The sequence below is a fragment of the Micromonospora sediminimaris genome (genome assembly GCF_016863575.1).
In the GTDB taxonomy this organism is placed as follows: domain Bacteria; phylum Actinomycetota; class Actinomycetes; order Mycobacteriales; family Micromonosporaceae; genus Micromonospora; species Micromonospora sediminimaris.
Map to the genome: position 1 here is coordinate 1 of NZ_BOPD01000014.1, position 188976 is coordinate 188976.

General features: G+C 71.3%; 176 protein-coding genes, 1 tRNA gene, 2 pseudogenes and 1 riboswitch. Of the genes and pseudogenes, 119 read left to right on the top strand and 60 right to left on the bottom strand.

Annotated elements, in window-relative coordinates; translation table 11 throughout:
• Both Vse01_RS12155 and Vse01_RS12160 read left to right on the top strand, forming a co-directional pair.
• A partial coding sequence (locus Vse01_RS12155) for a hybrid sensor histidine kinase/response regulator (RefSeq protein WP_204019245.1) occupies positions 1-2151 on the top strand: 2151 nt, incomplete at its 5' end.
• The gene (locus Vse01_RS12160) at positions 2148-2708 is read left to right on the top strand and encodes a response regulator (RefSeq protein WP_093403943.1); all 561 of its coding nucleotides are present in this window, start codon (positions 2148-2150) and stop codon (positions 2706-2708) included. The genes Vse01_RS12155 and Vse01_RS12160, both read left to right, overlap by 4 nt.
• Before the next feature lie 150 nt (positions 2709-2858).
• On the opposite strand, the gene Vse01_RS12165 is transcribed toward Vse01_RS12160, so the two are convergent.
• The gene (locus tag Vse01_RS12165; RefSeq protein ID WP_093403944.1) at positions 2859-3194 is read right to left on the bottom strand and encodes an STAS domain-containing protein; all 336 of its coding nucleotides are present in this window, start codon (positions 3192-3194) and stop codon (positions 2859-2861) included.
• A 139-nt stretch (positions 3195-3333) separates the two neighbouring features.
• Here Vse01_RS12165 and hemL point away from each other — a divergent pair, with 139 nt between their 5' ends.
• From hemL to ccsB, 6 genes are read left to right on the top strand one after another with little or no spacing between them, the layout of a single operon-like run.
• Positions 3334-4671, top strand: a complete 1338-nt coding sequence (gene hemL / locus Vse01_RS12170) for a glutamate-1-semialdehyde 2,1-aminomutase (RefSeq protein ID WP_093403946.1) — start codon at positions 3334-3336, stop codon at positions 4669-4671.
• Between the two features lie 2 nt (positions 4672-4673).
• Positions 4674-5321 carry a histidine phosphatase family protein gene (locus Vse01_RS12175; protein WP_093403947.1) on the top strand — a complete coding sequence of 216 codons (648 nt, stop codon included), beginning with the start codon at positions 4674-4676 and terminating at the stop codon, positions 5319-5321.
• Positions 5322-5373: 52 nt separating this feature from the next.
• Positions 5374-5898 (top strand): TlpA family protein disulfide reductase, encoded by a 525-nt coding sequence (locus Vse01_RS12180; RefSeq protein ID WP_373870669.1) that lies wholly within the window; start codon positions 5374-5376, stop codon positions 5896-5898.
• Positions 5898-6737, top strand: coding sequence for a cytochrome c biogenesis CcdA family protein (locus tag Vse01_RS12185; RefSeq protein WP_093403951.1), 840 nt, complete (start codon positions 5898-5900; stop codon positions 6735-6737). Before Vse01_RS12180 ends, Vse01_RS12185 begins: the two co-directional genes overlap by 1 nt.
• Entirely contained in the window at positions 6737-8383 is a 1647-nt protein-coding gene (gene resB, locus Vse01_RS12190; protein WP_093403953.1) for a cytochrome c biogenesis protein ResB, read from the top strand. Before Vse01_RS12185 ends, resB begins: the two co-directional genes overlap by 1 nt.
• Positions 8383-9453: a c-type cytochrome biogenesis protein CcsB gene (gene ccsB, locus Vse01_RS12195; protein ID WP_093403954.1), complete on the top strand. Its 1071-nt coding sequence runs from the start codon at positions 8383-8385 to the stop codon at positions 9451-9453. Before resB ends, ccsB begins: the two co-directional genes overlap by 1 nt.
• 37 nt (positions 9454-9490) lie before the next feature.
• Here ccsB and Vse01_RS12200 read toward each other — a convergent pair whose 3' ends face one another.
• The 3 genes from Vse01_RS12200 to Vse01_RS12210 all read right to left on the bottom strand — a co-directional run bounded on the left by Vse01_RS12200 (position 9491) and on the right by Vse01_RS12210 (position 10914).
• Positions 9491-9721: a hypothetical protein gene (locus Vse01_RS12200; protein ID WP_093403956.1), complete on the bottom strand. Its 231-nt coding sequence runs from the start codon at positions 9719-9721 to the stop codon at positions 9491-9493.
• A 138-nt stretch (positions 9722-9859) separates the two neighbouring features.
• Positions 9860-10465, bottom strand: a complete 606-nt coding sequence (locus Vse01_RS12205) for an endonuclease V (protein ID WP_373870670.1) — start codon at positions 10463-10465, stop codon at positions 9860-9862.
• Positions 10466-10641: 176 nt separating this feature from the next.
• Entirely contained in the window at positions 10642-10914 is a 273-nt protein-coding gene (locus Vse01_RS12210; RefSeq protein WP_093403960.1) for a hypothetical protein, read from the bottom strand.
• A gap of 233 nt (positions 10915-11147) precedes the next feature.
• Between Vse01_RS12210 and Vse01_RS12215 the strand changes: the two genes are divergently transcribed.
• Positions 11148-11939 carry a helix-turn-helix domain-containing protein gene (locus Vse01_RS12215; RefSeq protein WP_307818610.1) on the top strand — a complete coding sequence of 264 codons (792 nt, stop codon included), beginning with the start codon at positions 11148-11150 and terminating at the stop codon, positions 11937-11939.
• Complete coding sequence (locus Vse01_RS12220) at positions 11927-12121, top strand: DUF397 domain-containing protein (protein ID WP_093403961.1); 195 nt, start codon at positions 11927-11929, stop codon at positions 12119-12121. Before Vse01_RS12215 ends, Vse01_RS12220 begins: the two co-directional genes overlap by 13 nt.
• Here Vse01_RS12220 and Vse01_RS12225 read toward each other — a convergent pair.
• The gene (locus Vse01_RS12225) at positions 12111-12587 is read right to left on the bottom strand and encodes a MarR family winged helix-turn-helix transcriptional regulator (protein WP_093403963.1); all 477 of its coding nucleotides are present in this window, start codon (positions 12585-12587) and stop codon (positions 12111-12113) included. The two genes, Vse01_RS12220 and Vse01_RS12225, sit on opposite strands and share 11 nt — an antisense overlap.
• A gap of 64 nt (positions 12588-12651) precedes the next feature.
• On the opposite strand from Vse01_RS12225, the gene Vse01_RS12230 reads away from it, so the two are divergent.
• From Vse01_RS12230 to mqnP, 3 genes are all read left to right on the top strand, one after another.
• Positions 12652-13197 (top strand): carboxymuconolactone decarboxylase family protein, encoded by a 546-nt coding sequence (locus tag Vse01_RS12230; protein WP_093403965.1) that lies wholly within the window; start codon positions 12652-12654, stop codon positions 13195-13197.
• A gap of 165 nt (positions 13198-13362) precedes the next feature.
• Positions 13363-14823: a menaquinone biosynthesis decarboxylase gene (locus Vse01_RS12235; protein WP_093403966.1), complete on the top strand. Its 1461-nt coding sequence runs from the start codon at positions 13363-13365 to the stop codon at positions 14821-14823.
• The gene (gene mqnP / locus Vse01_RS12240; protein WP_093403968.1) at positions 14823-15800 is read left to right on the top strand and encodes a menaquinone biosynthesis prenyltransferase MqnP; all 978 of its coding nucleotides are present in this window, start codon (positions 14823-14825) and stop codon (positions 15798-15800) included. The genes Vse01_RS12235 and mqnP overlap by 1 nt, the downstream gene beginning before the upstream one ends.
• A 30-nt stretch (positions 15801-15830) precedes the next feature.
• On the opposite strand, the gene Vse01_RS12245 is transcribed toward mqnP, so the two are convergent.
• Complete coding sequence (locus Vse01_RS12245) at positions 15831-16823, bottom strand: terpene synthase family protein (RefSeq protein WP_232511216.1); 993 nt, start codon at positions 16821-16823, stop codon at positions 15831-15833.
• A gap of 158 nt (positions 16824-16981) precedes the next feature.
• On the opposite strand from Vse01_RS12245, the gene Vse01_RS12250 reads away from it, so the two are divergent.
• Complete coding sequence (locus Vse01_RS12250; protein WP_093403970.1) at positions 16982-17611, top strand: UbiX family flavin prenyltransferase; 630 nt, start codon at positions 16982-16984, stop codon at positions 17609-17611.
• A gap of 27 nt (positions 17612-17638) precedes the next feature.
• On the opposite strand, the gene Vse01_RS12255 is transcribed toward Vse01_RS12250, so the two are convergent.
• On the bottom strand, positions 17639-17908 hold the full coding sequence (locus tag Vse01_RS12255; RefSeq protein WP_093403972.1) for a BldC family transcriptional regulator: 270 nt from the start codon (positions 17906-17908) through the stop codon (positions 17639-17641).
• Positions 17909-18176: 268 nt separating this feature from the next.
• Here Vse01_RS12255 and Vse01_RS12260 point away from each other — a divergent pair, with 268 nt between their 5' ends.
• The gene (locus Vse01_RS12260; protein ID WP_093403973.1) at positions 18177-18635 is read left to right on the top strand and encodes an Lrp/AsnC family transcriptional regulator; all 459 of its coding nucleotides are present in this window, start codon (positions 18177-18179) and stop codon (positions 18633-18635) included.
• A gap of 38 nt (positions 18636-18673) precedes the next feature.
• A complete protein-coding gene (gene cds1 / locus Vse01_RS12265) occupies positions 18674-19765 on the top strand; it encodes an L-cysteine desulfhydrase Cds1 (protein ID WP_093403974.1) in 1092 nt (363 codons plus the stop codon).
• Positions 19766-19826: 61 nt separating this feature from the next.
• On the opposite strand, the gene Vse01_RS12270 is transcribed toward cds1, so the two are convergent.
• From Vse01_RS12270 to Vse01_RS12280, 3 genes are all read right to left on the bottom strand, one after another.
• The gene (locus tag Vse01_RS12270; RefSeq protein WP_093403976.1) at positions 19827-20456 is read right to left on the bottom strand and encodes a putative glycolipid-binding domain-containing protein; all 630 of its coding nucleotides are present in this window, start codon (positions 20454-20456) and stop codon (positions 19827-19829) included.
• A gap of 77 nt (positions 20457-20533) precedes the next feature.
• Positions 20534-22066 (bottom strand): DEAD/DEAH box helicase, encoded by a 1533-nt coding sequence (locus tag Vse01_RS12275; protein ID WP_093403977.1) that lies wholly within the window; start codon positions 22064-22066, stop codon positions 20534-20536.
• A 197-nt stretch (positions 22067-22263) separates the two neighbouring features.
• Positions 22264-22965 carry a hypothetical protein gene (locus tag Vse01_RS12280; RefSeq protein WP_139233136.1) on the bottom strand — a complete coding sequence of 234 codons (702 nt, stop codon included), beginning with the start codon at positions 22963-22965 and terminating at the stop codon, positions 22264-22266.
• A 41-nt stretch (positions 22966-23006) separates the two neighbouring features.
• On the opposite strand from Vse01_RS12280, the gene Vse01_RS12285 reads away from it, so the two are divergent.
• On the top strand, positions 23007-23252 hold the full coding sequence (locus tag Vse01_RS12285) for a hypothetical protein (protein WP_139233137.1): 246 nt from the start codon (positions 23007-23009) through the stop codon (positions 23250-23252).
• 1172 nt (positions 23253-24424) lie between these two features.
• Here Vse01_RS12285 and Vse01_RS12290 read toward each other — a convergent pair.
• Positions 24425-26029: a C40 family peptidase gene (locus Vse01_RS12290; protein WP_093403980.1), complete on the bottom strand. Its 1605-nt coding sequence runs from the start codon at positions 26027-26029 to the stop codon at positions 24425-24427.
• A gap of 248 nt (positions 26030-26277) precedes the next feature.
• On the opposite strand from Vse01_RS12290, the gene mqnE reads away from it, so the two are divergent.
• The 7 genes from mqnE (at position 26278) to Vse01_RS12325 (ending at position 33484) form a co-directional block, all read left to right on the top strand.
• On the top strand, positions 26278-27447 hold the full coding sequence (gene mqnE, locus Vse01_RS12295; RefSeq protein WP_093403982.1) for an aminofutalosine synthase MqnE: 1170 nt from the start codon (positions 26278-26280) through the stop codon (positions 27445-27447).
• 24 nt (positions 27448-27471) lie between these two features.
• Positions 27472-27894, top strand: a complete 423-nt coding sequence (locus Vse01_RS12300; protein ID WP_093403983.1) for a hypothetical protein — start codon at positions 27472-27474, stop codon at positions 27892-27894.
• Between the two features lie 37 nt (positions 27895-27931).
• On the top strand, positions 27932-28222 hold the full coding sequence (locus Vse01_RS12305; protein WP_093403985.1) for a DUF4229 domain-containing protein: 291 nt from the start codon (positions 27932-27934) through the stop codon (positions 28220-28222).
• 175 nt (positions 28223-28397) lie between these two features.
• A complete protein-coding gene (locus tag Vse01_RS12310) occupies positions 28398-30278 on the top strand; it encodes a M14 family metallopeptidase (RefSeq protein ID WP_093403986.1) in 1881 nt (626 codons plus the stop codon).
• Positions 30279-30447: 169 nt separating this feature from the next.
• Positions 30448-30508: riboswitch (cobalamin riboswitch) on the top strand.
• Positions 30509-30617: 109 nt separating this feature from the next.
• Positions 30618-31553, top strand: a complete 936-nt coding sequence (locus Vse01_RS12315) for an ABC transporter substrate-binding protein (RefSeq protein WP_093403988.1) — start codon at positions 30618-30620, stop codon at positions 31551-31553.
• Between the two features lie 27 nt (positions 31554-31580).
• Positions 31581-32684, top strand: a complete 1104-nt coding sequence (locus Vse01_RS12320; protein WP_093403990.1) for a FecCD family ABC transporter permease — start codon at positions 31581-31583, stop codon at positions 32682-32684.
• Positions 32681-33484, top strand: a complete 804-nt coding sequence (locus Vse01_RS12325) for an ABC transporter ATP-binding protein (protein ID WP_093403991.1) — start codon at positions 32681-32683, stop codon at positions 33482-33484. Before Vse01_RS12320 ends, Vse01_RS12325 begins: the two co-directional genes overlap by 4 nt.
• A 51-nt stretch (positions 33485-33535) precedes the next feature.
• Here the strand turns inward: Vse01_RS12325 and Vse01_RS12330 are convergent, their stop codons facing one another.
• Both Vse01_RS12330 and Vse01_RS12335 read right to left on the bottom strand, forming a co-directional pair.
• A complete protein-coding gene (locus Vse01_RS12330; RefSeq protein WP_093404193.1) occupies positions 33536-34324 on the bottom strand; it encodes a VOC family protein in 789 nt (262 codons plus the stop codon).
• 135 nt (positions 34325-34459) lie between these two features.
• A complete protein-coding gene (locus tag Vse01_RS12335; protein WP_093403993.1) occupies positions 34460-36535 on the bottom strand; it encodes a HelD family protein in 2076 nt (691 codons plus the stop codon).
• A gap of 239 nt (positions 36536-36774) precedes the next feature.
• Here Vse01_RS12335 and Vse01_RS12340 point away from each other — a divergent pair, with 239 nt between their 5' ends.
• On the top strand, positions 36775-37626 hold the full coding sequence (locus Vse01_RS12340) for a menaquinone biosynthetic enzyme MqnA/MqnD family protein (RefSeq protein ID WP_093403995.1): 852 nt from the start codon (positions 36775-36777) through the stop codon (positions 37624-37626).
• A gap of 169 nt (positions 37627-37795) precedes the next feature.
• Here the strand turns inward: Vse01_RS12340 and Vse01_RS12345 are convergent, their stop codons facing one another.
• Complete coding sequence (locus Vse01_RS12345) at positions 37796-38731, bottom strand: serine hydrolase (RefSeq protein WP_093403997.1); 936 nt, start codon at positions 38729-38731, stop codon at positions 37796-37798.
• A complete protein-coding gene (locus Vse01_RS12350; RefSeq protein WP_093403999.1) occupies positions 38731-39708 on the bottom strand; it encodes a hypothetical protein in 978 nt (325 codons plus the stop codon). The genes Vse01_RS12345 and Vse01_RS12350 overlap by 1 nt, the downstream gene beginning before the upstream one ends.
• A 356-nt stretch (positions 39709-40064) precedes the next feature.
• On the opposite strand from Vse01_RS12350, the gene paaA reads away from it, so the two are divergent.
• From paaA to Vse01_RS12475, 25 genes are all read left to right on the top strand, one after another.
• The gene (gene paaA / locus Vse01_RS12355) at positions 40065-41126 is read left to right on the top strand and encodes a 1,2-phenylacetyl-CoA epoxidase subunit PaaA (RefSeq protein ID WP_093404001.1); all 1062 of its coding nucleotides are present in this window, start codon (positions 40065-40067) and stop codon (positions 41124-41126) included.
• Positions 41123-41410: a 1,2-phenylacetyl-CoA epoxidase subunit PaaB gene (paaB, locus tag Vse01_RS12360; protein ID WP_093404003.1), complete on the top strand. Its 288-nt coding sequence runs from the start codon at positions 41123-41125 to the stop codon at positions 41408-41410. Before paaA ends, paaB begins: the two co-directional genes overlap by 4 nt.
• Positions 41407-42132, top strand: a complete 726-nt coding sequence (gene paaC, locus Vse01_RS12365; protein ID WP_093404005.1) for a 1,2-phenylacetyl-CoA epoxidase subunit PaaC — start codon at positions 41407-41409, stop codon at positions 42130-42132. The genes paaB and paaC overlap by 4 nt, the downstream gene beginning before the upstream one ends.
• Positions 42133-42136: 4 nt before the next feature.
• Positions 42137-42613, top strand: coding sequence for a 1,2-phenylacetyl-CoA epoxidase subunit PaaD (gene paaD, locus Vse01_RS12370; RefSeq protein ID WP_093404007.1), 477 nt, complete (start codon positions 42137-42139; stop codon positions 42611-42613).
• Entirely contained in the window at positions 42610-43737 is a 1128-nt protein-coding gene (paaE, locus tag Vse01_RS12375; protein ID WP_093404009.1) for a 1,2-phenylacetyl-CoA epoxidase subunit PaaE, read from the top strand. Before paaD ends, paaE begins: the two co-directional genes overlap by 4 nt.
• A 370-nt stretch (positions 43738-44107) precedes the next feature.
• Complete coding sequence (mqnC, locus tag Vse01_RS12380) at positions 44108-45298, top strand: cyclic dehypoxanthinyl futalosine synthase (RefSeq protein ID WP_093404011.1); 1191 nt, start codon at positions 44108-44110, stop codon at positions 45296-45298.
• A gap of 696 nt (positions 45299-45994) precedes the next feature.
• Positions 45995-47176, top strand: coding sequence for a hypothetical protein (locus Vse01_RS12385; RefSeq protein WP_093404013.1), 1182 nt, complete (start codon positions 45995-45997; stop codon positions 47174-47176).
• Positions 47177-47313: 137 nt separating this feature from the next.
• Entirely contained in the window at positions 47314-48024 is a 711-nt protein-coding gene (locus tag Vse01_RS12390) for a demethylmenaquinone methyltransferase (RefSeq protein ID WP_093404015.1), read from the top strand.
• 93 nt (positions 48025-48117) lie between these two features.
• Positions 48118-48327 carry a hypothetical protein gene (locus Vse01_RS12395; protein ID WP_093404016.1) on the top strand — a complete coding sequence of 70 codons (210 nt, stop codon included), beginning with the start codon at positions 48118-48120 and terminating at the stop codon, positions 48325-48327.
• 169 nt (positions 48328-48496) lie between these two features.
• Positions 48497-49771, top strand: a complete 1275-nt coding sequence (locus Vse01_RS12400; RefSeq protein WP_093404018.1) for a geranylgeranyl reductase family protein — start codon at positions 48497-48499, stop codon at positions 49769-49771.
• Between the two features lie 108 nt (positions 49772-49879).
• Positions 49880-50245 carry an NADH-quinone oxidoreductase subunit A gene (locus Vse01_RS12405; protein WP_093404019.1) on the top strand — a complete coding sequence of 122 codons (366 nt, stop codon included), beginning with the start codon at positions 49880-49882 and terminating at the stop codon, positions 50243-50245.
• 13 nt (positions 50246-50258) lie between these two features.
• Positions 50259-50936, top strand: a complete 678-nt coding sequence (locus Vse01_RS12410; RefSeq protein WP_093404021.1) for a NuoB/complex I 20 kDa subunit family protein — start codon at positions 50259-50261, stop codon at positions 50934-50936.
• Complete coding sequence (locus Vse01_RS12415) at positions 50933-51664, top strand: NADH-quinone oxidoreductase subunit C (RefSeq protein WP_093404022.1); 732 nt, start codon at positions 50933-50935, stop codon at positions 51662-51664. The genes Vse01_RS12410 and Vse01_RS12415 overlap by 4 nt, the downstream gene beginning before the upstream one ends.
• The gene (locus Vse01_RS12420; protein WP_093404024.1) at positions 51661-52986 is read left to right on the top strand and encodes an NADH-quinone oxidoreductase subunit D; all 1326 of its coding nucleotides are present in this window, start codon (positions 51661-51663) and stop codon (positions 52984-52986) included. Before Vse01_RS12415 ends, Vse01_RS12420 begins: the two co-directional genes overlap by 4 nt.
• Positions 52983-54023 (top strand): NADH-quinone oxidoreductase subunit NuoE, encoded by a 1041-nt coding sequence (gene nuoE / locus Vse01_RS12425; protein ID WP_093404025.1) that lies wholly within the window; start codon positions 52983-52985, stop codon positions 54021-54023. Before Vse01_RS12420 ends, nuoE begins: the two co-directional genes overlap by 4 nt.
• Positions 54020-55336 (top strand): NADH-quinone oxidoreductase subunit NuoF, encoded by a 1317-nt coding sequence (nuoF, locus tag Vse01_RS12430; RefSeq protein ID WP_093404027.1) that lies wholly within the window; start codon positions 54020-54022, stop codon positions 55334-55336. The genes nuoE and nuoF overlap by 4 nt, the downstream gene beginning before the upstream one ends.
• Positions 55336-57831 (top strand): NADH-quinone oxidoreductase subunit G, encoded by a 2496-nt coding sequence (locus tag Vse01_RS12435; RefSeq protein ID WP_093404029.1) that lies wholly within the window; start codon positions 55336-55338, stop codon positions 57829-57831. Before nuoF ends, Vse01_RS12435 begins: the two co-directional genes overlap by 1 nt.
• Positions 57828-59174 carry an NADH-quinone oxidoreductase subunit NuoH gene (nuoH, locus tag Vse01_RS12440; RefSeq protein WP_093404030.1) on the top strand — a complete coding sequence of 449 codons (1347 nt, stop codon included), beginning with the start codon at positions 57828-57830 and terminating at the stop codon, positions 59172-59174. The genes Vse01_RS12435 and nuoH overlap by 4 nt, the downstream gene beginning before the upstream one ends.
• Before the next feature lies 1 nt (position 59175).
• Positions 59176-59817, top strand: coding sequence for an NADH-quinone oxidoreductase subunit NuoI (gene nuoI, locus Vse01_RS12445; RefSeq protein ID WP_093404032.1), 642 nt, complete (start codon positions 59176-59178; stop codon positions 59815-59817).
• Positions 59814-60584, top strand: coding sequence for an NADH-quinone oxidoreductase subunit J (locus Vse01_RS12450; RefSeq protein ID WP_093404033.1), 771 nt, complete (start codon positions 59814-59816; stop codon positions 60582-60584). Before nuoI ends, Vse01_RS12450 begins: the two co-directional genes overlap by 4 nt.
• Positions 60581-60898, top strand: coding sequence for an NADH-quinone oxidoreductase subunit NuoK (nuoK, locus tag Vse01_RS12455; RefSeq protein WP_013731028.1), 318 nt, complete (start codon positions 60581-60583; stop codon positions 60896-60898). The genes Vse01_RS12450 and nuoK overlap by 4 nt, the downstream gene beginning before the upstream one ends.
• A 24-nt stretch (positions 60899-60922) precedes the next feature.
• Complete coding sequence (gene nuoL / locus Vse01_RS12460; protein ID WP_093404194.1) at positions 60923-62869, top strand: NADH-quinone oxidoreductase subunit L; 1947 nt, start codon at positions 60923-60925, stop codon at positions 62867-62869.
• A 79-nt stretch (positions 62870-62948) separates the two neighbouring features.
• Complete coding sequence (locus Vse01_RS12465) at positions 62949-64481, top strand: NADH-quinone oxidoreductase subunit M (RefSeq protein WP_093404034.1); 1533 nt, start codon at positions 62949-62951, stop codon at positions 64479-64481.
• 109 nt (positions 64482-64590) lie between these two features.
• Positions 64591-66141 (top strand): NADH-quinone oxidoreductase subunit NuoN, encoded by a 1551-nt coding sequence (nuoN, locus tag Vse01_RS12470; protein WP_093404037.1) that lies wholly within the window; start codon positions 64591-64593, stop codon positions 66139-66141.
• A 92-nt stretch (positions 66142-66233) separates the two neighbouring features.
• A complete protein-coding gene (locus tag Vse01_RS12475; protein ID WP_093404039.1) occupies positions 66234-67319 on the top strand; it encodes a polyprenyl synthetase family protein in 1086 nt (361 codons plus the stop codon).
• A 95-nt stretch (positions 67320-67414) separates the two neighbouring features.
• On the opposite strand, the gene Vse01_RS12480 is transcribed toward Vse01_RS12475, so the two are convergent.
• Positions 67415-68605: an MFS transporter gene (locus Vse01_RS12480; RefSeq protein ID WP_093404041.1), complete on the bottom strand. Its 1191-nt coding sequence runs from the start codon at positions 68603-68605 to the stop codon at positions 67415-67417.
• A 154-nt stretch (positions 68606-68759) separates the two neighbouring features.
• On the opposite strand from Vse01_RS12480, the gene Vse01_RS12485 reads away from it, so the two are divergent.
• On the top strand, positions 68760-69542 hold the full coding sequence (locus tag Vse01_RS12485; protein ID WP_093404196.1) for an IclR family transcriptional regulator: 783 nt from the start codon (positions 68760-68762) through the stop codon (positions 69540-69542).
• An 82-nt stretch (positions 69543-69624) separates the two neighbouring features.
• On the opposite strand, the gene Vse01_RS12490 is transcribed toward Vse01_RS12485, so the two are convergent.
• Positions 69625-71748: a PhoX family protein gene (locus Vse01_RS12490; protein ID WP_093404042.1), complete on the bottom strand. Its 2124-nt coding sequence runs from the start codon at positions 71746-71748 to the stop codon at positions 69625-69627.
• A gap of 247 nt (positions 71749-71995) precedes the next feature.
• Between Vse01_RS12490 and Vse01_RS12495 the strand changes: the two genes are divergently transcribed.
• Together Vse01_RS12495 and Vse01_RS12500 are read left to right on the top strand one after the other, a co-directional pair.
• Positions 71996-72490 carry a sigma-70 family RNA polymerase sigma factor gene (locus Vse01_RS12495; RefSeq protein ID WP_232511229.1) on the top strand — a complete coding sequence of 165 codons (495 nt, stop codon included), beginning with the start codon at positions 71996-71998 and terminating at the stop codon, positions 72488-72490.
• The gene (locus tag Vse01_RS12500; RefSeq protein ID WP_093404044.1) at positions 72487-73179 is read left to right on the top strand and encodes an anti-sigma factor family protein; all 693 of its coding nucleotides are present in this window, start codon (positions 72487-72489) and stop codon (positions 73177-73179) included. The genes Vse01_RS12495 and Vse01_RS12500 overlap by 4 nt, the downstream gene beginning before the upstream one ends.
• 14 nt (positions 73180-73193) lie before the next feature.
• On the opposite strand, the gene rarD is transcribed toward Vse01_RS12500, so the two are convergent.
• The 4 genes from rarD to eccE form a co-directional block, all read right to left on the bottom strand.
• Complete coding sequence (rarD, locus tag Vse01_RS12505; RefSeq protein WP_093404045.1) at positions 73194-74129, bottom strand: EamA family transporter RarD; 936 nt, start codon at positions 74127-74129, stop codon at positions 73194-73196.
• Complete coding sequence (locus Vse01_RS12510) at positions 74126-74623, bottom strand: GNAT family N-acetyltransferase (protein WP_093404047.1); 498 nt, start codon at positions 74621-74623, stop codon at positions 74126-74128. The genes rarD and Vse01_RS12510 overlap by 4 nt, the downstream gene beginning before the upstream one ends.
• A gap of 115 nt (positions 74624-74738) precedes the next feature.
• The gene (locus Vse01_RS12515; protein WP_093404048.1) at positions 74739-75125 is read right to left on the bottom strand and encodes a phage holin family protein; all 387 of its coding nucleotides are present in this window, start codon (positions 75123-75125) and stop codon (positions 74739-74741) included.
• The gene (gene eccE / locus Vse01_RS12520; RefSeq protein ID WP_232511218.1) at positions 75113-77068 is read right to left on the bottom strand and encodes a type VII secretion protein EccE; all 1956 of its coding nucleotides are present in this window, start codon (positions 77066-77068) and stop codon (positions 75113-75115) included. Before eccE ends, Vse01_RS12515 begins: the two co-directional genes overlap by 13 nt.
• Positions 77069-77284: 216 nt before the next feature.
• Between eccE and Vse01_RS12525 the strand changes: the two genes are divergently transcribed.
• Together Vse01_RS12525 and Vse01_RS12530 are read left to right on the top strand one after the other, a co-directional pair.
• The gene (locus Vse01_RS12525; protein WP_093404200.1) at positions 77285-77605 is read left to right on the top strand and encodes a WXG100 family type VII secretion target; all 321 of its coding nucleotides are present in this window, start codon (positions 77285-77287) and stop codon (positions 77603-77605) included.
• A gap of 25 nt (positions 77606-77630) precedes the next feature.
• Complete coding sequence (locus Vse01_RS12530; protein ID WP_093404050.1) at positions 77631-77924, top strand: WXG100 family type VII secretion target; 294 nt, start codon at positions 77631-77633, stop codon at positions 77922-77924.
• Positions 77925-77962: 38 nt separating this feature from the next.
• On the opposite strand, the gene mycP is transcribed toward Vse01_RS12530, so the two are convergent.
• Positions 77963-79213 carry a type VII secretion-associated serine protease mycosin gene (mycP, locus tag Vse01_RS12535; RefSeq protein WP_093404051.1) on the bottom strand — a complete coding sequence of 417 codons (1251 nt, stop codon included), beginning with the start codon at positions 79211-79213 and terminating at the stop codon, positions 77963-77965.
• Positions 79214-79365: 152 nt separating this feature from the next.
• On the opposite strand from mycP, the gene Vse01_RS12540 reads away from it, so the two are divergent.
• Positions 79366-82290 (top strand): SseB family protein, encoded by a 2925-nt coding sequence (locus Vse01_RS12540; protein WP_232511219.1) that lies wholly within the window; start codon positions 79366-79368, stop codon positions 82288-82290.
• Entirely contained in the window at positions 82287-82652 is a 366-nt protein-coding gene (locus tag Vse01_RS12545; RefSeq protein WP_093404053.1) for a UCP033725 family protein, read from the top strand. Before Vse01_RS12540 ends, Vse01_RS12545 begins: the two co-directional genes overlap by 4 nt.
• A 15-nt stretch (positions 82653-82667) precedes the next feature.
• On the opposite strand, the gene Vse01_RS12550 is transcribed toward Vse01_RS12545, so the two are convergent.
• The 4 genes from Vse01_RS12550 to acs form a co-directional block, all read right to left on the bottom strand.
• Entirely contained in the window at positions 82668-83600 is a 933-nt protein-coding gene (locus Vse01_RS12550; RefSeq protein ID WP_093404054.1) for an alpha/beta fold hydrolase, read from the bottom strand.
• A gap of 143 nt (positions 83601-83743) precedes the next feature.
• Positions 83744-84232, bottom strand: a complete 489-nt coding sequence (locus Vse01_RS12555; RefSeq protein WP_139233138.1) for a DUF5818 domain-containing protein — start codon at positions 84230-84232, stop codon at positions 83744-83746.
• A gap of 116 nt (positions 84233-84348) precedes the next feature.
• Positions 84349-86757, bottom strand: a complete 2409-nt coding sequence (locus Vse01_RS12560; protein WP_093404057.1) for an immune inhibitor A domain-containing protein — start codon at positions 86755-86757, stop codon at positions 84349-84351.
• 268 nt (positions 86758-87025) lie between these two features.
• The gene (acs, locus tag Vse01_RS12565) at positions 87026-89020 is read right to left on the bottom strand and encodes an acetate--CoA ligase (RefSeq protein ID WP_093404058.1); all 1995 of its coding nucleotides are present in this window, start codon (positions 89018-89020) and stop codon (positions 87026-87028) included.
• Positions 89021-89490: 470 nt separating this feature from the next.
• Between acs and Vse01_RS12570 the strand changes: the two genes are divergently transcribed.
• Entirely contained in the window at positions 89491-90234 is a 744-nt protein-coding gene (locus tag Vse01_RS12570; RefSeq protein ID WP_093404059.1) for a Fic family protein, read from the top strand.
• 94 nt (positions 90235-90328) lie between these two features.
• Here the strand turns inward: Vse01_RS12570 and Vse01_RS12575 are convergent, their stop codons facing one another.
• From Vse01_RS12575 to Vse01_RS12585, 3 genes are all read right to left on the bottom strand, one after another.
• On the bottom strand, positions 90329-91135 hold the full coding sequence (locus Vse01_RS12575; RefSeq protein WP_093404060.1) for an HAD family hydrolase: 807 nt from the start codon (positions 91133-91135) through the stop codon (positions 90329-90331).
• A gap of 459 nt (positions 91136-91594) precedes the next feature.
• Positions 91595-92116, bottom strand: coding sequence for a hypothetical protein (locus Vse01_RS12580; RefSeq protein ID WP_093404061.1), 522 nt, complete (start codon positions 92114-92116; stop codon positions 91595-91597).
• Positions 92113-92988 carry a VHL beta domain-containing protein gene (locus Vse01_RS12585; RefSeq protein ID WP_307818618.1) on the bottom strand — a complete coding sequence of 292 codons (876 nt, stop codon included), beginning with the start codon at positions 92986-92988 and terminating at the stop codon, positions 92113-92115. The genes Vse01_RS12580 and Vse01_RS12585 overlap by 4 nt, the downstream gene beginning before the upstream one ends.
• A gap of 265 nt (positions 92989-93253) precedes the next feature.
• Here Vse01_RS12585 and ssd point away from each other — a divergent pair, with 265 nt between their 5' ends.
• The 7 genes and pseudogenes from ssd (at position 93254) to Vse01_RS12620 (ending at position 98740) form a co-directional block, all read left to right on the top strand.
• Positions 93254-94357 (top strand): septum site-determining protein Ssd, encoded by a 1104-nt coding sequence (gene ssd, locus Vse01_RS12590; protein ID WP_093404062.1) that lies wholly within the window; start codon positions 93254-93256, stop codon positions 94355-94357.
• On the top strand, positions 94354-95553 hold the full coding sequence (locus Vse01_RS12595; RefSeq protein WP_093404064.1) for a TadA family conjugal transfer-associated ATPase: 1200 nt from the start codon (positions 94354-94356) through the stop codon (positions 95551-95553). Before ssd ends, Vse01_RS12595 begins: the two co-directional genes overlap by 4 nt.
• Before the next feature lie 920 nt (positions 95554-96473).
• Positions 96474-96851 (top strand): annotated as a pseudogene (locus tag Vse01_RS12600) (type II secretion system F family protein); the annotation flags it as partial.
• Between the two features lie 149 nt (positions 96852-97000).
• Positions 97001-97708 carry a type II secretion system F family protein gene (locus Vse01_RS12605; RefSeq protein ID WP_093404205.1) on the top strand — a complete coding sequence of 236 codons (708 nt, stop codon included), beginning with the start codon at positions 97001-97003 and terminating at the stop codon, positions 97706-97708.
• Between the two features lie 62 nt (positions 97709-97770).
• Positions 97771-97899: a DUF4244 domain-containing protein gene (locus Vse01_RS12610; protein ID WP_205808979.1), complete on the top strand. Its 129-nt coding sequence runs from the start codon at positions 97771-97773 to the stop codon at positions 97897-97899.
• Between the two features lie 47 nt (positions 97900-97946).
• On the top strand, positions 97947-98264 hold the full coding sequence (locus tag Vse01_RS12615) for a TadE family type IV pilus minor pilin (protein WP_507762950.1): 318 nt from the start codon (positions 97947-97949) through the stop codon (positions 98262-98264).
• Entirely contained in the window at positions 98261-98740 is a 480-nt protein-coding gene (locus Vse01_RS12620) for an Rv3654c family TadE-like protein (protein ID WP_373870666.1), read from the top strand. Before Vse01_RS12615 ends, Vse01_RS12620 begins: the two co-directional genes overlap by 4 nt.
• A gap of 187 nt (positions 98741-98927) precedes the next feature.
• Here Vse01_RS12620 and Vse01_RS12625 read toward each other — a convergent pair whose 3' ends face one another.
• From Vse01_RS12625 to sftH, 3 genes are all read right to left on the bottom strand, one after another.
• A complete protein-coding gene (locus tag Vse01_RS12625) occupies positions 98928-99506 on the bottom strand; it encodes an LURP-one-related family protein (protein WP_093404066.1) in 579 nt (192 codons plus the stop codon).
• Positions 99507-99575: 69 nt separating this feature from the next.
• A complete protein-coding gene (locus Vse01_RS12630) occupies positions 99576-99782 on the bottom strand; it encodes a hypothetical protein (RefSeq protein ID WP_093404067.1) in 207 nt (68 codons plus the stop codon).
• A gap of 106 nt (positions 99783-99888) precedes the next feature.
• Positions 99889-102321, bottom strand: coding sequence for a DEAD/DEAH box helicase (gene sftH / locus Vse01_RS12635; protein ID WP_232511220.1), 2433 nt, complete (start codon positions 102319-102321; stop codon positions 99889-99891).
• 140 nt (positions 102322-102461) lie between these two features.
• Here sftH and Vse01_RS12640 point away from each other — a divergent pair, with 140 nt between their 5' ends.
• The 6 genes from Vse01_RS12640 to topA all read left to right on the top strand — a co-directional run bounded on the left by Vse01_RS12640 (position 102462) and on the right by topA (position 110458).
• On the top strand, positions 102462-102803 hold the full coding sequence (locus Vse01_RS12640; protein WP_093404068.1) for an STAS domain-containing protein: 342 nt from the start codon (positions 102462-102464) through the stop codon (positions 102801-102803).
• Entirely contained in the window at positions 102803-103237 is a 435-nt protein-coding gene (locus Vse01_RS12645) for an ATP-binding protein (RefSeq protein ID WP_093404069.1), read from the top strand. The genes Vse01_RS12640 and Vse01_RS12645 overlap by 1 nt, the downstream gene beginning before the upstream one ends.
• A 305-nt stretch (positions 103238-103542) precedes the next feature.
• Positions 103543-105921 carry a sodium-translocating pyrophosphatase gene (locus Vse01_RS12650; RefSeq protein ID WP_093404070.1) on the top strand — a complete coding sequence of 793 codons (2379 nt, stop codon included), beginning with the start codon at positions 103543-103545 and terminating at the stop codon, positions 105919-105921.
• A gap of 118 nt (positions 105922-106039) precedes the next feature.
• On the top strand, positions 106040-106582 hold the full coding sequence (locus Vse01_RS12655; protein ID WP_093404071.1) for a hypothetical protein: 543 nt from the start codon (positions 106040-106042) through the stop codon (positions 106580-106582).
• Positions 106573-107340: a hypothetical protein gene (locus Vse01_RS12660; RefSeq protein WP_093404072.1), complete on the top strand. Its 768-nt coding sequence runs from the start codon at positions 106573-106575 to the stop codon at positions 107338-107340. Before Vse01_RS12655 ends, Vse01_RS12660 begins: the two co-directional genes overlap by 10 nt.
• A 301-nt stretch (positions 107341-107641) precedes the next feature.
• A complete protein-coding gene (topA, locus tag Vse01_RS12665; protein ID WP_093404073.1) occupies positions 107642-110458 on the top strand; it encodes a type I DNA topoisomerase in 2817 nt (938 codons plus the stop codon).
• 63 nt (positions 110459-110521) lie between these two features.
• Here topA and Vse01_RS12670 read toward each other — a convergent pair whose 3' ends face one another.
• On the bottom strand, positions 110522-111409 hold the full coding sequence (locus tag Vse01_RS12670; RefSeq protein WP_232511221.1) for a DUF559 domain-containing protein: 888 nt from the start codon (positions 111407-111409) through the stop codon (positions 110522-110524).
• Between the two features lie 351 nt (positions 111410-111760).
• Complete coding sequence (locus Vse01_RS12675) at positions 111761-113077, bottom strand: D-arabinono-1,4-lactone oxidase (protein ID WP_093404074.1); 1317 nt, start codon at positions 113075-113077, stop codon at positions 111761-111763.
• Between the two features lie 225 nt (positions 113078-113302).
• Here Vse01_RS12675 and Vse01_RS12680 point away from each other — a divergent pair, with 225 nt between their 5' ends.
• The gene (locus Vse01_RS12680; RefSeq protein WP_093404075.1) at positions 113303-113956 is read left to right on the top strand and encodes a TetR/AcrR family transcriptional regulator; all 654 of its coding nucleotides are present in this window, start codon (positions 113303-113305) and stop codon (positions 113954-113956) included.
• Between the two features lie 71 nt (positions 113957-114027).
• On the opposite strand, the gene Vse01_RS12685 is transcribed toward Vse01_RS12680, so the two are convergent.
• Positions 114028-115236 carry an amino acid deaminase/aldolase gene (locus tag Vse01_RS12685; RefSeq protein ID WP_093404076.1) on the bottom strand — a complete coding sequence of 403 codons (1209 nt, stop codon included), beginning with the start codon at positions 115234-115236 and terminating at the stop codon, positions 114028-114030.
• 148 nt (positions 115237-115384) lie between these two features.
• On the opposite strand from Vse01_RS12685, the gene tmk reads away from it, so the two are divergent.
• The 6 genes from tmk (at position 115385) to Vse01_RS12715 (ending at position 121677) form a co-directional block, all read left to right on the top strand.
• Positions 115385-117715: a dTMP kinase gene (gene tmk, locus Vse01_RS12690; RefSeq protein ID WP_373870667.1), complete on the top strand. Its 2331-nt coding sequence runs from the start codon at positions 115385-115387 to the stop codon at positions 117713-117715.
• Complete coding sequence (locus tag Vse01_RS12695; protein WP_093404077.1) at positions 117715-118929, top strand: DNA polymerase III subunit delta'; 1215 nt, start codon at positions 117715-117717, stop codon at positions 118927-118929. The genes tmk and Vse01_RS12695 overlap by 1 nt, the downstream gene beginning before the upstream one ends.
• Before the next feature lie 177 nt (positions 118930-119106).
• On the top strand, positions 119107-119436 hold the full coding sequence (locus Vse01_RS12700) for a YbaB/EbfC family nucleoid-associated protein (RefSeq protein ID WP_093404078.1): 330 nt from the start codon (positions 119107-119109) through the stop codon (positions 119434-119436).
• Position 119437: 1 nt separating this feature from the next.
• Positions 119438-119743: a hypothetical protein gene (locus Vse01_RS12705; RefSeq protein WP_093404079.1), complete on the top strand. Its 306-nt coding sequence runs from the start codon at positions 119438-119440 to the stop codon at positions 119741-119743.
• Entirely contained in the window at positions 119743-120447 is a 705-nt protein-coding gene (locus tag Vse01_RS12710) for a hypothetical protein (RefSeq protein WP_093404213.1), read from the top strand. The genes Vse01_RS12705 and Vse01_RS12710 overlap by 1 nt, the downstream gene beginning before the upstream one ends.
• 369 nt (positions 120448-120816) lie before the next feature.
• Positions 120817-121677, top strand: coding sequence for a PSP1 domain-containing protein (locus Vse01_RS12715; protein ID WP_093404080.1), 861 nt, complete (start codon positions 120817-120819; stop codon positions 121675-121677).
• A 95-nt stretch (positions 121678-121772) separates the two neighbouring features.
• Here the strand turns inward: Vse01_RS12715 and Vse01_RS12720 are convergent, their stop codons facing one another.
• Entirely contained in the window at positions 121773-123560 is a 1788-nt protein-coding gene (locus Vse01_RS12720; protein ID WP_093404081.1) for a metallophosphoesterase family protein, read from the bottom strand.
• A gap of 128 nt (positions 123561-123688) precedes the next feature.
• Here Vse01_RS12720 and Vse01_RS12725 point away from each other — a divergent pair.
• From Vse01_RS12725 to Vse01_RS12735, 3 genes are all read left to right on the top strand, one after another.
• Positions 123689-123761, top strand: a tRNA-Thr gene (locus tag Vse01_RS12725).
• Positions 123762-123929: 168 nt separating this feature from the next.
• A complete protein-coding gene (locus Vse01_RS12730; protein WP_093404082.1) occupies positions 123930-124445 on the top strand; it encodes a SigE family RNA polymerase sigma factor in 516 nt (171 codons plus the stop codon).
• Positions 124445-125083, top strand: a complete 639-nt coding sequence (locus Vse01_RS12735; protein WP_093404083.1) for a hypothetical protein — start codon at positions 124445-124447, stop codon at positions 125081-125083. Before Vse01_RS12730 ends, Vse01_RS12735 begins: the two co-directional genes overlap by 1 nt.
• Before the next feature lie 72 nt (positions 125084-125155).
• On the opposite strand, the gene Vse01_RS12740 is transcribed toward Vse01_RS12735, so the two are convergent.
• The 3 genes from Vse01_RS12740 to Vse01_RS12750 are packed head-to-tail and all read right to left on the bottom strand — an operon-like array spanning position 125156 to position 127330.
• On the bottom strand, positions 125156-125548 hold the full coding sequence (locus Vse01_RS12740) for a DUF4260 domain-containing protein (RefSeq protein WP_093404084.1): 393 nt from the start codon (positions 125546-125548) through the stop codon (positions 125156-125158).
• 28 nt (positions 125549-125576) lie between these two features.
• Complete coding sequence (locus Vse01_RS12745) at positions 125577-126182, bottom strand: response regulator (protein ID WP_093404085.1); 606 nt, start codon at positions 126180-126182, stop codon at positions 125577-125579.
• Positions 126179-127330, bottom strand: a complete 1152-nt coding sequence (locus Vse01_RS12750; RefSeq protein ID WP_093404086.1) for a sensor histidine kinase — start codon at positions 127328-127330, stop codon at positions 126179-126181. The genes Vse01_RS12745 and Vse01_RS12750 overlap by 4 nt, the downstream gene beginning before the upstream one ends.
• Before the next feature lie 107 nt (positions 127331-127437).
• Here Vse01_RS12750 and Vse01_RS12755 point away from each other — a divergent pair, with 107 nt between their 5' ends.
• From Vse01_RS12755 to Vse01_RS12765, 3 genes are all read left to right on the top strand, one after another.
• Positions 127438-128319: an ABC transporter ATP-binding protein gene (locus Vse01_RS12755; RefSeq protein WP_093404087.1), complete on the top strand. Its 882-nt coding sequence runs from the start codon at positions 127438-127440 to the stop codon at positions 128317-128319.
• Between the two features lie 26 nt (positions 128320-128345).
• On the top strand, positions 128346-129065 hold the full coding sequence (locus tag Vse01_RS12760; protein WP_093404089.1) for an ABC transporter permease: 720 nt from the start codon (positions 128346-128348) through the stop codon (positions 129063-129065).
• 131 nt (positions 129066-129196) lie between these two features.
• Complete coding sequence (locus Vse01_RS12765; protein WP_093404090.1) at positions 129197-129898, top strand: GOLPH3/VPS74 family protein; 702 nt, start codon at positions 129197-129199, stop codon at positions 129896-129898.
• A gap of 105 nt (positions 129899-130003) precedes the next feature.
• Here the strand turns inward: Vse01_RS12765 and Vse01_RS12770 are convergent, their stop codons facing one another.
• Positions 130004-130621, bottom strand: a complete 618-nt coding sequence (locus Vse01_RS12770) for a pyridoxamine 5'-phosphate oxidase family protein (RefSeq protein ID WP_170863423.1) — start codon at positions 130619-130621, stop codon at positions 130004-130006.
• Positions 130622-130772: 151 nt separating this feature from the next.
• Between Vse01_RS12770 and Vse01_RS12775 the strand changes: the two genes are divergently transcribed.
• Genes Vse01_RS12775 through Vse01_RS12785 form a run of 3 tightly spaced genes read left to right on the top strand, consistent with a single transcriptional unit; the run spans position 130773 to position 132921 of the window.
• Positions 130773-131279, top strand: coding sequence for a DUF2231 domain-containing protein (locus tag Vse01_RS12775; RefSeq protein WP_093404092.1), 507 nt, complete (start codon positions 130773-130775; stop codon positions 131277-131279).
• Positions 131276-131809 (top strand): Hsp20/alpha crystallin family protein, encoded by a 534-nt coding sequence (locus tag Vse01_RS12780; protein WP_093404093.1) that lies wholly within the window; start codon positions 131276-131278, stop codon positions 131807-131809. The genes Vse01_RS12775 and Vse01_RS12780 overlap by 4 nt, the downstream gene beginning before the upstream one ends.
• A gap of 20 nt (positions 131810-131829) precedes the next feature.
• Complete coding sequence (locus tag Vse01_RS12785; RefSeq protein ID WP_232511222.1) at positions 131830-132921, top strand: glycosyltransferase family 9 protein; 1092 nt, start codon at positions 131830-131832, stop codon at positions 132919-132921.
• 14 nt (positions 132922-132935) lie between these two features.
• Here Vse01_RS12785 and Vse01_RS12790 read toward each other — a convergent pair whose 3' ends face one another.
• Entirely contained in the window at positions 132936-133802 is an 867-nt protein-coding gene (locus tag Vse01_RS12790) for a glycosyltransferase family 2 protein (RefSeq protein ID WP_093404096.1), read from the bottom strand.
• Positions 133799-135682, bottom strand: a complete 1884-nt coding sequence (gene rfaE2 / locus Vse01_RS12795) for a D-glycero-beta-D-manno-heptose 1-phosphate adenylyltransferase (RefSeq protein ID WP_093404097.1) — start codon at positions 135680-135682, stop codon at positions 133799-133801. The genes Vse01_RS12790 and rfaE2 overlap by 4 nt, the downstream gene beginning before the upstream one ends.
• Before the next feature lie 146 nt (positions 135683-135828).
• On the opposite strand from rfaE2, the gene Vse01_RS12800 reads away from it, so the two are divergent.
• Positions 135829-136377 carry a type 1 glutamine amidotransferase domain-containing protein gene (locus Vse01_RS12800; protein WP_093404098.1) on the top strand — a complete coding sequence of 183 codons (549 nt, stop codon included), beginning with the start codon at positions 135829-135831 and terminating at the stop codon, positions 136375-136377.
• Between the two features lie 60 nt (positions 136378-136437).
• Here the strand turns inward: Vse01_RS12800 and Vse01_RS12805 are convergent, their stop codons facing one another.
• A complete protein-coding gene (locus tag Vse01_RS12805; RefSeq protein WP_093404100.1) occupies positions 136438-136929 on the bottom strand; it encodes an NUDIX domain-containing protein in 492 nt (163 codons plus the stop codon).
• A gap of 55 nt (positions 136930-136984) precedes the next feature.
• On the opposite strand from Vse01_RS12805, the gene Vse01_RS12810 reads away from it, so the two are divergent.
• Complete coding sequence (locus tag Vse01_RS12810) at positions 136985-138634, top strand: fatty acid--CoA ligase (RefSeq protein WP_093404101.1); 1650 nt, start codon at positions 136985-136987, stop codon at positions 138632-138634.
• Between the two features lie 183 nt (positions 138635-138817).
• Here Vse01_RS12810 and Vse01_RS12815 read toward each other — a convergent pair whose 3' ends face one another.
• From Vse01_RS12815 to ku, 5 genes are all read right to left on the bottom strand, one after another.
• Positions 138818-139828 (bottom strand): NADPH:quinone reductase, encoded by a 1011-nt coding sequence (locus tag Vse01_RS12815; RefSeq protein ID WP_093404103.1) that lies wholly within the window; start codon positions 139826-139828, stop codon positions 138818-138820.
• Between the two features lie 41 nt (positions 139829-139869).
• Complete coding sequence (locus tag Vse01_RS12820) at positions 139870-140523, bottom strand: HAD family hydrolase (protein ID WP_093404104.1); 654 nt, start codon at positions 140521-140523, stop codon at positions 139870-139872.
• Between the two features lie 87 nt (positions 140524-140610).
• Positions 140611-141435 carry an SCO6745 family protein gene (locus Vse01_RS12825; RefSeq protein ID WP_093404215.1) on the bottom strand — a complete coding sequence of 275 codons (825 nt, stop codon included), beginning with the start codon at positions 141433-141435 and terminating at the stop codon, positions 140611-140613.
• A 177-nt stretch (positions 141436-141612) separates the two neighbouring features.
• Entirely contained in the window at positions 141613-142248 is a 636-nt protein-coding gene (locus Vse01_RS12830) for an FKBP-type peptidyl-prolyl cis-trans isomerase (RefSeq protein WP_232511223.1), read from the bottom strand.
• Positions 142249-142438: 190 nt separating this feature from the next.
• Complete coding sequence (ku, locus tag Vse01_RS12835) at positions 142439-143446, bottom strand: non-homologous end joining protein Ku (protein WP_093404107.1); 1008 nt, start codon at positions 143444-143446, stop codon at positions 142439-142441.
• An 85-nt stretch (positions 143447-143531) separates the two neighbouring features.
• Between ku and ligD (Vse01_RS12840) the strand changes: the two genes are divergently transcribed.
• Together ligD (Vse01_RS12840) and ligD (Vse01_RS12845) are read left to right on the top strand one after the other, a co-directional pair.
• Entirely contained in the window at positions 143532-144473 is a 942-nt protein-coding gene (gene ligD, locus Vse01_RS12840) for a non-homologous end-joining DNA ligase (protein WP_093404109.1), read from the top strand.
• Positions 144463-145374: a non-homologous end-joining DNA ligase gene (ligD, locus tag Vse01_RS12845; RefSeq protein WP_093404111.1), complete on the top strand. Its 912-nt coding sequence runs from the start codon at positions 144463-144465 to the stop codon at positions 145372-145374. Before ligD (Vse01_RS12840) ends, ligD (Vse01_RS12845) begins: the two co-directional genes overlap by 11 nt.
• A gap of 16 nt (positions 145375-145390) precedes the next feature.
• Here the strand turns inward: ligD (Vse01_RS12845) and Vse01_RS12850 are convergent, their stop codons facing one another.
• Positions 145391-146437, bottom strand: coding sequence for a hypothetical protein (locus Vse01_RS12850; RefSeq protein WP_093404112.1), 1047 nt, complete (start codon positions 146435-146437; stop codon positions 145391-145393).
• A 117-nt stretch (positions 146438-146554) separates the two neighbouring features.
• Here Vse01_RS12850 and Vse01_RS12855 point away from each other — a divergent pair, with 117 nt between their 5' ends.
• Positions 146555-147307, top strand: coding sequence for a TIGR03089 family protein (locus tag Vse01_RS12855; RefSeq protein ID WP_093404114.1), 753 nt, complete (start codon positions 146555-146557; stop codon positions 147305-147307).
• Between the two features lie 99 nt (positions 147308-147406).
• On the opposite strand, the gene Vse01_RS12860 is transcribed toward Vse01_RS12855, so the two are convergent.
• Entirely contained in the window at positions 147407-149086 is a 1680-nt protein-coding gene (locus tag Vse01_RS12860; protein ID WP_093404115.1) for a DNA repair helicase XPB, read from the bottom strand.
• 481 nt (positions 149087-149567) lie between these two features.
• Here Vse01_RS12860 and Vse01_RS12865 point away from each other — a divergent pair, with 481 nt between their 5' ends.
• A complete protein-coding gene (locus Vse01_RS12865; RefSeq protein ID WP_093404117.1) occupies positions 149568-149807 on the top strand; it encodes a hypothetical protein in 240 nt (79 codons plus the stop codon).
• Between the two features lie 3 nt (positions 149808-149810).
• Here the strand turns inward: Vse01_RS12865 and Vse01_RS12870 are convergent, their stop codons facing one another.
• A complete protein-coding gene (locus tag Vse01_RS12870) occupies positions 149811-152279 on the bottom strand; it encodes a helicase-associated domain-containing protein (protein WP_093404119.1) in 2469 nt (822 codons plus the stop codon).
• Between the two features lie 83 nt (positions 152280-152362).
• Here Vse01_RS12870 and Vse01_RS12875 point away from each other — a divergent pair, with 83 nt between their 5' ends.
• Positions 152363-152986, top strand: a complete 624-nt coding sequence (locus tag Vse01_RS12875; RefSeq protein WP_093404120.1) for an HAD family hydrolase — start codon at positions 152363-152365, stop codon at positions 152984-152986.
• Positions 152987-153013: 27 nt separating this feature from the next.
• Positions 153014-153400 carry a cold-shock protein gene (locus Vse01_RS12880; protein WP_093404122.1) on the top strand — a complete coding sequence of 129 codons (387 nt, stop codon included), beginning with the start codon at positions 153014-153016 and terminating at the stop codon, positions 153398-153400.
• Here the strand turns inward: Vse01_RS12880 and Vse01_RS12885 are convergent.
• The 3 genes from Vse01_RS12885 to Vse01_RS12895 all read right to left on the bottom strand — a co-directional run bounded on the left by Vse01_RS12885 (position 153361) and on the right by Vse01_RS12895 (position 156622).
• The gene (locus tag Vse01_RS12885; protein WP_093404123.1) at positions 153361-154209 is read right to left on the bottom strand and encodes a 1,4-dihydroxy-6-naphtoate synthase; all 849 of its coding nucleotides are present in this window, start codon (positions 154207-154209) and stop codon (positions 153361-153363) included. The two genes, Vse01_RS12880 and Vse01_RS12885, sit on opposite strands and share 40 nt — an antisense overlap.
• Before the next feature lie 152 nt (positions 154210-154361).
• Complete coding sequence (locus Vse01_RS12890) at positions 154362-155012, bottom strand: futalosine hydrolase (RefSeq protein ID WP_093404125.1); 651 nt, start codon at positions 155010-155012, stop codon at positions 154362-154364.
• On the bottom strand, positions 155009-156622 hold the full coding sequence (locus Vse01_RS12895) for an MFS transporter (RefSeq protein WP_093404216.1): 1614 nt from the start codon (positions 156620-156622) through the stop codon (positions 155009-155011). The genes Vse01_RS12890 and Vse01_RS12895 overlap by 4 nt, the downstream gene beginning before the upstream one ends.
• Before the next feature lie 87 nt (positions 156623-156709).
• Between Vse01_RS12895 and Vse01_RS12900 the strand changes: the two genes are divergently transcribed.
• Positions 156710-157546, top strand: a complete 837-nt coding sequence (locus tag Vse01_RS12900) for a DUF3027 domain-containing protein (protein ID WP_093404126.1) — start codon at positions 156710-156712, stop codon at positions 157544-157546.
• Between the two features lie 21 nt (positions 157547-157567).
• On the opposite strand, the gene Vse01_RS12905 is transcribed toward Vse01_RS12900, so the two are convergent.
• On the bottom strand, positions 157568-157810 hold the full coding sequence (locus Vse01_RS12905; RefSeq protein ID WP_269740182.1) for a DUF2530 domain-containing protein: 243 nt from the start codon (positions 157808-157810) through the stop codon (positions 157568-157570).
• A gap of 89 nt (positions 157811-157899) precedes the next feature.
• On the opposite strand from Vse01_RS12905, the gene Vse01_RS12910 reads away from it, so the two are divergent.
• The 5 genes from Vse01_RS12910 to thpR all read left to right on the top strand — a co-directional run bounded on the left by Vse01_RS12910 (position 157900) and on the right by thpR (position 162555).
• Positions 157900-159378: an NCS2 family permease gene (locus tag Vse01_RS12910; RefSeq protein WP_093404218.1), complete on the top strand. Its 1479-nt coding sequence runs from the start codon at positions 157900-157902 to the stop codon at positions 159376-159378.
• A gap of 131 nt (positions 159379-159509) precedes the next feature.
• Positions 159510-159959 carry a MarR family winged helix-turn-helix transcriptional regulator gene (locus Vse01_RS12915; RefSeq protein ID WP_170863417.1) on the top strand — a complete coding sequence of 150 codons (450 nt, stop codon included), beginning with the start codon at positions 159510-159512 and terminating at the stop codon, positions 159957-159959.
• Between the two features lie 81 nt (positions 159960-160040).
• On the top strand, positions 160041-161318 hold the full coding sequence (locus Vse01_RS12920) for an MFS transporter (protein WP_093404129.1): 1278 nt from the start codon (positions 160041-160043) through the stop codon (positions 161316-161318).
• Positions 161319-161434: 116 nt separating this feature from the next.
• Complete coding sequence (locus Vse01_RS12925; protein ID WP_093404131.1) at positions 161435-161941, top strand: hypothetical protein; 507 nt, start codon at positions 161435-161437, stop codon at positions 161939-161941.
• A 17-nt stretch (positions 161942-161958) separates the two neighbouring features.
• Positions 161959-162555 carry an RNA 2',3'-cyclic phosphodiesterase gene (gene thpR, locus Vse01_RS12930; protein ID WP_093404132.1) on the top strand — a complete coding sequence of 199 codons (597 nt, stop codon included), beginning with the start codon at positions 161959-161961 and terminating at the stop codon, positions 162553-162555.
• 43 nt (positions 162556-162598) lie between these two features.
• Here thpR and sepH read toward each other — a convergent pair whose 3' ends face one another.
• The 3 genes from sepH to Vse01_RS12945 all read right to left on the bottom strand — a co-directional run bounded on the left by sepH (position 162599) and on the right by Vse01_RS12945 (position 166575).
• Positions 162599-163681: a septation protein SepH gene (sepH, locus tag Vse01_RS12935; protein WP_093404134.1), complete on the bottom strand. Its 1083-nt coding sequence runs from the start codon at positions 163679-163681 to the stop codon at positions 162599-162601.
• A 297-nt stretch (positions 163682-163978) separates the two neighbouring features.
• Complete coding sequence (gene serC / locus Vse01_RS12940) at positions 163979-165106, bottom strand: phosphoserine transaminase (RefSeq protein ID WP_093404136.1); 1128 nt, start codon at positions 165104-165106, stop codon at positions 163979-163981.
• Positions 165107-165468: 362 nt separating this feature from the next.
• Entirely contained in the window at positions 165469-166575 is a 1107-nt protein-coding gene (locus Vse01_RS12945) for a citrate synthase 2 (protein ID WP_093404137.1), read from the bottom strand.
• A gap of 254 nt (positions 166576-166829) precedes the next feature.
• Here Vse01_RS12945 and pdxH point away from each other — a divergent pair, with 254 nt between their 5' ends.
• The 7 genes from pdxH (at position 166830) to Vse01_RS12980 (ending at position 172907) form a co-directional block, all read left to right on the top strand.
• A complete protein-coding gene (pdxH, locus tag Vse01_RS12950) occupies positions 166830-167483 on the top strand; it encodes a pyridoxamine 5'-phosphate oxidase (protein WP_093404138.1) in 654 nt (217 codons plus the stop codon).
• Positions 167480-168820: an MFS transporter gene (locus Vse01_RS12955; protein ID WP_232511224.1), complete on the top strand. Its 1341-nt coding sequence runs from the start codon at positions 167480-167482 to the stop codon at positions 168818-168820. Before pdxH ends, Vse01_RS12955 begins: the two co-directional genes overlap by 4 nt.
• A 10-nt stretch (positions 168821-168830) precedes the next feature.
• A complete protein-coding gene (locus Vse01_RS12960) occupies positions 168831-169760 on the top strand; it encodes an aldose 1-epimerase family protein (RefSeq protein WP_093404139.1) in 930 nt (309 codons plus the stop codon).
• 41 nt (positions 169761-169801) lie between these two features.
• Positions 169802-170404 carry a nitroreductase family protein gene (locus tag Vse01_RS12965; RefSeq protein WP_093404140.1) on the top strand — a complete coding sequence of 201 codons (603 nt, stop codon included), beginning with the start codon at positions 169802-169804 and terminating at the stop codon, positions 170402-170404.
• Positions 170405-170593: 189 nt separating this feature from the next.
• Positions 170594-170899: a type II toxin-antitoxin system VapB family antitoxin gene (locus Vse01_RS12970; protein ID WP_093404142.1), complete on the top strand. Its 306-nt coding sequence runs from the start codon at positions 170594-170596 to the stop codon at positions 170897-170899.
• Positions 170896-172056, top strand: a complete 1161-nt coding sequence (locus Vse01_RS12975; RefSeq protein WP_093404143.1) for an acyl-CoA dehydrogenase family protein — start codon at positions 170896-170898, stop codon at positions 172054-172056. Before Vse01_RS12970 ends, Vse01_RS12975 begins: the two co-directional genes overlap by 4 nt.
• 98 nt (positions 172057-172154) lie before the next feature.
• Positions 172155-172907 (top strand): DUF4230 domain-containing protein, encoded by a 753-nt coding sequence (locus Vse01_RS12980; RefSeq protein ID WP_093404144.1) that lies wholly within the window; start codon positions 172155-172157, stop codon positions 172905-172907.
• Between the two features lie 254 nt (positions 172908-173161).
• On the opposite strand, the gene Vse01_RS12985 is transcribed toward Vse01_RS12980, so the two are convergent.
• Positions 173162-173368, bottom strand: a complete 207-nt coding sequence (locus Vse01_RS12985; protein WP_093404145.1) for a PspC domain-containing protein — start codon at positions 173366-173368, stop codon at positions 173162-173164.
• A 412-nt stretch (positions 173369-173780) separates the two neighbouring features.
• Between Vse01_RS12985 and Vse01_RS12990 the strand changes: the two genes are divergently transcribed.
• The 10 genes and pseudogenes from Vse01_RS12990 to Vse01_RS13035 all read left to right on the top strand — a co-directional run bounded on the left by Vse01_RS12990 (position 173781) and on the right by Vse01_RS13035 (position 187821).
• Positions 173781-175190 (top strand): L-serine ammonia-lyase, encoded by a 1410-nt coding sequence (locus tag Vse01_RS12990; RefSeq protein WP_093404146.1) that lies wholly within the window; start codon positions 173781-173783, stop codon positions 175188-175190.
• Between the two features lie 118 nt (positions 175191-175308).
• Positions 175309-176136: an ABC transporter permease gene (locus Vse01_RS12995; RefSeq protein WP_093404221.1), complete on the top strand. Its 828-nt coding sequence runs from the start codon at positions 175309-175311 to the stop codon at positions 176134-176136.
• Positions 176137-176276: 140 nt separating this feature from the next.
• A pseudogene (locus Vse01_RS13000) lies at positions 176277-176882 on the top strand (ABC transporter ATP-binding protein); the annotation flags it as partial.
• Positions 176879-178948, top strand: coding sequence for a DUF5941 domain-containing protein (locus Vse01_RS13005; RefSeq protein ID WP_093404148.1), 2070 nt, complete (start codon positions 176879-176881; stop codon positions 178946-178948). The pseudogene Vse01_RS13000 and the gene Vse01_RS13005, both read left to right, overlap by 4 nt.
• 15 nt (positions 178949-178963) lie before the next feature.
• On the top strand, positions 178964-181153 hold the full coding sequence (locus Vse01_RS13010) for a bifunctional glycosyltransferase/CDP-glycerol:glycerophosphate glycerophosphotransferase (RefSeq protein ID WP_093404149.1): 2190 nt from the start codon (positions 178964-178966) through the stop codon (positions 181151-181153).
• 145 nt (positions 181154-181298) lie between these two features.
• On the top strand, positions 181299-182600 hold the full coding sequence (locus Vse01_RS13015; protein WP_093404150.1) for an ABC transporter ATP-binding protein: 1302 nt from the start codon (positions 181299-181301) through the stop codon (positions 182598-182600).
• 104 nt (positions 182601-182704) lie between these two features.
• Positions 182705-183169, top strand: a complete 465-nt coding sequence (locus Vse01_RS13020; protein ID WP_093404152.1) for a DUF4442 domain-containing protein — start codon at positions 182705-182707, stop codon at positions 183167-183169.
• 834 nt (positions 183170-184003) lie between these two features.
• A complete protein-coding gene (locus Vse01_RS13025; protein WP_093404153.1) occupies positions 184004-184588 on the top strand; it encodes a hypothetical protein in 585 nt (194 codons plus the stop codon).
• Between the two features lie 108 nt (positions 184589-184696).
• Positions 184697-185449: an HAD family hydrolase gene (locus tag Vse01_RS13030; RefSeq protein WP_093404155.1), complete on the top strand. Its 753-nt coding sequence runs from the start codon at positions 184697-184699 to the stop codon at positions 185447-185449.
• A complete protein-coding gene (locus Vse01_RS13035; protein ID WP_093404157.1) occupies positions 185446-187821 on the top strand; it encodes a glycoside hydrolase family 65 protein in 2376 nt (791 codons plus the stop codon). Before Vse01_RS13030 ends, Vse01_RS13035 begins: the two co-directional genes overlap by 4 nt.
• 16 nt (positions 187822-187837) lie before the next feature.
• Here Vse01_RS13035 and Vse01_RS13040 read toward each other — a convergent pair whose 3' ends face one another.
• On the bottom strand, positions 187838-187993 hold the full coding sequence (locus Vse01_RS13040; protein WP_373870668.1) for a hypothetical protein: 156 nt from the start codon (positions 187991-187993) through the stop codon (positions 187838-187840).
• A gap of 190 nt (positions 187994-188183) precedes the next feature.
• On the opposite strand from Vse01_RS13040, the gene Vse01_RS13045 reads away from it, so the two are divergent.
• Positions 188184-188852, top strand: a complete 669-nt coding sequence (locus Vse01_RS13045) for a dienelactone hydrolase family protein (protein WP_093404160.1) — start codon at positions 188184-188186, stop codon at positions 188850-188852.
• Positions 188853-188976 lie beyond the last annotated feature (124 nt).

Here is a 188976-nt window from a genome sequence, read left to right on the forward strand (position 1 = left end):
GGCACCTGGCGGGACCTCACCGAGAACGTCAACCAGCTCGCCTCGACGCTCACCACCCAGCTACGCGCGATCGCCCGCGTCTCGACCTCGGTGACCCGGGGCGACCTCACCCAGCGGATCGCGGTGAAGGCGCAGGGCGAGGTCGCCGAGCTGAAGGACAACATCAACCAGATGATCGTCACCCTGCGGGAGACGACCCACAAGAACGCCGAGCAGGGGTGGCTCGACTCCAACCTCGCCCGCATCGGCGGCCTGCTCCAGGGCCAGCGTGATCTCGGCGAGGTCTGCCGGATGATCATGCAGGAGGTCACTCCGCTTGTCGACGCGCAGCTGGGTGCCTTCTTCCTCGTGGACAACTCCGAGGGCGTGATGCGGCTGCGGTTGACCGCCTCGTACGGCTACGTCTCCCGGGGGCACGACGTGACCTTCGGGCCGGGCGAGGGGCTGGTCGGCCAGGCCGCCCTGTCCCGGCGCACCATCCGGGTCGGAGCCGTACCGGACGGCCGGATCACCCTGCGGTCCGGGTTGGCCGACACGCCACCGGCCGACCTGGTCGTCCTGCCGGTCCTCTTCGAGGGCGAACTGCTCGGCGTGATCGAGTTCGCCACCGTCACACCCTTCTCCGAGCTGCACCTGTCGTTCCTGGAACGGCTGGTCTCCACCATCGGCATCGCGGTCAACACCATTCAGGCGAACCGGCGTACGGAGGAACTGCTCGCGCAGTCGCAGCGGCTGGCACACGAGTTGCAGGAGCAGTCGGCGGAGTTGCAGCGGACCAACGCCGAACTTGAGGACAAGGCCAAACTGCTGTCGGAGCAGAAGGCGAACATCGAGACCCAGAACCGGGAGATCGAACTGGCCCGGCTGGGCCTGGAGGACAAGGCGCAGCAGCTCACCCGGGCCTCGGCGTACAAGTCGGAGTTCCTGGCGAACATGAGCCACGAGCTGCGTACGCCGCTGAACTCGCTGCTGCTGCTGGCCCGGTTGCTGATGGAGAACTCCGAGCAGAACCTCACGCCGAAGCAGATCGAGTTCGCCCGCACGATCCACGGCTCCGGGTCGGACCTGCTGCGCCTGATCGACGACATCCTGGATCTTTCCAAGATCGAGGCTGGGCGGATGGACGTCGAGCCGACCGAGGTCCGGTTCACCGAGATCTGCAACTACGTGGAACAGGCGTTCTCCCCGCAGGCCGAGGAGAAGGGCCTGGACTTCCAGGTACGCATCGGCAAGGACCTGCCGCCGGCCGTGGTGACCGACGCGCAGCGGCTTCAGCAGGTGCTGCGCAACCTGTTGTCGAACGCGGTCAAGTTCACCGACAACGGTGCGGTGACCCTGCGGATCTCCCGGGCGCCGGAGCACGCGGTGTTCGACGTACCGGCGCTGACCAACGCCCGGCAGGTGATCGCCTTCACGGTGATCGACACCGGTATCGGGATCTCCGACGACAAGCTGTCGCTGATCTTCGAGGCGTTCCAGCAGGCGGACGGGACGACCAGCCGCCGGTACGGCGGTACCGGGCTGGGCCTGTCGATCAGCCGTGACCTGGCCCGGCTGATCGGGGGCACGATCACGGTCGCCTCGGCACCCGGCCAGGGCTCGACGTTCACGCTCTACCTGCCCGACGTACTGGCGCCGGACGCGGTGGTGGCACCCGCGCCACCGTCACCGCAGCGGGCGGGTCTGCCGTCGTCGTTGTTGATGCCGCCGATGGAGTTGCTGTCGGAGGCGCCCGAGGCGCCGAAGACCCGCCAGCTCGACGGTGCCACCGTGCTGATCGTCGACGACGACGTGCGTAACGTCTTCGCGCTGACCAGCGCGCTCGAACTGCACGGAATGACCGTGCTGTACGCCGACAACGGCGCCGACGGGGTCCGCCTGTTGGCCGAACACCCGGAGGTCGATATCGTCCTGATGGATGCAATGATGCCCGATCAGGACGGATACGAGACAACCCGACAGATCAGGCGTAATCACCGGTTCGCGGACCTGCCGATCGTGTTCCTGACGGCGAAGGCCATGCCGGGGGATCGTGAGTCGGCGATAGCGGCCGGAGCCAGCGACTACATCACCAAGCCGGTCGACCTGGACCAGTTGATCGAGCTGATGGGCACCTGGATCAGTGGCAGCCGTACCGAGGAGGGCTCGTGACGCAGGTGGCGAAGGCGCTGCTGGTCGATGATCGCCGGGAGAACCTGATGGCCCTGGAGGCGATCCTCCAGGGGCTGCCGGTGCAGTCGGTCGCCGTGGAGAGCGGTGAGGCGGCGCTGAAGCAGTTGCTGGTCGACGACTTCGCGGTGATCCTGCTGGACGCCCAGATGCCGGACATGGACGGGTTCGAGACGGCGAGCCACATCAAGCGGCGGGAGCGTACCCGGCACGTGCCGATCATCTTCCTGACCGCTGCCGACCGGGACGCTCAACTGGCCCTGCGCGGCTACGCGGCGGGCGCGGTCGACTATCTCACCAAGCCGTTCGATCCGTGGGTGCTGCGGGCCAAGGTCTCCGTCTTCGTCGAGTTGTGGACCAAGACCCGTCAGCTGGCGGCGCAGTCCGAGATGGTGCGCGAACGTGACGCCCAGTGGCGGCTGCTCACCGACGCCGTCGACGAAGCCACCACCCTGCTCCGCAACGCCGACGACCCGGAGGCCCACGCCCGCGCCGTAGCCCTCCTCGAACAAGCCCGCTGGGGCACCACCCCCGACTAACCCCCTACCCACCCCCACCCCGCCCACCCCGCCTCCCGCCGCCCGCCCGCGATCTTGCAGTTTTTGTCCCGACGAAAGGTGCAATTCGGGGCATTTGGGCGACCGAAAGTGCAAGATCGCGGCGGGCGCGGGCGCGGGCGCGGGGGTGGGTTAGGGGGTGGGGGTGTCGTTGCGGATCATCAGGGCGCTGCGTAGGCCGGTGATGTCCAGGACGCGTAGCAGGAACTCGCCGACGTTGGTCAGGACGAGCAGGCTCTGCGCGTGACTGGCCTTGCGGCTGAGGACGACCAGGGTGCCCAGCCCCTGCGAGTCGCAGAACGTCACGCCGCCGAGATCGAGGACGATCCGGGGCGGGGGCTCGGTGAGAACCTCGTTGACGACGGTCGATAGCTGGGCGGCCGTTTGCATGTCGATCTCACCGGCAAGGCGGAGGACTGCTTCGTCGCCCGTTCGGTGTACGGTGATGGACAGTTCGGCACGATCCACCGGGTCAGCCTATCGCGATCTCCGTCGACCGGCCTGTCGAGGCGTGCCGTCCCCGCGCAGCGTGCCGGGGGTGAGCCCGGTAACCCCTGGCCGGGGTGGCTGCCGATCCGCAGCCGGGCGCTGACACAATGGCGGCATCGTGACCGAGGTGTTTACCGCCGGATCCGACCGCTACCCGGTCGACGCGCCGGCCTCAGCGGCCCTGTTCGACCGCGCCTGCGCCATCGTGCCGGGCGGGGTGAACTCCCCTGTGCGCGCCTTCCGGGCGGTCGGCGGCACCCCACGCTTCATGGTTCGAGGTGAGGGGCCCTGGCTCCACGACGCGGACGGTCGCCGTTACGTCGACCTGGTCTGCTCCTGGGGGCCGCTGATCCTGGGGCACGCTCACCCCGAGGTGGTCGCGGCCGTGCAGGCCGCCGCCGCGCACGGCACCAGTTTCGGTACGCCCACCCCCGGCGAGGTCGAACTGGCCGACGAGATCGTCGCGCGTACCCCGGTCGAGCAGGTCCGGCTGGTCAACTCGGGCACCGAGGCGACGATGTCGGCGATCCGCCTGGCGCGCGGCTACACCGGTCGCTCAAAGGTCATCAAGTTCGCCGGTTGCTACCACGGGCACGTCGACGCGCTGCTGGCCGCCGCCGGCTCCGGCGTGGCCACCCTCGGCCTGCCCGATTCGCCGGGGGTCACCGGCGCGGCGGCCAGCGAGACCATCGTGCTGCCCTACAACGACGTGACCGCCGTCGAGGCCGCCTTCGCTGCCGAGGGCCAGCACATCGCCGCGGTGATCACCGAGGCCGCACCGGGCAACATGGGCGTGGTCGCCCCCCGTGACGGGTTCAACGCGCAGCTGGCCAGGATCGCGCACGCGCACGGCGCACTGCTGATCGTCGACGAGGTCATGACCGGGTTCCGGGTCTCCCGCGCCGGCTGGCACGGCCTCGATCCGGTCGAGGCGGACCTGTGGACGTACGGCAAGGTCATGGGTGGCGGCCTGCCCGCCGCGGCGTTCGGTGGGCGCGCGGAGATCATGTCGCGACTGGCTCCCGCCGGTCCGGTCTACCAGGCCGGCACCCTCTCCGGGAACCCGCTCGCCTGCGCGGCCGGGTTGACCACGTTGCGGCTCGCCGACGACGCGCTCTACCGCCGGCTGGACGACACCGCCGCCGTCGTGGGCAAGCTGGCCGCCGACGCGCTGGCTGCCGCCGGGGTCCCGCACCGGCTCTCGTACGCGGGCAACATGTTCTCGATCTTCTTCACCGATGCCGACGTGGTGGACTACGACAGCGCCCGCACCCAGCAGGTGCCGGCGTTCAAGGCGTTCTTCCACGCGATGCTCGCTGCCGGGGTCTATCTGCCGCCGAGCGCGTTCGAGTCCTGGTTCGTCTCGGCGGCGATCGACGATGCCGCCCTGGAACAGATCGCCGGCGCGCTGCCGACGGCGGCCAACGCGGCGGCAGCGGCAGGTCACGGGGGGTAGCGGTGAGTAAGACGGTGGTCCACGTGCTCCGGCACGGCGAGGTGTACAACCCGGACGGCATCCTGTACGGCCGGCTGCCCGGTTTCCGCCTCAGCGAACTGGGCGTCCAGATGGCCAAGGCCGCCGCGCAGGGGCTCGCCGAACGCGAGGTCGTGCACGTGGCGGCCAGCCCGCTGGAACGCGCCCAGCAGACCGCAGAGCCGATCGCCGCCCAGTTCCGGCTGCCCGTCGGAGTGGACGAGCGGCTGATCGAGAGCGCCAACTGGTTCGAAGGCAAGAAGGTCTCGCCCGGCGACGGTTCCTTCCGCGACCCGCGCAACTGGTGGGTGCTGCGTGACCCGGTCACCCCGTCCTGGGGCGAGGCGTACCGGGCCATCGCCGAGCGGATGTTCGCCGCGTTGCACGCCGCCCGGATCGCCGCCGAGGGCCGGGAGGCCGTCCTGGTCTCGCACCAGCTGCCGATCTGGACGCTGCGCCGCTACGTGGAGCGCAAGCGGTTGTGGCACGATCCGCGTCGCCGGCAGTGTGCACTGGCTTCCCTCACCACCTTCCACTTCGACGGCGCCAAGATCGTCGGCATCGGCTATTCCGAACCGGCCGCACACCTGGTGGCGATGTCGCCGACCGCGCGGACGGCCAAGGGGGCCTGAGATGGGCGTCCGGAGGCTGGCTGTCGGCCTGCTCGCCGCCGCGGCCACCGCGATGCTCCTGAGCGGTTGTACGGGCGACGGGCGGGAGTCCGACTGCGACAGCGCCGGCGGCATCGTCGAGTGTGCCCCGGAGCAGCGGTCCGCCGCCCCGAAGATCGCCGGTGAGCTGCTGGCCGGTGGGTCCTACGACGTGGTCGACCAGCGGGGCAAGGTCGTGGTGGTCAACTTCTGGGGCTCCTGGTGCGCGCCGTGCCGGGCCGAGGCCGACGACCTGGAGAACACCTACCAGGCGACGAAGGACGCCGGGGTGACCTTCCTCGGCATCAACGTGCAGGACAGCCGGGACAAGGCCATCGCCTTCGAGGAGGGCCGGGTCAGCTACCCGAGCATCTTCGACCCGGGCAGCCGGCTCGCCCTCGACATGGACATCCCGCCGAACACCATCCCGGCCACCGTCGTGCTGGACCGGGAGGGACGCATCGCCACGGTGATCCGGGCGGCGGTCCGGCAGGAGGGGCTGCAACCCATTGTCGAGCGGATCGCCGCCGAGGCGCCCGCGCCGGCCGGTCAGCGCTGATGGGCGGGACCTTCGGTCAGCTCGCCGAGTCCGGCCCGTTGCTGTTGGCGTTGGGCGCGGCTGCCCTGGCCGGTCTGGTCAGCTTCCTGTCTCCGTGCGTGCTGCCGCTGATGCCCGGCTACCTCTCGTACGTCACCGGGCTGGCCGGCGCGGACCTCGAAGGCCGGCACGCGCCTCCCGCGGTGGGCGAGATACCGGGCGGTGGTGGCGGCGTCGGCACCGCGGTACGGGAGAGCACTCGGGTCGCCCCCGCGGTGAAGGGTCGGGTGCTGGCCGGGACGCTGCTGTTCATCGCCGGCTTCACCGTCGTGTTCACCGCCACGGCAGTCCTGTTCAGCGGCGTCGGCCGGGTCTTCTTCGACCACGAACGGACGCTGGAGATCATCGTCGGCGGGCTCATCGTCGTGCTCGGTCTGGGCTACCTCGGTGCGCTGCCCGGGTTCCAGCGTGAGTTCCGGATCAACCGGCTGCCCGCCGCTGGGCTGCTCGGCGCACCGGTGCTCGGTGCCGTGTTCGCACTGAGCTGGGTGCCCTGCACCGGGCCCACGCTGGCCGCGGTGCTCGGGATGGCCACCACCAGCGGGCAGACCGACCGGGCGGTGGTGCTGGCGGTGGCGTACTGCCTCGGGCTGGGTCTTCCGTTCGTCGTCTTCGGGTTGGGCTTCAACCGGCTGCTCGGGGTGTTCCGCACGGTGCGCCGGCACAGCCGTTGGGTCACCCGGATCGGCGGGGCGCTACTGATCCTGATCGGGCTGGCGCTGGTCACCGGTGGCTGGACCAACGTGGTGATCTGGTTGCAGACCACGGTCGGGGTGGGCAACTTCGAGGTGGGCATCTGATGACCGCCGTGGACGACCGTCCCGCCACACCGGCCGAGGCGCCCCGACGCCGGCCCAACCCGCTGCTCGCGCTGCTGCGCAACTCGTGGCGGCAGCTGACCAGCATGCGTACCGCGCTGGTGCTGCTCTTCCTGCTCGCGATCGCGGCGATCCCCGGGTCGGTGCTGCCGCAGCGTGGGGTCAACCCCGAGGACGTACGCGACTTCTACACCGCCAACCCCGACCTGGCGCCGCTGCTCGACCGGGTGGGCGCGTTCGAGGCGTTCAGCTCGGTCTGGTTCTCGGCGATCTACCTGCTGCTGTTCACCTCGCTGATCGGCTGCATCACGCCCCGGCTCCGCGACCACGTCCGGGCGCTGCGGGCCCGTCCGCCGGCCGTACCGAAACGGTTGGAGCGGCTGCCGCAGCACGCGGTGGTGCCCGCGCCCGAGGGCGGCGCGGCGGCGGTCGCCGAGACGCTGCGGCGACGGCGGTGGCGGGTGGCGGTACGCGGCGACGAGGTCTCCGCCGAGAAGGGCTACCTGAAGGAGACCGGCAACCTGATCTTCCACACCTCGATGGTGCTGGTGCTTGTCGGTGTCGCGCTCGGCTCCTGGTACGGCTGGCACGGCAACCGGCTGCTGGTGGCGGGAGCGGACCAGGTCTTCTGCAACACCCGCCAGCAGTACGCCGAGGCGAAGCTCGGTCCGCGCGTCGGTGACGACCTGCCCCGCTTCTGTATGCAGCTGGACGAGTTCGACGCGCAGTTCCTGCCGAACGGCCAAGCGTCCTCGTTCAACGCGAAGGTGACAGTCGACGAGGACGGCGGTGCGCCCCGCCAGGCCGAGTTCTCGGTCAACGCACCGTTGCGCCTCGACGGCGCGAACGTCTACCTGCTCGGGCACGGCTACGCCCCGGTGATCCGGTACACCGACCGGTTCGGTGGCACCCAGACCAGCACCGTGCCGTTCCTCACCACCGGCGACATCGGGCTGACCGGCGAGGGCCTGGCCGCCTTCCCGGACGCCAACGTCGACCCGGAGACCGGCGAGCGGAACCCGGATCTCCAGGTGGCCTTCTCCGGGCTCTACCTGCCGACCGCACCGCAGCAGCCGCCGTTCGTCCGCTCGGAGCACCCGACCGAGCAGAATCCGCTGCTCGACCTGGTCGCGTACCGGGGGAACCTGGGGCTCGACGCCGGCATCCCCGGCTCGGTCTACCAGCTCGACCAGCGTCAGCTACGCAACGGCCGGCTCACCGAGATCGGTGCGAAGCAACTGCGGATCGGCGAGAGCTGGACGCTTGACGACGGCACCACCGTCGAGTTCGTGGGCACGGAGCGGTACATCGTGCTGTCGGTACGGCACGACCCGGGCACGATGCTGCTGCTGGTCAGCTCGATCGGGCTGGTGCTGGGGCTGATGGGTTCGCTCTTCGTCAGGCGTCGGCGGGTGTTCGTGCGGCTGCTGCCGGCCGGCCCGGGTGACCCCGACGGTGGATCTCCGACGGGCGGTAGTAGTTTGGTCGAGGTGGCTGGTCTGCCGCGTACCGAGCATCCCGGGTTCGCCGCCGAGTTCGCCCAACTGGTCGCCGCGATCGGTGGACGATCCGGTGACGCCGGCACCGACCCGGGCGCGTCGGCCCGGGCGCGGGAAGGAGCCGAGTGATGTCCGCACTCTCCGATCAGCTGGTGTCGATCGCCACGCTTGTGTATCTGCTGGCGATGATCAGTCACGCCGTCGAGTACGCCCTCGGCAACTCGCGCGCCAGGGTCGTCGTGGCACCGGCCCGCGAGCTGGTCGGCGCGGGGGTGGGCGCGTCGACCGTCGAGGTGACTGTCGGTCCGGACGGGGACGGCCTGGCGACGAATGGCATCGCCACGGATGGCCGGAGCGCGAGCGATCTCGCCGACGGGTCGTCGGCGCTCGGTGGCGCTGTGGTGGACCCGGCGACATCGGGTCGGGCCGATCGGACCGCGCGGCGGGCGGAGCTGGGCGGCCGGATCGCGGTCGGGCTGACCGCCGTCGCCGCCGCGCTGCACCTGGCGGCACTCGTCACGCGGGGCCTGGCCGCTGACCGGATGCCGTGGGGCAACATGTACGAGTTCGTGCTCACGGTCTCGTTCATCGGGGTCGCCGCCTGGCTGACCGTGCTGGTGAAGTGGCCGTTCCTGCGCCGCCTCGGGCTGTTCCTGACGCTGGTGATGGTGCTGCTGGTGGCCACCGCCGAGCTGGTGCTCTACACCCCGATCGTGCCGCTGGTGCCGGCGCTCAACTCGTACTGGTTCATCGTGCACGTGTCGACGATCGTCTTCGCCTCGGGCCTGTTCCTGCTGGGCGTGGTGCCGGCGGCGGCGTACCTGATGCGGGCCGGGTACGAGAACGGCAAGCGCAGCTTCCCGTACACCCTGGCGAAGCGGCTGCCGGCAGCGGCCGGGCTGGAACGGCTCACCTTCGTGCTGCACGCCTTCTCATTCCCGATCTTCACCTTCGCGGTGATCGCCGGGGCGATCTGGGCCGAGGCGGCCTGGGGTCGCCCGTGGGGCTGGGACCCGAAGGAGACCTGGGCGTTCATCTCCTGGGTGGTGTACGCCGGCTACCTGCACGCCCGCGCCACGCCGAGCGTGCGGCGGAACACGGCCACCTGGCTGGCCATCCTCGGCTTCCTGACCGTGCTGATGAACCTCTTCGGCGTGAACATCTTCTTCGAGGGCCTGCACTCCTACGGCGGCCTCTGACCTGCAAGACGTATAACCACACTTATAGTAACTGTGGTTATACGTCTTGCGGACAGCTCCGAGGCGGGGCCGACAGCGGCCGGTGCCGCCGTAGCGTCTCGCCCACCCGCAGGGTGACCTGGTAGGCGACCTCCGGCACATCGGCCAGCTCGATCCGCTCGGACCGCAGCCCGAGCTGCGCGTGCAACTCACGGGCGATGGCGTCGCGCAGCTCGACCTGCAGCGGCGACAGCCCGTCCGGCTCGCCGACGACGTACGCATCCGACATGCCTCAATGGTGTCGTCGCCCGGCATCCCGGTCCACGGTCGGTGAGATGTTCCCCAAATCCGTCGAGATCTTGGACAGTTCCCGTTCTTCGCTAACGGGAACTGTCCAAGAATTACTCGGTGTAATAGGCGTCGACGGTCAGCGGAGGGCTTCGCGGGAGAGGAAATCGGCGCGGCGGATCACCTCGGGCAGGCGGTAGCGCCGGCTCAGGTCGAGCGTGATCGTGGTCGCCTGGTTGAGGCTGGTGCGGTGGCCGACCGAGACGAAGACCGGCTTGACGTCGGTCTGCGTACGCAGCACCCGACCCAGCACCTCGTCGCCGTCGCGCAGTGCCGACCACTCGCCCCGACGGGTGCCCGGCTCGTCGTACGCACCGACGAAGGGCGTCTTGGCCACCCCGAAGGTGGGCAGCCCGGTCAGCACGCCCAGGTGGCAGGCGAGCCCGAACCGCCGGGGGTGGGCGATGCCGTACCCGTCGCAGACCACCACCTCGGGGCGATGGCCGAGCCGGCCCAGCGCCGCCATCAGGATCGGCACCTCCCGGAAGGCCAGCAGCCCCGGCACGTACGGGAAGCTCACCGTGCCCGGTACCACGGCCGACTCCACCTCGGCGCCGGTGGTCAGGTCGATGACCACGGCGGCGGCGACGATCCGCGACGAATCCTTGTGGTACGACACGTCCACGCCGGCGACCAGCCTCGGCGCGCCGTCCAGGCATTCCTCCAGGTCGAGGTGCCGCCGCAGCTCCTGCTGGATCCGCTCCGCCTCGGCCACGGAGGCCGGCGAGATGGCCGCCGCGCCCGGCTCCTCGGCGGTGGCCGCCGCGCCCGGCTCCTCGACTACCGCCGGCTCGTCGTCGGAGTGCGGCCGGTCGGCAGTGACGATCGTCATGAGGTGCGAGCGTACGACCAAAGCGGCGGTCAGTCGGTGGGGTGTGGGCGAGGAGCTCGTGGGGCGGCCCAGCCGAGGAACCGCTCGTGCAGCGCGGCGGGCTTCGGCGCGTTGTGGGGGTCGAGGCGGTACAGATCCTCGACCGCGTCGTACAGCAGCCCGGCGAGGTAGATCGACAGGGCCACGTGACTGTCCCGGTACTCGGCGAGGAGGGTGAGCCGGGCGTTGGCGCAGGGCCACGGTGCGGCGCAGGCCCGGCACAGCCAGAGCGGCCGGAGCGCGACGTGGATCTGCGACGTCATCTGCGTACTCCTGTCTGCCAGCCGGTTGGCGGCGGGGCCGTCCGTCGCCGACGTGCCGGACGGCCCCGCCTCGGTTGCGCCCGTCCTTTCTGCCGGATCCGGGCGGTTCCGATGGGGACAGTCTGGTGCGCCGCCGACTACGCTCGGAAGGCATCCCATCGCCCTGTGTGCCTGGTCTGTCCCCCGGTGAGGGCGGTGAGAAACGCCTGTCGTGCTGGTGAGGAGTGGTGTGGGTGGACGAGCGGTCGCGAGTGCTCATCGAGGAACTGCGACACATGCGGGCGGCACGCAAGGTGACGCAGGAGGATCTGGCCCGGGCGATCAACTATTCGCCGTCGACGGTGGCCATGGTGGAGACCGAGGCGCGTAAGCCGCCGCCCGACTTCTGGGAGCTGGCGGACGCGGCACTCGACACCGGCGGCGCGTTCGTCCGGATGCTGGCCCGGCTCGGTGCGCCGCAGTGGATGCGGGAGTGGGAGGCCAACGAGCGGCAGGCCACCGTGCTGCGGTCGTTCCAGCACACGGTGGTGCCGGGGCTGCTGCAAACCTCGGCGTACGCCCGCGCGCTGTTCCGCAGCGTCGGCCTCTACGACGACGCGGAGGTGGAGCGGCGGGTGGAGGCGCGACTGGCCCGGCAGGCGGTGCTCACCTGCGAGCGACCGCCGCAGCTGGTCACGGTGCTGGACGAGCACGTGCTGCGCCGGCCGGTCGGTGGGCCGGTGGTGATGCGCGAGCAACTGTGGCGGCTGGTCAAGCTGGCCACCGAGCACGCCCGGGTACGGCTGCACGTGGTGCCCGCCTCGGTCGGCGCGTATCCGGGTGTCGCCGGGGCCTTCGTGCTGGCTACCCTTCCCGGTGGGGAGGATGTGGCCTATCTGGACGATCAGCTCAAGGGCCAGGTGATCGACCACACCGAGGACGTGCTGGCGATCCGGGCCTCCTGGGAGGCGATCCAGGGCGAGGCGTTGCCGCCCCGGCAGTCGATCGAGTTGTTGACGGAGGTGGCGGAGTCATGGCGGAGCTGACCGACGCCCGGTGGCGCACAAGCACCCGGAGCAGCACCAACGGCGGAGACTGCGTCGAGGTGGCCGACAACCTGCCCGGCCTGGTCGCGGTCCGGGACAGCAAGGACCGCGACGGCGCGGTGCTGGTCTTCGGCCCGGCGGCCTGGCGGACGTTCGTGGCGGTGCTTCCGATCAGCCGGTGAACCAGCCGGGGATGTCGAGGCGGAACCAGTTGGCGGGGGTGACGGCCCGCAGGTCGTCCTCGATGGCGGCCACCCGGTCCGCGCCGAGCGTTTCCGTCCAGCGCTGTCGCAGCGCGTCGAAGATGACAGCCGACCGGCGTAGCCCGTCGAGCCCGTGCGGGGTCAGCCGGACCAGCTTGCGGCGGGCGTCGCGGCTGTCGTCGGCGCGTTCCAGGTAGCCGAGGGCGACCAGCCGGTCCACGGTCTTGCCGGCGGCCTGCTTGGAGACGCCCAGCCGGTGACCCAGCTCGGAGGCGGTGGTGCCGTCGGCGCCGACGGCCTGGAGCACGAAGCCGTGCAGCGGGCGCAGCTCCGCGTGACCCTGCCGGGCCAGCTCGGCGTGCAGGTCGTCGATGAGCGTCCGGAAGCCGGCAAGCAACAGCAGCGGCAGCACGAAGCCGGGTCGCTGCGGTTCAGGTGTTGGCAATTTCGACAACCTGGTTTACGGTTTGGTCAACCACGTTGACTAATCTACGGCAAGGGGCGCCGCCATGTCCACGCACGTATTCACCACCCACACCATCGACACCGCGCCGGAGGCTGCCCGCGCCACCATGACCGGCGTACGCCGCAAGATCGGTCACCTGCCCGGGGCGGTCGGCCTGATGGCCGAGTCCCCCGAACTGCTCAAGGGCTTCCTGACCGCAAACGCCAGCTTCGAGAGCTGCGGGCTGGACCCGATCCAGCGGGAGGTCGTGGTGCTCACGGTCGCCGGTCGGAACGAATGCCACCTCTGCGTCGCCATGCACACCGCCACCCTCGTCCGGCACGGCGCTGCCGCCGAGCTGACCGACGCGCTGCGCGCCGGCACCGACCTGCCCGACGAGCGGCTGGAGGCGTTGCGACGCTTCACCCTGGCCGTGCTCGACAACCGGGGTGCGGTGCGCGACGAGGAACTGGCCGCCTTCCTGGCCGCTGGCTACCAGCCCCGGCACGCCCTGGACGTGGTGCTCGGCGTCGGCACGTACACCATCTCCACCTTCGCCAACCGGCTCACCCGGGCGCCGATCGACCCGCCCCTGGCCGCGTACGCGTGAGCCGAGCCAGCTCGCCGAAGAGGCACGGTCGCGCAGGCGCAGGCGCAGGCATCGCAGGATTCGCCCGACCGCGGTGTCCCGTGACAGGCGGGGGTGGGGCGCGCCACAGGGCGTACGGCCACCCGGCGTGGGCAGCACCAGCGGACGTAGGACAGACTTGCGGGCATGGCGGCTCGTGGCTTCCCGTACACCGATCTGAAGGATTTTCTCGCGGCGCTGGAGCGCGCGGGCGAACTGCGGCGCGTCAGCGTCCCGGTCGACCCGACGCTGGAGATCAGCGAGATCGTCACCCGGACGGTGCGGGCCGACGGGCCGGCGCTGCTGTTCGAGCAGCCCACCCGGGGTGAGATGCCGCTGGCGATCAACCTGTTCGGCACCGAGAAGCGCACCGCGATGGCGCTCGGCGTCGAGTCGCTTGACGAGATAGGCAACCGGATCGGCGAGATGCTCAAGCCGGAGCTGCCGGTGGGCTTCTCCGGCATGATGGGCGGCCTGAGCAAGGTCATGCAGCTCAAGTCGATGCCGCCGAAGAAGGTCAAGACCGCCCCCTGCCAGCAGGTGGTCTACCGGGGTGACGACGTCGACCTGAACCGGCTGCCCGGGCTCCAGGTCTGGCCGGGTGACGGCGGGATCTTCCACAACTTCGGACTGACCCACACCAAGCACCCGGAGACCGGCAAGCGGAACCTCGGCCTCTACCGGCTCCAGCAGCACAGCCACAACACCCTCGGGATGCACTGGCAGATCCACAAGAACTCCACCGCGCACCACGCCGTCGCCGAGCGACTCGGCCAGCGGCTGCCGGTCGCCATCGCCATCGGCTGCGACCCGGTGGTCAGCTACGCGTCGAGCGCGCCGCTGCCCGCCGACATCGACGAGTACCTGTTCGCCGGCTTCCTGCGCGGCGAACGGGTGGAGATGGTCGACTGCCTGACCGTGCCGTTGCAGGTGCCGGCGCACGCGCAGGTGGTGCTGGAGGGCTACCTGGAGCCGGGTGAGCGGCTGCCGGAGGGCCCGTTCGGCGACCACACCGGCTTCTACACCCCGGTCGAGCCGTTCCCGGTGCTGCACGTCGAGGCGATGACCATGCAGCGCGACCCGGTCTACCACTCGATCGTCACCTCGAAGCCGCCGCAGGAGGACCATGGCCTCGGCAAGGCCACCGAGCGGATCTTCGCACCGCTGCTGCGCTTCCTGATTCCGGACATCGTCGACTACGACCTGCCGGCCGCGGGCGTTTTCCACAACTGCGCGATCGTGTCGATCCGCAAGCGGTACCCGAAGCACGCCCAGAAGGTGATGAACGCGATCTGGGGCGCGCACATGATGTCGCTGACCAAGCTGATCGTGATCGTGGACGAGGACTGCGACGTGCACGACTACCGCGAGGTCGCCTTCCGCGCGTTCGGCAACGTCGACTACGCCCGGGACCTGCTGCTCACCGAGGGGCCGGTGGACCACCTGGACCATTCCTCGTACCAGCAGTTCTGGGGTGGCAAGGCCGGCATCGACGCCACCCGCAAGCTCCCCGAGGAGGGCTACCACCGGGGCTGGCCCGAGGAGATGACCATGGCTCCCGAGGTCGTCTCGCTTGTCGACAAGCGCTGGAAGGAGTACGGCATCTGATGGCCACCCAGCCCGCCGACCCCCGCGATCTTGCACTTTCGGTCGCTGATTCGCCCGCTTCGCCCAGCTCTGTCCCGACGAAAAGTGCAAGATCGCGGGGGCGGGTGGGGGCGTTCCTGAAGCTCGTGGCGATTGAGCACTCGGTGTTCGCGTTGCCGTTCGCGTACCTGTCGGCCTTGGTCGCGATGCAGGTGAACGGGGGGCGGGTTCGGTGGGTGGACCTGCTGCTGATCACCGTGGCGATGGTGGGGGCGCGGACGTTCGCGATGGCGGCGAACCGGATCCTGGATCGCCGGATCGACGCTCGTAACCCGCGTACCGCCAATCGGGAACTGGTCACCGGGGCGGTGAGCCTGCGGACGGCCTGGACCGGCGCGGGCGTCGCCCTGGTGGTCTTCCTCGCCGCCGCCGCCCTGCTCAACCCGCTCTGCCTGGCGCTCGCGCCGCTGGCCGTGGTGCCGCTTGTGGTCTACCCGTACGGCAAGCGGTTCACCAACTGGCCACACGCCATCCTGGCCGCCGCTCAGATGGTCGGCCCGGTCGGTGCCTGGCTCGCGGTGACCGGTACGTTCGCCGGCTCCGGGCCGGCCTGGCTGCTCGGCGCCGCCGTCGGCCTCTGGATCGGTGGGTTCGACCTCATCTACGCCTGCCAGGACGCCGAGGTGGACCGGGAGATCGGCGTGCACAGCGTGCCGGCCCGCTACGGGCTGCGCTTCGCCCTGCACGCCTCCACGGTCGCGCACGTGGTCACCTTCGCGTTGTTCGGCTGGTTCGGCGTGCTGATCGGCTTCGGCTGGCTCTGGTGGATCGGGCTGGCCCTCACCGCGGTCGCCTTCGGCTACCAGCATCTGGTGGTCACGCCTACCGACCTGAGCCGGGTCAACCGGGCCTTCTTCACCGCCAACGGTTTCGTCGGCATCGCACTGTTCGCCTTCGCCCTGCTCGACCTGGTCGTCCGGCTCGGCCTGCGCGCCTGATCAGCCCGCCGGCTCGGCCTGCGCGCCTGATCACCTGTTGGACGGCACGGCGTAGCGGGCGCTCTCCATGGTCCAGTCGATGGTGCCGCGGACGGCTCGGGCCACCCCGTCTAGGTGGGCGGTGACGGCCGGGTCCAGCGCCGGACCGAACGAGGGCATCGTGGCGCGCAGGGCGACGAAGCGGCGCATCGACTCGTGCCAACGCTGCGCCGCCAGCTCGACGGCGGCGGGCACCGGCACGCGGTGTGCGGTGGCCAACGCCAGCACCAGGTTGTGGCCGCCGGAGATGGCCGCGTCCCGGTCCAGCGAGGCGATGTCGTTGTACCAGGAGAGCAGGTCGTTACCGATGTCGCGGAACTGGCCCAGCCGTGGGTGGTGGTAGACCGGGTCGGGCAGCGACCGGCCGTGGACGAACTCCACAAGCGGATACGACACGTACGCCGCCGAGGTCGCCCGGCGCAGCTCGACGTACTCCTCGACGCCGGGCGCGTACCCGGTCGCCTTGTTGACCGCCTCCTGCCACGTGCCGTCGAGGTGATGGGCGACCGCGTCGGCGAAGCGCTGCCGCCAGCGGGCGGGCATCCGGCGGCGCGGCTCCCGCCAGGCGCTGACCAGCAGCCGACGTAGCGGACCGGCCAGACCCGGGTGCCGCAGCCGGAAGCGCAGCAGCGCGACCGCGCCGTCCCGTAGGGCACGGATGTCGTCGAGGCCGGTCCGTTCGGGCCCGTCGCAGGCGTCGTCGACCAGGAAGAACCAGGTGAACAGCGCGGTCAGGGTACGCAGGTCGGTCTCGCTGGCATCGGGGTAGAGCCGCCCCGCGTAGCGGGCGAAACCGGCCCGCCCCAGCCGCTCCCGCGTCGGCGCGTCCAACGGCAGCTCGGACACCAGCCACGCCTGCACATCGTCGGCGTACCGGGAGAGCTGTGGCGCGATGGGGCAGGCGGCACGCAGCGACGGCAGGATGTGGTGGGCGGAGTCGGCCGACGACGAGATGGTCCCCACATCCTTCCGGTCGGCCCCCACGGTGCTTTCGTCCCCGGCAGCATGCCAGCTTGCGGTGACCCCCGCAGACCCGCCGGGCGTCGGTGGCGTAACGGCTCAACCTGCGGCGATCATAGGCACCTCGGACGCCTTCCCGGGGTGCCCGACCGGAGCCGGCGGTGACCAGGCAGGCTGAGGGCATGCGCGAACCATGGGTGGTCGGGGTGTCCGGGGCGTCCGGCACGCCGTACGCGGCCGCAGTCGTACGTGGGCTGCTCGACGCCGGGGAGCCGGTGGACCTGATCGTTTCCCGGGCTGCCCGGCTGACCGTCCTCGACGAGACTGGACGGCCGTTCCGGGACGCTCACTGGGCTCAGGATCTGGCTGCCTGGCTCGGGCGGGATGTCGCCGCCGCGGATCTGCGCCACTGGCCCGCCGGTGACCTCGCCGCCGGACCGAGCAGCGGCTCCTACCCGGTACGCGGGATGGTGGTGGTGCCCGCCAGCACGGCGGCCTGCGCCGGCATCGCCATCGGCCTGTCCAAGGACCTGTTGCAGCGTGCCGCCGAGGTGAACCTCAAGGAACGTCGGCGGGTGGTCGTGGTGCCCCGGGAGACGCCGGTGACCCGAAGCCACCTGGAACACCTGATCGCGCTGCACGACGCCGGCGCGGTGGTGCTGCCGGCCAGTCCCGGCTTCTACGGTGCGGGCGCCGCCGCCTCCGGGGCCCAGTTGGTGGACTTCGTGGCGGGCAAGGTGCTCGACGCCCTCGATGTGCCGCACACGCTGTTCAAGCGGTGGGCCGGAAAGTTGAACGCGGACCGGACCTGACGGCCGGCCCGCGTCCCGACCCGTACTTCAGTACATTCCGGCATTCGCCGGGCCCGCAGTGCCGGTCGAAGCGGCCGGGCCCGCGTTTTGCGGTCTACCCATCTCGTCCGCCTCGTCCAGCATGCCCTCCCCTTCAAGCAGGGCTCGCACCTCGGATTCCCGAAACCGGCGATGCCCTCCTGGAGTCCGGATGCTCCCGATCCGGCCCGCCGCCGCCCATCGCGTCACGGTTTTCGGGTCCACCCGAAACAGTGCGGCGACTTCACCCGGTGTCAGCAGGCGATCTCCAGTGTCCACAGCCCCCTCCTCGCGTCGACGAAGCCCCCGGCTGAACACACTGCCCCCGGCCGGTGCGAGCCCAGAGCCGTCATGAGGGACGTATGGCAATTACAGCACCAGCGACCTGGCGTGTCCGCCAAACGCGAAAAACGCACTGAGTGGGAAGTTAGTAAATGGTACCGGCGTCGCGCCCTCCGAACCCCGGGTATGCGAACTGTCACCCGCTGCCAGGTCAAACGGATACCGGAGTCCGGGTGTAACGCCACGCCGACTAGGGTCACAGTCCGTGGACGCCATCGACCTCAACCTCGTGGACCTGCTCCGCGGCAACGCCCGCCTGTCGTACGCCGAGCTGGCCCGCCAGGTCGGCCTTTCCGCTCCGGCGGTGCACGAAAGGGTCGGGAAGCTGGAGTCCGGGGGCGTCATCCGGGCGTACCGCGCGGAGGTCGAGCCGGAGACCATCGGGCTGGGTGTGACCGCCCTGATCGGCATCGTGGAGGACTCCGGGGCGGACACCGACGACGTGCTTGAGGCGTTCCGGGTCATGCCCGAGATCGAATCCTGCTACTTCATGGCCGGCGTCGAGTCCTTCCTGCTCAAGGCCCGGGTAGGCACCATCGCGGAGTTGGAGCAGCTGATCGTTCGGCTGAACCGGACACCCGGGGTCGCCTCCACCCGTACCGGCATCGCGCTGTCGACCAAGTGGGAGAACCGACCGCAGTCGGTCGCTCCGCCGACGGCCTGAGCCCGAGCACCGCCTGTCGGCTTGCTAGGTTTCCGGGCGTGACTCATCTCGACCGGTGCGACGAGGCCAGCCGGCGGTGGGTGACCGAGGCGATCGCGGCGGTCGAGGCTGACGCGAACCGGTCCGCCGACACCCACCTGCTGCCGTTCCCGCTGCCCCGGCACTGGGGGATCGACCTCTACCTCAAGGACGAGTCGGTCCACCCGACCGGGTCGCTGAAGCACCGGCTGGCCCGCTCCCTGTTCCTGTACGGGCTCTGCAACGGCTGGATCGGGCCGGGTACCACGATCGTCGAGGCGTCGTCCGGCTCCACGGCGGTCTCCGAGGCGTACTTCGCCCGGATGCTCGGGTTGCCCTTCATCGCGGTGATGCCCGCCTCCACCTCGCCCGAGAAGATCGCCCAGATCGAGTTCCAGGGCGGCCGGTGCCATCTCGTCCAGGACCCGGCGAAGGTGGTCATCGAGGCACGCTGGCTCGCCGAGGACTCCGGCGGGCACTACATGGACCAGTTCACCTACGCGGAGCGCGCCACCGACTGGCGGGGCAACAACAACATCGCCGAGTCGATCTACGCGCAGCTCGCCCTGGAGCGGCATCCGATCCCGGCGTGGATCGTGGTCGGCGCGGGTACCGGTGGCACCAGCGCCACAATCGGCCGGTACGCCCGCTACCGGCGGCTGCCCACCAAGCTCTGCGTGGTCGACCCGGAGAACTCCGCGTTCTACCCTGCCTGGCAGGCGGCCGACTGGTCGGTACGCACCGGCCGGGGCTCCCGGATCGAGGGCATCGGCCGCCCGACCGTGGAGGCGTCCTTCCTGCCCTCGGTGGTGGACCGGATGGTGCAGGTGCCCGATGCCGCCTCCCTGGCGGCCATGCGGGCCGCCTCGGCGGTGTTGGGCCGGCGGGTGGGCGGCTCGACCGGCACCAACCTGTGGGGTGCCTTCGGCCTGATCGCCGAATTGCTGGCCGCCGGCCGGACGGGCTCGGTGGTCACCCTGATCTGCGACGCGGGCGACAGGTACGCCGACACCTACTACGCCGACGAATGGGTGGCCGGGCAGGGCCTCGACCTGGCACCGCACCTGGCCACCGTCGACCGCTTCCTGACCGACGGCTCCTGGCCGGCCTGACCGCCCGGCCGGCGTCCCTGAACCGGCGTGCCATGGCCGGCCTGACCGCCCGGCCGGACCGTCAGCGGGTGGCGGCGCGCTCGGCCAGCCCTGGGTAACGCAGCACGTAGCCGTCGGCGTCCACCTCGACCTCGGCGCTGAAGCCGCCGCTGGCGTACCGGAACCGGTTCGGGCCCAGCCCGGTGTAGACCTGCTCGGCGGGAAGCACGGTGAGGCTGGGCAGCAGAACCCAGGCCACGCTTATCGAGTGCGCGGTGTCCGGGGGTGCGGTGTTCAGGCCGAGCCGACGCAGCGGCAGCGTGTTGAACAGCGGTGAGCCACCGAGATCCACGTCGAGGGCGTCGGCCAGCCGATCCGGGTCCTCCACGCCGGGCAGCCCGGCCGGGGCGTGCCCGGCGGCGGTCAGGACCGCGTCGAGGTCACCCTGCTCGGCGGCGGTCACCCGCCACCGCTGCGTCGCCCGTTCCAGCCGTACGCTGCGCCGCCACCCGGCTCCCTCGACCTCGACCTCAAGGCGGACACTGGCCCAGTCGGTGTCGGTGGTCACCTGGTAGCGACACGTGTAGGGAACCGGGTCGACGGCCAACTGGGTGCCCTGCGCCGCCAAGCCGTGGCCGTCGTCGACCAGGGCGTGCTCGGCACCGGCGGTATCCGTACGGGTCCACAGCAGTGACTTCGGCGTGGTCGGCATGAGCCGGACGTTACGCCACCCGGCGGAGCCGGGCAGCGTATGCGCCGAAGATCAGCACCGCGAGCGGCGCGCGGTGGTCAGTAGCTGCGGGCCCGCGGTCGGCCGCCCGTCCCACGCCGGTCGTCGCGTGGCCGATCGTGCGTGTTCCAGCCCTCCGACCGATTCCACCCCTCCGACCGACCGCCCCGGTCACTGCCGAAGCGGCGGTCGCCGCGCGGGTTGTCGTGGTACCGGCGGTCGCCCGGTGCCTGCTCCGCGAAGCGACGTTCGCCCCGGTGACCGTGGTCGGCGTAGCGGCGCTCGCCGACAGGCCGGTCGCCGAAGCGACGGGGGCCGCCCGGCCGGCTGCCGCGTCGGGGCTGTTGCTCCGGCTCCTCGCGTACCGGCACCCCGCTCGGCTCCCGCGCCCCGGTCAGCTCAGCCAGCACCGGGTCGCCGACGCGTACCCGGGACTGAGCCGGCTCCACGCCGGCCTTCTCCAGCATGGCCAGGGTGGTGCGGCGCTGCTTCGGCAGCACCAGAGTGGCCACCGCACCGGCCTCACCGGCCCGGGCGGTACGCCCCGCACGGTGCAGGTAGTCCTTCGGGTCCTTCGGCGGGTCGACGTGCAGCACGAGGGAGACCCCGTCGACGTGGATGCCCCGCGCCGCGACGTCGGTGGCGACCAGGACGTTTGTCCGTCCCTCGCGGAACTCCGCAAGCGTGCGGGTGCGCATCCGCTGCGTCTTGCCGCCGTGCAGCCCGCCGGCCCGTACCCCGACGGCGGCGAGCTGCGTGACCAGCCGGTCCACGCCCAACTGGGTACGGGCGAACACGATGGTCCGGCCCTGCCGCGCGGCGATCGACGCGGTCACCGGGAACTTCTCCTGCGGCGGAATGAGCAGCAGGTGGTGGTCCATCGTGGACACGGCCGCGGTGGGTGGGGCGGTCGAGTGGGTGACCGGGTCGGTCATGAACCGCCGCACGAGCGCGTCGACGTCACCGTCCAGAGTGGCCGAGAAGAGCAGTCGCTGCGCATCCGCAGGGGTCTTCGCCAGCAACTCGGTGACCTCGGGCAGGAAACCCATGTCGGCCATCTGGTCGGCCTCGTCGAGCACGGTGACCTCGACGTCGTCGAGCTGGCACACGCCCCGGTCGATCAGGTCGGCGAGCCGACCCGGGGTGGCCACCACCACCTCGACGCCGCGCCGCAGGGCATCGATCTGCCGGTCGTACGGCACCCCGCCGACGGCGGTCTTGAGGAACACGCCGACGGCCTTGCCCAGCGGCAGCAGCGCGTCGTTCACCTGCATGGCCAGTTCGCGGGTGGGCACCAGGACGAGAGCCCGTGGATGCCGGGGCCGGGCCCGCTCACCGGCGGCGATCCGGGCCAGCAGCGGCAGCCCGAACGCGAGGGTCTTGCCGGAGCCGGTCTGCCCACGGCCCAGCACGTCGCGCCCGGCCAGTGCGTCCGGCACGGTGGCTTGTTGGATCTCGAACGGAGTGGTGATGCCCTGTCGGTCCAGGGCGCGGACCAACTGCCGGGGAAGCCCGAGCGAGTCGAAGGTGACCGGGGTGGTCGTGCCGGCCGGCTGCGGCGCGGCGGGAAGGTCGGGGGAGAACGGGGGCATGCCGAGTTCAGCGGAGGTGGTCAAGAAATGCCTTTCGAGCGGGGCGCATCTTCGCGATGTCCCGCTGCGGCCGTGGCCGCCGGATCTTCCGCAAGATCGCCCATGGGCGCTTGTGCACGCGCCAGGTCAATGATCAGCGACCAGTGTACGGCGGTCGGCGCGTGCCCACCCGCGCCGGAGTCGGGTAGTGGGCGGACTCACCAACGATCCGGAAGCTGGCGGTCGCCCGGCAGGCCACTGCTCGCGCTGGGCAGCGCGTCGTTTGCGAAGAGCACCACCATCACGCTGATCGCCACCAGCACCCCCAGTGCGACCGCCATCAGGATCACGACCCGGAGCGTGCTGCGCGACCTCTCGGCCGCCGTGTCCGCCCAGCCCTGAGCCAGGATGTGCCCGGTCAACGAGCCGGAGGTCTCCTGCTCACCGGCCGGGAAGGCCACCGTCGCCGAACTTTCCAACCCGGCGTAGTACGCGCTCAGGTCAGAGCCGCCGGGACGCTGAGCAGGCGTTACCTCAGCCGGGCGCTCCGTCTTGGCCGGGCGGTCCGTCTGCTCCTTCTCTCCGGCTGACCGGACGCCCGGCGTGGATCCGGTCGCGGACGTCCCGACCCAGGCAGGCGGTTCGGCCGTGCTGCTCTGGGTTCGCGTCGCGCCTGGATCACCGCCCGGCCCGTCCACCGCCGCGAGCGACCCGGCGGAGCCCGCGAGTGACCCGGCGGAGCCCGGACGCAGTCCCGGACGGGACGAGGGCCGGGGCGCGAGCGCCGGGGAGATGGGCGCGGGCTCGTCCCGGCGGCCGCCGGGGTTGGTCGGTGGCGGCCAGACCGGCAGCGCCGGCGCCGGCACGACCGGAGCCACGTCAGCCTCGCCAGGGCTGGCGGGCGAGCCGGTGTGGGACACGGCGGTGGACGGTGTGGGCCGGATGGTGTCGGCGTTGGCCGGTGGCGGCGGGAACGGCGGCGCCGGCATCGGGCCCGGTGGTGGCGGTGGCGGCGGTACGGGTGGCCCGGGAGGCGGCGTCGGCGGCGGTACGGGTGGCCCGGGAGGCGGCGTCGGCGGGCCCGGAACCGGCGGCGCGGGCCGGGGGGCGGGCGGCGGAACGGGGGCTGGTCCCGGCGGGTACGGACCGGGCGTCGGCGGCACCGGTGCTGGGGAGGGCGGTGCCGGCGACGGCGACGGTGGGGTAGGCCCAGGTGGGACCGGTCCAGGCACCGGGGGATGGGGTGCCGGTTCCGGCCCGGGTGCGGGTGGCGTCGGCGGTTCGGCCGGCTCCGGCGGCCGAGCGGGCTCCGGTGGCTCGACCGGTTCCGGTCCGGCCGGCCTGGCCGCTCCCGGTTGGGCCGGAGCGGACCGGTAGACACCGGGCGTCTTGCCGCCGCCTCCGGCGGACTCCGCCTCGTCCACGCTCACCCGGCTGAGCCCAGGCACCCGGACACTGGCCCGCGCCGGTTTCAATGCCGTCGGATTCCGGTACGGCTGGACGGCCTCCCGCTGACCGGGTACACCGGCCGTGCCGGCCGCCGAGGTCGATCCGCCGAGGGCGACACCTCCGCTCGTGCCCACCGGTCCGGCGGTGGCCCGGTACGTGGTGCCCCCTCCGCCCCCGGTCAGCCCGGCACCGGCCGGTGGCTGACCGTGACTCACGCCGCCGGGTGCCGTCACCTTGGCGACGCCTGCCCGGCCCCGGGCCGGTCCCGCCGGCCGGGTGGCGGCGTCTGCGCTGGACCGTGCGGCGATGTCTGCGCTCGGCCCGGTGGGGATGTCCGCGTTCGACGGGGCGGCGTCCGCGCTCGGCGGGGTGGCGGCGTCTGCGCTTGGCTGGGCGGCGTCTGCGCTGGGCCGCTCGGTGGGTGGTTGGGCGGGCTCATCGGCCGTCGGGTCTGCGGAACCGCCGGCACCCGGCTCGCTGGTGGGGGCGGGTTCCGGCTGGGCGGTGGCGGTGGATTCTCGCTCGGCGGTGGGCGTGGGGGGCGGACCCGCCAGCCCCGCCGGAACCTCTTGCTCCGTCATCGTCGCCTCCGCGCCACGCTCGCAACCGGACCGTGTCGCCGGACCGGGAGTGCCTGAGTGACACCGTGCCATATTCCACCCGTGCGGCACACCCGGAGTGCGTACCGCGTCGCGGGTGTCATCGGCCGCCCGGCAGCACATACATCGACCAGCCGCGATCAGATGCTATGCCGTGGCTTTGGCGTGGCTGCCCTGCGCGGACGGACACCTGTCCCACGAGCGTCATGTCAGGGAGATATGAAAATGCCGCAGAGACATGACGGTCCAAGTGCAATCTGCACCCTGCCCTGTCACTACCGGTGGCCGGCAGGCGTGCGCGGCGCGGGCGGGCGGCGGGTGCGGGGTCAGCTCACCGTCCGCTGGCCGTGGACGGGCTGGCCGAAGCGCTCTCGTCCGGTGCCGCGCTGCTCGCCGCCGTGGTCGGGTCGGCCTTGCTGGCGGCCGTGGTCGGAGCGACGCTGCTGGCCCCGAGGGTCGGCGAGGTGGCCTCGGAGGCCGAGGTCGTCGCCGACGGGGTGGTGGTCGCAGACCGGGTTGCCGACGGGGTGGTGGTCGCCGTCGGAGTTGCCGAGGGCGTGGTGGAGCCCGTCGGGGTCGGCGACGGCGTGGTCGAGCCCGAGGGAGTGGGCGAGGGAGTCGTCGTCTTGGTGGGCTTCGGCGTCGGCTTCGTCGTCTTGGTCGGCTTCGGCGTTGGCTTGGGCTTGGGCTTGGGGGTCGGTGGCTGCGACGGGGTCGGCGAGGACGTCGGTGCCGGAACCGCACCCACCACCCGGGTCGCGGCGTAGAGCCGGGACCAGCGAACCGTGGAGATCTTGACCACGTCACCTGTGGTCGGCGCGTGGATCATCTTGCCGCCGCCGACGTACATCCCCACGTGGTGGATGCTCTGCCAATTGCTACCCGAGGCGAAGAAGAGCAGGTCGCCAGGAAGCAGAGCGGTGCGCGGCACCGTCCGCGAGCTGGTTGCGCGGTACTGGTCCCGGGAGACTCGCGGCAGCTGGCGGTAACCCGCCGAGCGGTATGCCGCCCACATCAGGCCCGAGCAGTCGAACGTGTCCGGGCCCTCGGCCGCCCATTCGTAGTCGTCGCCGAGCTGCTTGCGGGCGTACGCGACGGCGGCCTTTGCGATGGGGTGCGCGGCCAGCCCACCGGCGGACTGGTCGACGTAGTCGGCGCCGAGTTGCTGCTCGGCGGCCTCCTGCTGGCGGGCCAATTCGACCAACTGCGCCGAGTTCTCGTCGCGCAGCTTGATCAGTTCCGCCTCGGCGTCGCGCAGTGCCTGCTTGGTGGCGGTGTACTGCTGCTGAACGCCCTGAAGTCGCGACTGGGCGGCGGCGTGCGCCTGCGTCGCCACCTGCTCGTCGGCGCGGGCACGCGCCATCTCGCCGGCGGCCGGGCCGGTGTCGTGCCCGACCTTCTCGCCGCGGTTCGCCCGGCTGAGCAGATCCAGGTCACGCAGGTCGGTGGCGAAACCGCCGGGTGGTAGCGCGGCGGCAGCCTTGATGGCCTCGGCGGCGACCTGGTCGGCACGCTGCTGCGCCTGCTGGACCGCGCCCCGGGCGAACTCAAGATCACGCTCGGCGGTGAGGAACTGGGTCTGCACCTCGTTGCGCTGCTGTTCGAGTTCGAGCAGTCGGGTGCCCAACTCGGCGACCCGCGCCTCTGCGGCGGTGATCCGGGTTTCCAACGCGCTGGCACCGGGCGTGCCGAGCGCCGGTGGCGTCAGGCCCGGGGTCGTTCCGGCGGGCATGCCGGGTAGTTGGAGAGGCCCGGTGGCCGTGGGCCGGGAACCGGTGTCGGGCACCGTGACGGGTATGCCGGGCTCGGCGTATGCCGGTGCGGCGAGGACCGTACTGGCGACCGCGGCGAGCAGGGCGGACCAGAGCGCCGGCCGGAGCACAGGTGAGACCACCGGACCTCGTCGCCGCTGCCGTCCGTTCGCGCTGTCGACCATTCCGCTCCCCGTCCGGCGTTGCTTTGCCACGCTCGGTCGGCGCGGCGGTTCGGGACGCTACCAGTGTGTGTCGTGCCCCACCCTGTCTTACCTCACGCGGTGCACTGGTGTCGATGTCTGGCCGGATAACGGGAGGCTGAGAGTTCGCTGCTGACCACCACGGTGTGAGTTGCCGACGCGGCCGACGTAGGCTCGGGTGGCGACCGTGTTCCGGTCGCGACCGCAGGTGGAAGGGGACGGGGCTTTCGATGGACGCCGGACTCAAGCGCGAGCTCGAAGCGAAGGTGTACGCGGGGGAGCGGCTGACTCGTGAGGACGGGATCGCCCTCTACTCCAGCGACGACCTGACCTGGTTGGGGCGACTGGCCCACCACAGGCGCACCGAGATGAACGGTGACCGGGTGATGTTCAACGTCAACCGGCACCTGAACCTCACCAACGTGTGCAGCGCGAGCTGCGCGTACTGCTCCTTCCAGCGCAAGCCGGGCGAGAAGGACGCGTACACCATGCGCATCGACGAGGCGGTCCGCAAGGCCAAGGAGATGGAGGACGAGCAGCTCACCGAGCTGCACATCGTCAACGGCCTGCACCCGACCCTGCCCTGGCGCTACTACCCCAAGGTCCTGCGCGAGCTGAAGGCCGCGCTGCCGAACGTCAAGCTGAAGGCGTTCACCGCGACCGAGGTGCAGTGGTTCGAGAAGATCAGCGGGCTGGGCGCCGACGAGATCCTCGACGAGTTGATGGACGCGGGCCTGGAGTCGCTGACCGGTGGCGGCGCGGAGATCTTCGACTGGGAGATCCGCCAGCACATCGTCGACCACGCCTGCCACTGGGAGGACTGGTCCCGGATCCACCGGCTGGCGCACAGCAAGGGGATGAAGACCCCGTCGACCATGCTCTACGGCCACATCGAGGAGCCCCGGCACCGGGTCGACCACGTGCTGCGGCTGCGTGAGTTGCAGGACGAGACCGGCGGCTTCCTGGTCTTCATCCCGCTGCGCTACCAGCACGATTTCGTCGACTCGGCGGACGGGAAGATCCGTAACCGGATCCAGGCCCGCACCACCATGGCCTCACCGGCCGAGTCGCTGAAGACCTTCGCGGTCTCCCGGCTGCTGTTCGATAACGTCCCGCACGTCAAGTGCTTCTGGGTCATGCACGGCCTGTCGGTGGCCCAGCTCTCGCTCAACTTCGGTGTCGACGACCTGGACGGCTCGGTCGTGGAATACAAGATCACCCACGACGCCGACTCGTACGGGACGCCGAACACCATGCACCGCGACGACCTGCTGCACCTCATCTGGGACGCCGGGTTCCGCCCGGTCGAGCGCAACACCCGCTACGAGGTGGTCCGCGAGTACGACGCCGCACCCACGCTGGCCGAGCGTCGGGCCGAGCCGCAGCAGGTCTGGGCCTGATCCGACGCGTACCCTGGCACGACGATGACCGAGCAGCAGAGCGCGTTTCCCCGCCGGGACGCCGAGGGGCGGATCCGGACCCTGGGTGACCTGGTGGGTGTCGGCCTGGCCGGGGTGGTCATCGGGCTGCTGGTGCTGGTGATCTTCGACGTGGCCTTCGCCTGGTTCGGTGCCGGTGAGTTCGGCCAGGCCAACGGCTGGCTCGCCGTGATCCTGCCCGCCTGGCTGTTCTGGGAGGACTTCCGGGCGTGGGATTTCGGGGCGCCCCGGGTGGTGGCCGCGCTGGTGGCCGTGGCGATGGCGGTGGTCTCCGGGCTGCTGGTGGCCGGTGTGGCCACGACGCTGCCGCCGCTGCTGTCCGGCGTGCTCGCCGCGACCACGTTCACCGTGGTGTACGCGATGATCTGGTTTCCCGGCGTGCGCTGGCTGGCCAACCGGACCGGCTGAGGCAGAGTGACGACGTGAGCGAGCGGAGCGAACGAACGTGAGTGCGGCGGTCAAGTACACGCTCGGCCGGATCGGTCTGTTCGTGGTCGTGGTGGCGGCCCTCTGGCCGGTCGACATGGACATCTTCCTCAAGTTGATCCTGGCGCTGCTGTTCTCCGCAGCGCTCTCGTTCTTCCTGCTCAAAGGCTGGCGTGACGAGATGGCCGAGGAGATGGCCGCCGCCGCCGAGCGTCGTCGCGTGGAGAAGGAGCGGCTGCGGTCCGCCCTGGCCGGCGACGACCAGGCCGACGGCGCGACGGGCGACCGGCCCACCGACGAGAAGGGCTGAGCGCCCCGGCGACCTGGTCTCCGGTTACGTGGCGTGCGGTCGACGGGAACATGTCGCGGACATGAGTATCCGGTTGGGATGGGCCAAACAGCGATCGATATTGATATGACCATGTGACAGGTGGTGGGCTGTCCGCTACCGAGCGGGGGATCCCCGCGCCTCCAGGAGGTTGTCCATGGCCTTCCGTTCCATCCCCGTCCGCCGTGCCCTGGCGCTCATCGTCGCCGCCGGGCTCGGCCTGCTCACCATCGCCGCGCCACCGGTCTCCGCCGAACCGGCGCCCAACCGGGACCAACAATCGGCCGCCGTGCCCTACCGGGTACTCGGCCCGAAGACGCTCGCCGATCGCAGCGCGGTCGCCCGTACGGGTGCCGCCATCGACTACTCCGAGCACGGGGTGCTGCACGTCTCGGCCACCCGAGCCGAAGCCGCCGCCATCACCCGGCTCGGGTTCCGGCTGGAGGCGATCGCCGCGCTGCCGACCGAACGGGGACAGGCGGAAGGCGACGTCGGGCTCCTCGGCTTCCCGTCGGCCGACTCCAACTACCACGACTACCCGGAGATGATCGCGGCGGTGAACAAGGTGGTGGCCGATCATCCGACGCTCGCGCGGAAGGTCAGCATCGGCAGCTCGTACGAGGGCCGCGACCTGGTCGCGGTGAAGATCTCCGACAACGTCGCCACCGACGAGAACGAGCCGGAGATCCTGTTCAACGCCCAGCAGCACGCCCGGGAGCACCTGACCGTCGAGATGGCGCTCTACCTGCTCAACCTCTTCACCGACAACTACGGCTCCGACTCCCGCATCACCAGCCTGGTCAACAACCGGGAGATCTGGGTCGTGCCCTCGGTCAACCCGGACGGCAGCGAGTACGACATCGCCACCGGCTCCTACCGGTCGTGGCGCAAGAACCGCCAACCCAACAGCGGATCGTCGTACGTCGGCACCGACCTGAACCGGAACTGGAGCTACAACTGGGGCTGCTGCGGCGGCTCGTCCGGCTCCACCTCCTCGGACACCTACCGGGGTCCGTCGGCGTTCTCCGCCCCCGAGACGCAGGCGCTGCGCAACTTCGTAAACAGCCGGGTCGTCGGCGGAGTGCAGCAGATCAAGGCGAACATCGACTTCCACACCTACTCCGAGCTGGTGCTCTGGCCGTACGGCTACACGTACAACAACACCGCCCCGGGGATGAGCGCCGACCAGTACAACACCTTCGCCACCATCGGCCAGCAGATGGCGGCGACAAACGGCTTCACCCCGCAGCAGTCAAGCGACCTGTACGTCACCGACGGCAGCAGCATCGACTGGATGTGGGCGACACACGGCATCTGGGCGTACACCTTCGAGCTGTATCCGGGCTCGGCCTCCGGTGGCGGCTTCTACCCGCCCGACGAGGTCATCCCGCAGCAGACCTCGCGCAACCGCGAGGCGGTGCTGATCCTCTCCGAGTACGCCGACTGCCCGTACCGGGCCATCGGCAAGCAGGCCCAGTACTGCGGCAGCGGTGGCGGAGGGACCACGGTCTGGTCGGACACCTTCGAGACCTCGACCGGCTGGACGACAAACCCCAACGGCACCGACACCGCGACCACCGGGCAGTGGGAACGGGGCGCCGGGCAGGCCACCAGCTCCAGCGGGGCCAAGCAGCTCACCCCGTACGCGGGCAGCAACGACCTGGTGACCGGCCGCCTGGCCGGCAGCGGCGCGGGTGACTACGACATCGACGGCGGGGTGACAAGCGCCCGCTCGCCGGCTGTCGCCCTGCCAGCCAGCGGCACGTTGACCTTGTCGCTGGCGTGGTACCTGGCGCACGGTTCCAACTCGTCGTCGGCGGACTACTTCCGGGTCAGCGTGGTGCACAGCGGCGGCACCACGGCGCTGCTCACCCAGGCCGGCGCGGCCAGCAACCGCAACGGTGCCTGGACGGTGTCGAACCTCAACCTCACTCCGTACGCCGGCCAGTCCATCCGGATCCTGGTGGAGGCCGCGGACACCTCGACCGCCAGCCTCGTCGAAGCGGCTGTGGACAACGTCACCATCACCTCCTCCTGAAATCGGACGGGGCCCCGCCATCCCCTCGCGCGGGGCCCCGTTCCAGGGACCAAACGGGCAGACCGGCTTTCTCCCGGCGCTCACCGCCGGGCCTCCGGCAGCGCGACGGCCTGCTCGGCGGGGCACCGACGCGACGTGCGCTACGGTCTTACCGACCCGTTCCAGCGAAGCCGGTGCGACACCGGCGCTGTCCCGCAACTGTGATGCCCCGTTACCGGGGACGAGCCAGGTCGCCTGGGGCGCGGTCGCGATTCGCGCTCTCGAGGAAGGGCGCCTCGCGGACGGGTGCCTCGGCTCCCTGTCGGCGAAGCAGCACATCCTCGACCGACAGGAGGACCGATGTTCAGACGTACCCCCGTGGTCTTCGCCGCCAGCCTGGCGGCGGCTGCGCTCGCGCTCGGCGCCTGCGCCGAGCAGACCCCCGACACCCCCGCCGCCAGCGGCAGCCCCAGCGCCGCCACCTTCCCCGTCACCGTCGGTTCGCTGACCTTGGAACAGCGACCGGAGAAGATCGTCTCGCTGTCGGCGACGGCCACCGAGATGCTCTTCGCGATCGGCGCCGGTCCGCAGGTCGCTGCGGTGGACGACCAGTCCAACTTCCCCGCCGACGCGCCGAAGACGGACCTCTCCGGCTACCAGCCGAACGCCGAGGCGGTCGCCGCCAAGGACCCCGACCTGGTGGTGCTCAGCGACGACCGCAACAAGATCGTCGAGCAGCTCACCACGCTCAAGATCCCGGTCTACCTGACTCCGGCGGCGCAGACCCTCGACGACTCGTACCGGCAGCTCACCGAGCTGGGCACGCTCACCGGCAACGCCGACGCGGCGGCCGACGTGGTCCAGCGGATGAAGGACGACATCACGAAGATCGTGGCCGAGGTGCCGCAGCGCGCCGAGGCGCCCACCTACTTCCACGAGCTGGGTCCGGAGCTGTACACCGCGACCAGCAAGACCTTCATCGGCTCGATCTACAGCCTCGCCGGGCTGGAGAACATCGCCGACGCGTCCGACGCCGACGGAAAGAACGGCGGCTACCCGCAGCTGTCCCAGGAAGTGATCGTCAAGGCCAACCCCGACTTCGTCTTCCTCTCCGACGTCAAGTGCTGCCAGCAGAGCGCCGCGACGGTCAAGGCGCGCAGCGGCTGGAGTTCGCTCACCGCGGTGCAGCAGGACCAGGTCGTGGAGCTCGACGACGACATCGCCTCCCGGTGGGGGCCGCGTGTGGTGGACCTGTTGCGGACCATCGTGGACGCCACCGCCAAGGTGTCCCAGTGACGCTGGCCGCTGGGCGCTGACCGGGTCATGCACGACGTGCTGAAGCGCGGCCGCCCCGTCGCGCCGGCCGGGGCGGCCACCCCGCCCCGGCCGGCGGGCCTGCGGAAACGCTGGCTCGCCGCCGGAGTGCTCGCCGTGCTCGTCGCGCTGGTGGCCGGGGTCTCGCTCGGCCCGGTCAGCCTGCCGCCCGGCAGCGTCGCGATCGAACTGCTCAATCTGCTACCCGGGGTAAGCCTGGACAGCGGATTGACCGAGCGGGAGATCGCCATCGTCACCGAGCTACGGCTGCCCCGGGCGGTGCTGGGTCTGCTGGTCGGTGGGCTGCTCGCCCTGGCCGGCGGCGCGTACCAGGGGGTGTTCCGCAACCCGTTGGCCGACCCGTACCTGCTCGGCGTAGCGGCCGGGGCCGGGCTGGCGGTCACCGTGGTGCTGACCCTGGGAGTGGGCGCGGGCGGCGCGTTGAGCGGGCTGCCGGTCACCATCCCGCTGGCCGCCTTCGTCGGCTCCCTCGGCGCGGTGGCGATGACCTACCTGCTCGGCTCTGCCGGCGGACGCAGCCGCTCCCCGGCCACCCTGATCCTGGCCGGGGTGGCCGTCTCCGCGTTCCTCAGCGCCGGGCAGACGTACCTGCTGCAACGAAACGCGGAGAGCATCCAGCAGGTGTACTCCTGGCTGCTCGGGCGGCTGGCCACCGCCGGCTGGCAGGACGTCCGGCTGGTGCTGCCGTACTTCCTGCTGACCAGCCTGATCATCCTGCTGCACCGGCGGGAGCTGGACGTGCTGTCGGTCGGCGACGACGAGGCGGCCAGCCTCGGCCTGCATCCGCAGCGGTCCCGGTACCTGCTGATCGCCGCCGCCTCGCTGGGCACCGCCGCCGCCGTCTCCGCCTCCGGCCTGATCGGCTTCGTCGGCATCATCGTGCCGCACACCGTCCGGATGCTCGCCGGGGCGAGCTACCGGGTGATCCTGCCGCTGTCGCTGCTGTTCGGGGGTGCCTTCCTGGCGCTGACCGACGTGGTGGCGCGGACCGCCGCCGCACCGCAGGAGATCCCGATCGGGGTGGTGACCGCGCTGCTGGGCGGCCCGTTCTTCGTGGTGGTGCTGCGCTCCGCCCGGCGGGTGCTGACATGAGCGACTCGTCGGCCGCGCCCGCCGTCGACCTGCGCGACCTGCGGATCAGCCTGGACGGTACGCCGATCCTCGCGGGCGTCGACCTGACCGTCGCCACCGGCGAGTGGGTCACGGTGATCGGCCCCAACGGCGCGGGCAAGTCGACGTTGCTGCGCGCCGTCGGCGGCCTGCTCCCCGCACCGGACGCCGTCCGCCTCTTCGGTACGCCACTGGGCGAGCTGCGCCGCCGGGAACGGGCCCGGGTGGTGGCCACGGTCGCCCAGTCACCCGTCGTACCGCCCGGCATGGCGGTGCTGGACTACGTGCTGCTCGGTCGTAACCCGTACATCCCGCCGTTGGGCCGGGAGTCCGCCGCCGACCTGGCCGTGGTGCACGAGGTGCTCGACCGGCTGGACCTCACCGGCTTCCACGCCCGGGAGTTGGCCACCCTCTCCGGCGGTGAGCGGCAGCGGGTCTTCCTGGCCCGGGCGCTGGCCCAGGGCGCCACCCTGCTGCTGCTCGACGAGCCCACCAGCGCCCTCGACATCGGCCATCAGCAGGAGGTCCTCGAACTGGTTGACCAGCTACGTCGGACGCACGGCCTCACGGTGCTGGCCACCATGCACGACCTGTCCATCGCCGGCGAGTACGCCGACCGCATGGTGCTGCTGGCCGACGGCCGCGTCGTCGCCTCCGGCCCCCCCGACGAGGTCCTCACCGAGGACCTGCTCGCCCGTCACTACCGCGCCCACGTCCGCGTCATCCCCGGCCCCCACGGCCCCCTCGTCCTCCCCACCCGCCCCACCCTCAAGTCGCGTTGATCAAGAAGTTTTGGTCGCGGGAGGACGCGGATCCAGACGCAAACTTCTTGATCAACGCGTAGGGCGTGGGGGTGTGGGGGTGGTTAGGGAGATTAGGGAGAAGAGGGCGCCGTGGGGGTCGCGGAGGGCGGTAACGCGGCCGGCGGGGATGTCGCGCGGTGGCACCAGGATGGTGCCGCCCAGTTCGGCGGCGCGGGCGGCGGTGGCGTCGGCGTCGGCGACGGAGAAGTACAGCGTCCAGTAGGCCGGCGAGTTGGTCGGGAACTCCTCGCCCAGCGGCGGCATCATCCCCGCCACCAGCCGATCGCCCAGCCGCCACCCGGTGTACGCGACCTGACCCATCGGCTCCTCCTCCGGCTGCCAACCGAAGACCAGCTCGTAGAAGATCCGTGCCCCGTCGGGATCGGGGGTCACCAGTTCGGTCCAGCTCATCGCACCGGGCACGTCGAACACCTCGGCCCCGGCGAAGGCCATCGGCTGCCAGACACTGAAGGCGGCTCCGGCGGGATCGGTGAAGACCGCCATCCGACCCCGGTCGAAAACCTCGAACGGCGGCACCACGACCTGCCCGCCGGCCCGCTCCACCCGGCCGGCGACCAGATCGGCGTCGTCGGTGGCCACGTACGTCGACCAGATCGGCACCTGATCCGGCACCGCCGGCGGGCCTGCCCCGGCCACCGCCCGGCCATCCAGCAGAAAGACCGTGTACCCGCCGGCCTCCGGCTCGGGGTCGATCCGGCCGGTCCAGCCGAACAGCTCCGGGTAGAACCGTCGGGCCGCGTCGAGCCCCGGCGTCGCCAGGTCGGCCCAACAGGGCGTACCCGGTGCGACGCTGACCACGGCCACCCCTTTCCGACCTGCGGCGACCACCGGCCGGCCGCCCTTCTCGGCATGGTGGCACCGGCCCGCTGCTGTCCGGGGTGGAAACCGGGGGAACGTCAACTGAACCGGCGACTCCGATCCCGCCGGTCGAGGTCAGCCGAGCGGTGCGGGCAGCGGAGCGACGTGCAGCACGGACAGTCGGGACACCGCCCGGGTGAGCACCACGTACAGCCGGTTCAGGCCGCGTGACTCGGCGGTCGCGATGGCGGCCGGTTCGACCGCGATGACGTGGTCGTACTCCAGACCCTTGACCAGGGTCGCGGGCATCACCGTGACGCGCGCCCCGGCTGCCGGCCCGTCGGCGGTCGCGGTCTCCACCCCCGCCTCGGCCAGCGCCGCCCGCAGCCCGTCCACGGTGTCGTCGGCGGCGATGACGGCGATCGACCCTTCGTGCGTGAGCGCCGTCCGCACCTCGGCCACCGTCGCGGCCGCCAGATCGCTGACGGTACGCACCGCGAGCGCGCCGTCGCTGCGCAGCGACTCGGCCGGCGGCACGTCGACAGCCAGCGCCGGAAGCAGCCGGTTGGCGAAGGCCAGCACGGCGGCGGGCACCCGGAACCCGATTGTCAACGGCACCACCGTCGCGTCCGGCTTGCCCAGATGGCGCAGGCTGTCCCGCCAGTCGCTGGCGGCCCACGGCGCGGTGGCCTGCGCCAGGTCGCCGAGGAGCGTGAGCGAGCCGTGCTCACTGCGTCGGGCGATGACCCGGCACTGCATCGCTGAGAGGTCCTGGGCCTCGTCCACCACGACATGTCCGTAGCCGGCCGGTCGTTCGAGCAGGCCGGCCGCCTCGTCGACCAGCACGGCGTCGGCGGCCGTCCACCGGGTCGCCTTCGCCGTCCGCCCCAATCCGGTTCCGGTGGTGGTACGGCCGGACCCGGCACTGGTCAGCAGCCGCTGCTCGTCGGCACTGAGCAGGCCGTCAGCGGCCTGGGCGAGCCGGTCCGGCTCGGTGTACAGCGCGTGCAGCAGGCCGTCCGGCGTGAGCGCGGGCCACACGGCGTCCAGGAACCCGGCGACCGGCTTCGACCGGCTCATCCGGCGCAGCCACGCATCGCTCGGCGACTCCGCGCGCCGCGCCTCGGCCTGCCGTTGCAGCAGTCCGACCACCCGGGCCCGGACCCGGTCCCGCCCGACGGCGTACGGCAGACGCTCCGCGCGGGTGTCCTGGACCAGCCGGTGCAGCGGCTCCAGTCCGATCCGCCAGCGGAACGAGCCGTCGGAGACGAGCACCGGTTCCGTCGGCTCGCCGACGTACGCGTCGACGGCCCGGCGCAGCACTTCGGCCATTCGGGCGTCGTGCTTGAGCGTGGCCACGACCGGCGGGTCCACCGCGCGTACCGGCACCCGGCCGACCAGGTCCTCCACGGTGGCCTGCTCCACCTCGACCTCACCGAGCGCGGGCAGCACCGCCGCGATGTAGCCGAGGAACGCCCGGTTCGGGCCCACGACCAGCACCTTCGACCGTCGTAGCCGTTCCCGGTGCAGGTAGAGCAGGTACGCCGCCCGGTGCAACCCGACGGCGGTCTTGCCGGTGCCCGGGGCACCCTGCACGCAGATCGAGTCGGCCAGGTCGGCCCGGACGAGTTCGTCCTGCTCGGGTTGGATGGTGGCGACGATGTCCCGCATCGGCCCGACCCGGGGACGCTCGATCTCGGCGGTGAGGATCCGGCTGGCCGTGCCGAGTTCCTCGCCCCGGTCCAGGTGCTCGTCCTCGAAGCTGGTCAGCTTGCCGTCGTTGAAACCGAACCGGCGGCGTACCGCCAGGCCCTGCGGATTGCGGGCACTTGCCCGGTAGAACGCGCGCGAGACCGGTGCCCGCCAGTCCAGCACCAACGGTTCGCCCTGCTCGTCGGTGACGTGCCGGCGGCCGACGTGGTAGCGGCGGCCGGCGTGTTCGGCATCCGCGTCGCCGAAGTCGAGCCGGCCGAAGAAGAGCGGCGTGCGCGGGTCGTCGGCCAGTTCGGCGACCCGCCGGGCAAGGTGCCGGCCGAGCTGCTCGGCGGTGTACGCGTCCCCGGCCACCTTGTCGCCGGTGGCGAAGAGCGCCTCGGCGCGTTCCCGCATCCGGTGCAGCGCCGCCCGCGAGCGGGTCAGGTGCGCCCGTTCGGCGGCCAGTTCGTCGTCCAGCGCGGGTGGCTGGGGGATTTTTTCGGCGTGCAGGCTCATCCACGGACTCCTCGACACGGGAAGAAGGCTGCCGCTCGCGTTTCCGACTCGTGGGTCGGCGCGGGGACGTCCGCTGCGGTGCTACTCACCGCGGCCGTCGGGCGGAACGAACAGCCTACTGGAGGGCGTGCCGTGGACAACCGGTTTTCTTCCCGGCCCAGGCAGCGGCGGGTGCGGGGTTGGCCACTTCCGCGACGTCCGGCTGAGCAGGTCACGGGCGGTGGGGATACGGTCGGGGCATGGTCGAGCGCCTCGCCCGCCCCCGCGTGGGGCACATCCAGTTCCTCAACTGCCTGCCCATCTACTGGGGGCTGATGCGCTCCGGCGCCCTGCTCGATGTCGATTTGCGCAAGGACTCGCCGGACCGGCTCAGCGCCCAACTCGTCGCCGGAGACCTGGACATCGGGCCGATCACCTTCGTCGAGTACCTGAAGCACGCCGACGAACTGCTGCTCCTGCCCGACCTGGCCGTGGGCAGCGACGGGCCGGTGCTGTCGGTCAATCTGGTGAGCACCCGGCCGTTGGCCGACCTCGACGGTGCACGGGTGGCGCTGGGCTCCACCTCGCGCACCGGAGTGCTGCTCGCCCAGTTGCTGCTGCGCGAGCGGTACGGGGTCCGCCCGGAGTACTTCAGGTGTCCGCCGGACCTGACCCAGATGCTGCTGGAGGCCGACGCCGCGGTGTTGATCGGCGACGTGGCGCTGCGGGCGATGTACGAGGCACCCCGGCAGGGGCTGACCGTGACCGACCTGGGTCAGGCGTGGCGGGAGTGGACCGGGCTGCCGATGGTCTTCGCCGTCTGGGCGGTCCGCCGTGACTTCGCCGCAGCGCATCCCGGGTTGGTCAAGGAGGTGCACGAGGCGTTCCTGCGCTCGCGCGACCTGTGCCTGGCCGAGCTGGACCAGGTCGCCGAGTCGGCCGCCCGGTGGGAACCCTTCGACGCGAGCACTCTCGCGGAGTACTTCCGCGCCTTGGACTTCTCCCTCGGCGAACGTCAGGTCGCCGGCATCCGCGAGTTCGCCCGCCGCGCCGCCGCCCACGGCGAAACCCCGCCCCTGCCCCCCACCGGCCCCACCTTCTTCACCCGCTAACCCACCCCCACCCTCCCCACCCTCCCCACCCTCCCCGTCTCCGCGATCTTGCACTTTCGTCGCCGCTTTTCGGGCATAAGCCGCGTTTCAGCGACCAAAAGTGCAAGATCGGCGCGCGGCGAGGGGCGGCGCGCGGCGAGGGGTGGGGCGCGGCGAGGGGCGGGGCGGGTTAGGGGGTTTGGGTTAGGAGGGCTTCGGTGATCTTCTCGCAGTTCTTCATGCCGTACTCGTAGCCCTTGTTGATCGGGTACTGGAGCATCACGCCCATCGTCCAGGTGTCGCCGATCGCCAGGCAGTTGACGTGCATCTCCTGCTCGCGGGTGCGGTCGACCCAGCCGTTCTTGATGGCGATCTTCTTCGCCTCGGCGGCCGGGAACGCCTTACGGATGCCGAAGTCGCCGGCACCGCGTACCTGACGCATCTCGCTGAGCAGCCACTTGGTCCACTTCGGGCCGGCGGCGGTGCCGTCGGCGATGCAGTTGCCGAGGCGGGCGGTGTCCCGGGGGGAGAGTTCGGTACGGCTCCAGCCGAGATCACTGGACACCTTGCTGTCGGTCAGGTCGCAGGTGGACAACAGCCGCTTGATCGAGGCAGACCGGCCGATCTGGGTGTAGAGCTGCTCGGTGCGGGTGTTGTCGCTGTCCCGGATGATCCGGGTCAGGTCGGCCAGCTTCGCGTCGCTCGGGGTCTGCCCGGCGTCGGCGGTACGGCGCAGGTAGTCCGCGACGATCCAGGCCTTGATGAGAGAGGCGGTGGTGCTTGTCTCGTCCATGTCGTCCGAGCCGATGATCTCCCCCGAACGGCGGTCCAGCACGCTCCACGCGTACCAGCCGTCGATGTCCAGGTCGATCTCCTTCGCCTCGAACGGCAGCGGCTCGGGCTCCGGCGAGGGACTGGGCGACGGCGACGGCCGTGCGCTCCGGTCGGTCAGCGCGCCGTCTCGGGCCGCCGGTGACTCGCCGCGTCCCCACTGGGCGGCGGCTGTGGACTCGAAGGGCGACCCGGGCAGCAGGCGCAGCGACACCAGCACCAGCCCGATCAGTACGGCGGCGATGGCGATCAGACGCAGCGGCGATGTCTCGCCGTTGCGGCTGCGGCCGGCCATCAGAGCTTCCCGATCGGCTGCTGCGGCACCTTGAGGGCACCGCCGGGCTGCGGCGTCACCAACTGGCTCGCGACGCTCGCGCAGACGTCCGCCCCGTAGTCGAGCCCGCTCTGCCGGGGGTAGCGCAGCATCACCGCGAGGCTCCATTTGTCAGTCACGGCCAGGCAGTTGACGTGCCAGTTGCCGTCGTAGTTGAGGACGGTCCAGCCGTTCTTGATGCTGACCGGACCCTGACTGGTGATCGACTCCGGCAGGCCGTCGATGATGCCCCACCGGCCGCCGCCCTCCCGGGGCTTCTGGTCCTTGGCGGCGGTGCTGCCGCGAACCTTGCTCATCTCGGTGAGCAGCCACTTCGTCCACTTGGGTCCGGCGGCGGTGCCGTCGGCGATGCAGTCGCCGAGCCGTACCGCGTCGCGCGGGGACATCCGGGTGAAGCTCCACCAACCCTCGTAGCCCTTGACGTTGCCGGGCTTGGTGTCGGTCAGGCCGCACAGCTTGATCGCCGCCTTGAGCACCGGACCGGGCTGCCCGTTCCCGGGCGCGCGGTAGGAACCGCCCGCGGCGGCGTAGACCTTGTTGGCCGCGTCGTCGTTGCTGTCCCGGATGGCCAGGCTGGCAGCCTTCTTCAGGGACGCGGGCGGCTCCTTGTCGCCGAGCTGGCGCAGGTAGTCGGCGACGATCCAGGCCTTGAGCATCGACTCGGTCGAGCTTGTCGCGGCCATGTTCTTGGAGCCGGAGAGTTGGTCGGTCTCCCGGTCCAGCAGTGCCCAGGAGAAGAACTCGCCCTTGAAGTTCACCGAGACCTTGCCGGCGGCAAGGGTCGGCGGCGGCGGTGGCGCGGGTGTGGGCGCGGCGACGCTCTCCGGGCTGGCCTCCGCCTCGCCGGCCGAGAGTCGGGCGTAGGCGGCCGGCACCAGCATGACGCCGCCGAGCAGTACCGCCGTCGCGGCGAGCACCATGGTCACGCGAGGTCGCATGAGCGGGTGAGCTCCAGATGTCGGGGCCGGGGGGACCGGCTTGTTGCCAGGACTGACCGGTGCGGATCACCTGGGCCGGGGGAAGCGGCCTGAGCTGGCGATCGTCGTCAGCCGATCGGTGTGACGGGGGAAGTCTACGTGCGGATCGGCGTTATGCCAGGACTCGACACCGGGCAACTCGCCGTGAAGGCGGGATAACGAACCGCTATGCGGTCGTTGCGAGGATTTGTCGCTGATTCGTGACCGAATTCATAGTTACCTGCGCCACGGACGGCGAACAGGGAGTAACAGTGGGGTGCCTCGAATTTGTATGACACCCCCTGGCGTCTTCTACCCTCAGCTGTAACACTGGGGACATGTATGGCAATGACTTCCCGGGCGAGGACGCGCCCGGCGGCCTGCTCGGTGAGGTCGAGGCCGCAGAGGCGGCGTTGCGTGCGGCCGCGGAACGCGGCCGTGCCGCCGCCGAGCCGGGCAGTGACCTGGCCGCCTACTTCGCCGAGGTCGTCGACGCCGACCAGAAGATCGAGCCCCGTGACTGGATGCCGGAGGCGTACCGGCGGACGTTGATCCGGCAGATCGCCCAGCACGCCCACTCGGAGATCATCGGCATGCAGCCGGAGGGCAACTGGATCAGTCGCGCTCCGTCCCTCAAGCGCAAGGCGATCCTGCTGGCCAAGGTGCAGGACGAGGCCGGACACGGTCTTTACCTCTACGCCGCCGCCGAGACTCTCGGCGTGAGCCGGGACGAGCTGGTCGACCTGCTGCTCGACGGCCGGCAGAAGTACAGCTCGATCTTCAACTACCCCACGCTGAGCTGGGCCGACGTCGGCGCGATCGGTTGGTTGGTGGACGGTGCCGCGATCGTCAACCAGGTGCCGCTGTGCCGCTGCTCGTACGGCCCGTACGCCCGGGCCATGATCCGGGTCTGCAAGGAAGAGTCCTTCCATCAGCGTCAGGGCTACGAGATCCTGCACACCCTGGCGCACGGCACCGCGGCGCAGAAGGCGATGGCCCAGGACTCGGTGGACCGCTGGTGGTACCCGTCCCTGGCCATGTTCGGCCCACCCGACGGCGATTCCACCCACTCAGCCCAGTCGATGGCCTGGAAGATCAAGCGTTTCTCCAACGACGAGCTGCGCCAGCGCTTCGTGGACATGTGCGTCGGCCAGGCCGAAGCGCTCGGGTTGCGCCTTCCCGATCCGGAACTGCGCTGGAACGACGAGCGCCAGGCGTACGACTTCACCCAGCCCGACTACGACGAGCTGATGCGGGTGATCAAGGGCAACGGGCCGTGCAACCGGCAGCGGATGGAGCACCGGCGCCGCGCGCACAGCGAGGGCGCCTGGGTGCGTGAGGCGGCCGCCGCGTACGCCGCCAAGCGTGCGGTGAAGGAAAAGGAGAAGGTGGCAGCGTGAGCCGGCAACACACCCCGCTCTGGGAGGTCTTCGTCCGGGCCCGGCGCGGGCTGGCGCACACCCACGTCGGCAGCCTGCACGCGCCCGACGCGGAACTGGCCCTGCGTAACGCCCGTGACCTCTACACCCGACGGCAGGAGGGCGTGTCGATCTGGGTGGTGCCGGCGAGCGCCATCACCGCCTCCAGCCCGGACGAGAAGGACGCCTTCTTCGACCCGGCCGCCGACAAGGTCTACCGCCACCCCACCTTCTACGAGGTACCCGACGGGGTGGCACACCTGTGAGCGAGCTCTTCCCCTTCACCCTCGCCCTCGGCGACGACGCGCTCATCGCGGCGCAGCGGCTGGCCGAGTGGAGCACCCGGGCGCCGGAGATGGAGGAGGACATCGCGCTGTCCAACATCGCCCTGGACCAGCTCGGTGCCGCCCGGCTCCTGCTGTCGTACGCGGGCGAGCTGGAGGGCGCCGGCCGGGACGAGGACGCGTTGGCGTACCTGCGCGACGACCGGGAGTTCCGCAACTGCCTGCTGGTCGAGCTGCCGAACGGTGACTTCGCGGTGACAATGGCGAAGCTGCTCGTCCTGTCGGCGTACCAGGTGCCGCTCTACACCGCCCTGGCCGGCTGCCCGGACGAGCGGTTGGCCGCCATCGGCGGCAAGGCCCGCAAGGAGTCCGCGTACCACCTGGACCACGCCGCGCTGTGGGTGAGGCGGCTGGGCGACGGGACCGAGGAGTCGCACCGCCGGATGCAGGCCGGCATCGACCAGGTCTGGGCGTACGCCGACGAGTTGTTCGCTGCCCGGCCGGACGCGCCGGTCGACCCGGCGACCCTGCGGTCCGAGTTCGACGACACCGTCACCGCCGTGCTAGCCGAGGCGACGCTCACCCTCCCGGAGGTCGGCTGGACGCCGGCCGGCGGGCGCGACGGCGTGCACACCGAACACCTGTCGTACCTGCTCGCGGAGATGCAGGTGGTGCATCGCGCCCACCCCGGGGCACGCTGGTGACGCGATGAGCAGAGCACGGCAGGCCGTGGCGGCGGTGGTGGATCCGGAGATCCGGGTGGTCACCATCGACGATCTCGGCATCCTCCGGTCGGTCCAGGAGGACCCGGCCACCGGCCGGGTGGTGGTGACGATCACCCCCACCTACACCGGCTGCCCGGCGATGGACGTCATCCGCGCCGACATCCGGCGCGCACTGGTCGCCGCCGGTCATCCGGACGCCGAGGTGCGTACGGTGCACAGCCCGGCCTGGAGCACCGACTGGATCAGCGACGCCGGACGGGCCAAGCTGGCCGCTGCCGGCATCGCCCCGCCCGCCCCGGTCCGGCGCGACGGCGTCGTTCCGCTCACCCTGGCGGTGCGCTGCCCACGCTGCGGGTCGCCGGAGACCGAGCAGCTCAGCCGCTTCGGCTCGACCGCGTGCAAGGCGCTGTGGCGTTGCCGCTCCTGCGCCGAACCCTTCGACCATGTGAAGGCCCTGTGACTGTCACCATCACCCGCCCGGTCCGCCGCCGGCCGGTGTTCCACCCGCTGCCCGTCGTCGCCGTGGACCGGCTCACCGCCGACGCCGTCGCGATCACCTTCGCGGTGCCGGAGGAACTGCGCGAGACCTTCGCCTTCCGCGCCGGCCAGCACCTGACCGTACGCCTGCCGGCGGCAGCCGGTACGGCGGAGAGTGACGGCGGCGGGGACGTCCGTCGCTCGTACTCGATCTGCTCCACCCCGGCGGACCTGGCGCGGCACGGGCGATTGCGGATCGGCGTGCGGGAGATCCCGGGCGGCGCCTTCTCCGGCTACGCCTGCGGGGCGCTGCGGCACGGCGACACCATCGAGGTGCTGCCGCCGCTGGGGCACTTCACCACCGCCTTCGCGCCGGACCGGGCTCGCCGCTACGGTGCGGTGGTCGCCGGCTCGGGCATCACCCCGGTGCTGTCGCTGGTCGCCACCGCGCTGGCTGTCGAGCCGGCCAGCACCTTCACGCTGGTGTACGGCAACCGCACGGCCGGCAGCGTGATGTTCGCCGAGGAACTGGCAGACCTGAAGGACCGCTACCCGACCCGGCTGCACCTGGTGCATGTGCTCTCCCGCGAACAGGGCGATTCGCCGCTGCTGTCGGGGCGGATCGACGCGGAGCGGCTGGGTCGGCTGCTGGAGACCATCGTGCCCGGCGAGGTGATCGAGGAGTGGTTCCTCTGCGGCCCGTACGGACTGGTGGTGGACGCTCGTGCGGTGCTCACCGCGCGGGGTGTCGCGGAGTCGGCGGTGCACACCGAGCTGTTCCACGTCGACGCGCCGCCCGAGCCGGTGCGCCGGACGGACGACGCGTCCGGCGGTACCGACGTGACGATCATGCTCGACGGACGATCGTCGAGCTTCACCATGCGCCGCGACGAACGCGTGTTGGACGCGGCGCTGAAGGTCCGCGGCGAGCTGCCGTACGCCTGCAAGGGCGGGGTCTGCTCGACCTGCCGGGCCAAGGTCGTCTCCGGTGAGGTGGAGATGGCCCGCAACTACGCCCTGGAGCCCGACGAGGTGGCCGCCGGTTATGTGCTGACCTGCCAGTCCAGCCCGCTGACCGACACCCTCACCATCGACTACGACGCGTGACGCTTCGACTCGGCGGCCGTCATCAAGCTGCTCCGCCGGGAACCCCGGACTGATTGTGATCCGACCCGGGGCGGTATCTTGGTGGCTGCCAGGAGCAGTAGCTCTTTGGAAGTGGACCCGGCAGCCTTCCGGACGGTGGGTGGGCCGGGTTTCGCGTACTCACACCTCGTGTGCCTCATCGACCATGCGTTGCACGGCCGTCCGCCATCGTCCCCGCTTGGCCCAGCACCACGCCTGTGCAAATTGTCAACGGACCACGACATATCTTATGAGGATCTTGCGAACATGATTCCTGGTTGGGCAGGGGGATGGATCACAGGTCAAGTGCGCCGCTGAGAGCTGAGCGGGTGGTCGGCGTACGCTCGGGTACGTGACGGTGAATCGGGAGATCGACGACATCCTGCAGCGCGGCGCCGACGGCGGGCGGATCACGCCCGAGGAGGCTCTGCTGCTCTACACCGACGCCCCCTTCCACGCCCTCGGCGAGGCGGCGGACGTGGTCCGTCGGCGGCGGTACCCGGACAACATCGTCACGTACCTGATCGACCGCAACATCAACTACACGAACGTCTGCGTGACGGCGTGCAAGTTCTGTGCCTTCTACCGGGCACCGAAGCACAAGGAAGGGTGGACCCACCCGACCGAGGAGATCCTGCGTCGCTGCGGCGAGGCGGTCGAGCTGGGCGCCACCCAGGTCATGCTCCAGGGCGGCCACCACCCGGACTACGGCGTGGAGTACTACGAGGAGCTGTTCTCCTCGGTGAAGAAGGCGTACCCGCAGCTGGCCATCCACTCGATCGGGCCGAGCGAGATCCTGCACATGGCGAAGGTCTCCGGGGTGAGCCTCGACGAGGCCATCGCCCGGATCAAGGCCGCCGGGCTCGACTCGATCGCCGGTGCGGGCGCCGAGATGCTGCCGCAGCGACCCCGCAAGGCGATCGCGCCGCTCAAGGAGTCGGGCGAGCGCTGGCTGGAGGTCATGGAACTCGCGCACCGGCAGGGCGTCGAGTCGACCGCCACGATGATGATGGGGACCGGAGAGACGGCCGCCGAGCGGATCGAGCACCTGCGGATGATCCGCGAGGTGCAGGATCGTACGCAGGGCTTCCGGGCCTTCATCCCGTGGACGTACCAGCCGGAGAACAACCACCTCAAGGGCCGCACCCAGGCGACGACCCTGGAGTACCTGCGGCTGGTGGCGGTGGCCCGGCTGTTCTTCGAAACCGTGCCGCACCTGCAAGCGTCCTGGCTGACCACCGGCAAGGACGTCGGTCAGCTGGCGCTGCACATGGGTGTGGACGACCTCGGCTCGATCATGCTGGAAGAGAACGTCATCTCCTCGGCGGGGGCCCGACACCGGTCCAACCTGCACGAGCTGATCGGGATGATCCGTTCCGCCGGCCGGATCCCCGCTCAGCGCGACACGCTCTACAACAGACTGGCCGTGCACCACACGCCCGACGACGACCCGAGCGACGACCGGGTGGTCTCGCACTTCTCGTCGATCGCCCTGCCCGGTGGCGGTGCCGGCCGTTCGCTGCCCCTGGTCCAGGCAACCTGACCGACACCCAACCCAACCAGTCGACCCGACGCCGATCGGCACCCTGCACCGCCCGCCCCTTCCGCTCGACGGGACGCGCGACTTGCGGCACGTCGGCTTGCCATCCCTGGCCGGCAAGACCCGGTGTCCTGGCCGTGCCGGCGGTGTGATGCGCGAGTTGCGGCATGTTGGCCCTTCCGGTCGAGGGGATGGCGCGAGTTGCGGCATCTCGTGCCTCCGGGCGGTGGGGACGCGCGAGCTTGCGGCGTCCCGGATCGGCCCGGAGCGGCGGGCGGCGGGGCGCAGCAAGTTGCGGTGTCTCGGGTCTTCGCGGCAGCGGGAGGCCGCGAGTTGCGGCATCCCGGGCCCTCGTCGGGCGGGCGGCGTCGTCGGGTGGGCGGCGTCGTCGGGTGGGGTGCCCGGCGGGCGAGGGATCACTATGGGTCACTGTGGTTCGGGCGTTGCGTCACAGTGGTGGCTCGATTGGTTGTCAGCCGAACGGCTCAGGTGGATCATCCATCCAGTTTGAAGCGTCGGGCCGCTCCGGCCATGCGCCCAGGCGTGACCAGGTAGCAAGGCCCATCAATCCGGACAATCCTTAAGTTGCCATTAGCTGAGCAGCTTGTGGCGGGTGTGATGCAGGGTGGCGCGGGTGATCGCTGACCGCTAACGTCCCCGCCCGTACGTTTCCTTTACCCCACGGGGGAGACACCTCAGATGATTTTCCGTAACCGGGCTGCCGCGTACCTGGGTGCCGGTGCCGCCGGTGTCCTCGCGGCCGGCAGCTTCGCCGCGCCGGCTCTGGCGGACGACACCGCGGATCTCGCCATCAAGGCGACCGGCACCACCATCGCGGTCGGCGCACCGGGCAAGGACGCCAGCGTCTCGCTGCTCAACAAGAGCAAGGTCGACGCCAAGAACGTGCTCGTCGCCCTCGACATCAGCAAGCTGAAGACCGACCTCGTCGACATCGACGAGAGCGGCTGCAACCCGCGCGAGGACGGCTGGATCCTCTGTGGCATCGAGGGTGACACCATCCGTGCCGGCGAGGACGTCGACTGGTTCTTCCCGTTGACCCGCAAGGGCGCCGAGGTCGGCTCGGCCGGCTCCATCACCGCGGTGATCCTGCACGGCGGCCCGGACCCGGACGAGTCCGACAACGCCGTGACCGTGGACGTCAAGGTCGAGGGCACCGGGCCGGACCTGACCGTCGTCGCCGACGACGTCCGCAAGGCCGTCAAGGTCGAGGGTGGCACGATCACCGAGGTCGGCGACCTGTACGCGGGCAACACCGGTCAGCTGATCTACGGTGCCTTCAACCAGGGTGACCAGGCTGCCAGGGGTCTCCGCATCGAGGTGCAGCTGCCCAAGGGCGCGACCTTCGCGGAGAAGGAGCCGGACTGCACCTACAACGCCGCGATGACCTCGCTGACCTGCGAGTACACCAAGGCTGTCCTCATCCCGACCGCGCAGGACAAGGACGGTGACGACCTCTACTCCGGTGCTCGCTTCTACAACCTGGTGACGGTCGCCGACGGTGTGAAGCCGAGCAGCCTGACCGGCGGCAAGGTCACCATCGAATCGCTGGGCGCGCAGGAGGCCCCCAGCGCCCTCCGGACCGCCGCCACCTCGGCTCTGCCGGAGAACGCCACCGGCGTCGCGGGCAACGATGTCGACCCGAGCGACAACACCGACGACTTCGCGGTGGTCGTGGCCGCCAAGGGCGGCACCGGTGGTGGCGACGGTGACGGCCCCGGTCTGCCGGTCACCGGTGTGCAGGTCGGCCTGATCGGTGGCGTCGGCGCGGCCGTGCTGGCCGCCGGTGTGGCCATGTTCCTGGTTTCCCGCCGTCGCCGGGTGGTCCTGGTGACCCCGGGTGACGAGAAGACGAACGCCTGAGGTTCGTCCTCTATCGGCCCGCGCGGGCCGTTCACATAACGCACGGCAGTGAGGGCGGGATGGGTGACCATCCCGCCCTCACTGTGTCGCCTCGACCCTGTCCGGGGCACCGGCGGCCGGGCTGGCAGAGTGGAGGGGTGAGCCGTACCCCGCAGGGCCAGCGCGCCAGTCTGGACAAGCAGCCGCACGAGGTCGCCGCGATGTTCGACGGTGTCGCGGCCCGTTACGACCTGACCAACACCGTCCTGTCGTTCGGTCAGGACCGGTTCTGGCGACGGGCCACCCGCGCCGCGCTCGACCTGCGACCGGGCGACCGGGTGCTGGACGTGGGCGCGGGCACCGGTGTCTCCACCGAGGAACTCGCCCAGTCCGGGGCGTACGCGGTCGGGGCGGACCTGTCCCTCGGCATGCTGTACGCCGGCAAGCGCACCCGCCCGCAGGTGCCGTTGCTGGCCGGAGATGCGCTGCGGCTGCCCTTCGCCGACGCCAGCTTCGACGCGGTGACCATCTCCTTCGCCCTGCGCAACGTCAACGACACCGACGCCGCGCTGGCTGAGCTGGCCCGGGTGACCCGTCCGGGCGGCCGGCTGGTGATCTGCGAGTTCAGCACCCCGGTCAATCCCGCGTTCCGCACCGTGTACCTGTCGTACCTGATGCGTTCCCTGCCGGCCGTGGCCCGGACGGTCTCCAGCAACCCTGACGCGTACGTCTATCTTGCCGAGTCGATCCGGGCCTGGCCGGACCAGCCGGCGCTGGCGGCGCGGGTGGCCGCCGCGGGCTGGGGCCGGGTGGCGTGGCGCAACCTGACCGGCGGCGTGGTGGCCCTGCACCGCGCGGTCCGGACGTGAGCGCGACTTACCCTGTGCCTATCGCGCGAGGGTAATACCGCCATTTAGGGAAATAAGGCGATTATGTCGCCTTTGCGGCTTAGGCTGGCCGACATGACGGATCCGAAGAATGTGGCCATAGGAGATGCCGCGGAGCTGGTCGAGCAGCTCAGGGGCCTGGCCGGAGCGGATCCCGCCGACGTCCGCCAGGTGGTGACCGAGGTGCTCGCGGCCCTGGACCGGGCCGCCGGTGGCACCTTGCGTGAGCAACTGCCGGAGACCATCCGCGCCAGCCTGGACGGCGCCGCATCGGCGCGTCCCTGAGTGCTGCGCAGCGAGAGCTGACCGGCAGGAGCCCGCTCTGGTGACCGGGGCCCTTTCCTGCGTCCCACAGGTTAGGTCGACCTAACAAGGCGAGCTTACGGTGTCGGTCATAGACTCGTCCCGGCTGGCTTGTGAAGCATTTCACGAGCAGGGCGGGGAGGAGGCGCTAATGACCGCGGTGGAGAACGACGCCGACGTGATCGTCGTGGGCGCCGGTCCCGGTGGTTCGGCGACCGCGTACCACCTGGCTCGGCACGGCGTACGCGTGCTGCTGCTGGAGAAGACCGAGTTCCCCCGGGAGAAGGTCTGCGGCGACGGGCTGACCCCGCGTGCCGTGCGGCAGTTGATCCGGATGGGGGTGGACACCTCCCCCGAGGCCGGCTGGCTGCACAACCGCGGCCTGCGAGTGATCGGCGGCGGCGTCCGGCTGGAACTGGACTGGCCGGATCTGGCCAGCTTCCCGAACTACGGCCTGGTGCGCACCCGACTCGACTTCGACGACCTGCTCGCCCAGCGCGCGGTGTCGGCCGGTGCCAAGCTGCGTACCAGCGTGAACGTCATCGGCCCGGTGTTGGACGGCGACGGCCGGGTGATCGGGGTGCAGGGCGAGGACGGGCCGGACAAGGCACCCGTCACCTTCCACGCCCCGCTGGTGGTGGCCGCGGACGGTGTCTCGGGCCGGTTCCCGCTCGCCCTCGGGCTGGCCAAGCGGGAGGACCGCCCGATCGGTGTCGCCGTCCGGCGCTACTACCGGTCCGAGGCCCGCCACGACGACGACTACCTGGAGTCCTGGCTGGAGTTGCGGGCCAAGGGCACCAACGAACTGCTGCCCGGGTACGGCTGGATCTTCGGCCTCGGTGACGGCCGGGTCAACGTGGGGCTCGGCATCCTCAACTCGTCCTCGGCGTTCGGCAAGACGAACTACCGGCGGCTGCTCACCGACTGGCTGGCCAACACGCCGCCGGAGTGGGGGATGACCGACGAGGTCAACGCCGAGGGTTCGATCCTCGGTGCCGCGCTGCCGATGGGGTTCAACCGGGTGCCGCACTACACCCGGGGGGTCATGCTCGTCGGCGACTCGGGCGGCATGGTCAACCCGTTCAACGGCGAGGGCATCGCGTACGCGATGGAGTCCGGTGAACTGGCCGCGGAGGTCGCGGTCCAGGCGCTCGCCCGGCCGGCCGGTGCTGAGCGGGAGCGGGCCCTGATGGCGTACCCGCAGGAGCTGAAGACCCGGTTCGGCGGCTACTACCGGCTGGGCGGGGTCTTCGTGAAGCTGATCGGCCGTCCGGAGATCATGCGGGTGGCGACCAAGCACGGCATGCCCCATCCCACGCTGATGCGTTTCGTGCTCAAGCTGCTGGCCAACCTCACCGACCCGCGCGGCGGTGACGCAATGGACCGGGTGATCAATGCGATGACCCGGGTCGCGCCCGCCGTGTAGGGGCGCGGAGCAGGCAAGGTCCACCCCCGCCGAAGGGCGCGGGGTGGGATGTGAATAGTGTGAATTTCGCCAACCACCGAGGGCAGGGAAGGACGAGCAGGAGAAAACATGTCGCTCTCGCCTTACGTACCCATCATCGGGCTGTTCGCCCTCGCCGCGGGTTTCGCGCTGTTCTCGATAGCCGCCGCCCGGTTCGCCGGCCCCCACCGCTACAACAAGGCCAAGCTCGAAGCCTACGAGTGTGGCATCGAGCCTAGCCCGCAGCCGATCGGCGGTAGCCGGTTTCCGGTCAAGTTCTACCTGACGGCGATGCTCTTCATCGTCTTCGACGTGGAGATGATCTTCCTGTACCCGTGGGCTGTCTCCTTCGACATCCTGCCGGTCTTCGGGTTCGTCGCCATGTTGGTGTTCATCGGTGCCGTCTTCGTCGCGTACGCCTACGAGTGGCGACGCGGCGGCCTGGACTGGGACTGAGGGAGGAACGGCTATGGGTATCGAGGAGAAACTTCCCGCTGGCGTCCTGCTCACCTCGGTGGAGAAGCTGGTCAACTGGTCGCGCAAGTCGTCGGTCTGGGGCGCCACGTTCGGCCTGGCCTGCTGCGCGATCGAGATGATGGCCGCCGGTGGTCCGCACTACGACATGGGCCGGTGGGGCATGGAGGTCTTCCGGGCCTCGCCCCGGCAGGCCGACCTGATGATCGTCGCCGGCCGGGTCAGTCAGAAGATGGCCCCGGTGCTGCGCCAGATCTACGACCAGATGGCCGAGCCCCGCTGGGTGCTCTCCATGGGCGTCTGCGCCAGCAGCGGCGGCATGTTCAACAACTACGCCATCGTGCAGGGCGTCGACCACGTCGTACCTGTCGACATGTACCTCCCGGGCTGTCCGCCCCGGCCGGAGATGCTCATCGACGCGATCCTCAAGCTGCGCGAGAAGATCGGCCACGAGCCGCTCGGTCCGAACGGTCGCAAGATGCTGGCGGCCCGCGAGGCGCGCGGTGACGTGCCGGTGGTGCCGTACGGCTCGATGCCGTCGTCGTACCGCAGCGACAAGGCCCGGCGGGCCGAGTGGACGAAGGCCGTCCGCGAGGGCCGCGAGGAGCAGCTGCGGATCGAGAACTGGATGAAGGCCCAGAACCACCTCCACCCGTACGGGGGGATCAAGTGACTGACGACAAGCCCACCACCGGCGGTGTTCCGGTTCCGGTGCCGCCGGCCGGCGCGACGAGTGGCGCCCCCGCCGAGTTCCCGCCGGCCGCACCCGCCGGCCGGGGCATGTTCGGCAACCAGGGCAGCGGCGACGTCTCCGGGTTCGGCGGACTGGTCCGGCAGCACCACACGGTCGAGGACTCACCGCGGCCGTACGGCGGCTACTTCGACGAGGTCCGGGACGCGCTGGAGGAGGCGTACCCGGCGTTCGGCGAGGCGATCGAGAAGGTCGTGGTCGACCGGGGCGAGCTGACCCTGCACATCCGCCCGGAGCGGATCGCCGAGGTCTGCCAGGTGATGCGGGACGATCCGGCGCTGCGTTTCGAGCTGTGCTCGTCGGTGTCCGGCGTGGACTACCTGGGTGCCGATGCCCGCCGGCTGCACGTCGTCTACCAGCTCACCTCGATGACCTACCGGCGGCGGGTCCGGCTGGAGGCCGCCGTCAGCGTCGAGGAGCCCCACCTGCCCAGCGTCACAGCCGTCTACCCGACCGCCGACTGGCAGGAGCGGGAGACGTACGACATGTTCGGCGTCGTCTTCGACGGCCACCCGGCGCTGACCCGCATTCTCATGCCGGACGACTGGGAGGGTCACCCGCAGCGCAAGGACTACCCCCTCGGCGGCGTGCCCGTGGAGTACAAGGGTGCCGAGATCCCGCCGCCCGACAAGCGGAGGTCTTACCAATGACCACGTCGAACTACGCCACCGAGCGCGAGACGACCGAGGGCCGCGTCTTCACGGTCACCGGCGGGGACTGGGACGACGTCGTCTCCGGCGTCGACCCGATCAACGAGGGTCGGATCGTCGTCAACATGGGCCCCCAGCACCCGTCCACGCACGGTGTGCTCCGGTTGATCCTGGAGCTGGAGGGCGAGACGGTCCGGGAGGCCCGCTCGGTCGTCGGCTACCTGCACACCGGCATCGAGAAGAACCTGGAGTACCGCAACTGGGTGCAGGGTTCGACCTTCGTGACCCGGATGGACTACCTCTCCCCGCTGTTCAACGAGACGGCGTACTCGCTGGCCGTGGAGAAGCTGCTCGGCATCGAGGAGCAGATCACCGAGCGGGCCACCACCATCCGGGTGCTCATGATGGAGCTGAACCGGATCTCCTCGCACCTGGTCTGGCTGGCCACCACGGCGATGGAGCTGGGCGCGATCAACATGATGCTCTACGGCTTCCGGGAGCGCGAGTACATCCTGGAGATCTTCGAGCTGATCACTGGTCTGCGGATGAACCACGCGTACGTCCGGCCGGGCGGCGTCGCCCAGGACGTGCCGGACGAGGCGATCGTCAAGATCCGCGACTTCCTCAAGCTCATGCCGAAGCGGCTCAAGGAGTACGAGGACCTGCTCTCCGGGCAGCCGATCTGGCTGGAGCGGACGCAGAACGTCGCGGTGCTGGACGTGACCGGCTGTGTGGCGCTCGGCGTCACCGGGCCGGTGCTGCGCTCGGCTGGGCTGGCCTGGGACCTGCGCAAGACGATGCCGTACTGCGGCTACGAGACGTACGAGTTCGACGTGCCGACCCACTCCGACGGCGACGTGTGGGGCCGCTACCTGGTTCGGAACGCGGAGATCCGCGAGTCGCTCAAGCTGGTGGAGCAGGCGCTCGACCGGCTCAAGCCGGGGCCGGTGATGGTGGCCGACAAGAAGATCGCCTGGCCGGCGCAGCTGGCCATCGGCGTCGACGGCATGGGCAACTCGCTGGAGCACGTCGCGAAGATCATGGGCCAGTCGATGGAGTCCCTCATCCACCACTTCAAGCTGGTGACGGAGGGCTTCCGGGTGCCTCCGGGTCAGGTGTACGTCGGCGTCGAGTCGCCGCGCGGCGAGTTGGGCGTGCACGCGGTCTCCGACGGCGGGACCCGGCCGTACCGGGTGCACTACCGGGAGCCGAGCTTCGTCAACCTCCAGGCGCTGCCGGCGATGGCCGAAGGCGGCCTGATCGCCGACGTGATCGCCGGCGGCGCCTCGCTGGACCCCGTCATGGGAGGTTGTGACCGGTGACTGTCTTCACTGACGAGACGCGGACCAGGGCTCGGGAGATCATCGCCCGCTACCCGGCGGACCGGTCCCGCTCGGCCCTGCTGCCGCTGCTGCACCTCGTGCAGGCCGAGGAGGGTTACGTCTCCCCGGCCGGCGTGGCGTTCTGCGCCGAGGTGCTCGGCCTGAACAAGGCCCAGGTCGGCGCGGTGGCCAGCTTCTACACGATGTACAAGCGCCGCCCCACCGGTGACTGGCTGGTCAGCGTCTGTACCAACACCATGTGCAACGTGCTCGGTGGCCAGGAGGTCTACGACACGCTCACCGAGCACCTGGGCGTCGGGCACGACGAGACCACCGCCGACGGCAAGATCACCCTGGAGCACGCCGAGTGCCTCGCCGCCTGCGACTACGGCCCGGTGATGACCGTCAACTACGACTTCTTCGACGGCGTCGACCCGCAGACCGCGGTCGGGGTGGTCGACGAGCTGCGCGCCGGTGGGCGGCCCACGCCGAGCCGGGGTGCCCGGCTGTGCACGTTGAAGGAGATGGCGGTCCAACTCGCCGGCTTCGCCGACGAGCGGGAGGGCGCCGTCGCCGACGGGGTGCCCGGCGAGCCGACCCTGCGCGGTCTGCGCCTGGCCCAGCAGCACGGCATCTCGGCACCGGGCTTCGACCCGAACACCCCGATCCGCAGCGGCAAGGCTGGCGACAAGCCCGCCCCGGCCACCCCGGCGAAGGCCGCGCCGACCGGCAGCACCGCGCCCGACGTGCCGGCGCCGGACCGCAAGTCGCCGCAGGTGCGTACCGCCGAGACCCGGCAGCCGGACGCGAAGACCGCGGTGCCGGACGCGCCCGGTACCAAGGTCCCCGTCGACGGGCAGCCGCCCGCGGCGGGCGACGCCCGGGCCGCGGAGGCGGCCGGTGCGGCGGCCAACAAGCCGGCGGGCGACGGCAAGCCGGCCGGTGACGACACCGGGGCGCAGGAGCGCAACCTCAGGGAAGCGGAGTCCACCGGCGACGGTCAGGACACCGCGCACGACAAGGGGGCTCAGAAGTGACCACGCCTGCGCCGGAGACCCTGGCCAAGTTGACGCCCGTGCTCACCAAGCGCTGGCTGTCCCCGGACGCCTGGCGGCTCGACACCTACGAGAAGCTGGACGGCTACGCGGCGCTGCGTAAGGCGATCAAGGCGCACCCGGACGACCTGATCCAGTTGGTGAAGGACTCCGGGCTGCGCGGTCGCGGCGGCGCCGGCTTCCCCACCGGTCTCAAGTGGGGCTTCATCCCGCAGGGTGACGGCAAGCCGCACTACCTCGTGGTCAACGCCGACGAGGGTGAGCCCGGCACCTGCAAGGATCTGCCGCTGATGACCCACGACCCGCACTCGCTGGTCGAGGGGGTCATCATCGCCTCGTACGCGATCCGGGCCAACCGGGCCTACATCTACATCCGGGGCGAGGCGGTGCACGCCGCCCGCCGGCTGCGCAACGCGGTGAACGAGGCGTACGCCAAGGGATACCTGGGCCGCGACATCCTCGGCTCCGGCTTCGACCTGGACCTGGTGGTCCACTCGGGTGCCGGCGCGTACATCTGCGGGGAGGAGACGGCGCTGCTGGACTCCCTGGAGGGCTTCCGTGGTCAGCCCCGGTTGCGTCCGCCGTTCCCGGCCACCCACGGGTTGTACGCCAGCCCCACCGTGGTCAACAACGTGGGCACCATCGCCAGCGTGCCGTACATCGTGCTGGGCGGCGCGGACTGGTGGAAGTCGATGGGCACCGAGAAGTCGGCCGGCCCGATGATCTACTCCCTCTCCGGCCGGATCGCCAACCCCGGCCAGTACGAGTGCGGCCTCGGCATCACCCTGCGCGAGCTGATCGAGCTGGCCGGCGGGATGCAGCCGGGCCACAACCTGAAGTTCTGGACGCCGGGCGGATCGTCGACGCCGCTGCTCACCGCCGAGCATCTGGACGTGCCGCTGGACTTCGAGGGGGTGGCCGCCGCCGGCTCGATCCTCGGCACCACGGCCACGCAGATCTTCTCCGACCAGGACTGCCCGGTCTACGCGACCTACCGGTGGCTGGAGTTCTACCACCACGAGTCGTGCGGCAAGTGCACCCCGTGCCGGGAGGGCAACTACTGGATGGTCCGGGTCTACCGGCGCATCCTGGCCGGCCAGGGCACTCAGGACGACCTGGACACCCTGCTCGACACCTGTGACAACATCCTCGGCCGCTCGTTCTGCGGCCTGGGTGACGGTGCCACCAGCCCGGTGACCTCGTCGCTGAAGTACTTCAAGCAGGACTACCTCGACTACATCGAGGGACGGACCGCGCCGAAGTTGTCCGACAAGCAGTTGGTGGGAGCCCACTAATGACGGACGTTGCCAAGCCGACCGAGACGGTCACCCTCACCATCGACGGCGTCGAGGTCACCGCCCCCAAGGGGGCGCTGCTGATCCGGGTCGCCGAGCAGATGGGCACCGAGATCCCCCGGTTCTGCGACCACCCGCTGCTGGCTCCGGCCGGTGCCTGCCGGCAGTGCCTGGTGGAGGTGGAGGGACAGCGCAAGCCCGTCGCCTCCTGCACCCAGACGGTCGCCGACGGCATGGTGGTCCGCACCCAGCTCACCTCCCCGGTCGCCAAGAAGGCGCAGGAGGGGATCATGGAGCTGCTGCTGGTGAACCACCCGCTCGACTGCCCGATGTGCGACAAGGGCGGCGAGTGCCCGCTGCAGAACCAGGCGATGTCGACAGGTCGCACCGACTCCCGGTTCCACGAGCACAAGCGGGAGTACCCGAAGCCGCTGCCGATCAGCACCCAGGTCCTGCTCGACCGCGAACGGTGCGTGCTCTGCCAGCGGTGCACCCGCTTCTCCGAGGAGATCGCGGGCGACAAGTTCATCGACCTGATGAACCGCTCCTCCGCCGAGGAAATCAACATTTACCGGGACGAGGACTACGGGACCGAGGGCGAGGACGGCGACGTCCCGTTCAACTCGTACTTCTCCGGCAACACCGTGCAGATCTGCCCGGTCGGCGCGCTCACCGGCACCCAGTACCGCTTCCGCGCCCGCCCGTTCGACCTGGTCTCCAGCCCGAGTGTGTGCGAGCACTGCTCGGCCGGTTGTGCCCAGCGCACCGACTGGCGTCGGGGCAAGGTGCTGCGCCGGCTGGCCGGCGACGATCCCCAGGTCAACGAGGAGTGGAACTGCGACAAGGGGCGGTGGGGCTTCCAGTACGCCCGCGCCGCCGACCGGCTCACCACCCCGCTGGTACGCGACGAGCACACCGGCGAGCTGCGGGAGGCGTCCTGGAGTGAGGCGCTCAGCGTGGCCGCCGACGGGCTGCGCGCCGCCCGGGACACCGGCCAGGGCGCCGCGGTGCTGACCGGTGGTCGGCTGACCGTCGAGGACGCGTACGCGTACGCCAAGTTCGCCCGGGTCGCGCTGCACACCAACGACATCGATTTCCGGGCCCGCCCGGTCTCCCGCGAGGAGGCCGACTTCCTGGCCAGCACGGTCGCCGGCAGCACCGAGGTCACCTACACCGACGTCGAGAAAGCGTCGGCGGTGGTGCTCGTCGGCCTGGAGCCGGAGGAGGAGTGCCCGATCCTCTTCCTGCGGCTGCGCAAGGCGTACCTGAAGAACAAGCTGAAGGTGTACGCGATCGCCCCGTTCGCGACCCGTGGCCTGGAGAAGCTCGGCGCCAAGCTGGCCCGGGTGGTGCCGGGCGAGGAGGCCGGGGTGCTCGCCGAGCACGCCACCGTCGCCGAGGCGCTCAGCGCCGAAGGGGCGATCCTGATCGTCGGCGAGCGGCTGGCCACCGTCCCGGGTGGACTCTCCGCCGCCGCCGAGGTTGCCGCGCGTACCGGGGCGAAGCTGGCCTGGGTGCCGCGACGCGCGGGTGACCGCGGTGCCGTCGACACCGGCTGCCTGCCCAACCTGCTGCCCGGCGGTCGCCTGGTCACCGAGCCGGGCGCGCGTGCCGAGCTGGGCGAGGCGTGGGACATCCCCGCCGGGGTGATCCCGAGTCAGGCCGGCCGGGACACCGACGGCATCCTCGCTGCCGCCGCCGGAGGCCAGGTCAGCGCGCTGGTGGTGGCCGGGGTGGATCCGGCCGACCTGGCCGATCCGCGCCTGGCCGAGCAGGCCCTGGACGCGGTGCCGTTCCTGGTCAGCCTGGAGCTGCGGGCCAGCGCGGTCACCCGTCGGGCGAACGTGGTCCTGCCGGTCGCACCGGTGGTCGAGAAGGCCGGCAGCTTCCTGGACTGGGAGGGCCGGCTGCGTCCGTTCGACGCGGTGCTGGACACCGCCGCGATGACCGACGGTCGGGTGCTCGACGCGCTCGCCGCCCAGCTGGACGTACGGCTGGGCACCGGGGACGTGCTGACCGTCCGGCGTGAGCTGGGCAGCCTGCCGGTGACCCGGGCTGAGCGCCCGGCCGCGCCCACGGTGCAGCCGGGCTCGGTGCCGCAGCCGGGCGCCGGTGAGGCGGTGCTGGCGACCTGGCATCAGCTGATCGACCTGGGCAGCCTCACCGATGGCGACGAGCACCTGGGTGGCACCGCCCGCCCGCCGGTGATCCGGCTGGGCAAGGGCAGCGCGGAGGCGCTCGGTGTGGCCGACGGTGACCCGGTGACGGTGGGTACCGACCGGGGTGCGGTGACCCTGCCGGCGGCGACCACCGAGATGCCGGACGGTGTGGTCTGGCTACCCACCAACTCGCCCGGCTCGACGGTGCGGCGCAGCCTCGGCGCGACCTCCGGCGCGATGGTGCGGATCTCCGCGCCCGGCGTGACGGAGCCGGTCGCCGCCGACGCGGCCGACCGTCCGGGCCCGCTCCTCAACTCCTCCGGGGGTGTCGCATGAACGTCATCGCCCAGGCACCGTCGCTGAGCGACTTCGGCCACGACCCGTGGTGGCTGGTCCTCGGCAAGATCGTCTTCGCCTTCGTGGTGGCTCTGCTCGGCACCCTGCTCGGCGTCTGGTTCGAGCGGCGGGTGGTGGGGCGGATGGCCGTCCGCCCCGGCCCCAACCAACTCGGTCCGTTCGGTCTGCTGCAGACCCTCGCCGACGGCCTGAAGATGGCCTTCAAGGAGGACATCCTCCCGAAGTCGGCGGACAAGGTCATCTACTTCTTCGCCCCGGCCATCTCGGTGATCTGCGCGGTCACCGCGCTGTCGGTGATCCCGTTCGGCCCGATGGTGAGCATCTTCGGCCACCAGACGCCGTTGCAGGTCACCGACGTGCCGGTGGCGGTGCTCGTGGTGCTCGCTCTCTCCTCGATGGCGGTCTACGGCATCGTGCTCGCCGGCTGGGCGTCCGGCTCGACCTACCCGCTGCTCGGCGGCCTGCGGTCCGCCGCCCAGCTGATCTCGTACGAGGTGGCGCTGGGGCTGTCCATCGTGGCGGTGTTCATGCTCGCCGGCACGATGTCCACGAGCGAGATCGTGGCCGCCCAGGGCAGCACGACCGAGCTGACCCTGTTCGGCGCCGACATCCAGACGCCGGGCTGGTACGCGTTGCTGCTCTTCCCGAGCTTCATCGTCTTCTTCATCTCCATCGTCGGTGAAACCAACCGGCCGCCGTTCGACCTGCCGGAGGCGGAGTCGGAGCTGGTGGCCGGCTTCATGACCGAGTACAGCTCGCTCAAGTTCGCGCTGATCATGCTCAGCGAGTACGTCGCGATGGTGACCATGTCGGCCTTCACCGTGACGCTCTTCCTGGGCGGCTGGCACGCACCGTGGCCGATCACCATATGGTCCGGGGCCAACTCCGGTTGGTGGCCGATGCTCTGGTTCTTCGGCAAGGTCATCCTGCTGGTCTTCGTCTTCGTCTGGCTGCGCGGCACGCTGCCCCGGCTGCGGTACGACCAGCTGATGCGCTTCGGCTGGAAGGTGCTCATCCCGATCAGCCTGGTCTGGATCGTGATCCTCGCCGGCCTGCGCACCATCGACGACTGGGACACCCAGAGCCGGCTGTACGCCATCGGCATCCCGGCCGGCATCGTGCTGCTCGCCGCGCTGTTCTGGCCGAGCCGCAAGGCGGCACCGAAGCCGACCCTCGCCGAGCAGGTCGACAACCGGCCCCCGGGCAGCTTCCCGCTGCCCCCGCTGGATCTGCAGGTACCACCGAGCCCGCGTACCCGGCGCATGGTCGCCGAGCGGGAGCCGGCCAACGCCCCCGCCGGCCAGGACTCTGAGGAGGTGTGACGTGGGCGCGATCACCGGAACGTTCAAGGGCTTCGGGGTCACCTTCTCGCACATGTTCAAGAAGGTCGTCACCACCGACTACCCGTTCACCCCACCGACGCCGGCCCCCCGCTACCACGGGCGGCACATCCTCAACCGGCACCCGGACGGGCTGGAGAAGTGCATCGGCTGTGAATTGTGCGCCTGGGCCTGCCCGGCGGACGCGATCTACGTCGAGGGTGGCGACAACACCGACGAGCAGCGGTTCTCACCGGGTGAGCGGTACGCCAGCGTCTACCAGATCAACTACGCCCGGTGCATCTTCTGCGGACTCTGCATCGAGGCCTGCCCCACCCGCTCGTTGACCATGAGCAACGAGTACGAGCTGGCCCGGGACAACCGCCAGGACCTGATCTTCACCAAGGAGCAGTTGCTGGCGCCGCTGCTGCCGGGGATGGAGCAGCCGCCCCACCCGATGCGGCTGGGCGACAGCGAGAAGGACTACTACGTCGGGAGCCTGACGAACCCGGGCACCTCCGCCGGGGCGGAGCGCTCCCCGATGGGACCGGGCCGCTACCAGGTCGACGAGCACCCGGGCGTGACCTTCCCCGGCGCCGAGCAGGCCGCCGCGCGGGCCGAGGCGGAGAAGGGGGAGTCGGCATGAACACCTCGACGCTGCTCGCCGCCTCCGGTGCGGTCTCCGGCGGCGAGGCGGTGACCTTCTGGATCCTGGCTCCGCTCGCGCTGGCCGGTGCGATCGGCATGGTCGTCGCCCGCAACGCGGTGCACTCGGCGCTGTGGCTGGTGCTGACCATGCTCAGCCTCGGGGTGTTCTACGTGCTCCAGGCGGGACCGTTCATCGGCATGGTGCAGATCATCGTCTACACCGGCGCGATCATGATGCTCTTCCTGTTCGTGCTGATGCTCGTCGGCCGGGAAGCCTCCGACTCGCTGATCGAGGTGCTGCGCGGCCAGCGGATCGCGGCGATCGGGCTGGGGCTCGGCTTCGCCGGCCTGCTCGGCAGCGGGGTCTACCGGGCCACGCAGGGCAGCACCCCGCTCGGCCTGGAGCAGGCCAACGCGGGCGGCAACGTGGAGGGCATCGCCCGGTTGCTCTTCACCGACTACATCTTCGCCTTCGAACTCACCGCGGCGCTGCTGATCACCGCCACCATCGGCGGCATGATCCTCGCGCACGTCGAGCGGCGCAAGGAGGACAAGCGCGACCAGGTGGCCACCATGAAGGCCCGCTTCGCGCCCGGCAACTACCCCGGCCCGAAGCCCGGCCCGGGTGTCTTCGCCACCTCCTCGTCGGTCGCCACCCCGGCCCGCCTGCCGGACGGGCGGCTGAGCGACCGCAGCACGCCGGACATCCTGCCGGTACGGGAGCTGACCGCCGAGGAGACCACGCTGAAGGGCACTGAGAAATGAGTGACTTCTTCTCGGTCGAGCCGAACTACTACCTGGTCCTCGCCGCGGTGCTGTTCACCATCGGCGCCGCTGGGGTGCTGGTCCGGCGCAACGCGATCGTGCTGTTCATGTGTGTCGAGCTGATGCTCAACGCGGCCAACCTGGCGTTGGTCACCTTCAGCCGGATGAACGGTGACCTCAACGGCCAGATCATGGCGTTCTTCGTGATGGTGGTGGCGGCGGCCGAGGTCGTGGTCGGGTTGGCCATCATCATGGCGATCTTCCGCACCCGACGCTCCGCCAGCGTCGACGACGCCAACCTGCTGAAGTACTAGAGGGGCCCACCGGTGGACGAAATCATGACGTACGCCCAGGCTGCTCCGGCCGAGACCGTCTCGTACGCGACGGCGGACGGGCTGCTGAGCAGCGTCTGGCTGCTGGTGGCCATCCCGCTGGTCAGCGCGACGATCCTGCTGCTGCTCGGCCGGCGGGCCGACAGGTGGGGACACTGGCTCGGGGTGGCCGCCGTCGGTGCCGCCTTCCTGCTCGGCCTGAGCTACTTCCTCGGCCTGCGCGGCCTGGAGAACAGGTCGGTCCAACTGAGCCTCTGGGACTTCATCGCGGTCGGCGGCCTGCACGTGGACTTCGGCCTGCTGTTCGACCCGTTGGCCGGGGTCTTCGTCCTGCTGATCACCGGTGTGGGCTTCCTGATCCACCTGTACGCCGTCGAGTACATGGCGCACGATGAGCGCCGTCGACTGTTCTTCGCGTACTTCAACCTGTTCATCGCAGCGATGTTGCTGCTGGTGCTCGGCAACAACTACGTGATGCTGTACTTCGGCTGGGAGGGCGTCGGTCTGGCGTCTTACCTGCTGATCTCCTTCTGGTACACCAAGCCGGCCGCCGCCACCGCCGGTAAGAAGGCGTTCCTGATGAACCGGGTCGGCGACGCCGGCCTGGCCATCGCGATCTTCATCATGTTCGCCACCCTCGGCACCACGCAGTACGACGAGGTGTTCAACGGGATCGGCGCGCTGGCTGGCGGCACCGTGCTGGTGCTCGGCCTGCTGCTGCTGCTCGGCGCGGCCGGCAAGTCCGGTCAGTTCCCGCTCCAGGCGTGGTTGCCGGACGCGATGGAGGGACCGACCCCGGTGTCGGCGCTGATCCACGCCGCGACGATGGTCACCGCCGGTGTGTACCTGATCGCCCGCTCCAACATCATCTTCTCGGCCAACGCCACGTTGCAGCTGGTGGTGGTCAGCGTCGGCGCGCTCACCCTGCTGATCGGCGCCGTCATCGGGTGCGCCAAGGACGACATCAAGCGGGTGCTGGCCTGGTCCACGGTCAGCCAGATCGGCTACATGTTCCTCGGTGTCGGGCTGGGCGGCGCGGCGTACGCGCTGGCCATCGTGCACCTGCTGGCGCACGGCTTCTTCAAGGCCAACATGTTCCTCGGCGCCGGCTCGGTCATGCACGGCATGAAGGACCAGGTCGACATCCGCCGCTTCGGCGGCCTGTCGAAGTACATGAGGATCACCTGGCTGACCTTCGGCGCGGGATGGCTGGCCATCATCGGCATGTTCCCCTTCTCCGGCTACTTCTCGAAGGAGCCGATCATCGCCGCCGCCTTCGAGCGGGAGGGATGGACGGCCTGGCTGTTCGGTGGTGCGGCGGTGCTCGGCGCCGCGTTGACCGCCTTCTACATGACCCGGCTCTTCGTGCTGACCTTCCACGGGCCGAAGCGGTGGACCGAGGACATCGAGCACCCGCACGAGTCGCCGGCGCTGATGACGATCCCGCTGGTCCTGCTCGGCATCGGCTCGCTGGGTGCGGGGTGGCTGCTGGCCACGTCCGTGCCGGACTGGCTGACCACCACCGCCGGGCTCGGCACGGCCGAGGCGCACCACGACGCGGTGCTGCCGCACTGGGCGATCGTGGTGCTGTCGCTGGGAGTCACCGTGCTCGGTGCGGTGCTGGGCTGGTTCCTGTTCCGCAACGGGACGGCGACCTCGCCGCAGCCGGCCGGGGTGCTGGTCACCGCGGCCCGCAAGAACCTCTACACCGACGCGGTCAACGAGGCGGTCTTCGAAAAGCCGGGCATCTTCCTCACCCGGGCGCTTGTCTACCTCGACAACCGCGGCATCGACGGGCTGATCAACGGCCTGGCCGCAGGCGTCGGCGGTGGATCGGGCCGGCTCCGGCGGTTGCAGACCGGCTTCGTCCGGTCGTACGCCACCTCGATCCTGACCGGTGCGCTCCTGGTGGTGGCCGCCTTCCTGGCCGTACAGGCGGGGTGGTTCGCGTGATCGACCTCTTGAGGCTGTCGGCCTCACAGGCGGCCGTCGCCGGCGGACCGCACAGTGACGACGGAGGTAAGGCCGCATAATGTCCGACTTCCCGTTCCTCTCGGTGCTCACCGTGGCGCCGCTGGTCGGCGCCGTGGTCGTCGCCCTCCTGCCGCGCAGCCGGCCGACGCTGGCGAAGCAGGTCGCGCTCGGCTGGTCGCTGCTGGTGCTGGCGCTGTCGGTGGTCATGTGGGTGACCTGGCAGGTGGATGGCCAGCGCTTCCAGTTCCGCGAGTCGTACCCGTGGATCCCGACCTGGGGCGTCAACTTCACCTTTGCCGCCGACGGCATCGCGCTGGTGATGCTGATGCTGATCGCGGTGCTGGTGCCGCTGGTGATCCTCGCCTCCTGGCACGACGCGGAGTCGTCCAAGCGGTCGGTGCCTGTCTACTTCGCGCTGCTGCTCGTTCTCGAATGCACGATGCTCGGCGTCTTCGCCGCCGCCGACGTCTTCCTGTTCTACGTGTTCTTCGAGGTCATGCTCGTGCCGATGTACTTCCTGATCGGCAGCTACGGCGGCCACCAGCGGCAGTACGCGGCGGTGAAGTTCTTCCTCTACTCGCTTGTCGGCGGCCTGTTCATGCTGGCCGCCGTGATCGGCCTGTGGGTGGTCGGCGGCAAGACCTTCGACTGGGTGGCGCTGTCGGAGGTGGACATCTCCACCGGTGCCGAGCGCTGGCTCTTCCTCGGCTTCTTCATCGCCTTCGCGATCAAGGCACCGTTCTTCCCCTTCCACACCTGGCTGCCGGACGCCGGTGGCGCGGCACCCGCCGGTGCCGCCGCACTCCTGGTCGGCGTCCTGGACAAGGTCGGCACCTTCGGCATCCTGCGCTACTGCCTGCCGCTGTTCCCGGACGCGGCCCAGTGGTTCGCGCCGTGGGCGTTGGCCCTGGCGGTCATCGGGATCATCTACGCGGCGCTGTTGGCCGTCGGGCAGAACGACCTCAAGCGGTTGGTGTCGTACACCTCGATCGCCCACTTCGGCTTCATCGGCGTGGGCATCTTCGCCTTCACCACGCAGGCGGGCACCGGAGCCGTGCTGTACATGGTCAACCACGGCCTCGCCACCGGCCTGCTCTTCCTGGTGGTGGGCATGCTGATCGCGCGTCGGGGCTCGGCGCTGGTAAGTGACTTCGGTGGTGCGGGCAAGCTGGTGCCGGTGCTGGCCGGGGTGCTCTTCTTCGCTGGTCTCGCCTCGCTGGCGCTGCCCGGCACCGCGCCGTTCGTCTCCGAGTTCCTGGTGCTGATCGGTACGTTCACGGTCAACAAGCCGGTCGCGGTGATCGCCACGCTGGGCATCATCCTGGCGGCGGCGTACGTGCTGTGGATGGTGCAGCGCACCACGCAGGGCACGCTGAACCCGGCGCTGACCGAGATCGACGGCATGAAGCGCGACCTCAACCTCCGCGAGAAGGTCGTCGTGGCGCCGCTGATCGCGCTGATCGTGCTGCTCGGCTTCTATCCGAAGCCGGTGACGGACGTGATCAACCCCGCCATCCAGGCGACCATGGAGGACGTCGGCCGGACCGACCCGGCACCGTCGGCAGACACCGTCCAGGAGGCGAGTCGGTGAGCGCGAGGAGTGAGCTTGCGAGCCCCGCAGTCGCGAGTCGAGAGGCTGGTGGGGTGAGCGCGAGGAGTGAGCTTGCGAGCCCCGCAGTCGCGAACGAAAGGCTGGTCCAGTGACCGAGCTTGAACTGCCGCCGATCGACTACGCGGCGATCGCGCCGATCCTGATCATGTTGGGCGCGGCGGTGGTCGGGGTGCTGGTCGAGGCGTTCGTGCCCCGGCGACTGCGGCACCCCGTGCAGTTGCCCCTGGCGCTGCTGGCGGTGCTGGCAGCGTTGACCATGGTGGTGGTCAACGCCGACAAGCGGGTGATCACCATCGGGGTGATCGCCGTCGACGGGCCGACGCTGTTCCTTCAGGGCGCGATCCTCGCCCTGTCGGCGGTGGCGCTGTTGCTGCTCGGCGAGCGGGTTGTCGAGCGCGGCGGCGCGTTCGTCGCGCAGGCCGCGGTGACCGCCGACTCGCCGGAGGACCGCCAGCAGGCGGAGAACGCCGGTGGCGCGGGCGAGGTGTACCCACTCACCACGTTCGCCATCGGCGGCATGCTGATCTTCGTGTCGGCGAACGACCTGCTGACCATGTTCATCGCGCTGGAAGTCTTCTCGCTGCCGCTCTACCTGCTCTGCGCCCTGGCCCGTCGCCGGCGGCTGCTGAGCCAGGAGGCGGCGATGAAGTACTTCCTGCTTGGCGCGTACGCCTCGGCCTTCTTCCTGTTCGGCCTGGCGCTGATCTACGGCTTCACCGCCGGCCTGGGCGACCGGGCGGCCGGGGTGGACTTCGCCACCGTCAACGCGGCCGTGGCGAACTCGACGGCCAGCCCGGTGCTGCTGTTCGCCGGTATGGCGCTTGTCGCCATCGGTCTGCTGTTCAAGGCGGCCGCTGCGCCGTTCCACGTCTGGACGCCGGACGTCTACCAGGGCGCGCCGACGCCGCTGACCGGTTTCATGGCGGCCTGCACCAAGGTCGCCGCGTTCGGTGCCCTGCTGCGGGTGTTCCACGTGGCATTCGAGGGGGCCCGCTGGGACTTCACTCCGGTGCTGGGCGCTGTGGCGGTGCTCACCATGCTGGTCGGCGCGCTGTTCGCGGTGACGCAGACCGACATTAAGCGGCTGCTGGCGTACTCGTCGATCGCCAACGCCGGCTATCTGCTGGTCGGTGTGCTCGCACCGGGCAGCGAGGGCCTTTCCGGCACCATGTTCTACCTGGTCGCGTACGGCTTCACGGTGCTTGCCGCGTTCGCGGTGGTGACGTTGGTACGCGACGCCGACGGCGAAGCGACCCACCTGTCCCGCTGGGCCGGGCTGGGCCGGCGGTCGCCGGTCTACGCCTCGGTCTTCACCTTCGTCCTGCTTGCCTTCGCGGGTATCCCGATGACCAGTGGCTTCACCAGCAAGTTCGCCGTCTTCGGCCCGGCGTTGGACGGCGGGCAGGTGTGGCTGGTCATCGCGGGCGTGTTGACCAGCATGGTGCTGGCCTTCCCGTACCTGCGGGTCGTGGTGCTGATGTGGCTCTCCGAACCGGGTGACTCCACGCCGACGGTGGCCGTTCCCGGCGGGCTCACCTCGGCCGCCCTGGTGATCGGGGTGCTCGCCACGCTGGTCCTCGGCGTCGCGCCGTCGCCGCTGCTCGACCTCGCGTCCTCAGCCGCCGACTTCGTCAGGTAACGGCTGACCTGCCGATCGAGGGCCGGTCCACGCGCTGTGTGGGCCGGCCCTCGCGCGTATCCCCGGTCCGTTGCAGGTAGAACGTGTGTGGCATGGTTGGAGGCGTGGTGATTAGGGGTGGCGAGGGTTCAGGCGTCACCGGCTCCGGTGGTCGCCGGAGCCGGTCCGGCGCGGCTCAGTTCGGCGCGCTCGGCCTTCACCTCGCCGATCCGCGCACTGAGGAGTCCGTGCTCGGCGTGTTGGCGGCGGTCGAGGCGGAGCTGTTGGCGAGCATCGCCAGCGCCGACCCGTTCGTCACCGAGGCGGCCCGGCACCTGGTGGAGGCCGGCGGCAAGCGGTTCCGGCCGCTGCTGGTGGCCCTGGGCGCTCAGTTCGGTGACCCGACGCGAGCCGAGGTCGTCTCGGCGGCCGTGGTGGTGGAGCTGACCCACCTGGCCACGCTCTACCACGACGACGTAATGGACGAGGCGTCGGTGCGCCGGGGCGCACCCAGCGCCAACTCCCGGTGGACCAATTCGGTGGCCATTCTGGTCGGTGACTACCTCTTCGCTCGGGCTGCGGACGTCGCGGCCGAGTTGGGCCCCGAAGCGGTACGCCTGCAGGCGCGAACCTTCGCCCGGCTGGTCCACGGGCAGATCGCCGAGACCATCGGCCCACGGGCCGGTGATGATCCGGTGGCACACTATCTGCGGGTGATCGCCGAGAAGACCGGTTCCCTGATCGCCACCAGCGTTCATTTCGGCGCCCAGTTCAGCGGGGCCGCCCCGGACCAGGTGGCGGCGCTGGCCGGGTACGGCGAGACCATCGGGGTGGCCTTCCAGCTCTCCGACGACCTGCTCGACATCGCCAGCGAGTCGACGGAGTCAGGCAAGACGCCCGGCACGGATCTGCGGGAGGGCGTGCCCACCCTGCCGGTGCTCTACGCTCTCGCCTCCGACGACGCGGACGCCGCCTCCGTGCGCCTGCGGGAGATCCTGGCCACCGGTCCGCTGACCGACGACACCCTGCACGCCGAGGCGCTCGGTCTGCTCCGGGAGAGTCCGGCGCTCAAGCGCGCCCGCGAAACCGTCCGTAGCTTCGCCGAGGACGCCCGCGCCCACCTCGCACCCCTCCCCACCGGCCCGGCCCGCCGCGCCCTCGAATCCCTCTGCGACCACATCGCCGACCGCACCAGCTAACCCACCCCACCCCCACCCCCACCGGGCCCCACCCCATCTGGGTGATCAAGAAGTTTTGGTCGCTGTCCGCGCAAATCCCGACGCAAACTTCTTGATCAACCTTCCGGGAGGTGGGGGGTGGGGAGGAGGTGGGTGGTGGTGAGCATGAGGATGGCGGCGGCGAGCATGGCTGCGGCGGCCGTCAGCCACATCGTTGGATAGCCGGCTGCGGCGGCGAGCGGGCCGAGGGCGAGCGGGCCGAGACAGCCGCCCGCGTACACCCCGGTCTGGGTGATCGAGGTGGCTGCGGCCGGTGCCTGCGGATGCAGTTGCACCACCGCGAAGTTCATCAGCCCGGGCCAGGACCAGCCGAGACCGAAGCCGAGCACCACGCCGACCACCAACGGCCCGGGGCCGGCCACCGCGAGCAGGCCCAGCCCCACCGCGCCGGCCACCAGCAGACCGGCGATCACCGCGATGTGTCCGCCGGTGCGTCGGTCGGCCAACCAGCCGACCCCGACCCGGGCCGCTACGCAGACCGCGCTGCCGAAAGTCAGGGTTAGCCCGGCCATGCCCGGACCTAGGCCCCGGTCGACCGAGGCGTCGACCACGAAGGTGCCGAGCGCGTTCGCCGCGCCCGCGGCCAGCGTCGCGGCCACCCCGACGAGGACCAGGCCCGGGCTCGCGCCGCCGGCCCGTCCAGTGCGCCGCCGTGCCGTCGGAGCGCCCTGCGCGGGTACGGCCGGCAGCGCGGCCAGCGCCGCACCGGCGGCCGCCACGAAGGCCCAACGCCAACCGACGGTCAACGCGAGGGTGGGTACCGCCACACCGGCCAGCAGGGTGGAGACCGGGATGGCCGCCTGCTTGACGCCGAACGAGAGCCCCTGCCGACGGGGCGGGACGTGCCGGGCGAGCAAGGCGTTGCTGGACAGTTGACCGAGCGCGTTCGCGGTGCCGGCCACGGCGAGCAGACCGACAAGCACCGGATACGACCGGGCAGCCACCGCCACGGCCAGCAGGGCGCCGGCGGACACCACGATGCCGGTCCGAGCTACCACGGCGGCACCCCACCGCTCCACCAGCGCACCGGACGGCACCGAGGCGAGGGCACCGACAGCGAAGTAGACCGCCACGACGAGTCCCAGACCGGCGGGGGAGAAGCCCAACTCCTCCCGCAGTTGTACGGCGAGCCCGCCGACCAGGAAGACCGGCAGGACACAGACGATCGTGACGGTGACCGCGACCGCACTGGCCCGGACGGGTCGTGCGGCGGCCGCCGAGGTGTGTGGAGGGGCGATGCGGGTCATGGTGCGGCCAACCTACGCCAGCCGCATCTCGGCGACGGAAAGTGGGGCGTACGTCACATCGCGTATTCGATTCCCTTGGATCATCCACCCGATCAGGCGTTTCGCGCCGGGCCGCTTTTTCATATGGTGTAAGTCCCCGGTGGCGGAGGTGGTTGTGCGTGACCCCCTGGCGGAACCTTCGGACCTGATCCGAAGTGTCTCCCGCGCGCTTCGAGTGCTCGAGTCGGTCGGTCGTGCCCCGCGGGGCCTGACGGTCAAACAGATCGCCCGCCGCTGTGAGCTGACCGTGGCCACCACGTACCACCTGGTCCGCACCCTCGCCTACGAGGGCTATGTGATCCGTCGGGAGGACGGCACGTACATCGTGGGTCTGGAGGTGGCCGACCGGTACCGGGAGCTGGTCGCCGCTTTCCGTGGCTCACCGGCCATCGGGGAGAGCCTGCGGCGGGCGGCCCTGGAGACCGGCTGGAGCCACTTCCTGGGCCGGTTCGTGGGTGGCCAGGTGGCGATCACCGCAGTGGCGGAGGGGCACCGCTCGCCGTACCTGGAGGATCTCGTCCCCGGGTTCGACGAGGGCGCGCATGCGACCGCGCTCGGCAAGGCCCTGCTCGCCACGCTCACCGCAGAGCAGCGCCACCGTTACCTGCGCGAGTACGGCATGCGTCCGTTCACCAGCGCCACCCTCACCACCCCGGAGGCCTTCGAGGCCGACCTGTCGGCGGGGGACCGACGCGGGATGCAGCTGGAGTTGGGCCAGTTCCGGCAGGGCGTGGCCTGCGCCGCCGTACTGGTGTGCCCGGACAAGGACATGGAACGGCGGACGGTGCTGGCCTGCGCGCTGCCCGCCAGCGAGATGATGACCTCCGCCCGGGTGGTGCGGACGAAACTGCTCACCGCCGCGCGCGCCATCGCCGACGGCCTGGCCGCCGACAACTGACCCTCGGCACCTGCCGAGACGGCCCCCTCCCTGGTGGGGAGAGGGCCGTCGGATGGGCGGCCGGCGCGATACCGGAGCGGGGTCAGCTACCGACCGGTCCGCCGTCCAGCCGCCAGGTCACCACCACGCCCGGCTTGGCGTAGTCGCCGTCCGGCCAGGTGGAGGCCGGGTTGTCGACCGTGGCACCGGTGATCTCACCCGGGTGCTGCACGGCGACGAAGACCGAGCGGTTGTCCTCGGTGATGAACGGACCGCAGGTCTCCGCACCGACCGGCACGGTCAGGAACTGCTTCAGGTGCCCGCGCTCCGGGCCTTCGGTCGCGGTGGCGAAGAGGCCGTCGTTGCTGCCCAACGCGTTGCCGTCGGTGGAGATCCAGAGGTTGCCGGTGGCGTCGAAGGCCACGTTGTCCGGACAGGAGATCGGCGAGACCTTGGTCTTGTCGTACCCGGCGAAGTAGGTCGACGGGTCCGCCGGGTCGCCGCAGACGATCGGCAGCGACCACCGGAACGTGTCGGAGGTGTTGTCCCCCCGGTCCTCGACCAGCTCCAGGATCTGCCCGTGCCGGTTCGCGGCACGGGGGTTGGCCTCGTCCGGCGCCGGGTTGCTGCCGACTCCACGGGCGGAGTTGTTGGTCAACGCCACGTACACCTTGCCGGTGAGCAGGCTCGGCTCGACGTCCTCCGGACGGTCCATCTTGGTCGCGCCGACCTTGTCACCGGCGAACCGGGTGAAGGTCAGCACCTCGGCGGCGGTCATGCCGTCCACGTAGGAGCGGTTGCCGCTGACCAGCTTGATCCAGCGGCCCCGGCCGTTGAAGGCGCCGTCGCTGGGCAGGGTGCCGGAGCCGTCGATCTCCTCGGCGCTGGTCTGGTCGAGCCTGGCGACGTAGAGGGTGCCCGACTCCAGCAGCGTCAGGTTGTGCTTGCGGGCGACCCAGGAGTCACCCTTCATGAACTTCTTGTCCGAGACGAACTTGTAGAGGTAGTCGAAGCGCTCGTCGTCGCCCATGTAGGCGACCACGTGCCCGCTGCGCGCGACGATGACGTTCGCTCCCTCGTGCTTGAACCGGCCCAGCGCGGTGTGCTTGCGCGGGCGGCTCTCCGGGTCGAACGGGTCGATCTCCACGACCCAGCCGTGCCGGTTGGCCTCGTTCGGGTGCTTGGCGAGGTCGAAGCGTTCGGCGGCCCGGTCCCACTTGCGGCTGCCGCTGGGGTAGCGGGCGGTGGTGCTGATCCCGTAGCGCGCCAGCCGGGCCTTCTCCGACTCCGGCGCCGCGTCGCCGCCGACGAAGTACTGGTTGAAGTTCTCCTCACCGGAGAGCACGGTGCCCCAGGGGGTGACCCCACCGGCGCAGTTGTTGAGCGTGCCGATGACCGTACGGCCCTTCGGGTCGGCGGCCGTCTTCAGGAATGACGAGCCGGCGGCCGGGCCGGTCAGCTCGAACTTGCTGCTCAGGGCGTCGACGCGGCGGTTGTACGGCCGGCGGCCGGAGTCGACGACCTGCCACTGGCCGGTGCCGGCGACCCGCTCGATCTCCACCACGGACATGCCGTGTGCGGCCATCGCCACCTTCACCTGCTCGACGCTGAGGGCGTCCTGGCTGGTGAAGCCGGGGAACATCAGGTCCTCGTTTGTGTACTCGTGGTTGACCACGAGCAGCGCCCGCCTGCCGCGCTTGTCCAACGGCAGCACACCGACGAAGTCGTTGTTGTAGCCGAACTGCTTGGCCTGCGCGGCGGCGGTCTGCCGGCGCAGGTTGAAATCCGGCGCACCGGGCACCACCGGGTCGCCCCAGCGGATGATTACAGCGTGGTCGTAGCCGTTCGGGACGACGAAAGTGTCGAGGGTGTTCGGCGGGATCGGCTTGAAGCTCAGGGCACCGCTGCCCGGGCGACGGCCGGCCGCCGCCGCCTGACCGGCCGGGGGCACCGGCGGGACCGGTGCCGCGGCGGCGGGCGCCGCGCCGGCCAGCGCGCCGGCCGCAGCGCCGCTGAAACCGAGCACCAGGGCGCCGACCACCCCGGCGCGGACCACGCCGCGGCGGCTGACCTCCGCGTTCACCACGTCACCGAAGTACGCGTTGTCGGAGGTGTTGGGTACCGGGTGTTCACAGGCGTTGCCGCAGCGGTATAGGCAGGTCATGGCGTCGCGGCTGCCGTGGCGGGGGGTGCCCAGCAGCGGGAGCAGCCGAGGACGGTCGCTCATGGGGAGGATCCTCCTGAGGGTCGGTGCACGTCGGTGCAGGTCACCGACGCGTACCCGCCGGACGCTAGGGCGGCGCGGTGAGCGCGGGTCAGCGTCGATGTGAACCAGCGATGAACTCCCCTCCCCGGGAATCCCAGGTTGAGCTGGGAATGAACCGTTCGGCGTGACAGCACGTATCTCTGGTCGTAACACCGCGCCCGCTCGCGCCGAGAGCGAGGAGAAGACCATCAGCGACCACGACGCCCACCTGCTGCGCGCCCTGCATGACGAGCATGCCGAGGCGCTGTACGCGCACGCGCTGCGGCTGGTCAACGGCGACCGACAGCGGGCCGAGGACCTGGTGCAGGAGACGCTGCTGCGGGCCTGGCGGCATCCGGAGTCGCTCGACCCCCGGCGCGGTTCGGTACGGGCCTGGCTCTTCACCACCGCCCGCAACCTCGCGATCGACGCCTGGCGGCGACGTTCCACCCGGGTCGGCGAGGTCTACACCGACGAACTTCCCGAGCCGCCGGAGGTCGTCGACGAAACCGAGCGGGCCGTCGAGGCGTGGACGGTCGCGGAGGCGCTCAACCGGCTCAGTCCCTCGCACCGCGATGTCCTGGTGGAGTGCTTCTACCAGGGACGATCGGTTTCCGAGGCGGCCTCCCGGCTGGGCGTGCCGCCGGGCACGGTGAAGTCCCGCACCCATTACGCGCTGCGCTCCCTACGGCTGGTCCTGGCCGAGATGGGGGTGACCGGATGAGCCGTTGCGAGTTCGCGTACGACGACGGGGCGTACGTGCTCGGCGCGCTCTCCCCCGCCGACCGGGTGGCCTACGAACGGCATCTCGTCGACTGCCCGGCCTGCCAGCAGTCGGTCTCCGAGATCGCCGTACTGCCCGGCCTGCTCGGCCGGCTGGACCCGGCCAGCCTCGAACAGTTCCTGCCGCCGCCGGAGAACCCCCGGGTGCCCGAGCTGCTCAACGCCGCGCGGGAGCGCCGACGCCGTGAGCGGCAGGCCAGCCGGCTGCGGTACGCGGTCATCGGGCTGGCCGCCGCCGCGTTCGCTCTGGTGGTCGGCCTCGGGGTGGCCACGGTCCTGCCCGGGCAGGGGCCGAACGGGCCGGCGGCCCAGGTCCGGATGGTGCAGATGCAACCGGTGGCCGGCACGGTGCCGGTGCACGCCGAGATCGGCCTGACCGGCACCAACTGGGGCACCGAGGTCACCATGCACTGCGGCTACGACGAGCGGGCCGGGTACGGAAAGGCGAACGCCTTCCGACTGGTGGCGCACGCCGGGGACGGTTCGCAGGAGCAGATCGGCTCCTGGCTGGCGGCGCCCGGTGACGACCTGCGGATCACCGGGGCGACCCGGTTCACAAACGCCCAACTGGTCCGGCTGGAACTGATCCGTGCCGACGGCACTCCCGTGCTCGCCTACGAGGTCCGCTGAACCGGGCCTGAGCGTCAGCGGCTGGTGGCGACCGCCGGCGTGGGTGGCACGGTGCCGTCCAGGCGCAGGCGGCGGGTGTGCCGCGCCTGGCGTACGGCGTCGGCGGTGAAGACGATCAGCGCGAGCCAGACCAGGGCGAAACCGGCCAGCCGGGCCGGCGGCATCGGCTCGTGGAAGATCAGTACACCGCAGCCGAGTTGGAGGATCGGCGCCACGTACTGGAGCATGCCGAGGGCGGACAGTGGCAGCCGGTTGGCGGCACCGGCGAAGAGCAGCAGCGGAATGGCGGTCAGCGCTCCGGCGAGCACCAACAGGGCCGTGTGCCCGGCCGAGACGTGGCCGAACGCGGCGTCACCGGTGGCGGCGAGCCAGCCGAGGTAGCCCAGCGCAGGTAGCGACAGCACGGCCGACTCGACGAACAGGCCCTCCGCCGCGGGCAGGCCCAGGCGCTTCTTCACCAGGCTGTACCCGCCGAAGCTGAACGCCAGAATGAGCGCGAGGTACGGCAGCCGGCCGTAGTCGACGGTGAGCACGGCCACGGCCAGAGCGCCGACGCCGAGGGCCGACCACTGCGCCGGGCGCAGTCGCTCGCGGAGCACCAGCACCCCGAGCAGGACCACCACCAGCGGGTTGATGAAGTAGCCGAGGGCGGTCTCCACCACCCGGTCGGAGTTGACGCCGTAGATGTAGGTGAACCAGTTGACCGCGATAAGCGTGGCTGCGGCGCCGATACCCGCGAGGGTCCGGGGCCGGCGCAGCAACGCCCGCAGGAATCCGATGTTGCGCAGCGCGACGAGCAGCAGGGCGACGAAGGCGACGGACCACACCACCCGGTGGGCCAGGATCTCCAGCGGACCGGCCGGGCGCAGCAGCTTGAAGTAGAGCGGGAAGAACCCCCACAGCAGGTACGCACCCAATCCGTAGAGGTATCCGAGGCGGAGCGACGTCACGGCTCCACCGTAAGGGGCGTACTGGGCTGTCGATCCTTGCTGGTGAGCGGGCTCACGACCTGGTCGCGCTGGTCGAACTCCATCCACCGGTCGGCGCGTACCTCGCTGAAGCCGACCTTCGCGTACACCCCGTGGGCGTCGTTGGTGGCCAGCAGGATCCGGCGTACGCCAAGCTCGGCCAGGTGGTCACGGACCGCGCCGGCCAGCCAGGTGCCCAGCCCTCGGCCCCGTTCGACCCGTTCGACGTAGACGTCGCAGAGGTAGGCGAAGGTGGCCCGGTCGGTGATGACCCGGGCGACGGCGACCTGCCGGCCGTCCGCCGGCCGGTACACGCCGAACCCGACGGATCCGGCAAACGCCCGCGTCACCGTCTCCCGGTCCCGCCCGAGCGCCCAGTACGCGTCCCGGCTGAGCCAGGTGTGCACGAGATCCAGGTCGAGCCGGGCGGGATCGGTGCTGATCGTGTAGCCGTCATCGCGGGCGAGAGTGAACACTCCGCCGAAGCTAGTGCCTCAACCTGGGCGTTTCGGCAGCCAATTCCCGGGATATGGCCGCCGCTCGCGCCGGGCCGGTGGCTGCCGGCCGGGCGCGAGCGGTTTCCAGAGGCGGTCAGTCGCGGTCGAGGATGGCGCCGAGGATCCACGTGACGACACCGACGAAGAGCGCCCCCAGCACCGCGGCCGGCCAGAAGCCGTCGACGTCGAAGGGCAGCCCGGCCTGATCCGCGATCCAGCCGGTGAGCAGGAAGAGCAGGCCGTTGACCACAAGTGCGATCAGGCCGAGGGTGAGCAGGTAGAAACCACAGCCGACGGTCTTGATGATCGGCTGGAGCACCCCGTTGACGACCCCGAAGATGACCGCGACGAGGATCAGGGTCAGGATCGTCTCGGAGACCGATTCCGTGTCGAGCGAGATACCGGGGATAAGCAGTGTGGCCAGCCAGAAGGCCACCGCCGTGGCGCCGACCCGGATCAGTAGACCTTTCAGAAAACCCATGGCGGGCATGGTGCCACGGCGGGCGCGTGGGCGGAACCCGCGAGATCATCCGGCCGGGCGGCGGGTCGGGCTCCGATGAGCTGCGCCTCGATCGCGGTGCAGGCGAGCAGAGCCCAACGCAGGGCCCGTCGGTTGACCACGGCGACCATGTCGTGCCGGATCCGGGTCAGCAGCTTCGCCGCGTCGCCGAGCCCCAGCGCGTTGCCCGCGACGGTGGCTTCCGCCGGGCTGAGCGGCTGGAACACCGCCAGGTCGGCCCGGCCCAACGCGTCCGCGTCGGCCGGGGTCAGCACGTCGCGGACCAGCAGCGTGGTGTGCCAGGCGGTGCCCGGCCGGGGACCAGCTGGCGCTGGCGCGTCCAGCACCACGAGCACCGGGGTCAGTGGTGTGCCGGGTTCCCCGGCCACCGGGCGGTCCGGTGGTGTCAGCCGAACCGGCCCGCCCGGCGAGCCGACGCCCCGGACGAACCGCTCCCAGGCGGGTGGCCGGGCGGTCTGGACGATGACCCGGGCACCGAGTGCCATCGCGCGTGCCACGACCAGTTGGGCGGCGGGTACCCCGCCGACGAGCATCAGTCGGGTGCTCTCCGGCCGGAACAGCCGGACGGTGACGGCGTGGCCGCGCCGGTTGACGCCGAGCATCAGCCCGGCAGCACCGAACGGCAGCTCGCGCGCCAGGTCCTCGCTGCCGATCGGCACCTCCCGCTCCGGTTTCCCGGTCAGCGGCGACACCCCGGGCAGGGCCAACGGCAGCGTTTCGGCGAGCCCGCCCAACTGGCCGCCGTCGAGCCGCTCCACCGTTGCGCCGTCGGTGGCCACCGCCCGCCGCAACTGCCGGGCCGCCGCGGAAAGCTCGGCGGGCGTCGCCGCGGCCAGCCGGACGAGCAGCCCGGCGGCCGCTGGCCGCTCCGTCCCGGTGTGCAGCGACACGGTGATCGCCGTCGCCGGCAGTTCCCACAGCCGGGACACGAGCGTGGCCGCGTCCCCGCCCGGCCACCGGCTCAACCGGAAGGTGGTCTGCAGCAGGCCGCCGCATCGGACCGCCTGCCAGGACTCCTGCACCGGACGTCCGTCGTGGTGGGCGAACTCGGCGAGCACCCGCCGGATCGGCTGCTCGCCCATCGGTCGCACGGTCACCGGCCGGAGCCGCCGGACGATGCGCCGGACGGTACCCGCGAGGGCGTGCCGCAGCGCCTCCTCCGGCCAGCCCCGCGTCCGCGACACCCGCACCGCCAGCACCGCCCGCTCCCGGCCGGCCAGCTGCCCGTCGGTGAGCTGACGGTAGGAGACGGCCGCCGCGCCGCCCCCGGCACCGACCGCCGGTGCCGGCGTGCCGGTCAGGAGGAGCTGTACGCGTACGGGTGGTGCCTGGTCGGTCTCGACCGGGAGCAGCGACGCGGGTGACGGTAGTGCCAGTTCGCCGTCACCGAGCAGGTCGGCCGGGTCGCCGATCTCCAACAGCGCCACCAGGCCGGCCGGGTCGTCCAACACCGCGACCGTACCGTCGCCCAGCTCGACGGGACGGATCACGGCGTGCGGGTCCACCAGGCCGAGCAGCTCGGTCGGACCGGAACGGGCTCTGGTCGCCCGCCGTCGGGCCAGATAGCCGACGCCGATGACAAGCCACTCGTGCAACCACCGCCGGCGAACCCGGCACCACGTCACGGCGAGCAGCGCGGCCGCCACCAGTGTCGTGGCAACCGTCGCCAGGGAACCCCGGCCCGGTACGGCGACGATCGTCGCCGCCACCACCTGGGTCGCGACGATCTGCCCCGACCGAAGCCGTGCCGCCCGCCTCCGCCGGCCGGTGCGTCGCCGTGCTCCGGTGGGGCGGAACCGAGGCCCGGGGCCGGCAGGCGGATCGTCCGGGCGACGGAGGACGGCCGCATCCGGGTGGGTGGGAGTGAGTGTCACCGCCACCACACCTCCCCCGAAACCGGTCACCCATCGCGATATTGTCACCGCCCATCGTAATTACCGGCGGGCGATCGCGTTGTCCACAGGGGAACGCGCCGGGGTAGCAGAACCGCGATCGTGTCGCTACTCTCAGCGACGAGTTCTCGTTGGCCCATCCCGCGTCGTGCTCCCCCTCCGGCGTCGTGGGTGGTGCGTTTCCGCCGTCGGGCCAGCCACGATCGAGGAGACGAGGTGACGTCCAAGGTGTCCCAGACCCAGGCAGAGGCCGCGGTGATGCAGCAGACCGCGGCGAAGTTCGAGCAGACCGACCAGTCGTTGCAGTCGATGCTCAGTGGACTGCTGGTTCAGCTGGAGATCCTCCAGCAGGCCTGGCGCGGGGCTGGTGGCCGGTCGTTCGAGCAGGTCAAACGGAAGTGGGCGGAGGACCAGGCCGGGTTGCAACAGGCGCTGCGGGAGACGGCGGGTGCGATCCGTGCCGCCGGTACGCGGTACGACGCGTCGGACGCCGAGGCGGCCGCCCGGGTGACCGCCACCAACCGAGGCGGCATCCAACTGCCGCTCTAGCCCACGACCCAGGGAGAAGAATCCGATGGAGCACGGTGTGCTGGTCGTCAATTTCGCTGCGCTGCAACAGGCCAGCGCGGACATCCAACGGGCGTTGAACACACTGGACGCCCAACTCGGCCAGTTGGAGCGCGACGCGGCGCCACTGGTCGCCAGCTGGTCCGGCGCGGCCCAGCAGGCCTACGAACAGCGGCAGGCTCGGTGGCGTAACGCCTCGCAGGATCTCCAGGTGATGCTGCGCGACATCAAGCTCGCGGTGGACGAGTCCGCGGCCGACTATCTCGACACCGAGAAGCGGAACACCAGCCTCTTCCAGTGAACCGCTCCGCACCGATCGCGGGGTGGCGCGGCTCGGCGTCACCCCGCGTCGTGGTCATGGTGGGCCGGACGCCATCGTCGGCGTGCCCCCCGGGGCAACACCGCCGCGGCCAGCACGACGGCAGCCACCATCGGCACCCCCACCCCGGCAAGCAGCAGTGCGCGGCGCCATGCGTCGTTCCGACGGTCCTGCCGCGCCAGCAACGTCGGATCGGGCCGATCCTCGGCCAGTCCGGCCACCGGCCGCGCGTGCCCCGGCACCGATCCGGCCTCGGTCACCGCCCGGTACGGATTGAGCACCCCCGCGCCGTACCCGTCGCCGGGTGCCGGATCGGCGGTGGCGATGATCCGCCGAGCCACCTCGACCGCGCTGAGGTCCGGGCGGTACTGGCGCAGCAGGGCGGCGGTGGCGGCGACGAAGGGCACCGCGTAGCTGGTTCCGTCGGCGCTGCGGTGACCGCGTCCGGGGGCGGCGATAAGCACATCGACACCGGGAGCGACGAGATCCACGTGGTCGCCGGTCTGCGAGAAGTCGGCCCGCGCCCCGTCCACGCCGATTGCACCGACTCCGAGTACCCCGTCATACATGGCCGGATACGGGCGGCGTTCGCCGCCATCGGACAGGTTGCCGGCGGCGACCACCACGACCACGTCCCGGCTGAGCGCGTACCCGACCGCCGCGCGGACCGTGGGATGGTCGGCGTAGAGCACCACGGAGAGGTTGACCACGGTGGCACCCTGGTCGACCGCCCAGCGGATGGCCCGGCCGAGGTCGCCGGGCGCTGCCGTGCGGCCCGTCCCGCGCCCGTCCACCACCTGCTGCTCACTGACCCGGACCGGCAGGATCCGGGCCTCCGGTGCCAGCCCACGGAAGCTGGTCCCGTCACGTGGTGTGGCGGCGATGATGCTCGCCACGCCGGTGCCGTGACCGACACAGTCGAGGCCACCGTCGCCGCCGGCATCGAGCAGGTCGGTGCCGGCGAGCACCCGCCCGGCCAGTTGGGGATGCCGTAGGTCCACGCCCGAATCGACCACCGCCACGATCACTCCGGCTCCGGTGGCCAGCCGGGCGAGGCGCTCCGGGGCGTACCGTTGCTGGGCCCACGGGGTCGCGGCGACCGGCCTGGCCGGTGCCGGTGGCGACGCACATCCCGGCGCGGCGCGGGCCGGCGTCACCGCGCCCGGCGTCATCGGGCCGGCCAGCAGGGCAGCGACCAGTCCCGCCAGGAGCAGGTACGGCAGGCGCCGAGCACCCCGCCGGTGCCACCGCGCCCCGGGTACCCGGTACATCGACCGCCTCCGTATCGTGTCGACACCGGAACGGGATGTTATCGGTAGCTGGTGAACCGGGCGGGCCAGCGCCAGCCTGGCATTGTGATCTTGTGATCACCTTGTAGGTTGTACCCGATACCTATGGCCTGTGCCCGGGAGGAGGGGTGGCCGTGACCGACTGGGAGCCGGCCACCGGGGCCGAGGCGGCGATGCGCGACGCGCTGCACGGCAATGACCAGCAGCTTTACTTCCGCATCCTGTCCGGTGTCGAGCTGCTGCTGCCGGTCTCCGCCCAGGCGGCCGCAGGGCACACACCGGTGGGCTGGGGCACCTGGACGACCGGCGGCCGGACGCACGTGCTGGCGTTCACCTCAACCAAGGCGATGCGGGCCTGTCTCGGTGAGCACGCCGGCCCCAGCCGACGCACCGGCTACGCCGAACTCGCCGCGAGCTGGCCGAACCACGAGTGGTGGTTGGCGGTGAACCCGGGCCTGCCCATCGAGGGCTACCTGCCCGCCTGGTACGTCTCTCAGCTCTCCCGCGGTGACGTCCGGCTACCCGGCCGTACGGTGGGCGCTCGCGCCCGGTTGGAACGGGTGGAGGCGCTGAATCGGGCTCGCGACGCCGCCTCGGCGGCACCCCCTCCGGCACCGCCGAACCCGCCGTCCCCACCGCGACAACCGGGCCCGGTCCGGCCGACACAGCTCTCCCCGGCGCCGCCGGTGGTGCCGGCGGCCTTCCATGTTCCCGAGGTGCCGTCGGTGGCGTCGGGCACGGTCGCCGGTCCGCACCGACCGGAGCCCGCCGAGCGGGCACCTGCCCCGCCCCGCCCGGCCCGGCCGGACAGCAGCGGGACGGGCCGTGCCGGTGCGGGCGGCCCCCGGCTGCCCGGTGATCTCGGCGGTGTCCGGCCGGATGGCCCCAGCAGAGACGGCATGCCGCCGCGGCGGCCGTCGCCGGGCCGGAACGAGGAGCCGACCTCCGCCGGGCCGGGATGGCCCGTGGCGCCGGAGCGGCCCGGAACGCCCAGCAACGGACGTCCGGCCGGTTCCGAGCCGCCGGCCCAGCGTTCCTTCTTCGAGCCCGCGAACGGTCGCTCGACGCATCGCGGTGACCGCCTTGCCGAGCGGGCCGCGCCACCGTCCCGGTTTCGGGGCGGTCAGCCGTTTCCCCGGCGCGGATCAGCCGGCGAGCCAACCTCCGAGGGGCCGACCCGTGCCTTCGTGTTCAGCGAGAACGACCAGGCCACCGCCCGGCCGCAACCCGTACCGAACGAGGAGGCGACCCAACCGCTGCCGCCGCCCGACGGGCCGGTCCGGCCGCTGCGGGTGAGCACTCCCGCAGGCTGGGCGGCACCGGGCGGCGGTGACCCGACCGCCGGCGGCGGTGACCCGACCCAGGCGCTGCCCCAGCGCCAGCCGGTCGAGGAAGAGCCGACCTCGGCGGCCGAGCCGATCTCCGCGCCGCCCGCGCCGCGCCGCGGATTCACTCCGATCGTCATAGAAGGCACCATCATCGAGGCTCGGGACCTCACCTCGACCGACGGTCGGCCGGGTCAGACCGGCGGGGCACCGCACGGCGGCAGCGGGCCCGTGCCCCAGGCGGAGACACCGTCCGCTCGTCCGGCACCTGAAGACACCGAGGTGGCGACCCCGCCCGTGCCGGCACCGGAGCCGACAGCCGTCGAGCCGGAGCCGACGGTACGCTTCCCGACGCCCCGCCCGGAGCCGACAGTGTCGGGAGCCGAGCCGACCGTGGCCGCGCCGACAGCGACGCCCGAGCCGACCGTTCCGGTCCGGGCGGTGACGCCCGATCCGACCGTGCCGGGGCGGGCGGTTACGCCCGAACCGGCGACCGCCGCTCCGACGGCCGCCCCGGCACCGCCCAGCCAGGCCCGGACGGACGCCGACGCTGCTGCGGCACCACCGGCCGACGCCCACCCGGCGGCCGCCCCGGTCACGGAGACGCCCTCGCTGTTCACCCCGGTGTCCGCACCGCCGTCAGCGGCGTCGCACACTCCGGCACCCGCGTCAACCGCGCCGGCCACGGAAGCGCCCGCGGCTGCCGAACCCCCGGTTCCCGACCCCGCGTCCGGCCCGGTCACCGCGCCCGTCGTCGGTCCGCCCTTCCGGCCCGCCAACGAGGTGGAGGACGACCTGTACGCCGCCGCCGAGGCCGGCAGCACCGACACCTTCCTCTCCACGCTCCTGCTGGCCCGGGTCCTCATGCCGGTCGCGGCCGACTCCGCCCCTGGTAGCCGCCCCGGCGACCCGGGTTTCGTCTGGCCGGCCGTGCAGTTGGACGGGCAGACCTTCGTGGTGGCCTACACCTCTCCGCAGCGCCTCGCCGACCACACCGATCCGGCGGCCGAGACGGTCCAGGTCCGCTTCGTCCAGTTGATCCGGAGGTGGCCCGACCCTTCGTGGTCGTTCGCGGTCAACCCCGGCACTCCGGTGGGCGCGAAGCTGCCCGGTGAGCAGATCGTCGGGCTGGCCAACTGGGCGGCCGAACTCGGCCTCGGCGACGACGCTGAGGGCGAGCCCGAGCCGACCGTCGAGGCCCCCGCACCGGCGAGCAGTCCACGGCAGGCGGCCCCCTCGGGTGACCTGGCCCGGCCGATCGTGATGCAGAAGGCGATCGCCCCGAGCCAGCTCGGCTACTACCTGGAACGGGGCTACGACCGGGTTTCCGGATTCGTCCACCGGGCGAGCGAGTTGGCGCACCTCACCACCCCGACCGCCCTTTACCAGGCGCTCGGCCTCAACCATCCCGAGTCGCCCTTCGCAGCGGACGCCGAACAGATCTACGTGCTCCGGTGGCCCGCGTACCGGCCGAGCCTGTACCGCATCCCCTACGGCGGGCAGAACGAGGCGGCCATGCGGGCGATGGAGGGTTGGGTGATCGAACGGCCCCCGTTCCGGGGCAACGGCTTCGCCCCCGGCTCCGGCAGTGAGGTGCTTGCCGAGTTCAAGGTGGACAGCGTCCGGCTACCGCACGGTGCCCAACTGGTGTGCATCGATGCCTCGGGTGCCGAGCGGCTGATCGCCGTGCTCGACGCCGACACGCTCTCCTGGCAGGAGGTCGGCGAGCGGTGATGCGCGACGGCTACGTGGCGCGCTGGCGTGGGCGGGAGTTCCAGGCCAGCCCGGACGGCGGCGAGGTTCGGCTGTACCAGCCGGAGGCGACCGAGGGTTTCACCGAGGTGCGCCCCGGCCGGCACGTCCGGGTCGTGCCGGCCAACGAGATCGAGGAACTGGCGTACGTCCGCACCACCTGCACCTGGAAGGGGCAGCCGTTCATCGTGCTGGCCGAGCACGACGGTTGGCTGCGAGTCGAGTACACCGGCGGACGCTGGCCGGTGGCGCAGGCGATGCGGTTGGAGGCGTTCGACTTCGGCGTCTACCAGGGCTGGGCTCCCGTCGGCGAGGTCACCGACGTACGCGAGCAGCGGGTCTGAGGGCGTCCGCGCGGGTCAGGACTTCGCCCAGCGCAGGATCTCGCCGAGCACCAGTTCCGGTGCCTCCAGGTGGGGGAAGTGCCCGACCTCGTCGAGCAGTCGCCACTCGTACGGTGCGCTGACGTAGCGCCCGGAGCCCTGGGCGGTACGCGGCAACGAGGCCACGTCCCGCGCGCCGTGCAGTTGCAGCGTGGGAGCGGTAATCGGTCGTTGCATCAGCTTCACGAACCGGTAGCCGTGCAGCCGCAGTACCGATCGGAACGCCCACCGGTAGCCCTCCAGCGCGCAGAAGGCAGCTTGCGGGATCCGCATGGCTTCCCGGTAGCGCCGCGCGTAGTCGGCGAAGTCCGGGCCGGTGACCCAGCGGTGGCCGCCCCAGCGGCGCAGCATCTCCTCCACCGCGCGGCCGTTGTCGCGGGTGAGGAGGTGTTCGTACCGGGGCAGCTGGAACCTCAGCGCGGGGGTCGACGCGGCGAACTGACCGCGTGGATCGGCGAAGATGGCGGCCCGCAGCCGCAGTGGGTGCGGGGCGCCGAGCACCACCAGGCGGCGTACCAGGTTGGGGTGGAACGACGCCGCGGTCCAGGCGATCATGCCGCCGGCGCCGGTGCCGACCAGGGTGGCCGAGCGCTCGCCCAGCGCCCGGATCAGCCCGGCGACGTCGGCCGCGAGGGTGTAACCGTCGTACCCCCGGGGTGGTTTGTCGCTGGCGCCGTAGCCCCGCAGATCCATGGCGACGGCGCGGAATCCGGCGTCGGCGACCGCCGGCAGCATCCGGTGCCAGGCCCACCAGTGTTCGGGAAAGCCGTGCAGGAAGAGCACCATCGGCCCGGTGCCGGCCTCCACGACGTGGAAGCGGCTGCCGTTGGCGCCCACGAACCGGTGCGTCCACGGCCCCTCGGTGAGTACGCAGGACTCGTCGACGGCCTCGTCACGCTGCTCGGTCATGTCCGACAGCCTAGGGCCCCGTCCTGTCGATCATCACCGGGCTGCGACGGGCCCCGGCGACGACCGGCGGCGTTGTCGGTACGTCCGCCGGTTCGTGCCGTCGGCGTGGATGCCCGGTCGGTCCGAGCGAACGGCGCGGACGGTCAACCGACCGGGCTCATCTTGAGGATGCTGAGCGGGATCCCCGGGCCGCAGTCCACCTCGGCCGCGGCCGGAGCGGTGGTCACCCGTACCCAGGTTCCGGTGGCGAAGGTGCCCTTGTCGGTGCCGTGCAACGCGTACTCCCGGCCGTCGTCGGTGACAAGCGTGTAGCAGGGGCCGCTGCCGCCCCGGCTGAGCCGGCCGGCCAGGACGTTTGACTTGCGCAGCTCGGTGGGATGGCGCGGCGGTGCCGTCGGGGTGCCGATCAGCGGCGGTTCGGTGGGTGACGGGGGGCTGCCGGTACGCCCGACGGGAGGCTGCGCGCTGGCATCGCCGGCCGGGCGGTCGGGGCTGCCGGCCGGTGAGCTGCCGGTTGCGGTGGGGCCCTGGTCGGCGGTCACGGTGCCTCCGTCCGACTCGCCGCAACCGGCCAGGGCCAGCAGCATGGCGAGACAGGCTGCCGGCACTCGGATGCGGTTGATGGTGGGCACCAAGGTACGACGTGAGCAGGCTCGCGGCGGTTCCCTGCCGGTCGGGGCCGGTGCCGAGAAGCGTGCTGCCCCGGGCGGGTGGTCCGCCCGGGGCAGCACGTCATCGGTCCAGCGGATCAGGAGAAGCGGACCTTGGTGTAGATCCCCTTTTGCTCCAGCACCTTGATCTTGGTGCCGGTGGCCGGGAGCTTCACGCCGTGGTTCGGCAGCTCCGGGAACCAGTACTTCTTGGTGTCGTCGAACAGCGGCTGCGCGGCCTGCCCACGGATGTACTGCGGCTGGCTGTTCAGGTGCAGCGTGAACGAGTCCGCCTTCTTGAGGCTGAACGGCGCGTCGTAGACCTGGATGCGGGCCCGCCAGGGCTGCCCGGTCAGGTTGTAGATCGGCCGCGGATGGGCATCAATGATCATGTTCCGGCCCTCGCCCGGGTGCGCGAACGTGTCGTTGTCCGCCCATCGGGTGTTCCAGTACGAGATCAGCAGCCCCTCCTGGTACGCGTAGTGGTCCACGTAGTCCGGCTTGCTGTTGTCGTACCCGAAGAAGTACGGGCCGGTCTTGAGGTACCTGTCGTACGAGATGTACTGCCGGGTGCCGGCGATGTAGTAGTTCGCGAAGCTCCGCGTGTACGTTGCCTCAACCACCTCGAACCCGCCGGCCAACGTCCAGCCGCCCGCGTCGGACTCCGCACCGTCGGTGAAGACGGTCTCGCCGTCGGCGGTCAGCGTCACCGCGTCACCGAAGAAGCCGCCCTCGGAGACACCGCCGTCGGTCTGGTAGCGCAACCGGAATCCGACGCTGTTCCCCGCCACCTGGTCCAGCGGGATCGCGATGTCGACCCACTCGTCGTCGGAACTGCCGTCCAGCGCGAAGCGGCCGGGGGAGATCTCCTTCAGCGGCTCGCCGTCGACAGTGCCGGGCTGCGACGTCCAGGTCTGTCCACCGTCGACCGAGGTCTCGAAGAAGAGGTAGTCGTAGTCCGCCTCGATGCTGTAACGGCCCTTCATCGACAGGGTCGCCGACGACTTCCCGGTCAGGTCGAACGTCCGGGTCATGGTGCTGTTGAGGTCGTCCGCGTTGCCGGAGAAGAACTGCTTCTCACCCTCGAACGGCGCGCCGTTGTCGAAGGTGTACTCCCGCTCGGGCAGCACCACCACGGCGGCCTGGGCCTCCTTGGTGTTGTACTCCTGCGGGCCCAGGGTCAGCGTCCGCTTCTGCCCGGCCACGATCACCTCGTAGTCGAGCCAGCCGAGCTGGAGCTTGTTCCAGGCGCCGAGGTCGCCGCCGCGCTCGCCGATGCCGCCGTCGTTCTTGGCGCCGAGCCGGCTCTGGGCCATCAGCGTCCAGTGCTCGTTGTTGTTGTCGCCGCCGCTGATGACGTTGTAGTCGTCCGGCAGGCCGAGGTCGTGGGCGTACTCGTGGTAGAAGACGCTGCGACCGCCGTTCTCCGGCTGGATGGTGTAGTCACCGATCCAGACGCCGGTGTCGCCGATCTGGGTACCGCCCGCCGGGAAGTTCGACGGCCCGGTGCGGCCCTGGTCGGAGGCGTACGCGTACCAGCGGTGGCTCCAGATGGCGTCCTCGCCCTGGATCGGGTCGCCGTCGGCCATGTCGCCACCGGCGTGCACGATCTGGAAGTGGTCGATGTAGCCGTCCGGCTCGTTGAAGTCGCCGTCACCGTCGTGGTCGTAGCGGTCCCACTCGTCCATCGCCCGCACGTCGGCGGCGATCTCCTCGTCGGTCCGCCCGGCGGCCTTCTGGTCGCCGACCCACTGGTTGGCGGCGTCGCGCACCAGCGCCCAGACGTTGTTGCAGACGATCCCGTCGCACGGGTAGCCGCTGGAGCGGCCGTATCGAGCCTCGTTGTACTGGACCTTGACCCAGTCGGTGACCACGCCGTCGACGCTGTACCGGCCCGAGGACTGGGCCTCGTAGTACTGCTTCACCGACTCGTCACCGGGCTCGGTGCCGAAGTAGAGCTTCCGGTAGTGGTCGGCGTCGTAGTCCGCCTGCCAGACGGTGGAGTTGTCCACCGACCGGTCCGGCTCGGGGATCTCGTTGTGCAGTGGCCCGTCGAACTTCGTCGGCCCGGGGATCTCCGGGTCGGTGTCCTGGTCCGGGTAGTCCGGGTGCCGGTCGTTGCCGAACTCGGCGAGGATCACGAAGATCTGGTCGGTCTTCTCCCGGGACAGCTCGACGTACTGCTTCTCGGTGGGGCCCCGGCCGCGCTTGGTGGCCTTGGCGTTGCGACCGGCCTCACCGCCACGGGCCGCCCGCTCGCCGACCTTGACCACTGTGCTGCCGTTGATCCGTTCGGCCTTGGCTCGGCCCGACAGCACCTCGCTGAGGCCCTCCTGACGCAGGGCGCGGCGCTTGGCCTCCAGCGGGTTCGGTAGGTCGTGTTCGGCGTGGGCGGGCTCCGCGATGGACGGGGCGGCCGCCGGGGTCTCCGGCTGCGGCGCGGCTGCGGCGGCGGATGAGCCGACCGTCAGTCCTGTCGCCGTCAACGAGAGCCCGAGCAGACCCACTGCGACTTTCCGCACGTGGTACCTCCGGATTGAGGGAACCGACCCGTCGGGGGTTGCGGGTCGGTGAAAATGGCCCCCGTGAATGGGGCCAGTGGTGAACCTAGGCACTCCTGGGGCTGGTGAGAAGAGTTGTGGCCAAAATTTGTTGCACCTTTTTGTTGGCAGGCGTTTTCACTGTCACATCCCGATCCGGTTGCGGCGTACCGCGACATGACGAAGGGTGGCGGCCCGATGCCGGACCGCCACCCTTCGGGTCGTACGCCTGTCGTCAGTCCTCGTCGGACTTGCCGCCGCTCATGCCGGAGGCGATCAGGTCCATCACCGACGAATCCTGCAACGTGGTCACGTCGCCCAGCGAGCGGTTCTCCGCCACGTCCCGCAGCAACCGCCGCATGATCTTGCCGGAGCGGGTCTTCGGCAACTCCGGCACCAGCATGATCTGCCGGGGCTTGGCGATCGGGCCGAGCGTCTTCGCCACGTGGTTGCGCAGCTCGGCGATGAGCTGCTCGCCGGCCTCGCCGGAGATCTCGGTGCTGCCCCGGGGGATGGCGAACGCGACGATCGCCTGCCCGGTGGTCGGGTCGGTCGCGCCGACCACCGCCGCCTCCGCCACCGACGGGTGCGAGACCAGCGCCGACTCCACCTCCGTGGTGGAGATGTTGTGCCCCGACACCAGCATCACGTCGTCGACCCGGCCGAGCAGCCAGACGTGGCCGTCGTCGTCCTTCTTCGCACCGTCACCGGCGAAGTAGATCCACGGGTCGTTGGCGTCGCCACTGGCACCGGCGCCGAACCGCGACCAGTACGTCTCGATGAACCGGTTGTCGTCGCCCCAGATGGTGCGCAGCATCGACGGCCACGGCTCGCGCAGCACCAGGTAACCACCGCCGCCGTTGGGCACCGACTGGCCCTGGTCGTCCACCACGTCCGCGACGACGCCCGGCAGCGGAGTCATCGCCGAGCCGGGCTTGGCGGCGGTCACGCCCGGCAACGGCGAGATCATCATGCTGCCGGTCTCGGTCTGCCACCAGGTGTCCACGATGGGCAGCTCACCGTGCCCCACGTGCTGCCTGTACCACATCCAGGCCTCGGGGTTGATCGGCTCGCCGACGCTACCGAGCAGCCGCAGCGAGGAGAGGTTGTACTCGGCCGGGATCTCCTCACCCCACTTCATCATGGTGCGGATCAACGTCGGCGCGGTGTACAGGATGGTCACCCGGTACCGGTCGACGATCTCCCAGAAACGGCCCTTGTGCGGGGTGTCCGGGGTGCCCTCGTACATCACCTGGGTCGCGCCGTTGGAGAGCGGGCCGTAGACGATGTAGGAGTGACCTGTCACCCAGCCGATGTCCGCCGTGCACCAGTAGACGTCGGAGTCCGGCTTCAGGTCGAAGACCGCGTACGAGGTGTATGCCGCCTGGGTCAGGTAACCGCCGGTGGTGTGCAGGATGCCCTTCGGGCGGGCGGTGGTGCCGCTGGTGTAGAGGATGAACAGCGGGTGCTCGGAGTCGAACGACTGCGCGGTATGCTCGGCCGGCGCCTGCTCCACCGTCTCGTGCCACCAGTGGTCCCGCTCGGACCAGCCGACGTCCTCGCCGGTACGCCGGACCACCAGGACGTGTTCGACCGACGGGCAGTTCGCCACCGCCTCGTCGACTGTCGGCTTGAGCGCGGAGGGCTTGCCGCGCCGATACCCGCCGTCGGCGGTGATGACCACCTTCGCCGAGGCGTCCTGGATCCGGTTGGTGAGCGCGTCCGCGGAGAAGCCGCCGAAGACCACGCTGTGCGTGGCGCCGATCCGGGCGCAGGCCAGCATCGCGACCGCGGCCTCCGGGATCATCGGCAGGTAGATCGCCACCCGGTCACCGGCCGTCACCCCGAGGTCGGTGAGCGCGTTCGCCGCCTGGCAGGTCATCCTGTGCAGGTCGGCGTAGGTGATCGTGCGGCTGTCGCCGGGCTCGCCCTCCCAGTGGATCGCCACCTTGTCGCCCCGGCCGGCCTCCACGTGCCGGTCGAGACAGTTGTAGGCCACGTTCAACTGCCCGCCCACGAACCACTTCGCGAACGGCGGCCGGGACCAGTCCAGCACCTGGTCCCACTGCTTGGTCCAGGCCAGCCGGGCCGCCTGACGCTCCCAGAAGGCGAGCCGGTCGGCCTCCGCCTCGGCGTACGCGTCCGCGGTGACGTTGGCGTCAGCGGCGAGTTCGGCCGGCGGCGGGAACTGGCGCGTCTCGTTCAGCAGGTTGGCCAATGCCTCGCTCATGCCGGCACTCCGCTTCGCTTCGTGCCGCCCTGAGGCACCAGCGCGCTGCATTGATGATTCGCTCGCTGCCGCTCGCTCATGCGGTGACTCCTCGTTGCTCGGGTGACCTGGGTCTCTCCCGGGCAGGTTAGTCGCGGCGGCCGAGCGAGGCGACCGATCCCCGACGCGCCCGTCGCTCAACGGCCCCTCCCACGCGCCGAGGTGCAGGGCAGATCCGTCGCTGTCCCGGGCTGCGGCATGTCGCTGTCCCGGGTGGCGGCATGTCGCTGTCGCGGGTTGCGGCATGTCGGGCCTTCCCGTCGACGTGAGAGCCCGACATGCCGCATGTCGCGACTGCGGCCCCTCCCGGCGCGGCCCCCCGGCGCGGCCCCGGTCGGGCGGGTGGTCCCTGCCGGGTCGGGTGGGTGGCGGGGATCGCGTTGCCGGTGACTCCCGCCCGGTGCCGTCGGCATCGTCGCTAACGTGTCGGGGTGACCGCCGATCCGCTCGCGCCGCTGCTCGACCTCGCCGACATCGCCGCCGCCGTGGAACGTGCCCGCGACCGGTTCGACCGGGCACTGGGCCACCGGGCGCTGCGGCGCCACGGCGGCCAGGTCGCCGCCGAGGTGAGCCTGCGCTCCGCGGTGGCCAGCGCCGGGCTGGAGGGCCACCACCACGAGCGGGAGACGGTACGCGCCGGCACCGTCACCGAACCGGTGCTCCAGGGTGCGCTGCGGGTGGCCGGCACCCTGCCCGGGCTCAGTGAACTCTGGCCGAAGGCGCCCCGGCAGGCGTTGGCGAAGCTGCACGTGCTCGCCGCCCGCGAGGTGGTCACCGAGGCCGAGCTGGGCCGCCCGGTCAACGACCCGGTGGTCGCCGCCCGGCTAGACGCCCTGGCCACGCTGGTGGCCGGCGGCACCCAGGTCACCCCACTGGTGCTGGCCGCCGTCGTGCACGGTGAACTGCTCAACCTGCGGCCCTTCGCCGGCCCGTCGGGCGTGGTGGCCCGGGGCGCGGCCCGTCTCGTGTTGCTCTCCACCGGATTCGACCCCCGTGGCCTGCTCGCCGTCGATGTCGGGCACCGGGAACGCGAGCCGGAGTACGTCGGTGCGGCCGGCGCCTTCGCCACCGGCACCCCGGACGGCCTGCGTTCCTGGCTCCGCCACTACATGTCCGCCGTCGAGGTGGGCGCCGACCAGCTCACCGCGATCGGCGACGAGATCCTGGCCGCCTGACCGGTACCGGCTGCTCGTCCGATTGGCGCCGACGGGCCGGGCCTGCGGTGGAGCGGCGACCGAATCCGCCTGCGGCGGTGCCTCTGCGACCAGGTCAGGCAGGCGAGGCGGCGGCACGGGTGCGGCGGTGCCGGCCGTACCAGGCGATACCGATCGCCACCCCGACGCCGACGCCGAGCGCCGCCGCGGCGACCGGAACGGCGGGCCGCTCGCGCAGTCGCCGGCCCAGTGGTACCGGGTGCCGGAACTCAAGCACCGGCCAGGCGTTCTCGACCGCCAGGCGGCGTAGCTGCCGGTCCGGGTTGACCACCGACGGATGACCCACGCACTCCAGCAGTGGACGATCGCTGTACGAGTCGGAATAGGCGTACGAGTCGGCCAGGTCGTAGCCGCGGGCGGTGGCGAGTTCGCTTACCGCCTCGACCTTGCTGGGACCGGCGGCGTAGAACTCGACCTCGCCGCTGTACCGACCGTCGACCACGCCCATCCGGGTGGCGATCACGTCGGTCACCCCGAGCAACGCACCGATGGGGCGCACCATCTCCTCGCCCGAGGCGGAGACCAGCACCACGTCCCGACCGGCGGCCTGATGCTCCTCGATCAGCGCAGCGGCCTCCGCGTACACATAAGGGTTGATCAGCTCGTGCAGCGTCTCCGCGACGATCTGACGGACCTGCTCCACCGGCCACCCCTTGCAGAGCGTGGCGAGATAGTCGCGGGTCCGGGCCATGGTCTGCTCGTCGGTGCCGCCCAGCCGGAACATCAGCTGCGCGTACGCCGACTTGACCACGTCACGCCGAGTGATCAGGCCGTCCCGGTAGAACGGCCTGCCGAACGCCAAGGCGCTCGACTTGGCGATGACGGTCTTGTCCAGATCGAAGAAAGCGGCACTTCGGCCCACGGCGCGAAAGTCTAGCCCGATGGTCTATGGTCGGCGGGTGCCCGGGGGCTGAAGTGCACTCGGACCTGCGGGCCCACCCCCACCCGCCTGCGAACAGTGACCGCGGTCACACGCTGCGAACAGGATTTCGCAGGGAGTGGAGGCTACACCACTCGACGTACACAGGTCCGCTCAGGCAGACTTGTTCGCAGCACGAGCATTCATATCTCGTACACCCGCAGACCCTCGGCGGTTGCACCCCCCGTGACCGCTGAGCGGGTTCGGCTCGACCCCCCCGGAGCCGAACCTCCGACGACCCCCGTCTCCCCCCGACGGGGGTCGTCCCTTTGCGCCGTGAGTGCTCCGGTAGCGGTGCCGCCCGAGGGGTCGACGTGCAAGGCGCGGTCGTTCCGCCCGAGGATGCTCCTTAGCTACCCGGTCGTTTGCTCTCGGGCTTGGGTTCGGCCGGCCGATCGTGCGTCAGAGGATCGCGAGCTGTCGGGTCGGATCGGCGCGGAAGGCGGGTTGGGTCGGGGTGGGGGTCAGCACGAACTCGTACGTGCCGTCGTCGGACCCCTCGGCGTGTGGGTGTGCTCGGACTTCAATTTCGTACCAGCCGGGTGGCACTGCCACGCGGCGGTGTTCCGAATGATCGGGCGTCCAGTGGCGGAGGTGGCCGAGGCCGCAGAGCAACAGCGAGCCGGTCACCGACCCCAGGATCCAGCCCGGCGAGGAGACGGCCGCAGTAGACCACGGTGAACGGTCTACGGCATGTCGCACCAGCACGGTGTAGTACCCCGCAGTCACACCCGTCAGCGGTAGCGCTATTCCCGCCCGGGTGACGGTGTCACCGGCCTCGGTGGTACTGAACAGCTCCAGCAGGTCGCGTCCCGTGCTGTTTGCGCCGAGATGCTGGTCCAAGCGTGCGGGGTCGAGCAGCACGAACCCGTGGGCTTCGGGAAAGCAGCGGGTCAGTTGGACGGCCGGAAAGATCCCGGTCATCCGATCACGGCGCGGGCGGGTGTGCGCTTCGGTTCGAAGCAGACCAGCGCGCGACCTCGTCGGTCGGTCACCACCCAGGGATGACCGACGTACGTGTGCTGCCGGTATGACTCGCTCGGGTGCAGCACGGCGTACTGTCTGCGCTGCCCATGGTGGTCCAACCAGTACACGATCACCGATCGCGAGCGATGGTTGACGAACTCGATGCTGGTTTCGCTGCCGCCGCTGACCGATCGCAGCCCGCGCTCCCGCCATGCCGGTAACGGGGTCAGGTGCTCCGGCTGGGGCGGCCGAGTGGTCGATGGCGGTTTCGCCGGCCGGCTCGGTGAGGGGTTCGGGCGGGTGCTTGGTGTGGCGGGCACGGTCGACGAGTCGGGCCGGCTGGGCGAAGGAGCCGGCGTCGCCCTGCGGCTGAGCTGCGGTCGGGAGGACGAGACCCCACCGACGGACGACGCAGCCGACGGCGACGGCACGTCGGCGGACGCATTTTCGTCCAGGTTGGACCCGGGGCTGCCGGGAGGAGGAGGCACCCAGTCCGACGGCACATCGGGGGCCGCGACCGTCGGTGGCTCGGTCGCCGGCCACAGCACGGTGAGCATGAGCCCGAGCGTGGCGGCCGCGAGGCCGGCCAGCACCAGCCGGTGCGACATGCGACCGGGAGCGCGGTGGGCAGGTTCGACGGAGACGGCGGCTGACCGTATGGGTGGGGGCGGAACGGCCGGCCCGCCAGGTGGCTCGGGCGCTGGCGGAAGTGCCCGCGGAACCGGGCGCGCCGCCAACTGCCGGGCGCGGGAACGTGGGTCGAACAGCCAGGGGCCGACCCGCAGCCTTGGCTCGACACGGGCATGTTCGTGATCTGGGGACTGCGTCATGACCTCGATCCGGCGAGGGATGCCGTTCTCTGCCGACGGCACAGGACGTCGATTATGCGTGTTGCGCGTCACGTTCCGCCACGGTTGGCGACGGTCGAGATAGGCGCGATGTGCGGCCCGTCCCCATAACAGATCAACGCCCCTTGTGGGCGTTGTCCACAGAGCGGTTCGTTGTCCACAGGCCGGCCGGCAGGGGCGGCGCTCGGGGCGGCAGCGGCGGCAGGGTTCGACCCAGTGAACCCGCGCCGACCGCTTGGAGGCCGCGATGCCATCCCGTACCTCCGTCCCACCGGACCGGCGCCTGCCGCTGGTCGTCACCTCGGACGGTGACCTGCTCGACGACCTGCTCCGGCTCGCTGCCGCAGGCGGAGTCGAGGTGGAGGTCGCCGCCGATCCGGCGGCCGCCCGCACCCGCTGGCGGCCATCCCCGCTGGTTCTCGTCGGCAGCGACCAGGCGCAGCCCTGCCTGCGGGCGCGGCTTCCCCGGCGTCCCGGGCTGGTCCTGGTGGGACGAGCCGGCGACGTCGAGTCCGGTTGGCAGGTGGCCGACCTGCTCGGTGCCGAACACGTCGCCGTGTTGCCGGCGGCCGAGCCGTGGCTGGTGGACCGGTTCGCCGAATGCGGCGTCGAGGGCGCGGTCACCGTCTCGGCCCGGATGGTCGCGCTGGTCGGTGGCCGGGGCGGAGCCGGTGCCAGCATTCTCGCCGGTGGCCTCGCCGTCACCGCCGCTCGGGCACGGCTGCGTACCCTCCTGCTCGACGCCGATCCGCTCGGCGGTGGCCTGGATCTGGTGCTCGGCTGGGAACAGATGGAAGGGCTGCGGTGGCCGGCGCTGACCGGGGCGGACGGGCGGGTCGACGCGCCCGCCCTGGTGCGATCGTTGCCCAGCCGGGGCGATCTGGTGGTGCTTTCCTGGGATCGTGGCGACCTGATCGCCGTGCCGGCCGAGGCGGTGGCCGCCACCCTGGATGCTGCCCGGCGGGGCCGGGACTTCGTGGTCGTCGACCTGCCTCGCCACCTGGACGACGCCGCGGTGACCGCACTTCAGGCGGCCGACCGGGCGTTCGTGGTGGTACCCGCCGAACTGCGGGCGACCGCCGCAGCGGCCCGGGTGGTCACCGCGGTCGCGCCGCACTGTTCCGACCTGTCCGTCATCGTCCGGGGTCCCGCTCCTGGCCGGCTGCGCGCCACGGAGGTCGCCAAAGCGCTCGGTCTACCACTGGCTGGTTCGCTACGGCCTGAGCCGGGGTTGTGCCGGGGACTGGAACGGGGCGAAGCCCCGGCGGCCGGTGGGCGCGGCCCCCTGGCCGAGCTCTGCCAGCGGATCGTCAACGAACTCACCGGCCAGCCCGTGGCGGGTGCGGCATGACCGGGGAGAATCTCGCGGCCCGGGTACGGCAGCGGATCGCCGCCACCACCACGCCGGTCACCCCGGCCGCGATCGTTTCCGCGGTGCGCGCCGAACCCGACGCCGCCGTACTCGGTGACAATGCCCTGCTGCGGATGGCCGACCGGGTGCGCGACGACCTGGTGGGCGCGGGCCCGCTGGCCGTGCTGCTGGCCGACCCCGAGGTGACGGATGTACTTGTCAACGGGGCGCGGGTGTGGGTCGACCGTGGGCAGGGGCTGCACCAGGTGCCGGTGCCGGTGGGCACCCCGGACGACGTCCGCCGACTCGCGCAGCGGCTCGCGGCTGGGGCCGGTCGCCGGCTGGATGACGGTTCGCCGTGCGCCGACGCCAGGTTGGCCGACGGTACGCGGCTGCATGCGGTGCTACCTCCGGTGGCGACCGAGGGGCCGTACCTGTCCCTGCGTACCTTCCGGCAGCGGCCGTTCACGCTGGACGAGCTGGTCGCACAGGGCGCGGTGGCCCGGCCGGTGGCACCCGTGCTGGCCGCCGTGGTGGCGGCCCGGCTCGCCTATCTGGTGATCGGCGGAACCGGCTCCGGCAAGACAACTCTGTTGAACACCCTGCTCGGCCTCGTGCCGACCACCGAGCGGATCGTGCTGGTCGAGGACGCCTCCGAGTTGCGGCCGGTGCACCCGCACGTGGTGGGTCTGCAAACGCGTACGGCCAACGTGGAGGGATCGGGCGCGGTCGGCCTGAGCGAGCTGGTCCGGCAGGCGCTGCGGATGCGGCCGGATCGCCTGGTGGTCGGCGAGTGTCGGGGCGCGGAGGTGGTCGACCTGCTGGCTGCCCTCAACACCGGGCACGAGGGCGGGGCGGGGACGCTGCACGCCAACACCCCGTCGGACGTGCCGGCCCGGCTGGAGGCCCTCGGTCTGCTCGGTGGGCTGCCACGCCCGGCGCTGCACGCCCAGGTGGCGGCGGCGCTTCAGGTGGTGTTTCAGATCCGCCGTACGCCGCAGGGCCGCGTGCTGGAGTCCATCTGCCTGCTGCTGCCGGAAGGGCCCGACCGGCTGGTCACCGCCGTTCCCGCGTGGATCCGCAGTCGAGGGCTCGGTCTGGCGGCCCGGGCGCTCGGCACGCTGATCCGCAACCGCGATGTGCCGGTGCCGCCGATCCTGTGCGAGCCGTGGCCCGCGTCGGCGGTGTCGTCGTGAGCGGCGCGTGGTGGTGGGCGGTGTCGGTGGTGCCGGTCCTGCTGGCACTCGCCCACCGGATGCGTGGGCGGCGTGTTCCGTGGCGGTCCGGGGACGGCGGGAAGGCAGCCGACGATGCGCTGGTCGCTTGGGTCGTTGCCCTGCGGGAGGCGGGCGGTTGGCGTGCCGGTGAGGAGCGGCAGGGCCCGCCCCGGAGCAGTCCGGAGCCGACCGGTGTCGGGTGGCCGACGACGGGGGCACGGCCATCCTCGCTGGTGGTCCACCCGGTCAGGCCGGCTGCTTCCCCGATCGCCTGGCCCACGTCGGGGCCGCCGACAGCACCGGCCGCGTCCCGTCCGCCGGGGCCGCGTGGCAGCCGGCGGCCGAATCGGCCTGGTGGCGTGCCCGGTGTGGTCGTACGGAGAACAACCCCCGCCGTGAAGCTGACGACACGGCCGCTCGGCACGGCGGTGCTCGACGAGGACCAGATCGCCCCCGGGGGCCTCGTGCACCGGGTGCCGGCCGACCATCGCGAGCAGACGGATCACCGTGAACCGCCCGACCAGCGCCCACCGAGGCTGAGCCGACCGCCGGCGCTGCTCGCGACGCCGCGGCGCATCCTGGTGCTGACCTGCCTGCTTGGTGCGGGGGTCGGGGCGCTGCTCGCCGGTCCGGTGGCCGCGACGGCGCTTGCCGGTTACTGCACCCTTGGTGTGCGGGCGCTGCTCCGTCGGGCAACCGTGGGCCGGGCCGACCGGGAGCGCCGGGAGCGGTTGGATCAACTGTGTGCCCTGGCCGGGGACCTGCGGGTGGGTCTGCCGGTGCCGGTGGCCGCGCGGGTGCTTACCAGTTCGGCACCCAGTGCCGTCGCAGGTGTGGCGCAACTGACCCAGCCGGACGAGGCCGTCAGCGACGTCGGCCAGCCGGTCCGGCCCGAGCAGCGTCTCTCCGACAGTGCCGTGCCCGGTTCGGCGGGAGACCGCCTCGGGCGACTGGCCGGGGCTGCGGTACGGCTGGCCGAGCGTACGGGAGCGCCGCTGGCCGATCTGGTGGAGCGGATCGAGGCCGATGCCCGATCGACGGACCGAGGGTTGGCTGCGGCCACGGCCCAGGCTTCCGGTGCCCGCGCCACCGCCTGGTTGCTGGCTGCCTTGCCGCTGGGCGGGATCGGCCTGGGCTACGGAATCGGGGCGGACCCACTTCAGGTGCTGCTGCACACCCCGGTCGGCGGCGCTTGCGCGATCGCTGCCGTGGGCCTTCAGGTGATCGGGCTGCTCTGGGCGGAGCGTCTCGCGGTCACCTCGTCCGGAGACAGCTGATGTCCGGGACGCCACTGGTCGCCTGTGGTCTGGCCGGTGCAACCCTGGTCGCCGCGCTCGCGGTCGGCCGGTACCGGCCCCGGCGTCGGTTGCGCCGGCTGTCCAGCCACGTGACGGCCAGCCGGACAGGTAAGCGGTTCTGGCCTTCGATGCCCCGACCGGCGAGGTCACGCCGGGTGCCAGGGGCCGTCCAGCGGTACGGGTCAGCTGGCGAGCACCCGGCGCAGGCTTCGGCAGCCGAGTCACGAGGTTCGAGCCAGTGGCGGCCTGACCTGGTCCGGTTGACCGCTGGGCTGTCCGGGCTGGTGGTGGCGGTAGTGGTCGAAGGCTGGGCCGGCACGGTGGCGGCACTGCCCACGGCGGTGCTGCTCGACCGGCTGCTCCGGCGGATCGAGCCGCCGGCCGTACGCCGTCGCCGACTGCGGGCCGCAGCCGACCTACCACTCGCCGCTGACCTGTTGGCGGCGGCGCTGCGGGCCGGGGCACCCGTGGAACGCTCGCTGCTCGCCGTGGCTGACGCGCTCGGCGGGCCGCTGGGCCGGCAACTTGCCCGGGTCGGTCGGACCCTGCAACTCGGAGGTGGTCCCCAGGAGGCGTGGGGACATCTGGCGGCGGTTCCGGGAGCGCACCGCGTGGCCACGGCCGCGATCCGCTCGGCGAGCAGTGGCGCTGCCCTGGCCGGGGCGCTCACCCGGCTCGCCGACGACCTGAGGGCAGACCGGGCCGTCGCACTTGAGGCGGCCGCTCGCCGTTCGGGCGTGCTGATCGTGTTGCCGCTGGGGCTCTGCTTCCTGCCCGCCTTCATTCTCGCCGGTCTGGTGCCGGTGATCGTCGCTGTCCTTGGCGACGTGCTGTGAATCCATCGAGAAAGGACGAACACGTGCGCAGAATCCTCGCCCGCCTTCGCGGGGACGCCGGGATGAACACGGCGGAGTACGCGGTCGGAACGCTCGCCGCGGTGGCCTTCGGCGGAGTCCTGCTCAAGGTGCTGACCTCCGACGGAGTGCAGTCCGCGCTGACCGCCGTCATCGACCGGGCACTGAAGTGACCGGGCGCCGGCCGGCCGGCCACGACCGGGGATCGTTCACGGCCGAGATGGCGGCCGGCCTGCCGGCGCTGGTGCTGCTCCTACTCACCGGGCTGACCACGATCAACGCGGTGAGCACCAAGGCGGCGTGCCTGGATGCGGCCCGGGAGGCGGCGCTGGCCGCCTCTCGGGGAGAGCCGGGCACCGCCGCCGGCAGCCGGCACGCACCGGCCGGTGCGGAGGTGGTCGTCGCGTCGGACGGTGAGCACGTCCGGGCGACGGTCCGGGCCTCCGTCCGCGCCCTCGGTACCGATCTGCCCACGATCAACGTCGTGGCGACGGTCGTCGCCGCGGTCGAACCGGGTGCGCCGGAGCCGCAACCGTGAGCGTCGTCGCAGCCCGCCCCGCCGGCACCGCCCCCGGACGCTGCCTTCACACCCGCCGGCTGCGCCGTCCTGCCCGGTGGCAGCTTTGGCTGGGGTGGAAGCTGAGCTGGCTGACCCGGCGGGCGACCGGAGGTGGTGAGCGGGGTGGCGCCACGATCTGCCTGCTCGGCGTGGGGCTGCTGTTCGTCGTGGCGGGTCTTTTCGGCGCGGGCGCGGGCGCGGCCCGGGTGGCGCGACAGCAGGCCCGGGTGGCCGCCGATCTCGGCGCTCTCGCGGGTGCGGCTCGGGTCCTTCAGGACGAGCCGGTGACGTGCGCGCGGGCAGCAGAGTTGGTGGCCGCGAACGCTGCCCGGATGGTGCAGTGTCGGATCGATGGGCTGGACGTGCTGGTCACCGCTGAGGTGATCGTGAGCCCCTTGCCGGGGATGACCCGGTCCGCCAGGGCAACCAGCCGGGCCGGTCCGCTGCGCGGCTGACCGGGTAGCGGCAGATGGCGGTCGGTGCGGTGGCTGCGTGGCGTGACGCGGGCGGCCGGACGCGAACCTGGCGCTGTCCCGGCCGCCTGACAGTGCGACCCCACCTGTCCCGGTGGGCCGGCTCGCTCGGCGTGGTGGTCGAGCGGGCCGACCCGGGGGCCAGGTGGATCGCAGGTCGGGACCGGCGTCAGCGGCCCTGGAGGGCGTCGAGGGCGACGGCCATGGCGATCACCAGGCGGCGGTCGATCTGCGGGTGCTGGATTTCGACGATGTACCGGTCGCGCAGACCCCACTTCTTGACCACGGAGAAGACGGGCTGGCCGTCCGCGACGAAGTCAAAGTGGTACGGCAACCAGGACAGCGAGTCGACGAAACGGCGCAGCAGCGCCACCGGCATGCTGCGCTCCTGACCGGTGACGTTGGGTAGGCCGGCCTGCTCGACGTGCCACGTCGAGCGGAGCAGGGACTGCGCGAAGTCCTTCCGGAACAGGCCGATCGGGTTGCCGGCGTCGTCGGCGACGTCGTACGTGGCACCGAGGTCGAGGCGTTGGCGCGCCTTGAAGCCGAGCAGCGGCTGCTGCTTGGACTCGTCGGTGTAGATCGTCACCTGCTCCTTGAAGGCGAGTCGCTTCTGCTGGGCGAACGCCAACACCCCGCCCTCGGAACCGTCCGGCGCGACGCTGTGCACCTCGTACTGGTTGACCATGAACCGCACTCGTTGGCGGATGTGGAACTGTTGCTGCGCCTGCAGGCTGTCGAGCTGCATGAGAACTCCTCGATTGTGGTGCGCCGGAGTGTCGCACAGTCGGACAACGGCTGCGTCCAGGGTCCGCCGTCAGCGGACGCCGTCGACGCCGGACCGGTGCGTCATGGTGGTCAACAGCAGATGGATGGTGCGCAGACGTTCGTTGATCTGATCCAGCCGTTCGGCCTGGGCCAGGGTGGCGAGCGCGGTCCCCAGCGCGATCTGCTGGTTGATGTCGAGCTTCTCCTGGTCGATGGTGTAGAGCAGGTCGACGGTCTCGGCGATGGTGTCGGCCACGGCCTCTCCTCCATGCTGGCAAGGACGGTGAACGGCAAGTACGGCGCTCTATGGAAGCGCTCCCACCATCATTGCCCGGCCGCCCCGGTTTTCATACCCGGCCCGGTCATTCCGGCAGGTTGGCGAGCACCACGTCGAGCACCCGGATCGCATCCGGTTTGGACAGCGGATTGTTGCCGTTGCCGCACTTGGGTGACTGTACGCAGGACGGGCAGCCGGCCTCGCAGCCGCACTCGGCGATCGCGTCACGGGTGGCCCGTAGCCAGGACGCCGCCATGCCGTAGGCCCGCTCGGCGAAGCCCGCTCCCCCCGGATGGCCGTCGTAGACGAAGACGGTCGGGGCCTCGGTGTCCGGGTGCACCGCTGTGGAGAGCCCGCCGATGTCCCACCGGTCGCAGGTGGCGACGAGCGGCAGCAGCCCGATCGCGGCATGTTCGGCGGCGTGCAACGCCCCCGGCACGTCGGCCGGATCCACCCCGGCGGCGATCAGCGACTCGGGGGAGAGGGTGAACCAGACCGCGACGGTACGCAGCTCACGCGCCGGCAGGTCCAGCGGACGAGTGTCGATCACCTCGCCGGTGGCGATCCGTCGCCGCTGGTAGGAGACCACCTGACTGGTGACGTCCACCTCGCCGAGGAAGAGCCCGATCGGTCCGGCGTCGACGTAGGAACGCACCGAGACCACCGACAGCGAGGTGACGTCGCGGGCGTGGGTGGACCAGTCCGGCTCCTCGGGGCGCACCAGCGCGCATCCGTCGTCCAGGTCGAGGGAGTCGACCACGTACGACACGCCCTGATGCAGGTAGACCGCGCCGGTGTGCAGCAGGAAGTGCGCGGAGCCGCCGTCGACCGTACCGAGCAGCCGGCCGGTCGCCGCCTCCACCACGCAGACCGGGGCGCCGCCCTCGCCGCGCAGATCCACCTCGGGCCGTTCCCGGTGCCGCCAGTACCAGCCGGTCGGCCGTTGGCGCAGCGCACCCGCTTCGACAAGCGCCGCCACGGCCTCCTTGGCGCCGTCACCGAAAAGCTCCAGGTCGGCCGTGGTCAACGGAGCCTCCGCCGCCGCACAGGCCAGCTGCGGGCCGAGCACGTACGGGTTGGCCGGGTCGAGCACGGTCGCCTCCACCGGCGCACCGAAGACCGCCTCCGGATGGTGCACCAGGTAGGTGTCCAGCGGGTCGTCCCGGGCCACCAGTACCGCGAGGGCCTCCTGACCTGAGCGTCCGGCCCGGCCAGCCTGCTGCCACAGCGACGCCCGAGTGCCCGGATAGCCGCAGATCATGACCGCGTCCAGCCCGATCAGGTCGACTCCCAGCTCCAGAGCGTTGGTCGAGGCCAGCCCCAGCAGCTCGCCGTGCAGCAGCGCCCGCTCCAGCTCGCGACGCTCCTCGCGCAGGTAGCCGGCCCGGTAGGCGGCCACCCGGTCGCCGAGCCCCGGCACCGCCTCGTCGAGGCTGCGCCGGGCGCTTGTCGCCACCACCTCGGCGCCCCGGCGGGAGCGGACGAAGGCCAGCGTGCGTACCCCGGCGGCGACGGTGTCGGCGAGCAGGTCGGCGGTCTCCCGCAGCGCCGATCGGCGTACCTGGGTCAGATCGGACGCCGCAGCGGGCTCTCCGGACCCGGCGGCCGACGGGTCCGGCGGGAGCAGCGGCGGCTCCCAGAGGGCGAAGGTGACCCCTGCCCGGGGCGAGGTGTCCTCGGTGACGGCCGTCACCGGGAGGCCGGTCAACCGGCCGGCCGCCGCGGCCGGATCGCCCGACGTCGCCGAGGCCAGCACGAACGTCGGTCCGGCGGCGCGACCGTACCGGGCACACTGCCGCCGCAGCCGGCGCAGCACGTGGGCGACGTGCGAGCCGAACACGCCCCGGTAGACGTGGCACTCGTCGACCACCACGTACGCCAGTCGACGCAGGAAACCGGACCACTGGGCGTGCCCGGGCAGGATGCCGTGGTGCAGCATGTCGGGATTGGTCAGCACGAACCGGGAGTGCCGCCGGATCCACTCCCGCTCGGCGCGCGGGGTGTCGCCGTCGTAGCAGGCCGGGCGTACGCCCTCGATCTCCAACGCGGCGACGGCGCGTAGCTGGTCGGCGGCGAGCGCCTTGGTCGGTGCCAGGTAGAGCACGGTGGCGCGCGGGTCGGCGAGCAGCGTGGCCAGCGCCGGCAGCTGGTACGCCAGGGACTTGCCGGACGCGGTGCCGGTGGCCACCACGACGTGCCGGCTGTCGTACGCCAGGTCGGCCGCCTCGGCCTGGTGCCGCCACGGTGTCGCCACTCCGCGTCGGGCGTACGCCGCGCGTAGGTCCTCCGGAACCCAGGACGGCCACGGTGCCGGCGCTCCGGCCCGGGGCGGTACCCGCTCGACGTGGGTGACCGGATCGGCGGGGTGTCGCTGGCGTAGCCGGCGCAGCAGTTCCCCCGGCGACACGACCGGGACCGCGCCGGTCGGGACCGCGCCGGTCGGGACCGCGCCGGGCGGGACCGCACCGGTCGGTCGCTCGGGGCCGCTGCCGGCGGATACGGTGGCTGCCGAGGTCACGTCCTGCACTCTCGCACTGGTGTTCGGAAATGGGAAATCGGCGTGCCGGGTACGGATGGACCTGCCCCGGTGAGTCGTCGGCCCGACCCTGGGGTAGTGGTTAGATGCCAAGAGAGTTTACGGCTGCCTGAGGAGGACGGATGGAGCTGTCACTGGCGACCCGGACCGTGGGTGAGCACACGGTGCTCGAGGTCGGCGGTGAGGTGGACGTCTACACCGCCCCCCGGCTGCGCGAACGGCTCCTGGAACTGATCGACGCCGGGGCCCGGCACGTGGTCGTCGACCTGGGCCGGGTGGATTTCCTCGACTCCACCGGGCTGGGTGTGCTGGTCGGCGCGCTCAAGCGGCTGCGTACCGCGGACGGCACCTTCGCCCTGGTCTGCGACAAGGAGCCGCTGCTCAAGATCTTCCGGATCACCGCGCTGGATCAGGTGTTTCCGCTGTATCCGACGGTCGAAGCAGCGACCGGCGCCAACCAGTGATGGCCACGGTCCGGCTCTCCTTCTCGCCCGCGCCGGTGCACGTGCGTACCGCCCGCCTGGTCGGCGTCGCGGTGGCCCGGCGGGCGGGCGTTCGCGAGGATCTGCTCGACGAGGTCCGATTGGCCATCGGCGAGGCGTGTACCCGGGCGGTCGCCCTGCACCGCCAGTACGGGGTCGCCGAGCCGGTGCTGGTGGAGATGTCCGACTCGGGGGCGTACTCGGTGCGGGTGGTGGATCGGGCGCCGATCGAGGCGAGCATCGGTCTGGCCGCGCTCGATGCCGACCAGTTGGCCAACGAGTCGCTGAACGAGGACGACCTGACCACCGGTGTCGGCTTCGCTCTGCTCGCCGGATTCGTCGAGGATCTTCAGGTCCGTCCGGTCGACGAGGGCGTCGGCACCGAGGTGCGGATGGTCTGGCCGGTCAACCACTGAACCGAGGGCCTGGCCGCCCCGGACGACCGCTGCCGGATCACCATGGACCGCTTCCTATATCAGATTTCGGTTCATAACACAGCGACGGAGATCATCCAGACCCGCCGCCACCTCGGTGTGACCTCGAACACTGGGGGCGGCTAGAGTACGCGGGTTGTCAGCAAGTGATCCACCCGGCACCCAGCGCAGATGGGCGTGGAGCGCTGGTTCGTCGGGTGGATCGGCGCGCGCTTGCGAATTCGCATCCAGGCGCCGGACGGTGCGTCTCCACCGGCCGGCGCGTTGTTCGGCACAGGAGGACACAGATGTCCGACACCTTGGCCGCCGAGGGCGGCGGGATCTCCCTCACCGGAGCCAATGTCACGTACGTCGTCATCGCCGCGGTGATCGCGCTGGTCGCGCTCGCCTTCGCCGCCGCCTTGACGAAAACGGTGCTGGCCGCCGGCAAGGGCACCACAAACATGCAGGAGATCTCCGGGGCCGTGCAGGAGGGCGCCTCGGCCTACCTGCTCCGGCAGTTCCGGACCCTGGCGATCTTCGTGGTGATCGCCGTGGTGCTGCTGTTCCTGCTGCCGGTGCACGACACCGACGGCAGCGAAGTCGCGGTGAAGATCGGTCGCTCGCTCTTCTTCGTGGTCGGCGCCCTGTTCAGCGCCTTCATCGGTGGCGCGGGCATGTGGCTGGCGACCCGGGCCAACCTGCGGGTGGCGGCCGCCGCCCGGGAGCGGGAAGGCGGCCGGGAGTCGGCCATGAAGATCGCCTTCCGGACCGGTGGGGTGGTCGGCTTCCTCACCGTCGGTCTCGGCCTCTTCGGCGCCGCGCTCGTCGTCCTGATCTTCCGGGGCGACGCGCCGACGGTGCTGGAGGGCTTCGGCTTCGGCGCCGCGCTGCTGGCCATGTTCATGCGGGTCGGTGGCGGCATCTTCACCAAGGCCGCCGACGTCGGCGCCGACCTGGTCGGCAAGGTCGAGCAGGGCATCCCCGAGGACGACCCGCGCAACGCCGCCACCATCGCCGACAACGTGGGCGACAACGTCGGCGACTGCGCCGGCATGGCCGCCGACCTCTTCGAGTCGTACGCGGTCACCCTGGTCGCCGCGCTCATCCTGGGCCGGGCCGCGTTCGGCACCGACGGTCTGGTGCTGCCGCTGATCATCTCCACGATCGGTGTGCTGGTCGCCATCATCGGCGTCTTCATCACTCGGCTGCGCGCCTCCGACCGCAACGGCCTGACCGCGATCAACCGGGCCTTCTACCTCTCCGCGCTGATTTCTGCGGTGCTGGTCGCGGTGGCCTCGTTCGCCTACCTCCAGCCGTCCTGGACGGCGCAGCTCGGCGACGACTGGCGGACCACCCTCGGCGTCAACGGCGGCGACCCACTCTTCGGCCCCCGTGGCGTGGTAATCGGTGCGGTGATCATCGGTATCGTGCTGGCCGCCGCCATCCAGGCGCTGACCGGTTACTTCACCGAGACCAACCGGCGCCCGGTGCAGGACATCGGCAAGAGCTCGCAGACCGGTCCGGCCACCGTCATCCTGGCCGGCATCAGCGTCGGCCTGGAGTCGGCGGTCTACTCGGCGCTGCTCATCGGTGCCGGTGTCTTCGGCGCCTTCCTGCTGGGTGGCGGCTCCATCACCCTGTCGCTGTTCGCCGTGGCGCTGGCCGGTACCGGTCTGCTCACCACCGTCGGCGTGATCGTCGCGATGGACACGTTCGGCCCGATCTCCGACAACGCCCAGGGTGTGGCCGAGATGTCCGGCGACATCGACGAGCACGGCGCCCGTACGCTCACCGAGCTGGACGCCGTCGGCAACACCACCAAGGCGATCACCAAGGGCATCGCGATCGCCACCGCGGTGCTGGCCGCGACCGCGCTCTTCGGCTCCTACACCGACACGCTGCGAACCGCGTACGCCGACGCCGGGGTGACCGACGTGGGTGCCGAGATCCTCAACGCATTGAACGTGTCGAACCCGCAGAACCTGGTCGGCCTGATCATCGGCGCGGCGGTGGTGTTCCTCTTCTCCGGTCTGGCCATCAACGCGGTCTCCCGTTCGGCGGGTGCCGTGGTGATGGAGGTCCGTCGGCAGTTCCGCGAGCTGCCCGGGATCATGGACCGCACCCAGCGTCCGGAGTACGGCAAGGTCGTCGACATCTGCACCCGCGACGCGCAGCGTGAGCTGCTCACCCCCGGCCTGCTGGCGATCCTGGCGCCGATCGCGGTCGGCTTCGGCCTCGGGCCTGGCGCGCTGGCGTCGTACCTGGCCGGTGCGATCGGTGCCGGCACCCTGATGGCGGTCTTCCTGGCCAACTCCGGTGGTGCCTGGGACAACGCCAAGAAGATGGTCGAGGACGGCGCGTACGGCGGCAAGGGTTCCGAGTCGCACTCCGCGACAGTCATCGGTGACACCGTCGGTGACCCGTTCAAGGACACCGCCGGCCCCGCGATCAACCCGCTGATCAAGGTGATGAACCTGGTGGCGCTGCTGATCGCGCCGGCCGTGGTGGCGTGGAGCGTGGGCGACGACCGCAACGTCGGCCTGCGGGTCACCATCGCGGTGGTGGCGACGTTGATCGTCGTCGCGGCGGTGGTGTTCAGCAAGCGCAAGAGCATCGCGATGGGCGACGACGCCGACAGCGGTTCCGGCAGCGCGGACCCGCGTCCGGAGGAGATCAAGGCCTGACGCGCGGCGTACACAGGTCCCCGGCCGGCAGCTGTCTGCCGGCCGGGGACCGTCGCCGGTCCGGACCCGGTACCGATGACCGGTGCCGACCGGGGAGAGAAGCCGTACGCTGCAACGCATGCGTACGTGCCGGGCGGCAGCCGCCGGAAAGTTCACGGTGGTCCTGGCCACGCTGATGATGTTGGTCGCCTGCGGCTCCGATGGCCCCAGTCCGCGGGCCTGGGCCGCCTCGGTCTGTTCGGCGCTCACTCCCTGGCGGGCCGAGATCAGCAAGCTGACCAACAGCACCGACCAGCAGATGACCGCGCAGACCACCCCGGCGCAGGCCAAGGAGAACCTGGTCCGGCTCTTCGGTGGCGCCGAGCAGGCCAGCGAGACCGCCCGACGCAAGGTGGAGCAGGCCGGAGTGCCCGAGGTCGAGCATGGCGAGGAGGTCTCCGCCGGCTTCCGCGCCTCGCTCGCGTCGATGCGGGACGCCTACGGCCGGGCCCGGACCACCATCGACGGCCTGGGCACCGGTGAGGCCAGCACCTTCTACGAAGGTGTCCAGGCCGCCGTGGAAACCCTCCAGCAGGAGTACGACGCGAGCGCGCTGGACACCAGCCGGCTCGACTCCGAGGAGTTGAAGCGCGCCTTCGACGAGGTACCCGAATGCCGCTGAGCGGTTCCGGCGAGACACCGGCGGCGCAACCGCTGCCGGTGTCCTTCCCACCGCCCGACGAGACCTCACCGGTCCGCCGTCGTCGGCCGACCGGCCGTCGACCCGCCCCCGTCGACCCGCCGGCCGACGACGACGCTGCGGACCGGCCGACACCGGTGCCGGGCGGTGTCACCGGTGCCGATCGGCAACTTGTCTTCTTCGGCGCGGAGACCGGTGAGCCCTCCGTGGCCGACCTGGCCGGGCTGCTCGCCGGCCCGGGCGAGGTGCACCGGATGGGCGGCACGGCCCGGTTGTCGGTGGTGGTGGAGGCGGCGTGGCGGGTGCACGTGCTCATCGCTGAGCTGGCCCAGCGGGGTGTCCGGAGCAGTTGGGCACCCACCGAGGACCAGCGTTACGCGGTGCGGACCGCGTACACCCGGACGATCGTGCCGCTCGCGGCGGCCTGGCTGCGCGGCCCGACGCAGCATCCGCCGCCCGGGTTCCAGCTCGATGGCCGGCGGCTGCGTCTCTGGCTCGCCGCGGCTGGCGTGGCCGATCCGCCCGATTTTCTGCTCCACCTCGGCGGTAGTGACCCGACGCGGTGGGCTGCGGTCGGTGCGGCCCTGGCCACGGCCGGGCTGACCGGTGAGCTGGTCGAGGCCGGACCGGGCGGCCCCGCGTACCGGATCGCGGGCCGTCGCGGGACGCAGCGGCTGGCCGAGCTGGTCGGTGAGCGCCCGCCCGCGAGCCCGCCGTCGGCCTGGCCGACCCGGGCCTGACGGTCGGGCGGCTGTCCGATCGGAGACAGCCAGGTGTCGGGGAACACAGGGAGAATCGGCCGGGTTTGACCTCCACTGAGGGGCTGCCATGGTCACAGCGGCCCGCTCGTCACCCTACCCAGGGTGTACGGTGACGCCGTCTGGCGTGACCACGGATCGTCCGGGGCGGATTGTCGCCCGCGAAACCCGAAACACGGACGGCGCGTTACGTTGGACATCCGGACCGCCGGGCACCGGTGGGCCGAGTGCGCCCCAAGCCGGCCAGGCGCGGCCATTGAGTGGGAATGAGGTCGAAACAGACGTGCCGAGCAACGCTGGAACCACCCGTCTGGTCATCGTCGAGTCTCCGGCGAAGGCCAAGACGATCTCGGGCTATCTGGGCCCGGGGTATGTCGTGGAGGCCAGCTTCGGGCACGTCCGTGACCTGCCCCGCAACGCCGCCGACGTGCCAGCCCGCTACAAGGGCGAGTCGTGGGCGCGGCTCGGCGTCGACGTCGACAACGGCTTCCACGCCCTCTACGTCGTCTCCGCCGACCGCAAGCAGCAGATCAGCAAGCTGACCAAGCTGGCCAAGGAGGTCGACGAGATCTTCCTGGCCACGGACGAGGACCGCGAGGGCGAGGCGATCGCCTGGCACCTGGTGGAGACGCTCAAGCCCAAGGTGCCGGTCCGGCGGATGGTGTTCCACGAGATCACCAAGCCGGCGATCCAGGCGGCGGTGGCCAACCCCCGGGAGATCGACCGGGATCTGGTCGACGCCCAGGAGGCCCGGCGCATCCTCGACCGGCTCTACGGCTACGAGGTCTCCCCGGTGCTGTGGAAGAAGGTCATGCCGAAGCTCTCGGCGGGCCGGGTGCAGTCCGTGGCCACCCGGATCGTGGTCGAGCGGGAACGGCAGCGGATGGCCTTCCGCACCGCCGAGTACTGGGACATCCTGGCCACGCTCGCCGTGACCAACCCGGGCGAGGGGCCGCGCAGCTTCAACGCCACCCTGGTCGCGCTGAACGGCGACCGGATCGCCACCGGCAAGGACTTCGAGCCGACCACCGGCCGGGTCCGGCCCGGTGCCGGTGTGGTCCACCTCGACGAGGGCGGCGCCCGAGGGCTCGCCGCCCGCCTGGAGGGGCGGCCGTTCGCCGTCACCCGGGTCGAGGAGAAGCCGTACCGACGCCGCCCGTACGCCCCCTTCATCACCTCCACGCTCCAGCAGGAGGCGGCCCGGAAGTTGCGGTTCTCGTCGCAGCAGACGATGCGCACCGCGCAGCGGCTCTACGAGAACGGCTACATCACCTACATGCGTACCGACTCGGTGAACCTGTCGGACACCGCCATCGCCGCGGCCCGCCGGCAGATCGTCGAGCTGTACGGCGAGCGCAGCGTGCCGCCGGAGCCGCGTCGCTACACCGGCAAGGTGAAGAACGCGCAGGAGGCCCACGAGGCGATCCGCCCGGCGGGGGACAACTTCCGCACCCCGGGCGATGTGGCCAAGGAGTTGTCGGCCGAGGAGTTCAAGCTCTACGAGCTGATCTGGCGGCGCACCATCGCCTCGCAGATGACCGACGCCGTCGGCTCCAGCGTCTCGGTGCGGATCCGGGCGACCACCTCCGGCGGCGAGGAGGCCGATTTCGGCGCCACCGGCAAGACCATCACCGACCCGGGCTTCCTGCGGGCGTACGTCGAGTCCAGCGACGACGAGAACGCCGAGGCCGAGGACGCCGAGCGTCGGCTGCCGAACCTGGTCAAGGACCAGCCGCTGACCGCCGACCAACTGGCCGCGCAGGGACACCACACCCAGCCGCCGGCCCGCTACACCGAGGCGTCGCTGGTGAAGGCCCTGGAGGAGCTGGGCATCGGCCGCCCGTCGACGTACGCGTCGATCATGCAGACGATCCAGGACCGCGGGTACGTCTTCAAGCGCGGCCAGGCGATGATCCCGTCGTTCCTGGCCTTCGCGGTGATCGGGCTGATGGAGCGGCACTACCCGCGTCTGATCGACTACGACTTCACCGCCAGCATGGAGAACGAGCTGGACGAGATCGCCGGTGGCGATCACGCCGCCGTCGATTTCCTCACCGCCTTCTACTTCGGCAGCAGCAACGGCACCGGCGACCAGGCCATCGCGCACGCGGGCGGGCTGAAGAAGCTGGTCACCGAGAACCTCAGCGAGATCGACGCGCGCAGCGTCAACTCGATTCCGCTGTTCACCGACGACGACGGACGTGAGGTGGTGGTGCGGGTCGGCCGGTACGGGCCGTACCTGCAACGCTCGGTGCCCGGCGAGGAGCAGACGCCCGCCGCGGAGGGCGAGGAGGCGACCACCCCGGGCGACCGGGCGCCGATCCCGGAAGGGCTCGCGCCGGACGAACTGACGCCGGAGAAGGTGCACGAGCTGTTCCTCGGCGGCGGGGGCGAACGCAAGCTGGGCGACGACCCGGCGACCGGCGAGCCGATCCTGCTCAAGTCCGGCCGGTTCGGTCCGTACGTGGCCAGCGGCGAGCGCAAGTCCTCACTGCTGCGCTCCCAGTCGCCCGACTCGCTCACCCTCGATCAGGCACTCAAGCTGCTCAGCCTGCCCCGGCTGGTCGGGGTCGGCCCGGATGGCGCGGAGGTGTTCGCCAACAACGGCCGCTACGGCCCGTACGTCAAGCGTGGTGACGAGTTCCGCTCGCTGGACTCGGAAGACAAGATGTTCACCGTCACGCTGGACGAGGCCCTGGCGTTGCTGGCCGCACCGAAGACCCGCCAGCGGCGGGCCGCCGCCCCGCCGCTGCGGGAGATGGGCAACGACCCGCTGACCGAGAAGCCCCTGGTCATCAAGGACGGTCGGTTCGGCCCGTACGTCACCGACGGGGAGACCAACGCCTCATTGCGACGCGGCCAGACCCCCGAGGCGTTGAGCCTTGAGGAGGCCTCCGAGATGCTCGCCGAGAAGCGGGCAAAGGGTCCGGCCCCGAAGAAGAAGGCCGCCGCGAAGAAGGCCCCGGCCAAGAAGGCGACGGCGAAGAAGGCGACCAAGTCCACCGCCACCAAGGCCACGAAGACCACCGCCACCAAGGCCACGGCAAAGAAGACCCCCGCCGCCAAGTCCACCCCGGCCAAGGCCCGCACCACCGACTGACCTCGCCGGATCATGGTCCGAAACCGCCCCCTGAGGGGCGCTCGCGGACCAAGATCGGCGTCGTCAGGGGTGCCAACCCGCCGCTGTCAGGGCGGTGCGGAGTTGGGTGATGACCTGGGTGGGCGCTTGGCGGATGGCCCAGGCCGGGAAGCGGAGCACCCGGTCGCCGCGCTGCCACAGGTCGTTCTGCCGGCGCATGTCCGCCCACGCCGCGGCCGGATGGAGATGCTGGCCGCCGTCGATCTCCACGAGCACTCCCCACTCCTCGAACAGCGCGTCCAGGTAGCGGCGCCGGCCGGCGGCATCCCGCCGGACCGCCTGCCGGGTCGGCTCGGGCAACCCGGCGCGCCGGACGAGGGCGAGGAACTCCAACTCCGGCAGGGAGTGAGCGCCACCGGCCGCGTCGACGGCCGTCCGCCGGATCAGGCTGCGCCGTCGGGCGCGGGGCAGGCGATCGAGTACGCGCTGGACATCGTCGCCGCCAACGAGGCGCTGCTGAAATCCGGCCGCGATGATGGCACACGCCTCATGGTCATCGGCCGCCCATTGCGCTGCGTCCACGATCGACCGAGCCGGCATAGTCCGACGCGGTTGCCCGACGTGGAGAACGTCCTCGTCGGCCAGAATGGTGGTGCGGTGCACCCGGACACCGGGTGGCATCGCACGCGGCCGGTGCCCGGCCGGTATGAGCAGGTGCACGAATCCGTCGTCATGTCTGCGCAGGCCCCACGCCAGGGCGGCGCTCAACCCACCGAGCATCGCCGCCGGGCCGGCGGACAGAACGGCGATCCACGGCAGTTGCGTAGGTGTCAAAGGACCGTTGTGCGTCACGTAAACGGCTCGATGCACCTGCCGCCAACGACCGGACGTGACCCGGTGCCGGATGGCCTTCGGTGACAGGTGCCGGCGGGCCTGATCGAGGCTGAGCACCTGCTCCTGATGGAACAGCAACCAGGTCAGCTCATCCGCGTCGTCCCTCGGAAGCCCTGACCCCCGGCTGCGGAACGCCGCCCTCGGGTCACGGACCCAACCGTCTCGCCAGCCAGCCCTCGGATTCCGTCCACGCCGGCGTTGGTGTGCCCGCTGGACCGCTCGCTCATCTCGTCGGTGCCCCGGTCCCACCCCGTGCCCCGCTGATCCGCCTTGAACGGATGGCCCCTCCACTGGTCCCGCACCCCGACTTCCCATGCGACCACCCTGCCCGGGCACCTTCTCCCCGCGCTGCCCCTGTGGATAGCCGGCAGATCTTGGTCCGAGAACGCCCCTCAGGGGGGCGGATTCGGACCAAGATCCGGGGTGGGTTCAGCCGAGGAGGCTGGTGAGGTAGGGGGTGGTGAAGGTGCGGTGGGGGTCGAGGTGGGCGCGGATGCGCTGGAAGTCGGGCCAGCGGGGATAGGCGGTGGCGAGCGAGGCGGCGTCGCGCCAGTGCAGCTTGCCCCAGTGCGGTCGGCCGCCCAGCCCGGTCGCCACCTCCTCGAAGGCCCGGAAGTACGGCTCGTACGGCATGCCGATGTACTGGTGCAGGGCGAGGTACGCCGAATCACGGCCGTAGGCGGGTGACAACCAGATGCCGTCACCCGCGCTGAAGCGAACCTCGACCGGGAAGAGCACCTTGAACGGCAACCCGTCGATGATGCCGCGCACCGCCGCCAGCGCCTCGGCCAGCGCCTCGCGTGGCAGCGCGTACTCCATCTCCAGGAAGCGGACCCGGCGTGGGCTGCAGAAGACGGCGTCGGAGCGACCGGTGTAGCGGCGCTCGCTGAGCGCCCGCGCGGAGATCGCGCTGATGCCCGGCGCCACGCCCGGCACGGCGCGGCCGAGCCGGCAGGCTCCGGCAAAGACGGTGTTGGCCAGGAAGTCGTCGTCCAACCAACCGCGCCAGCGGGACAGCGGGCGGTCGTCGATGGGTACCCGGTCGTTGGTCTTGAGCTGCACCCGGTCGGTGTAGGGGAACCAGAAGAACTCCAGGTGATCGTGCGCGTCGACCAGGTCGGGCAGTTGCGCCAGCACCGCACCCAGCGATGCCGGCCGTTCGTGAGCCAGCAGGACGAAGGCGTCCACACAGCGCAGCGTCACCTCGACCAGTACGCCGAGCGAGCCGAGCGCGACCCGGGCGGCGTCGAACACCTCCGGGTGCTCCTCGGCGGAACAGCGCAGCACCTCCCCGGTTGCGGTGAGCAGGGTCAACGCCTCGACGAAGGTGGCCAGGCCGCCGTGGGTCGCACCCGTGCCGTGGGTGCCGGTGGAGATGGCGCCGGCCACGGTCTGCGCGTCGATGTCACCGAGGTTGGGCAGCGCCAGTCGGTGGCCGGCGAGTAGCGCATTCACCTCCCGTAGCGTCATCGCGGCCGGTACGGTGACGAGGCGTCGATCGACGTCCACACGTACGTCGATGGCGAGTCGGGTCAGGTCCATCCGCTGCCCGTCGCTGACCGCGACGGGGGTGAAGGAGTGGCCGCTGCCGACCGGGCGGATCCGCTCACCGGTTTCGGCGGCACGTCGGATCTGCTCGGCGGCCTCGTCAACCGAGGACGGCCGTAGTACGGCGGTGGCCACGCCGCGTTGGTTGCCTGCCCAGTTCGACCAGGCGGCGGTCCTGGTGGCGGTGCTCTCGGCCATGGGCCCGCTCCTCAAGGTGAATATGAACCGAATTCATATCAGGAACGTTGTCCCTGGTAAACACCGCAATCGAGGTCCGCTCGTTGTACCGGTAGTCACGGACTCGTGACGTGCAGATATGTTCATCCGTCGAGAGGGGGGTGGCGAGTGTCCACTTCAGCCGCCACGACCGGGCCACTGCGTCGAGTACCAGTGCAGGGTCGTAGTGTCGCGCGGGTCCAGCGGATGCTGGACGCCTGCGCCGAACTCGTCGACGAGGTGGGGTACGAGGGGCTGACCACCACCCTGCTCGCCGAGCGGGCCGAGGTGGCGATCGGGTCGGTCTACCAGTTCTTTCCGGACAAGCGGGCGATCGTGCAGGCGCTGACGCTGCGCACGATGGAGTCCTACCTCCAGCGGCTCGATGAACGCTTCGCCTCGGACGACCTGACCCACTGGTGGGACGGGGTCGACGCGGGGATCGATGAATACATCACGATGCACCGCACCGTTCCCGGGTTCCGTACCCTGCACTTCGGCGACGTGGTCGACCTGCATCTGCTCGATGAGCAGCGGGACAACAACGGGGTGATCGCCGACCAGCTGGCTCGGGTGCTCACCGAGCGATTCGGGCTGGCCGACGTGCCGGACCTGCGTTTCCACCTGGAGATCGCGGTGGAGGCGGCCGACGCCCTGATCAAGCTGGCGTTCCGGCGCAAGCCGGACGGGGACGATCGGGTGTTGACCGAGGCGAAGGCGCTGATCCGGGAGTACCTGCACCGGCAGGTCAACGCCCGGGGTGACGCCGGTCGTCGGTCGGTGGTGCAGCCGGCGAAGCCGGCCGACGACCAGATCGTCGCCGACACCGAGCCCGCGCAGCCGGCGGCCCAACCCGCCTGACACCGACCCGCGCCTGACACCGACCCACCTGGGCCGGCCAAGCCGGGCCGAGACGGCCACCGGCCAGACGGTCAGAGAAAGGCTCGACCCTCGCCCCGGTAGGTCGGCACCGTCGCCACCACCTGGTCGCCGTCCACCAGGTGCAGCTCGTTCACCCGTTCACACAGTTCGCCCGACTTCGCGTGCCGGAACCAGACCCGGTCGCCGACGCGCAGGTGGGCGGCGGGCGCGCCGGTCAGCGGGGTCTGCACCTCGCCGGCACCTTCGGCGCCGAGCAGGCTGAGCCCGGCGGGCAACCACGGGCGGGGCAGCCGGCTGCGGTCGGCCGAGCCGGAGGCGATCCAGCCACCGCCCAGCACGGTGGCCAGGTCGGGCGTCGGGCGCCGGACCACCCCGCAGGCGAAGAAGGCCGCCGGGGTGGGGCGCCAGGCGCGGTAGGCGTCGAACAGCGTCGGCCCGTACAGGCCCGATCCCGCGGTGATCTCGGTCACCGCGGGATCGGCGCGGGTCGCGGCCACGCTGCCGGTGCCGCCGCCATTGACGAACTCCAGGTCGGCGTGCTCGCGTACGGCGGCCACCGCCGCGCTCCGGCGGACCAGCAGCTCCCGGTACGAACCGCGTTGGGCCAACCGGATCGCGGTGCCGAGCGCCGCCCGCCCGGGCGGTGCGTCGCCCAGGCCGGCGATCTGCGCCTCGTACGACATCAGCCCGACCAGGCGGAAGCCCGGGCGGCCGGCGACGGTGGCGGCCAACCGGCCGGCCGCCCGGGCGCTGTGCACGGGTGACCGGCGGACGCCGACGTGCAGCCGCCCGCCGAGCAGCCGCCACGAGGCGTCCAGGTCCAGGCAGATGCGCAGCTCGGACCGGCGCCCCGGGGGCGACACCGCGTCACAGAAGTCCAGTTGGTCCGGGTCGTCGACCATCAGGGTGATCGCGGCGGCCAGCACCGGATCGGCACCGAGTTCGGTTAGCGCGCCTCGGTCGGCGGTGGGGTACGCCACCAGCACGTCGGCGCTGATCCCGGTGCGGACCAGCCAGATCGCCTCGGGCAGGGTGAACGCCATCACCGCGTGCCAGCCCGGCCCGGCCAGCGTGCGGGCGATCAGGTCACGGCTGCGCACCGATTTGCTGGCGACCCGCAGCGGCTTGCCGCCGGCCAGGTCGACGAGGGCGGCGGCGTTGGCGTCGAAGGCGCCGAGGTCGACCACCGCGTACGGCGGGTCGAGGTGCGCGGTCGCCCGGTCCAGCCGGTGGCGCAGATTCTCGCTGTCGGTAGCCACGTGTGCACGCTAACTGTGAAACGGTGAATGCGAAATACCCTCGCGTCCGCGTTGCCCGGGTCGGGCTGGCCACGGCGGCCTAGGCTCGGCGAGCAGGCGGTGCAGGACGGGAGGACGTCCTTGCCGGGTCTAGAGTGTTCCACCGGGGGTGCCCAGCGATGGGCCGGCACGTGGAGGTACGGCCATCGAAAGCGAGTTCAACGGCGAGTCGTCCGGCGTGTCGCCGTCCACGGACCAACCTGCCGGCACAGCCGGGCAGCCCACCGGCGCGACCGGCCAGTCCGGCGGTGCCACGAACCAGTCCGGCAAGGCGGGGACGCAGAGCCCGTCGGGCGGCCCCGGCGGCCAACCCGACCTGACCGGGTACGGCGCGATCCGCTCGGTGCTGCGCATCCGGCCGTTCCGGCGGCTCTGGATCGTGCTCGGCGCAGCCTCCTTCGGTGACTGGCTCGGCCTGCTCGCCACAAGCGTCTTCGCCGCCGCCCAGGTGGAGGGGAGCACCGCGAAGGGCGCGGCCTTCGGTGGCGTGATCGCTATCCGGCTGCTGCCCGCCCTGCTGCTCGGCCCGGTCGCCGGAGTGCTCGCCGACCGGTTCGACCGACGCTGGACGATGGTCATCTGCGACCTGCTGCGGTTCGTGCTCTTCGCCTCCATCCCGCTCTACGCGCTGACCGGCGCCAGCGGCGCGCGGGTGGTCAGTTGGGCGGCGATCGCCACCTTCCTGATCGAGACGGTCACCCTGCTCTGGATCCCGGCCAAGGAAGCCGCGGTACCGAACCTCATCCCGCGGGCCCGGCTGGAGACGGCCAACCAGCTCACCCTGATCACCACGTACGGCCTGACCCCGGTCTTCGCCGCGATCGTGCTCTCGTCGCTCGACGGCATCATCCGGGGTGCCACCGGCGGCGAGATGCCGGACTGGGCCCAGCCGGCCCAACTCGCGCTCTGGTTCAACGCGTTCTCCCGGCTCGCCACCGCCGTCGTGGTGGCCTTCGGCATCAAGGAGATCAGCCAGGGGCAGACCGACGAACGGGAGCGCACCGAGCAGAGCATGATGCGCCAGTTCACCGAGGGCTGGCGGTTCATCGGGCAGACCCCGCTGGTGCGCGGACTGGTCCTCGGCATCCTCGGTGCCTTCGCCGGCGGCGGCATCGTCATCGGCACGGCCCGGTTCTTCGCCGACTCGCTCGGTGCCGGTGACGCCGCGTTCTACCTGCTGTTCGGCGCGATCTTCATCGGCCTGGCGATCGGTATCGGGCTCGGGCCGATGATCGTGCGGGAGATGTCCCGACGTCGCTGGTTCGGCATGAGCATCGTGCTGGCCAGCGCCTCGGTGATGACGCTGGCCTTCGCCATCCACCTGTCCATGGCGCTGGTCGGTGCGGTCTTCGTCGGGGCCGGCGCCGGAATGGCCTTCCTCTCCGGCACCACCCTGCTCGGCGGCGAGGTCGCCGACGAGGTACGCGGCCGGGTCTTCGCCGTCGTGCAGATCGGTACCCGGCTCGTGCTGATCCTGGCGATCGCGCTCGGGAGCCTGCTGGCCGGTGTCGGTGGCTCCCGCACGCTTACCATCGCCGACCTCGGCATCTCCGTCTCCTCCACCCGCCTGCTGCTGCTCGCTGCCGGCGCGGCCGGCATCTTCGCCGGGATCAGCGCCTTCGGGCAGATGGACGACAAGAAGGGCGTGCCGGTCCTGGCCGACCTGTGGGGGTCGATCCGGGGCCGTCCGCTGATGCCAGCCGAGCCGTTCGTCTCGGCCGGACTCTTCGTGGTGTTCGAGGGCGGCGAGGGCGCCGGCAAGTCGACCCAGCTCGGCAAGCTGGCTGAGCTGCTGCGCGGCCAGGGACGGGACGTGGTTGTCACCCGGGAACCGGGCGCCACCGGCGTCGGTGCCCGGATCAGGTCACTGGTGCTGGACACCACGCCCGACGAGGCGCCCTCCCCGCGCGCCGAGGCGCTGCTATACGCCGCCGACCGGGCGCATCATGTGGCCACCGTGGTCCGGCCCGCGCTGACCCGGGGCGCGGTCGTGATCAGCGACCGGTACGTCGACTCGTCCCTGGCCTACCAGGGTGCCGGCCGGACGCTGCCGGTCGACGAGGTGTCCTGGCTCTCCTCCTGGGCCACCGGCGGGCTCAAGCCCGATCTGGTGGTGCTGCTCGACGTCGACCCGCGTACCGGGCTGTCCCGGGTCGCGGCGCGCGCGGAGAGCGCCGACCGCCTGGAGGCCGAGTCGATCACCTTCCACGACCGGGTCCGGTACGCCTTCCTCGATCTCGCTGCCGCCGACCCGAAGCGTTACCTGGTCCTCGACGCCGCCCGCTCGGTCGAGGAGATCGCCGAGCGGGTCGCCCGCCGGGTGGAGGAACTGCTCGGCAGCGCCGACGGGATCGACCACCCGGGTCGGGCGCACGGTCCGGACACCTCGGTGCAGCCCGAGTTATCCCCGTCGGAGCTGGTGACGACGGAGCGGACCTGATGCCGGACGCCTTCGCCGACCTGGTCGGGCAGGACGAGGCGGTGCAGACGCTGCGCCGGGCTGCCTCGGCCGCCGCCGCCGCGCTGCGCGAAACCGGCGAACCCGAGGCGGCCGTCGGCGCTGACCCGGGCGGGGGGATGACCCACGCCTGGATCTTCACCGGACCGCCCGGCTCGGGCCGGTCGGTCGCGGCACGGGCCTTCGCCGCCGCGTTGCAGTGCGTGCACGGCACCGGCTGCGGCGAGTGCCCCGGCTGCCACACCACCCTCGCCGGCACCCACGCCGACGTCCGGCTGGTGGTGCCCGATGGGCTCTCCATCGGGGTGAACGAGATGCGGGCCCTGGTGCTCCGCGCGGCCAGTACGCCGTCCGGTGGGCGCTGGCAGGTCGTCATCATCGAAGACGCCGACCGGTTGACCGAGGCTGCCGGCAACGCACTGCTCAAGGCGGTGGAGGAGCCGCCGCCGCGTACGGTCTTCCTGCTCTGCACGCCGTCCACCCACCCGGACGACATCTCGGTGACCATCCGGTCGCGGTGCCGGGTGGTGCCGTTGCGGCAGCCGGCGGCCGAGGCGGTGGCCGACGTACTCGTCCGCCGGGACGGGATCGCCCCCGACGTGGCGCGCTGGACGGCGGCCGCCACCCAGGGCCATGTGGGGCGGGCCCGCCGGCTGGCGCGTGATCCGCAGGCTCGGGCCCGGCGGGAGGCGGTGCTCGCGGTGCCGCGTCGGCTCACCGGGGTGGGTGCCGCCTTCGACGCGGCGTCCGCGCTGATCGAGGCCGCCGAGGCGGAGGCCGAGGCGTCGGTCGCGGAGATCGATACCGCGGAGCGCGCGGCGCTGGAGACGGCACTCGGCGCTGGCGGCACCGGTCGAGGTGCGGCCGGTGCCGCCCGAGGAGCCGCCGGGCAACTGAAGGATCTGGAACGACGCCAGAAGTCACGGGCGACCCGGGCCCAGCGGGACGCGCTGGACCGGGCTCTGGTGGACCTCGCCGCCTTCTACCGCGACGCGTTGACCATGGCGCTGGGTGCGCCGGTGTCGCCGGTGCACTCCGACACCGCCGAGCTGGCCGAGGCGGGCGCTCGTAGCTGGCAGGCGGAGGGGGCGCTGCGGCGCCTGGAGGCGGTGCTCACCTGTCGCGCCGCGATCGAGGCCAACGTCAAGCCCCGGATCGCCGTCGAGGCGATGATGCTCGCCCTCTGGAAGGGCTGACCGCCGCCGGTCCGGCGCAACACCTCGGCGAACGGCCGTGCCCTCGCGCCCCCGGCCAGCCCGTGGCTGGACCGTTGTCCACAGGCATCGACAGGCGCAATTCACGTGCGGTACGGTCCGGTGTGCCGCGGTGACGGTGGCGGCACGCACAGTGATGAAACCGGGAGGAGTCCGGCGATGCCGCGGGGTGAGATCGACGAGGCGTGGATCGAGGAGGCGGTCCGGCGCTACCGCCGCATCGAGTCCCTCCAGGCCGAGTTCGACCAGGCCGTGGCGACGGTCGAAGTCACCGTCCGCTCACCGGACGGCCTGGTCGAGGTGGTGGTCACCGCCGGCGGCCGGATCACCGACGTGCGCTTCCTCGGCCCCCTGCACACCCGGGCACCGCGTGACGTCGCCGACTCGGTGCGGGCCGCGGTCACCGCCGCCGCCGACGCTGCCGAGTGGGCGAGGGAAAAGCTGCACAACGAGACCTTCACCGCCTACCGACCGCTCACGGGGGCCTGAGATGGACAGCCTTCGCATCCTGGCTGGCCGCCTCGACGAGGCCAGCGCCACGCTTACCGCGCTCTCCCGATCGGTCACCGCCGGAGACCCGGCGCAGGTGGCGTTCGGCGCCGACGCGCCCGGCCGACCGGGCGAGATCGGTCGGGCGTTGCACAGGCAGTGGGTGGCCGCCACCGGTGATCGGGCCCGGGAGGCGCACACCGCTGCCGCGCAGGTGGCGTCCGTGGCCGCCGCGCTGCGCGAGGCCGCCGACCGCTACTCCGACATCGATTCCGCCGTCTCCCGCCGGCTCGCCGGTGAGGCGTGATGGATTTCCTCGACCGGCTCGCCGAGCCCGGCCTTGACCTGCTGGGGCGGGTGGACACGCTGCTCGCGGCGGGTGCTCCCGAGGGGCACCGGGTCTGGCCGCTGCTGCGCCGGATGCAGGTGCTGCCCGGTGACGCGCTGCGTGGCTTCCTCGACCTGCGGCCGGGGCCGCTGGCCACCGCCGGGCACGCCGTCCGCCGGCACGTGCACGGCTACGACCATGCCTGCGCCGCACTGACCGACCCGTTGCTCTGGTCCGGTTCGGCCGCCATGGCGTACGGCCAGTCCCGGGCGGCCCTGCTGCGGCACCTTGACGAGGGCCCCGAGAGCCTGGTCGGGCGGCTGGAAGCCACCGCCGGCTACGCCGACGCGCTCGCCGACTGGGTGGAAGGCAGCCGGCTCGCCGTGGCCCGGGCCCTGGCCGAGGCGATCGGCTCGGCCGAGGCGGTAGCCGTCGTCGCCGCCACCTCGGTCCACCGGACGGCGGCGGGCTCCGGGGCGTCCGGGTCGGGTGGGGTGGCCGCCGCCGAGATCGGCGCCCGGCTGCTGGCGGTGCTCTGCGTCGCGTACGACGGCGCGGAGACCCTGTTGCGGCAGTGGTCACCGAGCCTCGCCGAGTCGCCGTGGCGGCCGGGGGGCGGGCGGTTCCGCCCGGACACCGGTAACGGCCCGGCTGGCGGTCGGACGACCCGCGTCGGCTGGTGAGGCCGGCGAGACCATCCGGTCGTCGTCGGGCGTCCGTCAACACCGTCGCCGATGCCGGCGCTCGCGCGTGCACAGGGTGCACGGCGCCGCTCGCGGGCACCCTTGCGAGTGGCCCGTCAGCGACGCCGTGACCTTCCCTGCACCCCCCGCAGGTCTGCTCTCCACTCAACGCGTTCGGGTCGGTCTTGTCCCGCCCGTGACGCAGGTTTCAGCCGTCCGGGCGGCATCGTCGTACCGGTGGTTGGGATGGGGGTCGGTCGAGTCGACAATCGTGGATGGCTGCGTGGTGTGCCGGCGGCGCGGGCTCTGCTGGAACGCTGCCGCCGATCGACCCGGCGCGTTCCCGCCCGCGCGACGTAGGGTGAGGGGATGGGCATGCTCTGCGCGGTCAGCTTTCAGCGGTACGGGCGTCTCTACTACCTCGACCCCGGCGACCTGAGTCCGCAGGTGGGCGACAAGGTGCTGGTGCCCACCGACGACGGCCCCGAGGTGGCGGAGTGCGTGTGGGCGGCGCAGTGGGTCACCGACGACACGGCGGGTTTTCCCCGGCTGGCCGGGATCGCTCAGGAGGAGGACCTGCGCCGCGACGAGGAACTGCGGCGGCGCAAGGCCGAGGCGAAGGTCGCGGCCAAACGGCTGATCCGCGAGCACGGCCTGCCGATGAAGGTGGTGGCGGTCGACCACGTGCTCGGCAACGGTGAGGGTGGCGGTGAGCGCAGCACCATCTACTTCACCGCCCCGCACCGGGTGGACTTCCGCTCCCTGGTCCGCGATCTCGGCGCGACCCTGCACTGCCGGGTGGAGCTGCGCCAGCTGTCAGCCCGCGATTCCGCACGGGTGCAGGGTGGCATCGGCTCCTGCGGCCGGGATCTGTGCTGCGCCACCTTCCTCAACGACTTCGAGCCGGTCACCATCCGGATGGCCAAGGACCAGGATCTTCCTCTCAACCCGCTGCGCATCTCCGGCGCGTGCGGTCGGCTGATGTGCTGCCTGAAGTACGAACATCCCCTGTACGCCAACTTCGCCGAATCCGCCCCGGCGATCGGCGCCCGCGTCACCACGCCGGAGGGGGAGGGTCGAGTGGTCGGTCACAGCGTCCCGAGGGACGCGGTCACCGTCCGCCTGGACGCCGACGGCTCGCGCTCCAGGTGCTCCCGCGCCGACGTCTGCGGCTCCCGCCGCGCCTACGACCAAACCCACACCCCACCCCCCGCGACCCCGGCACGCTGACCCCGCCCCCAGACCCCGGTGATCAAGAAGTTTTGGCCCTGGAACGGCGCTGCGGAGGGCGCAAACTTCTTGATCACCTCGACGGGTCGGGGTGGTCAGGTGAGGGTTACGGGGGGTTCGGCTAGGCGGGGGGTCAGGGGGGTGATGGGAGTCAGCCAGGAGGAGTCGGAGGACTGGTCGGGGTTGACCTGCCAGTCGCGGGCTACCCGGTCGACGGCGATCGGGTAGAGGGTGAGGGTGCCGCCCGGATCGATGCGCATCCTGACGAAGCCCTTGGCGTCCTCGATTCCCTGCCCGGCGAAAAGCTCATTGACGTTCACCCCGAACGCGCTCGCGAGTAGCAGGTACGCGGCCACAAGTTGGCTGGCCACCAGACCGATCACCGGCAGGTAGACCACTGCCGCGGCTACCGCCGGCAGCGGCCAGGACCAGTCGTGGAACGGCAGGGCGAGCCAGGCCCAGGTGCCGACGGCGGCCAACCCGACGTGCGCCAACCCGTGCCCGACGCCGAGGATCCAGTGCCGGGCGTGCCGCTTGCCGCTGGAACTGGGCGGCTTCGCGAACATCGCCGCCGCGAGCACCGTCACCAGCACCATCAGCACCAACGGCACGCTGAACAGCCGCTGCTCGGAGGCTTCGGACCGGAAGTCGGTCACGCCGGCCATGGAGAGCATCAGCAGGGTTTGCAGCACGCCCAGCAACGTCGAGAAGCCCGGGTTGCGGCGCGGCAGCCGGGCGAAGATCCCCCAGCCGTACCGGCGGGAGCGGGCAGCGTCGGGGTAGCGGCCCGCCAACTCGTACGCCTGCGACGGGCTGGACCGGCGGGCCAGGGTGTCGGGCGGTGGCACCTCGATGCGCTCGGGCAGCTTGTGCGTCGGGTACAGGTAGGCGCCGCCGCTGCCGGAGGTGACCAGCTGCCGCCCGTCCGGCCCGGTGTACCGCGCGTAGTGGTGCAGGTCGCCGGAGATCAGCAGCCGGACCTGGGCGCCGGTGGGCGCGACGATGGTCCGGATGAAGTAGTCGATCGAGTCGTACGCGGTCGGCTGGTCGACGGCCTTCACCCAGGCCGGAGCCGGCACCGCCAGGATCACCCGGCTCTGCGGCCCCAGCCGCTTCGCGACCGCGTCGAAGTAGGTGAGCTGCGGGTCGTCGACGTACGAGCCGGACTGGTCGTCGAGACCGAGCAGCCACCAGTCCGCCGGCAGTTCGGCGGCGAAGTACGACCGGGACTGGCCGGTACGCCAGCCGCCGAAGTGCCGGTCCCGGGTACGGACGAACAGCCGCAGGAAAGCGGTCAGCCCGTCGTACCAGTCGTGATTGCCGGGGACCGCGAAGATCGTCGGCTGCTCCGCCGGGGTGGCCGGCAGTGCCGCCTGGTACGGCCCCTTGCACCGGTCCTCGTACGCTGCGTACTCCGCCGACGGGTAGACCTGGTCGCCACCCATCACCAGGGTCTGCGCGCGGGGCAGCCGGTGCCCGTCCACGGTGATCTCCCGCTGGGCGAGCAGGTAGGCCACCGAGTAGGTGGCGTTGAACCCGTCACCCAGGTCGGCCACGTAGTCGAGCCAGAGCCCTCCGTCCGGCCCCACCTGCCGGGAGATCTCCGCGTCCAGCGCCTTCTGCAGCTCCCGCTTGTCCAGGTAGGCCCCGAACAGCATCGCCAGCAGCGTACGCAGGCCGGTGCTGATCAGCAGGAACGGCGCGAGCCACGGCACCGGCTTGCGGGGCGTGAAACCCAGCTCCAGCGGATCGGTGCTGCGGGGTCGCCGCGCCGCCCGACCTCCGGCGGCCTCCCCGGCGTACGGCCCCTGCGGCTGAATCCGATCGCCGGGCGAGGGCCCGACATCGCCCGGTTCGTCGCGAGAGGTGTGATCGTCGGTCATTCGCCGCAGCGTAGTGCGGCCCGGCTGACCCGACGACCCCGGAAACGCCCCGGACGCCCGGTTCATTCGACCCGGCAGCAATCCCGCTCGGCCCCACAGCGACGCGTGCCGTACACTTGACCACCGTTGCCGCCTTAGCTCAGTCGGCAGAGCGACGCACTCGTAATGCGTAGGTCGACGGTTCGATTCCGTCAGGCGGCTCGGTAAAGAAGCCCAGGTCAACGACCTGGGCTTCGCCGTTTCTCAGGTCGACAACCCGTGAAGGGGACCTGTTCGGCGCGGCCGAGGCATTGGGGCATTCACTCTCCGCCATGCAACCCCGTTCGCTCGCGAATCGTCAGGGGGCTGTGAGAGTGAAGGAGAGACTGTGTGAAATGTGACCGTGACGAGCAGTTCCACAGCTTCGTGCTCAGCCGGCGCTCCGGGCTGGTACGAACGGCGACGCTGCTGACCGGTGGTGACGCACATCTGGCCGAGGATCTGGTCCAGTCCACGCTGACCAAGCTGTACGTCGCCTGGCCGGCGGTCCAGCGGGCGGACAACATCGAGGGCTACCTGCGCCGGACCCTGGTCAACGCGCTCACCGACGAACGTCGGCGGTGGTGGCGCCGCCACGAACGCTCGGTCGCGGAACTTCCGGACCGTTCCCGAGCCGACCCGGGCAGCGGCGGCGACCTCGACGACGGCCTGCGGGCGGCCCTCCGCGACCTGCCACCGAAGATGCGCGCCGCAGTGGTTTTCCGCTACTTCTACGACCTTTCCGTAGCCGACACCGCCGACGCCCTCGGCTGCTCCGAGGGAACGGTGAAAAGCCAGACCGCCCGCGCCCTGGACCGGTTGCGGGCCGCCCTTGACGAATCTTCCCTGACAGGAGTCGCCCGATGATGGATCTGCACGACCGGCTCGACCGAATCGCCGGCCCAGTCGCCGAGCCGTCGGCCGCCGAGGCCGACGCCGACCTGGCCCGGGGCCGCCGGGCGCTGCGCCGCCGCCGGTCCGCCCGCGCGCTCGGTACCTCAGCCTTCGCGGTCGTCGCGCTGGCCGTCGCCGTCACCATCGGCACCCAGGCCGGCCCGACCGCCACCACTCCCGACGACGCGCCGGCCGAAGCCGTGGCTACCCGCCTCGTGGCCTACGAGGGCGAACAGCCTCAAGGCTTCACGATCGACAAAGTCCCAGCGGGCTGGGAGATCCAGGGCGGCACCACCAGCGAGCTGACGATCGCTCCGAAGAACGCGGCGGACAAGAACCCACTGGCGTTCATCGGCAAGATCGCCATCATGCTGCAGTCGGCGAGCGACCGCTCCACCCCGACCGGTACGCAACTTGAGGTCGGCGGCAAGCCTGGCGTGCTCAATACCGCCGATGGCACTCAAGGCGGCAAGAACCTGTGGGTCCAGCAGCCCGACGGCGTCTGGCTGCTTGTGCAGATCTGGGACGCCCGCGGCTGGACCCAGCAGGACATCATCGAGTTCGCCGACGGCATCCACGTCCAGCCGGGGGCCGAACGCATCGCTGGTTGACGTCCGTCATCCGCCGCGCACTCCGCAAGGTGCGCGGCGGGTGAGGCAGGACGACCGCCGAGCTGGCGCGGCTCAGGGGGCGGGCCGCTTGGCCTTTCCGATCCGGCCGAGGTGGGTGTGCTCGAACCCCTCGGTCGTCTTGAGGCCGTAGCCGAGGGCGCGATCGACGGCGATGTGGAACACCCACGCGATGGCGAGGATGCCGAGCCAGTCGATCGGGTCACGGAACGCCGCGAAGGCCACCGCGACCGCGCCGAGCAGCGCCGGCAGCGCGTACGAGTGCACCAGGTTGTAGCAGACGGCACCCACCCGCGGACCGCGCAGATAACCGACCATCGACAGGTCGAAGATGAGGAAGAGGGCGAGCAACCACCACCAGGCGTACCCGACGGCGACGGTGACCACGACGGCGAAGGCTGCCACGACAACGCTTTCGATGCGCTGCGTCTGGACCGGGTTCAACATCCGATATCTCCTAATGTGGCGTTCCGGGTCACAGCCAGTCGTGTTCGCGGGCGTAGCGCGCGGCCTCATGACGGGTGTGGGTCTGGGTCTTCTGCATGGCGTTGGAGAGGTAGTTGCGGACGGTGCCCTGAGCGAGGTGGAGCCGGGCGGCGATGTCAGCGACCGAGTAGCCCTCGCTGGTGACCCGCAGCACGTCGAGTTCGCGCTCGGTGAGTGGGCAGTCGTCGACGATGGCGAGCGCGGAGACGTCCGGGTCGATCCACCGTTTGCCCGCGTGCAGGTCGGTGATGACGGCGGCGATGTGGGCCGGCTCGGCCGACTTGCTGACGAAGCCCTGGACGCCGAGCTTCAGTGCCTTTCGCAGCACGCCGGGCCGAGCATGCCGGGTCAGCATGAGAACCACCTGCTCCGGTCGGACGCGGCGGATCTGCGTGATGGCGCCGAGGCCGTCCACGCCCGGCATCTCCAGGTCGATGACGAGCACGTCGGGCCGGTGCCGCAGGGTGGCCTCGACGGCGGTGTCGCCGTCGGTCGCCTCGGCGACGATGTCGATGTCGCCTTCGAGCGGAAGCAGCGCGGCCAGCGCCTTACGCAGCAGGGCCTCGTCGTCAGCGAGCACGATGGCGGTGGTCATCGGTCCTCCTCCGCAGCGCCGCCGGCGGCGGCATCGGCACGAGCGGGCGGGAAGCTCGCGGCGGTCAGGAAGCGCCCGTCCTGCTGTTGCACGGTCAGTTCGCCGCCGTCGGCCGCCAACCGTTGTCGGAGGCTGGACAGTCCTCTGAGCTCGGGCAGCGTATCGCTGCTCACGCCGTCGTTGACGATCGCGATGCCGGCTTCGGAGAGCGTGATCTGCACCTGGGTGGCCTGTGCGTGTCGCAGGATGTTGGTGGTGGTCTCGCGCAGGACCTGACCGAGCAGTTCGCTGCTGCGCGGGCCCACCTCGGCCTCCCGGGTCACCCGGACCCGGATGCCCGCCGCCTCGAACAGGTTCTTCGCATTTTCGAGTTCCGCTGAGAGGTTGAGTCGGCGCTGGGCGTACGCCAGCTCCTTGGTCTGGGCGATGGTGTCGCTGACCAGAGCGTACGTCTCCCGCAGCTCCTTCTCGGCACGATCGGTGTCGCGGAGCATCAGCTTCCGGGCCAGCGCGATCTTCAGCTTGACCACGTGCAGGGTGTGGCCCTGGATGTCGTGCAGATCGCTGGCGAAGCGGACGCGTTCGCGGATGACCGCCAGCTCCGCCTCGCGCTCCCGAGCGTGATCCAGCTCCCGGATGAGGTCGTAGAAACGCTCGCCGACGATCGTCAGGACGGTCACCAGGATGGTGAGGCCGGTCGGGACGAGGACGTAGGTGATCAGGACGCCGCGTACGTCGTCCTGATCGACCAGGAACCGCATCGCGCCGACGGCGGCGACGTAGCTGAACAGCCCGACCGCTGCCAGGGCCCGGCGTCGTACCTGGCGGAGGGCGAGAGACCCCACGGCGCAGACACCCCAGTAGGCGTTGGGGCTGCCGGTCAGCAGCACCCCGAGCGGCCACACCACAGCCCCGACGATCGTGCAGGGCAGGGCGACCCGGGCGAGGTCGTCCGCCGTCCAGCGTTCGAAGGCCACCACCGCCGCCACAGCACCCGGGGCCAGGACGATGAGATGCCACCAGGTGTGCGCGTCGGTGGCCAGGAGAATCACCGCGGCGAACACGACCGGCGGAAGTGACGTGAGGAGATTGATCCGGCGCAGCCGCCTCTGCGTCGTCTTGGTGAAGGCCGGCGATCTCGCGGTCACCTGCCCAGTATTCTGCCGATCCTGCTCGGCGGCAGTGACACCACGTCACATGTACCCGTGACGTGGCACCACTGATGGATCGGAGCGATCGCTGCTGTCATTGGGGCATGTCCACGACACCAGTCATCGAAGTCGAACGGCTCAACGTCAGGTACGGCGACTTCCACGCCGTGAAGGACCTGTCCTTCGAGGTCCGGCGTGGGGAACTGTACGCGCTGCTCGGCACGAACGGGGCGGGGAAGACCTCGACCCTGGAGACCATCGAGGGGCACCGGACGCCGACCTCCGGCAGCGTGCGCGTCTTCGGGCACCAACCGGGTGACCGCCGGCTGGTACGTCCCCGGATGGGTGTCATGCTCCAGGAGAGTGGTTTCTCCCCGGACCTCACGGTCCGCGAATCGGTCCGGCTGATCGGCACCCTCACCCGGCGGACCGACGACGTCGACCGGGTGCTCGACGTCGTCGATCTCACCAGCAAGGCCGGCCGGAAGGTCTCCCAGCTCTCCGGCGGGGAGAAGCGGCGGCTGGACTTCGCCACCGCCGTCTACGGCACCCCGGAGCTGATCTTTCTTGACGAGCCGACCACCGGCCTGGACGTCCAGTCGCGCGACCACCTGTGGACGACCGTGGACCGGCTCCGCGAGAACGGCGCGACAATCGTGCTCACCACGCACTACCTGGAGGAGGCACAGGAGCGCGCCGACCGGATCGGGCTCATGCACGAGGGCACCTTCCACCGGGAGGGCACCGTCTCCGAACTGACCCGGACCCTGCCGGCGGTCATCCGCTTCTCGCTGCCACCGACGGTCCCGGCGCTGCCGTTGCAGGCGACCAGGGACGGTGACGGCAAGGTCGTGATCGAGACCTTCGGCCTGCAGAAGGACCTGCACATCCTGCTCTCCTGGGCGCAGGACAACGCCGTGGAGCTGCGGGACCTGGAGGCCGGGCCGACCCGCCTCGACAACGTCTTCCGCGCCATAAGTGGCTGACTCGCTTCCCGAGAGGAAACCTTCCCGTGCTCCCCATCGCCTTCAGTGAGCTGATCCAGATCTTCCGGAACCGGCTGGTGCTGGTCACCAGCTTCATCATTCCGGTGGTCGTCTCCGCGTACTTCGTCCGTCAGCACGAAACCTTCGCCGCCCTCGGCAGTCTCGGCTACATCGCGGCGATCGTGCTGTTCACAGTTGCCGCGTTCGGGCTCTACGCCACGACTGTGACCACCCTGGCGTCCCGGCGGCAGAATCTCTTCCTCAAACGGCTGCGCTCCACGGCCATCGGGGACGCCGGCATTCTCGCCGGCCTCCTGCTGCCCGCCACGTTGATCGCCGTGGTGCAGGTGGCTGCGATCCTGACCGCGCTGGCCATGGTTGCCGGCGGGCCGGCCAACATTCCCTTGCTGGTGGTGGCGATCGTCGCGACCGTGGCCATGCTGATCGGCCTGGGACTGGCCACCGCCGGCCTGACGAATTCACCCGAGCACGCCCAGGTCACCACCCTGCCCGTCATGCTCGGTGTGATCGGTGTCGCCAGCTGGGTGGGCATCAGCGGCACCGAGGACCTCGCCCTGCTCAAGCGGCTGCTGCCCGGTGGTTCCGCTACCGAGATGGTGATGAACGCCTGGAACGGTGGCGTCGCGGTGACCGACTCCCTGCTCCTGCTGGCTCCGACGTTGGGCTGGGTCGTCGTCGCCGTCGTGCTGGCCACCCGTCTCTTCAACTGGGAGCCCCGCCGCTGAGGTGCCAAGCCCTGTGGGGCGCCCTGGCGATTCCCCGAACGCCGATCCGACCAGACCGCACACCGCCGAGAAAGACGTACGCCGAAGGAGTGACCTTGACTCCTCCAGCCATCTCCAGAGAGGTCTGACCGATGACCCGGCAACCCGACAATTCCTCAGGCACGCCTGCCGAGACGGCGTCGACTCTGGTCGAGGATCTGCTACTCCTGCTGTTCCAGCCGAGGTCGGGCACCATCGCCGGAGAGAACATCCTCTTCTACGTCCTCGCCGGGGCCGTACTCGCAGATCTCGCCCTTGCCGACCGGGTGACGATGGCGGACCGACGCAAGGTGAAGATCGTCGAGGGTCAGGCACCGTCGGATGATCTTCTCCGGTCAGCGTGGGACTACCTCTCCGAGAAACCCCGCGGTGTCCAGACGGTGCTCGCCGCGATCGGCCCGGAGCTGCGCAAGCCGGTGTTGGAGCGGCTCGTCGAACGCGGCGACATCACCCGGGAGGACCGGAAGATGCTCGGCCTGTTCCGTACAACTGCGCTGCGCGACGGTGGCACCGGACGCCGCGCGCGTCTGCTGGAGGAGGTCCGGCAGGTCCTCGTGGACGGCTTGGAACCGTCGGCCCGGGTAGCTGCGCTCGCGGCACTGCTGTCGGGCAGCGGAACTCTTCCCCAGTTCTACCGCGACATCCCGTGGACCACACCCGTGATCAAACGAGCGAAGGAACTTGAGCAGGGCAACTGGGGGGCTGGTGCCGCAGCGGAAGCCGTGACCCGGACCATGACCGCGACCGTCGTCAACAGTGTCATCGTCACCACCACCGTGATCCCCCGCAGCTGACCCGCGCGGGTAACCCAGCCTGCAACTTCGCGGATGTTGTCGTGTCTTGTGGGCCGCAGGCAGCAGCATCACCGAAGTTGCGGGCCGGGAGCCGGCGGGGACGGGTCAGGTGTAGAGGTTTGCGGCGTACTGGGGGCCGTAGTGGCGTTCGAGGTCGACGAGGGCGTCCGCCGGGGCCTCGACCTCCTTGATCAGGCGGGCCCGGCTGGGCAGCGGGTCCGCTGGCCAGGTCTCCGGCTGCCAGAGCTGGGACCGGAGAAACGCCTTCGCGCAGTGGTAGAAGATCTGCTCGATCTCGACCACCACGGCGAGCACCGGCCGGTGCCCCTTGACCACCATGGCGTCGAACCAGGGCGCGTCACGGAGCAGCCGCGCCCGGCCGTTGATCCGCAGGGTGTCGGTGCGCCCTGGGATGAGGAAGATCAGGCCGACGTGCGGATTCGCCAGGATGTTGCGGTAGCCGTCGGCGCGCTTGTTGCCGGGACGCTCCGGAATGGCGATGGTCCGCTCGTCCAGCACATGAGCGAAACCCGCCGGGTCACCCTTGGGTGAGACGTCGCAGGTGCCGTCCGCTCCGGCGGTGGCCACCAGACAGAAAGGCGACGCGGCGAGCCACTGCCGGTCACGCTCGTGCAGTTCGGTGCGCTCCTTGGCGACTGCGCGGGGTGCCGGGGTGCCGAGCAGCTCGGTCAATTCGGCTGCGGATGTGATCTCCACCGTCACTGGGTGCCTCCCCATGGAGTTGACCGTGGTGGCGGCACCCGGGCGGGAAACCGCCGCGGTCAGTCTAGTCGCGCCCGCCCGTGAGGTTTGTCCCTCGGTGACCGGGGTACCGGCCCACTGAGCGCCCTCGGAGAGCAGTGGAGGCCCGGAGATGGAGAGTCGGCTCAAGATCCTGGGGCATCCCGTCCATCCGATGCTCGTGATGTTTCCGTTCGCCCTGCTGGTCACGGCCGTGCTCTTCGACGTCATCGATACGGTCGGCGGGCCGGACTTCCTCGGCGAGGTGGCGTACTGGAACCTCACCGTCGGCCTGATCGGCGGCCTGCTGGCCGCGGCGGCCGGGACGTTCGACCTGCTGGCCATCCCTTCCGGTACCCGCGCCAAGCGGGTGGCGCTGACCCACGCCGCCGCGAACGTCGCGGTGATCCTGCTCTTCGCCGCCGTCTGGGTGGTACGGCTCAACGCCGACTCGCGCGGCGCGGGCGGGGCACTGATCGCCATCGAGGTGGTGGCGCTCGGCATCCTCGGGGTCGGCGGCTGGCTCGGTGGTGAACTCGTCGACCGGCTCGGGGTCGGGGTCGACCGGGAGGCCAGCCTCGACGCGCCGAGTTCCCTGCGGCCGGTGGCCGCCAGTCAACGGATGGGAGATGCGCGATGACCAGGCCGGGACGCGGCTGGCGGGGCGGTCAGCAGGGCTGGGATCCGATGGGCGAGTTGCAGTCGCTGCGGGCCGAGCTGAGCCGGCTGGTCGGTGGTCGACCGGGTCCGCCCGAGGTGGAGCTGGGCGAGACCAGCGACGGCTGGGAGGTGGTCGTCCGGCTGCCCGGCGTCGCTCCGGAGGAGGTCGCGGTGGAACTGGACGACCGCGAGCTGTGCGTACGGGCGCGTACGGAGGCCGAGGTCAACGCCGACCATGGCATTCCCGGCGGGTTCGAGACCCGGGGCTTCGAGTACCGCGTGCAGTTGCCGTCGCGAGTGGACCCTGAGGCGATCGACGCGGTGATGGACCACGGTCTGCTGCGGGTACGGCTGCCCCGGGCGAACCGGCCCGCGCCACGCACCATCACCGTCGGTCGTACCGGCCCACGTCCGGCCGGCGCGTCCGGCGGTGTGCCGAGCAGCGTCGACCCGGCGGCGGACCGGGAACTGCACCAGCCGGACGTCGCCACCGGCGATTCCGGTCGGTAGCGCGTCCCGTGGCCCGGGCCGTGCTGGAAGAGGCTGCCGACCGGGTGCCCGACGTGGCCCGGATCGCCGTGCTGCGCGCCAACGCGCTCGGTGACTTCATCTTCGTGCTACCCGCGCTGGAGGCGCTGCGGGCCGCGTACCCCCAAGCGGAGATCGTGTTGCTCGGCGCGCCCTGGCACGCGCAGCTGTGGCGGGACCGGCCGGGCCCGGTCGACCGGGTAATCGTGGTGCCGCCCGCGCCGGGGATCCGGACGGCGACCGACGGCGAGCCAGAGTCCAGCATGGTCGACTTCCTGGCCGCCGCCCGCGCGGAACGGTTCGACGTGGCGTTGCAACTGCACGGCGGCGGTGCCAACTCCAACCCGCTGGTGGCCGCGCTCGGTGCCCGGGTCACCGCCGGCCTGCGGGCCGAGGACGCGCCGCCGCTGGACCGCTGGCTGCGGTACGTCTACTACCAGCACGAGGTGATCCGCTATCTGGAGGCGGTGGCTCTGGTGGGTGCTCCGACCACCACGATCACGCCGGCGTTGGCGGTCACCGAAGCCGACCGGGCCGAGGCGCGGGCCGTGCTCGGCGAGCCGGAGCGTCCCCGGGTGGCGCTGCATCCCGGGGCCACCGACACCCGCCGGCGCTGGCCCGCCGACCGTTTCGGGGAGGTGGCCCGGACGCTGCACACCGACGGGTACGAGGTGCTGGTCACCGGCACCCCGGCCGAGCAGGAGGTGGTTGACCGGGTGGTCGCCACCGCCGGTGTGCCGGTCCGGCCGCAGGTGGGCACGCTCAGTCTTGGTGGGCTGGCCGGCTGTTACAGCGGCTGTGAGCTGGTGGTCTCCAACGACACCGGTCCGCTGCACCTGGCTGCCGCCGTCGGTACCCCCACCGTCGGCATCTTCTGGGTCGGCAACCTGATCACCACCGCTCCGGTGCTACGGGGCCGGCATCGGCCGATCACCTCGTGGACGGTGCACTGTCCGGTCTGCGGGGTGGACTGCACCCCCGGCATCTACCCGCACCGTCCGGGCGACGGCGACTGCCCGCACCGCGACTCCTTCGTCGTTGACGTGCCGGTCCCCGAGGTGCTCGAAGCCGCCCGGGAGCTGCTGTTCCGCTGAAGAGATCGGTTGGCTCAGGCGTCCGGGTCGGCGAGGACGACCTCCCACGCCTCCACATCGCGTTCGGTGACCGTGGTCGGCGACTCCAGGTGGTAGGCGCCGCTGGGCAGGACACCGGCGCCGCCGTGCCGGGCCAGCACGGCGAGCTGCGCGGCGACGTCCTCGCCCTGGTGCCGCACCGGCACCCGACGCCAGAAGTCGAAGCCGCCCGCGTCGACCAGCTTCGCCCGGTCGTAGAGCACGCAACCGCCGACCCAGGACACCTGGTACGCCCGCCATTCGTCGTCCGCCAGCGTCAGCGACGCCGTCACGTGCAGCAGGTTCGCCGCCGAATGGATCTGCGCCCGGTCCCACTCGGGCGTGCCCGGGCGGATCCGCTCCGGCACCGGTCGTCCCGGCCACTCCCGGTAGTGCCGGTGCGTGTGCGGCCGGACGTCGTCCAGGTAGGACAGTCCGTGCACCCCGTTGCCGACGAAACCGCAGCCCAGCTCGCCGATCGCGGTCACCAGCCGGCGCAGCGTTCCCGGTTCCAGCCAGACGTCGTCGTCGAGGAAGAGCACGTACCGGGCGGTGGAGGTGGCGAGCAGGAAACTGCGGTGTTCGGCGAGCCCTCGCCGGGGCAGCCGTCGGGTCAGCAGCACCGGATGTCCCCGGTGACGCAGGGCCCGGACCATGGTGGCCGCCGCCGGATGGGCGTACCCGGGGTCGCCGTCGGACTGGTCGCTGACCACCACGCCGAATCCCGGCACCCCCTCCTGGGCGGCGAGCCCGGAGAGGGTGACGGCGAGTTCGGTGGGCCGGTTACGGGTCGGGACGAGCACGTCGACCAGCCGGTCGACGCGGAACTGCGCGGGCGCGCCGGCGTCGAGGGGTCGATTCACGGCGCCTTGCCGGTCAGTGGCGGCGCGTCCGCACCGGTCGCTCCGGAGGTCTCCACCTCAGGAGCGGGCGCGGTCGGCCCGGCCTCCGCGCCGGTCGCGCCCTCCTGGCCGTACGCGCGGATGCGGTCGATGATCGCTGAGGTGGAGCGGTCCGGCACGTACCCGAGAGTGCGTACCTGACCGCCCAGCCGGTGCACCAGCGGCGCCTCCGGCACCAGCTCGGGCGGGTAGTCGCCGCCCTTGACGTAGACGTCCGGCCGGACGGCTTCGATGAGGGCGGCCGGGGAGTCCTCCTCGAACACCACCACGTGGTCGACGCAGGTCAGCGCGGCGAGCAGGGCGGCTCGGTCCTCGATCGGGTTCACCGGCCGGTCCGCACCCTTCAACCGGCGCACGCTGCCGTCCGAGTTGACCGCCACCACCAGCAGGTCGCCGAGGGCGCGGGCCTGTTCCAGGTAGCGCACGTGCCCCCGGTGCAACACGTCGAAGCAGCCGTTTGTGAAGACGATCGAGCGGCCGGCGCGCCGGTGCCCGGCCACGATCTCCGCCAGGTGCCCGGTGTCGACAAGCACCTGGCGGCCGTCGAGCGTCGGCCGGCCCAGCGCGGCCAGCAGGTCCTCGCGGCGGCACACGCAGGTGCCGGTGCCGGCGACGGTGCTCGTCGCGGCGAGCTGGGCCAGTTGGGCGGCGGTGGACAGTGGAGCGTCGGCGGCCAGCGCGAGCGTCATCGCCGCCAGATAAGCGTCGCCGGCACCGACGGTGTGGCTGGCGGGCACGGGTGTGGTGTGGCTGCGGGCGGGTTCGCCGTCGATCCCGCCGACCACCGCGCCCTCGGTGTCCAGGGTCACCGCGACCACGGCCGCGCCGGTGTGGGCGCGCAGCTCGGCGAGGCGGGACTCGGCCAGGACGGCCCGGTCCACGCCGGCACCGATCTCGGCGTTCACTGTCACTCCGGTGCCGGTCACGCTGAGTCCGTCGCGGGTCATCGCCACCCGGCTCTCGCCCGGGGTGGGCTCCCCGGTGGGCCCGTCGGTACGCCGCATCCCGGCCTCACCCGGCGCCATTCCCACGGTCAGCTCGGACGGGCCGTCGGCCGGGTCGACCTCGGGATGCTCCAGGTGCAACTCGTGCCCACCGGTCGTCGCGGTGCCGGCCGGGTCGGCGGGGGCCGGGCTCGTGGTCGGTCCGACCACGCCCGCGCGGGCGAGCAGGCGGGTGGCCTCCGCGAAGCTAGGGGTCACCACGGTCGGGGCGAGGCCCCGCCAGTCGGCGAGGTCGTGCGCGTCGAGCGCGACCGTGGCGTACAGATCCCGATGCTCGACCAGCCAGGCGCGGACCGGCGCGGGCAGCGCGCCCAGGCCGTAGTCGCAGACCACCAGGGTCGGCTTCTCGCCCCCGCTGGCGGCCCGCAGTTCCGCACTCGCGCAGTCCAGGGCGGTGAGCAGGCAGTCCACCCCCAGGTCGCTGAGCGGATCGTCCGGGTCGCCGGAGTCCTCCCGCAGCAGGATCTGGTCCCCGGCCAGCATCCGACGCTTGACCGGGGTGGGCCGCCCGGGCTGGCTGACCGTACGGTCCCAGACACCGGCCCGGTCGAGACAGTCGTGCAGCTCGTCGCCGGCCGCATCGGCCCCCACGGGCGCGACCAGCACCGAGCGCCCGCCCAGCGTGGCGATGTTGACGGCGGTGTTGGCGGCGCCGCCCGCCGCCGAGATACGGCGGCGCAGGGTGAGGACCGGGGCGGGGGCCTCCCGGCACAACCGGTCGGAGTCGGCGAACCGCCACTCGTCGAGCATGGCGTCACCGATCACCAGGACCGGACGCCCGAGCCAGCTCTGCACGACGTCGGCGAGCCGGAGCTGTTCCGCTGCTGCTCGTGCCATGCCGGCGGTTCCCCTCCGGTCGGCGGGGTCAAACCTGCCGGCCAGGCACCCGCTGGCGGCGACGTGTGCTGGGCCACCGACCCGCCGCGTTTCGTGACGTTGGCGTCGGGAACGGATACGGACGAACCCCCGGAGAGGAGAACGTCATGGCAGCGACGTTGCAGGGCAAGCGGGTCGCCTTCCTGGCCACCGACGGCGTGGAGGAGATCGAGTACGTCCAGCCGCGTCAGGCCGTCGAGCAGGCCGGCGCGACCGCCGAACTGGTGTCGATCAAGCCTGGAAAGATCACCTCCTTCGAGCACCTGGACCCCTCCACCACGTACGAGGTGGATGTGAGCGCGGCCGACGCGGATCCCGCCCGGTACGACGCGCTGGTGCTGCCCGGTGGGGTGGCCAACCCGGACTTCCTGCGTACCGATGCCGACGCCGTCCGGTTCGTGCGGTCGTTCTTCGACGCCGGCAAGCCGGTCGGGGTGATCTGCCACGGCCCGTGGACGCTTGTCGAGGCGGACGTGGTGCGGGGGCGTCGGCTGACCAGTTGGCCCAGCCTGCGTACCGACCTGGTCAATGCCGGCGCGGAGTGGGTCGATGAGGAGGTCGTGACCGACAACGGGCTGGTGAGCAGCCGTAAGCCCGACGACCTGCCGGCCTTCTGCGCCAAGATCGTCGAGGAGTTCGCCGAGGGCCGGCACTGATCCTGCGGCAGCGCTCGTTCGGTGGCCTCGCCCGCTCGGGCGAGGCCACCGTGCTGCCTGTCACTTCAGGATCAGGCGGTTGGTCTGCTCGAAGACGTCCAGGTCGGCCAGGGTCTCCAGGACGCTGGCCGAGAGCGGCTGGGGCATCGCCTCGCGGTGGAAGAAGCCCGCGTCGATGGTCTCGTCGGTGACCCGGGCCAGCCGGCCGTCCCACTCCTCGACCCGGAACGCGGTGGTGAAGATCTGATAGGTGTGGCCGTACATGTTGGTGTGGGTGCGGTCCGGGCCGGTGTAGAGGGCGAAAGCGCTGACCCGGAGGGCCCGCAGCCCGGTCTCCTCGCGTACCTCCCGCACGGCGCAGTCCGCGATCGACTCGCCCAGCTCCATCGCGCCGGCGGGCAGTGCCCACTGGCCGTTGTCGGAGCGGCGGATCAGCAGGATGCGGGCCGAGTTGTCGCGCACCACGGCTCGCGCCCCGACGAACATCAGCGTCCGGTCGCCGGCCAGGGCGCGCAGCTGCCCGACGTACGAATCAGCCCAGGAGATGCTCACCCGGACAATTTACGGGGGTTCCCAACGTGTGACCGGCGACACTAACTTGTTACCCATGCGTAGCACGATGATGGACGCCCCTCTTCAGGTCTCCCGGATCCTCGAACACGGCGCCACCGTGCACGGCGCGGCCGAGGTGGTGACGTGGACCGGCGCCGAACCACGGCGCAGCACGTACGCCGACGTCGGGCGGGACGCCGCCCGGCTCGCGCACGCCCTGCGGGCGGAGTGCGGAGTGACCGGCGACGAGCGGGTCGCCACCTTCATGTGGAACAACACCGAGCACCTGGTGGCGTACTTCGCCGTGCCCAGCATGGGTGCGGTGCTGCACACGCTGAACATCCGGCTCTTTCCCGACCAGGTCACCTACATCGCCAACCACGCCGAGGACCGGGTGGTGCTTGTCGACTCGACGCTGATCCCGCTGCTGGCGAAGTCCCTCGGTGGCATGACCAGCGTGCGGCACGTGGTGGTGGTCGGTGGCGGCGATCCCGCTCCGCTGGTGGCGGCGGCGGGTGACCGGATCGCCGTACATCACTGGGACGCGCTGCTGGCCGACCGCCCCGAGGTGTACGACTGGCCCGAGGTGGACGAACGCGACGCCGCCGCCCTCTGCTACACCTCCGGCACCACCGGCAACCCCAAGGGGGTGGCCTACTCGCACCGCTCGATCTACCTGCACTCGTTGCAGATCTGCATGCCGGAGGGATTCGGGCTCGGGCCGACCGACCGGGAACTGGCCATCGTCCCGATGTTCCACGCGATGTCGTGGGGGCTGCCGTTCGCGGCCTTCCTCTCCGGCGCGTCGCTGGTGATGCCGGACCGCTTCCTCCAGGCCGCGCCGATCGCCGAGATGATCGCCGCCGAGCGGCCGACCCTGGCCGGTGCGGTGCCGACCATCTGGACCGACCTGCTGGCCTACCTGGACAGCCACGATGTCGACACCGCCTCGCTCAAGGAGGTGATCGTCGGTGGTTCGGCCTGTCCGCCGTCGCTGATGCACGCGTTCGACGAGCGGCACGGCGTCGATGTGATCCACGCCTGGGGGATGACCGAGATGTCGCCGCTGGGCTCGGTGTCGCGCCCACCGGCCGGGGCGAGCGGCGACGACGCCTGGCGGTACCGGTACACGCAGGGCCGGGTGCCGGCGGGGGTACGGGCCCGCATCGTGGGCCCGGCCGGGGAGCCGCTGCCCGCGGACGGGACCTCCGTCGGCGAGTTGGAGGTCCGTGGGCCGTGGATCACCGCCCGGTACGTCGGGGACGACGCGCCGGACCCGGAGAAGTTCCGCGACGGCTGGCTGCGTACCGGTGACGTGGGCACGCTGTCGGCGGACGGCTACATCACCCTCACCGACCGGGCCAAGGACGTGATCAAGTCCGGCGGCGAGTGGATCTCCTCGGTGGAGCTGGAGAACGCGCTGATGGCCCACCCCGCGGTGCTGGAGGCCTGCGTGGTGGGCGTACCGGACCAGCGGTGGGACGAGCGGCCGTTGGCCACCGTGGTGCTCCGGGAGGGTGCCTCGGCGACCCCGGAGGAGTTGCGCGACTTCCTGGCCGGGTCGGTGGCGCGCTGGCAGTTGCCGGAGCGGTGGGCGTTCATCGAGGCGGTGCCGAAGACAAGCGTCGGCAAGTTCGACAAGAAGGTGGTGCGCTCCCGGTACGCCGACGGCGACCTGAATGTGCGGGAACTGGCCACGCCGTAACGTTTTTCGGCGCATCATCGCCATTGGGAGTAGTGGCCTGCACAGACCTCTCTCCGGTGGGCGGCCCCGGCGTTCGCACCGCGCCGGGGCCGCCCGTTCCTTGCGGGGCGACCCGCAATGCCAGTATTGCGAGACTTGTTCGCCTCTGTCCTGCGGACGGCGAAAACTCCCAGGTAGGACCGCTTATTCGCCGGCGCTGAGCAGCACCTTGCCGACCACCGAGTCCTCCACCGCCTGATGGGCGGCAGCGGTCGCCGACAACGGATAGGAGTGCAACGGCAGGCCCGCCTCCTCGCCCACCCGGATCCCGCCCTGCGCGGCGGACGCCGCGACGTCCACCACCGCCTGCGCCTTGGCCGCCTTCGGCATCGTGTAGACAAGCACGAACTGCCAGCGGGCGTTCGGTGCCATAAGTGGTCGGACCGGCAACGTCACCTCGTCACCGCCGTCGTCGGCGTACACGCAGACCACGCCACCGGGGCGCAGCAACCGTACGTCGGTGGCCGCGTTGCGCGCGGGCGAGACCTCCACGATTGCGTGCACCCCGTCGGGCGCGAGCTTGTGGACCTCCTCCACCACGTCCTGCTCCCGGTAGTTGACCACCGCCGAGGCACCGGCCGCCGCCGCCAGTTGAGCCTTCTCGGCACTGCTCACCGTGGCGATCACGCAGGCGTCGGCCCAGGCCGCCAGCTGGATCGCCGCGTTGCCCACGGCACCGGCCCCGCCCTGCACCAGCACCGTGTGATCGCTGAGCGCGCCCGGGCGCAGGCTGTTCGGCAGATACTCTCCGGCGGTCAGGCAGCGGTGCGCCGTCAGGAAGGGAATGCCCAGGCAGGCACCCAGTTCGAAGGAGGCGTCGCCCAGGCGTACCGCCTGGCGGACCGGGACCAGGGTGTACTCGGCGGCGGTCCCCCAGGGCCGCTGCCAGGCGGCCTCCCAGACCCACACCCGCTCGCCGATCAGTGCCTGGTCGACCCCCTCGCCGACCGCCTCGACCACCCCGGCGCCGTCCTGGCCGGGCGTCTGCCAGCCGGCCGGCAACGGGCCCTGCCGGCGCGACTTCCAGTCCGTCGGATTCACCCCGGACACCGCGACCCGCACCAGCACCTCGCCCGGACCGGGATCCGGCACCGGCCGGTCGACCAGTTGGAGCACGGAGGGATCACCGGTGCGCTCGTACACCATCGCCTTCATGCCACCGACCGTAGGCGGGCCGGGGACCGCCCGGTGGCGGTTCAGCCCAGCCGGTCGACGACCTCCGGAGTCAACTCGTCGATCGACTCCAGCACCGTCACGGCCAGCCGTCGAGCGTCCGGATCCAGTGGGTACGCCCCGTGCGGCACCGCCACCACCGTCATGCCGGCGGCAGCCGCCGAACGGACCCCGTTCGAGGAATCCTCCACCGCCACACAGCGCGTCGGGTCGAGGCCGAGCCGCCGGGCCACGCTCAGGTAGACGTCCGGCGCCGGCTTGCCGCGCTCGGTCTCCTCGGTGGACAGGGTGCTGCGGAACGCGTCGGTCAGGTCGGTGGCGGCCAGCGCCGCGGCGATCAGCCGGGTCGGCGAGGAACTGGCCAGCCCCAGGGGCCACCGCGCGGCCATCCGGCGGACCACGTCGACCGCGCCGTCGATCACCGGCACCCGGGCCGCGTACCGGCGGGCCATCTCCTCGACCACCTCGGCGGCGACCTGGTCGGCGCTGCGTCGCACCCCCAACTCGTCGCTGAGGTACCGGGCCCACTCGCCGGTGCTCATCCCCATCAGCCGGCGCTGGGTGTCGTCCTGCCAGCTGCCGCCGTGCTCGGCGACGTACGCCCGCCGAACCTCCTCCCACACCGGCTCGGAATCGACGATCACGCCGTCCAGGTCGAAAACCACCCCATCCACCATCACACCCCCATCCTCCCCCACCCACTACCCCGTCGATCAAGAAGTTTGCGTCGGGGATTGCGCAGCAGCCAGACGCAAACCTCTTGGTCAACTCGGCAGGGGCGGGAGCCCGATGGGGCTGTCCGGCGGGATGACCGTGTGGGCGGCGCGGGCGATGGGGTCTAGCAGTTCGCGTAGGCGGTGCGCGCGGTCGGGGTCGAGGGTGAGCCAGGGACGGGCGGCGGCGAGATCGGTGGCGTCCTCGATCGCCTGGAAGGCCGCCCGCCCGCGCTCGGTCGGCTTGCCGTCGGAGTCCAGCCAGCCACGGCGGGTGAGCCGCTCGCGCGCCTGCGACCAGTCCTGCTCCGACCAGCCCCGGCCGAGCAGATTGGCCGGCGGCATGTCGACCGCGACCCGCCAGGCCAGCGTCTCCACCGGGTCGAGATCGGCGGCGACCAGCGCCGCCACGTGCCCGTCGCCGCGATGCTCGCGCAATGTGGTGGCGGCCTGCCAGAGCCGAGCCAGCGGGTACTCGCCACGGGGCAGGGCGGCATTCGCCGCGCCGAGCACCCGGCCGGCCGTCCCGAGCCCGTCGGTGGCGGCCTCAAGCAGTTCGGCGGCCTCCACCAGGTGCCGCTCGGGCAACTCGTAGGTCAACTCGGCGAGCGCCTGCACCGCCCCGGTCAGCCGGGCACGCAGCGCCTGGTCCGGCGAGGCCAGCTGCCACACCGCCGGCAGCGCCCGGCTCACCATGTGCGGCGCGAAGTTGTAGAAAGCGGCGATCACCGGCGCCGGACCGGTCGGCCCGAGCGGGGCGGCGCGACCGGCGAAGTAACCCCGCCAGTAGCCGCGGAGCCCGGCCGCGCCGTAGGCGGCGCGGGCGCGTGGGTGGAAATAGGTGACGGCGTGTACCGGCTCGTAATACGTCCACATCAACCGGGCGGTCCGCCCGTCGGCGTCCACTGCCGTCACGTGCACCTCCGTGTCGCTTCGACAAGCGTCCCGGGCGAACTGCCCGGGACGCTGCCGAACCTACTGCCGGTCGGTGACCGTTCGGAAGCCATCTGTGGTCAACGGCATCGATGTTCTGTCGGACGACCCGACTCGGGCTCACTCGGCGGCGAGCACGTCCACCACGAAGCGCAGCGGGCCCGCCGGGCGACCGCCGCCGCCGTCGCCGTACGCGTCCTCGGCCGGGATGTCGAGCTGCACCCGGCTGCCCACGGTCACGCCCACCAGGCCCTTGTCCCAGCCGGGGATGACCTGCCCGACGCCGATCGGGAAGGTGGCGGGCTCGCCCCGCTCCCAGGAGGAGTCGAACTCCTCGCCGCTCTCGTAGAAGACGCCGACGTAGTTGGTGGTGATCGACTGGCCGGCCTGCACCTTCGGCCCGGTGCCCTCGATCAGCGGGGTGACGGTCAGCTTGGTCAGCTCACCCTCCCCGGCGGTGACGGTCGGCTTGCTGCCCAGGGCCGGGTCCGCGCCCTCCGGCAGCTGCGGCGCGGGCGGCGCCCCCGGCTCGTTCGTCGCCTCCGCACCGGCGGAGGGAGTGCCAGCGGCCTGCTCGGGCGCGTCGTCACCACCGCGCTGGCCGACGATCACGAACACGGTGATCAGCACCGCCACGACGGCGATCCCGGCGAACGCACCGGCCCAGGCCTGCCGGCGGCGCTTCGCCTCGGCTGCCTTCTGAGCCGCCAACTGCTCGGCCAGCCGCCGCCGCGCCTTGGTCTCCTGCTCGCTCACGTCCTCGACTCCCTGCTGAGAGGTGTGGGGTGGGTCCGGCCACGGGCAGCCGTCGCCGACACACGGTACCTGGTGTCCGACGCACTTCCGACCATCGATGGCCCACGTCCGCAGGCACGGCTGTGCCGATCATGGAGTCCGGGTCGTCCCGCAACCGCCCAAAGGGGCATTCGGGCGACCAGGAGCGCAGTCAGGCGGATTTACGCGGAGTGGTCTTCTTGGCGGTTTTAGTGGCCTTCTTCTCCGCGGTCTTCTTAGCGGGCTGGGCCTTCTTGGCGGTGGTCTTCTTCTCGGCGGTCTTCTTCGCGGGCGCCTTCTTGGCCGGCGCCTTGGTGGCCTTCTTCTCCGCCGCCTTCTTCTGCGCCGAGCGGGCCGATGAGATCGGGGTCGGTTCGGCGCCCCCGCCGGCCGGCGCCTCGCCACGAGCCGCCTTGGCCCGCTCCACGGACGCCTTCAACGCGGCCATCAGGTCGACCGCGGCGGCGGGAGCCTCCTCCACCTCCTCCGGCTGGACCACCTCGCGGCCCTCCACCTTCGCGTCGATGACCTCCTGCAACGCCGCCCGGTAGTCGTCGTTGAACTCGTCCGGTTGAAAGTCACCGGCCATCGAGTCGATAAGCGACGTGGCCATCGCCAACTCCGGTGGCCGGATTTTGAGGTCCTCGTCGAGGAAACCGAAGTCCGGCTTACGGATCTCGTCGGGCCAGAGCATCGTGTTCAGCAGTAGCACACCCTCACGTACCCGCAGGGTGGCCAACTGCTCCCGCTGACGCAGCGCCACCTTGACGATCGCCACCCGCTCCGAGTCGGTCAACGCGTCCCGCAGCAGCAGGTACGGCTTGGTCGCGGTGCCCTCCGGCTCCAGGAAGTACGCCTTGTTGTAGAGGATCGGATCGACCTGCTCGGCCGGCACGAACTCCAGCACGTCGATCGCGTGGGAGGTGCTCAGCGGCAGGTCGGCGAAGTCCTCGTCGGTGAGGATGACCATCTCCCCGCCGCCGATGTCGTAGCCCTTGGCGATGTCGTCGTAGCTGACCTCTTCGCCACAGACCTGGCAGGTCCGCTTGTACCGAATCCGTCCGCCGTCGGCCCGGTGCACCTGGTGGAACCGAATGTCCTTCTCCTCCGTCGCGGAATACAGCTTGACCGCGATCGAGACCAGGCCGAACGACACGGCTCCCTTCCAGATGGCTCGCATGCTGCGCTCCCTTCCCCGGTATCGACCATGCTCGCATCACAGGGAACCGGACGCGAGGTGTTCGGCCGGCTACTACAGTCGTCCTGTGTCCGGCGCGCCGCTCAAGCCGATGCTCGCGATGACCGGGCAGCTTCCGACCGGTCCCGACTGGGTGTACGAGTTCAAGTGGGACGGGGTACGCGCGCTGGCCGACATCGTCGCCGGACGGCAACGCCTGTACGCGCGTTCCGGTGTGGAGATCACCACCGCCTACCCCGAGTTGATTCCGCTGAGCGAGCAGGCCGACGACGTCCTGCTCGACGGCGAGGTGGTCCTCTTCGACCAGGCCGGGCGGCCTTCGTTCACCGCCCTGGCCGAGCGGATGCACGTGCGTAACGCCGCCAAGGCGGCCCGGCTGGCGGCAACCGTACCGGTCACGTACATGATCTTCGACGTGTTGCGGCTGGGCGGTCAGGACCTCACCGGCTGGCCGTACGCCCGGCGGCGGGAAGCCCTCGACGGCCTGGCACTGGGCGCGGCGCGGTGGGCGGTGCCCCCGGTCTTCTCCGACGGCCCGGCCACCTACGAGGCGGCCGGCGAGCACGGCCTCGAAGGGGTGATGGCCAAGCGGGTCGAGTCGACCTACCGGCCCGGGGTGCGTTCGCCGGACTGGGTGAAGGTCAAGCTGGAGGTGACCGGCGACTTCGTGGTCGGCGGCTGGCGACCCGGCGCGCGGCGGATCGGTGGCCTGCTGGTCGGGGTCCCCGGCGCGGACGGCCGACTCGTCTACCGGGGCCGGGTCGGTGGCGGGATCGGTGCCGCCCTCGAACGGGAACTGCTGCGCGAGTTGGAGCCCTTGCGCACCACCGGCTCGCCGTTCAGCGGCGACGTCCCCCGCGAGGATGCCCGGGGCGCGATCTGGGTAACTCCCCGGGTCGTGGTGGAGGTGAAGTACGGCCAGCGCACCCCGGACGGGCGGCTGCGGTTCCCCCGAGTCCTGCGGATCCGCCCGGACAAACCGGCCGAGGAGGTCGACGATGCCAGCTGAGCGGTTCCCGGTAGACGTGCAGGGCCGCACGTTGGAGCTGTCCAACCTGGACAAGGTTCTCTACCCGACGGCCGGCTTCACCAAGGGCGAGGTGATCGACTACTACACCCGGATCGCCCCGGTGCTGCTGCCGCACCTGGCGGACCGGGCGCTGACCCGCATCCGCTACCCGAACGGGGTGACCGGCGGCTCGTTCTTCGAGAAGAACGCCCCGGCTGCCACCCCGTCCTGGGTACGCGTCGAGACGCTGCCGGCGCCGGGCTCCACCAAGGGTCGGGAGACCATCGACTACGTCGTCGCCGACGACCTGCCCACCCTGGTCTGGCTGGCCAACCTCGCCGCCCTGGAACTGCACACCCCGCAGTGGAAGGTCGGCGCGCACCCGGACCTGATGGTGGTCGACCTGGACCCGGGCGCCCCGGCGGCGCTGAAGCAGTGCTGCCAGGTCGCTCTGTCGCTGCGCGACCGGTTGGCCGCCGACGGCCTGACCGCCTACCCGAAGACCTCCGGCAAGAAGGGCATGCAGCTCTGCTGCCCGATCTCCGGCACCCAGCCGGCCGACGACGTGTCGGCCTACGCGCGGCGCATCGCCCAGGAACTCGAACGCGACCAGCCGAAACTGGTGGTCTCGAAGATGGCGAAGAACCTGCGGCCGGGCAAGGTCTTCATCGACTGGAGCCAGAACAACGCGGCGAAGACCACGGTGGCCCCGTACTCGCTGCGCGCCCAGCCCGTCCCGTCGGTGTCGACGCCGCTGACCTGGGACGAGGTATCCGCCGGTGCGGCGGGCCGACGTCCGGCCGCCAAGCCCTACACCGCTGGCGAGGTGCTGGACCGGATCGAAAAGCACGGCGACCTGCTCGCCCCACTGCTCGACGGCGGCCCCGAGCTTCCTCGGTAGGACAGCCGCGACCCGCTCACCTGGCGGGTGCCACGGGTGGCGACTCGCCGTGCCGCCGCAGTCGCGCGTACGCCCCGGCGAGCATGGCGATCGCGAGCAGGCTGACGATCACGTCGCTGACCAACGCTCGGGTGGGTGACGCCGGTGAGTACGGAGGCACCAGGTAGGCCAGCACGGCCGCCCCGACCAGCGCCCCGGCGGCACCTGCCAACACGTGCCGCTGCCCCCACCCGGCGCGTCCCGCCCAACGGACCAGCAGCCACACCAGCGCGGCGACGACGACCACCGACACGGCGACGCCGACCCAGCCGGAGAGCATGCTGACCCCCAGGTAGACGAGCAGCACCAGCAGGCCCGGACGGGTCGGCCGGGGCGCGTCGGCCGGAGCCGGAGGTGGTCGCCGCCGCCAGCGGGGCAGGGCCGCCACCGCGACCAGGGTGAGGACCACAGACGTAGCCCCGATGAGCTGACCGGGACTGGCCAGGAACCCCTTGCGTCCACTGTCGTCGGCGAAGACGAGCAGGCTGCCCAGCAGGTAGAGGACGGTCACGGCGACCAGGCCGGACGCGCCCAGCCACGGCCGCAGCCGGCGTGCCGGGGAGAGGTACGACTCGACGATGGCGATCGGCGCGCAGATGGTCAACGCCACGTGGTTACCGAGGAAGCTGATCGCCTCCTGCGCGCTGATGCCCAGCACCGGAACGCGGGTGCGGTCGGCCGCGCTCAGCTCGGCGAACTCGGTGTCGGCCAGGTAGTCGGGGTTGAACAGCGACTGGTCCACCAGGCCCGCCTGAACCACCCCGAACCCCGCCGCCAGCAGCACGATCATCGGCCAGCCGCCGCCCGTGCGTCGGGCCGCCTCCCGGATGAGCACCGCCGCGCCCCCGTACATCGGTGCCAGGACGACCACCACGCCCAGCATGTCGGTGCCGGCGAAGCCGCCCCACGAGCATTCGGCGGCCCAGGGGGCGAGGAACAGCAGCGCCACGACCGGTACGAGCCGCCGCAGCATCGGCTGCCGGACGCCGTCGAGGGCTGCCCGATCTTCGCCGTGAGTAGTCATGACTCTGACTCTCCCGGTGCCGTGGTACCCCGCACCAATGCCATCAGTCATGTCTTCACCGGCCCGGGGCGGAGGGTCGGCCTCGACAGGCCCGAGCGGCAGGAGTAGGACGTACGTATGCGCGCTGCCCTTCCCGTACCGTCCGCCGCCGGTCTCGCCGACCGGGACGGGCCACTGCTCAGCCACCTCGATCACCGGACCGGTGCGCGTCACGACATGACCGCCGCTGAGCTGGGCGAGTGGTCGGCGCGGGCCGCCGGCCTGCTGCGGGACGGCTGCGGCCTGATCCCCGGCAGTCGGGTGGCGGTGCTGCTGCCGCCGCACTGGCGTACCGCCGCGGTGCTGTTGGGGGCCTGGGCGGTGGGGCTTGAGGTGTCGTTCCGGCCGCGCGCCACCGCCGGGCTACCGGTGCTGGAGCCGGGCGGCGACCGGCCGTACGACGCGGTCCTGGTCACCCCGGAGCGTCTGGACGACTGGCTGGAGGACGTACCGGACGGGCTGCACCGCTACCTCGTCGGCACCGGACCGCAGCCCTTGGTCGACGTGCCGGTCGGCTGGCTCGACTGGTCCGTGGAGGTGCTACGGCACGGCGTCGCCCCGACCGACCGGCCCGTGCTGCGTGCGAACGACGCGGCCAGCCCGGACGGCACCAGCTACGCCGAGTGGGGTTCGATCGCCAGGGCGGTGGCCGAGCAACTCGACCTGCGGGCCGGTGACCGGCTGCTGGTCGACGTCGCCGAGCACGACCAGCCGCTGAAGTGGCTGCTCGCCCCGCTGGCGGCCGGTGCCTCGGTGCTGCTCTGCGCCAACCTCGACCCGTTCCGCCGGGACACGCTCATCGCCGCCGAGCAGGTCACCCGCGTGCTCTGAGGGACGACTCCGATGCGGCAACATCCCTGTTGCTGCTTGTCTGCCCCGAGGTGAGGCAGCAACAACAGGGATGTTGCGCGGATCTTGTCGGCGATCCGGTCAGTCGACGGTGGGAAGGGGTGGGCCGAGGACGTCGTCGGCGTCGACGATCGTGTACGCGTACCCCTGCTCGGCGAGGAAGCGCTGCCGGTGGGCGGCGTACTCGGTGTCGATGGTGTCCCGGGAGACCACCGAGTAGAAGTGCGCCTGCCTGCCGTCGGCCTTCGGGCGCAGCACCCGCCCCAACCGTTGCGCCTCCTCCTGCCGGGAGCCGAACGTGCCGGACACCTGGATCGCCACCGCGGCCTCGGGCAGGTCGATGGAAAAGTTCCCCACCTTGGAGATCACCAGAGTACGGATCTCCCCGGTGCGGAACGCGTCGAAGAGGCGCTCGCGCTCCTTGTTCGTGGTGGAGCCCTGCACGATCGGGGCGTCGAGATATTCGCCGAGCTGGTGCAGCTGGTCGATGTACGCGCCGATGACAAGCGTCTGCTCGCCCGGGTGCCGGTCGAGCAGGGCGCGTACCACCGGCAGCTTGGTGCGGGCGGTGGCCGCCATCCGGTAGCGCTCCTCCGCCTCCGCCGTCGCGTACGCCATCCGCTCGGCGTCGGTAAGGGTGACCCGGACCTCGACACACTCGGCGGGGGCGATCCAGCCCTGCGACTCGATGTCCTTCCAGGGCGCGTCGTACCGCTTCGGGCCGATCAGGCTGAACACGTCACCCTCCCGGCCGTCCTCGCGTACCAGGGTGGCGGTCAGGCCCAGCCGGCGGCGGGCCTGGAGGTCCGCGGTGAAGCGGAAGATCGGCGCGGGCAGCAGGTGCACCTCGTCATAGACGACCAGGCCCCAGTCCCGGGCACCGAACAGGTCCAGGTGGGTGAAGGCGCCGCCGCGTCGCGAGGTGAGCACCTGGTACGTGGCGATGGTGACCGGGCGGATCTCCTTGCGCTCGCCCGAGTACTCGCCGATCTCCTCCTCGGTCAGCGAGGTGCGGGCGATCAGCTCTCGCTTCCACTGCCGGCCGGCCACCGTGTTGGTGACCAGGATCAGCGTGGTGGCCTTCGCCTCCGCCATCGCCGCCGCACCCACAAGCGTCTTACCGGCGCCGCAGGGCAGCACCACCACACCCGACCCGCCGGCCCAGAACGCCTCGACCGCCTCCCGCTGGTACGACCGCAGCGTCCACGGCTTACCACCGTCCTTGCCGGCCTCGGCCAGCTCGATCGGGTGCGCCTCGCCGTCGACGTACCCGGCGAGGTCCTCCGCCGGCCAGCCGAGCTTGAGCAGAGCCTGCTTGAGCCGCCCCCGCTCGGAGGGGTGCACCGCGATGGTGTCGTCGTCGATGCGGTTGCCGAGCATCCCGGCGAGCTTCTTGCTCTTGGCCACCTCGACCAGGACCACCCGGTCCAGGGCGCGCAGGACGAGGCCGTGCGCCGGATCGTTGGCGAGCTGGAGCCGTCCGTACCGGTCCATCGTCTCGGCCACGTCCACCAGCAGCGCGTGTGGCACCGGGTACCGCGAATACTTGATCAACGCGTCCACCACGCCCTCGGCGTCGTGGCCGGCGGCGCGGGCGTTCCACAACCCGAGCGGCGTCAGCCGGTACGTGTGCACGTGCTCGGGCGAGCGTTCCAACTCGGCGAAGGGGGCGATGGCCATCCGGCAGGACTGTGCGTCGGGATGGTCGATCTCCAACAGGAGGGTCTTGTCCGACTGCACGATAAGTGGTCCACCACTCACGCCGAATCCTCTCGTCCGTACGGCTGATCCGGCCGCCGGAGCAGGTGGCTGACCTGCCGCCGGGCGACCATCCAGTGTTGCACGCGCAGGCGGGCGGCGAGAAAGTGCTCATCCTGCGCAACCCTGCCGGTACTTCGGTGCGTCTAGCAGTAGGGGACGAGTTGTCGAGGTCGGCGGCCCGATGGGTCGCGAAACGGGCCACCGTACGCCCTCGCGGTCGTCATGCCGGTCGGTGCCGGTGCGCAGCGCGTTCGATCCACGGCCGGACGGGCCAGGAAAGCGGGGGCCGTTCCCGTCGCAGTGGAAGCCAACGGGGGCGAGCGGCGCGCCCGGGGCCGTACCGGCGCCCCACCCCCACCGTTTCGCCGCCGGTACCGCCCGGATACGGACGGAGTCGGATCGGTACCCGATGGTGCTGGCCGACAGCCGTCAAGGGTGACACCCTTGACGTTCCAGGGCCGGACCGTACGGGGGAGGGCAGATGACGGTTGACCAGGAAGTTGTCCCCGAGCGCGAGCAGGCAGAGCCGTCCGAACCCGTCTCCACCGCCACCGTGGTCGCGTACGCGATCGTCGGTGTCGTCCTGTTCGGCTGGTTCCTGTTCGGTTGGCTGGTGCTCCAGCAGGGCTTCGTCGACTCGGTCGGCGAGGCGGCCGGCACCGGGTTCACCCTGCTCCTGATCGTGGCGATCGTCGGGTCGGTGCGGCGTAGTCGCCGCTGAACCTCACTTCTCCAGCACCGCCGCGGTGATCCGGTGCAAGGCGAAGGTGTGCAGCATCTCGGTGCGCTCGTCCTCGGCACGCAGGTAGCCCGCGCCGAGCGAGACGGGCCGCACCAGCCGGGACGCGGTTGCCCCGTGTGCGTCGACGTAGCCGACCCAGACCAGCGCCTTGTCGCGTACCGCCTGCTGGAGCACGGCCAGGGCGTCGTGGTGACTGTGCGCGGGAACCGGCCCGTCCGACGTCGCGCCGCGCACCACCGCCGGAGCCCGGCGGGCCGCCCGCGCCACCGCGTCGCCCCGCCGGATCTGCTCCACCACCCCGAGCAGGCGCGGCAGCGGCAGGCGTGGGGTGGCGAGCGGGTCGAGCGCCCGGGTCGCCACCGACACCCTGGCCGGTGCCCGTCGGGCCTTCGGTCGGGTCAGCACCGTCGACCCGGTGGCATCCTCGGCCACCGGGGCGTAGCCGGCCTCCCGGAGCACGCTGAGCAGCCGACCGCCCTGGTACGGCGTCACCAGCACGGTCGGCGCGAGGCGGCGTAGCGCCAGCGCCTCCACCCGCCGGTCGGCAAGCACCTCGGCCAGCAGCGCCTCGTCGTCGCTGCGCAGGTACGCCCCGGCGGAGCCGATGCGCAGCCCGCCGTGCTTGCGGGCCACGTCGTCGACCAGGTACGCCAACCCCTGCGGCACCGGCGTGCGGGACCGGCGACGGAACAGGTCGTGCAGGTCGTCCGCGGAGTAGCCGGCATCCAACGCCCGCCGCACACTGCCGGTGGTGATCCGGTGCACGCTCGCCCCACCTGCCGACTCCGGCTCGGCGACCACCTCAAGCTCGGCGGCGAGCGCCGGCTCCGGCGGCCCGGGCACCACCACGCTCAGGTCGGCCTGGACGAGGAAGTGGTCCACCGGAGCGGGCAGCAGCGTGTCCAGGATCCGGATCGCGCTGCCACCGTCCTCGGCGTCGGCCCGCAGCCCCAGCGGGTCGTCCGTGGCGTCGTCCTCGCTCGCCGTCGCCTCGGCCAGCAGCAGCCGCCCGTACGAGGTGAGCGCCCCCAGCCCGGTCACGCCCAGCGTGGCCGCCTCGGCCAGGACCTCCCGATGCGCGTTCTCCCGACCACGGCTGCGTCGGGGCGCCCGCCAGTCCAACAGCGCCAACACCTCCTCGGCACTTGGCGCGGCCGCCGGTTCCAGGTCCGCGAGTACGCCGAGTACCGCCCGCCGGGCGGCCGGGGCGCCGGCCCGTTCCGCCTCCGCCGACAGCACCGTGATCGGCCGGTCCCGGTCGTCGCGCTGCCCGACCAGACCGACCTGTCGGGTCATGGTCAGCCAGGCCCGGGCCAGTTGCTCCCAGCGCTGAGCCAGCGAACCGGCACGCCACATCTCGTACCCGGCGGTGGGTAGCACCTGCTGGTCGGCGCCGTACCGACCGGCGGCACCGGGCAGCTCCATCTCACCGGTCAGCCCGGCCGCGTACGCCACCTCCAGCAGCAGTGCGGCCACGGACTCGTCCGACCCGGTGGCCCGCGCCAGCCGGCGCAGGTCACGTACCCCGATGCCGCCGGATCGCAGCACCGGCGCCGGTTCGGCGGCCAACTGCTCCAGCAGCGCCTCGGTATGGCGTACCACCTCCATGGTCTGCCCGGCCCCGGCGGAGTCGGCAGCCTTCGGCTCGCGCGGCGTCGCGGCCACCTGGGGTGGACTGCTGCTCAACGGGCCCAGCGGACCGGTCTCGCGGCGCAGCAGCAGCCCGATCTCCCGGGGCAGCTCGACCATGCCGGTGGTGCCACCCTTGCCGCCGGAGACCCGCACCAGCAGCCGGTGGTCGACCAGCCAACGCACCGGTGACCCGGTCGGCGCCCCGCCGTTCGTGTCGTCCGGCGGCAGGTCGTCGTCCGCGCCGACCGCTGGTGCCTGCAACGCCCCGGGCGGCACGCTGCCGACCGGTGGGCCGGCGGCCAGCCGGTCCAGGATCGCCCGGGCCGACGGCGGCGCGGACAGCAGCGTCCGCCGCAGCTTCGCCGGGTCCGCGCAGAGCGCGGCCGTGCGCGGGTCCAGCTCCGTCGCCGGCCGGCCGAGCCCCGCAGGGTACGGAGAGATCTCGTCGATGCCTCCGACGAGGTGCAGGGCGTTGTCGGGGCCGTACAGCAGGAACCGGGCTCGCAGCCGGTCGACGGCGGCCCGGACGGCGGTGGGAGCGGGCGGGTTGGGGCCGGTGGTGGCCAGGGCCAGAACCCCGTCGACCGAGGTGGTGCCGTCGGCCGGGTCACGGGTCAACCGGGCGGCGTCCATGATCTGAAGCGTGAACTGGTCCAGCCCGTCGAGCGCGCGCGACACCGAGACGCGGGACTGTGCCCGGATGGCGAGGGCGGCCACGTCGGCGGGGACCGGCACGACGAGGTCGGGCCGGAGCTGGAGAAGCGCGGCGAGGGACTCGTCGGGCAGCGACCGCAGGTGGTCGGCGAGTGAGGTGCTCATCGTCGTTCCACGCTAGCCCGGTCGGGGCCACTCCCGCCCATCGGACGACCCGGCCGGTCCGGCTGGCCGGGTAGCTTTCCAGGATGCCCCCGTTGACCGTTGGCTTCGACCTCGACATGACCCTCGTCGACTCGCGTCCCGGTATCGCCGCGACCTATCGCGCACTCACCGAGCGGACCGGGGTACCCGTCGACGCCGACGTCGCCGTGTCCCGGCTCGGCCCGCCACTGCGTACCGAGATCGCCCACTGGTTCCCGCCGGAGCAGGTAGAGGAGGCGGTGACCGTCTACCGCGAGCTGTACCCGGCGTACGCGATCACGCCGACCGTGCCGCTGCCCGGCGCGGTGGCGGCCCTCGCCGCGGTCCGCGACCGGGGCGGCCGGGTGCTGGTGGTCACTTCCAAGATCGGCCGGCTGGCCCGGCTGCACCTGGACCATCTTGGGCTGGTCGTGGACGAGCTGGCCGGTGACCTGTTCGCCGAGGAGAAGGCGACCGCGTTGCGGGCGCACGGGGCGACCCACTACGTCGGCGACCACGTGGCGGACATGGTGGCCGCCGCTGCGGCCGGGGTGCCCGGGATCGCGGTGGCCACGGGCCCGTGTACCCCCGACGAGCTGCGTGCCGCCGGGGCGGCGGCGGTGCTTGCGGATCTCACCGGATTCCCAGCGGCGCTCGACGGGATGATCCGGCTAGCCTTGAGGCAGTAGACGTTCAAGCGAAGCAGAGGTTCTCAGGTGCCTACGGGTCGAGTGAAGTGGTACGACGCGGCCAAGGGATACGGGTTCGTCACCAGTGACGAGGGTGGCGACGTGTTCCTGCCGAAGGGCGCGCTACCGGCGGGGGTCACCGATCTCAAGGGCGGCCAGCGGGTCGACTTCAGCGTGGTGGACAGCCGGCGGGGTGCGCAGGCGATGGGGGTGAAGCTGCTGGACGCGCCGCCGTCCGTGGCGGAGCTGCGCCGACGCCCCGCCGAGGAGTTGCACGGCCTGGTCGAAGACATGATCAAGGTGCTGGAGGCGAAGGTTCAACCGGACCTGCGCCGGGGCCGCTTCCCGGACCGCAGGACCGCGCAGAAGATCGCTCAGCTGGTCCACGCGGTCGCCCGCGAGCTGGAGGTCTGAGGCACGAGCCCGGCGTCGGCGGCCCGGCCGAGCAGCGCCTCGACGGCAGCGAAACCCGCCTCACCGAGGTCTGCGGTGAACTCGTTGACGTAGAGGCCGATGTGCCGGTCCACCACGTCGGGCTCCATCTCCTGGGCGTGCGCCAGCACGTACCCCCGGCTGGCCGCCGGATCGGCCCAGGCTCGCTGGACGGAGTCCCGGATCCAGCCGGCGGCCTGCTGTGGGTCGACCACGCCCCGCCGGGCCAGGATGGCGCCGAGCGGGATCGGCAGCCCGGTGTCCGACTCCCACCACTCGCCCAGGTCGACCAGGGCGGTGAGGCCGTGTCGGGGATAGGTGAACCGGGCCTCGTGGATCACCAGGCCGGCGTCGTACCGGCCGGCGGCCACGCCCGGCATGATCTCGTGGAACGGCACCACCTCGATGCGTCGCGGCGTCCGTCCGGCCGCCCAGAGCCGGAACAGCAGGTACGCCGTGGTCCGGTCACCCGGCACCGCCACGGTGGCACCGGTGAGATCGTCGCGCTCCGGTTCGCCACCGTGGTCGGTGCGGGTGAGCACCAGCGGGCCACATCCCCGGCCCAACGCACCCCCACAGGGCAGCAGGTGGTAGTCCTCCAGCAGCCACGGCAGCGCCGCGTAACTCACCTTCACCAGGTCGAACGCGCCCCGCTCGGCGGCCGTGTTGGTGACGTCCACGTCGGCGTACGTCACCTCGACCGGCGGCGCGCCGGGCACCTGTCCGTGTACCAGCGCGTGGAAGACGAACGTGTCGTTGGGACAGGGCGAGATCGCCAGCGAGAGCGCCACACCCCCACCGTAACCCCGTCGACCCGACCCGCTGCCAGCGCGGCAGCGCCCCCACCCAAGATCCGGGCAACATCCCGGATCTTGCTGCCTGAACTCGGCCAGAATCAGCAACATCGCCGAAGTTGCGCGGATCTTGGGATGGGGTTGACGCGTCAGCGTAGGGCGGAGGCGGCGGCGGTGAGGGCGGTGAGGGCGTCGCGCATGCGCCACGCGTCGCGGTCGCGGGGGCCGATCGGGTTCGAGATGGCACGCAGCTCGACGAAGGGCACGCCGGCCTGGCTGGCGGCGACCGCCACGCCGTACCCCTCCATGGCCTCGGCCACCGCCTCCGGGTGACGCCGGACCAGTTCCTCGGTGCTGGCGGTGGTGCCGGTCACGGTGCTGACGGTCAGCACCGGTCCCACGGTCGCGGTCGGCAGCGCCGTGCGCAGGCCGGCCAGCAGTGTCGGGTCGGCGTCGAGGGCCGTGCCGCCGCCGAGCAGTTCGGCCGGCATGCCGAGTTCGTCGATCGGAATGAAGCCGTCCGGTGACTCGGCACCCAGGTCGGCGGCGACGGCCCGGGTGCCGAGCACGGTGTCACCGACCGCGACCCGGTCGGCGAAGCCGCCAGCAACCCCCGCACTGACCACTGCCCGGTACGGGCGGCCGGCCATCTCGGCGAGCGCCAGCAACCGGGCCGTCGCCGCACCGGCGACCGCCGGGCCCACCCCCACCGGCAGCACCGCCACGGTCGGGTCGGCGAGGCCGGACTGGATCGCTTCCGCCTCGGCGGGAACGGCGGTCACCACGAGCAGACCGCTCACGTGAGCGAACCCGGTGAGCTGCGCCGCGTCTCGTCGTCGCCCCCGCCGGAACCGGTGATCGTGGAGGACGGGCGATAGATGTGGAACCCCGGTGGTGCCATCCCCGGCTCCTCGGGACCACGTCCACCCTGGAACGGGGCGGGGGACGTGGGGGTGGACTCGCGCTCCGCCTCGGTGGTGCGCTCCGACTCGGCCTGCTTCTCGGCGGCCAACTCGTCGTCGGTCAGTGGCCGTCCGTGCAGCTTCTCGGCCCGGAGTCGCCGGGCCATCACCAGGCCCCGGGCGGCGGCGAGAGCGCCGACACCGGCGGCGACGGCGATGCCGATCCGGCCGTCGAAGGGTACGAGCCCCAGCCCGCCACCGGCGACGAAGGCGAGCATCAGCACCGTCTCGGAATGGGCGAAGGAACTGGCCCGCAACCGTTCCGGGATGCGTTCCTGGATCGAGGCGTCCACGGCCAGCTTGGCGATGCCGCTCATCATCGCCGTGACCACGCAGAGCAGGGCGACCATCGGTAGCGAGAAGCTCAGCACGGTGAGTACGCCAACCCCGGCGACGATCACCATGCCGCTGGACTGGAGGGCGGCCGGGCGGTGGATGCGCAACCGGGTACCGATCGCGGTGGCGAGGAAGGTGCCGACGGCCAGTGCGCCGCCGACCAGGCCGAGTGATCCCTCGTCCCCCAGATCACGCCCGAACACCACGGTGGTCAGGTCGCCCGCCTTGATGGTGAAGGCCAGGAAGAGCAGCAGGAAACCGTAGACCGCGCGCAGCGTGGCCGCGCCGATCAGGGTCGAGATCACCAGTCGTCCGGCGGGTCTGCCCCGGCCCAGTGGTCGTTCGTCCGTGCCTCGACGCAGCGCCCGCAGTGGTCGCGGTACCCGTTCCGGCGGTTCGGAGTCCGCCTTCGGTGGTAGCCGGAGGGCGATCACCATGCCGACCAGGAAGATCACTGATGCGACCCGTAACGGCCACTGCGGTCCGAACCAGAACGCGGCCAGGCCGATCGGGGCGACAAGCGCACCCGCGACCGTGCCGTAGACGCTGGCCCGGGCGCCGACCTGGGACAGTCCGAGCCCTTCCGGCAGCAGCCTGGGTACGGCCGCGGAACGCGCCACCCCGTACGCCCGGGAGAGTGCCAGCACGCCGAAGGCCGCCGGATAGAGCCCGAAGCCGTGGATGTAGTCGGAGATCAACCAGGCCAGGAACGCCCGGCCCAACATGGTTGTGGCCAGGGCGTAGCGACGGCCGTGCCGGAAGTGGTCGAGCAGTGGCCCGACCACGGGTGCGAGCATCGCGAAGGGCACCATGGTCACCAGCAGGTAGAGCGCGACCTTGCTCCGTGCCTCGCCGAGCGGCACGTTGAAGAAGATCGTCCCGGCCAGCCCGATGGCGATCAGCGTGTCACCGGCACAGGAGATCGCGTGCAGGTCGAACAGACGGACCATGCCGGTCTCCCCGCCGGCACCCCGGGCCCGAGCCCGGGCGGCGCTGCGGGTCACCCAGCGGCTGCTGGACAGGGAACCGCGCAGCATCAGCCGGGTGGCGCGGATGCCGGTGCCGACGGTCCGCCCCAGGAGGGACCGCTCAGAGCGGGAGAACAGCGGCATGGCACCCATCCTGACCCATCGGCCCGGGCAATGCTGCGCCACCGCCGGAGAACACCTCTGGGGAGTGCCTCGCGGCTCACCCACCCGATGGGGAACAATGGTCGGGTGACCAGGCCCGCTTCCGCCCGTGCCGCCCGCCTTGACCAGGTCTGCGCCGCTGCCGTCGAGGTGGCGCGCGCCGGCATCACCGAGGTGGGCCCCGACGACGTCGGCGACCACCTCCAGGTCGTCGCCGAGGGCGATCGGCTCGTCACGCACTACTTCGAGTGCCGGCTGGCCGGCTATCGCGGCTGGCGGTGGGCGGTCACCGTGACCCGGGTGCCGCGCAGCCGTACGGTGACGATCTGTGAGACGGTCCTGCTGCCCGGGCCAGATGCGCTGCTCGCCCCCGGCTGGTTGCCGTGGCAGGAGCGACTGAAGCCCGGCGACCTCGGCCCCGGCGACCTGCTGCTGACCCCGTCGGACGACGAGCGGCTCCAGCCCGGTTACCTCCTCTCCGACGACCCGGCGGTCGAGGAGACCGTCTGGGAGCTGGGGCTGGGCCGGCCCCGGGTGATGTCACGGGAGGGGCGGATCGAGACGGCCCAACGCTGGTACGACGGCGATCACGGCCCCTCGGCGCCGATCTCCGCCTCCGCACCCGCCGCCGCCCGCTGCGGCACCTGCGGTTTCTACCTGCCACTCGCGGGCAGGCTGCGGCAGTGCTTCGGTGTCTGCGGCAACTTCTACGCGCCGGACGACGGCCGGGTGGTAAGCGCCGACCACGGCTGCGGCGCCCACTCGGAGACGCTTGTCGAGGCCGACACGGCGGTCGACGAGATGCCCACCGTTTACGACGACAGCGCGGTGGAGCCGATGGCGGTCAGCCGCGCCGCCGGGTCCGTGGAGAGCGGCGAGCCGGCGGAGCCGTACGGGCACTCCTGACCGTGGCCGGCGCCCGTCGGGTCAACCGGCGGCGCGACGGCGGCGGCGGTTGGCGTCGTGCCGCATCATCACCGCCAGACCGGGGAAGCCCCACAGGAATCCGGCCAGGCAGATCCAGAGCCAGTTCTCGTGGCCACCGGCGACCAGCCGGTCGCGGAAGAGCAGCAGCACCAGCCCGGCGACGGCCCAGGCCGCCATTCCGGCGAGGGCGAACGGCACCATCGGCGGGTCGAGCGGCTCGGGGCGGGGTGGCGGGGTGGGCACCCGGTCAGCGTACGTGACGCCGCTTCCCGGCAGGCCGGCCATCTGCGACGATGCGCGCGACAACCCGATGATCCGCTGTGAGGTTCCTGATGGCAGTAGCGCCGCCCGACAACGGCACCCCACCCGGTTCGAGCCAGCCGCGCAATGGCTTCGACCGGTACTTCGAGATTTCGGCCCGCGGCTCGACGCTGACCCGCGAGGTGCGCGGTGGCCTGGCCACCTTCTTCACGATGGCGTACATCGTGGTGCTCAACCCGCTCATCCTCGGCAGCGCCGTCGATGGTGACAACCAGACCCTGCCGATCCCAGCGATCGCGGCGGCCACCGCCCTGGTCGCTGGTCTGATGACCATCCTGATGGGCGTGGTCGGCCGCTTCCCGCTGGCGGTGGCCGCCGGGCTCGGCGTCAACGCCCTGGTGGCGTACGAGATCGCGCCCGAGATGACCTGGGCCGACGCGATGGGCCTGGTGGTGATCGAGGGTCTCATCATCGCGGTGCTGGTGCTGACCGGGCTGCGGACGGCGGTGTTCCGCTCGGTGCCGACTCAGATGAAGACGGCGATCGGCGTCGGCATCGGCCTGTTCCTCACCATCATCGGCCTGGTGGACGCCGGCTTCGTCCGGCGGATTCCGGACGATGCCAACACCACCGTCCCGGTCGGTCTCGGCATCGGCGGCAAACTCGTCAGCTGGCCGATGCTGGTCTTCGTGGTGGGCCTGCTGGTGACCCTGGTGCTGGTGGTACGCCGGGTCAAGGGCGCCATCCTGGTCGGCATCCTCGCCTCCACAGCACTGGCCATGGTGGTGGAGGCGGTGGGCAACATCGGCCCCTCCTTCGTCGACGGTGTGCCGAACCCGAAGGGCTGGTCGCTCAACGTTCCGACGCTGCCGAGCAACCCGTTCGACGTTCCGGATCTCTCCCTGCTCGGTCAGTTCAACGTGCTGGACTCGTGGGGGCGCGCCGGTTGGCTGGTCGTGCTGATGTTCATCTTCACCCTGCTCATCACCGACTTCTTCGACACGATGGGAACCATGGTGGCCGTCGGTCAGGAGGGCGGCATGCTCGACGAGCAGGGCACCCCGCCGCGCACCAGGGAGATCCTGCTCGTCGACTCGATCGCGGCGGCCAGCGGTGGTGCGGCCAGCGTCTCCAGCAACACGTCGTACATCGAGAGTGCCGCCGGTGTCGCGGAGGGCGCCCGGACCGGAGTGGCCAACCTGGTCACCGGCGTGCTCTTCCTGCTGGCCATGTTCCTGGCGCCGCTTGTGGTGGTCGTCCCGTTCGAGGCGGCGTCCGTCGCGCTGGTGGTGGTCGGTTTCCTGATGATGACGGCGGTACGCACGATCGACTGGTCCGACTACGAGATCGCCATCCCGGCCTTCCTCACCATCGTGTTGATGCCGTTCACCTACTCGATCTCGAACGGGATCGGGGCCGGCCTGATCGTGTACGTGGTGATCAAGCTGGCCAAGGGCAAGTCCCGGGAAATCCACCCGCTGCTGTACGCGGTGGCAGCGCTGTTCGTGGTGTACTTCCTGCGCGGCCCGATCGAGGCGCTGCTCTTCTGACAGCCGCCCGGGCCGGGGGTGTGTGATCCTCTGACGTGATCCGCACCCCCGGCCCGGAGCAGGAGATACGTCGGGGTGAGCATGGTCATATCCGCTGCGGCCCGGTCGGCTAATTAGTTAGGCTAACTATCGTGACGGAGCGGACGGTGACGGCTCAGAGCATGCCACCGGCGCAGCTGGCCCTTCAGCTGCGTGATGCGATCACCCGGTTGAACCGGCGGGTCCGCCAGGCCCGGCCGGTTGGTGACCTCACGGTCACCCAACTGTCCGCGCTCACCAGTCTTCGGCTGGCGGGCGCGCTCACGCCGCGGGAACTCGCCGACGTCGAACGGGTGCAGCCACCGACGATGACCAAAATCGTCGCGAAGCTGGAGGAGCGTGGCCTCGTGCAGCGGACCCCGCACCCGACCGACGGCCGGCAGGTCATCCTCGCGACGACCGAGGGGGGCCGGGCCGTGCTCGACCAGTTCGAGCGGGTCCGGGACGAGTGGCTGGCCCGCCGGCTGGCCGAGCTGAGTGACCCCGACCGGGAGACCCTGCACCGGGCTGCGGAGATCCTTCAGCGAATCTCCCGCGCCTGACGCCGCGCACACAGGGTGTGCGCCCCGCGCCGTGCCGTCCGTCGTTGACGACGCGTACGACCGCGAGGAGGCGCACCAAGAGTGCAGGCAAGGCTGAGCACGATGTTCCAGTCCCTACAGGTCCGCAACTACCGGCTCTTCGCATTCGGGCAACTGGTCAAGCTGATCGGTGTCTGGATGATGTTCATCGCCCAGGACTGGCTGGTCCTCGAGCTTTCCGGCGACTCTGCCACCGCGCTCGGCGTGGTCGTCGCCCTCCAGTTCACCCCGGTGCTGCTGCTCACGCTGCTCTCCGGCCGGCTCGCCGACCGGTACGACAAGCGGATGCTCCTCTTCATCGCCAACGCGTTCTGGACCGTGCTGTCGCTGGCTATGAGCGTGCTGGTGCTCACCGATCTGGTTCAGCTCTGGCACGTCTTCGTCTTCGCCGCCCTGCTCGGTGTGGCCAACGCGATGGAGACCCCGGTACGACAGGCGTTCGTCTCCGAACTGGTCGGCACGGCGCTGCTGCCCAACGCGCTCTCGCTCAACGCGGCCGTGTTCAACTCGGCCCGGATCGTCGGCCCGGCCGTGGCCGGCCTGGCCATCGCCCTCTTCGACGTCGGGCCGGTTTTCCTCGTCACCGCGCTCAGCTCGATCGCGCCGCTGGTCACGGTGATCCGGATGCGCCCGACCGAACTGCACCGGGAGCCGCTGCCACCGCGCGACGAGCGGGCCGCCGCGACCGTGCTCGACGGGCTGCGCTACGTCGCCCGCCGTCCCGACCTGCTGCTCCCGATGGTGGTGATGTCGGTGATCGGGATGTCGCTGTTCAACTTCCAGCTGACGCTGGCGGCCCTGGCCAAGACCGTCTTCAACACCGGGGCGGCCTCGTTCGGCCTGTTCAGCACCACTCTCGCGGCGGGCGCGCTGGTCGGTGCGCTGGCCGGGACCGGGCGACGGAGCCGGCCCTCGGTGTGGCTGGTGCTGGGTGCCGCGATCGGCTGCGCCACCTTCGGCACGCTCGTCGGGCTGGCCCCGGCGTACTGGATGGTGGTCGCGCTGCTGCCACCGACCGGCTTCTTCATGGTCTATTTCGCACAGGCGGCGAACCAGCGGGTGCAACTCGGCACCGACGCCGCCTTCCGTGGACGGGTGATGGCGCTGTGGGTGCTTGTGTTCCTCGGCACCAACCCGGTCGGCGCGCCGATCATCGGCTGGGTCGCGGAGACCTTCGGCGCCGGTGCCAGCATCTGGGCCGGTGGCCTGCTCTCGCTGACCACCGCGCTGCTGGCGCTGGCCTGGCAGCTCCGCCGCGCCGGGGCCCGGCTGCGGTTCCGCATCCTGCCGCTGCCCCGTTTCTACGTCACCGAAATGTGAGCACAGGCCGGTCGGCGGGTCGGCTCACCGTCGCGCCAGCCTGCCGCACCACCCACCTGGCCCCGGAATGCGGAAAATCGCTTACGTGACGCTATGCGGCGGCATAGCTTCGATGGGTGGAGGTCCTACGCATAGTGCTCCTGGCCGTGGCGCTGGCCGCCGTGGTCTTCGTGCCGGTGCTGATCGCGCTGGTCATCTGCACCGACGAGCTCGTCGACCGGCTGACCTGTCGGTACGGCGAGTGGCGGCAGCGGCGCCGCGACCGGTGCCTGGTAGCCCGGCTGAACGAGGCCGCCGACGCGGTCGCGGTCGCCGACCGGGTCGACCTCGACGCGCTCGACCGGTCGGAGCGGCGGCCGCTGGAGCAGATCGCCGCCGACCTGCGGTGTCTGCGTCGGGATCGGGCCGGCGGCAGCAGACCGGTCGTGTGGCACCGCGACGTGCTCCACGCGTATGACGATCGGCTTCGGTTGGCCTGCCATGCGCTGGGCATCACCGAGCATCTCGCCGAGTTGTCCGGTCTGGACCGGCAGATCGAACGGGTACGCGTCGAGGCCGAGTTGGACGCCGCCGGCCTACGGCTGCCGGCGGCCCGCCCCGAGCAGCCTGAGCGGTGGCTCTGACTGCCACCCTGTGACAGGTGCGACTCTTCACTGCGATCTACCCGCCGGCCGATGCCGTTGCGCACCTGACCGCGCAGGTGACCGGGCTGCGGCTGGCGGCGGCCTCGGCTGCCGGCACGAACGTCCGGCTGGTCGACCCGACCAAGGCTCATCTCACCCTCGCCTTCCTCGGTGACGTCGAGGCCGCGCGGTTGACCGAGGTGCGGCAGGCGCTCGGGGCCGCCGTCGACGATGCTCGCGGCGGTGCTGTGCTGGGCGCGGGGCTGGCCGGGCCGCCGGTCCTACGCCTAGGCGGCGGTGGCCGGTTCGGCTGGGGCCGCAGCACCGTGCTCTGGGTCGACGTACGCGGCGACGTGTCCCGCCTGGTGGCGCTGGCTGGCGTCGTTCGCGCCGGGTTGGCCGCAGCCGGACTGCCAGTCGACGAAAGGCCCTTCCGGCCGCACCTGACCATCGCCCGTCCGGGCGACCGGCTGCCGCACACCGACATCGAGGCGGATCTGGCCACGCTCGACGCCTACCTCGGGCCGCCCTGGGCCGCCGACGAGCTGGTGCTGGTGCACAGCCGGCCCGGACCCCCGTCGAGCTACCACCGGCTCGCCGCCTGGCCCCTCTGAATCCACAAGGGGCGGCGGCGTGGGCGGGCGCGGGGCCCGCGGGTCAGGAGGACTCGCGGGCCGCGGGGCCGCTGCCGAAGAGAACGTCGTCCCAGCTGGGGAGACGCTTGCGCGGCTTGCCGCCGGCCTCGCCGGACTCGGTGCCACCAGCGGCCGGCGCGTTCGTCCGGCGGGGCCGCAGCACTGCCAACGAGGGCACCGCCGGGACCTCCTTCGGTGCGTCCGCGTCGTCGTCGAAGGCCGAGCCCTGACCGCCGCCGAGCAGCGCCGCAGCGCCCCCCGCGACCGCCCGCTGGCGCTGGGCGTCCGGGCCGCCGGCAAGAGCGGCCGGTGAGCGCGGTTCGAGACCACGGCCCGAAGTCGAGCCGAGGGGCCGGTCGAGGGAGGCGAGCAGGGCGTCGCGGCCGGCTCGGATCGGGTCACGCCCCGAGCGCCCCGGCTCGGCGGGCGACGGCAGCCCGTGCCCACCGCGGCTCGGCTCGCCGCGCGACGGGCCGGGCAGGGCGTGGCCGCCCCGCTCCGGTGCGGGTTCCTGGCCGAGGATCGGCGTCGGACGCTCGGCGCACAGATATTGCGCCATGTCGTCGTGCGGGGCGACCGACTGCCGGGTCTTGTCCAGATCCCAGACCGCCTGGGCGGTGGCCTTGCCGGACGGCCAGGTCGCGACGATCCGCCAGGTGCCGTCGTCGCGCCGCCACGCGTCCCAGGAGATCTTCTCGGTGTCGATCCCGTGCTGCGCGAGCCGGCCGTTGACCACCTCGGCGAGCGGCGTCGGCTTCTCGGCACCCTTGAGCCGGGTGCGCCGGGCGTGCTGGGCGAGCATCGCACGCTCCTGAAGCACCGGCCCGGCGTAGCGGAGGACCCGGTCGACCGGGACACCGGCGATCCGGGCGACGTCCTCAGCGGACTCGCCCGAGCGGATCCGGGCCTGGATGTCCCGAGGAGACAGCGAGGGCACCGGGTCGGCGGCGGCCGGCGCCACCGCGAGCGTGGGCGTACCCGGCTCGGCGTGCAGCGCTCCGGCGACCCGCTCGTCCAACGGCAGGGCGAGCAGTCGCCCGACCTCGTCGGCGAGCACCAGGGCCTGGCCGTCCTCGGAGAGGGCGACGAAGCGTACTGGGCGCATCGCGTTGCCTCCGTCCCGCTTCGCTGGCCGTACGCCACGAGCCGGCCACCCGGGGCGTTGCGCTCCACGGTACGCCCATCCGTGCCCCGGTGGGAGACGCCACGCCCGGGTAAGCGGCGGATCCGCCTGCTCCGCCGCTGTGTGGCGGGTCAGCTGTCGGTGGCCGACAGTGGCGTGGTAGACGGTCCGAAGTGGTGCGGGATCAGCTGACTGCCGGACGTCGACCGTGGCGTCGTACGGTGCGGGCCCGGCACCCCGAACGGGGTGCCGGGCCCGTGGTATGGCCGGGTCGGGCGGTTACAGCCGCTCGACGACGTAGTCGATCGATGCGGTCAGCGCCTCGACATCGGTCGGCTCGACCGCCGGGAAGAGCGCGACCCGCAGTTGGTTGCGGCCCAGCTTCCGGTACGGCTCGGTGTCGACGATGCCGTTGGCGCGCAGCACCTTGGCGATCGCCCCGGCATCCACCCCGTCCGCGAAGTCGATGGTGGCGACCACGTTGGAGCGCAGCGCCGGGTCGGTGACGAACGGCGTGGCGAAGGAGGAGCGCTCGGCCCAGCCGTAGACGACCGAGGCGCTCTCGGCGGTGCGCTTGGCCGCCCAGGCCAGACCGCCCTGGGAGTTCATCCAGTCGGTCTGCTCCGCGGCGAGGAAGATGGTCGCCAGCGCCGGGGTGTTGTACGTCTGCTCCAGCCGCGAGTTGTCGATCGCGGTGACCAGGTCGAGGAACGCCGGAATGTAGCGCCCCGAGGCCTTGATCTCGGCGGCCCGCTCCAGCGCGGCCGGCGACATCAGGGCCAGCCAGAGCCCACCGTCCGAGCCGAAGCACTTCTGGGGGGCGAAGTAGTACACGTCGGTCTCGCCCACGTTGACCTCGAGCCCGCCGGCGCCGGAGGTGGCGTCGACCAGCAGCAGCGAGCCCGGGTCCGCACCGGCCACCCGGCCGATCGGCACCGCGACGCCGGTCGAGGTCTCGTTGTGCGGGGTGGCGTACACGTCCACGCCCGCCTCGGCGGCCAGGGCCGGGGCGCTGCCTGCGTCGGACTTGCGGACCGTCGGCTCACCGAGGAAGGGCGCGTCCTTGACGGCCTTGGCGAACTTGGCGCCGAACTCGCCGAAGCTGGCGAACTGGGCCCGGTCCCGGATCAGGCCGAACGTGGCGACCTCCCAGAAGGCGGTGGTGCCACCGTTGCCGATGATCACCTCGTAGCCCTCGGGGAGGGAGAAGAACTGGGCGATGCCGGAGCGCAACCGGGCCACCTGGTCGCGGACGGTCTTCTGCCGGTGCGAGGTGCCCAGGTAGCTCGTGGCCACCTCGGCGAGCGCGGAGACCGCGGCCGGACGGACCTTGGACGGCCCGCAGCCGAATCGGCCGTCGGCGGGCTTGATCTCGTCGGGTATCCGGATGGTCGGTGCGTCAGCCACGGTCTTGAAGATCCTTCCGAATGGGCGGGTCGGGCCTGGTCCACGCCGATGCGGATCGAGGACGCCATGCGTACCCCGCACGGCTCGGTCGGAGGATCCGGGCCCCGGTCCGGCGACACTGCCGATCCTTATCCTCGCACCAGAGCCACCCCGACCGGCCGCTGGTCCCACGACCGGGCCTGAGTCCTGCACCACATCGCCCGCTCCCGCCGCCACCACCGAACGAACCGCGAGGGCACGCCGGCGCCCCACTGTCCGTGCTGATGCTGGGCCGGATACGGCGGCGCGGAGACCCCGGCTGGTCGGCCGGGGTCTCCGCGCTCCGACAGTGTGGGCCCTTCCGCTACCTCAGGCGGTACGACTCAGACGTCGTGGGGTACGGCGTCCCAGCCGTCGACCTCGTGCGGCTTGCGGGTGCCCGGGCCCACGTAGCGGGCCGAGGGACGGACCAGTCGCTGGAGCTTCTTCTGCTCCAGGATGTGGGCGCTCCAACCGCCCATCCGGGCACAGGTGAACATCGAGGTGAACATGTGTGCCGGCACCTCGGCGAAGTCGAGCACCACGGCGGACCAGAACTCGACGTTCGTGGCGAGCACCCGATCCGGTCGGCGGGCCTGCAACTCGGCGAGGGCGGCCTTCTCCAGGGCCTCGGCGACCTCGAAGCGCGGGGCGCCCAGTTCCCTGGCGGTGCGGCGGAGCACTCGGGCGCGCGGATCCTCGGCCCGGTAGACCCGGTGACCGAAGCCCATCAGCCGCTCACCCCGGTCGAGCACGCCCTTGACGTAGCCCTCCGCGTCACCGCTGCGCTCGACCGCCTCCAGCATGGTCAGCACCCGCGACGGCGCGCCGCCGTGCAGCGGGCCGGAGAGCGCCCCGATGCCCGAGGAGATGCAGGCGGCGGCGTCCGCGCCGGTGGAGGCGACGATCCGGGCGGTGAAGGTGGAGGCGTTCAGGCCGTGCTCGGCAGCCGAGATGAAGTACGCGTCGACGGCCTTGACGTGCCTCGGGTCGGGCTCGCCGCGCCACCGCTTCATGAAGCGCTCGACGACCGTCTCCGCCTTGTCGATCTCCTTCTGCGGAACCGCCGGCAGGCCGAGGCCGCGAGCGGACTGGGCGACGAAGGAGAGGGCGGTGACCGACACCCGAGCCAGGTCCTCGCGGGCCTGCTCGTCGGAGATGTCCAGCAGCTGCTGCAAGCCCCAGTACGGAGCGAGCATGGCGACGGCGGACTGCACGTCGACCCGGATGTCACCGGAGTGCACCGGCACCGGGAATGGCTCGGCCGGCGGCAGGCCCGGGCCGAAGCGGCCGTCGACCAGCAGCGCCCAGACGTTGCCGAAGGAAACCTGGCCGATCAGGTCCTCGATGTCGACCCCGCGATAGCGCAGCGCACCGCCCTCGCGGTCGGGCTCGGCGATCTCGGTTTCGAAGGCTACGACGCCCTCAAGTCCGGGTTTGAAATCGGCCATCTCACTGCTCCTGGTGTGTGGTCGGTGCGCCCGCCCGGGCTCGGTGTCCCGGCCCCGGCCGGGTGAGCGCCTTAGGCGACCCTCAGGGATGTGTTCGTGACATCTTGCCTGCTGGTGGCCGGGTGCGCGAGACGCTGTCGATGTGCTGCTGGCGACATCCCGCTTGCCGGGCCCCTTCCGGCACGGATAAGACTGGGCCGGACGGGCTGGTCGGCGGGCGCGTACCGGCCCGACGGGGGAGGAGCGGGAACGTGATGGGGGACACACCGGTGCCAGCCGGGATGCGGCACGAGTACGCCGCCGATTCCGGCCTGACGGAGAGCGAACTGGCCGTCGACTGGCACACCCAGTTCGACAGGTGGTTCGCCGACGCGGTCGCCGCCGAACTGCCCGAGCCGAACGCCATGGTGCTCGGCACCGCCGACGCCGCCGGGCGGCCGAGCGCGCGGACGGTGCTGCTCAAGGGGTACGACCCGGAGGGTTTCGTGCTGTTCACCAACTACGGCTCCCGCAAGGGTGCCGAGGTGGCCGCCAACCCGTACGCCAGTCTGCTCTTTCCCTGGTTTCCGATGCAGCGGCAGGTGATCGTCACCGGACCGGTGGAACGGGTCGACCGGGCGGAGACGGAGGCGTACTTCGCCAGCCGGCCGCGCGGCTCGCAACTCGGTGCCTGGGCCAGCGCCCAGTCGTCGGTGCTGCCGGAACGGGCCGCCCTCGACGACGCCTACCGGGCCGCGGCCGAGCGCTTCGCCGACGTGGACCCGATCCCCGCTCCGCCGCACTGGGGCGGGTTGCGGGTACGTCCCGATTCGGTGGAGTTCTGGCAGGGCCGGGCCAGTCGGCTGCACGACCGGCTGCGGTTCCGGCGTACCGGCGCGGACTGGGTCGTGGAGCGGCTGGCACCGTGACCGTCAGCAGCACCGACCGGCCGCGCGAGCAGCGCCGCTGGGCGATCGATCTGCGCCCGCTGCGGGTACCGGCGTACCGGCGGCTCTGGGCCGGCAACGCCATCGCGATGTTCGGTTTCCAATTCACCGCCGTCGCGGTGCCGGTGGAGATGTACGCGTTGACCGAGGACTCCCTCTGGGTCGGTCTGCTCGGCGTCGCCGCCTTCGTACCGCTGCTGGTCTTCGGGCTCTGGGGCGGGGCGGTCGCCGACGCCATCGACCGGCGGCGGGTGCTGCTGGGCGGCTCGGTCCTGCTCTGGGTCGCCGTGCTGGGACTGCTGGTCCAGGCGCTGCTGGGGGTCGGCAGCCCGGTTCTCCTGCTGGCCCTTGTCGCATTGAGTTCGGTGGCGTTCGCGATCTCCGGGCCGGCCCGTGGGGCGCTCGTGGCCCGGCTCGTCCCGACCGAGCTGGTGCCGGCGGCCACCACGTTGAACTTCACCACCGCCATGGCCACCGCGGTCCTCGGGCCGCTGGCCGCCGGCCTGATCCTGGCGATCTGGGACCTCGGGGTGGCACTGCCGGTCGCGTACGCCGTGGACGCGACGCTGCTCGCCGCCCTGGTCTGGGCGGCGCTGCGGCTGCCAGCCATGCCGCCGGAACCCGATCCGGACGGCGGGCCCCGGCAGGCGGGGCTGCGCAGCATCGTCGACGGGGTGCGGTACCTGGCCGGTAGCCCGGTGCTGCTGCTCTCCTTCGCCATCGACCTCATCGCGATGGTGTTCGCCTTCCCGCGAGCGCTCTTTCCCGAGGTGGCGACCGAACGGTTCGGTGGTGGCGCGGCGGTGGGCTGGCTCTACAGCTCCATCGCGATCGGCTCACTGCTCGCCGGCCTGGTCTCGGGTTGGATCGGCCAGGTTCGCCGGCAGGGTCTGGTGCTGGTGCTCGCCGTGGTGGGCTGGGGCGTCGCGGTGGCGTTGGCCGGACTGGCCGGCCAGCTCTGGCTGGTGGTCGTACTGCTGGTGCTGGCCGGCGCCGCCGACCTGGTCAGCTCGGTGGTACGGCAGTCGATGTTGTTGATCTACGCGCCGGATCGGATGCGCGGCCGGCTCCAGGGCGTCAACACCGTCGTGGTGGCCGGCGGTCCGCGCCTGGGCGATCTGCGGGCTGGTGCCATGGCGGCCGGGTTCGGCAGCGGGGTGGCCTGGATCGGTGGCGGTGTCGCGGCGGCGGTGCTCGCGGTGCTGCTCGCCGTGGCCTTCCCGGCGCTGACCCGCTACCGGCCGCCGACCGGAGCGGATGGACGCGAGCACGACGAGGGCCGCGGACCGCGGCGAGCGAACGACGGCGTCGGCGGCTAGGGTCTGGCGAATGGACAGCCGCGATCCGCTTCCCCTGTCGGGAGCGCAGTGGAGCATCTCAGCCGCCGGCCACGAGGCGGTAATCGTCGAGCTGGGCGGCGGACTCCGCGCCTACCGCCAGGACGGGGTCGAGCATCTCGACGGGTACGCCACCGACGAGATGTGCCCGGGCTCGGCGGGGCAGGTGCTGGCACCCTGGCCGAACCGGATCCGCGACGGCGTCTACACCTTCGGCGGGCAGTCGAGACAGCTGAATCTGACCGAGCCGGAGCGGCACAACGCCATCCACGGCCTGGTGAACTGGGCATCGTGGCACCTGATCGAGCAGCGGCCGGACGAGGTCACGGTCGGCTACGACCTGCTGCCGCAGCCCGGTTACCCGTGGCCGCTGCGGCTGCGTACCAGGTGGGTCGTGGGCGCCGACGGGCTGCGCGCCGAGCACGACGTCACGAACGTCGGCACCGAGGCGGTGCCCTTCGGCTTCTCCGTGCACCCGTACCTGCAACTGCCGGGGGTGTCGGTGGAGGACATCGCACTGCGCGTACCCGGCCGGTCCCGGCTGCTGCTGGACGGTCGGCTGCTGCCGGTCGGCGCGGCCGCGGTGGCCGGTACCGAGTACGACTACACCGAGCCGCGTCGCATCGGTGAGGCCGTCCTGGATCTCGCCTTCGGGCAGGTGAACCGGGACGCCGACGGCGGCTCCTCGGTGACGCTGACCGGGCCGGACGCCTCGACCGGGCTACGGATCTGGGCCGACGACCAGTTCGGCTGGTGGCAGGTCTACACCGGTGACACGCTGACCGGCGAGCGGTTCCGCCGGTCGGTGGCGGTGGAGCCGATGACCTGCCCGCCGGACGCGTTCCGCTCCGGCCGGGATCTCATCACTCTGGCGCCGGGCGACACCTGGCGCGGGAGTTGGGGCATTCGGCCCGGTGGCTGAGCGTCCGGTCGCGGACCGGACGGGCACGTGAGGAGTACGGCGTGGAGTTCGCGGAGGTCGTCCGGCGGCGCCGGATGGTGCGCAACTACGACCCGGACCGGCCGGTCCCGCCGGAGGTGGTGGAACGGCTGCTGGAGCACGCGGTGCGGGCCCCGTCGGCCGGGTTCTCGCAGGGGTGGGGCTTCCTGGTGCTGGAGTCGCCGGAGGACCGGGAGCGTTTTTGGTCGGCCAGCACCCCGGAGGGCGGCGGGATGCAGCGGTGGCTGGCCGGGATGCGCCGGGCACCGTTGATCGTGGTGCCGCACGCCAACCGCTCGGTCTACCTGGAGCGGTACGCGGAGCCGGACAAGGGCTGGGCGGACCGGTCGACGGATCGTTGGCCGGTGCCCTACTGGTACGTCGACACCGGATTCGCCGCGCTGCTGATGATGCTCACCGCCGTGGACGAGGGGCTGGGTTGCTGTTTCTTCGGCATCCCGCCGCAGCGGTTGGTGTCCTATCGGGAGGCGTTCGGTGTGCCGGAGGCGTATCACCCCATCGGTGCCCTCACTGTCGGTTATCGAGCCGCCGACCACCGGTCACCATCGCTGCGTCGCGGGCGCCGTCCGGTGGACGAGGTCGTCCGGCGGGGGCGGTGGAGCTGACCCGAACCGGTGGTTTCGTCCGGTTGAGAACCGGACGACCCGTGGCGAAACTGGCATCAGGGAGCAGAACGTGGGGTGCGGGGTCCGGCTACGCTGGCACGGTCATCGGCGCCGCAGGTCGCGGCGCCGTGCCGCGACCCGGCCCGGCGTCGTGGTATCGGCCGGCCAGGGGGAGGGGAGCGTGCCGTCGTGATCTTCAGAGCGGTCCGGGACGGGCGTCCCTATCCGGAACACAACCTGACCCTGAAGCAGTGGGCGGAGATTCCGCCCCGCCCGCTGCGCCTGGATCAGCTAATCACCACCAAGCGCGAGCTGGCGCTGGACAAGCTCCTCGCCGAGGACTCCACCTTCTACGGTGACCTGTTTCCGCACGTCGTGCAGTGGAACGGTGGTCTCTACCTGGAAGACGGCCTGCACCGGGCGCTGCGTGCCGCACTGCAACAGCGCAACCAGATCCACGCCCGGGTGTTCGTGCTCGCCGAGGCGGTCGAGTGACCCAGGTGGACCTGCTCGACCTTGATGCGTCCCTGACCGAGGACGAGCGAGCGATCCGCGCCGTCGTACGCCAGGTGGTCGACGACCTGGTCCGACCGCACGTCGCGGGCTGGTACGAGGCAGGTCACGCGCCAGCCCGCGAACTGGCCCGTGAGTTCGGCAAGCTCGGCCTGCTCGGCATGCACCTGACCGGGTACGGCTGCGCCGGCTCGACGGCCGTCGCGTACGGGCTGGCCTGCCTGGAACTGGAGGCCGGTGACTCCGGGGTCCGGTCGCTGGTCTCGGTGCAGGGCTCACTGGCCATGTACGCGATCTGGCGCTACGGCAGCGAGGAGCAGAAGCAGCGCTGGCTGCCGGCGATGGCGGCCGGCGAGGCGATCGGCTCGTTCGGACTGACCGAGCCGGACCACGGCTCCGACCCGGCGTCGATGGCCACCCGGGCACGCCGCGAGGGCGACGACTGGGTGCTCGACGGCAGCAAGATGTGGATCACCAATGCGCCGATCGCCGACGTGGCGGTGATCTGGGCGCGTACCGAATCCGGTGTGCGGGGCTTCGTCGTACCGATGGACACGCCGGGGGTGACGGCGCGGGAGATCACCCGGAAGATGTCGCTGCGCGCGTCGCTGACCGGCGAGATCTCCCTCGACGACGTCCGGCTGCCGGCGGACGCGCAACTGCCCGACGCCACCGGGTTGAAGGCACCGTTGAGCTGCCTGACCGAGGCCCGGCACGGCATCGTCTGGGGCGCCCTCGGCGCGGCCCGCGACTGCCTGGAGACCGCGCTCACGTACGCGACCACCCGCACCCAGTTCGGGCGACCGCTGGCCGGCTTTCAGCTCACCCAGGCCAAGCTCGCCGACATGGCGGTCGAGTGGAACAAGGGCTATCTGCTGGCCCTCCAGCTAGGCCGGCTGGCCGACGCCGGAAAGCTGCGCCCGGAGCAGGTAAGCGTCGGCAAACTGAACAACGTACGAGAGGCGTTGGCCATCGCCCGGCAGTGCCGGACCATCCTCGGTGCCAACGGGGTTTCCGGGGACTACCCGGTGATGCGGCACGCCAACAACCTGGAGAGCGTGCTGACCTACGAGGGCACCTCGGAGATCCACCAGTTGGTCGTCGGGCAGCGGCTCACCGGGGTCTCCGCGTTCACCTGACCCTGACCGGGTCCATCCGACGGGCTCGACGAGCGGCTGTCGTACGTTGGGCTTACCGTCATCACCAGAGACCGCGTCTGACGAGGACGGTGAGGGCGATGGCACGCGACGGCGACATCAACGAGCCCACCAGCGAGTTTGCCGACCACCGGTCGGGCGATGTGCTCACAGACGCCCCGGACACACCACCCCCGGCCCCGCAGTCAGGTGGCGGGGCGGTCCGTGCCCTGCTCTGGGTGCTCGGTGCCGCGGCGCTCGCGGTGGTGGTGCTGCTCGGCGTGCAGACCACCGGGATCCTGCCCGAGTTCCGCAACCCGTTCACCAAGGAACAGACCGATCGCACGCAGCCGGCCCTGCTCGAGTCGATGCAGGATCTCAGCCGCTACGTGGCCGCCGAGGGCAACTTCCAGGTCGTGGTCGACCTGCAGAATGACCGGCGCAACGTGCCGGACTGGCTGCTCAACCAGCGGACCTTGTTCGTCGGGTCGGGCAGCGTCGAGGCGTACGTCGACTTCGGCACGCTCACCGAGGGGGCGATCGTGCAGTCGGCCGACGGGAAGTCGGTCGAGATCAAGCTGCCGGCACCGCAACTGGCCGAGACCAACCTCGACCTGGAGAAGAGCTACGTCTTCGCGGAGGAGCGCGGCCTGCTCAACCGCGTCGGTGACCTGATCGGCGGTGACCCGAACCGGCAGCAGGAGGTCTACCGGCTGGCCGAGGACCGGATCACCGCGGCGGCCCGGGACAGCGGCCTGAATGCCCGCGCCGAGGAGAACACCCGCAAGATGCTGGAAGGGCTGCTCCGCTCGCTCGGCTTCGAACAGGTCAGCGTCACCTACATCGCCCCCTGACCACCCACGCCGACGCCCACGCACACGCCCACGCTCGCCCCACGGGCACGCCGCGCCTTACGGGCACGCCCCCACCCCCACCCTGCGGGGGACCGCCGACCACGCCACGTAGCAGGGCGGGGCGTGCAACTTCAGGGTTGGTGTCGCCTGCGGCGCGTCGGATACAGCAACAACCCTGAAGTTGCACCGGCTTGCGGCGCGGCGCGGCGCGGCGCGGGGTGCGCGGCGCGGTGGGCGCGGGGTGGGGTGGGTGGTCAGGGGTTGGGGGCCAGGTGGCGGTCCTCGTTGGGCATGATGATCCAGAGCGCCAGGTAGACGATCACCTGGGTGCCCGGGAGCAGTAGCGACAGCAGGAACAGCAGCCTGATCAACCCGGCCGAGGTGCCGAACCGGCGGGCCAGGCCGGCGCAGACGCCAGCGAGCATGCGCCCCTGACGGGGCCGGACGAGTTTGCGACTCATTCGTGTCACTTCCCCTCTGCGGCTTTCCGCCGCTGCTGGAATCAACGCTAGGCACGGATGGCCGTCCTGACCTCGGTCGGGAGGAGGAAGGCCACCCTGCTGACCCGTAAGTGCTTACCCGCGTGGGTTCCAAACGACGCCTGCCGTCGGGATCAGGGGCAACTGCGATGTCGAGTTGAGCCGTCTGTGCCGTCGCGGGAGTGATTCGTCTGCGCCGTCAGCTCGACAGCGCTCGCACGTCAGTCACGGTCGCGTCCTGGGTAGTAGGCTCGCCGGTCGGACGCCCGCACCCGGGCGTCACCAGGGCCGGACCGCAGCGAGGACCGGCCACGACCGGGTCGGGTCCGCAGCACGGAGCCGACCATGACCGGCCGCTGACCGGTGACCCCGGCGACGGCGAGAAGGCACAGTCATGATCAGCGTGTTCGACCTGTTCAGTGTGGGTATCGGGCCATCCAGTTCGCACACGGTGGGGCCGATGCGAGCGGCGCGTACCTTCGTCGCCGGGCTCAAGGCCGACGGTCTGCTCACCGGCACCGCCCGGGTGCGGGCCGAGTTGTTCGGCTCCCTCGGCGCCACCGGGCACGGGCACGGCAGCGACCGGGCGGTGCTGCTCGGTCTGGCCGGCGAGGAGCCCGAGACGGTCGACACGGACGGCGTCGAGGCGCTGGTGAGCCGGATCCGGGCGGAGCACCGGCTGTGCCTGTCCGGCACCCACGAGATCGACTTTGATCCGGAGCGGGACCTGACGCTGCACCGCCGCCGGTCGTTGCCGTACCACCCGAACGGGATGATCTTCTCGGCGTACGACGTGGGCGGGGCCGAGGTGCGGATGCGTACCTACTACTCCGTGGGTGGCGGGTTCGTGGTGGACGAGGCCGCCGCCGGGGCGGACCGGATCAAGCCGGACAGCACCCCGGTCCGGTACCCGTTCCTCACCGGCGCGCAACTGCTCGACGTGACCGCCGCGACCGGGCTGTCCATCAGCGAGGTCATGCTCGCCAACGAGGTGTCCTGGCGGGCCGAGGCGGACGTCCGCGCCGGGCTGCTCGACATCTGGCGGGTCATGCGGGAGTGCGTCGAGCGCGGCTGCACCCGCGACGGCACCCTGCCCGGCGGCCTGAAGGTGCGCCGCCGTGCCGCCGAGCTGCGTCGCAGTCTGGAGGCTGACGCCGCCCCGGCCGCGACCGCGCCCGGCGGACCGGTAGCGGGCGCCGGTGGGGATCCGCTGCACGTGATGGACTGGGTGACGCTGTTCGCGCTGGCCGTCAACGAGGAGAACGCGGCCGGCGGCCGGGTGGTGACCGCGCCGACCAACGGGGCGGCCGGGATCATCCCGGCCGTACTGCACTACTACACCCGGTTCGTACCGGGTGCTTCCGCGGAGGGAGTGGTGCGTTTCCTGCTGGCGGCCGGTGCCATCGGGGTGCTGTTCAAGGAGAACGCGTCCATCTCCGGCGCGGAGGTGGGTTGCCAGGGGGAGGTCGGTTCGGCCTGTTCGATGGCCGCAGCCGGGCTGGCCGAGGCGCTGGGCGGCACGCCGGCCCAGGTGGAGAACGCGGCCGAGATCGGCATGGAGCACAACCTGGGACTCACCTGCGACCCGGTGGGTGGCCTGGTGCAGATCCCGTGCATCGAGCGCAACGCGGTGGCTAGCATCAAGGCGATCACCGCCGCCCGGCTGGCGCTGCGCGGCGACGGGGTGCACGCCGTCTCGCTCGACAAGGTCATCAAGACCATGCGGGAGACCGGTGCCGACATGAAGGTCAAGTACAAGGAGACGGCGCGCGGTGGCCTGGCGGTCAACGTGATCGAGTGCTGAGCGCTCGTGGGGCGGCGTTCACCGGCTGCTAACCTGTCGTCCGTTCAGCGCGGCCGGCAGCAGGGCGGTGGAGGCGAGGCGGGTCCTGGCCGAGGCTCTTACCAGGCGGGAGACGGCGGTGACCTCTGGCGTCGGGGCGTTGTGGTCGCACCGCAACTCGCTGCGCATCCTGGTCCGGCGCGACCTGGCGGTGAAGTACCAGCAGTCGGTGCTGGGTTACCTCTGGTCGTTGATCGAGCCGCTGGGCATGGGTGCGATCTACTGGTTCGTCTTCGGTGTGCTCTACTCCCGCGACACCAACCGGTATCTCGGCGAGGCCGCCGGGTCGTACCCGCTGTTCCTGATCACCGGGATCTTCGCCTGGATGTGGACCAGCTCGGCGCTGAGCGAGGCCACCCACGCGCTCACCGGCCAGGCCCGGTTGATCACCACGATGAACGTGCCCCGGCAGGTATTCCCGATCGGCCGGGTCGCCGGCCGCTTCGCGGAGTACGCCGCCGGCCTGCCGATCCTCGCCGCCATCGCGGTCTGGTACGCGGCGCAGGGCCGGATCGAACCGGGCTGGTCGCTGCTCGCCCTGCCGCTCGCGGTGCTGGTGCAGGCGATCCTGTTGATCGGGCTGGCGTTGCTGCTGTCGGCGTTCAACGTGCTGATGCGCGACGTGGAACGGTTCATGCGCCTGGTCATCCGGGTGCTCTTCTACGCCACGCCGATCATCTACCCGTTGAGCCTGGTCCACGACTCCGGCCTGCCGGGCTGGGTCCGGGTGACCTACGAACTCAACCCGCTGGTCGGCATCTTCCAGCTGCACCACGCGGTGTGGTACCCGGACGAGTTCCCGGGCGTCCGAATGCTCGCCACCACCGTCGGCATCAGCGTGCTGCTGCTCGTGGCCGGCTGGTGGGCCTTCCGCCGGCTCGAACCCGCCGTGCTCAAGGAACTCTGATGAGTGAGGCGATCATCGAGGCGGAGGGCCTCGGCATCCGGTTCGTCCGCAACCGCCGCCGGCAGTTGCGGCTGCGGGAGCTGTTCATCCACCGGGGTACGCGGGGTGCCGACGACGGTCGGTTCTGGCCGCTGCGCGACGTCTCCTTCGCGATCGCGCCGGGGGAGACCGTCGGGGTGATCGGCCGCAACGGCACCGGCAAGAGCACCCTGCTACGGCTGATCGCCGGGGTGCTGATCCCCGACGAAGGGCGGATCCGGGTCTCCGGCGACGTCGCGCCGCTGCTGGAACTCTCCGCCGGCTTCTCCAACGACCTGACCGGGCGGGAGAACCTGTACCTGGTGGGCGGCCTGCACGGGCTCTCGTCGGGCTATCTGAAACGGCACTTCGACGACATCGTCTCGTTCGCCGGTGAGCAGGTGGAACGGGCGATCGACACCTCGGTACGCCACTACTCGTCCGGCATGAAGGTGCGACTCGGCTTCGCGATCATCTCGCACCTGCCGCACCCGATCCTGCTGATGGACGAGGTGACGGCGGTCGGCGACGCCGAGTTCCGGGAAAAGTGCTACACGACCATCGATCGGCTGCTCGGGGAGGGGCGCACTCTGGTGCTGGTGTCACACAACGAAAAGGATCTGACCCGGTTCTGCCGTCGGGGGCTCTACCTCGACGCGGGTCGGCTGAGCGTCGACGGCACGATCGCCGAGGCGCTGGCCGCGTACCACGACGCGGTTCCCCGGTGACCCTCGCGATCGTGCTCGCCGCCGGATCACCGGCCGCGAGCCTGCCGACGGGTACCGGCGGGAGCATGGGCGAACGGCTGGCCGGTCAGTGGCGCCAAGCCGGTGCGGCCGAGGTGCGGGTGGCCGCCGACCTGGACGAGCTGGCCGAGCTGGCCGGCTCGGCGACCGGCCCGGTGGTGATCAGCGGGGCCGACCTGGCCGCCCACACGGCCGTACTGCGCCACCTGCTGACCAGTCCGGTCGGGCCGAGCGTGGCGCTGGTGCTGACCGATCCGCCCAGCGCTGGACGGACAGTGTTGCGCGAGGAGCGTGGCCAGGTGGTCGAGGCGGGCCGCCCCGACCAGTTGGTGGGAGGTGCGGCCACCGGCGTCTTCGGCGGCGCGGTCCGGGTCGGCCGGGAGGACGTACCGGCGCTGGTGGCCGCCGCCCGTGCGGTCGCCGCCGGTCGGCTACCGGCCGGAGCCGTCGCGGTCGAGCTGTTCGAGTCGGCCGGACCGGCCGAGCGGGCGGGACCGGTCGAACCGGCCGCCCGCCCGGATGCACCGGCGGGGCCCGTCGTGGACCAGCTCTTCGCCGCCCTCACCGGGCAGGGCGCGCTGGTCTTCGCGCACCGGGTACGCCTGCTCGTCGCGCACCGGGTCGACGAGGCCGCGGAGCTGGCCCGGGCGGAGGCGGCGGTGGCTGCGGTCGACGAGGACCGGGCCGAGCTGCGGCTGTCGGTGAAGGAGAAGGACGACTTCTTCACCACCTACTTCGTCAGCACCTGGTCGCCGTACGTCACCAAGCTCTGCGCCCGGCTGGGGTTGAGCCCGACGGCGGTGACCATGGTGTCGGTGGCCTTCGCGGTGGCCGCGGCGGCGATGTTCGCCGCCGGTGGCCGGCCGCTGCTGGTCGTCGGGGCGGTGCTGCTCTACCTCGGGTTCGTGCTGGACTGCGTGGACGGCCAGTTGGCCCGCTACACCCGCAACTTCAGCGCCTGGGGCGGCTGGCTGGACACCATGGCCGACCGGGCGAAGGAGTACCTCGTCTACGCCGGGCTCGGCCTCGGCGCGACCCAGGCCGGGTTCCGGTACGGCTGGGCCCTCGCCATCGCCGCGATGACGCTGCAGACCGTGCGGCACATGACCGACGCGTGGTACGGCGTGCTGCACGACGAGGCGGCACGCCGGCCGAAGAGCGTCGGTGCTGGTGGCGGCGGCATCGGTGACCGGCTGAACGCCGCGTCGACCCGGGTGCAGGCCGACGCCGGCTCGGTGTCGTACTGGCTCAAGCGCACGGTGGTCTTCCCGATCGGGGAGCGGTGGGCGTTGATCTCGCTGACCGTGGCGCTCTTCGACCAGCGGATCGCCCTGTTCGCGGTGCTGACCTGGGGTGTGCTGGCGTTCGCGTACACCGGCGCGCTGCGTACCCTGCGGGCCCGCTGGATGTGGGTGCCGGTGCTGGACACGCTGGACGCGACCCTGCACCGCGACGACGGCCCGCTGGCCGCTCGGCTACCGGTGCTGCGGCGGCCGGGGCCGCTGGCGCTCGCGGTGGTGGCGGCGCTCGGCGCGGCGATCCTGCTGCTGGTGACGCTGGTGGACGCCAGCGGGAACGGCGTGCCGCCGTGGCTTCGCTGGGTCGCGGTGCTGGTGGCGTTGCTGGTGCTGCTGGTCGGCGCGGCCGGGGCGCGGGCGGCGCACAACGGGCCGCTGGACTGGCTGGTGCCGGCGGCGCTGCGGGCGGCCGAGTTCCTGTTCGCCATCGCGGTCGGGCTGATCGGCGGAGCACCCTTCTGGCTGATCTTCGGGTACCTCTTCGTGCTCACCCTGCATCACTACGATCTCGTCGCCCGGCTGGAGAAACGGCAGCCCGCACCGCCGCTGCACGCCGCCACACTCGGCTGGGAGGGGCGTTCGGCGGTACTGGCACTGGCGGCGATCGCCGGAATCGTGAGTATTGGTCTGGCTACACTCGGTATCTACCTGTTGGCCCTGTTCGTGGCGAGTGTGGTGCTGGCCTGGGTGGTCCGGCCGGTACGTGCCGCGCAGGTGCCGGCGGGTGCGGGAGGTCGCGCGACGCGCTGAGGAGGGGCCGGGACGATGACGCTTGTCAGCTTCGTCGTCCCGGCCTTCCGGGTGCAGGGCTATCTGCGGGAATGCCTGGATTCGATTCTCGCGCAACCGGTTGCCGACATCGAGGTGATCGGGGTCGACGACTGCTCCCCGGACGGCAGCGGCGACATCCTCGCCGAGTACGCCGATCGCGACGACCGGGTGACCGCCGTACGCCTGGACCGCAACGTCGGGCTCGGCCCGGCGCGCAACGTCGGGCTGGACCGGGCCGTCGGCGAGTACGTCTGGTTCGTCGACGGCGACGACTGGCTGACGGCGGACTGCCTGGTCGAGGTGGCCGCCCGACTGCGCGAGACCCGGCCGGACGTGCTGCTCGTCGACCACGTACGCGCGCACTGGGACGACACGGTGACCCGCAGCGCCATGGCCGAGGTCTTTCCCATCCCGCCCGGTCCTGTCACGTTCCGGCTGGTCGAGCGGCCAGAGACGGTGAAGCTGCTGCACACCGCGTGGAACCGGTTGGTCCGGCGGCAGTTCCTGGCTGACACGGGGCTGCGCTTCGCGCCCGGCTGGTACGAGGACGTCTCCTTCAGCTACCCGACGCTGCTGGCCGCCGACCGGATCGGCGTGCTGGACCTGGTCTGCGTGAACTACCGGCAGCGGCGGGCAGGGGCGATCACGAGGACCCGCGGCGAGCGCCACTTCGACGTGTTCGAGCAGTGGCACCGGGTGTTCCGGGAACTGGATCGGCTCGGGGCCGAGGAACTGCGGCCGGCGATCTTCGAGCGGATGATGTGGCACTACCTGGTGGTGCTCGGCAACGGCGACCGGATCGGGCCCGAGCTGCGACCGACCTTCTTTTCCCGGGTCGCCATCGAGCACGCCCGGTTCCGGCCACCCGACGGACACCGGGTGCCGGCTGGGGTGGCGGGGCTCAAGCACCGGCTGGTGGCGGCCGGCAGGTGGCGTACGTTCAGCGCGTTGCGGACCGCGAGCCGGGCGGGAGAGACCGTTCGCCGGGTTGCCGGCGGGGCCCGCCGTCGGGTGCTGCCACCGGCTCGGGTCGGCGTGCGGCGTGCGCGTGACGCGGTGCTGCGCCAGTACCAGCGGGCCGAGCGGCGTCGGCCGGTGGAGGAGAACCTGGCCGTCTACGCCGCGTACTGGTATCGCGGCTACGCCTGCAATCCCGCCGCGGTCTACGAGGCGGCCCGCCGGCTGGCACCGCAGGTCCGGGGGGTGTGGATCGTCCGGCGCGACCGGGTGCACACGCTTCCGGAGGGAGTCGAGTACGTGGTCGCCGGCACTCCCGCGTACCACCGGGCGCTGGCCCGGGCCCGATGGCTGATCAACAACGTCAACTTCCCGGACTCGGTACGCAAGCGGCCCGGCACGGTGCACGTGCAGACCCACCACGGCACCCCGGTCAAGGTGATGGGGCTGGACCAGCAGCGCTATCCACTGGGCGCGGGTGGGATGGACTACGCCGGGCTGCTGCGCCGGGTGGACCGGTGGGACTACAGCGTCACCTCGAACAGCTTCTCCACCCAGATGTGGGAACGCGCCTATCCGGCCGGGTACGCCACCTTGGAGGTGGGCTACCCGCGCAACGACCGGCTGGTCACCGCAAGCCCCGAGGAAGTGCTGCGGCTGCGCGCGGAGCTCGACGCCGGCCTCGGTGAGCAGGTCGTGCTGTACGCGCCAACCCACCGGGAGCATCTGCCCCGGTACCGGCCGCCGTTCGACCCGGAGCGTTTCCTGGACGCGCTGGGCCCTACCGGCCTGCTGCTGATGCGCAGCCACTACTTCCACGACCGGGACCGGCGGCTGCCACCTCCGACCGCCCGTGGTCGGCTCCTGGACGTCAGCGCCCACCCCCGGGTCGAGGACCTTTACCTCGCCGCCGACGTGCTGGTCACCGACTACTCGTCGGCGATGTTCGACTACGCCGTCCTGGACCGGCCGATCGTCATCTACGCGCCGGACTGGGACGCCTACCGGCTGACCCGGGGCGTCTACCTGGACATCGTCGCCGAGCCGCCCGGCCCGGTGGCCCGGACCTTCACCGAACTGCTCGACGTGTTCCGCTCGGGTGCGCTGCGGTCACCCGACGCCGAGCGGGCCCGGGCACGCTTCCGGGAGCGGTTCTGCGCTCTGGAGGACGGGCGTGCCGCAGAGCGGGTGGTACGCCAGGTGTTCCTCGGGGAGAACCTGGTCTGAGTTGGAAGTTCCGCACAATCGCCGCTAATCGATGGAACGTAATAGGTCTGTCACGATTCAAACATGGCACGTTTACCCGATGTGCCATCCGCATGATCCTGGCCACAGTCATTCGGGGTTCCGTGGACGAGGTGGGGAGGAGACGGTGACCACCGTCGCGCTCAAGGACGTCACAAAGGTCTTCCGCGACGGCACGGTCGCGGTCGACAGCATCAATCTGGACGTGAACGACGGTGAGTTCATGGTGCTGCTCGGGCCGTCCGGCTGTGGGAAGTCGACGGTGCTGCGGATGGTCGCGGGCCTGGAGGACCCGACCTCGGGCGCGGTGATGCTCAACGGGGAACTCGCCAACGACCTGCCGCCCCGGGAGCGGAAGATCGCGATGGTCTTCCAGGACTTCGCGCTCTACCCGCACATGAGCGTCAACGACAACATCGCCTTCCCGCTCAAACTGGCCGGGGTCGAGCCGACCCCGCGCGGCGAGCGGGTCACCGACGTGGCCAGCGCCCTCGGCATCGGTGACGTACTGGCACGGCGCCCCAGCCAGCTCTCCGGTGGGCAACGGCAGCGGGTCGCGATGGGCCGGGCGATCGTCCGCCGGCCGGGGCTGTTCCTGATGGACGAACCCCTGTCCAACCTGGACAGCGGCCTGCGCGCGGAACTGCGGGCGGAGATCTCCGGCCTGACCCGCGAACTGGGGGTCACCACCATCTACGTGACGCACGATCAGGCCGAGGCGCTGACCATGGCCGACCGGGTCGCCATCATGCGCAAGGGCGTTCTCCAGGACGTGGGCACGCCGACCCAGGTGTACGGCCGACCGGCGACCCTCTACGTGGCCGCGTTCCTGGGCAGCCCCCGGATGAACCTGCTGGAGGCGTCGGTCTACGTCCACCTCGATCGTTACGTCACGCTCACCCTCGGGGAGCAGGCGCTCTACCTGCCCTGGGACGACATCCGCAGCCGGGCCGTGGCGCACTACCACGGCGAGCGGATCGTGGTCGGGATGCGGGCCGAGGCACTCACCCCGGTCGCCCCGGACACCCCCGGTGACGTGCTCCAGGGTCGCATCCGCTACCTCGAACACCACGGCCACGAGTCGCTCGCCTTCCTCGACATCGGTGCGACCGCCATCATGGTGGACGACATCGGTGCCCCGGTGGATGCGGACGCTCCGCCCGGCCAGCGCGGCCTGCGCCGGTTCGGCCAGGTGATGCAGCGGATCACCGGCCGGGCCAACGAGCCGACGACCCAGGCGACCAACGGCAGCCGGACCAGCGTGCTGCACGACCCGGGCCGGCACCACCGCCGCCCGGCCGAACTCGCGGTCCGCCTCGCGCCGTACCCCGCCGTCACCGCCGGCCATCCGCTCGCGGTCCAGGTACGCATGGACGCCCTGCACTTCTTCGACGAGCGCGGCGACCGCATCGACGTCGGCTGGCGCTGACCCGATTCGTGGCAGTCCGGGTGCGCCGGAGTCGGCGTGTCGGCCGCCTGCACTGCCACGAATGGCTCCTTGCCGGGGAAGTTACCGACGGGTAGCGTCTGGGTATGACCATCGACTCGCGGCAGGTGGCGGCCGGCATGCTTGAGGCGGTGCCCTTCGCCCGTACGCTCGGCTTCGAATTCGTCGAGGTGGCCCCGGAGGCGGAGGGTTCGGTCCGGGCGGTGGTCCGGCTGCCCGACTCGCCGGCCACCCACAATCACATCGGTGGCCCGCACGCCGGGGCCATGTTCACCCTCGGAGAGACAGCCTCGGGTGCGGTGGTGCTCGCCGCGTTCGGTCACCTGCTCGACCGGGCCACGCCGCTGGCGGTGCGGGCGGAGATCGCGTACCGCAAGCTCGCCCTCGGCCCGGTGCGAGCGACGGCGCGGCTCGGTCGCCCGCCGGCCGAGGTGGTCGCGGAACTCGAGGCCGGCGAGCGACCCGAGTTTCCGGTACGCGTGGAGATCGCCACCGAGGAAGGCAAGCCGACCTCGGAAATGATCGTCATCTGGACCCTTCGCCCGAACTGACCGCGCAAGCTCACCCTGCCGCTCGGGCCCGCAACACCCCCGCCTCAGTCGCCCCCAACCTGCCGCAAGTCGCTCCGTCGCATCCTGGTCGCACGCCCGACATGGCCGCAAGTCGGGTGCTTCTGTCCTCATGGCGGCCCGACATGCCGCATCTCGCCCTCTCCCGTCCTGGTGATGGCCCGACATGCGGCATCTCGTCCTCTCCCGTCCTGGTGATGGCCCGACATGCGGCATCTCGCCGCCCCCTCCTGTCCTGGTTGCGCGCGGCATCTCGCCGCCCCCTCCCTCTGGTTGCGCGCGCGGCATGCGGCATGTTGGGGCTTCCTGACTCGGGGATCACCCGACATGCGGCATCCTGCGCCTGCCCTGCGCCTGGGGATCGTGCCGGGTGCCCCTGCGCCTGGGGATCGTGCCGGGTGCCGGGTGCCGGGTGCCGGGTGACTGGGAGGTCGTCGGGTCGTGCGGCGATGATCGGATTGAGCGCCGCTGCCGCGACCGTTGAGGCTGTCGTCGAGACCGTTGAGGGTCGTCGATGTTGCCGGAGCGGGCCCAAGCGTGCTGGAATGGCTCATATCGCCGCAGCGCGGGGGCAAACGCGCTGAGCACGGCCAGCACGGGAGTCAACGCAGTGCCGGTTGCGCATCGCTCGGGCGGATGCCTGCGCGCCGCTCACCTGGGCCAACTTCACCGGTCACACCTACCCGGGCACGGTGTTCCACCGTTCGTATCACCGGCATGCGTCTGCGCGTCGACCGAGGCGGTCGAGCGTCGACCCGCCGGAGGCGTCCCAGTGGTCCGCAAAGCACAGAACCGGCGACGAGGTGAGAAGCGATCATGATTTCCCGGGAGAGTTTCGCAGGGTGGCTCCGACACCGCTACGTGTGGGCGGCGGCGATCCTGCTGGTGGTGTCGGCGGGCGCTGTCGTACTGGTCAGCTCGGCCAGCTCGAAGACGGAGCCGCCGGATCTGCACGGGCAGATCATGAACTGGATGCGTACCACGCTGGAGGAGGCGGACCCGGAGCAGCACAATCATGCCGGGCACGACATCCAGCAGGTGGCGAACGGCGAGGAGACGAAGCCCGCGGTGATCTGCGGCGTGCACGTCTACGGCTTCGAGCCGGCCGAGGTCACCGTGCTCGCTGACGTGCAGACGGTCTACGGCTTCCATCTCTGCGGGGTCGCCGAGCAGGGGCGCCCCTGGGACTGGGCGGTCAAACTGGCCGGCCCGGTGATCATCGACATGTCCACCGAGCCGGCGGGCATCGAGGTGGTCGAGGCGACCGAGGACACCCGGTTCATCGACCGGCTGCGGCAGATGTTCCCGGCCAAGTACGCGGAACTGGCGGAGAAGGAGGCGCTGGAGGCGTCCGAGATGGCCGACCTGCGCCGTCGGTACGACTCCGCAGCCGGACTCTGACCACGCGAGGTGAACCGGGTGCGGTCGACTGACTGCACCCCGCACACCGCCGCGCCGGTATCCGTGGAAGTGCGTTTGCCGGTACGTGTCGGCGGATAGATTGATACGATGCTCGGCCTGCCTGATCATGTGACCGCTGTTCTGTTCGACCTCGACGGGGTGCTCACGCAGACCGCCCGGGTGCACAACGCCGCCTGGACCGAGACGTTCGACGACTACCTGAGACGGCGGTCGGCCACCACCGGTGAACCGTACCGACCGTTCGATCCGGGGCCGGACTATCACCGCTACGTCGATGGTCGCCCCCGTCTGGACGGGGTGCGGACCTTCCTCGCCTCCCGCGGCATCACCCTGCCCGAGGGCGCACCGGAGGATCCGCCGGGGGCCCAGACCGTGCACGGCCTCGGCAACCAGAAGAACGCCATGGTGTTGGAGCGGATCCGCACCATCGGAGTGGACGTCTATCCCGGCTCGGTCGCGTACCTCAAGGCGGTGGCCGCGGCGGGGCTGCGGCGGGCGGTCGTCACGGCCAGCGCCAACGGCCGTGAGGTGGTCGCCGCCGCCGGCCTGGAGCCGCTGCTGGAGGCGCGGGTGGACGGACTCACCGCCCGAGCCGAGGGGCTACGCGGCAAGCCGCACCCGGACACCTTCCTCGCCGGGGCGAAACTGCTCGACGTGGCACCGGAGAAGGCGGCTGTGGTCGAGGACGCGTTGGCTGGCGTCGAAGCCGGCCGGGCCGGCGGTTTCGGGTACGTGATCGGCGTGGACCGGGCTGGCCACGCCGACGAACTGCGCGCACACGGCGCCGATGTGGTGGTCGACGACCTCGGAGACCTGCTCGACACCGGGCGGCCCGAGTGATCCGGGAGCGGGCGTATCCGGTCGAACCGTGGCACGTCCGGGAGACCCGGCTGGACATGGACGTGCTCGCCCAGTCCGAGTCGGTGTTCGCACTCTCCAATGGACACGTCGGGCTGCGCGGCAACCTGGACGAGGGGGAGCCGCACGGGCTGCCCGGCACCTACCTCAACTCGTTCTACGAGCTGCGGCCCCTGCCGTACGCGGAGGCCGGCTTCGGTTTCCCCGAGTCCGGCCAGACCATCGTGAACGTCACAAACGGCAAGCTCATCCGGCTGATGGTCGACGACGAGCCGCTCGACGTGCGCTACGGCGAGGTGCTCGCCCACGAGCGGATCCTCGACATGCGCGCCGGCACCCTGCACCGGTCGCTGCACTGGCGCTCGCCGGCCGGCCGCGAGGTCCGAGTGAACAGCACCCGACTGGTCTCCTTCCGGCAGCGCTCGGTCGCCGCGATCCGCTACGAGGTGGAGGTGGCCGACGACAAGCCGCTGCGGTTGATCATTCAGTCGGAGCTGGTGGCCAACGAGACGTTGCCGCCACAGAGCCGCGACCCGCGCGTCGCCGCGGTGCTGGAGTCACCGTTGCAGGCGGAGGAGGAGTTGACCACTCCCGCCGGTGGGCTGCTGATCCATCAGACCAAGGTCTCCGGGCTGCGGGTCGCCGCCGCCATGGACCACGAGGTGGCCTCGCCGGCCCGGACGTCCGTCGGCTCCGAAGGCTACGAGGACTGGGTCCGTACCACTGTGGCGTGCGTGCTGGAGCCGGGGCAGAAGCTCCAGGTGGTCAAGTACCTGACCTACGGTTGGTCCAGCCGGCGCTCGTTGCCGGCCCTGCGCGACCAGGTCGGTGCCGCTTTGGCAGCGGCGAAGCTGGACGGCTGGGACGGGCTGGTCCGTGAGCAGCGGGAGTACCTGGACGAATTCTGGGACGCCGCCGACGTCGTGGTCGACGGGGATCCGGAGGTGCAACAGGCGGTCCGGTTCGGCCTGTTCCACGTGCTCCAGGCCGGCGCGCGGGCGGAACGCCGACCCATCTCGGCCAAGGGGCTCACCGGCCCCGGGTACGACGGGCACGCGTTCTGGGACACCGAGATGTTCGTCCTGCCGGTGCTGACCTACACCCATCCCGCCGCCGTACGGGACGCGCTGTACTGGCGCTTCTCCACCCTGGAGCAGGCCCGGGAGCGGGCGCGGACGCTCAACCTGGCCGGTGCCGCCTTCCCGTGGCGCACCATCGAGGGGCCGGAGTCGTCGGGTTACTGGCCGGCGGGCACCGCCGCCTTCCACATCGCGGCCGGCATCGCCGACGCGTTGCGCCGCTACGTGCTGGTGACCGGCGACCGGCAACTGGAGCGGGAGATCGGGCTGGAGTTGCTGGTGGAGACCGCCCGGCTGTGGCGCTCGCTCGGGCACCACGACCGCGCCGGCAACTTTCACGTCGACGGGGTCACCGGTCCCGACGAGTACACCGCCGTCAAGAACGACAACATCTACACCAACCTGATGGCCCAGCGGAACCTGCTGACCGCCGCCGAGGTGGCGATGCGGTACCGCGACGAGGCGTTCCACCTCCGGGTCACCGACGAGGAGGCCGCCGCGTGGCGCGACGCCGCCGCGGCCATGCACATCCCGTACGACGAGGAACTCCGGGTGCACCAGCAGGTGGAGGGCTTCACCCGGTTGCAGGAGTGGGACTTCGAGCAGACCCCGCCCGACAAGTACCCGCTGCTGCTGCACTATCCATACTTCGACCTGTACCGCAAACAGGTGATCAAGCAGGCTGACCTGGAGTTGGCCATGCACTGGCGGGGCGACGCCTTCACCACGGAGGAGAAGCTGCGCAACTTCCTCTACTACGAGCGACGTACGGTCCGCGACTCGTCCCTGTCGGCCTGTACGCAGGCGGTGCTGGCGGCGGAGGTCGGCTACTCCGATCTGGCGCACAGCTACCTGCGCGAGGCCGCGCTGATGGACCTGCACGACCTGAACGAGAACACCCGCGACGGCGTGCACATGGCCTCGCTCGCGGGCGCCTGGATCGCGCTGGTCGCCGGGTTCGGCGGCCTACGGGACCATGACGGAACGCTGTCCTTCGCGCCCTGCCTGTCGAGCCGGCTCAACGGCCTGTCGTTCTCGCTCCAGTGGTGCGGGATGAGGCTGCGGGTCGACGTACGCGGCCACGACACTACGTACGCCCTGCACCACGCCGCCCCGGACGCCGTCATCGAGCTGCGGCACCACGGCAAACCGGTGCGCGTCACCTGCGACGAGCCGGTGACCGTACCGAATCCGCCGCCACGTACGGACCTGCCGATGCCGGAGCAGGCACCCGGTCGGGCACCCCTGCTCCGGCTGCCGGAGAACCCGGCCTGACCCGGCTGCGTCGCCGTCAGATGGGCTCGCCCTGGGAAGGGCGGCCGGTGGCGTCGTGGGGCGTCCTCGCCCGGGGATCGTCGGCCGAACGCGCCTGGGCCGCGTCGTCCGCCCAGTCCCGTCCGCGTTTGTCGCCCTGTTCCCGCCGTTCGCGTTCGGCGGCGGACTGCACAGGCTCACGCTGGTGATGCGGCATGACGGTCCTCGCGATCTGTCGGCGGCGCCGGTGACGCCGGTCCGTCTGCGGTCGCCCGTCGGCTACCCGGCACCCCCCGACGCAAACCCGCTCCCAGGGCGACCGAAGGGCTTGTCGTCGGCCGCGCCGGGTATCCGGCAGGGTGAGTCGGCCACTGGGGGGCGAGATGGACGTACGCGACGAAGCGGTGACGATCCCGGCGAGTGAGGTCCTGCTCCCGGCCGATCTGCTGGTGCCGGCGGAGCCGGTCGGCGCGGTGCTGTTCGCGCACGGCAGTGGCAGTTCCCGGCACAGTCCACGCAACGTGGCGGTGGCTCACCAGCTCAACCGGGCCGGGTTCGGCACCGTCCTGGTGGATCTGCTCACCCCCGCCGAGGACGAGGTGGACGCGGTCACCGCCGAGCTGCGCTTCGACATCGGGCTGCTGGCCGACCGCCTCGCCGGGATCGTGGACTGGCTGGCCACCGAGCGGCCGTTCGGGACGACCCCGGTCGGCCTCTTCGGCGCGAGCACCGGGGCAGCCGCCGCGCTGGTCGCCGCCGCGCGGCGGCCGGACCTGGTCCAAGCTGTGGTGTCCCGCGGTGGTCGTCCAGACCTGGCCGGTTCCGCGCTGGCCCAGGTACGCGCCGCCACGCTGCTCCTCGTCGGCGGTCTCGACGAGCAGGTGATCACCCTCAACGAGCAGGCGCTCGATCAGCTGACGTCCCGGGCCGAACTGCGGGTGATCCCCGGCGCTACGCACCTCTTCGAGGAACCGGGCACCCTGGACCAGGTCGCCGAGGCCGCGGCTGACTGGTTCCACGACCACCTGCACCCCCAACCCGCCTCCGCCTGAGACCCCCACCCGTGATCCTGCTTCCCGGCCCCGGCCCCGGCCCCGGCCCCGGCCCCGGCCCCCGGCCCCCGGCCCCCGGCCCCGGCCCCCGGCCCCGGCCCCCGGCCCCCGGCCCCCGGCCCCC

What these genes read in the sequence shown, in the direction of transcription:
- Vse01_RS12850 (WP_093404112.1), bottom strand. Translation starts at nt 146,437, where the DNA reads ATGACTACTCACGGCGAAGATCGGGCAGCCCTCGACGGCGTCCGGCAG.
- Vse01_RS12325 (WP_093403991.1), top strand. Translation starts at nt 32,681, where the DNA reads ATGAGCGACTCGTCGGCCGCGCCCGCCGTCGACCTGCGCGACCTGCGG.
- Vse01_RS12765 (WP_093404090.1), top strand. Translation starts at nt 129,197, where the DNA reads ATGACCCGGCAACCCGACAATTCCTCAGGCACGCCTGCCGAGACGGCG.
- Vse01_RS12500 (WP_093404044.1), top strand. Translation starts at nt 72,487, where the DNA reads ATGAGCCGTTGCGAGTTCGCGTACGACGACGGGGCGTACGTGCTCGGC.
- Vse01_RS12710 (WP_093404213.1), top strand. Translation starts at nt 119,743, where the DNA reads ATGGATTTCCTCGACCGGCTCGCCGAGCCCGGCCTTGACCTGCTGGGG.
- Vse01_RS12230 (WP_093403965.1), top strand. Translation starts at nt 12,652, where the DNA reads ATGTCCACGCACGTATTCACCACCCACACCATCGACACCGCGCCGGAG.
- Vse01_RS12480 (WP_093404041.1), bottom strand. Translation starts at nt 68,605, where the DNA reads ATGACCCGCATCGCCCCTCCACACACCTCGGCGGCCGCCGCACGACCC.
- Vse01_RS12595 (WP_093404064.1), top strand. Translation starts at nt 94,354, where the DNA reads ATGACCGGGGAGAATCTCGCGGCCCGGGTACGGCAGCGGATCGCCGCC.
- Vse01_RS12465 (WP_093404034.1), top strand. Translation starts at nt 62,949, where the DNA reads ATGTCCGACTTCCCGTTCCTCTCGGTGCTCACCGTGGCGCCGCTGGTC.
- Vse01_RS12200 (WP_093403956.1), bottom strand. Translation starts at nt 9,721, where the DNA reads ATGTCGGATGCGTACGTCGTCGGCGAGCCGGACGGGCTGTCGCCGCTG.
- Vse01_RS12345 (WP_093403997.1), bottom strand. Translation starts at nt 38,731, where the DNA reads ATGGCCGGCCGCAGCCGCAACGGCGAGACATCGCCGCTGCGTCTGATC.
- sepH (WP_093404134.1), bottom strand. Translation starts at nt 163,681, where the DNA reads ATGCGCCCAGTACGCTTCGTCGCCCTCTCCGAGGACGGCCAGGCCCTG.
- paaD (WP_093404007.1), top strand. Translation starts at nt 42,137, where the DNA reads ATGAGCAGAGCACGGCAGGCCGTGGCGGCGGTGGTGGATCCGGAGATC.
- Vse01_RS12680 (WP_093404075.1), top strand. Translation starts at nt 113,303, where the DNA reads ATGCTGGACGCCTGCGCCGAACTCGTCGACGAGGTGGGGTACGAGGGG.
- Vse01_RS12780 (WP_093404093.1), top strand. Translation starts at nt 131,276, where the DNA reads ATGACCAGGCCGGGACGCGGCTGGCGGGGCGGTCAGCAGGGCTGGGAT.
- Vse01_RS12530 (WP_093404050.1), top strand. Translation starts at nt 77,631, where the DNA reads ATGGAGCACGGTGTGCTGGTCGTCAATTTCGCTGCGCTGCAACAGGCC.
- Vse01_RS12270 (WP_093403976.1), bottom strand. Translation starts at nt 20,456, where the DNA reads ATGCCGACCACGCCGAAGTCACTGCTGTGGACCCGTACGGATACCGCC.
- Vse01_RS12800 (WP_093404098.1), top strand. Translation starts at nt 135,829, where the DNA reads ATGGCAGCGACGTTGCAGGGCAAGCGGGTCGCCTTCCTGGCCACCGAC.
- Vse01_RS12720 (WP_093404081.1), bottom strand. Translation starts at nt 123,560, where the DNA reads ATGACCGACGATCACACCTCTCGCGACGAACCGGGCGATGTCGGGCCC.
- Vse01_RS12625 (WP_093404066.1), bottom strand. Translation starts at nt 99,506, where the DNA reads ATGCAGCTCGACAGCCTGCAGGCGCAGCAACAGTTCCACATCCGCCAA.
- Vse01_RS12695 (WP_093404077.1), top strand. Translation starts at nt 117,715, where the DNA reads ATGCCGGACGCCTTCGCCGACCTGGTCGGGCAGGACGAGGCGGTGCAG.
- ku (WP_093404107.1), bottom strand. Translation starts at nt 143,446, where the DNA reads ATGCGAGCCATCTGGAAGGGAGCCGTGTCGTTCGGCCTGGTCTCGATC.
- Vse01_RS12475 (WP_093404039.1), top strand. Translation starts at nt 66,234, where the DNA reads ATGGTTGGAGGCGTGGTGATTAGGGGTGGCGAGGGTTCAGGCGTCACC.
- Vse01_RS12410 (WP_093404021.1), top strand. Translation starts at nt 50,259, where the DNA reads ATGGGTATCGAGGAGAAACTTCCCGCTGGCGTCCTGCTCACCTCGGTG.
- Vse01_RS12515 (WP_093404048.1), bottom strand. Translation starts at nt 75,125, where the DNA reads ATGGGTTTTCTGAAAGGTCTACTGATCCGGGTCGGCGCCACGGCGGTG.
- Vse01_RS12755 (WP_093404087.1), top strand. Translation starts at nt 127,438, where the DNA reads ATGTCCACGACACCAGTCATCGAAGTCGAACGGCTCAACGTCAGGTAC.
- Vse01_RS12865 (WP_093404117.1), top strand. Translation starts at nt 149,568, where the DNA reads ATGACGGTTGACCAGGAAGTTGTCCCCGAGCGCGAGCAGGCAGAGCCG.
- Vse01_RS12945 (WP_093404137.1), bottom strand. Translation starts at nt 166,575, where the DNA reads ATGGCCGATTTCAAACCCGGACTTGAGGGCGTCGTAGCCTTCGAAACC.
- rfaE2 (WP_093404097.1), bottom strand. Translation starts at nt 135,682, where the DNA reads ATGGCACGAGCAGCAGCGGAACAGCTCCGGCTCGCCGACGTCGTGCAG.
- Vse01_RS13045 (WP_093404160.1), top strand. Translation starts at nt 188,184, where the DNA reads ATGGACGTACGCGACGAAGCGGTGACGATCCCGGCGAGTGAGGTCCTG.
- Vse01_RS12585 (WP_307818618.1), bottom strand. Translation starts at nt 92,988, where the DNA reads ATGACGCAGTCCCCAGATCACGAACATGCCCGTGTCGAGCCAAGGCTG.
- Vse01_RS12290 (WP_093403980.1), bottom strand. Translation starts at nt 26,029, where the DNA reads ATGGTCGACAGCGCGAACGGACGGCAGCGGCGACGAGGTCCGGTGGTC.
- Vse01_RS12615 (WP_507762950.1), top strand. Translation starts at nt 97,947, where the DNA reads ATGGCGGCCGGCCTGCCGGCGCTGGTGCTGCTCCTACTCACCGGGCTG.
- Vse01_RS12420 (WP_093404024.1), top strand. Translation starts at nt 51,661, where the DNA reads ATGACCACGTCGAACTACGCCACCGAGCGCGAGACGACCGAGGGCCGC.
- acs (WP_093404058.1), bottom strand. Translation starts at nt 89,020, where the DNA reads ATGAGCGAGGCATTGGCCAACCTGCTGAACGAGACGCGCCAGTTCCCG.
- Vse01_RS12610 (WP_205808979.1), top strand. Translation starts at nt 97,771, where the DNA reads ATGAACACGGCGGAGTACGCGGTCGGAACGCTCGCCGCGGTGGCCTTC.
- Vse01_RS12740 (WP_093404084.1), bottom strand. Translation starts at nt 125,548, where the DNA reads ATGTTGAACCCGGTCCAGACGCAGCGCATCGAAAGCGTTGTCGTGGCA.
- Vse01_RS12235 (WP_093403966.1), top strand. Translation starts at nt 13,363, where the DNA reads ATGGCGGCTCGTGGCTTCCCGTACACCGATCTGAAGGATTTTCTCGCG.
- Vse01_RS12745 (WP_093404085.1), bottom strand. Translation starts at nt 126,182, where the DNA reads ATGACCACCGCCATCGTGCTCGCTGACGACGAGGCCCTGCTGCGTAAG.
- Vse01_RS12900 (WP_093404126.1), top strand. Translation starts at nt 156,710, where the DNA reads ATGGGGAACAATGGTCGGGTGACCAGGCCCGCTTCCGCCCGTGCCGCC.
- Vse01_RS12435 (WP_093404029.1), top strand. Translation starts at nt 55,336, where the DNA reads ATGACGGACGTTGCCAAGCCGACCGAGACGGTCACCCTCACCATCGAC.
- Vse01_RS12855 (WP_093404114.1), top strand. Translation starts at nt 146,555, where the DNA reads ATGCGCGCTGCCCTTCCCGTACCGTCCGCCGCCGGTCTCGCCGACCGG.
- Vse01_RS12580 (WP_093404061.1), bottom strand. Translation starts at nt 92,116, where the DNA reads ATGACCGGGATCTTTCCGGCCGTCCAACTGACCCGCTGCTTTCCCGAA.
- Vse01_RS12705 (WP_093404079.1), top strand. Translation starts at nt 119,438, where the DNA reads ATGGACAGCCTTCGCATCCTGGCTGGCCGCCTCGACGAGGCCAGCGCC.
- Vse01_RS12275 (WP_093403977.1), bottom strand. Translation starts at nt 22,066, where the DNA reads ATGCCCCCGTTCTCCCCCGACCTTCCCGCCGCGCCGCAGCCGGCCGGC.
- Vse01_RS12990 (WP_093404146.1), top strand. Translation starts at nt 173,781, where the DNA reads ATGATCAGCGTGTTCGACCTGTTCAGTGTGGGTATCGGGCCATCCAGT.
- Vse01_RS12395 (WP_093404016.1), top strand. Translation starts at nt 48,118, where the DNA reads ATGACGGATCCGAAGAATGTGGCCATAGGAGATGCCGCGGAGCTGGTC.
- Vse01_RS12980 (WP_093404144.1), top strand. Translation starts at nt 172,155, where the DNA reads ATGGCACGCGACGGCGACATCAACGAGCCCACCAGCGAGTTTGCCGAC.
- Vse01_RS12875 (WP_093404120.1), top strand. Translation starts at nt 152,363, where the DNA reads ATGCCCCCGTTGACCGTTGGCTTCGACCTCGACATGACCCTCGTCGAC.
- Vse01_RS12310 (WP_093403986.1), top strand. Translation starts at nt 28,398, where the DNA reads ATGGCCTTCCGTTCCATCCCCGTCCGCCGTGCCCTGGCGCTCATCGTC.
- nuoL (WP_093404194.1), top strand. Translation starts at nt 60,923, where the DNA reads ATGACGTACGCCCAGGCTGCTCCGGCCGAGACCGTCTCGTACGCGACG.
- Vse01_RS12550 (WP_093404054.1), bottom strand. Translation starts at nt 83,600, where the DNA reads ATGACCGAGCAGCGTGACGAGGCCGTCGACGAGTCCTGCGTACTCACC.
- Vse01_RS13030 (WP_093404155.1), top strand. Translation starts at nt 184,697, where the DNA reads ATGCTCGGCCTGCCTGATCATGTGACCGCTGTTCTGTTCGACCTCGAC.
- Vse01_RS12810 (WP_093404101.1), top strand. Translation starts at nt 136,985, where the DNA reads ATGCGTAGCACGATGATGGACGCCCCTCTTCAGGTCTCCCGGATCCTC.
- pdxH (WP_093404138.1), top strand. Translation starts at nt 166,830, where the DNA reads ATGGGGGACACACCGGTGCCAGCCGGGATGCGGCACGAGTACGCCGCC.
- Vse01_RS12350 (WP_093403999.1), bottom strand. Translation starts at nt 39,708, where the DNA reads ATGCGACCTCGCGTGACCATGGTGCTCGCCGCGACGGCGGTACTGCTC.
- Vse01_RS12660 (WP_093404072.1), top strand. Translation starts at nt 106,573, where the DNA reads ATGCCGCTGAGCGGTTCCGGCGAGACACCGGCGGCGCAACCGCTGCCG.
- Vse01_RS12700 (WP_093404078.1), top strand. Translation starts at nt 119,107, where the DNA reads ATGCCGCGGGGTGAGATCGACGAGGCGTGGATCGAGGAGGCGGTCCGG.
- paaA (WP_093404001.1), top strand. Translation starts at nt 40,065, where the DNA reads ATGTATGGCAATGACTTCCCGGGCGAGGACGCGCCCGGCGGCCTGCTC.
- ligD (WP_093404111.1), top strand. Translation starts at nt 144,463, where the DNA reads ATGCCAGCTGAGCGGTTCCCGGTAGACGTGCAGGGCCGCACGTTGGAG.
- ssd (WP_093404062.1), top strand. Translation starts at nt 93,254, where the DNA reads ATGCCATCCCGTACCTCCGTCCCACCGGACCGGCGCCTGCCGCTGGTC.
- Vse01_RS12300 (WP_093403983.1), top strand. Translation starts at nt 27,472, where the DNA reads ATGACCGAGCAGCAGAGCGCGTTTCCCCGCCGGGACGCCGAGGGGCGG.
- Vse01_RS12385 (WP_093404013.1), top strand. Translation starts at nt 45,995, where the DNA reads ATGATTTTCCGTAACCGGGCTGCCGCGTACCTGGGTGCCGGTGCCGCC.
- Vse01_RS12825 (WP_093404215.1), bottom strand. Translation starts at nt 141,435, where the DNA reads ATGTGGACGTATTACGAGCCGGTACACGCCGTCACCTATTTCCACCCA.
- Vse01_RS12645 (WP_093404069.1), top strand. Translation starts at nt 102,803, where the DNA reads ATGGCCACGGTCCGGCTCTCCTTCTCGCCCGCGCCGGTGCACGTGCGT.
- resB (WP_093403953.1), top strand. Translation starts at nt 6,737, where the DNA reads ATGACCGCCGTGGACGACCGTCCCGCCACACCGGCCGAGGCGCCCCGA.
- nuoH (WP_093404030.1), top strand. Translation starts at nt 57,828, where the DNA reads ATGAACGTCATCGCCCAGGCACCGTCGCTGAGCGACTTCGGCCACGAC.
- Vse01_RS12815 (WP_093404103.1), bottom strand. Translation starts at nt 139,828, where the DNA reads ATGAAGGCGATGGTGTACGAGCGCACCGGTGATCCCTCCGTGCTCCAA.
- mqnP (WP_093403968.1), top strand. Translation starts at nt 14,823, where the DNA reads ATGGCCACCCAGCCCGCCGACCCCCGCGATCTTGCACTTTCGGTCGCT.
- Vse01_RS12960 (WP_093404139.1), top strand. Translation starts at nt 168,831, where the DNA reads ATGGACAGCCGCGATCCGCTTCCCCTGTCGGGAGCGCAGTGGAGCATC.
- mycP (WP_093404051.1), bottom strand. Translation starts at nt 79,213, where the DNA reads ATGTACCGGGTACCCGGGGCGCGGTGGCACCGGCGGGGTGCTCGGCGC.
- Vse01_RS12185 (WP_093403951.1), top strand. Translation starts at nt 5,898, where the DNA reads ATGGGCGGGACCTTCGGTCAGCTCGCCGAGTCCGGCCCGTTGCTGTTG.
- Vse01_RS12180 (WP_373870669.1), top strand. Translation starts at nt 5,374, where the DNA reads ATGCTCCTGAGCGGTTGTACGGGCGACGGGCGGGAGTCCGACTGCGAC.
- Vse01_RS12605 (WP_093404205.1), top strand. Translation starts at nt 97,001, where the DNA reads ATGCCCCGACCGGCGAGGTCACGCCGGGTGCCAGGGGCCGTCCAGCGG.
- Vse01_RS12220 (WP_093403961.1), top strand. Translation starts at nt 11,927, where the DNA reads ATGGCGGAGCTGACCGACGCCCGGTGGCGCACAAGCACCCGGAGCAGC.
- Vse01_RS12340 (WP_093403995.1), top strand. Translation starts at nt 36,775, where the DNA reads ATGGTCGAGCGCCTCGCCCGCCCCCGCGTGGGGCACATCCAGTTCCTC.
- Vse01_RS12775 (WP_093404092.1), top strand. Translation starts at nt 130,773, where the DNA reads ATGGAGAGTCGGCTCAAGATCCTGGGGCATCCCGTCCATCCGATGCTC.
- Vse01_RS12870 (WP_093404119.1), bottom strand. Translation starts at nt 152,279, where the DNA reads ATGAGCACCTCACTCGCCGACCACCTGCGGTCGCTGCCCGACGAGTCC.
- Vse01_RS12405 (WP_093404019.1), top strand. Translation starts at nt 49,880, where the DNA reads ATGTCGCTCTCGCCTTACGTACCCATCATCGGGCTGTTCGCCCTCGCC.
- Vse01_RS12675 (WP_093404074.1), bottom strand. Translation starts at nt 113,077, where the DNA reads ATGGCCGAGAGCACCGCCACCAGGACCGCCGCCTGGTCGAACTGGGCA.
- Vse01_RS12910 (WP_093404218.1), top strand. Translation starts at nt 157,900, where the DNA reads ATGGCAGTAGCGCCGCCCGACAACGGCACCCCACCCGGTTCGAGCCAG.
- Vse01_RS12650 (WP_093404070.1), top strand. Translation starts at nt 103,543, where the DNA reads ATGTCCGACACCTTGGCCGCCGAGGGCGGCGGGATCTCCCTCACCGGA.
- Vse01_RS12335 (WP_093403993.1), bottom strand. Translation starts at nt 36,535, where the DNA reads ATGAGCCTGCACGCCGAAAAAATCCCCCAGCCACCCGCGCTGGACGAC.
- ccsB (WP_093403954.1), top strand. Translation starts at nt 8,383, where the DNA reads ATGTCCGCACTCTCCGATCAGCTGGTGTCGATCGCCACGCTTGTGTAT.
- Vse01_RS12655 (WP_093404071.1), top strand. Translation starts at nt 106,040, where the DNA reads ATGCGTACGTGCCGGGCGGCAGCCGCCGGAAAGTTCACGGTGGTCCTG.
- mqnE (WP_093403982.1), top strand. Translation starts at nt 26,278, where the DNA reads ATGGACGCCGGACTCAAGCGCGAGCTCGAAGCGAAGGTGTACGCGGGG.
- Vse01_RS12210 (WP_093403960.1), bottom strand. Translation starts at nt 10,914, where the DNA reads ATGACGTCGCAGATCCACGTCGCGCTCCGGCCGCTCTGGCTGTGCCGG.
- Vse01_RS12315 (WP_093403988.1), top strand. Translation starts at nt 30,618, where the DNA reads ATGTTCAGACGTACCCCCGTGGTCTTCGCCGCCAGCCTGGCGGCGGCT.
- Vse01_RS12490 (WP_093404042.1), bottom strand. Translation starts at nt 71,748, where the DNA reads ATGAGCGACCGTCCTCGGCTGCTCCCGCTGCTGGGCACCCCCCGCCAC.
- Vse01_RS12320 (WP_093403990.1), top strand. Translation starts at nt 31,581, where the DNA reads ATGCACGACGTGCTGAAGCGCGGCCGCCCCGTCGCGCCGGCCGGGGCG.
- Vse01_RS12250 (WP_093403970.1), top strand. Translation starts at nt 16,982, where the DNA reads ATGCGCGAACCATGGGTGGTCGGGGTGTCCGGGGCGTCCGGCACGCCG.
- nuoK (WP_013731028.1), top strand. Translation starts at nt 60,581, where the DNA reads ATGAGTGACTTCTTCTCGGTCGAGCCGAACTACTACCTGGTCCTCGCC.
- Vse01_RS13025 (WP_093404153.1), top strand. Translation starts at nt 184,004, where the DNA reads ATGATTTCCCGGGAGAGTTTCGCAGGGTGGCTCCGACACCGCTACGTG.
- Vse01_RS12715 (WP_093404080.1), top strand. Translation starts at nt 120,817, where the DNA reads ATGGGCATGCTCTGCGCGGTCAGCTTTCAGCGGTACGGGCGTCTCTAC.
- Vse01_RS12735 (WP_093404083.1), top strand. Translation starts at nt 124,445, where the DNA reads ATGGATCTGCACGACCGGCTCGACCGAATCGCCGGCCCAGTCGCCGAG.
- Vse01_RS12820 (WP_093404104.1), bottom strand. Translation starts at nt 140,523, where the DNA reads ATGGTGGATGGGGTGGTTTTCGACCTGGACGGCGTGATCGTCGATTCC.
- Vse01_RS12400 (WP_093404018.1), top strand. Translation starts at nt 48,497, where the DNA reads ATGACCGCGGTGGAGAACGACGCCGACGTGATCGTCGTGGGCGCCGGT.
- Vse01_RS13020 (WP_093404152.1), top strand. Translation starts at nt 182,705, where the DNA reads ATGACCATCGACTCGCGGCAGGTGGCGGCCGGCATGCTTGAGGCGGTG.
- Vse01_RS12895 (WP_093404216.1), bottom strand. Translation starts at nt 156,622, where the DNA reads ATGCCGCTGTTCTCCCGCTCTGAGCGGTCCCTCCTGGGGCGGACCGTC.
- Vse01_RS12985 (WP_093404145.1), bottom strand. Translation starts at nt 173,368, where the DNA reads ATGAGTCGCAAACTCGTCCGGCCCCGTCAGGGGCGCATGCTCGCTGGC.
- Vse01_RS12450 (WP_093404033.1), top strand. Translation starts at nt 59,814, where the DNA reads ATGAACACCTCGACGCTGCTCGCCGCCTCCGGTGCGGTCTCCGGCGGC.
- Vse01_RS12640 (WP_093404068.1), top strand. Translation starts at nt 102,462, where the DNA reads ATGGAGCTGTCACTGGCGACCCGGACCGTGGGTGAGCACACGGTGCTC.
- Vse01_RS13010 (WP_093404149.1), top strand. Translation starts at nt 178,964, where the DNA reads ATGACGCTTGTCAGCTTCGTCGTCCCGGCCTTCCGGGTGCAGGGCTAT.